The organism is Rhizobium sp. TH2 (genome assembly GCF_024707525.1).
GTDB lineage: Bacteria > Pseudomonadota > Alphaproteobacteria > Rhizobiales > Rhizobiaceae > Rhizobium_E.
The window spans coordinates 5108615-5302500 of record NZ_CP062231.1 but is presented as its reverse complement, the minus strand read 5'-3'; the positions used below and the strand labels follow the sequence as shown (position 1 = coordinate 5302500).

Here is a 193886-nt window from a genome sequence, read left to right as displayed (position 1 = left end):
TCGATCCTTGCCTTCCTGCCCGGCCAGCGCGAAATCATCCGTACCGCCGAGCGGCTGGAGGGGCGGTTTGGTCCCGACACGATCATCGCGCCGCTTTACGGCAATCTCGGCCAGGCCGAACAGGACCAGGCGATCAAGCCGGCGCCGCAGGGCAGGCGCAAAATCGTGCTGGCGACTTCGATCGCCGAGACTTCGATCACCATCGATGGCGTGCGGATTGTCATCGATAGCGGTTTGCAGCGGCTGCCGGTGTTCGAACCCGCGACAGGAATCACGCGGCTGGAAACGCGCCGAGTCTCGCGCGCCTCCGCCGACCAGCGCGCCGGACGCGCCGGGCGAACCGAGCCCGGCATCGCCATCCGGCTCTGGCATCAGGGGCAGAATGCAGCACTCGAAGCCTTTACGCCGCCGGAGATTCTCGCGAGCGATCTTTCGGGCCTGATGCTCGATCTCGCCCATTGGGGTGTCTCGGGGCCGGACCAGCTTTCATTTCTCGACCAGCCGCCCGCTGCAGCGATTGCCGAGGCTAGGGCGCTGCTGATGTCGCTCGGCGCCATGGATGAAAAGGGCCAGATCACAACAGAGGGAAAATTGATCCGCGACCTGGCGCTGCCGCCCCGGCTGGCGGCGATGGCGGTGGCCGCTTCGCATGAAAGGCAAGGTCTCGCGGCCTGCGAGCTCGCGGTGCTGATCACCGAACAGGGGCTAGGCGGCAATTCGATCGATCTCGAGGAACGGCTCGGCAGGTTCCGCAGCGAACGCGGCGAGCGGGCCGAATCATCACGCAAGCTGGCGCGGCGGCTGGCCGATTCGCTGCCGGGCGCCAAGGGAAAGGGAGCGCCGGCCCATGCCGGGCGTCTTCTCCTGCACGCCTTTCCCGACCGGATCGCGCTTCAGCGCGGCGGCCGTGGCCGATTCGTCATGGCCAATGGCCGGGGTGGCGAGATCATGCAAACCGAGCGGCTGGCCGGGGCGAAGATGCTTGTTATCGCCGACTTGACCGGCCGCGCCGGCGCACAGCGCATCCTCGCCGCGGCGGAAATTTCGCGCACCGAGATAGAAGAAGAGCTTCCGAATGCCATTGTCCGCGAAGACCAGTCCTTCTTTGACCCAGCGAGCCGGCAGGTCCGCGCTCGGCGGGTGACGCGGCTGGGCGCCATTATCTTCGAGGAATCTCCGCTGCCCCGCCCGACCGGACCTGCCGCGCAAGCAGCACTTGCCGAGGGCGTCCGGCTGCTCGGAATCGAGGCATTGCCCTTTTCCAAGGCTGCCGCTCAGTTGCGCGAAAGGATCGGCTTCCTGCACCGGACGCTCGGCGAGCCGTGGCCTGATGTCAGCGATGCGGCGCTCATCGATTCACTGGAGGATTGGTTCCTGCCTTACCAAACCGACATCAAGGGCTTGGATTCGATCGATCCAGGTTCTCTGCATGATGGATTGATGTACCTCGTGCCGCACGAATTGCGCCGCGATCTCGAAAAGCTCGCGCCGACGCATTTCGAATCACCGGCTGGCAACCGCCATCCCGTGGATTATAGTGGCGCAGAACCGCTCGTTTCGGTGCGGGTGCAGGAGCTATTCGGCCTGAAAACCCATCCCGCGATCGGCGGCGGCCGGATACCGCTGACGCTGGAACTCACCTCGCCGGCGCACCGGCCGATCCAGACCACGCGCGACCTGCCGGGCTTCTGGGCCGGATCGTGGCGGGATGTGCGTGCCGACATGCGCGGGCGCTATCCCAAGCATCCCTGGCCGGAAAATCCGGCCGAAGCCCCGCCGACCGCACGCGCCAAACCGCGCGGCACATGAAGTAAGGAGCCGAAATGGTCGTGGAACTTGTCCGTGAAGGACCGGAAAGCCGCAAGCTCAGGCTCGAAACACTGGTGCGCTTGCGCTGGCTGGCGGTCGGCGGCCAGACCGTTACGGTCCTCATCGTCGGCGTTTTCCTGCAATTCTCGATGCCGATCGAGATTTGCGCCCTGCTGATCGCAGCACTCGCGGTGGTCAATGCCTGGCTGCAATTCTCCTATCCCGCGACGTGGCGGCTCGAACCGTCATCGGCGCTGGCGCTGCTGGCCTTCGACCTGTTGCAGTTGACCGCACTTCTTTATGTGACGGGCGGCATCTCCAATCCCTTTGCGCCACTGATCTCCGTGCCGGTGATCATCTCGAGCGCATCGCAGCCGATCCGCTACTCGCTGGCACTGGTTGTCATGGCGATGCTGGCAATCACCGCGCTGGTCTTTTCTCCCTTTCCGCTGCCGTGGTATCCCGGCAGTGTGGTGCCCTTCGAGCCGCTGTTGCTGGCCGGCATGTGGTTTGCGATCGTGTCCACCACATCCTTCGCCGCCTTCTATGCCTATCGCGTGTCGCATGAGGCAAACCAGCTCTCGGAGGCACTGACGGCAACCGAACTTGTGCTGCAACGAGAAATGCATCTTTCCGAGCTCGACGGGCTCGCCGCCGCCGCCGCGCACGAACTCGGCACGCCGCTTGCCACGATCTCGCTCGTCGCCAAGGAGATGAGCCGCGAGATCGAACCAGGACACCGTCTCTATGACGACGTTCATCTGCTGATTTCGCAGGCCGAACGCTGCCGCGACATCATGAAGCGGCTGACGACGCTCTCGGCCGACAACGAGGAGCACATGAAGCTCCTGCCGCTCTCCTCACTGATTGAAGAGGTCACCGCGCCGCATCGCGAGTTCGGCATCGCGATCGAGGTGATCGAGCTTTCGCCCCGTGCCGACGAGCCGATGGGGCGGCGCAATGCCGGCATCATGTACGGCCTCGGCAATCTCATTGAAAACGCTGTCGATTACGCGAAATCCAGGGTCACTGTCACTGTTGTCCATGACAGGGGAAAGGTGACGATCATGATCGAAGACGATGGCGAGGGCTTTGCGCCCGACATCCTGCAACGCATCGGCGACCCCTATGTGACGCGCCGCAATCCGCAGGCCAAGGCCGGCGGGCTGGGCCTCGGCCTGTTCATCGCCAAGACGCTATTGGAACGGTCAGGCGCCGAACTTTCCTTCGAAAACTCGCCCGGCGCGCGAATCAAGGTCGAATGGAAGCGCGAATTCATGGACGTTTCCGGCTGATTGTCGTATTTCGAGTTGTCGCGACCTATATATTGTCACGTTTGACATAGAGACGATGGTTGCATTGAGAGCTGAATGATGAACGACCAAAAAGCCGGACACGTGGATGCCATAGGTGCCGACCCTTCCCTCCTCATCGTCGAGGATGATGCCCCCTTCCTGAAACGCCTGGCGCGGGCCATGGAAACGCGCGGCTTCACCGTCGAGACCGCCGAAACGGTCGCGGAGGGCGTTGCCAAGGCCAAGGGCCGGCCGCCGAAATATGCGGTGGTCGATCTCAGGCTCGGCGACGGATCCGGTCTCGACGTGATCGAGGCGATCCGCTCGAAGCGAGACGACAGCCACATGATCGTGCTCACCGGCTACGGCAATATCGCCACGGCGGTGACCGCTGTTAAGCTCGGCGCGGTCGACTATCTCGCCAAGCCCGCCGATGCTGATGAGGTGTTCGCGGCGCTGACCCGCAAGGGCGGCGAAAAAGTCGAACCGCCGGAAAACCCGATGTCGGCCGATCGCGTCCGCTGGGAACATATCCAGCGCGTGTATGAGATGTGCGACCGCAACGTCTCGGAAACCGCGCGCCGGCTCAACATGCATCGTCGTACGCTGCAGCGCATTCTCGCCAAGCGCGCGCCGAAGTAATCGGTCTCCACCATTAGAAATCCGGCGATTCGCTTTCGCCCGGCTGGTTGGGGTTTGGTATCCCCAGCCGGTCCGCGGCCCATTCGGCATGCATCAGGCGTGCCGCGGCGATGCGTGAGAAGTTCAGCGTCATGGATTTGCGCGTCGCGGGCGCCAGCCGGTGCTCCGGCGCGTCGCGGATAAGTTCGGCGCCGTACTGGTCGGCGATGAACAATCCGGCGTCCTCGGGAAAGATCGCCTCTGGCACATCAGGCAGGGTCGCGAAATAGAGCCGATCACAGAAATTGCGGTATTCCGGCCATTTGCGATCGACACGAAAATCCTCGATCGACGACTTGATCTCGATGATCCAGATCTCGCCCTTTTCGGACAGCGTGACGATATCCGCGCGGCGGCCGCTGCGCAGGCTGAGCTCCGGCAATGTGACATGGCGCATATCGATGAGCAGCCTTTGCATGCCGCGTCTTATGGCCAGCGCACGCGCCGATTGACGCCCGTCTTTCAGCGGGTTGTCGCCATGGATCGATAATATCGCCATTTCAGTCTCTTTCAGCCGCCATCAGCCTATGTTGCAAAAAAGTCATGGCTTTTCCATTTGCGTGCATCGCAGGGGCGGCGGGCCGCGCAACCCCTTGCAAATCAGCGAGTGAAAGCCATACACCTTGCTCCACCAGCCGGCTCGCGGGGAGCCCGGCTGCTCACCTTTTACAAGAGAATAAGATGCGCGTACGCACACTTGTTACGGCATTCGGCATCATGCTCAGCCTGGGCGCTGCCTCCTGCTCAACTACTGCCGAAACTGGCAAAATCGAAACCTCCCAGATCTTCTCTGATTCTTACGGAAAAGTCACCGATTCGGGTTACGCGCTCCCAGCGATCCCGATCAAGAAGCTGGACACGAAGTTCCATCGCCAGATCATCGCCTATCAATCCACCGAGAAGCGCGGCACTGTTATCGTCGATACGAAGAACCGATTCCTCTATTACGTGCTGGGCGGGGGCAAGGCTGTTCGCTACGGCATCGGCATCGGCAAGCAGGGTTTTGCCTGGAAGGGTGAGGCCTATATCGCCTGGAAGCAGGAATGGCCGACCTGGCATCCGCCGGCGGAAATGGCCGAGCGCAAGCCGGAATACGCGAAATATGTCGAAAAGGGCCAGGAGCCGAGCATCAGCAACCCGCTTGGCGCGCGCGCGATGTATCTCTTCGACGACAAGGGGAAGGATACACTGTTCCGCATCCATGGCACGCCGCAATGGAAATCGATCGGCACCGCCGCTTCGTCGGGCTGCATCCGCATGATCAATCAGGATGTCATAGACCTCTATTCACGCGTGCGCCCGGGCAAGGGCGCCCGCGTGGTGGTGCTGTAATTTAGTTTCCGGTCGGGGGACTGGGCAGAGCCGCTGGGGCAACCTGGCGGCTTTTCTTTATTGGTCGTGCAGTCGCCGCGCGAGTACATTGGCCGACATGGCGCGTCCTCTGTAGAAGATACCCAGAATAACGACGGTCTCGTCGATAGCCGCGAAAGCGATGCTGCAACGGCGCTTGTAGCCGATTATCCGAAGTCCAGCAGCGATCTCTCTTCTTTCCGTTCCGCGCTTGGGAAACGACCGCAGCGCATCGCAGAATTCCCGAATGCCGAGAATATAGGCCCAAGCGCGCTCCGGCCCGCTTTCATCCGCAATATATTTGTAGAGAGATCCGAGTTCGCGCCGTGCTTCCTTATGGAAGATGACCGCATAGCTCATTTGCGCATCTGCGCCAGTTGCGCCTGATGTATCACTTCGAGCTCACCAAAAACCTCATCGACAGGAATCCCCTTGGAGGGATCGGCCTTGATCTCTGCCATGCGGGAAGGAATTTCGTCCTGAAGCCAGCGCTCATGGGCTTCATCGAAATCCTCGAGCATTTCAAGACCAGCCTGTACGACTTCGCTGGCGCTTTCGAATCGCCCGGTGTCGAGCTGACGCTTGATGAATTCTTCGTACCGGCGCTCCAAGGCGATGGCGGCCATTTGCAAATCCCTGATCGATCCTAGCCAATATAGCGTCCATATCAACAGTTCACAAGAAAGGAACGGGTTCGGGCAAACCGCCAGCCCACCATCAATCCGGATATGGCGTCGCCAGCATGCTTGGCCGGGATTTCATGCGCTGCCACCAGGCGCTGAGTGCGGGAAATATCCCCATCAGTTTGCGGCCTTCTTCCGTCATCAGGAAGAAATCCATCATCGCCGCGAGGTGAAGGTCGGCGAGCGTTATGTTCTCGCCCGCCAGCCAGGTCTTGCCGCTCATCAGCTTGGTGATGGCCGTCAGGCTGATCCGCGCCTTCGCCAGGCCGTTGGCGATTCGCTCTTCGTCAGGCCGTTCATTGCGTTTTTTCGTTTCGATGCGCTCGACAAAGACGTCCCAGACCAGCGGTTGATAGACGTAGGAATCGCACACAGAGATCAATTGATCGACGCGCGCCCTGACCCTTGGCTCGGTGGGCAGCAGCGGCGGGCCATCGAACGCGGCGTCGATATAGCGAGTGATCGCCGAGGCTTCGTAGAGTGCAAAGCCATCATGCTCGAATGCCGGGATCTTGGCGAAGGGATGCCTCGCGAGATATTCCGGCGTCCGCTCTTCCTCGGCAAAAATATCGACCGGAACCAGCCGGTATTCGACGCCCTTTTCCTCCAGCGCCAGCCGGACGATCCTCACATAGCAACTATAGTCGGCACCGTAGAGTGTGACGGTCATGAATCAGACCACCCCCGCCTTGGCTTTCTGCTCCAGCCGGCGCCTGTGCAGCACCGGTTCGGTGTAGCCGTTCGGCTGGGCGCGACCCTTCATCACCAGTTCGAGTGCGGCCTGGAAGGCGACGGACGAGCCGAAATGCGGCGCCATCGGCTCATAGAGCGGATCGCCTTCATTCTGGCCATCGACCACGGCAGCCATGCGCTTCATGGTTTCCATGACCTGGGCTTCCGAAATCACATGATGATGCAGCCAATTGGCCATATGCTGGGCCGAGATCCTGAGTGTCGCGCGGTCTTCCATCAGGCCGACATTGTGGATATCGGGCACCTTGGAGCAGCCGACGCCCTGGCTCACCCAGCGCACGACATAGCCGAGGATGCCTTGCGCGTTGTTGTCGATCTCCTCTTGGATTTCTTCCGCCGTCCAGTTCGGACGCGGCACGACAGGCACGCTCAATATGTCGGAGAGTTTTGCCCGGGCGCGCGATTTCAGTCCTGCCTGCACTGCGGCGACATTGACCCGGTGGTAATGCGTGGCATGCAACGTCGCTGCCGTCGGCGAGGGCACCCAGGCGGTGTTGGCGCCTGATTTGGGGTGTGCGATCTTCTGTACCAGCATATCGGCCATCAGGTCGGGCATCGCCCACATGCCCTTGCCGATCTGGGCACGGCCCGAAAGGCCGCAGGCCAGCCCGATATCGACATTCCAGTTCTCGTAGGCCGAGATCCAGGCGGCCTGCTTCATGTCGCCCTTTCGGATCATCGGACCGGCTTCCATCGAGGTATGGATCTCATCGCCGGTACGGTCGAGGAAGCCGGTATTGATAAAGACCACGCGGCCTTTGGCGGCACGGATGCATTCCTTGAGGTTGACCGTTGTGCGGCGCTCCTCGTCCATGATCCCCATCTTGATCGTGTCGAGCGGCATTGCGAGGGCCTGTTCGACGCGGGTGAAGATCTCGGTGGCGAAGGCCACTTCCTCCGGCCCGTGCATCTTGGGCTTGACCACATACATCGAACCGGTCGCGGAGTTCTTGCGTCGGCCGTTGACGCCGATGTCGTGCAGCGCGATCAGCGCCGTGATCATCGCATCCAGGATGCCTTCGGGCACGTCGTTGCCGTGTTTGTCGCGGATGGCAGGATTGGTCATCAGGTGGCCGACATTGCGCACCAGCATCAGCGAGCGGCACTTGACCAGCAGTTTGCCGCCATCAGGTGTATTGTATTCGGCATCCGGGTTGAGCTTGCGGGTGAAGGTCTTGCCGCCCTTCGAGACCTCTTCCTCGAGGTCGCCCTTCATCAGCCCCAGCCAGTTGCGATAGACGACGACCTTGTCCGCGGCGTCGACGGCGGCGACCGAATCCTCGCAATCCATGATCGACGTGATCGCCGATTCGAGCCAGACATCAGAGATATTGGCGAGGTCGAACTTGCCGATCTCGCTGGTCGGATCGACGAGGATCTCGATCAGCAGATTGTTTTGCCGGAGAAGGACCTGCAGGTCGCAGAGATCATTCTCAAGATAGCCGGCGAATTGTGACGGATCCTTGAGACCAGTCTCACCGGCCTCGTTGACGACGATCAGCGCACCGTCGCGGATGGCAAGCTTGGCTACGGTCTTCCAGCTGCCGCCGGCAAGCGGCACCGAGGCATCGAGGAAATCGCGCGCCCATGCGATGACCTTTTCGCCGCGAGCGGGATTGTAGCCCTTGCCCTTCGTCGCACCATCGGTCTCGGGAATGGCATCGGTGCCATAGAGCGCATCATAGAGCGAACCCCAGCGCGCATTGGCGGCATTCAGCGCATAGCGGGCATTCATGACGGGCACGACGAGCTGAGGCCCGGCGATAACAGCGATTTCAGGATCGACCTTCTCGGTGGAGACCGAAAAATCCGGGCCTTCCGGCACGACATAGCCAATCTCGCGCAGGAACGCCTCATAGGCGGCCATGTCGGACGGCGCACCGTGGGCCTTGTGCCAGTCGTCGATCCGCATCTGCATGGCATCACGCTTCTGCAGCAGCGATCTGTTCTTGGGTTCCAATTCGTGGACGATCTCGGAAAGGGCCTTGAAGAACTTGTCGGGCTTAATGCCCGTGCCCGGCAAAGCCTCGCCCACGAGAAAACCATGCAGTTCCTCATCGATATGAAGGCCGTGTTCGTCAATCATCGCCATGCCGCGCGTCTCCCGAAATCCAATTCCGGGCGAGACACTGCGTCAGCTTGTCATGTCAGTCAATTGCACTGAAGTGGCAAAGCGTCTCGCTCAGGCTTTTCAGGTGATCCGGGGACGGCCGGAGGCGGTGGCGGCAAAGCGGGCTTCCACCAGCTTTCGCTGTCCCTCGATCTCCGGCGCCTCGATCTCCTCGTGGAAGCGGACCACAGGATCTTCGGCGCCGCTGTCGATCGCCATGCGAACGGCCATCTCACGAGCCCGGGAACGAGCCAGGTCGAAGGTTTTCTTCTCGCCGGTCATGCGCTCCGTCGGCCCGCCGCCCGAAATGATGAATACGCCTTCGTCGGGCGAGGTGACGGTGACGAGCGCGGTCTGGCTGATCTCGCCGGCCACTGCGCCGATGGCATTGGCGACGCCGGCATCGGCGGGAATCACCGATTCGGCGCCCAGCATCGCTGCAATCGCGGGATAGTAAACGTGCGCCGAAGCACCGAGGCCGATCAGCGGCCGGTCGAGCGCCAGCGAAAACCGCACGACGCCCGGCGTGCGGTTGAGCGAACGGTCGATCGATACAGATTTTGCTGGGTCGATATTTTCCACGCCGTCCTCGCCGAGCGAAGCAGCGAGGATCACCTCGGCCGACTGCCGCGTCATGCGCGCTTCGATCTTATGCGCCAGTTCGACGGCGGAACTGGCGATCGGCTTGCCCGATCCATCGCGGATGCGGCAGGCGAGTTCGAGGCCGAGCCTTGCAGCGTCCTTGTCCCACTGGCCCTGCCGGCCGAGCAGATGCATCGCATCCGATGGCGTGACCGCTGCGACGTGCACCAGGCCGCGGCTGACCAGCCGGTCGAGCGAGGCCTTCTGGATCGAGGACAACAGCAGGTCGTTGAGCGCGATCGGCACATCCCGGACACGGGCATAGAGCCCCTCGTCCGCAGGCGACAGCCCACTGGCGAAGCGATCCGGCAGGCCGGAGCGGATCGCGAAGCGGCCATCATAACGTCCGGCATGGGTTGCCTTCAGCTGCTTGTCGAGCGTATCGCGGACCATGGCACCATGCAGCTTGGCGATCAGGCTGAGCGGCAGCACCCGCCGTGGACCGAGCGTAAGCGCGCTTACCAGGCCACGCGAATTCACGTGCACTTCCGAATCGCCGCCGAGTCCATAGGTGCGCATCGCCACCGCCTGGACCATGGTGCGGTAACCGCCGACCACGGCGCCGTTTTCGTCGAGCCTTGGGCGGCCCTCGTCGAGGATCGCCACGTCGGTCGTCGTGCCGCCGATATCGGAGACCACGGCATCGTCGAGCCCGGTCAGGAAGCGCGCGCCGACAAGGCTTGCCGCCGGGCCGGAGAGAATCGTTTCGATCGGGCGCAGCCGGGCTTCGGCGGCCGAAATCAGCGCGCCATCGCCGCGCACCACCATCAGCGGCGCGGTGATGCCGCGCGCTTTCAGGAAATCCTCGGACGAGCCGATCAGCCGGTCGATCATCGATACCAGCCGGGCATTGAGCAATGTCGTCAGCGCCCGGCGCGGGCCGCCGAGCTTGGAGGACAGTTCGTGGCTGCAGGTGACGGGCAGATGGGTTGTTTCGCGAATGAGATCGCGGATGCGGAGCTCATGGGCCGGATTGCGGACGGCGAAATAGCCTGCGATTGCGAAGGCGGTGACCGAATTGGCAAGCGCATCCAACTGTTCGGTCAGCGCGGTCGTATCGAGCGGTGCCTCGTGGCCGTGGACATTGTGGCCGCCGGGCAGGAAGATGACCGGATCGGTGCCGAGCGCGGCCTTCAAGCCATCTCGCTCAAGGTCTTCCGGGCCAAAGCCGATCATGACAAGACAGACGCGGCCGCCCTGGCCCTCGACCAGAGCGTTGGTGGCAAGCGTGGTCGAAAGCGAGGCGAGCCGGATCGAGGATGGCTCGGTGCCCGTCTCGGAAAGCACGTTCTCGACCGCGCCGCGAATGCCTTCCGACAGGTCGTGACGGGTGGTCAGCGCCTTGGCCCGGGCCTTGACGCCCTCTTCGGGGTTGAAAAGCACGGCATCCGTATAGGTGCCGCCAGTGTCGATGCCGAGAAGAAATCGCGATGCCACGCCGTCTACCATTCATATTGACCGGAATACGGACACACACCTTGAATCCAATACGGCTTCGAGGCACGTTCCGCGACCACGGGATATGGCATTGCCGGCACTTTATCCAGTGCGGTATGCGACAGGCGCACGCGAAAAATATCGGGTCAATGACCTAGGGAAGGCCTTATGAGCGGAATCAGTCGAATCTCGCGCGGCATCGCAGCCGCAATGCTGGCGGCAATGGCTGCCATGCCGGCCTTCGCCCAGGAGAGCGACGAAGACGAGTACCAGCCGGAACTCCCTGATATGTCGATGTACAAGGCGATGCTGGATGCCAACCGCCAGCCGGGCTGGGTGCAGTTCCGGGAATTTTCGGGCAAGCAACTGATCTATTTCACGGCATTGCAGACCATGCGTTGCCGGCTTTCGGAGGTCCGCTACTCGGTCAACTCGGAAGCACTCGACCAGCGCTTTCCGCTCGGCCCCTGTGATCCGCAGCAGCCGTTCAACATCCCGGATTCCGACGATCCCGGCAAGTTCATGTATATCGAACTGCCGCCGAACGGAGCCAGGACATTGACCATCCAGGTCGTCTGGGCGGATGGCTCCGGCAGCGAGATCGTCACTTACCGCCCTTGCGACAATGTCGGCGAAGGAACCTGCGCGCGGATCAAGAAGATCGACAAGCCGGAGCATAAGCTCAGCGCGCCGACACCCGCAGGACAATCCCGTTGAGCGGCTGGGTGGTCAGCCGCTGCACCGGCCAGGCGGTCGTATTTTCTGTCACGTCGAAGCGGTAGCGCTTCATCAGCACCGCAAGCGCGATCACCGCTTCCTGCAGCGCGAAAGTCGCGCCGATGCAGACGCGCGGACCCGCACCGAACGGCAGGTATTGGAAGCGGCCGATCTTGTCGCGGTTCTCAGGCAGGAAGCGTTCGGGGATGAAATGCCTGGGCCGATCCCAGTAGAGTTCGTGGCGGTGCAACGTCCAGGGCATGACCAGCACTGATTCGCCGGCCGGCAGATGCAGGACCGTGCCGTTCTCGGCGGTCCAGGTGTCATCCTTGACAGGCGCGCGGTTGATCGAGGGCGCCGGCGGGTAAAGGCGCAAGGCCTCCTCGAAGGCCGCGCGGACATGCGGCATCAGATCGAGCCAGTCGACGGGATCGGCGCCATCGGCCAGCACCCGGTCGATCTCCTCTTCCATCAGCACGCGGAAATGCGGGCTCTCGGCGACGCAGTAGAGCGTCCAGGCCAGCGCGCGCGCTGTCGTCTCGTGGCCCGCACCGATGAAGGTGAGGATATTGTCCTCGATCTCGTCGCGGGTCAGCCCATCGGGGCCTTCGATCTTCAAGAGCAGCGTCAGGAAATCATCCGGCACGTGGCCACCCGACGCCATCTGCGCTCGGCGCGCGTCCATGGTCTCGGAAACGATCTGCCGGAAGGCCTTCAGCGCCTTGCGGCCCGAAAAGCGCGTGACACGCGGGATCCAGGCAGGCGCCAGCAGCAGGTCCATCGGATCGATGCGGCCCATATTGCCGAGCAGTGAATCGACGCGATCAGCGAAACCATCCGTGCCGGTGGCGATATTGCCGGAGAACAGCGTCTCGGCGAGGATCTCGTAAGTGAGTTCCGTCATGCCGGTTGCGATGTTGATCTCGGCACCATTCCTGGCCGGCTCAACATAGCGCTCCGCGAACTCCTCGGACTTGCGCAGCATCTGGCCCGCAAAACCTCGCGCATGGCGCGGCGTGAAGACCGGCGCCATCGCCTTGCGCGAGCGCTTCCAGACGTCGCCCTCCGCGGTCAGCAACCCGTCGCGCAGGATCGGGCGCAGCACCAGCTGGCGGATCGGCTGCATGGCGTAGTTGGCGGCATTGTCGACCAGGATGTGCTTGATGAGGCCGGGATCATGACAGATCGTCGTCAGCTGGCCGAAGAACTTCACCTGCAGCCAGGGCAGCGTGTAGCTCGGCTTCCCCCAGAGTTCGAGGGGATTGCGGAACATGACCTTGATGATTTCCAGCCGCGACGGCGGGATGGTGCGTGGGATCGGCGCCGGCGGTTCGAAGGGCTCCGGCCTGGCGTCCATTAGAGCAGGCTTTCCAATTCGGCCAGTTTATCGTTGATCAGCCAGCCGTAATAATTCTCTTCGGGAAGCGCGCCCGCACCCCTCGCCTTCAGCTCATAGGCGCGTTCGCGCGGATTGCCTGTATTGTAGAGCGTCGCGGTGATGCCGGGATTCCCGGAAATATCGACACCGGCGATCTTGCGATACTCGTCGATCGACATCTTGATAGAGGCCGCCATGTAGGCCAGCGACTTGTCGGGATCCATGATCGAGGCATAGACCTCGCCCGCATCGTTCTCGTCGAGCTTGGGATAGCCCGAGACGCGGCTGACGAGATCGGAGAGTTCCAGCGCCGTCAGCGGGTTGATCTGTCCGAGGCCGAAGGTCTGGCCGGCGTAGAAGGGCTGGAAGAAGACCGCCGAGAAGCGATTGTTGGGATAGCTCATACCGCCGACATTCTTTCCCCGGAAAGACTTGTTCCACACCCGCTCGCGGCAGGTCCAGAGTTCGTAGGAGCCGGAACTGGATGCGCAATCGGCGAATTGCGGCAGCGCGATCAGTTGCTGGATCGACTGGCCCTCATAGGCGAAGCGGAACTTGTCGCCGGAATAGGCGGCCGCCTTCACGTAGTAGGACTGCAGCCGGTCATAGGCATCGACATTGTAGGTATGTTCGCCGACCAGGGCGCCGACCATATGGATCGGCGCGATGCCATATTGTCCCGCGATCGACTTGATCTTCGAAATCAGCTTCTTGTCGCGGGCGAGCAACCTGACGACCTTGGCATATTTCCGGTCGAACGTGGTCTTGCCCGCCTTGGTGCGGCGCTTGGAGGCACCGGGCACCGCCGGCTGCTCCACATTGCGGTTACCCGCAGGTACCACGGTCGCGGCTTGCGCCGGCACGATCGTGCTGATGGTGAATGCAGCGAGGGCGATGAGCGTGACGAGAAAACGGCGCAAGGGCGTGAAATTCCGGTTGGCTTTGGAATGTTATACCGGATGGAGCGCATGGCCGGCAATGATGGCGAAATAAAGAGTGGTGATGCGCGCGTCTAGTAACGACCCCCGTCCGAAACCCCGCCCACAAGAGGAGGGGCCAACTTGCGGCAGGTTAAGCCCCTCCCTTGTGGGGAAGGGTTTGGGGCGGGTATGGAAATCACCCGCCCAACCGACGAGATCAGCGGCAGATGCGCACGCGCTTGATGTAGACATTGCCCCAGTCATCATAGCGGCGAACCTTCTTGACGAAGCAGTAATCGTCGCGGAAGTGGCTGCGGAAGACGATGCGCGGGCCATGATTGTGATGGCGGCGCCAGTTGTGATCGCGGTGGCCGTGGCGCCAGTTGTCGTCGCGCCGTTCGGCATGACGATCACCGTGACGGCGCCATTCGTCGTCGCCGCGGCGGGAATCGGCGGAAGCGACGGACGCCATGCCGACGGTTGCGACAACGGCGGCAAGAACAGTAAGTGCAAGCTTTTTCATGGGAATTTCCTCCAGGTGAGCACCGTGCTCGAATGGTGCCAAACTAATGCACGATTATTGAACCCGCCCTGAAGCCGCCGTTCATGATTCCGACAGGAATGAGGGCCGGCCCCGCCCAAGGATCAGAGACGCCTAGCATGGCCTCCGAAACGGGAACCAGAGGTCGCTCCGATATCTATCCAACCGTCATGGCGTGGTGTAGATTCGCGCCATGATTGCGCATGGCGGAGCTGGATATTCATGGGCCTACTGTTCTTTTTGTTGAGGCTGGGCGCCCTCGCGGCGGTGATAGGACTTGTCTACTATCTGGCCAACAGGGAGAGGCCGAGCTACCTCCAGACCGATGTCCACGACCCGAAGGACGAATGGCACCCCGAGCAGTATGAACCGGAACCGGTCGAAACCATCGAGGTGGGTGAGTATCGGGCGCCACCGGAAGGCCTGGCCGACCATCCGGTGAAATTCAAGGGCAAGCCTGCCGATACCTAGAGAATAAACCGCGACAGGTCGGTATTGGCCGCCAGTTCGCCGACATGGCGCTCGACATAGGCCGCGTCGATCTGATGTTCCTGGCCGTCCTGGTCAGGCGCGTCGAAGGAAAGCTCGTCCAGCACCCGCTCCATCACCGTCTGCAGCCGCCGGGCGCCTATATTCTCGACCGTCGAATTGAGCTTGACCGCGACATCGGCCAGCGCGTCGATCGCATCCTCGGTGAAATTCAGCTTGACGCCTTCGGTCGCCATCAGCGCTACATACTGGCGGATCAGGCTGGCCTCGGTCTCGGTGAGGATGCGGCGTAAATCCTCCTTGGTCAGCGCCTTGAGTTCGACCCGAATCGGCAGGCGGCCCTGAAGCTCCGGCAGCAGGTCGGATGGCTTCGAAACATGGAAGGCGCCGGATGCGATGAACAGGATGTGATCGGTTTTGACAGGACCGTACTTGGTCGAGACCGTCGTGCCTTCGACCAGCGGCAGCAGGTCGCGTTGCACGCCTTCGCGTGACACGCCCGCGCCGATGCCACCATCGCGGGCCGCGATCTTGTCGATCTCGTCGAGGAAGACGATGCCGTCATTCTCGGCCGACTGCACGGCCTCGCGGTTGATCTGATCGGAATCGATCAGCTTGTCGGATTCGTCGGCGACCAGCAGGCCGTAGCTGTCCTTGACCGTGGTCTTGACCTTCTTCGAACGCCCGCCCATCGCCTTGCCGAGCAGGTCGTTGAGGTTGAACACGCCGACCGAAGCGCCCTGCATGCCGGGCAGCTCGAAGCCGGGACCGCCAGACGTATCCGATATTTCGATGTCGATCTCCTTGTCGTCGAGCTCGTTGGCGCGCAGCTTCTTGCGGAAACTGTCGCGCGTTGCCGGCGAGGCGGTGGCGCCAACCAGCGCATCGAGCACCCGCTCCTCGGCATTGATATGCGCCTTGGCCTTGACCTCGGCGCGCTTCTTCTCGCGCACAAGCGTGATGCCCACTTCGACCAGATCGCGGATGATCTGCTCGACATCGCGGCCGACATAGCCGACTTCGGTGAACTTGGTGGCCTCGACCTTGATGAAGGGCGCACCGGCAAGCTTGGCCAGGCGCCGCGAAATCTCGGTCTTGCCGACGCCGGTGGGTCCGATCATCAGGATGTTCTTCGGCATCACCTCGTCCTTGAGGTCGCCGGTCAGCTGCTGGCGGCGCCAGCGGTTGCGGAGCGCGATCGCCACGGCGCGCTTGGCGTCCTGCTGGCCGATAATGTAGCGGTCGAGTTCGGAGACGATCTCGCGCGGGGTAAAGGTGGTCATGATATCTCGTTCGCTTTCGGATGATGTTGCATGATCAGCACGTCGTCGCCGGTGCGGCCTTCGAGTTCGGGCACGGGCGTGAAGCCCGCTTTCCCGTAGGCTCGCACAGCGCGGACATTCGCCGGATCGGGATCGATGATGATGGTCTGGTGGCCCAGTTCGCGCAGCATGGCGACGAAGGCTGTGAGCGCCGTCGAGCCGATGCCCTGCGAGAGCTTCGCCGGATCGCCAATGGAGAGGTCCACGCCGACGGTCTCCGAGGGCAGCTCCAGCAGCCACGGATGGTCCTTCGTCCACTGCTCGTTCTGGTGATGGCCGAGGAACCAGTACTGGATATAGCCGATGGGCTCGCCGTCGAGCACGATCAGGAAGGGACGCGTCGTGTCGCGGCCCTCCACCATGTCGCGGATATAGCCCAGTTCTTCCTCGGGATCGCCCCACCATTCCCGCATATGCGGCGCGGCGAGCCATTCGCCAAGCAGCGGATAATGCTCCGGCGCGACAGGGACAAAGCCGATCCTGGTGGAATCAGGCGGCATCCAGCGTCTCCACCACGACGTTGTGGTTGGTATAGACACAAATATCGGCGGCAATGCCCATTGCCTTGCGGGCGATTTCCTCGGCCGATTTGTCGCTGTCCATCAGCGCGCGGGCGGCGGCAAAGGCATAATTGCCGCCCGAACCGATCGCCATCGTGCCATGCTCAGGTTCCAGCACATCGCCATTGCCGGTGACGGCCAGCGTGATCGACTTGTCGGCGACCAGCATCATGGCCTCGAGCCGGCGCAGATATTTGTCTGTCCGCCAGTCCTTGGCGAGCTCGACGCAGGCGCGCTGCAACTGGCCGGGATATTGTTCCAGCTTGGATTCCAGCCGTTCCAGCAGGGTGAAGGCATCGGCGGTGGCACCCGCAAAGCCCGCGATCACCTCGCCCTTGGCAAGCCGGCGCACCTTGCGCGCATTGCCCTTCATCACGGTCTGGCCCAGCGAAACCTGGCCATCGCCCGCCATCACCACGTGGCCGCCCTTGCGGACGGTGATGATGGTCGTGGCATGCATCGTTCCATAAGGATTGTGTTCTTCGCTCATGTTCTACTCGTTGTTACCTCGGCCACGCATTTTTCCGCGCCGAATTCCGTTCCTATGTAGGCGCGGGGCCGGGAAATGCAATCCGGACGGCATTCCCCGGCATTTTTGCGGATCCCGAAGCTGGATATTTAGCAATGCGGCTGATAATGAGCCCCGGAATATCCTCGTCAACAGGATGGAGCCTGAATGGCAGACCAAAGCGCCAAGCGCCAAGCGACGATCTCCCGCAAGACCAACGAGACCTCGATCTCGGTGAGTGTCAATATCGACGGCACCGGTACATCGAAGATCAAAACGGGGGTTGGCTTCTTCGACCATATGCTCGACCAGCTCTCGCGGCATTCGCTGATCGACATGGAGATCGAGGCGAATGGCGATCTTCACGTCGATGATCATCATACGGTCGAGGATACCGGCATCGCGATCGGCCTGGCAATCGCCAAGGCGCTCGGCGACCGGCGTGGCATCACCCGCTATGCCTCACTCGACCTTGCCATGGACGAGACGATGACGCGTGCGGCGGTAGATGTCTCCGGCCGGCCGTTCCTGGTCTGGAACGTTGCGTTTTCCGCCCCGAAGATCGGTACGTTCGATACCGAACTGGTGCGAGAATTCTTCCAGGCGCTTGCCATGAATGCCGGCATCACGCTGCATATCCAGAATATCTACGGCGCCAACAACCATCACATATCCGAGACCTGCTTCAAGGCAGTGGCCCGGGTGCTGAGGACGGCGACCGAGATCGATCCGCGCCAGGCCGGCCGCATCCCCTCGACCAAGGGAACGCTCTGATGACCAGGAGCTATTATGTGCTGACTGCGCCGGCTTCTACAGAAACCGATCGCGACACGAAATTCATCCGCGACGGCTTCTCGTGGCTCGCCTTCCTGCTGCCGCTGCCCTGGCTGCTGGTGAAGCGGCTGTGGGTCATCGCGCTGGCCGCCGTGCTCGTCTATCTCGTAACGATATACATTGCCGAGCAATACCGGCTGGATGCCCTGCCCATCGCCTTCACTTTCGTGCTCAGCCTGTGGACCGCGCTTGAAGGCGGTCATGCGCAAGCCCGCTCGCTCGAGCGCAAGGGCTGGCAGCTCGAGCGCGTCATCGCCGCCGACCGGCTGAGCGATGCGGAAGCGATCTATTTCGCCGACGAAGCTTCCAGCAAGCGCCGCGAGCCTGAGCGGCCGCTGCCGGCCCTGCCGGTGCGCAAGGCGCTGCCCGCTTCGACCAACATAGCGGCACTCGGCCTGTTCGATCCGAACGGGAGCCGTTGAACGATGCGCGTCGCCATCATCGATTATGGTTCCGGCAACCTGCGTTCGGCGGTCAAGGCCTTCGAGCGCGCCGCGCGTGAAAGCGGCGTCGAGGCCGAAATCGAATTGACCGACAAGGCCGACCGCGTCGCCTCCGCCGACCGGATCGTATTGCCCGGCGTCGGCGCCTATGCCGATTGCCGCCGCGGCCTCGATGCCGTGCCCGGCATGGTCGAGGCCCTGTGCGACGTGGTGGAGACCAAAGCACGGCCATTCCTCGGCATCTGCGTCGGCATGCAGCTGATGAGTTCGCGCGGGCTGGAAAAGACCATCACCGAGGGCCTCGGCTGGATCGAGGGCGATGTCGTGCTTATGACGCCCGACGAGCCGAGCCTGAAGATCCCGCAGATCGGCTGGAATACGCTGGAACTGCAGCAACAGCATCCGCTGTTCGATGGCATCCCCACCGGCGAGGATGGTCTGCACGCCTATTTTGTCCATTCCTACCATCTCGCGGCGAAGAACCCGGAGGACGTGGTTGCGACGGCCGGCTACGGCGGCCCCGTCACTGCTTTCGTCGCGCGGCAAAACATGGCCGGCGCCCAGTTCCATCCAGAAAAGAGCCAGACGCTTGGGCTGAGGCTGATCGCGAATTTCCTGAAATGGGCGCCCTGAAGAAATGATAAAGTCATGATCCTCTTCCCCGCGATCGACCTCAAGGACGGCCAGTGCGTGCGCCTCAAGCTCGGCGACATGGAGCAGGCGACCGTCTATAATCCCGATCCGGCGGCGCAGGCGAAGGCTTTCGAGGACCAGGGCTTCGAATGGCTGCATGTGGTGGACCTCAACGGCGCCTTCGCAGGCGAGAGTGTCAATGGCGCGGCGGTCGAGGCGATCCTCAAGGCGACCAAGAATCCCGTCCAGCTCGGCGGCGGCATCCGCACGATCGCCCATATCGAAGCCTGGCTGGCCAAGGGCCTCTCCCGCGTTATCCTCGGCACTGTTGCCGTGCGCGACCCCGCGCTGGTGATCGAGGCCTGCAAGCTTTTCCCCGCCAAGGTCGCCGTCGGCATCGACGCCAAGCGCGGCAAGGTTGCGGTCGAGGGCTGGGCGGAAGCCTCCGAACTCGGCATTGTTGAGCTGGCTAAGCGTTTCGAGGGCGCCGGTGTCGCGGCGATCATCTACACCGATATCGACCGCGACGGCATCCTCGCCGGCATCAACTGGAGTTCGACGCTGGAACTGGCGCGGGAGACGTCGATCCCGGTGATTGCCTCGGGCGGGCTAGCGTCGCTGGATGATATCAGGCGGTTGGCGGAGCCGGATGCCGCGATCCTCGAAGGCGCGATCTCGGGGCGGGCGCTCTATGATGGGCGGATTGATGCGGGTGAGGCGTTGAGGATATTGAAGAGTCGGTAAGCCTACAAGCTTGCTTCCGCTTCTCCCCTTGGGGAGAAGGTGGCCCGAAGGGCCGGATGAGGGGTTGCGCGAAGCGCCGAATGTGAATTGGGGAACCCCTCATCGCCTCGCTTTGCTCGGCACTTCTCCCCAAGGGGAGAAGGGGGAACCTGTGGCGACCATCTGCGCCGATCTACCCCTCAAATCCCCTGATCACCATCAAAAACTCATCCCCATATCGCTCCAGCTTCGATTGCCCCACACCCGAAATCCCGAGCATCTCCTCTTCATCCGCCGGCCGCTCCTTGGCAAACGCAACCAGCGTCGTATCCGGAAAAACGACATAGGGCGGTACCGCAAGCGCCTTGGCGATTTCCGTGCGCTTCATCCGCAATGCCTCGAACAGCTCCACATCCGAGCCCTGCAAGGCCGACTTGGCACTCGCCGAGCTCGAAGACGCGCTTCTCGCCGCCTTGCCCTTGGTCGGCCGGTCGTGGCGGAAGCGGACCTCGCGCTCGCGCTTGAAGACGGCGCGGGCCTCGGGCCCCAGCTTCAGTGCGCCGAAAGCGTTGTGATCGACGCTGATCAGGCCGCTAGCGAGGAGCTGACGGTAAACGGACTGCCAGGTTTTCGAGGCTATGTCCTTGCCAGCGCCGAAAACCGGCATGCCGGTATGGCCGAAGCGGGTGGTCTTCTCGTTCTCGTGACCGAGCAGCACGTCGATGAGATGGCCGGTGCCGAAGCGCTCGCCGGTGCGGTAGATCGCGGCGAGCGCCTTGATCGCGGCCTCGGTGCCGTCCCAGGTCTCGACGGGCGTCAGGCAGGTGTCGCAATTGCCGCACTGGCCCTGATGCCCTTCGCCGAAATGGGCGAGGATCGCCTGCCGCCGGCAGCCCGGCGTTTCGCAGATACCGAGGAGTGCGTTGAGCTTGGCGCGTTCGACGCGCTTGATATCGTCGCCCGAATTGCCCTCGTCGATCATCCGGCCGCGCTGGATGACATCGGCCATGCCATAGGCCATCCAGACATCGGAGGGCAGGCCGTCGCGCCCGGCGCGGCCGGTCTCCTGGTAATAGGCCTCGACCGAGCCCGGCAGGTCGAGATGGGCGACATAGCGGACATTCGGCTTGTCGATGCCCATGCCGAAGGCGACCGTGGCGACGAGGCAGAGATCCTCCTCCTTCAGGAAGGCATCCTGGTTGGCGTCGCGCAGGCTGCGGTCCATGCCGGCGTGATAGGCCAGCGCGCGGATGCCCTGCACATTCAGCCACTCGGCGGTGTCCTCGACCTTGGCCCGCGACAGGCAATAGACGATGCCGCTCGAGCCCTTGTGGCGCGTCAGGAACCGCAACAATTGCTGGCGCGGCTGGTCGCGCTCGACGATTTCGTAGGCGATGTTCGGCCGGTCAAACGAGGTGGTAAAGACTTCCGCATCGTGCAGGGCGAGCTTGTCGATGATGTCTTCACGAGTATGCGGATCGGCGGTGGCGGTCAGCGCGATGCGCGGCACGCCGGGATAGAGATCAGCGAGATGACCGAGTTCGCGATATTCCGGCCGGAAATCATGGCCCCATTGCGATACGCAATGGGCTTCGTCGATGGCGAAGAGCGCGATCCTGGCACTGCCGATCATCTCCTTGAAACCGGATGTGACGATGCGCTCGGGAGTCACATAGAGGAGATCGAGTTCGCCCCTGTCGATCGCCCGGCGGACGTGGATGAACTCCTCTCGCGTCAGGGAGGAGTTGAGGGCTGCGGCGCGCACGCCGAGTTGTTTGAGCGCCTCTACCTGATCGCGCATCAGCGCGATCAGCGGCGAAACGACGATGCCGATGCCATCACGGCAAAGGGCGGGGATCTGGAAGCAGAGGGATTTTCCCGCGCCGGTGGGGAAGAGGACGACAGCGTCACCACCGGACACGACCTGGGCGACCACATCGGCTTGTTTGCCGCGAAAGGCGGAATAGCCGTAGACCTGCTTGAGGATGGCGAGCGGGTTCCTCGCGCCATCGAGGTCGAACAGGTGGCCGGTCTGGGTTGTGGTCATGGAATCACTTTCGGCAGGTGATTGCTTTATGGCATGGCTTAGGCATGGCCCGCGAGGGCGAATGGGCTTCAATCCACGGGTTCGGTTCGCGATCAGGTCCGCAAATGGCCAATGGGCTCAGCCGCACAAAAATATGCTCGCAATTCCGCGCTTTGACCGCTATGTAGCCGCTTATCGCAAGCCATTGAGCGCATGAGGACAAAATTTGACTCTCAAGGCCCGGGTAATCCCCTGTCTCGATGTCAAGGACGGCCGTGTCGTCAAGGGCGTCTCCTTCGTCGATCTGGTCGATGCCGGCGATCCGGTCGAGACGGCGATAGCCTATGACGCGGCGGGCGCCGACGAGCTCTGCTTCCTCGACATCACCGCTTCCTCCGACAATCGCGAGACGATCTTCGACGTCGTGGCGCGCACCGCCGAACAGTGCTTCATGCCGGTGACGGTGGGCGGCGGCGTCCGGGCGCTGGCCGATATCCGCAAGCTGCTGCTCTGCGGCGCTGACAAGGTGTCAATCAATTCGGCGGCGGTGAAGGACCCGGATTTCGTCGCGGCCGCGGCCGACAAGTTCGGCAACCAATGCATCGTCGTCTCGCTCGACTGCAAGAAGGTTTCGGCCGACGGCCAGAATCCCCGCTGGGAAATCTTTACCCATGGCGGACGCAATCCGACCGGGCTCGACGCGGTGGAATTCGCGCGGGCCATGGTCAATCGCGGCGCGGGCGAATTGCTGGTGACCTCGATGGACCAGGACGGACAGAAGAGCGGCTACGATATCGCGCTGACGCGGGCCATCGCGGACGCCGTGCCGGTGCCGGTGATTGCCTCGGGTGGCGTCGGCACGCTGGACCACATGGTCGAAGGGATCCGGGACGGGCATGCGACGGCGGTGCTGGCGGCCTCCATTTTCCATTTCGGCACCTATACGGTGGGCCAGGCAAAGCGTTATATGGCAGAGCATGGCGTCGCCATGCGGCTCGATTGAGTTGAAGGAATAGCGGATGAGCGACTTTACGCTTGCCGATCTCGAGAGGATCGTGGCTTCACGCGCGGAAGCCTCGCCCGAGGAATCCTGGACCGCGAAGCTGATCGCAGGTGGCCAGAAGAAGGCCGCCAAGAAGCTCGGCGAGGAGGCGGTCGAGACGGTGATCGCGGCGATCGCCGATGATCGCGAAAATCTCACATATGAAGCGGCCGACCTGATGTTCCATCTGCTCGTGGTGCTGAAGATCGCCGGCATTCCGCTTGCCAATGTCATGACCGAACTCGAACGGCGCACGACAAAATCAGGCATTGCCGAGAAGGCCGCGAGGACAGACGCATGAACCGTGAATTGCGCATCAGCCCGGACGGCGTGGCGCTCGATCATCTCAGGGATGCCGACTACTCGCCGTATAAATTCTTTACCGCCGAGGAATGGGCGAAGTTCCGGGCCGATACGCCGCTGACGCTGACGGCCGACGAGGTCAAGCGGCTCCGCTCGCTCAACGACCCGATCGATCTCGACGAGGTGCGGCGCATTTATCTCTCGCTGTCACGTCTGCTCTCGGCACATGTCGAATCGTCGCAGATCCTGTTTGCCCAGCGCAAGCGTTTCCTCAATCTCGCCAATGACCAGAAGACGCCGTTCATCATCGGCATCGCCGGATCGGTCGCAGTGGGGAAGTCGACCACCGCGCGTATCTTGAAAGAGCTCCTGTCGCGCTGGCCGTCGAGCCCTAAGGTCGATCTGGTGACCACGGACGGCTTCCTGCATCCCAACAGCTATCTCGAAGAAAACGTGCTGATGGAGCGCAAGGGCTTTCCCGAGAGCTACAACATGCCGTCGCTCTTGAAATTCCTCTCGGCGATCAAGGCGGGCCAAGCGAAGGTTCCGGCACCGCTCTATTCGCACATGACCTATGACGTGCTCCCCGACAAGTTCCAGGTCGTCGATCATCCAGATATCCTGATCTTTGAGGGCATCAACGTGCTGCAATCGCGGGATTTGCCGGCGGATGGCAAGATCGTGCCGATGGTGTCGGATTTCTTCGACTTCTCGATCTATATCGATGCCGAGGAGAAGATGATCCACCGCTGGTATGTCGATCGCTTCATGCGGCTCAGGAAGACCGCCTTCGTCAATCCGCAATCCTACTTCCACCGCTATTCGGAGATCACCGACGAGGCGGCGCTGGAGCGGGCGGAATATCTCTGGAAGAACATCAACCTGAAGAACCTGCACCGCAACATATTGCCGACCCGGCCGCGCGCCGACCTCATCCTCAAGAAGGGTGAGAACCATCTGGTCGAGCAGGTGTCGCTCAGGAAGCTTTAGTCACCCTTCGCATTGTCAGGTTGATCCGGCCCTCTCGCTTCAGAAGCATCGACGTGCCGGCATAGATCCGGTCGACACCATGGAAGGCGAGTCGGTTTTCGCCGCCGATCACCACGACATCGCCGCTCCGCAGCCGGAGAGATGTGGTCGGGTCATTGCGCTTCAGCCCGCCGACGCGGAACAGGCAATCGTCGCCGAGCGAGATCGAGAGGACGGGTGCGGCAAATTCCTGTTCGTCGCGATCCTGGTGCAGGCCCATTTTCGCATTGGAATCATAATAGTTGACCAGGCAGGCCTCGGGCTCAATGTCGGTGCCCGCCGTGTCGCGCCAGATCTCGAGCAGCATATCGGGAATATCAGGCCACGGCTTGTTCGTCACCGGATGCGTCGGCTGGTAGCGGTAGCCGCGTTCCTTGTCGGTGACCCAGCCGAGCGCACCGCAATTGGTCATGCGCACGGACATTTCCTTGCCCGTCTTCGGCATGGCGGGCGTATAGAGCGGCGCCTCGGCGACGATGACGCGGACGGCTTCGAGCAGCCGTTCCTGCGCCGGACGATCGAGATAGAGAGGGAGATGGCGGATGCCGGGTGGAAGCGTTTGGGTCATCGGATCGTGCCTGAAATTCTTGGCGAAGCTGGATTTTGTGGCACGCACAGGCTGTCCGCAACCCGGTTTTCTTTGCAATCGTACCCGCTGTGATCTTCACCGTCATTCACCAGACATACCCCTTCCTTCACGCGAGCCTTTCGCCCCGTGGCTTGACCATGCACGTCTCCCGATCTTCCCGCTTGCGCATGAGAGATCGGCCGGGGCACGTCTCCGTGCCGGGTTATATGACCGCTTTCGCGGCCGTTAAGACACGTTGCCGTGCCCCGTCAAACGGTGTCTCCATCCCCGAACTCGCCAGCACTGCCCCCGTTGTCCCGCAGCCTTTGAGGAGCCTTGGGGAACGATCATGTGTGCGCTACAGCGCACGTCCGGGGCGAAACTCAGCCTTTCGGCCGCCGTCCCCAGAGGACTGGCCCTTCTCGCGGACGCCCTGCATGGAGACCTACGTCGCTTCTCCACACCGGTCACCGGTTCCGCCTCGCCCTGACGCCTCAAGGTGTAGCCGATACGGAACGGCAGGGAGTATGGCATGGAGTTGGGGATTTGGGAAGATGGAAGAGGAATTTTTTCCTATCTTGGGTGATAAGATGTTGATTTGGTTGACAAGAAAATGACCCAAGGAATCACCCCTCACCAACTTCGGCCAAGGGTTCACTGCGTTCACCCGGCCTGCATATCCTCTCCCACAAGGGGAGAGGCAGGGTGCCACACGCCGGCGAAACATGTTGCACCCGCTATTCGACGGCGTATCGTATTGCCACAAGCGTGCCCGGCGCTCCCGGGCCGCTGAGGAGCGCCCTGAAGCGGGGGATGGCCATGGCATCGACGCAGTTTCACCTCGTCACGGAATGGGTGCTCGATGCGTCCGACGAAGAGGTCTGGCGGGTGCTGGTCGCGCCGGCGAACTGGCCGGACTGGTGGCCGACAGTGAAGCGCGTCGAGCTTCTCGATCCCGGCGACGCAGACGGGATCGGCGCTGTGCGGCGCATGACCTGGTCGACCGCGCTGCCCTATGACATCGTGTTCGAGACGACGACCACCCGTGTCGAGCCCTTGACGCTGATCGAGGCGCGCGCGAAGGGCGAGCTCGACGGCATCGGCCGCTGGACGATCGCCGCGCAGGGCGGCCGCACGACCGTCCGCTACGACTGGATCGTGGAGGTGACGAAACCATGGATGGTCAAGCTGGCCTTTCTTCTGCGGCCGGTCTTCGCGTGGAACCACAATCAGGTCATGGAGCGCGGAAGGCAGGGGCTTGTGGCGCATCTGGCGCGGCGGCGCGTGTTGAATGTGGAGGCCCAAGCGCCCACAGCGGACGTCCGCCGTCCGCAAGAATGAAGCGTCCGGTGGTTATTCGGCAGCCGCCGCAGGCTTGCCATCCGCCAGTGCCGTGGCCACGAAGTCGGGGTCCTTGGCGATGACCTTGAGGTAGGCGCGGGCTGCCTGGTCGGGCTCGGCGCGGTGCTGCTCCCAATCGCGGAGCGTGCCGAGGGGGATGTGGTAGCGAGCGGAGAATTCTTCCTGGGTGAGGTGCAGAGCACGACGAATGACCTGTGCGCGCGCCATGCGGCCTTGCGGCACCGCCCCATGGGGCGATGGAGGATTGTCAATATCCGAACGGGCATTTGCCTCCACCTCTTCGTCAGACATTGCCTTGACGCGCTGCCAGTCGGTTCGGTCGATCATGTCAGATCGAATCTTCATAAATTCGCCTTTCGCTCTTCGATGCCCGTCTGGCCGAGACAATCCGGATGATATCACCACGCAGTGTGTAGACAACGGACAGTAGCTCGCCAGCAGAGTGGCCGATTACTTTTCGCCGCATCTCCCCGTAATCCATCGAGCGCTCTTCGTCATCGACGCCGAACAAATCGTCAAAGACTTGTTTTGCAGCGATAAAATCGATGCCGTGTTTGCGGATGTTCGCATTCCGCTTCTCTTCATCCCAGTCAAACATACCACGCCCCCATACGGGTTACCAGTACTTCACTCGTCATCCACCTTCCCCCTCGCCTTCTTGATCTCGCCGCGACCAGCTTTCGCCTTGAGGCGGCGTTCGATGGAGCCCTTGGTCGGGCGGGTCTTGCGGCGGGGTGGAGGGGGTGGCTCGTTTGCTTGAAGGATGAGTTCCTTGAGGCGTTCGCGCGCGTCTTCGCGGTTGCGGTCCTGCGAGCGGAAGCGATCGGAGAAGACGATGGCGACGCCGTCCTTCGAGAGCTTGCGGCCGAAGACGCGGCGGGCATTCTGCTTGACCCGTTCCGGCAGGGACGGAGAGTTCATGATGTCGATGCGGAGTTCGACCGCCGTCGCGACCTTGTTGACATTCTGGCCGCCGGGACCGGACGCAAGCACGAAGCTTTCGGTCATCTCCCAGCCCGCAATCGTGATGGCGTCGTCGATATAGAGTGTGTCTGCCGGCATGGTTGTCTCTCCAGGGGCGCGTCAGCGCTCCCGAGCCTGCATGCCATGGGCGCGGCGATTTCGCCAGCCGTTTGAACTGAAAAGGGCGGCTGGTGGGCCGCCCCTTCTCTCTCAAATGTCTCTGTGGTGCATCACGGTTTCACGTGAATCCATCCGCTTACTCCGCAGCCATGCGGATGCCGGGGGCGGCGTCGCGGACCGAGCCTTCGACATGGCGTTCGAACTTGGCGAAGTTGGCGACGAACATATCGACCAGCTTCTGGGCCTGGCCATCATAGGCGCCGCCATTGATCCAGGTCGAGCGCGGATCGAGGATCTTGGTCGACACGCCCTCGACGGCGACCGGAACCTCGAAGCCGAAATAAGCATCGCGGCGGAAAACGGCGTTGTGGAGCTTGCCGGATAGTGCGGCGGTCAGCAGAGCGCGCGTCTCCTTGATCGGCATGCGGCGGCCGGTGCCATAGGCGCCGCCGGTCCAGCCGGTATTGACCAGCCAGCAGGAAACGCCGTGACGGGCGATCAGGTCCTTGAGCAGGTTGCCGTATTCGGAGGGGTGACGCGGCATGAACGGTGCGCCGAAGCAGGTCGAGAAGGTTGCTTCCGGCTCGGTGACGCCTTTTTCAGTGCCGGCGACCTTGGCCGTGTAGCCCGAGAGGAAGTGATACATCGCCTGGTCGGGTGTCAGCCGCGCGATCGGCGGCATGACGCCGAAGGCATCCGCCGTCAGCATGATGATGGTGCGGGGATGGTTGCCGAGGCCGGTCTCCGACGCATTTGGGATGAAATGCAGGGGATAGGCGGCGCGGGTGTTCTCCGTCAGCGAGTTGTCGTTGAAATCGGGAACGCGGTTGTCGTCGAGCACCACGTTTTCGAGCACGGTGCCGAAACGCTGGGTGGTGGCGAAGATCTCGGGTTCGGACTCGGCCGAGAGCTTGATGGTCTTGGCATAGCAGCCGCCTTCGAAATTGAAGACGCCGTCCTCTCCCCAGCCATGCTCGTCATCGCCGATCAGGGTGCGGTTCGGGTCGGCCGACAGCGTGGTCTTGCCGGTACCCGACAGGCCGAAGAAGATGGCGGTATCGCCATCCGGGCCCGTGTTGGCCGAGCAATGCATCGGCATGACGCCCTTGGCCGGCAGCAGGTAATTGAGCGCGGTGAAGACCGATTTCTTCATTTCGCCGGCATAGGAGGTGCCGCCGATCAGCACCACGCCATTGGTGAAATCGCAGGCGATCACGGTTTCGCTGCGTGTGCCGTGGCGGGCGGGATCGGCCTTGAAATCCGGCAGGTCGATGATCGTGAGTTGGGGCACGAAGGTTTCGAGGTCTTCGCGTTTCGGCCGGATCAGCAGGTTGCGGATGAACAGCGAATGCCAGGCGAGTTCGGTGACCACGCGGGTGGGCAGCGCATTGGCGCGGTCGGCGCCGCCGACGAGATCCTGCACATAGAGCGACTTGCCCTTGGCATGAGCCAGCATATCGGCCTTGAGCACGGCGAAGTGCGCGGGCGACATTTCGCGGGTGTTTTCCCACCAGATATGCGGCTCGGTATTGGCGTCACGGACGACGTGCTTGTCCTTTGGTGAACGGCCGGTATGCTGGCCGGTAAGTGCCCGGAGTGCGCCCTGGGCGGTAACCACGGCCTCGCCGTTGCGGATGGCGTCCTCATAGAGATACGGCTCGGAATAGTTATAACGAACGGAAACGAGGCCTTCGAAACCAAACGCTTCCAACCGATTTTCCGGGTTCGTCATTCCGAGTTCTTCCATGGCTCTATCCTTTCGAGATGAGGTCAGCCTGTGTTCGACATCAGAAGCTAAGGCATAGACATTTTAAAAAAACAAGTGGGGAAGATGCGAATATATCAATGCTATCAATGTATTAATCGATTTAAACAAAAGTCCTATTTTTTAAATCGTTTGAAATCCGCTGGCGGAATGCCGATTCCGGACGCGGCGTCCCGTCACGGCACAGGGGTTAAAAAACAACCTAAGGGCTCTTTGCCACAATTTGTTCCACCTTTATACTCATGAACTGCGTCGCACCGTGCCAGGCACGGATAACAGACAAGGCTTTCCGGAGAACCTCATGCTGACAATCGCCCTCGTGGACGACGACCGTAATATTCTCACTTCAGTATCCATCGCGCTCGAAGCGGAGGGTTACAAGGTGGAGACCTATACGGACGGTGCATCTGCGCTCGACGGTCTGCTGCAGCGGCCGCCGCAGCTCGCGATCTTCGACATCAAGATGCCGCGCATGGACGGCATGGAGCTGTTGCGGCGCCTGCGCCAGAAATCAGACCTGCCGGTGATCTTCCTGACCTCCAAGGACGAGGAGATCGACCAGTTGTTCGGGCTCAAGATGGGCGCCGACGATTTCATCACCAAGCCATTCTCCCAGCGCCTGCTGGTGGAGCGGGTGAAGGCAGTGCTGCGCCGGGGTGCCGCGAACCGCGAGGCGGGCGCGACGCCCGGTGCCGTGGCGGCCAAGCCGGGTACGGTGCAATCCAAATCGCTCGAACGCGGCCAGCTGGTCATGGACCAGGAACGGCATACCTGCACCTGGAAGGGACTGCCGGTGACGCTGACGGTGACCGAGTTTCTTATTCTTCATGCGCTGGCGCTGCGCCCCGGCGTGGTCAAGAGCCGCGACGCGCTGATGGATGCGGCCTATGACGAGCAGGTTTATGTTGACGACCGGACGATCGACAGCCACATCAAGCGCCTTCGCAAGAAGTTCAAAATGGCGGATAATGATTTCGACATGATCGAAACACTCTATGGCGTCGGCTACCGGTTCCGCGAAGGCCCCGGCGCCTGACACGGGAGCGCCCGGCGGGATATTAATGGCTGTTGCAGATGCAGAGCTGGTGAAAGAAGTAAGGACGACGCCGAGGGTACGAACGCGGCGGCGGAGCCGTTGGTCGCGGCCGTTCCTGTTCATCCGGCGCATTCTCGGCCATGCGGTCTTTTCCAGCCTGACGCGGCAAATCCTGTTCTTTAATCTCGTCGCGCTCGTCGTGCTGGTCGGCGGCATCATGTATCTCAACCAGTTCCGCGAGGGGCTGATCGATGCCAAGGTCGAGAGCCTGCTGACCCAGGGCGAGATCATCGCGTCCGCCGTCTCCGCCTCGGCTTCCATCGATACCAATTCGATCACCATCGACCCCGAGAAGCTGCTGGAACTGCAGGCCGGCCAGTCGATCACGCCGGTGCCGAACGACGAGGACCTCGAATTCCCGATCGATCCGGAAAAGGTGGCCCCGGTGCTCAGGCGGCTGATCTCGCCGACCCATACGCGGGCGCGCATCTTCGATCCAGACGCCAACCTGATCCTCGATTCACGCTTCCTCTATGCCCGCGGCCAGGTGCTGCGCTTCGACCTGCCGCCGGTCGATAACGAATCGATTTCGTGGTCGGAGAGGATTTCCGGCATCTTCAACCGGCTGCTGCAGCCATCCAACCTGCCGGTCTACAAGGAGAGCCCCGGCGGCGACGGGTTGATCTATCCCGAGGTGAAGAACGCGCTGACCGGTGTGCGCGGCGCGGTGGTGCGGGTGACGGAGAAGGGCGAGTTGATCGTTTCGGTCGCCGTACCCGTACAGCGGTTCCGCGCCGTAGTCGGCGTGCTGTTGCTTTCGACCCAGGCCGGCGACATCGACCAGATCGTGCATGCCGAGCGGCTGGCGATCATGCGGGTGTTCGGCGTGGCGACCATGGTGACGGTGATCCTGTCGCTGCTGCTGTCGTCCACCATCGCCAACCCGCTGCGGCGGCTCTCGGCGGCCGCGATCCGGGTCCGGCGCGGCGTGAAGAACCGCGAGGAAATCCCGGATTTCTCCTTCCGCCAGGACGAGATCGGCAACCTGTCCTCGGCGATCCGCGAGATGACCAATGCGCTCTACGACCGGATCGCCGCGATCGAGAGCTTTGCGGCGGATGTCAGCCACGAGCTGAAGAACCCGCTGACCTCTTTGAGAAGTGCGGTGGAGACGCTGCCGCTCGCCAAAACGGAGGAATCCAAGAAGCGGCTGATGGACGTGATCCAGCACGACGTGCGACGGCTCGACCGGCTGATCTCCGACATTTCCGATGCCTCGCGGCTCGACGCGGAACTGGCGCGCGCCGATTCGCGGCCGGTCGATCTCGAAAAGCTGCTGGCCGGGCTCTGCGAGATTTCGAGCGAGATACGCGCGCGCGGCAAGACCGTGACCGTCACCTTCGAAGCGGATCGCAAGGCGGTGGGCAAGGGTGGCTTCAAGGTGGTGGGCCACGAATCGCGCATCGGCCAGATCATCAGCAACCTGATCGAGAATGCCCGCTCCTTCGTCTCGGCGGATGGCGGCAAGATCGCGGTGAAGCTCCATAAGAGCGGCGGCAATTGCGTGGTCGAGATCGAGGACAACGGTCCGGGCATCGAGGCCGAGAATATCGACCGGATTTTCGAGCGCTTCTATACCGACCGGCCGGGAATCGAGGATTTCGGCCAGAATTCCGGCCTCGGCCTGTCGATCAGCCGGCAGATCGCGGAAGCGCATGGCGGTTCGCTCGATGCGGTGAACGTGCTTGGGCCGGATGGCGAGCGCAAGGGTGCGCGGTTTACACTGGTGTTGCCGGAAAAGGGGCAATCGTGACGAGGGTGTTGGCAGGACAACCACAGTTAGGTGTGTGGTGGGCGAAGAGCTTGCTCCCGCTTCTCCCCTTGGGGAGAAGCTGGCGCAAAGCGCCGGATGAGGGGTTCTCATCCAGTCGCCGGCGCTTCGCGCAACCCCTCATCTGCCCTTCGGGCATCTTCTCCCCAAGGGGAGAAGCGGGAGCCAGTTGCGCCGCCGCCATTCCACACTCAGCCACCCAGGCTACTTCGCTATGACCCGCGTTCTGGCACACGGCACGGCTATCGTCGTGGGCGAGACCGGCGTGATCTTTACCGGCCCGGTCGGTTCGGGAAAATCGTCACTGGCGCTGCAGACCATGTTCAGCGCCCGAATCGCGGGACATTTTGCCGCGCTTCTGAGCGACGATCAGGTTTTCCTTGAGGCGGTTAACGGAGATGTGACCGGCTTCTGCCCACCGTCGATAGCGGGGATGATCGAGTTGAGGGGCAGCGGCATCGGGAGGGTCGAATTCGTGGCGGAAGCGCGGCTCCACTATGCGATCCGGCTGATCGAGGTGCATGCCGACAACAGGATTCCCGCAGAGAATCAACGCTGGAAAGCCGACCAGGGGATCGATCTGCCGCTGATCATGCTGGACCGGCGGGTGCGCGATCCCTTTCCCTGGCTTGCGGCGCTGCTGCCGGGCTTTCCGGGCAACATACCGGGCTGAGGTGGTGAACGAATCGTTACAAAGGGCGCATTTTTGACTTGAACTTCCGGGTTTCATCGCCATGATGGCCGCCCACACAGTGGACGAGACAGTTCAAACTCGCTATCAGCACCGCCCACAACGATAAAAAACCGAAACCGGAGCTCTATAAAGCATGATCGGACTGGTGCTTGTCACACATGGACATCTGGCGGATGAGTTCCGTTCCGCTCTTGAACATGTGGTGGGTCCGCAGAAGGCGATCGGCACGATCTCCATCGGCCCCGATGACGACATGGACAACCGCCGCCAGGACATCGTGGACGCCGTCGCCGCCGCCGATGACGGCAATGGCGTGATCATTCTCACCGACATGTTCGGCGGCACGCCGTCCAATCTCTCGATCTCGGTCATGTCGCGCGGCAATACCGAAGTGATCGCCGGCATGAACCTGCCGATGCTGATCAAGCTCGCCGGCGTGCGCGGCGAGAACAACATGCAGAAGGCGCTTGTCGAAGCCTCCGAAGCCGGCCGCAAATATATCTATGTCGCAAGCCGGGTGCTCTCCGGAAAATAAGGACCTTCATGGCGGATAGCGGGCTCGAGCGGGAAATCCTGATCATCAACAAAAGGGGCCTGCATGCCCGCGCCTCCGCGAAGTTCGTCCAGACGGTCGAACTGTTCGACGCGGAAATCCACGTCTCCAAGGACGGAATGACGGTGGGCGGCACCTCGATCATGGGCTTGATGATGCTGGCGGCGGCGCCCGGTTCGACCATCATGGTGACGGCATCGGGCGCACAGGCAGCCGAGGCGCTGAACACGATCGAGGCGCTGATTGCCGATAAGTTCGGCGAAGAAGCGTAGGCACACATCAACCCTGATCAGAGTGTCACTGACCGCCGGTCACGACGGAAGCAATGATTCGTCCGGCGCTTCCTGTGTCGCCATCAATACCTCGCGAAGCCGCTCGAAGCCGCTGCCGGTACCGCTTTGACGTATGTCGCCATCGCGGGCGTCGCCGAAAACGGCTTGCTCGGTGTAGGTCATGCGCGTTTTCGCCCCATCTCCAATCAGTTCCACGGTCACCAGTGACGAGGAGATGCACTTGCCGTCCGTGTGCATCGCATAGGCGTAGACGATCCGTTCGGGGGCAGCGATTTCGAGATAATGCGCCAGCATGCTTTGCTCGGTGCCATCGGGCATGCGCCAAATCATCCGTTCGCTGCCGTCTTCCCTGAAATCCATGCGGTCGTCGATCACCTCCCAGTCGGGATGGCAGGAGGTCCAGCGGCGCTTGAGCGCGTGGACCGACCAGAAGCGAAAGGCATGGGTTGGACGGCCCGGCAGTTCACGCTCGATGACAAAGGTTCGATGGTTGACGTTCACACCCATTATTCTTCCTCTTCAGGCAATTCGGCCATCAACGAGACGAGACGATCGAAGGCGAGGTTCATCGCCGCCTGCCTCTGGTCGATCCACGCGTTGATCGCGGCGAAGGCATCCTTCTGCATACGATAGGTCCGGACCCGTCCTGCCTTCTCCGATATGACAAGGCCGCCATCCTCCAGAATTCGCAGGTGCTTGAGAACCGCGGGCAAGCCGACATCGGCGGACGCAGCCAGTTCCTTTACGGATGCCGGCTTGCGCGCGAGATGTTCGACAAATCCTCGCCGGTTCGGGTCCGCCAAGGCCTGGAACATTCGGTCGAATGAAATGGATGGCGATGTGCCGTTCATGAGATTCCCAGATAGTGTTCAGGCATCGCGTCCCGATAGGGGAACATCGAGAAATATGGCCGCGCTTCCGCGATGACCCGCTGCACCGATGGCCGATCGAGCAGCCGTTGCAGATAGGCCTTGAGATGCTCCCGATCACCGGGGAACGGATGCACGATAGACGCAAAGAAGAGGGCTGGCAAAGCGGCGCAATCCGCCATGGTGAAATCCTCGCCCGTTGCCCACCGCCTGGACCGGAGATGGGCGTCGATCATGCCATAAGCCCGATCGAGCGTCGACCTTGCCTCAGCGACACCGTGCGGATCGTTGGCATGCGCGGGTCTGATCCTGTCCGTCACGATCTTCTGCACCGGCACGCTGACATAGAGGTCATAGAACCGGTCCCACAGCCGGACGTCTAGTCGCGCTTTTGGATCGGCCGGCAACAACCTGATTGCGCCCGGGTAGTTCGACTGCAGGTATTCGATGATGATGCTCGTCTCGGGTACGGTTTGTCCGGCCTTGCTATCGTGCAGGACCGGAATCTTGCCGACCGGCCACTTGTCGAGAAGGGCGGCCGTGGAACCCAGATCGGCGAAATCGACGATCTCGGTGTCGAACTCCGTTTCATTTTCATAAAGCGCAATCAGTACCTTATGGCAAAACGAAGCGAGCGGATGGATGTAAAGCGTCAGCGACATGGCGTCCTCATAGTTTCCATTCTTGGAAACCATTAGCGCAACCCGATTGTCGTGGCAAGATACTTTCCTGATACGGAAAGTGTCTTAGTGCTTCCCCGCCGCCTTCATCGACTGGTTCTGCCGGTAGTGTGAAAGATCGACATGCTCACTGCCATCAGCACTCTTGACAAGTTTCACAATTAGGTAGATCGGTCTATCTAACACTTTGGAGAGAACCGTGATCGATCGAGTGCCTGCGAAGGAACGCCTGCTGAAGGCAGCGGCTGAACTGTTTTATACGGATGGTGTCGCCGCTACGGGTATCGACACGATCACTGCGCGCGCCGGCGTCGCTCGGATGAGCCTGTACAATAACTTTTCCTCCAAAGCGGACCTAGTGAAGTTCTATCTGGAAAACCGCGTGGCGGAATGGCAGGCGGTGCTGGCAGCGCGGCTAGAGCGGGCAAAGACACCGGCAGAGCGGGTTCTCGCCGTCTTCGACTCCTATGTCGATCATGCCCATCTTGCCTATGGATGGGGGTTTCGCGGCTGCGGCTTGCTGAACGCGGCGGCCGAACTGCCGGTCGGCGACCCGGGCCGGGCAACGGTCGCTTTCCAGAAGGACGAAGTCGAGCGGCTGTTTCGGGAGTATCTGGGTGACATCGCGCCCGATTCCACGACCGCCGACGACGTCGCGGAACATCTGTCCTTCCTGCTCGAAGGTGCGATGGCGCGCGCTGGTCTCGACGGACATGACGGGCGGCTGAAGAGCGCGCGCAAGATGGCAGTGTCGCTGTTGGAGCAATTTGCGGCGTCGAATTCGCCTGCGCAGCGGGACGAGCATTGATCCCCTGAAGCCTCATCCGGCATCATAATATCCAGGACGCTCCATCCATGAGTGACATTGCCGACGTCCCGTCTCCTGCAAGGAATGGCCTGCTCGCGCTCGCCCTTGTGATCATTGTCGAAGCGGCTCTTGTGATAACCTGGAGTGCCGGCTTCGTCGGGGTACGCTTCGCCACAGATCACGCGCCGATCTTCCTCATCCTGCTCTGGCGCAGCCTGGTTTCAGGACTGCTGTTATCGCCCTTTGCCCTGACGATGGGGCCGAAACTGCGCTGGAAGAATGTGCTGCCGCAGATCCTGTTCGGTGCATTGGCGATGGCCGGTTACCTGGCGGGATTCGCGATGGCTATTGGTCGCGGCGTACCGACGGGACTGGTGGCGCTTATTACCGACATGCTGCCGCTGGCCGTCGCGCTGCTTTCATGGCCTGTTCTCGGCCAGGCGCTGACCGGCCGCCAGTGGCTCGGTTCCTTCGTCGGTTTTGCCGGCGTCCTGATCGCGTCCGGTTCGGCCTTGAGCATAGGCGACGTGCCGCTCTGGGCCTATGGCCTGCCGGTGCTCGGAACCTTGTCGCTTGCGATGGCGACGCTGCTGCAAAAGCGCAGCCCGGCCGGCGCCATGCCCGTGCACCAGAGCCTCTGCATTCAGTGCCTCTCGGCCTCGGCGATCTTCGCGGTCTTGGCCTGGCACGAGGGCGGAGTGCTGCCAGCGCTCGATACGGGCTTCATCGGCGGTATCCTGTGGCTTGTCTTCGTCGCGACCTTCGGCGCGTGGAGCCTCTATTATCTCGCGTTGCGCAAGTCCTCCGCCGCGCGCGTAACCGCGATCCTCTATCTCAGCCCGCCGGTGACGATGATCTGGGCCTGGATCATGTTCGACGAGCCGCTGTCCTGGGTCATGGCCGCCGGACTGGTCGTATCGCTGGCGGGGATAATCATCGTGGCGAGGTCGCAGGCGAGCCCCTCGGTGGCATCGAGCAATTGATCCCGCGCAATGCCCGCGCAGGCGAACGGCGTTAGGGTTGGACATTTCAACCTTTCGCGTGGCCATCATGGCAAACCACCAAAACACCAGATCCGGCAATCTCCTGCGCCTCTTCGCTCATCTTGCGGCGCATAGGCGAAGCGGCGCCACGGATGCGGCACTCGGGACGCTGCTCGCCTTCGTTGCCGGCGCGGTGAATGCCGGCGGCTTTATCGCGATCGGCAAATACACATCACACATGACCGGCATTCTCTCGGCCATGGCGGACGACGCGGCTCTTGGCGGATTCGGGTTTGCCGCGATCGGGCTTCTCGCGCTCGCCTGCTTCACGGCCGGCGCCGGGGCGTCCGCGATCCTCATCAACTGGGGGCGGCGAAACGTGCGGAGCAGGCAATATGTCTACCCGCTCTTCCTGGAAGCGGTACTGCTCATCTGCTTTGCAGCGGCCGGGCTGCTGCAACCGGCGGCTTTCATTGCGGTTGCGGCGCCCCTGCTCTGCTTCGTCATGGGCCTGCAAAATGCAACGATCACCAAGATATCGGGTGCACGCGTGAGGACGACGCATGTGACCGGCATGGTGACCGATATCGGCATCGAACTCGGGAAATGCGCCTATTGGAATCAGGGCGGCGATCCCCGCAAGCTCCGGGTACGGCCGAATCTCACCAAGCTCGTGATCCTGTCGCAAATGGTGGGCATGTTCTTTGCCGGCGGCGTGATCGGCGCCATCGGCTACGGGTTCTTCGGCTATGCGTTTTCGGTGCCGATTGCGGCGCTGTTGCTCGCCATGGTACTGCCGGTGATTATCCGTAGTCACCACGCCATCATATAAAGACTTCTTTATATCCTTATTGCTTTTTGCGCTGTGGGCTGGTAAATGGCTCGCCATGCTGAAATCCGGCGTGCGTATCCGCGCGCCTGTTCGACGGCCGGCGAGAGACCGGCACCATCAATCTGGAGACCATCAATGACCGCTGCCAAGGATTATCTTGTCGCCGATATCGGCCTGGCCGACTACGGCCGCAAGGAACTGACAATCGCCGAAACCGAAATGCCGGGCCTGATGGCCGCGCGTAGCGAATATGGCGAGAAGAAGCCACTCAAGGGCGCGCGCATCACCGGTTCGCTGCATATGACGATCCAGACCGGCGTACTGATCGAGACGCTCGTCGCTCTCGGCGCCGAAGTGCGCTGGGCCTCGTGCAACATCTTCTCGACCCAGGACCATGCCGCCGCCGCGATCGCCGCAGCCGGCATTCCGGTCTATGCCGTCAAGGGTGAGACGCTCGAGGAATACTGGACCTATACCGACAAGATCTTCCAGTGGACCGATGGCGGTCTCTCCAACATGATCCTCGACGATGGCGGCGACGCCACCATGTACATCCTGCTCGGCGCCCGTGCGGAAGCCGGCGAGGACGTGCTGTCCAAGCCTGAGTCTGAAGAAGAAGAAGTCCTGGTCGCCCAAATCAAGAAGCGTATGGCCGCTTCGCCGGGCTGGTTCACCAAGCAGCGCGATGCGATCAAGGGCGTGACCGAAGAGACCACGACCGGCGTGCACCGCCTCTACCAGCTGCAGGAAAAGGGCCTGCTGCCCTTCCCGGCGATCAACGTCAATGACTCGGTCACCAAGTCGAAGTTCGACAACAAGTATGGCTGCAAGGAATCGCTGGTCGACGGCATCCGCCGCGGCACCGACGTGATGATGGCCGGCAAGGTCGCCGTCGTCTGCGGCTATGGCGATGTGGGCAAGGGCTCGGCCGCTTCATTGGCTGGCGCCGGCGCGCGCGTAAAAGTCACCGAAATCGACCCGATCTGCGCCCTCCAGGCCGCCATGGACGGCTTCGAGGTCGTGCAGCTTGAAGACGTCGTCAAGACCGCCGACATCTTCATCACCGCGACAGGCAACAAGGACGTCATCCGTCTCGACCATATGCGCGAGATGAAGGACATGGCGATCGTCGGCAATATCGGTCACTTCGACAACGAGATCCAGGTCACGGCGCTCCGGAACCTCAAGTGGAACAATATCAAGCCGCAGGTCGACATGATTGAGTTCCCCAAGGGCAACCGCATGATCCTGCTCTCCGAGGGACGTCTGCTCAATCTCGGCAACGCGACCGGCCATCCGTCCTTCGTGATGAGCGCCTCCTTCACCAACCAGGTGCTGGGCCAGATCGAGCTCTACAACAATGACGGCAAGTACAAGAACGAAGTCTATGTTCTGCCCAAGCACCTCGACGAGAAGGTGGCGCGGCTGCATCTCGAAAAGCTCGGCGTGCGCCTGACCGAGCTTTCGGACCAGCAGGCCGATTATATCTCGGTCGAAAAATCCGGTCCGTTCAAGGCCGAACACTACCGGTATTAAGACTTTATTAACCATTATACCAAATCTTGTAGCCACGGCCGTAAATTGCGGCCGTGGCTTCTTTTTTGGGCAAATCGCTTTGCTGGTCAGGCCCACGATAGTATTGTTTTCTAAGTTGATTCGACTGTGAACCCAGCTCGACCCCGCGGCGGCGGACGAGGCAGGCAACGGTCAGCGAGCCCGATTGTCAGGCGTTCGCGATCAACTTGGCTCCGCATGATCTGGAGCCTTCTGCCGGGACAGTCTCGTTTCGGCACGACGGTCGGACCCTCGGGTCGTAACGCTGCCTGACCGGCTGCATTAGAAGACTATTTGGCGGAATAGCGGGGACTGCCTGATGAAATCGGGATTCGAGGACATTGCAACGCAATCGCGGGGTGGGACAAATCCGCCCCGGAGCGCGAAGCGTGAGGGCGTAAGCTCCAACCTGCTGGGCAACGCGCTGTTTTCAGCCACCGCGCTCATTCCCGGCGCCGCCTTTGCTGCCGTGCCGACGGCCGAGCGCATGCTCTCCTCTTCCAACACGATCGGCTTTGCCGCGGCCGCCGGCCTGATCTCCGTCTCGCTGATCGGCGCCTTCATCCTGATGCGCAAGCGCACTGACATGGAGAACGAAAACCGCCAGATCCGCACCGCGCTGTCCGACGCGCAGAGCCGCATTTCCCGCTTCGAGGCGCTGATCGCCGACAAGAACCGCCGGATCGTGATCTGGGACGGCATGGACGGGAATCCGGAATTTCTCGGCCAATTGCCGCCCGAGACCGGTGCGCCGGTCAACGATCGCGACTTCCTGGCCTTCGGCCGCTGGCTGCGGCCCCGCTCCGCAAGCGAGTTGGAACGGGCGATCGACAGGCTGCGCGCCGATGCGGCGAGCTTCGACATCGTGGTGGAAACCAGCCGCGACGAGGTGCTGGAAGCGCAGGGCCGAGTATCCGGCGGCCGAGCCTTCGTGCGCTTCGTCTCGCTCAACAATCTCCGCGCCCAACTGGCGGAGTTGCAGATCGAGCGCGACCGGCTGCAGGGTTCGATCCGCACCTTCCAGACGCTGATGGACGCCGTCGACATGCCGAGCTGGCAGCGCAGCCCGGATGGCAAGCTCGCCTGGGTGAACGACGCCTATGGCGAGGCCGTCAAGGCGCCGACGCCGGATATCGTGCTGCAGGAAGGCCGCGAACTCTTGGAAACCGTGAGCCGTGAAAAAATCAAGGCCGTGGCGACGCTGGATAACCCGTTCCGCGACAAGGTGGCGACCGTGGTGAACGGCAACCGCACCTATTACGAGGTCGTGGACGTGAAGACGTCCTCCGGTTCGGCCGGTATCGCGCTGGACGTATCGCGCCAGGAAGCGATCCGTGACGAGTTGAACCGGACGATCAAGAGCCACGCCGAGACGCTCGACATGCTGGCGACCCCGGTGGCGATTTTCGACGACCGGCAGAAGCTGCAATATTACAACCAGGCCTTCCGCCAGCTCTGGGATCTCGACATCGCCTTCCTGGAATCGCAGCCCGCGCATGGCGAGTTGCTCGACCGGCTGAGGGCCGTATCGCGGCTGCCCGAACAGCTGAACTGGAAGACCTGGAAGGAAAGCATTCTTTCCGTCTATCGCTCGCTCGATACCCATACCGATGTCTGGCACTTGTCGAATGGCCAGACGCTGCGCGTTTTCGCCACTGCCCGTCCGCAAGGCGGTGCGACCTGGGTGTTCGAGAACCTGACCGAGAAGGTCGATCTCGAAACCCGCTACAATACGTTGCTCAAGGTGCAGGGCGAGACGATCGATCATCTCGCCGAAGGCGTTGCGGTGTTTGAGCCGGATGGGCGGATCACGCTGTCGAACCCGGCTTTCCGGGCACTCTGGGGTATTTCAGCAGCCGAGGCCGAGCCGGGCACCCATATCAAGGCGATCGAGGCGGCCTGCCTGCCGAGCTATGAAGGGGCCGACGGCTGGAAGACTTATTCGCGCATCATCACCAGTTTCGAGGACATGCGCGAGCAGATCTCCGGCAAGCTGGAACTCAAGACCGGGCTGGTGCTCGATTATGCAGTGATACCGCTGCCGAACGCCCAGACCATGCTGACCTTCGTCAACGTGACCGACAGCGAACTGGCCGAACGGGCGCTGAAGGACAAGAACGAAGCCCTGCGCAAGGCCGACGAACTCAAGAATGCCTTCGTGCAGCATGTGTCCTACGAACTGCGCTCGCCGCTGACCAATATCATCGGCTTCACCGACCTGCTGCGCACACCGGGCATGGACCCGCTGACCGGACGGCAGGCGGAATATCTCGACCATATCTCGAATTCCTCCTCCGTGCTGCTGACGCTGGTCAACGACATCCTCGATCTCGCCACCGTCGATGCGGGGATCATGGAACTCACGCTCGAACCAGTCGATATCAACGACCTGCTCGACGAAGTGTCGCTGCAGATCGCCCACCGGCTGCAGGAAAACGACGTGACGCTGAAGATCACCGCCGACCATGATCTCGGCACCGTGATGGCCGATCACCAGCGGCTGAAGCAGATATTCATCAAGCTGCTGGCCAACGCCGCCAATTTCGCGCCCGACGGTACTTCGATCGGGCTGAAATGCTGGCGCGAGGCCAATGACTTCGTCTTCACCGTATCCGATGCCGGCCCGGGCATGACGCCTGAAATGCTGGCAAAAATCTTCAACCGCTTCGAAAGCGACGGGCGCGGCGGGCGCAAATCCGGTGCAGGACTTGGCCTTGCGATTGTCGAGAGCTTCGTGAACCTGCATCATGGCTCGATTTCGGTCGATTCGGCGCCGGGAACCGGAACCCGCGTCACCTGCCGCATTCCCGCCGGTGAAAAAAACGAGCGCCTGAGCGCCGCCGAATAACTTTAACGGAACTCTATGCCCACTTTCTCCTACTTTCTCGCCGATGACCAAGCCACCCGCGCGCTGGGCGAAGACCTTGCCTTGACCGTGAAGCCGGGGGACTGCCTGGCACTTTCGGGCGATCTCGGCGCCGGCAAATCATCGCTGGCGCGCGCGCTGATCCGCGCCATTGCGGGCAATGACGAACTCGAAGTGCCGAGCCCCACCTTCACGCTGGTGCAGAGCTACGACCTCAAATACCAGATCGCGCATTTCGATCTCTACAGGCTTGCCGACGAGAGCGAACTGGCCGAACTCGGTCTGGATGAGGCGCTTGAGCGCGGCGTGGTGCTGATCGAATGGCCCGACAAGGTCGGAGCGGCGCTGCCCAAGGACGCGATCCGCATCGAGATTTCGCATGAGGGCGCCGGGCGGCGGCTGAACCTTGATGTCGGCGAGGGCCGGTTCGCGGACCGGCTGGTAAGGGTCAATGCCATACGTGCCTTCATGGACGACAATGGCTACAGGGGCGCACGGCGGACATTCCTGATCGGCGATTCGTCCTTCCGCGCCTATGAGCGGGTGAAAACCGTCGATGGCAAGCCGTTCATCCTGATGGATTCGGCGGCGCGGCCCAATGGTCCGCCGATCCGCGACGGCAAGCCCTATTCGCAGCTGGTGCATCTGGCCGAGAATGTCCGGCCGTTCATCGCGATCGGCAAATACCTGAAAAGCATCAAGCTTTCAGCGCCCGAGATCTATGAGACCGATATCGAGCACGGCATCCTGATGATCGAGGATCTCGGCTCGGATGGCGTGCTCGACGCATCGGGCACGCCGATCGCCGAGCGCTATGAGGAGGCGGTACGCGGGCTTGCCGATTTCCACAAGCAGCAGCCGCCGGCGCGGCTGCCTGTCGGCAATGGCGAATATCACGACCTGCCGCATTTCGACCGCGAGACGCTGAAATTCGAGGCCGAGGTACTGCTCGACTGGCACATTCCCTGGCGGCGCGGCGGCCAGAAGGCGAGCGCCGCCGAAGCACGCGAGTATTTCGAGATCTGGGATCACCTGATCGATGAACTCAAGGGGCTCGAGACCAATCTCGTGCTGCGCGACTACCATTCGCCGAACATCATGTGGATGGCGGGTCGCCGTGGGTTCGATCGGGTCGGCATCATCGATTTCCAGGATGCGATCGTCGGGCCGTCCTCCTATGACGTCGTGTCGCTGACACAGGATGCGCGGGTGACCGTCGAACGGCCGCTGATGGAACGGCTGATGGAGATCTATATGAGTGCGCGCGAGGCGCAGGGGGCGTTCGATCGCAAAGCGTTCCTCAAGTCGTTCGCCATCATGTCGGCCGAGCGCGCCTGCCGGCTGAATGGGCTGTGGGTACGACTCTGGCAGCGCGACGGTATGGAAAGCTACATGCGCCACATGCCGCGCACGCTGTGGCATCTCTCGATGGCCTTCGAGCATGAGGTCAACGCGCCGCTCAAGGACTGGTGCCAGCGGGCGGGCGTGATCACCATGGATTCGCCGGAAGCCGCCGTCGCATGAGCAAGAGGATTCGCCACGCGATGGTGCTCGCGGCCGGGCTCGGCATGCGGATGCGGCCGATCACCGATACGATTCCCAAGCCGCTGGTGAAGATCGCGGGAAAGCCGCTGATCGATTATGCGCTGGATACGCTGAAGGATGCCGGGTGCGAAACGGCGGTGGTCAATGTCCATTATCTCGCCGAGCAGATGGAAGCGCATCTGGCCGAATACAAGGGGATGGAGATCCTGATCTCCGATGAGCGAGACGTGTTGCTGAATTCCGGCGGAGGGCTGGCCAAGGGGCTGAAATTGCTGCCTGATGTCGAGGTCTTCGTGATGAATTCCGATCTGTTCTGGATCGGCGAGACGCCGGGGCAACCGACCAATCTCGAAATGTTAGCCGGATTCTTCGATGCCGACCGGATGGACATGGCCATGCTCTGCGTGCGGCTGGAGGATACGACCGGGCATGACGGCAAGGTGGATTTTGCCATGGACGACGACGGGCGCCTCGTGCGCTACCGGCCGGTGGATGGCGTGATGCCCGCAGGCGAGGGCGTGGTCTATGCCGGGGCGATCGCCATGCGGTCATCGCTGCTCGCCGATGCGCCGGATGGCGCCTTCAATCTCAACATCTATTTCGACCGCGCGATTGCGGCGAATCGCTTGTATGGCCTAATACTTCAAGGGCACTGGGTCACGGCGGGTACGCCTGAGGCCATCGGTGCGGCGGAGGAGGCGGTGCGGCGGTATAGTTAGCAGCGTCGCGTGAAAACCCCTCATCCGGCCCTTCGGGCCACCTTCTCCCCAAGGGGAGAAGAGGGAGCAAGCCGCAGCGGCGCAAAACTCCTCTCCCCTTGGGGAGAGGTCCGCCGAACGAAGTGGAGGCGGGGTGAGGGGTTCCCACGATCACACCCGGGATCGGAAGGACAAATGGATGGCCAAAAGCAATGTCTTCACGATCCCGCCCGGCGCGTCCTTCCTGAAGGTGCTGGCGATATCGCTGTGCGATGGACGGCTGGTTCCGGGCTTCCGCTTCGATGCCACCGATCCGCTGAGCCTCGCATCCGCCACCATCTATCTGCCCACGCGCCGCGCCGCGCGCGTGCTGCGCTCGGAATTCGTCGATCTGCTCGGCGGGCGCTCGGCGATCCTGCCTGTCATCCGGCCGCTTGGCGAGACGGATGACGACGCTGGATATTTCGATGAGGGACCAGACAGCCTGCTCGAACTGCTGCCACCTGTCGGCAATCTCGCGCGGCTGATCGAGCTTGCGCGGTTGATCCTGATCTGGCGCAATCGCCTGCCGGAGAAACTGAGGGCGATCCATGACGATTCTCCACTGGTGGCGCCTGCCAGCCCGGCTGACGCGATCTGGCTGGCGCGCAGCCTGATCGAGTTGATCGACGCGGTCGAAACCGAGGAGACGGGCTGGGAGGGGTTGAAGGCATTCGACGTGGCCGATCGCGCCATCTGGTGGGAGCTGACCGGGGAATTCATCAAGGTCGCCAGCGCATTCTGGCCGGCGCGGCTCACGGAAATCAACCGTTCTTCGCCGGCTTTGCATCGTAATCTCGCCATCCGTGCCGAGGCTGCGCGCGTCGCTCGCGACGGCAGCCATGGGCCGGTGATTGTCGCCGGTTCGACCGGTTCGATACCGGCAACGGCGGACTTGATTGCCGCCATCCACCGGCTCGACAACGGGGCGGTGGTGCTGCCAGGCCTCGACCAAATCATGCCGCGCGCGGACTGGCCGCTGGCCGGCGCGATCCGTGCCGATGGATCCAGGAACAGCGATCCGGCAAGCCGCAGCCATCCGCAATATGGACTGTTCCATCTGCTCAGGAAACTCGGCGTCGAACGCGAGGAGGTGACGCCACTCGATACGGATGCGCCTGACATGGCGAAGCGGATCGAGGCCGCGTCCGTGGCCTTCATGCCGGCCGAGGCCGAAGTCAACCATCAGACATTCCGCGACCGGGATGAGGGTTTGCTGGCCGAGGCCTTCGCCGATATTTCGCTCATCGAGGCCAACAACGAGCGGGAAGAGGCGCTGGCGATCGCCATTGCTCTGAAGCTGGCGCTCGACGGCGAGAGTCCGGCGGTGCAGGCGGCCCTGGTGACGCCAGATCGGACGCTGGCGCGGCGTGTCTCGGCCGAACTTCAACGCTTCGGCATCGAGGCCGACGATTCCGCCGGTACGCCGCTGGCTGCCTCCCATCACGGTAGCCTGATCAGGTTGGTGCTCGAAAGCGTGCTCCGCCCCGGCGATCCGGTGGCGCTGGCGAGCCTGATCAAGCATCCGCTGGTGCGGCTCGGCCGCGAGCGAGAGGCGCTCGACATAGCCTCGCATGCGCTGGAAATGCTGGCCTTGCGTGGCGGGACGGCGCTGGTCGATGCGGCGGCGCTCACACCCGTGGTGCTGCAGGCGATCGAGGAACTCGGCAAGAACAGGTTCTCCAGGCGTTGGCAGATGCGGCTCAGATCAGCCGAATGCCAGAGCCAGGTCGTCGAACTTGCACGCGATATCGAAGTGGCCGTCGAGCCGCTGGCGCGCATGCTGGTGGCGGACAACGGCAACGGATTGCGGGCGCAGCATCCGCTCGGCGCCTGGGCGGAGGCGACCGGAACGGTTCTGGAAGCGCTGTGCCGGGATGAGCGCGGCAGCCTCGGCACACTGTGGTCGGGTGAAGCAGGGGATGCGCTGGCTGGACTGCTGAAAGATCTGATCGAAACGGCCGAGACGATGGATGCGGCGGGGCCGCAATGGGCGGATGTGACAAACGCTTTGTTAGCCGGAGTCGGGATCAAGCCGCAGGCGATCGGCCATCCGCGCGTGTTCATCTGGGGCACGCTTGAGGCGCGACTGCAGAGTGTCGATACGCTGGTTCTCGGCGGGTTGAACGAGGGCACCTGGCCGGGCGCCACCGCCAACAATCCCTTCCTGTCGCGAGCGATGAAGACCGAGATCGGGCTCGAACCGCCCGAGCGGCGCATCGGCCAGTCGGCGCATGATTTCGTGATGGGCATGGGAACGCGGAAGCTGATCCTGACCCGGGCGCTGAGGCAGGGCGGCGCGCCATCCGTGGCGTCGCGCTTCGTGCAACGGCTGTTGTCGGTGACGGGTGAGAGGATTGGCGAAGCGATGATCGCCCGTGGCGAGCGATACCGACGCTATGCCGGCCGGATCGACCAGAGCAGCGAGGCTGAAGAGCAATCATTCGCGGCGCGGCCGGCGCCTACACCAGATGCGGGGCGGCAGCCGGTGTCCTACTCCTTCAGCGAAGCCGGACGGCTGCGGCGCGATCCCTATGCGATCTATGCGCGGCGGGTGCTCAGACTCGATCCGCTCGATGGCTTCAACGAGGATCCGGGTGCAGCCGACCGGGGCAACATCTATCACGAGATCGTCCAGCTTTTCGTCGAGAGCGGGGTCGATCCGCGCGTCCCGGTCGCCTTCGAGAGGATCAGGGACATCACGCATCAGGTTTTTAACCGGGCGGCGCTGCCGGCACACATCGATGCCGTCTGGCGGCCCCGGGCGATCGATATGGCGCGTGCCTTTCTCGATGAGGAAAGCGAGCGCCGGCCGACCATCCGCAAGACCTATGTCGAGCGCTCCGCCAAGCTGCAGGTCACCGAACATCTGGCGGTGACCGGACGCGCCGATCGCATCGATATCCGCCGCGACGGCCTTGCCGATATCGTTGACTACAAGACCGGCTCATCGCCATCTGCCAAGGTGGCTCGCACGCTGCTCGATCCGCAACTGGCGCTGGAAGCGGCCGTGCTGAAGGGTGATAGCTTCTTCGGGGTTGGCGCGCATGAGACGCAGGACCTGATCTATATGCGGCTGCGACCGGGCTCGAAATTCGCGGTCGAGACGGTCAACAACGAAAATTCCACCTATGGCAAGCCCGAAAGCCGGAAATCGGCAAGCGAACTGGCGGGCGAATCGATCAGCCAGCTTACGAAACTGACCGAGGCATTGAGAGAAAAGAAAGCCGGATTCAAGAGCCGCGTAGCGCCATTCAAGGACGCGGATTATGGCGGCGAATATGATCACCTGGCGCGCGTGGCGGAGTGGTCGGCGGCCGAGCTGGAAGAGGAGAATGGCGATGAATGATGCCATTTCCCAGCCTCGCGACACCGATGCACTCGACGAAACCCGGCGCAAGCAGAACTTGGCCTCGGACCCCGCGCATTCGGCCTGGGTGTCGGCCAATGCCGGTTCGGGCAAGACGCATGTTCTGACCCAGCGGGTGATCCGGCTGATGCTCGACGGCGCGCGGCCGTCCTCAATCCTCTGCCTGACCTATACCAAGGCTGCGGCCAGTGAAATGTCCAACCGCGTGTTCGAGCGGCTGTCGCGCTGGACGTCGCTCGACGATGCGGCGCTATCGACCGAGATCGAGGGTATGGAAGGCAGCGCGCCCCATGCGGTCAAGCTGGCCGATGCGCGGCGGTTGTTCGCGCGAGCGCTGGAGACGCCGGGCGGCTTGAAGATCCAGACCATCCACGCCTTCTGCGAGGCGCTGCTGCACCAGTTTCCGCTCGAAGCCAATGTGGCAGGCCACTTCAACGTGCTCGATGACAAGGCGGCGGCGAGCCTGCTTTCGGAGGCGCGGCGCGGGCTGCTGACGGCGACGCAGGCGGATCGTGACAGCGCGCTGGCAGCTGCTTTCCATGATGTGCTGACGCTTGCCGACGAGTTCGGTCTAGACCGGCTGCTGCAGGAAATTGTTAGCCGGCGTGGCGCGCTGCAACGCTTCTTCGATTCGGCGCGCCATGAAGGCGTCGAGGTGGCGCTGCGCAACGGGCTCGGCATCGGTCTTGGGACAAGCGTCGCATCGATCGCGGCGCGGGCCTGGCCGTTGCCGGGGCTGAGCGAGTCGCGGATGCAGGACTACATTGCGCTGGCCAATGGCACCGGCGGCAAGAATGCGCAGGAGCGGGCCTATGCGATGGGCGCGGCCCGGCGCGAGGACGACCCAGTAAAGCGGTTGCAGTTGCTTCGCGCAACGTTCCTCAAGAAATCCGACGAGCTGCCCTATGCCGATTCGGGCTTCTACACGACCGCGATGCGCAAGGCCGATCCCGTACTCTGCGCCGATATGGTGGCAGTGGCGGCTTTCGTTTCGGATATCTGGCAGGAATTCAAGATTCTCCGCATGTTCGAGGCGACGCGCGCGGCGCTGGTGCTGGCCGAGCGACTGATCTCGGGCTACGAGGCGCTGAAGAAGGAGCGCGGTTTCCTTGATTTCGACGACTTCATCACCCGCACCGAGGCTCTTCTGAAGAAGAGCGAAATCGGGCCGTGGGTGCATTACAAGCTCGACCAGGGCATCGACCACCTGCTGCTCGACGAGGCGCAGGACACCAGCCCCTCGCAGTGGGAAATCATCATATCGCTGACCGACGAGTTCTTCTCGGGCGCCAGCGCGCGGATGATCAACCGCACGATCTTCACCGTCGGCGATGAGAAGCAATCGATCTATTCGTTCCAGGGCGCACGGCCGGAGCGCTTTGCGATGGAGCGCCGGCGCGCGATGGAACGGGCCGATTCGGGATCGAAACGGTTCGAGCCGTTGCAGCTTCAGGTGTCGTTCCGCTCGACGGAAGATGTGCTCACGGCGGTGGATCAGGTGTTTTCCGACGAGGGAAATGCGCGCGGGCTGAGCGCCGATCGGGAGCCGGTCATCCATGTCTCCAACCGAATGAACCATGCGGGCACGGTGGATATTTGGGACATCATTGCCGAGGAGGGTAGCGAAGACGAGGACGAGGACTGGCTGGCGCCGTTCGACCGGCCGGCGGAGAAGTCCTCGATTGTGCAGCTGGCTCAGCGCATGGCCGCAGTGATCCAGGACATGGTGGCCAAGGAGACGCTCGACGCCAAGGATGGGCCGCGCCGGATTACAGCAGGCGATGTCCTCGTTCTGGTGCGCAAGCGCGATGCCTTTGCCGGAGCGCTGGCGCGGGAGCTGAAACGCAGTGGGTCCGTGCCCGTTGCCGGCACTGACAGGCTGGTGCTTTCCAGCCACATCGCCATTCAGGACCTGATGGCACTGGCCCGCTTCGCGCTGCTGCATGAGGACGACCTGTCGCTTGCCGCGCTGGTCAAGAGCCCGTTCTTCGATATGGCCGAGGATGATCTCGACATGTTGTGCGGGCTGCGCGGCGACGAACAGACGGTATGGAGCCGGCTAAGGGAATTGGCCGGCTCCGATGCCCGTTGGGCGGATATGCGCGACAAGCTGGTCCGCTGGGTGAAAATGGCCTGCTCGATGCGGGTGCATGATTTCTATGCCACGCTGCTGGGCCGCGAGGGCGGGCGGAAGAAATTCCTGGCGCGCTTCGGCCATGAAGTCAGCGACGTGCTGGACGAATTCCTCAACTTCGCACTGTCTCATGAAGAGGCCGGGATGCCGGGACTGACAAGCTTCGTCACCACGCTCGAACAGGATTCGCCCGAGATCAAGCGCGAGCAGGACAAGGGCCGCGACGAGGTACGGATCATGACCGTACATGCCTCGAAAGGCCTGGAGGCCCCGGTGGTGTTTCTGGTCGATGGCGGTTCGAAGGCCTTCGACAAATCGATGCTGCCGAAGCTGCGATTGATGTCGCGCGGCGAAGACCATGCGCCGATTCCCTTTTGGGTGCCGGGCAAGGACTACCAGAACCGAATTTCGACCGCCGACGATATCAGGCTCGGCGAGCTGGCGGAGGAGGAATATCGGCGGCTGCTTTATGTCGGCATGACGCGGGCATCGGACCGGCTGATCCTCTGCGGCTATCGCAAGAAACGGCTGGTTCCGGGCACCTGGGCGGAGCTGGCAACCTCGGCGCTATCGCGCAATGAGGACAAATGCCTGCCCACCACGTTCGGGGCCGGGACGTTCGAATGGACGGGCTACAAGTGGCGCCATCATGATCGGGTGCCGCAAGCGCCGGATCGGGTGGAGCGCACGGAAGCCGGCGAAGAGATTGGTTTGCCGGATTCGCTGTTCAAGCCGCTGGCACTGATGCCGAGCCTGCCGCGACCCCTGGCGCCATCGGGCGTGCATGCGATCATCGACGACGAGGAGGGCGACAATATCGTGCCCTCGGCGCTGTTCGTCGAAAAGCCATCCGGCACGGGCGCACAGGTGAAGGGCAAGATCGTGCACCGCCTGTTGCAGGCGCTGCCGGATTTCGAACCGACAGAGCGGCAAGCGGCGGCACTGCGCTATCTCGATCGCGCTCTGCCGCAATGGAGCGAGACGGCGCGGCAGGCTTTGGCCGATGACGTGCTCGGTATGATCGCCGATCCGCGCTTTGCGAGCCTGTTTGCCGCGGGGTCTCGGGCGGAAGTCTCGATCATGGGCACGATTCATATCAAGGGGCGCGATTATGCCGTCTCGGGGCGAATCGATCGCATGGGGACGGCTGGCGACAAGGTGTTCATCCTCGACTACAAGACCAACCGCGTGCCACCCGCCTCACGCGAGGATATCCCCTTTGCCCACAGGGCGCAGCTGGCGCTTTATGCGCAGGTTTTATCGCCTCTTTTTGCCGGCAAAGCGGTGGAATGCTTGCTGATCTATACCGAAGGGCCGCATCTTTATGCTCTCGAACCGGCTGAACTTGAAAAAGCCCTGCTTGCTATTTCCCCTCAATGATTTACCCCATTGAAAGACGGGCGACGCATGCTCACATACAGGATCAAGTTAATTTCGTCCGCGAAAGGAGAGACGCATGGCCACCGTGAAGGTCGACAATAACAATTTCCAGAACGAGGTCCTGAATTCGGCCGAACCGGTCGTGGTGGACTTCTGGGCCGAATGGTGCGGACCCTGTAAGATGATCGCGCCTGCGCTCGAGGAAATTTCCAATGAGATGACCGGCAAGGTGAAGGTCGTGAAGCTCAACATCGACGACAATCCGGAATTGGCCGCCCAGTTCGGCGTGCGCTCGATCCCGACGCTCGCCATCTTCAAAGGCGGCAAGGTCGCCGACATCAAGGTCGGCGCCGCCCCCAAGACCGCCCTGTCCGCCTGGATCGCCGGCGCTGCGTGATTCACGTGAAACCATGCGGTGACATTGGGTCATCGCAGCGATAGAAATTTGGAACGCCGTGTATCGTGAGATGCGCGGCGTTTTTGTTTTTCGTAAGGTCAATGTCGCTTAGCCTGCCTCGGCGATGCGGCCGCTTAGGTCCTCTTCTCCCCTTGGGGAGAAGTGCCGAGCGAATGCGAGGCGATGAGGGGTTCCCCCGATAGCATTGGGCGCTTCGCGCAACCCCCGGTCCTTCGGACCACCTTCTCCCCAAGGGGAGAAGGGGAGCAAGGCGGCAAACGCGTCCTCAATCGCAAAGCCCGCGTCCCTGGCGGCGGGACGCGGGCTTCGTGTTCGGCATTCCCCGGCGAAAAATCAGCCGGAGAAGCCTTCGTGGTTGTCGGTGTTGGCCGGGGGACGGTTGTTGCGATCGCGCATGAAGCGGTCGAACTCTTCCTGGTCCTTGGCGCGGCGCAGTTCGCGGAGGTAATTGTCGAACTCTGCGCGCATTTCGTCGAGCTTGCGGCGTTCTTCCTCGATGCGTTCGAGTTCGGCCTTGCGCCAATCGTCGAAGGCAACATTGCCTGTGTCGGGGCGATGGTGACGGCTGCGGCCGTGCCAGCCGCCGGCTTGCCTGCAGTTGCGATAGAATCCATCCATCTTTTCATTCGCCTCTCGTTTGAAGGCATGCAGCCGGTCACCGAAGAGGATATAGGCGAGCATTGCCAGGCCAAGCGGCCAGAAGACGATGAAACCCAGGACCATCAGCGCGATGGTGGCCGGCGTCCAATCGGGCCGTATGAGTGGTGCAGTGCGGTACATCTTTCCAGTTCCTTGCGGTAGACGGCTCACAAAAGCGTGAACCGGTACAATCGATGTGGGAAGGATTTTGCCGCCTTCAAGAACATCGCGAACCGGAATCGGACAGGTGCTTGATAATCAAGCAATATTTCAGCACAAAAAGCAGCGGGCCGGAGCAATTTCCTGCTCCGGCCCGCTTTACAATACTTAACAATATCAGGGCGTTACTTACTTTCCGGAAGCGGCCATGCGGCGCCTGCCGCCCTCGATGACCCGCATGGCGGGCTTCGCCGCCGCCTTGCCATGGTCGTTCATGAATTTCAGGATGCGCGGCGCGATTTCCTTGCGGAAGCGCGAGCCGTTGAACACGCCGTAATGGCCGACGTCCGGCTGCATGTAGTGCATACGCATGTCATCGGTGAGGCTCGAGCAGAGCGTCTGCGCCGCCCTGGTCTGGCCAAGGCCTGAAATGTCGTCGTTTTCGCCTTCCACCGTCAGCAGGGCGGTCGTCCTGATCTTCGAGGGATCGACCAGCTTGCCACGATGGGTCATTTCGCCCTTGGGGAGCGAATGTTCGATGAACACGGTCTTGACCGTCTGCAGATAGAATTCGGCGGTCAGGTCCATGACAGCGAGATATTCGTCATAGAAGTCGCGGTGCTTCTCGGCCGGCTCGCCGTCATTCTTCACCAGATGGCCGAAGAACTCCTTATGGGCGATCATGTGGCGGTCGAGATTCATCGACATGAAGCCCGAGAGCTGCAGGAAGCCGGGATAGACCGGACGCATGAAGCCCGGCTGTGGCCACGGCACCTGCATAATGACGTTCTCCTCGAACCAGGAAAGAGGGCGGGCCTGGGCGAGCTGGTTGACGGCCGTCGGATTGATGCGGGTATCGATCGGGCCGCCCATCAGCGTCATGGATGACGGCGAAAGCGGATCGCCTTCTTCCTCCATGCGCGCAACGGCGGCGAGGACCGGAACCGAGGGCTGGCAGACGGCGATCACATGGGTGTCTTCGCCGAGGTGATGGATCATTTCGATGACGTAATCGATGTAATCGTCGAGATCGAAGCGGCCTTCGGACAGCGGCACCATGCGCGCGTCCTTCCAGTCGGTGATGTAGATCTCGGCGTCGGGCAACAGGGTTTCCACCGTGCCGCGCAGCAGCGTGGCGTAGTGGCCGGACATCGGCGCCACGATGAGGATCTTCGGATCCTTCTTATGGCCCGAAGGCAGACAGCGCTCGAAATGGAGGAGATCGCAGAAGGGTTTCGACCAGACCACGTTCTCGTGGACCGACACCTGCTTGCCGCCGATATCGGTGGTATCGAGGCCGAAAGCCGGCTTGCCGTAGCGCCGCGTGGCGCGCTCGAAGACTTCGAAGCCCGCGGCGAATGCGCGGCCGAGCTTGGTATAGGCCATGGGATTGAAGGGGTTGCGATAGGCAACTCGCATTGATTCTGCTGCAGCGCGCCATGGCGCCATCGCGGCATGGTTTAGTTCATAAAGCTGATAAAACATTCACACGCCTTACTTTTTCGCACCGCGGCTTCCCGTCTGCCGTCTTGTGCTTATTGCAACCGCGAAGAACCTAACAGGTTTCCCCTAATCAACAACAAAGCCGATTGTTCCGATTCGGATCAACCTATCAATTCGTATGACTAAATGTAGTAACCATTGTTGCCTGTGCCAGGCTTATCCACTTCAAATCGAAATCCCGGCCTTGATCAGACCTTCCTTCTGGTGCGCCCAGCGCGGCAGATCGGTGATCGATCCGGCAAGGCTGGTCTGGTGCGTGATAAGCTTGGACATGTCCACGGCACCTGATGCGATCGAGGCCGCGACGTGCAGGAAATCGGCCTTCAGCGCATTGCGGCTGCCGATAACGGACATTTCGCGCTTATGGAATTCGGGTTCGGCTTTGATTTTTGTCTTTTATCGACAATAGACAGATGGCCGCCAATGGGTAATATTGTCATGGAGATGTAACATTGGGACTCCCGGCATGGCACGGCAGAATACCGTCTTCAAGGAAGCTTATAACCGCTGTCTGGCGGAGCTGAGTACCAATGACAACCTGCCCTCGGAACCGGAGCTCGGCGAGCGGCTGGGCATCAGCCGCACCACCGTGCGCGCAATCCTGTCGCGGATGCACGAGGCGCGGCTGATCAACTGGGACAAGCGCGTCAAGACTGTGCTGCGCGGACCGGAAGTCCAGGATTTCTTTCCCGACGAGGAAACCAATTCGCTGAACGACGTGATCGAGAAGAGCTTCATGAAGCGGATTCTGACCGGCGACGCCGAACCCGGCACCCAGATCAACGAGGCGGAACTGGCCCGCGAGATCGGCACCGGCACGACCAGCGTCAGGGAATTCCTGATCCGCTTCTCGCGCTTCGGGCTGATCGAGAAGCGACCGAACAGCCACTGGATCCTCAAGGGTTTCACCATTGATTTCGCGCTCGAACTGACCGAAGTGCGCGAGATGTTCGAACTGAGGTCGGCGGCGTCCTTCGCGCATCTCTCCGACGATCATCCCGCCTGGGCCGATCTCGACGAGATCGAGGCCGAGCACCATGTGCTGCTCGCCGACATCGATGCGCGCTACAAGGATTTCTCGGCGCTCGACGAGAAATTCCATCTGCTGGTGCACCGGGCATCCGGCAACCGATTCGTGGTGGATTTCTACGACGTGATCGCCTTCATCTTCCACTATCACTACCAGTGGAACAAGGCGTTTGCCCGTGCCCGCAACGAGCGCGCGATGATCGAGCATCTCGATTATATCGCGGCGCTGAGGTCGCGCGATCCTGATCGAATCGAGGCGGCGTGTCGACTGCATCTGAATTCCGCGCGTCAAACGCTCCTGCAATCCGTTCCCGGCTGAGGTGCAAATGGATACACCGGTCCTGCAATTCGGAACCAGCCGCTTTCTCCAGGCGCATGCCGATCTGTTCATCAGCGAGGCGATGAAACGCGGGGAAGCTCTGGGACCGGTGACCATCGTGCAGACGACCGGGGCGGGCGAACGAAGCCGGCGGCTCGCCGCACTGGCGGCGAAGGACGGGTTTCTCATCCATATCCGCGGCAAGCAGGACGGAAGGATCGTGGACAAGGTGAGTTGCGTGATGTCGGTCAAGCGCACGCTTTCGGCGCTGACGCAATGGGACGAGCTTTCACGAATCTTCGCCGGCGAAACAAAGGTCGTCATCTGCAACACGGCCGACACGGGCTATGATATTTCCGCCGAGAGCGCCGGATGGCCGGAGGCGATCCCGGCATCCTTTCCCGGCAAGCTGACGAAGCTGCTGTTCGCGCGCTTCCAGCAATCCGGTGAGGGGTTGACGATCCTGCCCGCCGAACTCATTCCGCGCAACGGCGACAATCTCAAAGCCATCGTGCTGAAGCTCGCGCGCGATTGGCATATCGGCGAGCCATTCATCGCCTGGATCGAGGAAAAAGTGATCTTTTCCAATACCCTGGTCGACCGGATCGTTTCCGAACCGCTGGAGCCGGCGGGCGCGATTGCCGAGCCCTATGCGCTCTGGGCGATCGAGAGCCAGCCGGGTCAGGTCCTGCCCTGCACGCATCCGGCAATGGTGGTGGCGAGCGACATCGCCCGGTATGAGCGGCTCAAGCTGTTCATCCTCAATCTTGGCCATACCTATCTCGCCGACGGCTGGCTGAAATCCGATCTGCCGCGCGACATGACCGTGAAACAGCTGATGGACCGGCCCGATGCGAAGGCACGGCTCGAGGACCTCTACGAGGACGAGGTGCTGCCGGGCTTTGCCGCGCAGGGCATGCGTGGCGCGGCGCGTGCTTACGTCGCCCAGACCATCGAACGGTTCGAAAATCCGTTCCTGAAGCATCGGCTCTCCGACATTGCGCAGAACCACCAGGAAAAAATCCGGCGCCGGATGGGTGGGTTTCTCGAATGGAGCGGCTCCGATGCGCTCATGCTGCGCGCCATGGCCGCCGACGCATCACGAAATGCGTGAGTAAGTGAACGCAATGTCGCATCGCACGCGATTGCGAAACCCTCCCCGGCTTGCCATATTCCTAGCAAAACAAGGAGCAAGCCCATGGCCTTTTCGACCGCGAATGTTCAGACCGAAAGCGGCAGCAAATATCTCCAGCAACTCTGCAAGCACTGGTCCCACAAGATGGTGACGGAGTTCGACCCCAAGCAGGGTCGCGTCGATTTCCCCTCGGGTGCCCATTTGTTTCTGGAAGCAGATGACAGCGTATTGCGCCTGAAGCTGGAGGCGCCGGACGACAATCTCGCACGGATGGAAGGCGTGGTCGCCGACCATTTGAAGCGCTTCGCATTCCGCGAGGAACTGACCTTCGATTGGGCAAAGGCCGCCTAACCTTATACCGGGGACAACAATCATCATGACGGACGAACGCAAGCCGGGTCACCCGGTGAACCCCATATTCCTGGAACGCTGGTCGGCGCGGTCCTTCACCGGTGAGGCCATGCCGGAGGGCGATCTGCTGACGATGTTCGAAGCCGCGCGCTGGGCGCATTCGGCGTCCAACCGCCAGCCCTGGCGTTTCAGCTATGCACTGCGTGGCGACCCCAACTTCCAGCGATATGTGCATTTCCTCGATGACGGAAACCAGCAATGGGGACACAAGGCGGCGGCGATCGTCATCGTCATCTCGGCCAAGTTCACCACGCCGACGGATGGTTCCGAGCCTCGGCCGATCGGCACCCATTCCCTGGATACGGGTGCGGCACTGCAGAGCTTCACGCTGCAGGCGGCGATGATGGGTTATGTAGCGCATCCGATGGCGGGCATCGAGAAGGACAGGATCGTGGCCGAACTCGGGATCGATCAGGAGCGCTACAAGATCGAGGCGGGGATTGCTATCGGCAGGCTGGCCGACAAGGAACTGCTGCCGGAGAAATTCCAGGAGCGTGAGAAGAAGAGCGGGCGCCGGCCGCTGGATGAGACGGCGTTCAAGGGGATGTTTCGACGGTAATATCTCGCTCTCTACCTTTCCCCTCGAATCTGCTAACTCTCAACCATGCTTTCACGCCTCTCCTTCCTCCAGAAGCCCGAACGGCCATCCGATCCGAAGACGCGGACGATCGATGTCGCGGGCCGTAGCGTGCCGCTGACCATCCGTCCAGATGCGCGGGCGCGGCGGATCACGCTGCGGATCGATCCCGGCGGGCAATCGCTGAAATTGACCGTGCCGCGTGGCCTGAAAGAACGGGAAATCCAGGATTTCCTCAACCGGCACCAGGGCTGGCTGATGACCAAGCTGGCGCGGTTTCCGACCACCAATGCGGTGATCGAGGGACGCTATATCCAGATCCGAGGCGTGCCGCATCGCATCGAGCGCACCGGCAAACTGCGCGGCCTCACCGAAACCACCGAGAGGGATGGCGAGCAGGTGCTGCTGGTCGGCGGCGCTGAGGATCATCTCGCCCGCCGTATCCGCGACTTCCTCAAGGTGGAGGCTCGCAAGGATCTCGACCTGCTGGCACGCCGGCACGCCGCAGCGATCGGCCGCAAGGTTGCTTCGATCACGCTGAAGGACACCAAGAGCCGCTGGGGCAGTTGCTCTCATGACGGCAATCTCTCGTTTTCGTGGCGCATCGTCATGGCGCCTGACCACGTGATCGACTATCTCGCCGCCCATGAAGTCGCCCATCTCGCGGAAATGAACCATTCGGACCGGTTCTGGGCGATCTGCGAGGATCTCTGCCCGCATAGCGACGAGGCCAAGCGCTGGCTGAAACGCAACGGCGCCATGCTGCATGTCATGGATTTCGGCTAACCTACGCACGTTTCGCGCGGTCAATCGTGTGTTAGAGTGTGCTCATGGTCGAGATGACATTCTACATCTGGCTCCTGGGAGCGGCCCTGATATTCGTTGCCGTGGCGATGAGCGGGCAGGCGACCGACCGTTCCCAAGCGATCTGGCTGCTGTTGCTGGCGGCATCGTGGCCGTTTGTGCTGGTCTTCATGGCGGTTGGCGCAGTGCTCATGGCGATCTCCGCTGCCGCATCCACCAAGCCCTGAGGCGGGCGCATTTGGTCCGGTGACCATCGGCAAACGCCTGCGAATGCCGCAAATTTGCCTCGACTTGGCCGAGAATTCATGTCACTGGCATGCTCATGACGCTCGACATCAAAATTTGCGGCTTGAAGACCGAGGAAGCGGTCGATCGCGCGGTGGCGCTTGGTGCTACCCATATCGGCTTCATCTTCTTCGCCAAAAGCCCCAGGCATATCGAGCCCGCGGATGCCGGGCGGCTCGCCGATCGCGTGCGTGGCAAGGTCAAGATCGTGTCTGTCTCGGTCGATCCCGACAATGACGACCTCGACGAGATTGTCGCCCTGATGCGACCCGATATCCTGCAGCTGCACGGCAAGGAGACGCCCGACCGGGTGCTGACGATCAAGGCCGTGACCGGCCTGCCGGTGTGGAAGGCGCTGTCGATCGCCGATGCCGATGACCTGAGGCGGATAGAGGCCTATGACGGTATCGCCAACCGCTTCCTGCTCGATGCCAAGCCGCCGAAAAATTCCGAACTGCCGGGTGGCAATGGCGTGAGCTTCGACTGGCGGCTGCTCGCCGGCCTTGACGCAAGCGTGGATTACATGCTGTCCGGCGGGCTCAACAAGGATAATGTCGGCGAGGCGCTGCGTATTGCGCGGCCAACCGGCATAGACACATCATCCGGCGTCGAATCGAGCCCCGGCGTTAAGGATCTCAAGATGATGGATGAATTTTTCGAAGCCGTGCGCCTGGCCGAAGCGTCAAGCAACATCGCGGCTTGAGGGGAGAAGACCAGTGAACGAGGCCCTAAGACCCAATACTTTACGCTCCGGTCCCGACGAGGACGGCCGCTTCGGCATTTTCGGCGGTCGATTCGTCGCCGAAACATTGATGCCGCTGATCCTGGAGCTGCAGGACGAGTGGGAGAAGGCCAAGACCGATCCGGAATTCCAGGCTGAGCTCAAGAGCCTCGGCACGCATTATATCGGCCGGCCGAGCCCGCTCTATTATGCGGAGCGCCTGACCCAGCATCTCGGCGGCGCCAAGATCTATTTCAAGCGCGAGGAGCTCAACCATACCGGTTCGCACAAGATCAACAACTGCATCGGCCAGATCCTGCTCGCCAAGCGTATGGGCAAGACCCGTATCATCGCCGAAACCGGCGCCGGGCAGCATGGCGTGGCCTCCGCCACCGTCGCGGCACGCTTCGGTTATCCGTGCGTGGTCTATATGGGCGCGACCGATGTCGAGCGGCAGGCACCGAATGTGTTCCGCATGAAGCTGCTCGGCGCCGAAGTGGTGCCGGTGACAGCTGGCAGCGGCACGCTCAAGGATGCGATGAACGAAGCGCTGCGCGACTGGGTGACCAATGTCGACGATACCTATTACCTGATCGGCACGGCGGCCGGCCCGCATCCCTATCCTGAGATGGTGCGCGATTTCCAGTCGGTGATCGGCAGCGAAGCCAAGCAGCAGTTGATGGAAGCCGAAGGCAGGCTGCCCGACATGGTGATCGCGGCTGTGGGCGGTGGTTCGAACGCAATCGGCATCTTCCATCCCTTCCTTGATGACGCCAGCGTCAAGATCGTCGGCGTTGAAGCCGGCGGACGTGGGCTGGAAGGTGTCGAGCATTGTGCCTCGATCACCGCCGGCTCGCCCGGCGTGCTGCATGGCAACCGGACCTATCTGCTGCAGGACCGCGACGGCCAGATCCTCGAAGGTCATTCGATCTCGGCCGGCCTCGACTATCCCGGCATCGGTCCCGAACACTCTTGGCTGAACGATATCGGCCGGGCCGAATATGTGCCGATCATGGATACCGAAGCGCTGGAGGCATTCCAGCTGCTCACCAAGCTCGAGGGCATCATTCCGGCGCTTGAGCCGAGCCATGCCATCGCCGAGGTGATCAAGCGGGCGCCCAAGATGGGCAAGGACCAGATCATCCTGATGAACCTCTCCGGCCGAGGCGACAAGGACATCTTCACTGTCGGCAAGATTCTCGGTATGGGGCTCTGATCATGACTGCGCGTATGGACAAGAAATTCGCCGATGTGAAAGCCGAGGGCCGCCCGGCCTTCGTGACTTATATCATGGCCGGCGACCCGGACTACCAGACCTCGCTCGACATCATGAAGGCGCTGCCCGGTGCTGGTGCCGATATCATCGAACTCGGCGCGCCGTTTTCCGATCCGATGGCCGATGGCCCGGTGATCCAGTTGGCAGGCCAGCGGGCGCTGAAGTCGGGCCAGGACATGGTCAAGACGCTCGCTATCGCCAAGGCCTTCCGCGCCGGCGACCAGACAACGCCGATCGTCCTGATGGGCTATTACAATCCGATCTATATCTATGGCGTCGACAGATTCCTCGACGACGCGCTCGACGCCGGGATCGATGGCCTGATCATCGTCGATCTTCCTGCCGAGATGGATGACGAACTCTGCATCCCGGCACTCGCCAAGGGCATCAATTTCATCCGGCTCGCGACGCCGACGACGGACGACAAGCGCCTGCCCAAGGTGCTGACCAACACGTCGGGCTTCGTCTATTACGTATCGATGACCGGCATTACCGGCTCGGCGCTGCCTGATCCCACGAAGATCGCGGGCGCTGTCAATCGTATCAAGAGCCACACCGCATTGCCGGTCTGCGTCGGCTTCGGCGTCAAGACCGCCGAACATGCGCGGCTGATCGGCGCTTCCGCCGATGGCGTCGTGGTGGGCACTGCGATCGTCAATGTCGTGGCCGCTTCGCTCGATGCCGACGGCAAGGCCACGGCTGAAACCGTATCATCCGTCGCAAGCTTCGTGCGCGACCTGTCGGAAGGCGTGCATGCCGCGCGCCTTGCGGCCGCCGAATAAATCGCCATATCTAGGGTCAGAACCTGTTCGATTCTGACCCGGGGTAAAAGGAGTTCATCATGAACTGGATTACCAATTTCGTCCGCCCCAAGATCAACTCCATGCTCGGCCGCCCGACGGTCGATACGCCCGAAAATCTCTGGATCAAGTGCCCGGAGACCGGCGAGATGGTGTTCCACAAGGAGCTGGAAGCCAACAAGTGGGTGATCCCGAATTCCGGTTATCACATGAAAATGCCGGCGCGCGAGCGACTGAACGACCTCTTCGACGACGCTGCCTACGAACTTCTGCCGCAGCCGAAGGTGGCGCAGGATCCGCTGCGTTTCCGCGACAACAAGAAATATGCCGACCGGCTGCGCGATGGCCGCATCAAGACCGGGCTCGAGGACACGATCCTCGCCGGCGTCGGCTATGTGCGTGGCGTCCGGATGGTCGGCGTGGTCCATGAGTTCAATTTCATGGGTGGCTCACTGGGCCTTGCAGCCGGCGAAGCGATTATCAAGGCTTTCGAGCGCGCGATCCAGGAAAAATGTCCGCTCGTGATGTTCCCGGCTTCCGGCGGCGCGCGCATGCAGGAAGGCATCCTGTCTCTGATGCAGTTGCCGCGCACCACCGTAGCCGTCGACATGCTGAAGGAATCGGGCCAGCCCTATATCGTCGTGCTGACCAACCCGACGACCGGCGGCGTCACCGCTTCCTATGCCATGCTGGGCGACGTGCATTTGGCCGAACCCGGCGCGGAAATCTGCTTCGCGGGCAAGCGCGTGATCGAACAGACGATCCGTGAAAAGCTGCCCGAGGGCTTCCAGACCTCGGAATACCTGATGGAACACGGCATGGTCGACATGGTCATCGACCGTCGTGAAATCCCCGAGATGCTTGCCCGCATGTGCCGGATGATGATGCGCATGCCGGCCGAAGAGATGAAGCAGCTCGCACTCGCAGCCGAATAAGGGTCCAGATGAGCAACCTGGCCCCCAGCCGGGCAGAGCAGGAAATCGACCGGCTGCTCGGCATCTTTCCGCGCGGCTTCGACCTGTCTCTCGACCGCATCGCGCGGCTGCTCGACGATCTCGGCCGGCCGCAGGATGCCCTGCCGCCGATCATCCATGTCGCCGGTACCAACGGCAAGGGTTCGGCCACGGCCTTCTGCCGGGCCTTGCTCGAAGCGCAGGGGCTCGCCGTTCACGTCCACACCTCGCCGCATCTCGTGCGCTGGCATGAACGCTATCGCATCGGCGTGCGGGGCGGTGCGGGAAAGCTGGTGAGCGACGAAGCGCTGCTCGATGCCGTGCTACGCAGCGAGCGCGTCAATGCCGGACAGCCTATCACGGTCTATGAACTCTTGACTGCGGTGACCTTCCTGCTGTTCGCGGAGAATCCGGCGGACGCGGTGGTGATCGAAGTCGGGCTTGGCGGCATGTACGATGCCACCAATGTCATCGAGGACCCGGCCGTGTCGCTGATCATGCCGATCGCGCTCGATCACCAGACCTGGCTCGGCCAGACGATCGAAGAGATCGCGCTCGCCAAGGCGGGTATCATCAAGCGCGGTGCGGCGGCCGTGTTCGGCCGGCAGGAAGAGGGTGCGGCGCTCGACGTGCTGGTCGACCGCGCCGAGCGGCTGGGCGCGCCTTACGTGATCTACGGCCAGGATTACCTGGCGCATGAGGAAAACGGCCGGCTGATCTACCAGGACGACAACGGCCTGATGGACCTGCCGCTGCCGGCACTACCGGGCCGGCACCAATATTCCAACGCCGGTGCGGCGATCCGCGCCGTGAAGGCAGCAGGCTTCCTCGTCAACGAGGAGATCGCCGCCAAGGCGATGAAGAATGTCGACTGGCCGGCACGCCTGCAACGTTTGCGGACTGGCAATCTCGTGGCGCAGGCGCCCGAGGGTTCCGAGATCTGGCTCGATGGCGGGCATAATCCGCATGGTGGGCGTGCGGTGGCCGAGGCGATCGCCGGCTTCGAGGAACGCGACCCACGCCCGCTCTATCTCGTCACCGGCATGATCAACACCAAGGATCCCAAGGGCTATTTTGAGGCCTTTGAAGGGTTGACCCGCAAGGTCTTCACCGTCGGCATTCGCAATTCCGATGCGACGATCGATCCGGTGGCGCTGGCGCATGACGCGGCGGAAGCGGGCCTCATCGCCGAACCCGTCGATTCGGCTGCTGACGCATTGGCACTGATTTCAGCACTAGCCAAGGGTGACGACCGCGCGCCGCGCATCCTGATCGGCGGCTCGCTCTACTTCGCCGGCAACATTCTCGAAGAGAACGGCACGCCGCCGGAGTGAGAATTCGTTTCACGTGAATCACGGATGGGATGGGCTTCGGAGGCCGAAGCGCTACCACGCCCACGACGTCATGCTCGGCCGTGCCGAGGATGACGTCGAGACAGTGGTTTGGATCAAATATCCAGATTCGCCACACCCAGCGCATTTTCCTGGATGAATTCGCGGCGGGGTTCGACCTCGTCGCCCATCAGGCGCGAGAACAGGCCGTCGGCATCGGTCGCATCGTGGACACGGACCTGCAGCAGCGAGCGGGCATTCGGATCGAGCGTGGTTTCCCAGAGCTGGTCGGCATTCATTTCGCCGAGGCCCTTGTAGCGCTGCATGGACAGACCCTTGCGGCCGATGCCGAAGATCTGTTCGAGCAGCGCCTTCGGCCCTGAAATCTCGACGCTGCCATCCTTCTTGTTGAGCTTCGGCGGCACGGAATAGATTTCGTGCAGCCGTTCGCTCATCTGGTCGATATGACGCGCGTCGGACGAGCCGATCAGGCCCATGTCGATCAGCACCGATTCCTTGACGCCGCGCACCATACGCTCGAAGCGCAGACCGCCATCCTCGCCGAGCAGCCCGGTCCAGCCGCGCTCGGTTTCCTCAGAGATCAGGTCGAGCCGACGGGCGATCTCGCTGACCACGGTATCGGCCCGGCCGAGATCGCTCATCAGCTCGGCATTAAGGCCCCTGGCAATCGCCGCCTGCTCGATCAGCGAGCGGCTGTAGCGTGAATGCAGGCCCTCGACCAGACCGCGCAGGCGAAGCGCATCGGCGATGATTTCCCGGAGGTCGGGGCCGCCGCGCATTTCGCCGCTGCCGAGCGTTAGCGTTGCGTCCTCAAGGCCGGCATCGATGAGAAATTCCTCGAACGCCTTCTCGTCCTTGAGATAGGTCGAGGACTTGCCGCGGCTCGCCTTATAGAGCGGCGGCTGGGCGATGTAGAGATGGCCGCGCTCGATCAGCTCCGGCATCTGCCGGAAGAAGAAGGTGAGCAGCAGGGTGCGGATATGGGCGCCATCGACGTCGGCGTCCGTCATGATGATGATCTTGTGATAGCGGAGCTTGTCGGCGTTGAACTCATCCTTGCCGATGCCGGTGCCGAGCGCGGTGATCAGCGTGCCGATTTCGGCGCTGCCGAGCATGCGGTCGAAGCGCGCGCGCTCGACATTGAGGATCTTGCCCCGGAGCGGCAGGATCGCCTGGTTCTCGCGCGAGCGGCCCTGCTTGGCCGAGCCACCTGCCGAATCACCCTCGACGAGGAAGACTTCGGATTTTGCCGGATCGCGCTCGGAGCAATCGGCGAGTTTGCCGGGCAGCGAAGCGATATCGAGCGCGCCCTTGCGGCGGGTGAGTTCGCGGGCCTTGCGGGCGGCTTCGCGGGCGGCGGCTGCTTCCACCACCTTGCCGATCAGAATCTTGGATTCGGACGGATGTTCCTCGAACCACTGGTTGAGCGCCTCGTTGACAAGGTTTTCAACGACCGGCCGGACTTCCGACGAGACGAGCTTGTCCTTGGTCTGGGAAGAGAATTTCGGGTCAGGCACCTTGACCGAGAGCACGGCGGTGAGGCCTTCGCGGCAATCGTCGCCGGTGAGCGAGACCTTTTCCTTCTTCAGGATGCCAGAACTGTCGGCATAGCCGGTGATCTGGCGCGTCAACGCACCACGGAAGCCGGCAAGATGCGTGCCGCCGTCGCGCTGCGGGATGTTGTTGGTGAAGCAGAGCACATTCTCGTGGTAGCTGTCGTTCCACCACATCGCTACTTCGACCGTAATGCCATCCTTTTCGCTGCGGATGGCGATCGGCTTGTCGATCAGCGGTTTCTTGGCGCGGTCGAGATAGAGCACGAAGGCTTCCAGGCCGCCGTCATAGAGCAGTTCTTCCTGCTTGATGTCGGAATGACGCTTGTCGGTGAGAACGATGCGGACGCCGGAATTGAGGAAGGCGAGCTCGCGCAGGCGGTGCTCGAGCGTCGCATAATCGTATTCGGTCTTGGTGAAGGTCAGTTCGCTGGCGGTGAACGTCACTTCCGTTCCGGTCTCGTCGCCGGCCTCGCCCGTGATCGCAAGCGGCGCATCTGCCACGCCGTGAGTGAAGCTCATCTCGTAGATGTTGCCCTTCTGGCGGATCTTGAGCTTGAGCTTGACTGACAGCGCATTGACGACCGACACGCCGACACCGTGCAGACCGCCGGACACCTTGTAGGAATTCTGGTCGAATTTGCCGCCGGCATGGAGCTGGGTCATGATGACCTCGGCCGCCGAGACGCCCTCTTCATGCATGCCGGTTGGGATGCCACGACCGTTGTCGGTGACAGTCACCGAGCCATCGGCATTCAGCGTGACGGTGACCAGGTCGGCATGGCCACCCAGTGCTTCGTCGATGGCGTTGTCGACGACTTCATAGACCATGTGGTGCAGGCCGGAGCCGTCATCGGTATCGCCGATATACATGCCGGGACGTTTGCGGACAGCATCCAGCCCCTTCAGAACCTTGATCGAATCGGCGCCGTATTCGGCGCTCTCCGGAATTTCTTCTTCGGATGAACCGGCCATGGACTACTTTCTTTTCCAAAGATCTCAGGGCGCGAGAACCACACCCGAATCACCTAGTGCTATATGCCGTCGAATATAGGGATTTTGACCCCAAGAACCAAATCTAGAGGCTAGAAATACGGCAGAAAACAGGGGATCAGGGGCGCTTTTCGCGCGGTTTCGCAGCATTAGCCAATACTGCCGACAATTCGCGGATGGTTTGCGGGTGAAGCGTGCGGATTTCGCCCGCCAGGCGGTTGGCAAAGGCGGTGTAATCCGGCGGCAAGCCCGACGTATCGACCACCACGCGAGGGTGGGAAATGGCCGCCACGCGGAAGAGATCGTCGGCCTCGTCCCAGATGATGTTGAGGTAGCCCGCGACGCGCTGGAGGAAATCGAAGCCCGGCTTGCCGCGCTTGCCGCTCTCCAGCGCCGAGAGATAGGCGGGCGAGACGTTGAGTGCCTTGGCCATCTCCTTCTGGGTAATGCCGCGTTCGCGGCGGATGCGGCGGACCGCCTCGCCGAAGGGTGTCATTCGGCCTCTCCCCGCCGGCGCGACAGCCGGACATAGAGCGCACCATCGCCGCCATGGTTCTGCGCCGAAGTTTCCCAGGACGAGATGAGGTGGCGGAATTCGGGTTTGCCAAACCACATCGGCACGGCGCGCTTCAGCGCGCCATCGCTGCCCATCGACGAACCCTTGCCTGTTATGACCAGGACATGGCGCAGGCCGCGCTCATGGGCGCGCAGGATGAAGGAATGGAGCAGCGCATGCGCCTCTTCCTGGAACAGGCCGTGCAGATCGATCCGAGCATCCAGTTCCAGCCGGCCCTTGGCGAGTTTGCGCTTGACCGGACGTTCGAGCGGCTGGTGCGTTCCGCCCGGATGCCTCGGCTGCGGCGGCGCCTGATAGGATATGTCCTCGAATGTCGTGATGACGGCCTTCTTCAGAGCCGGTGCCGCCTGCTTGATGATGGGCTTCGGCTCCTCTTCGACCTCGACGATCGACTTTTCGAAAGCCTCGATCTCGCTCATGCGGCCGGGAAGCGCGTTGGTGCTGCGCGCGACCTTGCCCCAAAGGATACGGTCGTCCGTCGTCAGCACCTTCTTGCCCCGCCCGCGCATCAGAAAAATCTCCCGGCGGCGGATTTGGGGACGAGGATGATGAAATCGGCGTCGTTCTTCACGTTACCGGCGAGGTCACCGGCCTGTTTGCCGGATCCGGTGAAAATATCGCCGCGCGCCGGGCCGACGATCGCCGAGCCAGTATCGAGCGCCATCGTCAGCCGGGCGAAGGGCCTTCCCCCGGTCAGATGGGTGAGCGTCTGGCTACGGATGAAAAAGGGCGACGAGAAGGTATGGATCAACCGGTCGACGGCGATCGAGCGCATGGCCTCGAGCGGCACTTTTGCGGCCGCGACCGGGCCGAGTTCGAGACCCTCGACCGGCGCCTCGCGGAAGAAGATGTAGGAGGGGTTCTGCCAGAGCACCTCGCCCTGCCGGTCGGGATGGGCGGCGAGCCAATCGCGGATCGAACCCATCGAAATCTTCTCGGGCGGGATTTCGCCGATATCGATCAGGTAGCGGCCGATGCCCGTGAAGGGATGGCCGGCCTTGGCGGCGAATGTGATGCGCCGGATGCTGCCATCGGGATAAACCAGCCGCGCGGCGCCCTGGATATGGGCGAAGAAGACATCAACGCGCGATCTCGCCCAGGCGATTTCCAGCCCCTTGCCTTCGAGATAGCCCCCGTCGATGGCCTGGCGGCGTGGATAGTAGCCGATGCCCTCCTTGGTCTCGCGGGCAAAGGCGTAGGATGGATCGAAACCTTGCGGCCGGTTGGCGTCGTCGATATCGATGAGATCCGGTGGGCGGCGATAGAACGGGTGACACCAGACCTCCGACCGGGTTTCCGAGACCTCGACTTCCGGTTCGTAAAAGGCGGTGACCAGACCCGGCCTGCCGGAATCGGGAATGATGAAAAACGGCTGGAAATTCTGTTCGAAGAAGCGCCGTGCTTCCCCGGCGCTGGCTGGTTTGGCCATACCTGCCGCCTCGAAGACTATAGCCAGTTCATCCGCCGTGATGCCGAGCGAGCCGGTTTTGTATGGCTTGGTGCCCCTGATATGCTCGAGACAGCGCGCCATGACGGGAAAAAGGCTGGAAGGATCATCGTCCTTCCAGCCCTCTATTTCTTCGAACGAAAGCGGCCTGAGCGCGAAATCCATGGCTCCGGTTCAGCCTTCGGATTGGGTTTGCACGAGCTTCCAGTTGGGGTCGCGCGAGCGCGTATCGCGGGCAAAGCTCCAGCTGTCGACCACTTCCGCAACCGTATCGGCATTGCCTTCGATGACTTCGCCGGCCGAATTATAAGTGGCCGAGATGAGCTGGCTGACGATGCGCATGGTGATCGTCACCTCGCTGCCATCCATCGCGGCGTTGGAGATTTCCGCCTTCTCGATGCCGACGAAGGTGGACTTTACCGTCTCGCCGGCCTTCTCGCGGGCGGTGATCGCCTGGTCGAAACCCTGGTAGACATCGTTCGACAGCAGCGTCTTGAGCGACTTGCGGTCGCCCTCGGCAAAGGCCTGGACGATCATCTCATAGGCCGCCTTGGCGCCGTCGACGAACTGCTTGGGGTCGAAGGCAGGATCGTTGTCGTAGACCTGGCGCAGCTGGTCGTTCAGCGGTGTACCCGGCGTGGCGAAATCATCGATGATCTCATAGCGGCTTGGCATATCGGCCTGCGGCTGCGATTGCTGGTCGCGGCGCGGCAGCGTGATGACCTTGCCGTCATCCGCCGGCTGGCTCTGTCGCTCGACATCCTGCTGGTCGCGCCGGTAGGGATCAAAAGGTGGCTTCTCGGTGCCGGTACGTTTTCCCAGCACGCTGCGCAGATTGAGGAATATCAGCGCGGCGACAATCAGGAAAAAAAGCGTAATGATATTGTCGGTACCCATTTCTCACCTTGGTTGGAACTCTATCGCCACCATATAGTCGTGATTTATCGATCAATCAAATGGCCGTAACAAGGGAAAAGACATGCCGCTGATAATCATTCCGATCCTGCTCATCCTGATGCCGGTGATCGAGATCGCGGTCTTCATCTATGTCGGCCAGGCGATCGGGGTCTGGAAAGTCATTGCGCTGGTCATCCTGTCGGCGATTCTCGGCGCGGTCCTGCTGCGCTACCAGAGCCTCAGCGTGCTCAAGAAGATCAATCGCGATATCCGCCAGGGACAGACGCCGGAGGTCGGACTGGTCGATGGCGTGCTCATCGTCATCGGCGCCATCCTGCTCATCATACCCGGTTTCGTGACCGATGTGATCGGCCTTCTCCTGATGATCCCATTCATCCGCGGAGGGATCAGGCACTTCGTCCGGTCGCGCGTCAAATTCACCACCTTCCGAACAGGCGGTCCGCGCGGCGGAGGGCCTCGCCGGGGAAGCCGCGAGGACGGCGTGGTCGATCTGTCGCCCGAGGATTTCGAACGCCGCGAGCCGCGCGATCCACCAGTCGGGCATATCGAACGCAAGGATTGAAACGTCGGCTCGCTGCAGCGGTTGTGACGCTGTCGAGAGGGTTGTCACCCAAAAGGTGAAGTGATAGAGCGGCAAGCCGAAAGATAACGTTGGTGAAGCCGGATCTTCCGCACACTTCACTCCGGCCCCAAGAGGAAATACCATGGCAGACGCAACAACGAACGGCACGGAAGCAGCCCCCCAACCGTCCATCAACATCCTGGCGCAGTATACCAAGGATTTCTCGTTCGAGAATCCCGGCGCGCCGCGCTCGCTGCAGTCGCGCGAGAAGGCCCCGAACATCAACATCTCGGTCAACGTCAACGCCAACCCGATGTCGGAAACCGATTTCGACGTGGTTCTGACGCTCGACGCTTCCGCCAAGGAAGGCGACAAGACGGTGTTCCATGCAGAGCTTTCCTATGGCGGCCTGTTCCGCATCCAGGGCTTTGCCCAGGAACACATGCTGCCGGTGCTGTTCATCGAATGCCCCCGCCTGCTCTTCCCGTTCGCGCGCCAGATCGTTGCCGACGCGACCCGTAACGGTGGCTTCCCTCCGCTGATGATCGACCCGATCGATTTCGCGCAGATGTTCCAGCAGCGCATGGCCGAGGAACAGGCCAAGGCCAAGGTCGCGGCGACCAACTGATTTCGGTCGAGAGATTTGGACGATGAGACCCGGGAGGAGACTTCCGGGTTTTTTGTTGGATGAAGGTTGCGCTTCGGGTTGCCCCTCATCTGCCTGCCGGCATCTTCTCCCCGCAAGCGGGGAGAAGGGACTTGTGGGGCCATTCTTGCTCCCATCGAGGCGGTGCGAAGCTAGCGAGGAGAGCAAGCCCAGCGTCCCCTCGCCCCGTTCTTACGGGGAGAGGGCTAGGGTGAGGGGCAAGGAACTAGGAGAAGTCTATCGGCCGGCAATCAGTGCTTGGTCGCCGTTGCCGCAATTCCGTATCTCGCCCACACCGCCTTTTCACCAAGCTTCACGACCATTTCAGTATGCGCCGTGATTTCCTCGATCGTCAGGCGCGGTGACAGCGGGCGGGGACGGGCCATGATCTCGATGCTTTGCTCGACGATGACGCGGCCGCCGCGGCTATCGCTGGTACCACCGAAACCGAGGGCTGCCTGCTTGCCGCCGATCAGTTCGATATAGACCTCTGCGAGAAGCTCGGAGTCGAGAAGCGCGCCATGCTTTAGCCGGTGGGAATTGTCGATGCCATAGCGCCGGCAGAGCGCGTCGAGCGAATTCGGGCCCATCGGATGCTTGCGGCGGGCTAGCGCGAGGGTATCGGTGACCTTGGCCGGCACGATCGGCGGCATGTCGATGCGGGCGAGTTCGGCATTAATGAAGCCCATATCGAAGGTCGCGTTATGGGCGATCCACTGGCCATCGCCGAAGAATTCGAGGATCTGCTCGGCGACCTCACGGAATTTCGGCTTGTCGGCGAGAGATTCATCCGTGATGCCATGGACGGCCAGTGCATCCGGATGGACCTTCTTGCCATCGGCATTGATGTAGAGATGGATGGTGCGGCCGGTCGGAAAATGATCGACGAGCTCGATGCCGCCGATTTCGATGATCCGGTCCTCACGTGCATCAAGGCCCGTGGTTTCCGTATCGAAGATGATTTCCCGCAAGGCCATCGATTATCCCTTTGCCCGTAGTGCCGCCACGGTCTTCCGAACCTCGGCGCGAGCATGGTCAAAACCCCTGCCCGTGTCGATCAGGAAATCGGCGCGCTTGCGCTTTTCCACATCCAGCATCTGGCGCGACAGGATCATCTGGAACTTCTCCTCGGTCATGCCGGGCCGGGCCAGTACCCGGGCGCGTTGGATGTCCGGATCGCAGGTCACGACCACTGTCTTGTCGACGCGTGATTCGGTGCCGCTTTCGAACAATAGCGGGATATCGAGCACGATGATGTCAGCGCCTGACTCTCTCGCCTCGGAGATTGTCTCCACTTCCTTGCGCCGGACCAGCGGATGGACGATCGCCTCGAGCAGCTTGAAATCTTCGGGATGGTCGGCGAGCCAGGCCGACAGCTTCTTGCGGTCGACCTGGCCGTCATCCGTCGTGCCGGGGAAGGCGCGTTCGATCAGCGGCACCGCCTCGCCGCGATAGAGTTCATGGACCACCGCGTCGGAATCGATCACCGTCAGGCCTTCGTCGCGGAACATCTGGGCTGTGGTCGACTTGCCCATGCCGATCGAGCCGGTGAGACCGAGCCGGATCATCAATGCTTCTCCATGTCGGATATTATCAGCGCGCGAATCTCGGGCGTCACTTCAGGCCGCTGGCCGAACCATTTCTCAAACCCGGGCACCGCCTGATGCAGCAGCATGCCGAGCCCATCGGCGATCTTCATGCCTTGCGCTTTTGCTTGCATTAGGATCGGCGTGATCAGCGGGACGTAGACGATGTCGGTCACCAGCGCGCCCGAACGCATGGCGGTGAAATCGATGTCGATGGCATCCGAATCGTCCATGCCGAGCGAGGTCGTGTTGACGAAGAGATCGGCACCGGAAAGCCGTTCGGCCAATGCCGCCATCGGTCCGGCATGCACGCGTGGCCCGAAGCGGTCGGCGAGTTCCTGGCCACGTGCCTCGGTGCGATTGAGGACATGAACGGCGCCGAAACCGCGATCGCGCAGCGCCTGGATGATGGCACGGCTGGCGCCGCCTGCACCGAGAATGACGGCGGAATTCTTGTTAGCGTCCCAGCCCGGAGCTCGGTCATCAAGATTGTTGAGGAAGCCATAACCGTCCGTATTGGTGGCCTTGAGCCGGCCGTCGCGCAGGTAAAGCGTGTTGGCGGCCCCGAGTTCGGAGGCCAATTCATCAGGCTCGTCCGCGAGCGCGAAGGCCATTTCCTTGTGCGGAATGGTGACATTGCCACCGGCAAAACCCGACGAGCCATCCTTGAGAGCTGCGATGAATGTGGCGAAATCGGCCGGCGCCACCTCGACCGCCTCATAGCTTCCTGCGATGCCGAACTGCTTCAGCCAGTGACCGTGGATCAGCGGCGAGCGCGAATGCTTCACGGGAAAGCCGGTGACGAAGGCTTTCGTTAACGATGTTTCACGTGAATCACGCATCGATCAGTTCCAGCTGGCGCAGGCCGGCGAGCAATTTCAGCATCGGCAGGCCGAGAATGGTGAAGTAATCGCCCTCGATTTTCTCGAAGAGCTGGATGCCCGGACCTTCGAACAGATAGGCGCCGACACTCTGCAGGATGCCATCGCCGGAGAGATCAAGATAGGTCTGCAGGAAAGCAGGCGAAATGGCACGCATCGTCATCCCGGCGATCGAGACATCCGACCAGATGATCACGCCCCGGAAAGCGATCGCCACGCCGCAATTGAGGTGATGGGTCTGCCCCGACATGGCGCGGATATGGTCAGCCGCCTCACCCATGGATAGCGGTTTGTGGAACAGCCGGTCGCCCAGCGAGAGGACCTGGTCGGAACCTATGACATAGGCTTCGGGATTTCGCTCCGAGACCCAGAGTGCCTTGGCCCTGGCCAGTTCGACGGCAATCTCCGGCGGCTTGGCGTAGTTGGCGGCGAGCCGGGCTTCGACGCCGCGTTCGTCGATATCCGCACCCGCCGATTCGAATTGCAGTCCGGCGCCCTGCATCAACGATTTGCGCGAGGCGCTGTTCGAGGCGAGTATGAGTTTAGCCGACATGGACCCTTCCATTTTTGCCCGCGCATCCACTATCGTTGTTTGACGCGCAGGGCAACGATGGCCGCCGCCGTCTCCTCGATCGACTTTCGCGTGACGTCGATCACCGGCCAGTTGTGGCGCGCGCAAAGTTGCTTGGCATATTTGATCTCCTCGGCGATCGTCGCGCGATCCGTATAGGTATCCTGATAGCCGCTCGTCGAGCCGAGCACCCGGTTGTGGCGGACCTGGGAAATATGGTCGATCGTGGCGATCAGGCAAACGATGAGCGGCTTGCTCGCCGAATAGAGTTTCTCGGGCAAGGCCATGCCGGTGACGATCGGCACATTGGCCGTCTTGATGCCGCGATTGGCGAGGTAGATCGCCGTCGGGGTCTTCGACGTCCTGGAGATGCCGAGCAGGACGACATCGGCCTCATCCACATTATGCGGCAGCAGGCCGTCGTCGTGATCCATGGTGAAGTTGAGCGCCTCGATGCGGGCGAAATAGCCGGCATTCAGCTCGTGCTGGGCACCCACCCGCCGCCTGGATGGCGCACCGAGATAGGACTGGAAGATCTGCAGCACCGGCTCGATGACGGATACGCAGGGCACGCCCATGGCATTGCAGGCCTCATCGATGACGGCAGCGATTTCCTGGTCGATGACCGTGTGCAGCACGATGCCCGGCGCATGATCGATCTCGGCCAGGACATCGGCGACCTGCTTGCGGTTCCGCACAAGGGGATAGACATGCTCGACAGCGTGCGAATCAGCAAATTGCGACGCGGCGGCGCGGCCGGCGGCAATGAGAGTCTCTCCGGTGGAGTCAGAAATGAGGTGGAGATGAAAGAAGTTTTTACGGTTTTCCAAGCTTTTCGAGCGGCCCTGTTGATGACTGTGGAAATCCCCGCATGCTTAGGGAAGGGTTACCGACCGCCGGGGAAAAGGGCCGATTTGTCCACAGCCTTAGCACAAAAGGATAACCTGAAAACAGCGATGTGGAGAACCTTAAGGAAGTGTTACCTTTCCATGTCCGCCCACAATCTATCCACAGTCGATGACGATTGCCGATACCGTCCAGCGCATTGATTCCAATCGCTGAATCCCGCCCCTCCCCATTATTCGCTTGGCGGCGCCCAATCATTGTCCCCACTGACAAAACCGGTGCACGGACTCTGGATAACCCGACGCGACACTTTAATCCTTGAAACTCACCGACTCTTAAGAAATAGAAACTCTCTTATAAGGACTTAATATTTTTATAGGACGCCTGTGGGAACCGTAAAACGCAAGATCATCGAGGTGCTTGAAGGGCACACCGTTGCACCTCCACCGATCTGGCTGATGCGCCAGGCTGGACGCTATCTGCCGGAGTACAAGCATGTGCGGGCGACGGCGAAGGGTTTCCTCGATCTCTGTTACACCCCGGATCTCGCGGTCGAAGTGACGATGCAGCCGATCCGGCGCTTCGGCTTCGATGCAGCGATTCTGTTTTCCGACATCCTCGTGATCCCGGATGCTTTCGATCGCAACGTCCGCTTTGTAGAAGGCGAAGGACCGCTGCTCGATCCGATCGACGAGCATGGCATCAACCGGCTGCATATGCCTGATATCGAAGCGCGGCTCGCACCCGTGTTTGAAACCGTCCGGAGGCTGCGCAGCGAATTGCCCGAGGAGACGACGCTGCTCGGCTTCTGCGGCGCGCCCTGGACAATCGCCACCTACATGATCGCTGGACGCGGCACGCCGGACCAGGCCCCTGCCCGGCTCTTTGCCTATCGCCATCCGGTGGTGTTCGAGAAGCTGCTCGGCGATATCGCTGAAGCCTCGGCCGCCTATCTCGTCGCTCAGCTCGATGCCGGCGCCGATGCGGTGCAGATATTCGATAGCTGGGCGGGTATTCTTCCGGACCACGAGTTCTCGGAATATGCGGTAAGGCCCGTGCGGCGGATTGTCGATATGGTGCGGACAGCGCGGCCGGGTGCCAAGATCATCGCCTTCGCCAAGGGTGCGGGCTATAATCTGAGGCATTATCGAGCAGGCACGGATGCCGATGCAATCGGTCTCGACTGGACGGTGCCCTTGGATTTCGCCGCCGAGCTGCAGAAGGAAGGCGCAGTGCAGGGCAATCTCGATCCGCTCAAGATGATCAGCGGCGGGGTGGATCTCGATGCGGCGATCGACCGGATTCTCGACAAGCTCGGCAATGGACCGCTGATCTTCAACCTGGGCCATGGCATCACGCCTGAAGCCGATCCCGCCAATGTTGAACGGCTGATTTCACGGGTTCGCAGCTATGGGGCGGCGGCGTGAGCGGCAGTTCACCAGATGGCGCGAGGAGTGGGCTGAGGGCCGGCATCGCGCTCGGCGTGTTCATCCTCGCCGCCGTGCTGATCTACACCCTATCCGACGACAGTTACCTCTGGTTCAAGGCCTTCCACATCATGGCCGTGATCGCCTGGATGGCCGGGCTTTTCTACCTGCCGCGGCTATTCATCTACCATTCGGATGTGGCCGCCGGTTCCGAGAGTTCCGAACTGTTCAAGACGATGGAAAGCCGGCTCTACCGGATCATCATGAACCCCGCGATGATGATGGCCTGGATATTCGGGCTGTTCATCGCCTGGCAGGGCATGTGGTTCTCGGCCGGCTGGCTGCATGTCAAGCTGCTGGGCGTGATCGCGATGACCGGCATGCATGTCTATTACGGCCGCGCGGTGAAGGCATTCGGCCGCGACCAGCGGCCGAGAAATGCGCGTCATTGGCGGATCATGAACGAGGTGCCCGCGCTGCTGATGATCCTCATCGTGCTGATGGCCGTGCTGAAGCCATTCTGATATATCTTGCCAAAGCCAGCCGTTTCTGGCACAGCGCTCTTGCAGTGCGGAATTCGAAGCGCTATTTTGAGCCTGCTTCCCAAGCATTGTAGCGTGCCGCCCTTCTCCAGAGCATGCTTTCCCTGCCGACTTCCCCCGTCCGCTTTCCCGATCCCTTCCCTTCCAGTGGTTTAACTTCATGGCTGAAATGAAGCTTCAAGAACTTAAGAACAAGACTCCCACCGATCTACTCGCCTTTGCCGAATCAGTCGGCGTCGAGAATGCCAGCGTCATGCGCAAGCAGGAACTGATGTTCGCGATCCTCAAGAACCTCGCGGCTCAGGAAGTCGAGATCATCGGTGAAGGTGTTGTCGAGCTTCTGCAGGATGGTTTCGGTTTCCTGCGTTCAGCCAATGCGAATTATCTGCCCGGTCCCGACGATATCTACATCTCGCCCTCCCAAATTCGCCGCTTCTCCTTGAAGACCGGCGACACGGTCGAGGGCCCGATCCGCGGACCGAAGGAAGGCGAGCGCTATTTCGCCCTGCTCAAGGTCAACACGATCAATTTCGAGGATCCTGAAAAGATCCGCCACAAGGTGCATTTCGACAACCTGACGCCGCTCTATCCGAATGAGCGTTTCAAGATGGAACTCGAAGTACCAACCTCGAAGGACATGTCGCCGCGCGTCATCGACCTCGTTGCCCCGATCGGCAAGGGCCAACGTGGCCTAATCGTCGCCCCGCCGCGCACCGGTAAGACGGTCCTGCTGCAGAATATCGCCCATTCGATCACCGCCAATCATCCGGAATGCTATCTCATCGTGCTGCTCATCGACGAGCGGCCGGAAGAAGTCACCGACATGCAACGCTCGGTGCGCGGCGAAGTCGTCTCCTCGACCTTCGACGAGCCTGCCGTGCGCCACGTCCAGGTCGCCGAAATGGTGATCGAGAAGGCCAAGCGGCTCGTCGAACACGGGCGCGACGTTGTCATCCTGCTCGATTCTATCACCCGTCTTGGCCGTGCTTACAACACTGTCGTGCCGTCGTCAGGCAAGGTCCTCACCGGTGGTGTCGACGCCAACGCCTTGCAGCGCCCGAAGCGCTTCTTCGGTGCGGCGCGCAATATCGAGGAAGGCGGCTCGCTGACCATTATCGCCACCGCACTGATCGATACCGGTAGTCGCATGGACGAAGTGATCTTCGAAGAATTCAAGGGTACCGGCAATTCGGAAATCGTGCTCGACCGTAAGGTCGCCGACAAGCGCATCTTTCCGTCGATGGATATTCTCAAATCCGGTACCCGCAAGGAAGAACTGCTCGTACCGCGTCAGGATCTGCAGAAGGTATTCGTGCTGCGCCGCATCCTCGGCCCGATGGGCACGACCGATGCGATCGAGTTCCTCATCGACAAGCTCAAGCAGACCAAGACCAATGGCGACTTTTTCGATTCGATGAACACCTGATATTTCGCCGGATTCTTAGCCGGATTCAATTCGAGGGCGCTGCGTATCTAACGCGGCGCCCTCTTCGCGTCTGGCGCTTTGGCTTGTGAACCCTCGGAAATTGGGCTATGGGCCAGCAGAATTGCTGCCTTCCGGCAGAACTCATCCATTCATAGCTGAAGACATCATGCCGCTATCGCGTGACACCATCTATGCCCTGTCGTCCGGTGCGCTGCCTTCCGGCGTCGCGGTGGTACGCGTCAGCGGCTCGCGGTGCGCTGACGTCCTCGGCATGCTTTGTGGCCCCGCGATAGAACCACGCCATGCGACACTCAGATGGATTCGGCGGCGGAACGGTGAGCCGATCGACAAAGGGTTGGTGCTGTATTTCCCGGCCCCAAATTCCTTCACCGGCGAGGATTGCATTGAATTCCAGTTGCACGGTGGCCGCGCCGTCGTTGATGCCCTACTCGATGAACTCTCAGGCTTCGAAGGACTTCGTCACGCGGAACCCGGCGAGTTTTCTCGGCGGGCGTTCGACAACGGCAAGCTGGATCTCGTCGAGATCGAGGGCCTCGCGGATCTGATTTCCGCCGAGACCGAAATGCAGCGGCGCCTGGCGCTCGAGCAATCAAGCGGCGCGCTTTCCAAACTCTATACAGGCTGGGCCGACAGGCTGACGCGGATTCGTGCGCTGATCGAGGCCGAACTGGATTTCCCCGACGAGGATGACGTTCCGGGAGCGATGAGCGATCGGCTGTGGCCGGAACTCGACGCCATCGCCCGTGACATGCGTGCCCATCTCTCGAGCAAGCGGGCCGCGGAGATCATTCGCGATGGTTTCAGGATCGTCATTGCCGGGAGGCCGAACGCCGGTAAGTCGAGCCTCCTGAATGCGCTGGCGAAGCGTGACGTTGCGATCGTCACCAGCATCGCCGGCACCACGCGCGACATAATCGGGGTTGATCTAAATATTGACGGCTTTCTGGTCCATGTCATGGACACGGCGGGACTTCGTGAGACCGATGATGAAGTCGAGCGCGAGGGCGTGCGCCGGGCGCTGAAGTCGATGGAGGAGGCGGACCTCGTATTGGTGTTGAAGGACTGCATGGATCCAGCGGACTTCCCAGGGGTGTCAGAGGGTTCGGCGGTTCTGTATGTACTCACGAAGTCCGATCTGTTAGAAGATCGCTCGGTCGATGATTCCAGATTGCGGTTGTCGACGAAGACTGGCGAAGGCTTCGATTCACTTACGAAACGAATCTCCAACGAAATATCGACCCGAACGACGAACGGTCTTTCACTGGCTCCAGTTCGAGCACGGCAGATTTCTAATCTTCATGAAACTATTGAAAAGATTGAAGAAACTGTCTTTTCAAAGGATCTGCCACTGGAGCTTCGAGCGGAATTGCTACGCCGTGCATCGCGTAGCTTGGGTAAGATCACCGGAACCGTCGATGTCGAAGATTTGCTGGGCGTGATTTTCTCGGAATTCTGTATTGGAAAATAATGCGCGCAGAGCGAGTCTCTGTTTCACGTGAAACAACAAGTGGCAATGATTCGCTTGCGCAATAGTTGGTGTAGCTATGGTTAGAGATTTTGATGTGATCGTCATCGGTGGAGGGCATGCCGGCTGTGAGGCCGCATCCGCATCGGCTCGCTTCGGCGCGAAAACCGTGCTGATCACTCACAAGCAGGCGACCATCGGAGTTATGTCCTGCAATCCGGCGATTGGTGGCCTGGGAAAAGGTCATCTTGTTCGCGAGATTGATGCGCTCGATGGTCTGATGGGCCGTGTCGCGGACGCTGCTGGAATACAATTTCGCATGCTGAACCGGCGCAAAGGTCCAGCTGTTCGTGGACCGCGGACGCAGGCCGACAGGAAGCTTTACCGCGAAGCGATGCAACTCGAAATCGTGAACCACGAGAATCTGACCGTCGTCGAAGGCGATGTTTTGGATCTTCGAGTCGTATCCGGAACGATCTCGGGCGTTATAATGGCGGACGGTCGTGAACTGTCCGGCGCAGCCGTTGTGCTTACCACAGGTACCTTCCTTAAGGGTTTGATTCATATTGGAAACAAGAAAATCCCGGCAGGACGTGTAGGCGAGGCCCCGTCCGTGGGGCTTTCCGGAACGCTGATGCGCGCGGGACTATCATTGGGCCGACTCAAGACCGGCACACCGGCCAGGTTGGATTCCCGAACCATTGATTGGAAGGCCGTCGGCCGTCAGGGCGCGGACGAGCACCCGATTCCGTTCTCCTTTATGACTGAAACAATCGCAAATCCTCAAATCGAGTGCGGCGTGACCCGTACGACGCCGGCCACCCACAAGATCATATCCGACAATATCGGACAGTCCGCGATGTATTCGGGCCAGATCGAGGGCGTAGGCCCGCGATACTGTCCTTCGATCGAGGACAAGATCGTCAAGTTCGGGGAACGCGATGGCCACCAGATCTTTCTGGAGCCAGAAGGCCTGAACGATAACACGGTTTACCCCAACGGCATTTCCACATCGCTCCCGGAAGATGTCCAGGAGGCATTTATCAAGACCATCCCTGGACTGGAGAATGTGACAATACTTCAGCCTGGTTACGCAATCGAGTATGACCACGTCGATCCCCGCGAACTGCACCTCTCCCTCGAAGCCAGGAAACTTCCGGGACTGTATCTAGCCGGGCAAATCAACGGCACGACGGGCTATGAAGAGGCCGGCGCTCAAGGCCTTGTGGCTGGACTGAATGCCGCACGCGCCGCTGGCGGCTCCGAATCTGCGACCTTCAGCCGAACGAACTCCTACATCGGCGTGATGATTGACGATCTGACATCACGCGGCGTCGTCGAGCCCTATCGTATGTTCACCTCCAGGGCCGAGTACCGGCTGTCCTTGCGTGCAGACAATGCCGACCAGCGTCTCACACCAATGGGCATGGAGTTGGGTATCGTCGGCCGCGAGCGCGCGAGCAAGTTCACGGCATGGACGGCGGAGATGAACCGGTACCGGAATGAACTCGGCGAAAAGACCCTGACACCCAATGAGGCGCGGGAATTCGGTCTCAACATAAATCTCGACGGCAAGCGCCGGTCAGCTTACGAGCTCATGTCGCACCCCGCCCATGATTTTGATACGATGGCTCGGATCTGGCCCGAACTCGGCGACGCCAGCCGTCGTACCGCTGAAGCGCTTGATATCGAAGCATCCTACGCCGTCTACATGGACCGCCAGGAGGCTGATATCGCCGAGGTTCGCCGCGAGGAGACCAAACTTATCCCCACGTCCCTGGACTATACGTTGCTGCCCGGCCTCTCGATCGAATTGAAGCAGAAGCTCACACGCGCCAAGCCAGCCAGCATCGCACAGGCCTCGCGTCTCGAGGGCATGACCCCGGCCGCAGTCTCGCTATTGCTACTTGCGGTGCGGCGCCATGTGGAAGAACAGAGCCTCGCCGGATGAGTGCAACGGGAACGAGTCTTGGCCGCAGGCTGAACGGCAAGGCTGTTTCACGTGAAACAGCAGAGCGGCTTGATCACTTTGCAGCGCTCTTTTCCAAGTGGGCAAAAGCCATCAATCTGGTGGCGCCTTCGACTTTGAGCGATCTATGGGAACGTCATATTGCCGATTCAGCGCAGATATTTCAATTGCAGCCAGTGCCGGGTATCTGGCTGGATCTCGGTAGCGGTGGCGGCTTTCCAGGCATAATCACCGCTATCCTGCTGGCGCAACAGGGCGCCGGCTGGGTACATCTGGTTGAAAGCAATAACAAAAAGGCCGCATTCCTGCGCACGGCACTTGCCGAGACCGGTGCACGGGGCAGTGTCCATGCGCTACGCATAGAAGCCGCCGTGGATGCCGTACTAGCTGCGGACTATGTTTCCGCGCGTGCGCTTGCCGACTTGGATGGACTGCTCGGCCTGATCAATCCTTGGGCGGAGAGGAACGACAAACTGAAGGCCTATCTGCATAAAGGCCGGGATTACCAGAGCGAGATCGATAATTCGCGTAGGCGATGGCATTACGATCTGGTAATACACGACAGTGTTATCGAGAAAGACTCCGTCATCCTCGAAATTGACGGCATCCGACCCCTTAAAGGCTAGCTCGGGCAAATCAATGAACAAGCCGAAATACCGCATTATCACGATCGCCAATCAAAAGGGCGGCGTTGGCAAGACGACTACCGCAATTAACCTGGCTACCGCGCTGGCGGCCATCGGCGAGCGCGTACTGATCATCGATCTCGATCCGCAGGGCAATGCCTCGACGGGCCTCGGCATCGACCGCAAGGATCGCAAACTTTCCACCTATGACCTTCTCGTCGGCAACAACACCGTTGCGGAAGTCGCAATGCCGACGGTGGTGCCAAATCTCTCGATTGCAGCATCCACCATGGACCTGCTCGGCGTCGAGATGGAGATTGGTCACGAGAATGACCGCGTTTTCAAGATGAAGAAAGCGCTGCAGCATTCCGATGCCAACGTCTATGACTATATCCTGATTGACTGCCCGCCATCCTTCAATCTCCTGACCATGAATGCGCTGGCGGCTGCACAATCCGTTCTGGTGCCGTTACAATGTGAGTTCTTCGCGTTGGAAGGCCTGAGCCAACTTCTGGAAACGGTCGATCAGGTGCGCCGTACGGTTAACCCGATGCTGGATATCCAAGGTATCGTACTGACTATGTTTGATTCGCGAAACAACCTTGCCCAACAGGTGGTGTCTGATGTGCGCCAGCATCTGGGAAGCAAGGTTTATCAAACACTTATACCCCGGAACGTGCGGGTGTCAGAAGCGCCGTCCTATGGCAAGCCGGCCATTCTCTACGATTTGAAATGCGCTGGCAGCCAGGCATATCTGCAGCTAGCATCCGAGGTGATCCAGCGCGAGCGGCAGAGCCGCGCAGCATAATCGATTCTCAGGCGAAACGAGTTTGGAATAGGCAGATGAACGACGATCCCTCGAAGCGCAGACTAGGGCGCGGCCTTGCCGCATTGATCGGCGAGATGGACCAGCCGATGTCGGAGATGGCGAGCCGTCCCAGCGTCAATGCCGATCGCAAGGTAGCTATAGACCTGGTCGTCCGCAATCCGAGAAATCCGCGCAAGCATTTCGCCGAGGAGGATCTGCAGGATCTGGCCTCCTCGATCCGTCAGCATGGGATCGTGCAACCGGTTGTCGTGCGTTCCGTCGCGGATGGCCGGTTCGAGATCATCGCCGGCGAGCGTCGTTGGCGTGCGGCGCAGCTCGCTGGGCTCAACGAAATTCCCGTCATTATACGGGAAGTTGACGACCGCACCGCGCTTGAACTTGCAATTGTTGAGAATGTCCAGCGCGCCGATCTCAATCCTGTCGAAGAAGCGCTTGGCTACGAGCAATTGATCGCAGAGCACGGCTACACGCAGAACGACCTCGGAGAGGTCATCGGCAAGAGCCGCTCGCACGTCGCCAACAGCCTGCGCCTGCTCAAACTGCCCGACTTGGTGCGCGATATGCTATTCGCCGGTACGCTTTCGGCTGGCCATGCGCGGGCATTGATCCCAACAAGCGATCCACTTGGCCTGGCGCGGACGATCGTTGCCAAGGGGATGTCGGTCCGCGATGCAGAGCGCCTGGCGCAGAACAACATCAAGGCGCAGAGCAATCCGGTGCTCGAGACGAAATCCGCCGAGAAAGATCCCGATACGCTAGCCCTGGAGCGCACGCTCTCAGACAGCCTCGGCCTTAGCGTCACCGTGAACCACAAAGGTACTGGCGGCGGCAAGCTGATGATTTCCTATAAGTCGTTGGAACAGCTGGAAGAAATCTGCCGGCTGCTTGAGCGCCGGTAATCGATTCACCTACGGAACGATCAGCCTCTTGAACGACCACGCGCTGCAATGAGTGTCGTCGCGAGCAATGTCTGCATCGCGATCGTGTCCTCAAGACTGGAGCGTTGACGGCTCTGCAGGATCGCGGCCTGGAGACGGTTCATTTCGGTTGAAATGGCCGCGGCGTTCCAGTTGCGCAACGCGCCCTCGATCACCGGCTTGCGGCGGAAATGAAGATGGCGGCCGTGGATGTTCAATGCATCTTGAGCGCTGACGCGTCTTTCATCCATCTCGGCCCGCATGAGATCCAGCATCTGGAACTGGCGCAGGCAGCCCTGCAGCACGAGAAACACTGGGGTCTTGGAGGCCACGACCTTCTGCACCGCATGCAGGAAATCGGGCAGATCGCCCTTGAGGATCGCATCCACAGCGTCATCGGCGGATATCGCACTGGCATCACCGACTATATCAAGAATGTGCTGTTCTTCGATCGTGCCGTCGCCCTGAGCATAGAGTGCCAGTTTGCGAATTTCGTTGCGAGACGCGATTCGATCGCCGCCGAGACTGTCGAGCAGCAGCGAACGGGCATCGGCAGTGATCCGCAAGCCGGATGCGGCCAGTTCCTCATCGATCAATGAATTCAATGCCTTGGCATCATCCGCATAGCAAGGAATGGCGACTGCGGCTGAGGCACCCTCTGCTGCCTTCCGGAGATTGGCGCCCTTTTTCAGGTCGCCGGCCTCTATGATGATCCAGGCATTATCCGGTGGATTCTGGGCTATGCCAGACAGCGCGTCCGACAGGTTCTTGTCCGCGCCGGCACCCTTGATCCATATGAGCTTTTCGCCGCCGAACAAGCCGGTCGAGTTGGCTTCGTCGTAGAGCCGGCCCGGGTCGGCGTTTATATCGGAGGCTTCGAGCCGCATGAAGGAGAAGGCGTCCGCCGTATCGACGCCGGTCATTTTAGCCAGCTCGCCCGCGCGCTCGGAAACCAGACCGCGATCAGGGCCATAGATCAGGAATATACGATATTCCTTCGCCCGCCGTTTGACGAACTGGTCGAATTCGTGCGCCTTGATCTCCGCCATTGCCCGCCCCTTACCGGCCGAGCCAGCTCGCGATATCGGCGCGCATCAGTTCGGCGAGTTCGCGTGCGGCGCGATTTTCCGCGTCACGTGTCGCGCGGATCTTGGCGAATTCCTGGTTCGGGTAATCGACTAGCGCCACGGCTCGACGCTTGCCTGTCTTGAGGATTTCGCCCGTTCCATGGCGAGTCAGCGTGAAATCGGCGCGCACTTCGACGCGGCCGGCGCGCGGCAGGTCGGTATCGAGATCGAGCAGCACGCCGATATAGCGGGTGGCGACGTTGAAATCGACGTCATATTCGGGATTGACCGGCTCGCCTGCACCCCTGCCCGCCATGAAGACGAGATTGTTGCGGACTTCGAGTTCGACGCGGTCGTCAGCCTCTGAGAAATCGATCGAGGCGAGGGCTGCGGCCGTGTCCGAATTGGTGGCGTAGAGCGGCTTGACCTGGCAGCCGGCAGCAAGAAGCAATGCCGACAGCCCGGCTGCGGTCATGATCCAGCGGCCGAGCCCGAAATTTCTCACGTCAGACAACGACATTCACGATCCTTTGCGGAACCACGATGATTTTCTTCGGCACTTTTCCGTCCAGGGCAGCGCGTACGCTTTCAAGCTCCAGCACCGCGCGCTCGACCAGACTTTGATCCGCATCGCGGGCAATTGTCAAATCCGCTCGCTTCTTGCCATTGATCTGGACCGGCAAAGTGATCTCGTTCTCGGCGACCAGCGCCCCGTCATAGACCGGCCACGCGGCCTCGGCGACAATGCCCTCGCACCCGAGCAGCTTCCAGCACTCTTCGGCCAGATGCGGCGTCATCGGCGCGATCAGGCGGATCAGGATTTCGACCGCCTCGCGGCATGCCGAAACTGTAGCCGAATCGACTTTACCGGCGGCAACTTGGCCGAGGGGCACGGCAAGGGCATTCACCAGTTCATAGATCCGTGCCACGGCCTTGTTGAAGCCAAGACGGTCGTAATCCGACTGCACGGCTTTCAGCGTCTTGTGAGCGATCTGCGATACGACCAACGCATCGCCATCCTTAGCCGGCTTAGCTTCTGCGGCCTTCAGAACGTCGGCAGCCTCCGAAACCAGTCGCCAGACGCGCTGTACGAAGCGGTGCGCGCCCTCGACGCCAGCTTCCGTCCAGATCACGTCGCGGTCGGGCGGCGAATCGGAAAGCACGAAAAAGCGTGCCGTATCAGCACCATAGGAGGCGATGATATCATCGGGATCGACAACGTTCTTCTTCGACTTCGACATCTTTTCGATCGATCCGATGACCAGTTCCTCGCCGGAGGACAGCATATAGGCGCGGCGCTTGCCGTCGACTTCCTCGATCTTGATCTCGGCGGGTTCGATCCAGGCGCCGTTCTGGCCTTCGCCCAGGCGGTAGGTCTCATGCACGACCATGCCCTGGGTGAACAGGCCCTTGAAGGGCTCGTCCAGCCCCACGTGACCCGTCGCCCGCATCGCACGGGTGAAGAAGCGGGAATAGAGCAGGTGCAGGATCGCGTGCTCGATGCCGCCGATATATTGATCGACCGGCAGCCAGGCGTCGGCGGCGGCGGGGTCGGTTGGCGCGTTCTCCCACGGCGCGGTGAAGCGCGTGTAATACCAGGAGGAATCGACGAACGTATCCATCGTGTCTGTTTCGCGCCGTGCATCCCTGCCGCATTGCGGGCAGCCGACGTGGCGCCATGTCGGATGGCGATCGAGCGGGTTGCCGGGCAGGTCGAAGGTTACGTCATCCGGCAGCTTGACCGGCAGGTCCTTCTTCGGCACCGGAACGACACCGCAGACTTCGCAATGGATGACCGGGATCGGGCAACCCCAGTAGCGCTGGCGGGAGATGCCCCAGTCGCGCAGGCGGAAATTGACCTTGCGTTCGCCCTGAGGCGTGCCGTCGAGCACGGCTGCAGCCAGGCGCTCGGCAACGGCGTCGAAGGCCGTATCGGTGGCCATGCCATCGAGGAAGCGCGAATTGATCATCGTGCCGTCGCCGATATAGGCTTCATCGGTGACCTTGAACGCATCCTTGTCGGCGCCGGGCGGCATCACAACTGGAACGACCGGCAGATTGTATTTGTTGGCGAAATCCAGGTCGCGCTGGTCGCCCGACGGGCAGCCGAAGATCGCGCCGGTGCCATATTCCATCAGAACGAAATTTGCGACATAGACTGGAATTTCCCATGAGGGATCGAAGGGATGAGCGACACGGACGCCGGTGTCGATGCCCTTCTTCTCGGCTGTTTCCAGTGCCGCCAGCGAGGTGCCATGCCTGCGGCATTCATCGCAGAATTCGGCGATCGCAGAATCCCTTGCGGCTGCGGCTCTCGCCATCGGATGGTCGGCGGAGATCGCCATGAACGAGGCGCCGAAGATCGTATCCGGCCGGGTCGTATAGACGGTGAGGTCGTGTTCGTTCGCCGGCGAAGTTCCGGGGACGACTTTCCAGCGAACGATCAGGCCCTCGGAGCGGCCGATCCAGTTCTTCTGCATCAGCCGGACCTTTTCCGGCCATTGGTCAAGGTGATCGAGCTGGTCCAGCAGGTCCTGGGCGAAATCGGTGATCTTGAAGAACCACTGGGTCAGCTCGCGCTGTTCGACCAGCGCGCCGGAGCGCCAGCCGCGGCCATCGATGACCTGCTCGTTGGCGAGCACGGTCATGTCTTCCGGATCCCAGTTGACCTTGGAATTCTTGCGATAAACCAGGCCCTTTTCCATCATGTCGAGGAACAGGTGCTGCTGGCGCTGGTAATATTCCACGTCGCAGGTCGCGAATTCGCGCGACCAGTCGAGCGACAGGCCCATGCTCTTCAGCTGGCTACGCATGGAGGCGATGTTTTCGTAGGTCCAGGTCTTGGGGTGGATCTTGTTCTTCATCGCGGCGTTTTCGGCCGGCATGCCGAACGCGTCCCAGCCCATGGGATGCAGCACGTTGAAGCCGCGGGCACGCTTGTAGCGGGCCACGACATCGCCCATCGCATAGTTGCGCACATGGCCCATATGGATGCGGCCCGAGGGGTAGGGGAACATCTCGAGCACGTAGTATTTGTCGCGCGGATCGTTGTTGTCGGTCTCGAAAACCTTGTTTTCGGTCCAATGTTTCTGCCAGCGCGGCTCGACTTCGCGCGGGTTGTAACGTTCTGTAGCCATTGTACTCTGCGACCTGAATTCTCGGAAATTTTGGGCCTGACCTTCATCATGAAAGGGCGCTCGCGTCAAGCTTTCCGGGCCTTGCAATCGGCGCGCGATGCGCTAGTCAGAGGCGGAACAGAGGATTTGAAAATGACGGTTCTGGAGCGGTTCGAAGAGATCAAGGCGCGGATGGCGAAGGCTGCCAACGAGGCGGGTCGCACCGATGGCGGCGCTGAACTCGTGGCCGTCACCAAGACCTTCGGTGCCGATGACGTAAGGCCGGTGCTCGAAGCCGGGCACCGGATCTATGGCGAAAACCGGGTGCAGGAAGCCGAGAGCAAATGGCCGGCGCTCAAGGCGGAGTTTCCCGGCGTCGAACTGCATCTCATCGGGCCGCTGCAATCCAACAAGGCGGCGGATGCGGTGTCGCTATTCGATGTAATCGAGACGATCGACCGGGAGAAGATTGCGCGAGCGGTGAAGGCAGAGATGGAAAAACAGGGCCGCCAGCTCAAGCTCTATGTGCAGGTGAATACCGGCCTCGAGCCGCAAAAGGCCGGTATCGCGCCCGATGACACGGCCGCATTCGTGGCCTCCTGCCGTGGGGAACTCGACCTCGCGGTCGAGGGCCTGATGTGCATACCGCCGGCGGATGAAAATCCGGGGCCGCATTTCGCGCTGCTGTGCAAACTCGCCCGGGAGAGCAGCGTCGAGCGGCTCTCCATGGGCATGTCTGGCGATTTCGAAACGGCGATCGCCTTCGGCGCGACCAGCGTCAGGGTCGGTTCGGGGATTTTTGGCGCGCGTTGAGGTCACTCGATGGATGAGCAGCAATCGGTGACCTTTACCATGACCGCTGACGATCACGTCGCCGGGGCGAAACTGAGCGTATTGCGGGTGTTGAAGAGGCCATTCAGGCCGCTAACCATCGTCGGGATGGTCTGTATAGTCCTGCTCATCGCCGTGGCGGTGGTCCAGACCGTCCGGAGTGGCCAGCTGTCACTCGCTTCACTCGTAGGCTTCGCTCCCTTGGCGGCATTCGGTTTGCTGCTTTATTTCGTCACGGCGCCCAGCGCCGCACGCCGCAACTTCAAGTACAACAAACAGAATCACCACCCGATGATCCTGTCCTGGGATGCTGGCGCGTTCGATTTTCGAAGCAACGAGAACCGCTCCCATATTGAGTGGGCGGATCTCTATCGGAGCATGGAAAACAGCAAGGTTATGCTGTTCTTCGTCTCACCGCAGATAATGTGCATTGTGCCGAAGCGGATATTGACGGCTGCCCAGATCGAACAACTGCGCCACTATCCCCACTTGAAATAGCAATCCGCTCCGGCGTTTACACAGAGGCAAGAGCTCCGTCACTCTCGTTCAAACAGCCCGCGTGGCCGACGAAGCGCGCGCGGCCTGCACCAGGAACAGCACGATGGCGATGATGGCGAGAATCGAGCCGATCTTCGCCAGCATGTCGCCCTTGCCCTGGATCGCCATGATGATACCCGGGAACATGAACCAGATCGCCAGATGCGTTGCAGCGACCTGGATCTTGGCGAGCATGGTCTGGGCGGCGCCTGGAAACAGCGTGTAGAAGCCTCCGAAAATCGCCATCAGCACGCCGCCGATGAGATTGAGATGGGCATGCGCGGGCGCCAAAGTATGGTCCTGCGTCGCCGACATCCAGATGCCGAATACCATGCCGACAAGCAGGTAGACGGGTGAAGAGATCCAACAGATTCTGGCAAGCGTGTTCATGAAAATTCCCCCATGCAAGAACAATGGATCGATTCTATATTTCGGCGTAGACTTTGGCAAATGCCTTATTTGCCTAACCTATTGTCAATTGGACCTTGGCTGGGCGCATTTACTCGTTGCCAGCGCTAATCGCCTTGGCTGGCCGAGCTTCGCACGCTTGCGATGAACCAATCGACAAAAGCGCCGACTTCACTGCGCGTGCGGGATTGCGTCACGACGAAATAGCTCTCGTCTTCCATCGTGGCGATATCCGAGAGGACGACGACGTCACCTGCGGCGATCTCGCGAGCGAAGACCTCGACGGGGCAGAGTGCGACGCCGTGGCCGGCGATGACGGATGTCGCGAGCAGATTGAAATCCTGAAAGATCGGGCCTTTCATGGCGGGCATGGGCAGAACGCCCGCTTTAGCGAACCAAAGCGTCCAGTTCGCCGTATCCTCGTCGTGCAGAAGGGTGGCGCCGGCGATATCCGTCGGCTCGCGGCCGGTCATCCTGGCGAGATAATGTGGGCTCGCCACCGGCCGGTTGACGCGCGAGAACAGTTTGCGGTTCGTGGTTCCGGCCTCGCCGCCGGCTGTCAGTGTGATCAACACGTCGGCGTCGAAATCGGCCAGCCGGTCGCTCGCCTTGGCATAGATGACGCGAAGGTCGAGGTTGGCATGGCCTGCCTGGAAGTCGGCGAGCAGGGGGATGAGCCAGCGGCTGGCGATGGATGGGATGCAGGCGATCGTAAGGCCTGCCGGGTGGCTCACCCGCCGGATAGAGCGGCACTCGGCCTCGATCTGTCGAAAGCTGTCAGTCAGGGTAGTGGACAGCGCGGCGCCATGATCGGTGAGCACGACATTGCGGCCCTCCTTGCGAAACAGTTTGGTGCCGAACCATTCCTCTAGATGCCGGATGTGGTGGGAAATCGCGGCATGCGTGACATTCAACTCGTCGCCGGCGCGGGAAACGCTCAGCAGGCGGGCAGCGGCCTCGAAGGCGCGCAGGGCATTGGCGGGCGGCAGGTTCATATGTAAGAAAATCTAACTGGTTTGCAAACTATCATCAGTTTTCATCGAGCAGTCCGGCGAAGTAAATAGTGCTCACGATAAATCTGTTATTTTTCTGGAGAAGAGAAATGTTCAAGCGAAGCCTTGGTGATGTCGAGCAGTCGGATTTCTTCGTCGAATGGGGCAACGGCACCAGCCATCGCATGCTGACCGAGATGGACGGCATGGGTTTTACCGTTTGCCATACGGTGGTGCGGGCGGGCAGCGAATCCGTGCTCGAATACCGCAATCATCTCGAGGCCTGCTATTGCATCGCGGGCGAAGGCGAGGTCGAGGACATGCAGGGCAACTTCCTGCCCATCCGCCCCGGCGATATCTATGTGCTGGACAAGCACGACAAGCATTATCTGCGCGGCGGCAAGGCCAGCGACCTGATCCTGGTCAGCGTCTTCAACCCACCGCTCAAAGGCACCGAGCGGCACAGGCTCGATGGCGGCGAGGGCTCGGCATACTAAGCATTAGAAGAAACATGCGGCCAGAAACTGAAAAGCCCGGGAAGCGGAATGCTTCCCGGGCTCTTTTCATGAAATTCATAGAACTCAGAAGCGCTCTTCTTCTTCCTCGTCGCGGTTGCCGGTGAGCGACTTGAGCTTTGCGAACACGGCGTCGGCGTCGATTTCCTTCTCGGTCTCTTCCGCGGGCGCGCGTTCGGTCTCGCGGGCGGATTCGAGCGTTGCGCCCGACTCTTCGGCGGTTTGGAACGGCCGGCCCTTGGAGGCCTTCTCGATTTCCATGTCGAGGTCGATCTGCGAGCAGAGGCCCAGCGTCACGGGATCCATCGGGGTCAGGTTGGCTGAATTCCAGTGCTGGCGGTCGCGGATCTGCTGGATCGTCGACTTGGTGGTGCCGACGAGGCGCGAAATCTGCGCATCCTTGAGTTCCGGATGGTTGCGAACGAGCCAGAGAATGGCGTTCGGGCGATCCTGGCGCTTGGAAACCGGCGTGTAGCGCGGGCCCTTGCGCTTGGACTCCGGCACGCGGACCTTCGGTTCGGAGAGCTTCAGCTTGCGCATCGGGTCGGCTTCGGCGCGGGCGATCTCGTCGCGCGACAACTGGCCGGTCGAAATCGGGTCGAGACCCTTGATGCCCTGGGCCGCTTCGCCATCGGCGATCGCCTTGATCTCGAGCGGGTGCAGCTTGCAGAACTGGGCGATCTGGTCGAACGACAAAGCCGTGTTGTCCACCAGCCAGACGGCGGTCGCCTTGGGCATGAGGAGCTGCTGCTGTGCCATGAGAATATCCTTCTTGAACGTCCGCGCCGGTGCCGCAGGCCGTGGTTGTGTTCCACTATGTCCGGGAAATTTGCGCGGCTTATAACCGATGTGTCGCGCAAATGCAATTCTCTGATCTTCTACTTTATTCTATTGACCAAAGTTGGATTGCCGACACCGATGTTGCTGCTATTCATATAGCACGAATTGGCGTAAGAGGCGCGAAAATATCGCGTTTCAATGGGAGGAATGCATGGAGGTCAAGGTCCATCCGGTGCTGGAGTCGGCGAAATCGCGGGCGCTCATCGACAATGAAACCTATCTGGAATGGTACAAGGAAAGCATCGAAAATCCCGACGTTTTCTGGGCCGAGCACGGCAAGCGGATCGATTGGTCCAAGCCCTTCACCAAGGTCAAGAACACGTCCTTCGAGGGCGATGTCCGGATCAAATGGTTCGAGGATGGCGAGACCAATGTTTCCTATAACTGCATCGACCGGCATTTGAAGGATCATGCCGACCAGGTGGCGATCATCTGGGAAGGCGACGATCCGTCGCTCAGCAAGAAGATCACTTATCGTGAAGTGCATGAGCAGGTCTGCCGGCTCGCCAATGTGATGAAGGCACGCGGCGTCAAGAAGGGCGATCGCGTCACCATCTACATGCCGATGATCCCCGAGGCGGCCTATGCGATGCTGGCCTGCGCCCGCATCGGCGCCGTGCATTCGGTGGTGTTCGGCGGCTTTTCGCCGGATGCGCTCGGCGGCCGCATCGTCGATTGCGAATCGACCTTTGTGATCACGGCCGATGAAGGCCTGCGCGGCGGCAAGCCTATTCCGCTCAAGAACAATGTCGACAAGGCGATCGATATCGCCGCGCGCGGCCATGTCATGGTCAGAGATGTGATCGTCGTGCGCCGCACCGGCAACCCGACAGGCTGGGCACCGGGCCGCGACCACTGGTATCATGAGGAATGCGCCAAGGTGAGCGCCGACTGCCCGCCAGAACCGATGAACGCCGAGGATCCGCTTTTCATCCTCTACACGTCGGGTTCGACAGGCAAGCCGAAGGGCGTGCTGCACACGACCGGCGGCTATCTCGTCTATGCCTCGATGACGCATCAATATGTCTTCGACTATCACGACGGGGACATCTACTGGTGCACGGCCGATGTGGGCTGGGTGACCGGCCACAGCTATATCGTCTACGGCCCGCTCGCCAATCGCGCCACGACGCTGATGTTCGAAGGCGTGCCGAACTATCCCGATCAGGGCCGGTTCTGGGAGGTGATTGACAAGCACAAGGTCAACATCTTCTACACAGCGCCGACCGCGATTCGGGCGCTGATGGGCGCGGGTGACGATTTCGTCAAGCGCTCGAGCCGGTCTTCGCTCAGGCTGCTCGGTTCTGTCGGTGAGCCGATCAATCCCGAGGCCTGGGAATGGTATTATCACGTGGTCGGTGATGACCGCTGCCCGATCGTCGACACATGGTGGCAAACCGAGACCGGCGGCATCATGATCACGCCGCTGCCCGGCGCCACCGATCTCAAGGCCGGCTCCGCCACGCGGCCGTTCTTCGGCGTCAAGCCTCAGCTCGTCGATGGTGAGGGCAAGGTGCTGGATGGCGCCACGGACGGCAATCTCTGCATCACCGATTCATGGCCGGGCCAGATGCGCACGGTCTATGGCGACCACGAACGCTTCATCCAGACCTATTTCGCCACTTACAACGGCAAGTATTTCACCGGCGACGGCTGCCGCCGCGATGCCGACGGCTATTACTGGATCACCGGGCGCGTCGATGATGTGCTCAACGTCTCCGGCCATCGGCTCGGCACGGCGGAAGTCGAATCGGCGCTCGTGTCGCATGCCGACGTCTCGGAAGCGGCCGTCGTCGGCTATCCGCACGACATCAAGGGCCAGGGCATCTACTGTTACGTGACACTGATGTCAGGCGTGCAGGGCTCCGACGACCTGCGCAAGGCCCTGGTCGGCCATGTCCGCACCGAGATCGGCCCGATCGCCTCGCCCGACAAGATCCAGTTCGCGCCGGGCCTGCCCAAGACCCGCTCCGGAAAGATCATGCGCCGCATCCTACGCAAGATCGCCGAGGACGATTTTGGCGCGCTGGGGGATACATCGACGCTGGCTGATCCGGCCGTGGTGGATGACTTGATTGCCAACAGGCAGAACAAGAAGGGGTAGAATTGTCTTGCGACTCGCTGCCACCAGCGCCAGATTGCGGAGTCAAGATATTTATTCTACATTGTACGTGATTTGTTCGAATGATCAGAGCTCATGCAATGCTGGAAGATCTGGGAAGGAAAGTAGACTATAGGATCGAACTTTCAGGCGGGCAAAACCGTCTGAAGGAGTCGATCCTGTATGTTTGCCAAAAAGCTTCCGAAATGGAATTCTTCGGTGCGATAAAGCTCAACAAGATATTATGGCGGGCCGACTTCAAGTCCTTTGCCGAGAGGCAGGTTCCTGTGACTGGCAGGCAATATCAAAGACTTGCAATGGGTCCCGCTCCCGTCGAAATGCCTCCAGTTGTCAACGACCTTCTGCGTGACGGAGCAATCGTGATCGAACGCAGAAAAGTAGGTCGTCACGAGGAAAAACGACACATCGCTAAAGTCGGACCGGTGCTGCGGATGTTCAGCCCAGAGGATTTAGACTATCTAGACGAAGCCATTGAGCACTATAGGTTCCTGACAGGCACCGAGGCGAGTGACGAGTCACATGGCATCGCATGGAAGACACGGGATGACGGCGATCCAATGCCGTATCAGTCAGCCTATTTTGAAGATAAGCCCTTATCGGACAACGCCCTAGAGAAGCTTACCGGCATTGCCAAAGCGAAAAAGTGGCAATCCAGTTAATGCGCGAAATCATCGCTTCGGAAGACTTTGATCGCTGCGTTGATGAACTTGGAGGCTATAGAGCAATTGATGCAGCGATGGAGCCCTTAATCGAAGGTCTCATGCGAAACCCCTATGGCTTCGAACGCTTTGAGCACGACTTCACTTCTTTTCGTTATGCCAGAACAAAAAGAATCGGAAATGTGCCACCGCTCTACTTCGTTTTCCGCGTTGACGAAGACAAGAACGTCGTCCTCGAATTCGTCGCAGAAGACCTCTAGCTGATCTCAATCAGCAACTCTCCCGCACCTTCCGCCCACCGTCATAGATGTGGGCGAGGCCGCTGCCGATCATGGCGGCACCGATGTCGGTGTCACCTTCCGCCGTCACATCGGCGACGATACGGCCGAAATATTTGTCGCCGGAGATATTGGTTAGTCGGATTCTGCCGGTCGCCAGATGTGACAAGGCTTGTTTTGCCCGCTCAGCGGCGCGGCGTGCGCCCTTGCATTTCGATTTCATCTCCGGCGCATCGATGCCGCGGATACGGACCAGGACCGCGATCGAATGCTGTGGCCAGGGTCTGGCATTGACGAGAAGCGTATCGCCGTCGATGACCGAGATGAGTTCGGCCTCGACCGGACCCTTGACCACGTTTCGCACGGAATTTTCGCGCGCAAGCGTCGGTGCTGCGACAAGCAGCAATATGGGCAAAGCTGTGAGGACGCGGTGCAAAATCATAAAAGGAATATATTCCGGAATATTGCGTTTCGCAACCGGAAAATATTCATACAACTAGAAATCGATAGCGCGGCCGTTTACTTCCCAATCACCGAAGCGTGCGGGATCGGCACCACCGCGTCCGCCGACTTCCGGCGGCATGTCGGATTGCGCCTGCGCCTTGCGGCGCTCCTCCGCCTCGTCAAGCGCACGCCGGGCCGCGGGGCTCAATTTTTTTGGCTGCGGGGTCGAATCATTTGCCGCTTCGGGTATCTTGCCAGTCATCGCCTAAACCGTGAATATTGAACTCAAAGCGCCCCAATCCCATTCTATAGGACAAGTGTCACGGCCCGCAATGGCGTATCTGCCCCGGGATATCGGAGAAAAGGATGAATTTCGTTCGCACGGCAATGCTTCTCGCCTTCCTCACCGCACTCTTCATGGGCGTCGGCTACCTGATCGGTGGACAGGGCGGCATGCTGATCGCACTGCTCATTGCGGCGGCCATGAACGTGTTTTCGTGGTGGAGTTCCGGCGACATGGTGCTGCGCGCCTATGATGCGCAGCAGATCGATGCGCACAACGCACCGGAATTCTTCGAGATGATCCGCGATCTGAGCGGCAAGGCCGGGCTGCCGATGCCGAAGGTCTATCTGATCAATTCCGACCAGCCGAACGCGTTTGCCACCGGCCGCAATCCGGAAAATGCCGCCGTCGCCGCCTCGACCGGCCTACTGCAACGGCTGACGCCTGAGGAAATCTCGGGCGTGATGGCGCATGAACTCGCCCATATCGAAAACCGCGACACGCTGACCATGACGATCACGGCGACGATTGCCGGTGCGATCTCGATGCTCGGTAATTTCGCCTTCTTCATGGGCGGCTCGCGCGATAACGACAGGCCGTTCGGTTTTATCGGCGTCATCGTCGCGATGATCGTCGCGCCCTTCGCCGCCATGCTGGTGCAGATGGCGATCAGCCGTAGCCGTGAATATGCCGCTGACCGGCGTGGGGCCGAAATTTGTGGCAATCCGCTGTGGCTCGCCGCGGCGCTCAAGAAGATCGAAGCCGCCGCGCACCGCATTCCCAATGCCGATGCCGAGCGCAATCCGGCCACCGCGCATATGTTCATCATCAACCCGCTGTCCGGCGAGCGAATGGACAATCTCTTCTCGACGCATCCGGCTACGGACAACCGCGTGGCGGAGCTGGAGAAATTCGCTCACGCCATGCGGCAGACGCCACGTGAGCCGCCGCAGGCGCACGACGCACAGCAGCCGGATGGCGAAACGCGCCAGGGCCCGTGGGGGCCCTCGACCGAGCCGGTCGAGCCTGTTAAAGCGGAGCCAAAGCCGCGTTCGAGCTCGGTTCCCAACATCACCTGGGGCCGGGGCGACCGCAAACCGCCCGAAGGACCCTATTCTTGAATTATGACCCGAGGCGTAGCGCGCCGCGCAAGCCATCCGCTCATGTAAAACCCAAGCGTGAGCACAGCCCGCTTTCGGACAAGCCGGGCTTTCAGCCGCGCGCGGCTGCCGTCAAGATTCTCTCGGCCGTCATCGACCAGAAGACTTCGCTCGACGGAATGCTGGATGACGACCATGGCAATCCGGCCTATCGGGCGCTGTCGCCGGCCGACCGGGCGCTGGTCAAGGCGATCATGAATTCCTGCCTGAGGCATCTGACCTGGATCGACGCGATCTTCGACGGCTTCCTCGATAAGCCCCTGCCCGATGGAGCGCGCAACCTGCGTCACATACTGTCGGTCGCCGCCGCGCAGATCCTGTTCCTCGATGTTCCCGATCACTCCGCCGTTGATATCGCGGTCGAGCAGGCGCGGCTTGATCCACGCTCGTCGCGATTCGCCAATCTGGTGAATGCCTTGTTGCGGAGGCTTGGCCGCGAGAAGGACGACAACCTGCTATTCTTTGTCAGCAGGGATGTGCCGGTGTTTCCGGCTTGGTTCCATGCGCGCCTCTCCGAGGTCTACGGCAACGAGACGGCCGATGCGATCGGCAAAGCCTGCCGCTCGCCGGCCCCTGTCGATGTCACAGTTAAAAACGATCCTGCCGGTTGGGCCGTGAAGCTCGGCGGCAGCGTTCTGCCGACCGGCACGGTGAGGCTCGATGCGTTTGATGGCTCGGTCACGGCGCTCCCCGGTTTCGACGAGGGCGCTTGGTGGGTACAGGACGCTGCCGCATCGATTCCGGCCCGTCTGATGGGTGACCTCAGAGGCAAGCGTGTCGCCGATCTCTGCGCGGCACCCGGCGGCAAGACGGCCCAGCTTATTTTGAAGGGTGGCAATGTCACGGCGGTCGAGCAATCGGCCAACCGGATGAAACGCCTCAAGGGCAACCTCGCGCGGCTGGGTTACGAGGCCGAATTCCAGCAGGCCAAGCTCGAGGATTTGAAACCCGCCGAACTGTTCGACGCTGTGCTGCTCGATGCTCCATGCTCATCGACCGGCACGATCCGCCGCCATCCCGATGTCTACTGGACCAAGGACATGGCCGATGTGGAAAAGCTCGCTTCGGTCCAGGCGCGCCTGCTGCGCAGCGCATTCGGCCTCGTCAAGCCGGGCGGAACCCTGGTCTTTTCCAACTGCTCGCTCGATCCGCTTGAAGGCGAGGAACTGGTTGCGGCCTTCCTTGCAGAGGTTCCGGACGCCGAGCGTGTGCCGATCCGGCGAGAAGACTGGCCGGGACTGGAAGAAGCCATCGATGACGCCGGGGACTTCCGCACCACGCCGGTGATGCTGGGTGGCATGGATGGATTTTTTGCGTCCGTATTGCGCCGCAAGTCGCACTGAATCGCGCATTTCCCTAGAAGACCTGCATCAATATGGGGCACCTGTCGGTTGACCGGGCCGTAATTTTAATTTTACGTAAAGCTGAAACACATAAGTAATCGCGTCATGAGCGTATCCGGGCGTCGCAGATATCTGTCGCACTATATGGGGGAAACGCGGCGGCGGTTCTCTCGCGGCTTCGCTGCATTCCGCGTCACCATGATGCCCGCACTACGGCGTACGCCGAAGAGCCTCGTCGTCGCGCCGACCGACCTGCGAGCGGCCGATCCGTTTATCGCGGAAGAGATTGCGGAGGGACGCTTTCCCCTTGCCGGCCGCGCGCTTGATACGCACGGATATTCGCCGTTCTCGATCGAGTTGCCCTCAAAGGAATTTGCCAGCCGGCTTCATAGCTTCTCGTGGCTCAGGCATATCAGGGCGACAAAATCCGATACTCATTACGCCACCGCACGCCAGTTGACCGACGAATGGATCGCGCTGCACGGCAAGCGGATCACCGGTCTTGCTTGGGATGCTGATGTTACGGCGCAGAGAATCGTGGCCTGGCTCTCGCATTCGACCGTGGTGCTGAAGAACGCCGACGTGAATTTCTATCGCCGGTTCCTCAGGAGCCTGGCAATGCAGATCCGCTACCTCGAACTGACGGCGCGCAATACGCCGGATGGCGAGATCAGGCTCAGGATCCGCATCGCGCTGGCGGTTGCCACCGTCTCGCTCCCTGCCTCGGCAGGAAGGCTCAAGCGGGCATCCAGGGATCTCGATCGCGAGCTGGAACGGCAGATTCTCGGCGATGGTGGCCATATATCGCGCAATCCGCGCACCGGGCTTGAACTGTTGTTTGACCTGCTGCCGCTGCGCCAGACCTATGTCAATCTCGGCCACGACCTGCCGGCGCGGCTGATGCCGGCGATCGACCGCATGTATCCCGCGCTCAGGTTTTTCCGCCATCAGGGCGGCGAACTGGCACTGTTCAACGGCGCCACCACGACGCTTGCCCATGAACTGATGTCGGTGCTGCGCTATGACGAGACGGCGGGCAAGCCGTTCCGGGCGCTGCCGCATATGCATTACCAGCGGCTTGCGGCGGGCGACACGGTCATCATCGTCGATACCGGCGTGCCGATCTCGACCTCCATGTCGCGTACCGCCCATGCCGGCTGCCTGTCGTTCGAAATGTCGTCCGGCAAGCACCGGTTCGTCATCAATTCCGGCGCGCCGCGCTTTGCCGGCGAGACCTACCGCCAGCTGGCCCGCGCGACAGCGGCGCATTCGACGGTGACGGTCAACGACACAAGCTCCTCCCGCATCTCTAAATCCGGCATGGCGGGCCCCGTATTTTCCGATGGCGTCACCAGGATCAAGCTGGAACGACAGGAGATCGGCGACGACGGCGGCGACGGGCTGATCGTCAGCCATGACGGCTATGCGGAGCCTTTCGGCCTGATCCACGAGCGCACGTTGCAGATCAATGCAGCGGGCAGCCAGATCCGCGGCAACGACCGGCTGGCGCTGGAAGATGGTTCGGATCCGCCGGTCAGCACCGAGACGCGGGCGGTGGCGCGCTTTCATATTCACCCGCAGATCGAAATCCGCGAGGTCGATGAGCACGAAGTGCGCCTCGTCGCGCCCGATGGCGAGACCTGGGCGCTCTCGACGCTCGATGCGGCGATACGGGTCGAGGAAGACGTGTTCTTCGCTGATCCGAGCGGCATAAGGGCGTCGCAGCAGCTGGAGCTGAATTTCGAGCCGGGCGAGTCGCTGGAGATCCAATGGGTGCTGAGCCGCATCGCCAGCGCCGGCAGCAACTGAAAAATCCTTTGAGCAGGCCGAATCCGGTTTTCTCGGCTGCCGGGCTATGATAGGCGACCGGCAACCCCTTCTCCCGCCGACGGAGCGCCCCATGGCCGTGCAATCCAAGAACATTCCCGCCCCCGTCAAGGTCAAGATCAGGACAGCGTTGATTTCGGTCAGCGACAAATCGGGTATTGCCGATCTGGCGCGTGAACTGGCGGGCCTTGGGGTCAGGATTCTCTCCACCGGCGGTACGTTCAAGGCGCTGAGCGCCGAGGGTATAGCGGTCGTCGATGTCGCTGATATCACGGGCTTTCCCGAGATCATGGATGGCCGTGTGAAGACGTTGCATCCCAATGTCCATGGCGGTTTGCTCGCCATTCGCGACGATGCCGAACATGTCGAGGCGATGAGGGCACATGGCATCGAGGGTATCGATCTCGCCGTGATCAATCTCTATCCGTTCGAGGAAGTCCGCGCGCGTGATGAGAACTACGCCCAGAGCGTCGAGAATATTGATATCGGCGGGCCGGCGATGATCCGCGCCTCGGCGAAAAACCATGCATATGTGACCATCCTCACCGATCCGGCCGACTATCCCGAACTGTTGGACCAGCTCAAGGCGGACGGCACGGTTGCTTATGGCTTCCGCCAGAAGATGGCGCAGAAGGCGTTTGCCCGCACGGCGGCCTATGATGCGGCGATCTCGAACTGGCTGGCCGAGGACCTCAAGATCGATACGCCGCGGCACCGTACGATTGGCGGCGTGTTGCGCGAGGAAATGCGCTATGGCGAGAACCCGCACCAGAAGGCGGCGTTCTATGTGACCGGCGACAGGCGCCCGGGCGTTGCCAATGCGACGCTGCTGCAGGGCAAGCAGCTTTCCTACAACAATATCAACGACACGGACGCCGCCTTTGAATTGGTGGCGGAATTTTCGCCGGCTAACGGTCCCGCCTGCGCAATCATCAAGCATGCCAATCCTTGCGGCGTGGCGACGGCAGCCAACTTGAAGGATGCCTATCTCAAGGCGCTCGCCTGCGACTCCACCTCCGCTTTCGGCGGCATTATCGCCTTGAATTCATTGCTTGATGCGGCAACCGCGAGCGAGATCGTCAAGCTTTTCACCGAGGTGATCATCGCGCCCAAGGTCAGCGACGAGGCCAAGGCGATCATCGCGGCCAAGCCGAACCTCCGGCTGCTGGTGGCCGGTGGCCTTCCCGATCCGCGCACGCCGGGCCTCACGGCCAAGACGGTCTCCGGTGGCTTCTTGGTCCAGACCCGCGACAATGCCATGGTCGAGGACCTCGATCTCAAAGTTGTGACATCGCGCGCGCCGTCCGCCCAGGAACTCGAGGACATGAAGTTCGCCTTCAAGGTTGCCAAGCACGTGAAATCGAATGCCGTTGTCTATGCCAGGGACGGCCAGACCGCCGGCATCGGCGCCGGCCAGATGAGCCGCGTCGATTCGGCCCGGATCGCCGGCATCAAGGCTGAAGAGGCCGCGAAGGCCAATGGTTGGGCCGAACCGATGACCAAGGGCTCGGCTGCCGCCTCCGAAGCCTTCCTGCCATTCGCCGACGGTCTGCTGTCGATGATCTCCGCCGGTGCAACGGCCGTCATCCAGCCCGGTGGTTCGATGCGTGATCAGGAAGTGATCGATGCGGCCAATGCGCACAATGTGGCGATGGTCTTCACCGGCTTCCGCCATTTCCGGCACTGAGTCCGACAGAGCGCCGAAGGCCCTCTGGAAAGCGTCATTGAGGCAGCACGCCCTGATTGCGGTCACCTCGACAAGCAAACCAAACTCGGGCATGTTCCCAGCATAAGGTTGTTGCGGGGGACGACATGAAATTAATTGCCTTTCTCATGTTCCTTATTCCATTCTGTGTCATGGCGGGGGAAAGGGAGGCTGAGGCATACGCCATAGCGAGAAAGTATTGTATGGCAACGGCGGTCCAGCCTGGGCCGATGAAAACGCTGCTGGGTGTAAACGGTGCTCAAAAACTTTCAAAAGATGAGGCGCTGGCGAAATTCGGCATACGCATGGAGCTTTGGGTCGTTGCGACAAAAACGTCGGACTATGCCGTGTATTCGATGGGTTACGGACATTGTGGTGTCCTTAGCAAGAATCTTGCCTTCAGGGAGGTGACGAAAATTGCGCGCAAACGGTTCGGTGTGAAGGCGAAGATTCAAGAGGATAAATCGATATACGTTTCGACGCTGCACGGTTCATGGTACAAGCGACAAAAGAAGAAGCAGACGATAATAACCGATATTGTTATCGAGATTGCCACGGCCAAAGTCGGCGACAGAAAGAACACGACGTCACTCGACGTGATGCTGAAGCCGGTCTACCAGTATCTGATCAAGCAGAAACAACCTGCGGCCCTCTGTTCCGCTGATAGCAGGAGCAGGGTCAAATGCGGCTGAAACGCAACTTTCCAATCACCGTTTTGCGTCAGCCTGTTGCTTGTTCGCCGGATAAGGTGTGAAAATCAGTATCAGCAGCCCGATCGCGAAGAAGGCGATCAGCGACGCCATGCCGACGCGGGCCGATGCCGTCAGCAAGATCAGCAGGCTGTTGATCACGTTCGCGAGGAAGGATGTCGCCCGGCCGGAGAGCGCGTAGATGCCAAAATAGCGGCCGGCTTCCTCGACGCTGACGCTCCTGGCGAGATAGGATCGCGAGGAGGCCTGAACCGGTCCGAAAGCAATGCCAATCAGCAGGCCGTAGAGGATGTAGACCTTTTCCGCCATCGTGCCGAACAGTCCGCCGCTGTCGTCGCTCGACAGTTGTGCAAGGCCGAACAGGGTGAATCCCGGACCGGTCGAAATGATGCCTGTCGTGGCGATGATCAGCAGGATCAGGCAGATCATGATGATTGCCTTGGATCCCAGGCGGGCATCGAGATAACCGGCGATAAGGCAGCTGAAGATGGCGACGAAGGCCAGCATGATGCCGAACAGGCCGATTTCCGTTGTCTGCCAGCCGAACATGCCGGCGGCAAATGCGCCGCCGAGGAACAGCAGGCCGTTGATGCCATCCTGGAAGATCATTCGGGCGATCAGGAACTTCAGGAGCCCGGTACGCCGTAGAAGGTCCTTGAGGGTTACGCCGAGTTCAGTCAGGCCCCGGCCGACAGCGCCGCCAAGGGAAACGTGCTTCGAACTGTCCGGCGTGAAGAAGAACATCGGCAGGATGAAGATGAAGTACCAGATCGCCGCGAGCGGCCCGGTGATACGCGCGTCCTCGCCCTGGGCTGGATCAAGCCCGAAGAGCGGCGTAATACCTATGATCGTTTTTCCAGTCGTTGGGCTCCCAGCCAGGAGCAACAGAACGGAGAAGAGCGCGATCAATCCGCCTGCATAGCCGAGGCCCCAGGCAATGTTGGAGATCTTGCCGACACTCTTGCTATCGACCAGCCGTGTCATCATGGAATCGTTGAAGACGATCGAGAACTCCGCAGCGATGGAGGCGAGCACGATGAGAAGGCCGATGGCGAGCAGTGAACTGCCGGGTACAGCATACCAGAGCAACAGCAGCGATACGATCTTGATCGCGGCGAAGAAGCCGATCCAGTGCTTGCGGTTTCCAGTCTCGTCGGCGATCGAGCCGAGAATGGGAGACAACACCGCGATGGCAATGCCGGAAACAATTCCAACATTGCTCCAGGCGAGCTGGCCGGCCGTAGGATCAGCCGCCATGCGGGCAGCGAAATAGGGGCCGAAGACGAAGGTGATGACGACGGTGAAGAACGGCTGGGCGGCCCAGTCGAACATCATCCATCCGAAAATCGCGCGTTTCGGTACGGCGCGTTCCGGTTGAGAGGTTCCGTCAGCCACTTGAATTTCCCCGCATTTCGGCTCCAGGTGTCAGAGTTGCACTTTGCGGCGACGTTATCAAGACAAGCGGCTTCCGGCATCCGACCACGAATTTGATTGACAATCTGTTGCACTGCGGCAATTGAAACTGATATCAGGGAGTGGATCGAAATGGATAGCGGCAGCCCGGCGGAAATCGTGGCGATATCCAGCCATGTCGTGCGCGGCGCGGTGGGCAACCGGGCCGTCGTGTTCGCGCTTGAAACCATGGGCTTTCCCGTCTGGTCGCTCCCCACGGTCATCCTGCCCTGGCACCCCGGACATGGTCCTTCCACGCGCATCGCGACGCCGGACGGGCAGTTCGCTGCCGCGATCGAGGACATGACGGATTCCCGCTGGTCGGGGCATATCCGCGCAGTGATCACCGGCTATTTCGGCAGTGCCGTACAGGTCGCGCCGGTGGCGCGGATGATCCGCCGGCTCAAGGAGAAGAATCCGGGTCTCATCTATGCCTGCGATCCGGTGATCGGCGATTCAGGTGGCCTCTATGTGCCTGTCGCGATCGCTGAAGCCATTCGCGACGAACTGCTTCCGCTTGCCGATATCGCGACGCCTAATCGCTACGAGCTCGGCTGGCTCTCTGGGGCAAGCCTCGACAGCAATGCGCAGATCATCGAGGCGGCACTGGCGCTGGGGCCGGGCAAGGTTCTCGTCACATCGGCGGTGCCGATGATGGCTGGCGGCATCGGCAATCTGCTCCTGACCGATCGGGTGGCGCTGCTCGCCGAGCACCGCATGGTCGGCGACGCGCCGAACGGGCTGGGCGACCTGACATCCGCGCTGTTTCTCGCTCGCCTCCTGAAGGGCGAGAGCGAGGAGCGGGCGCTGCAGATGACAACGGCGGCGGTGTTCGAGATTCTTGCCCGTTCGGTCAAGCGCGGCGCCGACGAATTGATGCTTTCCGAAGACTACTCAAGTTTTCTTAACCCCATGGCCATGGTGCAGCTTCGCCAGTTGCTGCATCCGTCACGGGCGAAGAAAAAATAGGCATTGCAAGGAGCGAATATGGATCAGTTTCCCGAACATCTGCTCGATGGCTACCGGAGTTTCATGGAAGGCCGCTATTCGGCCGAGTCGGGACGATATCGCCAGCTCGCCGAAACCGGCCAGACTCCGAAGACGATGGTCATTGCCTGTTGCGATTCACGCTCGGCGCCCGAGACCATTTTCGACTGTGGCCCGGGCGAACTCTTCGTGGTGCGCAACGTCGCCAATCTTGTTCCGCCCTATGCGCCCGACGGCCAGAATCACGGCACCTCGGCAGCGCTCGAATTCGCGGTGCAGTCGCTCAAGATCCGTGAAATCGTCGTCATGGGCCATGGCCGCTGCGGCGGCATCCATGCAGCCCTCAACCAGGGCGGCGAACCGCTGTCGCCGGGCGATTTCATCGGCAAGTGGATGAGCATGCTGCGGCCGGCCGCCGAAGAGGTCACGCAGTACAAATCGATGACGGCATCCGAGCGCCAACGTTCATTGGAACGCATCTCGATCCGCATCTCGATCGAGAACCTTCTGACCTTCCCCTGTGTCCGCATCCTGCAGGAAAAGCAGCGGATCACGCTGTCCGGCGCCTGGTTCGATATCTCGACCGGCGAGCTTTGGGTCATGGATCCGAAGACCGGCGATTTCAAGCGGCCCTAGAGCGCTTCATTGTTAAATGGAATCAGTTCTGTGGCTCAAACGGAGTCGGATGGTCGACCGGCCGGCGCGTGTCGTAGCCAAAGCTCTACGGTCAAGCCGGCCTGTCGATCAGCCGGCCCGTTTCAGCCAACCCGAAGGGCCGGGCATCTTTCCGCCATGACCTGCGGCGCCGGCCTCGGCCGTACCTATGGGTACGACGCTCGCCCGCCGCCTTGGTCCTGACGAAAACCTGCTCCGGCAGAACTGCTTCCATTTAACAATGAAACGCTCTAGTTGCACAATCAATAAAAAAGGCGGCCGCAGCCGCCTTTGGACGATGATGCGGGGCGAGGCTTACTGCGTCTCGCCGTCGATCTGCGCACCCATCAGGGCAATCGCCTGCTGGTAAACGCTGGCTGCGTTCCAGCCCTGGATCGCGCCGTAGTTCGCCTGGCCCGGCTGGTAGCCGCCGCCGGCGCTCCAGCCATGGCCGCGCAGGAAGTTCGCCGTCGAGGCGAGCGCGTCGGTCTTGGAGCCGACCATGTCGATCCGGCCATTGCCGTCGCCATCGACGCCGAATTTCAGCACGTTCTTCGGCAGGAACTGCGTCTGGCCGATTTCGCCATGCGCCGCGCCGCGCGCGTTGACCTGCAGGTTGCCCGCGTCGACGAGCTTCAGGGCAGCCATGAACTGATCGGTGAAATAATCCGTCCGGCGGCAATCGAAGGAGAGTGTCGCCACGGCCGAGAGCGTGTGCTCCCTGCCCATGAAGCCGCCGAAGCCGGTTTCCATGCCCCAGATGGCGATCAGCGGGCCGGCCGGTACGCCGTAGCGCTGTTCGAGTGCTGCAAACAGCTTGGCGTTCGTCGCTTTCATCTTCTTGCCGCGCGAGACGATGGTTGTCGCACCGCGCTTGCGGAGGAATTCATTGAGCGACAGCTTGAAGCTCTTCTGGCCTCGATCGGCGCGGATGGTCGCCTTGCTGTAGGAGACGCTGGCGAGAACCTTATCGACGGTCCGTTCGCTAACGCCGGCGGAAATCGCTTCGCCTCGGATCTCGCCCTTCCATTCGTCGAAGCCGGCCGCCGTCTTCGAACAGGACGCCGCCCAGGCTTGAGAGCCTCCGGCGCAAATGGCCGTGGCCAATGCGAGTGACACGCATACATTCTTTGCGATGAACATGAAAATCCCTCTTCAGCTTGTCCGCGTTCTGTCTGGATGCTGATTCGCTGGCCGTCTCATAGCAGCGCATCCGGATTCTTCAAGACAAAACCCCGCGAGACAACGTTTCTCGCGGGGGATTTATTCCATCAAGGTTGGCAGAATCTTGTTTCTGTATCACTTTGCCTTCAATAGGCCGCGATTGACCATCAATTCCGCGATCTGGATGGCGTTGAGCGCGGCACCCTTGCGCAGGTTGTCGGAGACGACCCAGATGTTCAGGCCGTTCTCGACCGTGGCATCCTCGCGGATGCGCGAAATGAAGGTCGCATCTTCGCCGGCACTTTCGTAAGGCGTGATGTAGCCGCCGTTCTCATGCTTGTCGATGACCTGGCAACCCGGCGCGTCGCGCAGGATGTTGCGGGCTTCCTCGGCGGTGATCTCGCGCTCGAACTCGATATTGACCGATTCCGCGTGACCGATGAACACCGGCACGCGCACGGCGGTGCATGTGACCTTGATCGCGGGATCGAGGATCTTCTTGGTCTCGGCAAGCACCTTCCACTCTTCCTTCGTATAGCCGTCTTCCATGAAGCTATCGATATGCGGAATGACGTTGAAGGCGATGCGCTTGGTAAACTTCTTGGATTCGACCGGATCGGCCACGAAGACCGCGCGGGTCTGGTGGAACAACTCGTCCATGCCTTCCTTGCCAGCGCCCGACACAGACTGGTATGTCGAGACGACGACGCGCTTGATCTTGGCGAAATCATGCAGCGGCTTCAGCGCCACGACCAGTTGGGCCGTCGAGCAGTTGGGGTTGGCGATGATGTTGCGCTTGGAAAAGCCCATGATCGCATCGGGATTGACCTCGGGCACGATCAGCGGCACGTCCTGCTCGTAGCGGAAGGCCGACGAGTTATCGATGACCACGCAGCCCTGCTTGCCGATCTGGGGCGAATACTTGAGCGACACGGCGCCACCGGCCGACATGAGGCAGATATCGGTGCCGGCGAAATCGTAGTTCTCGAGGTTCTTGACCTTCAACGTCTTGTCGCCGAAGGAAACCTCGGTGTTGAGCGAGCGGCTGGATGCCAGCGCCACCACTTCATCGACCGGAAAATCGCGCTCGGACAGGATGTTGAGCATTTCGCGGCCTACATTGCCGGTCGCTCCTGCCACTGCTACCTTGAAACCCATTTTACTTCGTCTCTTTCTTCTCTCTCCGCAGGTTGCTTGGAGTTTCGAACCTTGCGCGGCATCAGCCCGCGCCGGGTTCCGCTCCCGACCATGAGCCGGGGAGAGAGCGGCGGGCCAGGAACGTCAGACGGTTTTCGTCGTCGTTTTGGTGGCCCGGGTTTTGAATGCCGGAGAAAAAAGCGAACGCTCGCCGGATTGGGCATCCAGCGCTGATATGATTTGGCATGCGTTATCGCGGCCGACCATGACAGGTTCCTTTTTCGAAGGGCTTGATGATGGTTTTCCGGTCCAAAGTCAAGTTCCCCTGGGAACGCGGGCGCGATTCTTTTGTCGCGCGACGTTGCGCGGCCAGATGCCGAAAGCGCTGCGCCGCACCTAATACCTTAGTCATAATCCCAAAGCAGCGCTGCCGTTTGTGGCCGAATTCTGGCAGATTCAGCAGCATGCCGTGGAGGAAACCTTGAGGAGGGGGACTGGCGGCGCTCAAACTGGAGGATTTTCCAAATGGCTGATATCGCCGTCACTGCCGGTGAATCACGGGGCATGACCCGGGAAGAGAAGAAAGTTATCTTCGCTTCCTCGCTCGGTACCGTGTTCGAATGGTACGATTTCTATCTCTATGGTTCGCTGGGCCTTTACATCGGCTTTGCCTTCTTCAATTCCTATCCAGAAGGCACCCGCACGATCTTCGTGCTGCTCGCCTTTGCGGCGGGCTTCCTTGTGCGCCCGTTCGGTGCGCTGGTCTTCGGTCGCCTGGGCGACCTCGTGGGCCGCAAATATACCTTTCTCGTCACCATCCTGATCATGGGCGCCTCGACGTTTCTTGTCGGTCTATTGCCCGGATCGGCGACCCTCGGCATCGCGGCGCCGATCATCCTGATCGTGCTGCGCCTGCTGCAGGGCCTGGCGCTCGGCGGCGAATATGGCGGTGCGGCCACCTATGTCGCGGAGCACGCGCCCAACGACAAGCGCGGCTACTACACGTCCTGGATTCAGACGACGGCGACCGGAGGCCTGTTCCTCTCGTTGGTTGTCATCCTGATCGTCCAGGCGACCATGAGCAGGGACGATTTCGCCGAATGGGGCTGGCGCATCCCGTTCCTTCTGTCGGCCGTTCTGCTCGGCGTATCCGTCTGGATCCGCATGCAGCTTTCCGAGTCGCCCGCCTTCCTAAAGATGAAGGAAGAGGGCAAGGGTTCGAAGGCACCGCTCACCGAAGCGTTCGGCCAGTGGAAGAATGCCAAGATCGCCCTGCTCGCGCTTGTCGGTGCGGTCATGGGCCAGGCTGTCGTCTGGTATTCCGGTCAATTCTATGCCCTGTTCTTCCTGCAGAGCGTGCTGAAGATCGATCTCCGCGATGCCAGCATCATGGTCGCGACCTCGCTCGCCATCGGCACGATCTTCTTCGTGGTGTTCGGCTGGCTCTCCGACAAGATCGGCCGCAAGCCGATCATCATGGCGGGTCTGCTGCTGGCGGCACTCACCTACTTCCCGCTGTTCAAGGCTCTGACCTATGCGGGTAACCCGGCGCTCTACAATGCGCAGGAGTCGATCAAGGCGACTGTGACGGCCGATCCTGCGGATTGCTCGTTCCAGTTCAACATGACCGGCACCAGCAAGTTCATCACCTCGTGCGACGTGGCGACGGACTTCCTCGCGAAGAACTCGGTCGAGTACGAGATCGTGCCGGCGCCAGCGGGCACGGTCACAAACATCAAGATCGGCGAGGCCGTGATCCCGAGCTTCGTCAACTCGGGTGACCAGGCCAAGGCAAACACGGCGAAGTTCCAGAAGGCGACCTACACCGCCCTCAAGGCCGCCGGCTATCCGCTGACCCGCGGTGCAGCCATGGTTGCCGAACCGAAGCTCGCCGCTTTCGTTGCCGCTAATCCTGAACTGAACCTCACCGAGGAACAGATCAAGGCGACGCCGCCGGAGACGCTACCGGCGGCCAAGATGATCCGTGACAAGATCGCCACCGCTGCCGAACTCAACGGTGCGGCCGAACTGCCGGTGTACAAGGTGCCGGGTGGTGGCGAGTTCAAGATCTTCGCTGATCCGGCGCAGATCAACTGGTTCCAGGTGATCGCGATCCTGACCGTGCTCGTAATCTACGTGACCATGGTCTACGGCCCGATCGCGGCGCTGCTGGTCGAGATGTTCCCGACCCGCATCCGCTATACCGGCATGTCGCTACCATACCATATCGGCAACGGCTGGTTCGGCGGTCTTCTGCCAGCGGTGGTCTTCGCCATCAGCGCGGCCCAGGGCAACATCTATGCGGGCCTCTGGTATCCGATCGTGATTGCCGTGATCACGCTGATTATCGGCGTCCTCTTCCTCCCCGAGACCAAGGGCAAGGACCTAAACGCCAACTGATCCCTGCGAGCCGGGCAACCTGCTCTCCCTCCCGGCGCAAGCGATTGCGCCGGGTTTTTCTTTGTGGATTTGCCGGTGGAATCAGATCAGCTTGGCGAGCTTGCCGTCCTTGTGGGAAAACACGAGGCCATGCCTGGCGAAGAGTACCGCCATGAGGAAGGCGAACCACATGCCCCAGCCGAAGCCGACAAGCACATCAGACGGATAATGCGCGCTGACGAAAATGCGGGTCAGCGCCAGATAGAAGCCAACGATCAGGAACGGCCAGCGGAGCGGCGGATAGAGCAGCGCCAGTGCCGTCCAGAAGGCGCCGTCTGTCGTGGCGTGGCCCGAGGGGAAGCTCTCGAACGCCGAGTCGTGCGCGAAGGGATTGAGCGTAAACAGCCCGTGATCGCCGAACATTTCCGGCCGCGGCCGGCCGATGGCGCGCTTGACGAGGTTGGAAATCAGGCCGGAGATCGCAACAGAGGCAAGCACATAGGTGGCCATCGCGATCACCTGTGCCCCCAGTCGCCGACGGCCTTCGTTGCTGGAAAACTGTCGCAGCAGAATGCCAGCGATGATGACGACCACCGATCCGGTGATGATCCACCACGATTTGCCGAGATCGGTGAAAAAACGCGCCGGCTTCCGCACCCAGTCCGGCCAGGCGTCGTACATCGATGCGGCATGGGGATCGAGCAGGAGATAGGCGGCGACGGCGAGCGCCGTGACGACCAGGAGCGGCAGCACGACCGGTACCGGACGGTGGTCCGGCCGAGTGTCGCGATAGTGCTGTCGCAGGGCGGCGAAGGGGCCGGGTTTCTTTTCCACGCCGTGGTCAGTCAAAGCGGTCCCTTCCCTTCATTCAGGCTGCGAGTTTTTCGAATTCCGCGAGGATCGCATCGCCCATTTCCGATGTGCCGACCTGGCGTGCGCCTTCGGCCATGATGTCGCCGGTTCGGATGCCCTGGTCGAGCACATTGGCGATCGCCTTTTCGAGACGATCGGCCTCGGCGATCATGTTGAACGAATAGCGCAGGCACATGGCGAAGGAGGCGATCATGGCGATCGGATTGGCGATGCCCTGGCCGGCGATATCGGGTGCCGAGCCGTGCACTGGCTCGTACATCGCCTTGCGCTTGCCGGTCTTCGGGTCCGGCGCGCCGAGCGAGGCGGAAGGCAGCATGCCGAGCGAGCCGGTCAGCATCGAGGCGATATCCGACAGCATGTCGCCGAACAGGTTGTCGGTGACGATGACGTCGAACTGCTTGGGCCAGCGCACCAGCTGCATGCCGCCGGCATCGGCCAGCATGTGCTCGAGCTTGACGTCGGAGAACTTCTCCTTATGGGTGGCGGTCACCACCTCGTTCCACAGAACGCCCGACTTCATGACGTTGCGCTTCTCCATCGAGCAGACCTTGTTGTTGCGGTTCCGGGCGAGTTCGAAGGCGACGGCCGAGATGCGCTCGATCTCGAACGTATCATAGACCTGGGTGTCGATGCCGCGCTTCTGGCCGTTGCCGAGATCGATGATTTCCTTGGGCGAGCCGAAATAAACGCCGCCGGTGAGTTCGCGGACGATGAGGATGTCGAGGCCTTCGACGATCTCAGGCTTGAGCGAGGACGCGGTCGCCAGCGCCGGATAGCAGATCGCCGGACGGAGATTGGCAAACAGCGCCAGGTCCTTGCGCAGGCGCAGCAGGCCGGCTTCCGGACGGACGTCATAGGGCACGCCATCCCATTTCGGGCCGCCGACGGCGCCGAACAGCACCGCGTCCGCATCCATCGCCTTGGCCATGTCCTCTTCCGAAATCGCCACGCCATGCGCATCGTAAGCCGAACCGCCGACCAGGCCTTCATCGGTCGCGAAACCGGCGCCGTATTTCTCGTTCATCAGCGTGATGAACTTGCGGACTTCGGCCATGGTTTCCTTGCCGATGCCGTCACCGGGGAGAAGTAAGAGCTTGCGTGTCGTCATGTTCCTGGCTTTCGTGATGTCGCGGATGATGAAGCTGGCTTCGTTTATCCGTGCATCCGGCTGATTTCAAGCGCATTGGCCGAAAAGCGGTACGGTCGATGTAGGGCTATCGTGACCACTTTCAACCCTCTTGTCATGTGGGGCGGGATGAAATATAGTTGTACGGCGCAACTATATTGAGGCTGATGATGAGTGCAGCGCTGAGACATGCCGACATCCTTTCCGTCCGCGACGCGTCGCGAAAAATGGTGCGCGAACTCGGCTTCATGCAGCCGACCTTGGCCGAGACCGACCTCTCGCCCTCGGCCGTGCATGCGCTCATCGAGATCGGTGATCGAACCGAGATGACCGCCAACCAACTGGGCCAGATGCTGCTGCTGGAGAAGTCGACGATCAGTCGTCTGCTTGGCCGGCTCGTGGAGCGCGGTCTGGTGATAGAGGCGCCGAGCCGGGCCGATGGCCGCGCCAAGATTCTGTCGCTGACGGATGCGGGTCGCGCGCTGCTCGACGATATCGACCGCTTCGCCAACCAGAAGGTCGGCCGCGCGCTGCATACCATGAATGCACAGGCCCGCAGCCAGACCGTTGGCGGCCTCTCGGCCTATGCCTCGGCCCTGCAGATGATCCGGGCGAAGCCTGACGACAAGGCGCTGCCGGTCGATATCCACGAAGGATTCCTGCCTGGTGCGATCGGTCGTATCGCCGAAATGCATGGCCGCTATTATGCCCGCGACTGGAATATGAGCTCGTACTTCGAGGCCCGCGTTGCATCAGGCGTGGCGGAATTCAGCCAGCGGCTCGACCGGCCGATGAACAGGCTGTGGCTCGCGGTGCAGGCGGGCGAGATCGTCGGTTCGATCGCCGTCGATGGCGAAGATCTCGGCGAGGGCAAGGCGCATGTGAGGTGGGTGATCGTGGACGACGGGCTGCGGGGGGCGGGGACGGGGCGGCGGCTGGTGGAAGCGGCGATTAAGTTTTGCGATATCAAGGGCTTTGCGGAAGCGCATCTTTGGACGTTCAAGGGGCTGGACGCCGCGCGAAAGTTGTATGAAGGTGCCAGCTTCGCGCTGACCGAGGAATGGTTCGGCGATCAGTGGGGGCAGGTGCTGACGGAGCAGAGGTTTGTGAGGACGTCCACCACGCGCAAGAGCCTTTCTCAAGATCTTGATTCATTCGACACCTCACCTTAGCGATGGGCGGGAGTGAGCTAAGCGTGGTTGATTAGGTAATCCATGGTGCAGGAACTGGTTGGAATCGCTGCTGAAGAGGAAAGGTACGTCTGGCCTTTCCATATGCGTGTCATGCACGGCAACTTCTTGTTCTTGGACGCTGCCTCTGAGCGAGACACCTTCATGTCGTCGCTTCTGAAAGTGGCGAGGGAAATCTCGGATGCACAAATTGAGCGACTTCTAAATTCGGGTGATTGGCGCGACCGCCTCTGCGCCCCTTGGTTCATAGGTCTTACATTCAGGGAACAATTTGTTCCTCGGATAGATAGACTGCTTAGCCAAGGTGGCCATGGACAGGGATATTGCGTGGCGCTGGCACTCATCGGTACTGATGAGTGTGCGGCTGCTTTGCGTCGCTATCTCGACACTCACCTTCCCATCAACGATCAAGAATTTGATCAGGACTGGGCGCTCGGCGCGCTGGCTCTCTTAGAGGGAGAAATTCCCGCGGAATACTTGAAGCCCGATTTGTGGAAAATCTGGCGATCGGAAAAGGATCCGATGCCAGGGATCAAAAGGTTTGCGAAGATAATCGCTTATCTTCGCACCTATATTTCGCCGCAAGTCAGTTCGCCAGACGCCTGACGACAGCTGGCTGAAAAAGACGCTAAGCCTGAACAGTGCGAAAGTACCGATATATTGCGGGAGGGCCCTCTGAGCCGCTCCATCATATCTCCTTGCCAAGCGTCTGACGACGGTCTAAACCTCGCATCGCTCTAACGGGGTGCCTTCGGTCGAATTCGGCCCGGGGCTGAGAGGTGGTCTCCACCAACCCGCGGAACCTGATCCGGCTCATACCGGCGGAGGGATTAGACGCCTGCGAACCAGCGCCCTATTCCCATGTCAATTGGAAACCAAGGAGGCGCTGATGCGCGGAATTTCGCTTATGCTTGCTGCGGCCATGGCCGTATTGTCACCCGTTCTGGCATCCGCCCAGACGCTGACCATTTACACTTATGAGAGTTTCACCTCCGAATGGGGTCCGGGACCGAAGGTCAAGGCTGCCTTCGAGAAGACCTGCGCGTGCACGGTCGAATATGTGAGCCTCGCCGATGGCGTGGCGCTGCTGACGCGGCTGAAAATGGAAGGCGGCGCGACCAAGGCCGATATCGTGCTCGGGCTCGATACCAACCTGATCGAGGAAGCCAAGGCGACGGGTCTGCTCGCCGATCACGGCATCGACACGTCAGGCGTCATAGTGCCGGGCGATTTCAGCGATCCTGTCTTCGTGCCCTATGACTACGGCCATTTCGCCGTGATCTATGATACCCAGACGGTCAAGAACCCGCCGAAGAGCCTGAAGGAACTGGTCGAAGGCAATCCCGACGAGAAGATCGTCCTCGAGGATCCGCGCACATCCACGCCGGGTCTCGGCTTCATCTACTGGATGCGGGCCGTCTATGGTGACCAAACGCCGGAGGCGTGGAAGAAGCTCTCCAAGCGCATCCTGACGGTGACGCCAGGCTGGTCGGAGGCCTATGGCCTGTTCACCAAGGGCGAGGCGCCGATGGTGCTCAGCTACACCACTTCGCCGGCTTACCATATGATCGCCGAGAAGAATGACCGCTATCAGGCGGCGGAGTTCTCCGAGGGTCACCCGATCCAGATCGAGGTCGCGGCGATAACCAAGACGGAGAACGAGGAGCTTGCGCGTAGCTTCGTGAAGTTCATGATCAGCCCGGAATTCCAGGACATCATCCCCGAGAACAACTGGATGATGCCGGTCGCCAAGACCTCGACGCCCCTCAACCCGGTATTCGACAAGCTCGTGCATCCCAAGATCACGCTGTCGATGACGCCGGACGAATCCGCCAAGGTCCGCAAGGCCTATATCGACGAGTGGCTTGCGGCGACGAGCGGCCAATGATCGAAGCCGCTGGCGAAAGACGGTTCTGGGTCAGTGCAGGCGGCGTGGGGCTGACGCTCCTCGCCGCCTTCTGCCTCGCCGCTTTCGCCATGTTGCTGGCAAGCGCGGCCGCGTCAAGCTGGCCGCCCTTCGACTACCTTGCCCGGATATTCATCTTCACCATCGAACAGGCGGTGTTTTCGACACTGCTGTCGGTGATGTTTGCGCTTCCCCTCACGTTGGCGATGGCGCGGCGGCCGGCTTTTCCCGGGCGGAAATTCGTGCTGGCGCTGATGATCCTGCCGCTCGGCCTGCCGGTTCTGCCTGCCGTCTTCGGGCTCCTGGAAATCTGGGGTCGCACGGGGCTGGTCAACGATATCGGTGCTACGCTAGGATTCTCCAGCCGGCTTTCGATCTATGGCCTGTCGGGCATCCTGCTCGCGCATGTCTTTTTCAATCTGCCGCTCGCGGCGCGGCTGATGCTCAAGGCGCTGGAACGCGTACCGCGCGACGAGTGGCGGCTGGCCGCAAGCCTGGGGTTGCCGCGCTCGTCGCTCTTCCGCTTCGTGGAATGGCCGGCTTTGATCCGCGTCATACCCGGCATTGCGGGGCTGATCTTCATGCTCTGCGTCACGAGCTTCACCATCATCCTGACGCTCGGCGGCGGGCCACAGAATTCGACGCTGGAAGTCGCCATCTATCAGGCGCTGAAATTCGAATTCGATCCGGCGCGGGCGATGATACTGAGTTTCGCGCAATTTGCCCTGACGGCGGTGATCTTCTGGCTGCTCCGGCTGTTTCCCGATCCCGAAGAAGACCGACGCGGCGCATCGGGGCGACCATTTCGTCCGGATGCAGGGGCGATGGGCGCGCGGCTGATAGATGGTGCCACACTCGGCGTCTTCCTCGCCTTTGTCGGTGCGCCGATCCTGGCAATCGTCCTTGCAGGGCTTCGCTCGAACCTCGCCGGATTGCTCGCGGACCCAAAATTCTGGCAGGCGCTGCGTACCAGCCTGACGATTGCGCTCTCAGCTGGATTGCTCGCGACCATATTGACCTATGCGATGGCGCGCGCCGAGGCGAGCCTGTCGGCGCGGTCCGGTGCCTTTAAGCTTCTGTTCCGCTTTCCGGAATTCATGCTGCTCATTCCACCGCTGGCGCTCGGCTCCGGCTGGTTCCTGATCCTGCTCAGTTTCGGCATGGCCGATGGTGCGGGCCCCATTCTCGTCGTGCTGATCAATATGGGCATGGCACTGCCCTTCGCGGCGCGGATCATCGCGCCGGAACTCACGACCCATCTCAAGCGCACCGCGAGGCTTTCCGCGAGCCTTGGCATTTCCGGGTTTCCACGGTTCCGGATCGTGGACTGGCCGGTCATGCGGGCGCCGCTGCTGACGGCGTTCTCATTCGCGGCGGCACTGTCGTTCGGCGATCTCGGCGCGGTGGCACTTTTCGGATCGGACAATTTCATCACCCTGCCCTCGCTGCTTTATGCCAGCCTCGGCAGCTACCGGTCGATGGATGCGGCGGGACTGTCGCTGATCCTTGGCGTGATCTGTTTTCTGCTGACACTGCCCTCGGTCAGGCTGGAAAGTTCAAGGCTTGGAGATGATGCATGACGCCCGAGATCAGGCTCGACAATGTCATGATCGGCTATGAGGGACGGCGCTTCGTCTATGACCTCGCCCTCTCGGGTGGTGGCATCGTCGCGGTGACGGGGCCATCGGGGGCGGGCAAATCGACCATGTTTCATCTGATCGCCGGCTTCGTCGCGCCTGACGCGGGCAAGATCTTGCTTGATGACGCAGACATGATTGGCCGCAGCCCAGGCGAGCGCCCGCTCACCTATATTTTCCAGGATCACAATCTCTTCGCGCATCTCGATGTCGCGACCAATATCGCACTCGGCATATCGCCCAGGCTGAAGCTCACGTCCGAACAATCCTCGGATATATCAGAGGCGCTCGCCAAGGTCGGGCTTGCCGGCTTCGAAAAGCGCATGCCGCAGGCGCTTTCGGGTGGCGAGAGGCAGCGCGTCGCCTTTGCCCGCGCGCTGGTGCGGCATCGGCCGTTCCTGCTGCTCGACGAGCCCTTTGCCAGCCTCGACGAGGATCTGCGACAAGCCATGGGCGATCTCGTCGTCGAGCTGCAGCGCGAGACCAGGATGATGGTGCTGATGATCAGCCACGATATCAGGGAAATCGCGCGAATCGCCGGCCGCGTGATCGAGATTCGCGACGGCCGGATCGGCTTTTCCGGAAGCCAGGACGAGTGGTTGGCGGCGCGCGGACAGACTCGCTGAATTTCGCCTCAAGCCTCAAAAAGGGCGGAATCAAATCCCAGTTTCGCCCCGATCTCCGATAATTTGTGCTATGCAAAAAGAGTTGAAATCGGATAATGGTGCCTCGTTGGTGAAGGACCCACCACGATTGAAAAGGACAGGGCTCTGCGCTTTACGCCTTCCATGACCGAAATCAATTCTGCAACGGCCGGTTTGCCCCTTCGCAAAAGGGCGCACACGGCGTTCGCAAGCCGTGTCCTATCGGTGGTTGCGGCGTCCATCCTTCTATCGGGCTGCGAGAGCCTTCTCGACACTTATGAGCCGAGTGTCGCCCCGTCCAACAAGCCGCAGATCGTCGATGAGGTCCAGAAGAACGATCCGCGCGCCGAGATGGGCGCGCGCGAGCATCCGCGCATTGTCGCCTCCTATGGCGGCGAATACCGCGATGTGAAGACCGAGCAGCTGGTGGCGCGAATCACCGGCGCACTGACGCAGGTTTCGGAAAACCCGAACCAGTCCTACCGCATCACGATCCTCAATTCCCCGGCGATCAACGCCTTCGCGCTGCCGGGCGGCTATGTCTATGTCACGCGCGGCTTGCTGGCGCTCGCGACCGACGCGTCGGAAGTGGCCGCCGTGCTCAGCCACGAAATGGCGCACGTCACCGCCAATCACGGCATCGAGCGCCAGAGGCAGGAAGAGGCGGCGGTGATCGAAAGCCGCGTCGTGGCCGAGGTGCTCTCGTCGCCGATCGCCGGCAAGCAGGCGATCGCCCGGCAGAAGCTGCGGCTTGCGGCCTTTTCCCGCAACCAGGAACTGCAGGCCGATGTGATCGGCGTCCGGATGCTGGGGGAGGCGGGATACGACCCCTATGCGGCGGCGCGCTTCCTCGATGCAATGGGTGCCTATAGCAGGTTCAATGCGTCGCTCGCCGATTCCGACCCGAGCATGGACTTCCTGTCGAGCCATCCCTCGACGCCGCAGCGCGTCGAACTGGCGCGCCGTCACGCGCGTGCCTTCGGCATGGATGGCAAGGTGGGCGACAAGGGCACCGATTACTTCCTCGATGGCATCGAAGGTCTGCTCTATGGCGACAGCCCCCAGGAGGGCTATGTGCGCGGCCAGACCTTCCTGCATGCCAACCTGGCGATCCGCTTCGAGGTGCCGGCCGGTTTCCGCATCGATAACAAGGCCGAAGCCGTCATGGCCACCGGTCCCGGCGATATCGCCGTGCGCTTCGACCTGGTCGATGACAAGGCCGGCGGCAGCCTGACGGACTATATCGGCAGCGGCTGGGTGACCGGGCTGCAGCCCGAGACCATCCGCGCCGGCTATGTCAACGGCATGCCAGCCGCCACCGCACGCGCCTCCGCCGACCGCTGGGATTTCGACGTGACCGTGGTGCGCAACGGCCAGAAGATCTACCGGTTCCTGACCGCGGTGCCGACCGGCAGGACCGACGAGCTCAATGCGACCGCCTCCAAGCTTCGCACCACCTTCCGGCGCATGAGCCCCGGCGAGGCTGCCAAGCTCAAGCCGCTGCGCATACGGGTGGTCACTGTCCAGACGGGCGAGACGGTGCAGACCATGTCCAATCGTATGCTCGGCACGGACCGCAAGGTCGAACTGTTCCGCCTTCTCAACGGCCTGCCGATCGGCGCCAACCTGACGGTTGGTCAGCGGGTGAAGATCGTCGCGGAATAGGCGTCCGGCCCGTATTACGTTCTCACGGCTCGCCTCTACTTGTCATCATCCAGCTCCCTAAAGCCCAGGCCATTGGATTCCAGTTCGAAGCGCTTTCCTTCCGGCGCGTGGAGATATCCCAGAATTCCCGGGTCATAGTTGAATATCGTTTCGACGCGATAAACACCGTGCTTGGCGGTGTCGTTCATGTATTCTTCATCCTCATCACCAGCCAGGAACCGCCATCCGGTGTCCAGTTCGTCGATGGGTTCCTCGCGGTACATGTAGCCGACACGAGCCCCGTCGACAGTGATACGATCAGTGGCGATGCAGCCGCCACCCCACTCAGGCAACTCGACGAACTCAGATATAGGTTTGTATTTCTTGCCGGCCATGCACCCCTCCGATTACCGCGAATATTCAACCAGGCCTGACAGAACCAGCCAACAAAAAACCCGGCTTTGCGAGCCGGGTCCTTGCATGCGGGTTTCGTGAAAAGTCTCAAGCGGCCTCTTCGTGTTCCTCTTCCTCCACCTTGCCGGCGCGGCGCGGGCTCTTGGCGAGGTTGGTTTCGACGAGGCGGACGGCTTCGGTTTCGGACATCTTGTTGACGGCGGCGATTTCGCGGGCCATGCGGTCGAGAGCCTGTTCATAGAGCTGACGCTCGGAATAGGACTGTTCCGGCTGGTTCTCGGCGCGGAAGAGGTCGCGGACGACTTCGGCAATGGAAATCAGGTCGCCGGAATTGATCTTCGCATCATATTCCTGCGCACGGCGCGACCACATGGTGCGCTTGATACGGGCCTTACCCTGAACGACCTTGAGCGCGCGCTCGACGAAGTCGGTCTCGGACAGCTTGCGCATGCCAATGCTCACGGCCTTCGCGACCGGAACCTTGAGGCGCATCTTGTCCTTTTCGAAATCGATCACGAAAAGCTCAAGCTTCATGCCTGCAACTTCCTGTTCCTCGATCGCGGTGATCATGCCGACACCATGTGCCGGATAAACGATCGATTCACCGGTCTTGAAGCCCTGGCGCGTTGCAGTCTTTTTGATCTGGGTTGTCATGCTTTTCACAAACTCCCTTAACACTCCCGGAATACCGGGTGGCCTCGTCGGGCCGGGATGGGGCGGATGCCCGCGATAGTATCTGACTGAAACCGCTAATTTCGTGCAAACAAAACTTGACTACGGCGCAAATGAAACCGGCTACCTGACGGGTGCATTTTCAAAAGAACCGCATTTGGGGATCATTGCTTTCGTGATTCAGGACGCTCAGCGCCCCGCTCGGGATCAGTGACGTTGTATCTAGCACAAAAAACCGTGGAAATCAATAATTTGCTTTACGGGCCGCAAAGCTGCGCCTTGCGACCGTCACAAATGGTAAAGCCTGTTACCTCCACGGTGAAGCAAATCGGCGCCTGTCGTTAGAGATTTCTTTACGAAACCTGCGATGGGCAAACGCCACGCTCGCGGAACTGTTCCGGGCGAAAGCGAAATTTCTAGTCCCGGTCTTGTCAGTCGCCGGAGCCGGGCTTGTCGGAGAAGTATTTATCGAACTTGTCCTCGACGCCGTCGAACTCCTTCGCGTCAGACGGAGACTCCTTCTTCTGCGTGATGTTGGGCCAGATAGAAGCGAAATCAGCGTTTACTTTCAGCCACTTGTCCAGGCCGGACTCGGTATCTGGCTTGATTGCCTCGGCGGGACATTCGGGCTCGCACACACCGCAATCTATGCATTCGTCGGGATGGATGACGAGGAAGTTCTCGCCCTCATAGAAGCAATCGACGGGGCATACTTCGACGCAGTCGGTGTACTTGCACTTGATGCAGTTGTCGGTCACGACATATGTCATGTGACGCTCCAGAGAATTGTCTTTTGTTCCAACGGCGTCGGGGCCGCCGGTTTGACCCGTCCACTATCGGCTTTGCGTGATGTTGGCAAGCTGAGGAAAGGCCAAAGCGGCATTGCAAAATATGCAATACTGCAATGCGAAGCGCTCATTTTATGTGCGACATTCAGTCGCCACCGAACGAATCCCGTCCTCGCAGCCGGTCGAGTTCGCGCCGATCCTTCTTTTCGGGCCGTCCGGCACCGGGCACGCGCTGCGCCTGCTCGAATGGCGTCAGCTTCTCCGGCGAAGGCGACTGGTCTTCGTAGAGGAGTTTCGCTTCCTCGTAGGGACCCCGGCGGTCACCGGGCGCCTTCACCACCAGAACGTAGGTGCGCCGCTCGACGATCACCTCAAGCCGGTCGTCGATCTTGACCTCGGCGCTCGGCCGGCGGACCTTCCCGCCATTGACCGAGACATGGCCTGCCTCGATCAAGCCCTGAGCCAGCGTGCGGGATTTGGCGATCCTGGCAAAGAACAGCCATTTATCGATGCGCTGCCGGGCCGACGGCTGGTCCATCCTACTTCTTCATCTGTTCCTTCAGGATCGCGAGCTTGGCGAAGGGCGAATCCGGATCGACCGGCTTATCCTTGCGCGGCGGACGCGCCTCGAAGTTCTGGTTCTGCGGCTTGCCGTGACGCTCGGGGCGCGGTCCGCGATCCTGACGGTCGCCGTTGCGGTCATTGCGGTCGTTGTTGTTGCGCGGACGGTTGTCGTTGCGGTTCTGGCGCGGCTGTTCGGGTTGGCCGCCCGGCTGTCCGGCGCGGGCCTCGCGCGGACGGTTGTTGTCCTTGCGCTCCTCATTGCCGTTGCCGCGATTGCGGTTAGGCTGGCGGTTTTCGCCGGTGCGTTCCGGGCGGCGTGCGCCGTCGGCGGGTGCTCCACCTTCGCGGCGCTGACCACCCTCGCGACGATGGCCGCGATTTTGCTGTTCCGGCTTGCCGCCACCCGGACGCCAGAGAAGCACACGCTTTTCTTCGGGCGTCTCGATTGCAGCAGCGGCATCCGTTGATGCTTCCGCAGCAGGTTCAGTTCCGGTCTCTGTCTCTGCGGCGACAACTTCGTCCTTTGGCTCCTCAGCAGATGTTTCCGAGGCTGCAGCGCCTTCGACAGCTGCCTCGGCGGCAACATCCGCGTCTCCCGTGATGATCTCGGCTTCGGCTGGTGCATCCGCCGGTTCGGCAGCGGCACCTTCAACCTCTGCTTCGTCGGTCGCAGTCTCCTCGACCTTGGTTTCCTCGGCTGCAGCGCCTTCGACAGCAGCCTCAGCAGCAGAATCAGCGACTTCGGAAGCAGACTCGATCGCAACGGTCACGTCTGCTGTCTCTGCAGCAGCGGGAGCAGCCGGCGCTGGTGCCGATGCAGCGAGATGCGCGGAGGCCTCGTCGGCCGTCACGCTATCGGCGCGATAACCGAGGCCCTTGAGGATTTCTTCCATATCGTCGGCCGTGGCGCCGAGGATCGAAAGCATCGCCGGCGTCGCGATGAAACGGCGGCCATCATAGGCGCCGTCGGGACGGTTTGCAGCGCCCGGCTTCCATTGCAGAAGCGGGCGGATGAGATCGGCGAGGCGCTCGAGGATATCAATGCGCACGGCGCGCTTGCCCAGGAACCGGAAGCCAGCGAGGCGATAGAAGTTGCGCTCATAGGTATGGTCGGTGACGATCGAGGTCCGGCCGGCGGCGAGCGCCGGGATCAGGTCGCCGTAGCCGGGCTTGTCGAGTGCATCGTTCTTGAGCGCCCAGAGCAGCGTGATCAGTTCGGCGGGCGCCGGCTTCAGCAGGGCCGGCATGAAGACATGGTAGGCGCCGAACCGGATGCCGTATTTGCGCATCGAGGCGCGGCCTTCCTGGTCGAGCGCCTTCACCTCTTCGGTGATGTCGCGGCGGAACAGCACGCCGAGATTTTCAGCGATCTGGTAGGCCAGGCCCTTGGCGATGCCTTGGAGATCCTCCGCACGCGTCAGGTCGTCGAGTGGCTTGAGCACGGTCGCGATATGGTGGTTGATGAAGCGCTCGATGCGGGCCTGCACATGCTCGCGGGCGTGGCCCGAAAGCAGTTCGTCGGCGAGCAGCACCACGCGCGGACGCATGATGTGGTCGGATGGCGTCAGCCTTCCCACAGGCTCGCCGAGCCAGCGCAGCAGCCCGTCGCTCGACAGCGCGAGATCGTTGTTGCCGGCCGCATGCAGGCGCGCTGCGCGGGCCTCGAACTCGAGTGCGAGCGCCTTGCTCGCCGCGTTCTCGACCGCCTTCAGGTCCTGTCCGTCGGTACTGCCGACCAGCGTGAACCGGAAACCGGATAGCTGCCCCACATGATGTCCTTCAACAAAGACATCGCCATTCACACTGATTTCCGCTTCAAGCATCGTATTCTCTCTCAGGCGCTTCATGAGCACAGATGTCCTGCGATCAACGAAGCGATTGGTCAACCTCTCATGCAACGCGTCGGACAAACGGTCCTCTATATCGCGCGTTTTTTCCTGCCAGTGTGCCGGATCTGCAAGCCAGCCCGGCCGGTTGGACACATAGGTCCAAGTCCTGATTTGCGCAATACGCGCTGACAACGTATCGATTTCACCATCGGTCCTGTCGGCCCGGCGAACCTGCTCGGACATGAAGCTTTCATCGACGGCGCCGCGGCGAACAATGTCCTTGTATATCGCCGCCACCAGATCCGAATGCTGGAGCGAGGTGATACGTCGGTAATCCGGAAGCGCGCAAATCTCCCAGAGCTTTTCCACCCTTTCGCGCGACGTGGCAAGCGCGAAAATATCAGGGTAGCGCGACAGATGTTCCAACGCCTGGAAATCGTCCGAGGGCAATGCCTTGGTCAGACCAAAAATGCGCGGCGCCGCTTCGAGGCTCGCCTTGAGCGTGGCAAGGGTCGAATAGTCGAGCACCTTGGACCGCCACTGCATGACTTTCACATTGTCGAATTCATGGCTTTCGATGCGCTTGACCAGCTCGTCGTCGAAAGGCCGCGTCTGGCCCGTGACGCCGAACGTGCCATCCCGGAGATGCCGGCCGGCGCGGCCGGCGATCTGGCCGAGTTCACCGGCATTCAGGTTGCGGTACTGGAAGCCATCGTATTTTCGGTCCTGGGCAAAAGCGACATGATCGACATCGAGGTTTAGCCCCATGCCGATGGCGTCGGTCGCGACGATGTATTCGACGTCGCCCGCCTGGTAGAGTTCCACCTGCTTGTTGCGTGTGCGTGGCGACAGCGCGCCGATGACGACCGCGGCACCGCCGCGCTGGCGCTTGACCAGTTCGGCGATCGCATAGACCTCGTCGGCCGAGAAGGCGACGATGGCCGAGCGATGTGGCAGGCGGGTGATCTTCTTCGATCCGGCATAGAAGAGCTGCGACAGTCGCGGCCGCTCGACCACGTTGATGCCCGGCAGGACCTGAGTGAGGATCGGCTTCATCGTGGCGGCACCCAGCAGCAGCGTCTCCTCGCGGCCCCTCAGGTGCAATATGCGATCGGTGAAGACATGGCCGCGTTCGAAATCGCCGGCGAGCTGGACCTCATCGATGGCGACGAAGGCCGCCTTGGTCGCGTCGGGCATGGCCTCGACTGTGCAGACGGAGAAGCGGGCGTTGGGCGGGGCGATCTTTTCCTCGCCGGTGATCAGCGCGACATTGGCGGCGCCGACCTTGTCCACCAGGCGGCCATAGACCTCACGCGCCAGAAGCCTGAGAGGCAGGCCGATCACACCCGAGGAATGCGCCACCATCCGCTCGATCGCGTAGTGGGTCTTACCGGTATTGGTCGGGCCAAGCACCGCGGTGACGCCGCGGCCGCTCAAGTTCTGGGGATCGGATTTCAAGGGGTCCAGTCCATTTCATGGGAGTCCGGCCAGGCGCCGGACCTTGGAAAGCGGCAATCCATGCATCCGCTTCATTGCAATTGCAAGACAAAGTCTGCCTGGCCCGCGTACGACGGTGTCATTTGCCGCGCGTTCAGAATTGATTAATGATAAAAATCAGCACTCTGGCAAGTTTTGGAACACTCTCGGAACGAATCGGCGACGAATCGCTGACTCACTGTCGTTCTTTTTTTGTTCTATACCATATATAGTGTTTTTGATCTTTTGCGGTGCAATAGGCTGAATCCGTTGACTTTTCCCGCCCAACTGTCGATCCGCCCGCGATGTGGGAAAAATATGGCGTCAAACGCCACGTCGATTTATGGTTAATATTTTGTAACCATACAATAAATGTAATCCGGTCTGCGGATTCGGAAGGCGCTTCGGCACTCCCTGAACCAAAATGGAACGAATCATCGACGAATCACGCTGCACTGCGGTTTCCTGATACGTTCCATACAACATCTAGTGGTGTAGCAATTGGCTAACCATCGCTGCCGCGTCTCAACCCGCTGGCGCTCAGGCCTTTCCGCGTGCATCATTGGAACCAACTTGTCCTCTACGCGTTGTCGGTTCGTGCAAATTCAAACATTGAACGGAGCCACGCCATGCTCGGGACCATTCTGATTATCGTCCTCATTCTTCTCGTGATAGGAGCAATCCCGAGCTGGGGTCACAGCCGCAATTGGGGCTATGGACCATCGGGCGGTCTTGGTCTAATTTTGATCATCGTCCTCATCCTTGTGCTGATGGGACGGCTATAGTGCGCTTCGAAAGGATTAGTTCCATGAAGAATCTGCTTGTCGCATCCCTCCTCATCGTACCCTTGGCAATGACCTCGTGCACACGCACGGAAAAGAACGTCACCGTCGGCGCGGCAACCGGCGCAGTCGTGGGTGGCCTGATTGGTGGCAATGTTCGCAGCGCCGCGGTCGGAGCCATCATTGGCGGCGTCACCATGGCCTTCGTCAGCAAGGCGACGCGTCCAGGCTATTGCATTTATGAGGACAAGCGCGGCCGGCGTCACGAAGCGCGCTGCCGTTAAGCCCGGCAGTTTCAACTCCCAGGTAACTTCATAGCGGCGTCGCAAGGCGCCGCCTTTTTCAACAGTATGGCCAGAACCGGAACGAATCGCCGGCGAATCGGAAATGGTATGGGTTTCCCGGTTTGTTCAACGCTATATCTGGTGCGATAACAATATGTTAACCATATTGCGCTGACGTCGTCCAAGGGCTTGTCCTAGAGCGCTTCAGGGTTAAATGGAAACATTCTGCCGGAGCAGATTTTCGTCAGGATCAAGGCGATGGGCGAGCGTCGTACCCATAGGTACGGCCGAGACCATCGCCGCAGGAACTGGCGGAAAGATGACCGGCCCTTCGGGTTGGCTGAAGCGGGCCGCCTCTTTGACCGGCCGGCTTGGCCGTATGCTTTGGCTACGACGCGCGCCGGCCGGTCAAACATGCGACTCCGCTTGAGCCAACAGAATGATTCCATTTAACCCTGAAACGCTCTAGCTGCGACATGCTTTGGGATGACGGCGAGGCTGTAGCGGTCGTACGACTACATGTTCTCGATCTTGGTCTGAAGCGCGCGAAGCTGCTCCTTGAGCTCGTCGATATCCTTGGCCTCGGCAGGCTTCTTGGGCTCGGCCTTCGCGCCTGCCCCGTTTGCCGCGCCGAAGGGCGTGAAGACTTCCATCGCCTGGCGGAAAATCTCGGTGTTGCGCTTGATCTGCTCTTCCATCAGCTGCATCGGCACGGACAGGTTCTTGGCAAGCGGCGTGTCGCCGAGTGTCTTCGCCATATGCTCGCGAATCTGGCTCTGCTGCTCGCCGAAGGCATGCATGGATTGCTCGAGATAGGACGGCACGAAGGTCTGCATCTGGTCGCCGTAATAGGAGATCAGCTGGCGGAGGAACGAGATCGGCAGCAGCGTGTTGCCGTTCTTGGACTCCTGCTCGAAAATGATCTGGGTCAGCACGGAATGGGTGATGTCGTCACCGCTCTTGGCATCCTGCACGGTGAAATCCTCGCCGCGCTTCACCATCTGGGCAAGGTCGTCAAGGGTCACATAGGTGCTGGTCCCGGTGTTGTAGAGGCGCCGGTTCGCATATTTCTTGATGACGGTCTGCCCATCGTGTTTTGCCATCTGTTTCCTCCTGACAGCGCGCAGTTCGTTGACTGCAGTGCGCTCCACTCCCAGCGCATGGTCAGTCTAAGCGAAAATCATACGGAAATACAAACGATTTGTGCAATGCGGCGATTTTGTGCGATTTTTTTTGCGCAGCAATTTGCACCGCATCATGGACGCTCAACCGCTTGAAATATGCGGGATTGAGGCTGCCGCCGGACGGCAACTTGATACGGGTGTGCCGCGCCCCGATATCAGCGGCACAACCCCTTTCCATTTGACAGTCCTACGGCCCTTTGCCACTGTCCCAGAAAATCCAAGGAGGAAATGCCATGTCCAGCCCCTCGATCGTCATCGCAAGCGCTGCGCGCACCGCCGTCGGCTCGTTCAACGGTTCGTTTGCCAATATACCGGCGCATGAACTCGGCATCGCGGTGATCAACGGCGTGCTGAGCCGCGCGGGCGTAGATGCCTCGGAAGTCAACGAAGTCATTCTCGGCCAGGTGCTGCAGGCCGGCGAGGGCCAGAACCCGGCGCGTCAGGCCGCGGTCAAGGCGGGCATCCCCATCGAAGCCACCGCCATGAGCATCAACCAGCTTTGCGGCTCGGGCCTGCGCGCCGTGGCGCTCGGCATGCAGCAGATCGCCAATGGCGACGCCGACATCATCATCGCCGGCGGCATGGAATCCATGTCGATGGCGCCGCATTGCGCGCATCTGCGCGGCGGCGTGAAGATGGGCGACTTCAAGATGATCGACACGATGATCAAGGACGGCCTGACCGACGCTTTCCACGGCTACCACATGGGCAATACCGCCGAGAACATTGCGCGCCAGTGGCAACTGACCCGCGAGGAACAGGATACGTTCGCCGTGGCGTCGCAGAACAAGGCCGAAGCCGCACAGGTCGCCGGCCGTTTCAAGGATGAGATCATTCCCTTCACGGTCAAGGGCCGCAAGGGCGACGTGATTGTCGATGCCGACGAATATATCCGCCATGGCGCGACGCTCGAGGCGATGGCCAAGCTGCGCCCCGCCTTCGACAAGGAAGGCACCGTGACCGCCGCCAATGCCTCCGGCCTCAATGACGGGGCCGCCGCCGCGCTGCTGATGACGGAGGCGGAAGCCTCCAAGCGCGGCATTTCGCCTTTGGCCCGCATCGTGTCCTGGGCGACCGCCGGCGTCGACCCGAAGATCATGGGCACCGGCCCGATCCCCGCGTCGCGCAAGGCGCTTGCCAAGGCCGGCTGGTCGATCAACGACCTCGACCTTGTCGAAGCCAACGAAGCCTTCGCCGCACAGGCGTGCGCCGTCAACAAGGATCTCGGCTGGAACCCCGAGATAGTCAACGTCAATGGCGGCGCTATCGCGATCGGCCATCCGATCGGCGCATCCGGCGCCCGCGTGCTCAACACGCTTCTGTTCGAAATGAAGCGCCGCGGCGCCAAGAAGGGCCTTGCCACGCTTTGCATCGGTGGCGGCATGGGCGTCGCCATGTGCGTCGAAGCCATGTGAACTGCCCGGCACGGGGAATGCGGGGACGAATACGCCTGACATAACAAGAGGAGGAACGATCCATGGGCAGAGTGGCACTTGTGACGGGTGGAACCCGCGGCATTGGAGCGGCGATTGCTGTCGCGCTGAAGGCCGCCGGATACACCGTAGCCGTCAACTATGCGGGCAACGAGGAGGCTGCGGCGGCCTTCACCAGGGAGCACGGCATTCCTGCCTATAAATGGGATGTCTCGAGCTACGAGGCCTGCGAGGCTGGCACCGCCAAGGTGGTCGCCGATCTCGGCCCGATCGAAATCCTGGTCAACAATGCCGGCATCACCCGCGACGGCATGTTCCACAAGATGACGCCCGCCGACTGGAACGCGGTGATCAACACCAACCTCACCGGCCTCTTCAACATGACGCACCCGGTGTGGGGCGGCATGCGCGACCGTTCCTTCGGCCGCATCATCAGCATATCCTCGATCAATGGCCAGAAGGGCCAGATGGGCCAGGTCAACTATTCCGCCGCCAAGGCCGGCGACCTCGGCTTCACCAAGGCACTTGCGCAAGAGGGTGCCGCCAAGGGTATCACCGTCAACGCGATCTGCCCCGGCTATATCGCCACCGACATGGTCAAGAAGGTACCCGAGAAGGTGATCAACGAGCGGATCATCCCGCACATCCCGGTCGGCCGACTCGGCGAACCCGAGGAGATCGCCCGCTGCGTGGTCTTCCTGGCATCGGACGAGGCGGGGTTCATCACCGGCTCGACGCTGACGGCCAATGGCGGCCAGTACATGATTTGACGGCCGGGCGCCTTCTATCCGGGCCGCCTGGGACAAGGTCGGGGATGAGGTCGCGGGTGGCGTTGCCGTCCGCCCTCAAAGCCCGATCGCTACGTCCCGGCTGGCGGATTTGATCGACACGGTGAATCCCGCGATCACATCGACCAGGCTGATCAGCATCAGGATGAAGAAGATCTGCGTCGCCGCACCCTGCACCAGCAGGAATTCCACCAGGAAGACTACGAACAGCGCCATCGAGAAAAGGTGATCGAGCAGCGCCACCGACGAGCGGCGCGTGGCCTTGAAGATTTCCAGGAACAGGATGATGAGGGCGATGACGATGAAGAGGTCGCCGAGCGACATGGTCCAGGTCGCGCCGGACATCATGTTGACGCTGGTCACGATGGTTTCCAGCGCGGCGGTGCCGCCGCCGCCAAAGGCGCCGACCATCGCCAGATTGTAGAGGATGAACGGGATCAGCATCAGCGGTATGGCGGCCATCGGTCGGGTTCCTCATGAGTTCAATTTGACGGAAGTCTTAGTATAAATTCCTATAACGACAAAGACGGTATTTGATCATGATTCATTCGGACAACAAAAAGGCCGGCATTTCTGCCAGCCCTCATTTTACTCAAGAGCCAGAGGCTCGTAAGATCAGCTGCTTTCCTTCGGCGTCAGAACCTGACGGCCGCGATACATGCCGGTCTTCAGATCGACATGGTGCGGACGGCGCAGTTCGCCGGAATTCTTGTCTTCGACATATGTCGGAGCCTTGAGGCCATCAGCGGAACGGCGCATACCGCGACGCGACGGGCTTGTTTTTCTTTTCGGTACTGCCATTTCGAAACTCCAATCTGAAGCCCGGCAAACCTCTCTGTCGGCCGGAGTGGCCTCGAGAAAGCTGATCTTTCCGGGAAATTTGCCGGGCTTATACAGAAGGACTCCCGGCTTGACCAGTACCTTCAGCAAAAAATCTTGCGTTTGCGCGATTCGGATGTTGCAGGTGCCTGATGTCTAAATCTCGTCTTCCGGAACGATCCAGGTCTCCTTGGCGGCATCGGTCGCCCAGGCGATCCAGGCCGGATACGACTTGACCGCCTTGATATAGGCCAAGGTGACCGGATGCTCGGACAGGATATAGGAATCGAAGCGCGCGACGACTGGCGCGAAGAAGGCATCGGCCGCGCAGAATTCGCCGAACAGGAACGGCCCGCCGCTCCTGGCGATGCTCTTGTGCCAGATCTCCTCGATGCGCTTGATATTGGCCTTCACGTCATCGCCGACTTCAAGCTTCTTTCGGGGATAGCGCAAGTTCATCGGCGCGGCATTGCGCAAGGCACGGAAGCTGGTCGCCATTTCCGAGCAGTAGGCGCGGGCGAGCGCCCTGTCCTCGCGGTCGGCTGGCCAGAGACGCTTGTCGGGCTGGAGTTCAGCGACATATTCGATGATCGCCAACGTTTCCCAGATCTTCAGCCCGTCATGCTCGAGCACCGGAACCGTGCCGCTCTCGGAGATCGCCTTGATCGCCGGATTGCCCGCCGGAAAATCGAAGGGGATGACTTCATCGGTGAAGTCCACGCCCGCCGCCTTCAGGGCGACCCAGGGCCGCATCGACCATGACGAATAATTCTTGTTTCCGACATAAAGCTTTAGGGCGGTCATCGATCATCTCCGTTGAACTCAGGGAGTTCTGCCGAACTCCCTGGAGGTTCTACGTTTCAGCCGTTCATTTCGACAAATGAATAGATTTGGCGTCAATCATAAAGACATTTGATGTAATCGCCGGAACCTCGTGCCCGGCGCTGGATAAGGTTGGCAAGCCGGCTCATACCGCGCGAAGGCTTTGACGCCACGCGCGTGATCGGGTTGGGCAGCGACACCGCAAGAAGTGCCGCCTGCTTGCGATTGAGATTCTTCGCCGACGTCTTGAAATGATGCCGCGCCGCCGCCTCGACGCCATAGATGCCGGGACCCCATTCGGCGATGTTGAGGTAGATCTCCATCAGCCGCTTCTTCGACCAGACCGCATCGGCGCCGAGCGCCAAGGGCAGTTCGAGCCCCTTGCGGACAAAGGACCGGCCGTTCCACAGAAACAGATTTTTGGCTGTCTGCATGGGAATGGTCGATGCGCCGCGGGTGGATTCCCCTTCGAGCGCATCCTCGACCACCCCCCTCAGCTGCACGACATCAACGCCGTAATGCGAGCAATATTGCCCGTCCTCCGACATCATCACGGACTGGACGAGGACCGGCGCGATATCCTCGAATTCCACCCATTGGCGGTCATAGCCCTGGAGCGTGACGAGATCCCACAGCATCAGCGTCGAAACCGGGCGCACGAAATCCACCGCATAGAGCAGGATCAGGGCGAATGGCAGGAGAGCGATGACCACCAGCCATTTCAGCGCGCGTTTGAGCAGCCGTCGCATCGGCGACTCACCGGCATCGGCAGCCGCGTTCCCGGCAAAATCCGGGATGGCGGATGGCGAAGCCAGAACACTCGTGTCGGGTGCGATCTCCAATCAATGCCTCGGCGGTTCCCAGCTAGTCCTGATGGCTGTCATAGACCGCTAGATGCGGCAAGACCAGTATTTTGCGGCGTAATTGTTAATTCCCGCCCGGGTTCCACGGTTGCAAGCGGATTTCGGCCATGCCAAAGAGCGTCGCATGCGCGAAGAGGTCTTTCTGGAACGGTTAGGGCAGCACGGAGCGGCGGTACAGGCGCTGCTGGGCGAATTGCTGTCCGGTGACGCCCGTCATAGTGAAACCATCCGGCCCGAGCGGCTGCTGGGCGCCATGCGTCACGGCGTGCTGAATGGCGGCAAGCGGATGCGGCCCGCGCTGGTTATCGAAAGCGCGGCCCTTTTCGGTGGTGACGCCGCTGCGGCGTTGCGGGTGGCGGCGGCGCTTGAATGCGTGCACTGCTACTCGCTGATCCATGACGACCTGCCGGCGATGGACGATGACGACCTGCGCCGTGGCCAGCCGACGGTGCACAGGAAATTCGACGAGGCGACCGCCATTCTCGCGGGCGATAGCCTGCTGACCTATGCTTTCGATATTGTTGCCGCGCCTGAGACCGCCTTGCCGGATGCCACAAAGATCGCACTGGTTCTGGCGCTCTCGCGCGCTTCGGGCATTGGCGGCATGGCCGGCGGCCAGGCACTCGACCTTGAAGCGGAGACCCGCGAACTCGCTGAGGACGAGATCACGCGGTTGCAGGCGATGAAGACAGGCGCGCTGATTCGTTTCGCCTGCGAGGCTGGCGCGCTGGCGGCAGGCGCATCGGACGCGGACCGCCGCCGCATGCTGCGTTTCGGCGAGATCGTCGGCCTCGCATTTCAATTGCAGGACGATCTGTTGGACTTGACTGCCGACAGCGCCACGCTCGGCAAGGCAGCCGGCAAGGATGCCGCACGGGGCAAGAAGACCCTGCCATCCATCCACGGCGTGCAGTGGACCCAGCACAGGCTTGCGGGCCTGATCGAAGAAGCCACCGCCCTGCTTTCGCCCTATGGTGAGAGAGCCAATATGCTGATCGCGCTCGCATCCTATGTCGCGACGAGGAAAAATTGATGAGCAAATACTGGTCGCCTGTCGTCTCGACGCTGAAGCCCTATGTCGCCGGCGAACAGCCGAAGATCGACAACCTGGTCAAGCTGAATACGAACGAGAACCCTTATGGCCCGTCGCCCAAGGCGCTCGCGGCAATTGCGGCCGAAGCTGGCGACAGGCTGCGGCTCTATCCCGATCCGGCTTCGACCAGATTGCGTATCGCAATTGCCAAGCATCATGGCGTCGGTATCGAGGAAGTGTTCGTCGGCAATGGTTCCGATGAGGTTCTCGCGCATGCCTTCCAGGCGCTGCTGAAGCATGACAAGCCGCTGCTCTATCCCGACATCACCTACAGCTTCTATCCGGTCTACAGCCTGCTCTATGGCATCGACGCCGTGGCCGTGCCGCTGGATGAGAATTTCCGTGTCCGGCTTGCCGATTACGTCAGGCCCTGTGGCGCCATCATTCTGCCTAATCCCAATGCGCCCACCGGCATTGGCCTGCCGCTCGCCGATATCGAGGCACTGGTAGCGGCGCATCCGGATCAGGTGATTGTGATCGACGAGGCCTATATCGATTTCGGCGGCGAGACCGCGATACCGCTGGTCAAAAGTTATCCGAACCTGCTGGTCATCCACACGCTTTCGAAGTCGCGTTCGCTCGCTGGCCTGCGAGTCGGTTTCGCGATCGGCCAGCGGCCGTTGATCGAAGCACTGGAGCGGGTTAAGGACAGCTTCAATTCCTACCCGCTCGATCGTCTCGCCGAAGCTGGCGCCACTGCCGCGATCGAGGATGAGGAATGGTTTGATACGACGCGCAACAAGGTGGTCGCATCGCGTGACCGGATTACCGGTGGGCTGCGCCAGCGAGGCTTCGAAGTGCTTCCGTCACAGGCGAACTTCGTCTTCGCCCGCCATCCGGATCGCGATGGCGCGGGCCTAGCCCAGGCATTGCGTGAGCGATCGATCCTTGTGCGCCACTTCGCAAAGCCGCGCATTTCGGATTTCCTGCGTATTTCGATCGGCACGGAAGCGGAGTGCGATCGCCTGATGGAGGCGATCGACGAGATCGTCAATAAAAGGCTCTAAGGCCTGATGACGCAGACGCCGGCCTGCATCTCGCAGGCGTGGTTCGGCCTGAGTGTTTTGACGTCGATGATCGTGGCGGACGGAACGCTCCCGGTCACCACGACGTCCGACGAGCCTTCGCCATAGGAATAGGTGCCGACGCCAGGCACCGAATAGACATCGACATCGCCCGAATAGGTGTTGCGTTGGGCCACGCGATTGACGGGCAGGCGATACGAGCGGTCGCCATTGACATTGATGATGACCACATTGCCCGTGTTGACGCGATACCTCGTGTAGTAACGATTTCGGTGATGGCGATGAAAGCCGTTCCTGCGGTCGCGATCGACCCTGAACGACAGCGTGCCGCGCGAGATGCGCCGATTGCCATAGTATCGGTTGCTTGCGTTGACGCTCCTCATCCGAACGGTCCGGCGCGTCTTGTAATGCACGTTCTTCTGATGATTGTGGATGCGGCGCTCGTGGCGATTGCCCGCCTGTGCATCGGCCACGGCAAAAAACGACAGCATGGCAAGTGCGGCAAGGATATATGCGGTAAGCCTGAACATGGCCGTTCTCCATCAAGGAGTCTAAGCGCCGAAGCGGGCGCGAATTAACAGAGAGTTAATGAAAATGTCCGCAAAGTCAATGTGTTACGAAATGGCACAGTCTGCTCTGTGAGCCGGGAAGCATGAACCTTGAACGTTTGTTCAGGACTTTTTGCTAAGCCCCCGGAATAAAAATCGATTTAAACCGATGTAGCTATTTTTGAGGGCTTGCCGCGCCGCAATCAGGCGATTAAACACCGTTATGACGCAATGCACATAAGCCCCTCGCAATGCATTGCACGCGCCGCTCAGGCGCTACCCTGATTGCCCCTCCGGGAGGTCCATAAATGGCGAATACGGTCAAGAACCGGCCCTTGTCTCCTCACTTGCAGATTTATCGTCCCATTCCGACAATGATGAGTTCGATCATCCACCGTATCACCGGCATGGGACTCTATTTCGGCACCGTCCTCGTGGCCTGGTGGCTGATCGCGGCGGCATCGGGTCCGGAATATTTCGCCTGGGTCAATTGGATCTTCGGCTCCTGGATCGGCATGATCATCCTATTCGGCTTCACCTGGGCGCTGGTCCAGCACATGCTGGGTGGCTTGCGTCATTTCGTCTGGGATCTGGGCTATGGTTTCGACAAGCACCTGACCACCCGCGTCGCCAAGATCACCTTCGTCGCTTCGCCCGTCATCGCGGTCCTGCTGTGGATCGTCGGCTTCATGGTCCGCTGAGGAGACTGTTCATGGATATGCGTACGCCCCTCGGCAAGGTTCGCGGCCTCGGTTCCGCCAAGGAGGGCACCGATCATTTCTGGCGCCAGCGGCTCACCGCCGTCGCCAATGTGCCGCTGATGCTGTTCTTCATCGGCTTCATCATCAAATATCATGGCGCGCCTTATGAAGAGGTCGTGGCTGCCCTCGGCAATCCGGTCGTCGCCGTCATCATGGGTCTCGTGGTCATCTCCGGCCTGATCCATGCACGTCTCGGCATGCAGGTGGTCATCGAGGATTACATCCACAATGAATTCCGGAAGGTCGTGCTTCTGATGCTCAATACGTTTTTCACCGTCATCGTCGGCGCGCTCTGTCTTTTCGCCGTGCTGAAGACCGGTTTTGCAGGATAATTGACCATGGCATCTCCCTCTTCACCGGCGACAGGCGGCAAGACCTACGAATATGTCGACCATTCCTATGACGTGGTCGTGGTTGGCGCCGGCGGTGCTGGCCTGCGCGCCACGCTCGGCATGGCCGAACAGGGCTTCAAGACCGCCTGTATCACCAAGGTCTTCCCGACCCGCTCGCATACGGTCGCCGCACAGGGCGGTATCGCCGCTTCGCTCCAAAACATGACGCCTGATAGCTGGCAGTGGCACATGTACGATACCGTCAAGGGCTCGGACTGGCTCGGCGATGTCGACGCGATGCAGTATCTCGCCATGGAAGCGCCCAAGGCGGTCTATGAACTCGAGCACTACGGCGTACCCTTCTCGCGCACCGAGGACGGCCGCATCTACCAGCGCCCGTTCGGCGGCCACATGCAGAATTACGGCGAAGGTCCGCCCGTACAACGCACTTGTGCGGCTGCCGACCGCACCGGTCATGCCATCCTGCACACGCTTTACGGCCAGTCGCTCAAGCACAATGCCGAATTCTTCGTCGAATATTTCGCGCTCGACCTGATCATGGCGGATGACGGCCGTTGCACCGGCGTGGTGGCCTGGAACCTCGATGACGGCACGATCCATCGTTTCTCCGCCAAGATGGTGGTGCTGGCGACCGGCGGCTATGGCCGCGCCTATTTCTCGGCGACTTCGGCGCATACCTGCACCGGCGACGGCAATGGCATGATCGCGCGTGCCGGCCTGCCGCTGCAGGACATGGAATTCGTGCAGTTCCACCCGACCGGCATCTATGGCGCGGGCTGTCTGATCACCGAAGGCGCGCGCGGCGAAGGCGGCTACCTCGTCAATTCCGAGGGCGAGCGCTTCATGGAGCGTTATGCGCCCAACGCCAAGGACCTCGCCTCGCGCGATGTCGTCTCGCGCTGCATGACGCTGGAAATCCGTGAAGGCCGCGGCGTCGGCAAGGCCAAGGACCATATTTACCTGCATCTCGATCATCTCGATCCGGCCGTGCTTGCCGAGCGCCTGCCGGGTATTTCCGAGAGCGCCAAGATCTTCGCCGGCGTCGATGTGACCCACGAGCCGATCCCGGTCCTGCCGACGGTGCATTACAACATGGGCGGCATCCCGACCAATTACTGGGGCGAGGTGCTCAATGCCGATGGCGCCAATCCCGAGCGTATCGCGCCCGGCCTGATGGCGGTCGGCGAGGCCGGCTGTGCCTCGGTGCACGGCGCCAACCGCCTCGGCTCCAATTCGCTGATCGACCTCGTCGTCTTCGGTCGCGCCGCCGCCATCCGCGCCGGAGAGGTGATCGACCGCGTCGCACCGATCCCGGCGCTGAACCATGCCGCTTGCGACCGGATCATGGATCGCTTCGACAAGTCGCGGCACGCAAACGGTTCCACCCCCACGGCCGTGCTGCGCGAAAAGATGCAGCGTGCCATGCAGGACGATGCAGCCGTCTTCCGCACGCAGGAATCGCTCGAAAGCGGCTGCAAGCGCATCTCGGAGATCTGGACGGAACTGAAGGATATCAAGGTCACCGACCGCTCGATGATCTGGAATTCCGACCTCGTCGAAACTCTGGAACTCGAAAACCTGATGGCCTGCGCCATCACCACCGTCCATGGCGCCGAAGCCCGCAAGGAAAGCCGTGGGTCGCATGCCCGCGAGGACTATGTCGATGGCCCCTTCTCCGGCCGCGATGATGTCAACTGGCGCAAGCACACGCTGAGCTGGGTTTCGCCGGAGGGCGAAGTGAAGCTCGATTACCGCCCGGTCCATACCGAATTGCTGCAGCCCGGCATCGATCCGCACAAGATCGAGCCAAAAGCTCGTGTGTATTGAGGAGATGACAAATGGTTGAACTCACTCTCCCCAAGAACTCAACGATGAGCGAAGGCAAGGTCTGGCCGAAGCCGGCGGATGCCAAGAATGTCCGCGAGTACCGGATCTATCGCTGGTCACCGGACGACGACAAGAACCCGACGATCGATACCTATTATGTCGATATCGACGATTGCGGGCCGATGGTCCTCGACGGCCTGATCTACATCAAGAACAGGATCGATCCGACGCTGACCTTCCGTCGGTCCTGTCGCGAGGGCATCTGCGGTTCCTGCGCGATGAATATCGACGGCACCAACACGCTTGCCTGCACCAAGGGCATGGACGAGGTGAAGGGCACGGTGAAGATCTATCCGCTGCCGCATATGCCCGTAGTCAAGGACCTGGTGCCAGATCTCAGCAATTTCTACGCCCAGCACCGCTCGATCGAGCCCTGGCTGAAGACCGTCTCGCCCACGCCGGCCAAGGAATGGAAGCAGAGCCACGAGGATCGCCAGAAGCTCGACGGCCTCTATGAATGCATCCTCTGCGCCTGCTGCTCGGCCTCCTGTCCGAGCTATTGGTGGAACGGCGACCGCTATCTTGGTCCTGCCGTCCTGCTGCAGGCCTATCGCTGGCTGATCGACTCCAGAGACGAAGCGAAGGGCGAGCGCCTCGACGATCTCGAGGATCCGTTCAGGCTCTACCGCTGCCACACGATCATGAACTGCGCCCAGGCCTGCCCTAAGGGCCTGAACCCCGCCAAGGCGATCGCCGAGATCAAGAAGATGATGGTCGAGCGCCGGGTCTGATGCCCTTCCCTGATTTGATATCTGGGGGATTTTCGCCGGATGCCGTCAGCGAAATCCGCAAACGCTTGGACACGGTCCGCGCATCCGGCATCCGCATCCTGTTCGCGATCGAGAGCGGCAGCAGGGCATGGGGATTTCCCTCGCCCGACAGCGATTACGATTGCCGATTCGTCTATCTCAGGCCAGTCGAGGATCATCTGAAGCTCAATGCCGATCGGGATGTGATCGAATTTCCCATCGAGGGCGAGGTCGATACTGGCGGCTGGGACCTGCGCAAGGCGCTGCTGCTGACAGTAAAAGGCAATGCGACAATCGTCGAATGGGTCAAGTCGCCGCATGTCTACGAGCAAATGGCCGGCTTCCGCGAGCGGCTTTCCGGTCTGCTGGAGCGCATCGTCGATCCGCATCTCGTGGCAAAACACTATTTCGGCCTGCTCAAGCGGCACGATCATGTTTTCACCGATGATGGGGTGAAGCTGAAGAAGGTTTTCTACGCGCTTCGGCCGGTATTATCGCTGAAATACATGGAAGCGCGCGATTTCGGCGAACTTCCGCCGATGAACCTCCAGCTTCTCATGCAAAATGTTCGGATCCCGACGGACCTTTCGGACCTGATCGACGTTATGATCGCAGAGAAAAGCGTCACGCGGGAAATGGGGACCGGCAAGGTGCCGGATGCTGTCAGCCGCTTTCTCATTGAGGCGCGGGACCATTATGGAAAGATACTTGAAGCATTCAGCCTGCCCGAACGCGCGCTGGCTGCTGAACGCCACGCTGCCGCCGAGCGGTTCTATATCGACGAAATCAAGGCGCATTACCTCCAGCCAGGTGCCTGAAGGCTCGTGTTACGACTTGATTAACCATATGGCCTTACGGTAAATCCGCCATAATTTTCCGGTTCAGGGAATGATTGCCGCAAGGCGGAATGAAGGAGACAGGGATGCAGGCTTCCAGATTGATCGCGGTTTTCGCTGCGGGTTTGATGCTTGCCGGCTGCGGCACCGACCGGATGGATAGGGTCGATACCACGATGAAGCCCGAGCCGCTCGATGCCCAGCCCGTGGCGCCCGTCGAAACCGGGCAGTTGCCAGACCCGACGACCGATACGGCGCAGTTCCCGCAGAAACCGGCCAATGATCCGAACGCCGCACTGCAGGGCGACCAGATGGCGGCGACCGCGCTCGACGTCAAGAAAGAGAACATGGTCGGCAGCTGGAAGGTCAGCGCCGCCGGTGCCAATTGCCAGATGTTCCTGACGCTGACCAATCTCGGCGCCGGTTCGCGCGGCGGCACGCGTGGCTGCGGCAATGAGCTGGCGCTGATGAATTCCTGGGAAGTCACCGGCAAGCAGATCGTGATCAAGGATCGCGCCGGCAACCAGGTCGCCACCTTCTATAAGACCGGCGAGAACAAGTTCGACGGACGCAGCAATACCGGAACGCCGATCGTCCTTTCCCGCTAAGACAGGCCTTCCCTGATGCAGGCGCCGCCCGACTATTCATGCAGTGTCGTCGAGCGGCTGGAAGCCCTGGCGGCAGACGGCACCCTTGAACGCGATCCCCAGCAGATCATGGTCGCCAAACGGCTTGACGGCGTGCTGTCGGCGCTCAAGGCGCGCGCGCCGGCCAGCAAGTCCTCAGCACTGGGTTGGCTGTTCGCCGCCAAGCGCAAGACCGATAATCCCGTTCGCGGGCTTTATATCCATGGCAGCGTCGGGCGCGGCAAGACCATGCTGATGGACATGATGTATGAACTGGCGCCGATCGCGAAGAAGCGCCGCGCCCATTTCCACGAATTCATGGCCGATGTGCATGGGCGTATCCACGCCCACCGGCAGAAGCTGAAGAACGGCGAGACCCGCCAGGCCGATCCGGTGCCGCCGGTCGCCGCTGCCCTCCACGACGAGGCGGTTCTGCTCTGCTTCGATGAATTCACCGTCACCGATATCGCCGATGCGATGATCCTGTCGCGGTTGTTCACGGAACTCTTCCAGCGCGGCTCGGTGCTGGTCGCGACCTCCAATGTCGAGCCCGACAATCTCTACATCGATGGCCTCAACCGCCAGCTTTTTCTGCCATTCGTGACACTGCTCAAGCAATATACCGATGTCGTCTCGCTCGATTCCCGCACCGACTACCGGCTGGAAAAGACCAGGAGCCTGCCGGTCTGGCTGGCTCCGCTGGGACCGGAGACCGATGCGAAGATCGAGGCGGCCTGGCACAAGCTGACCGATGGCGTCACGCCTCGCCCGGAGACTATCGAGATGAAGGGCCGTGAGGTACCCGTTCCCGCTGCCGCGCTCGGTGCTGCGCGCTTCACCTTCCGCGACCTTTGCGAAAAGCCGCTCGGCGCCTCGGATTATCTTGCCATCGCGGCGCGATACAGAACGGTCTTCATCGAGCACATTCCCGTGCTGGCGCCGGAAAAGCGCAACGAAACCAAACGCTTCATCAATCTCATCGACACGCTCTACGATGGGCATGTGCGGCTGATCGCATCCGGCGAAGCGATGCCGGAGGATTTGCTGCCGGTGCGGAAGGGTACGACCGGCTTCGAGTTCGACCGGACGGTTTCCAGGCTGTTCGAAATGCGAAGCACCGACTATCTGGAATCCTGTCCGTGATAAGCGATTAATATTAAGAAGCAGTGACGATTATTGACGTTTACGTAAGATAATTATTATCTAACCGATTGAAATTGCTGAGCGTAAAATAATGCGTTGACTTTTTTGCTTTTGGGTTTAAGCCGATTGCCCAAAGGCGACAGGTTATTGTCAGCCGCCGCCTCGAAAGGTCTAACAGGAACGAAGGACGTATTCCATGGCGCGTAAGAAAATCGCTCTCATCGGCTCCGGCATGATTGGCGGCACGCTTGCTCATCTCGCCGGCATGAAAGAGCTGGGCGATATCGTACTTTTCGACATTGCTGACGGCATTCCGCAGGGCAAGGGCCTCGATATCGCGGAATCCGCGCCGGTCGATGGCTTCAATGCCAATTATTCCGGCGCGAGCGACTACTCGGCCATTGAAGGTGCGGATGTCTGCATCGTCACCGCCGGCGTACCGCGCAAGCCGGGCATGAGCCGCGACGATCTTCTCGGCATCAACCTCAAGGTCATGGAACAGGTTGGCGCCGGCATCAAGAAATATGCCCCGGGCGCTTTCGTCATCTGCATCACCAATCCGCTCGACGCCATGGTCTGGGCGCTGCAGAAGTTTTCGGGCCTGCCGAAGAACATGGTGGTCGGCATGGCCGGCGTGCTCGACTCGGCCCGCTTCCGCTATTTCCTGGCCCAGGAATTCAACGTTTCGGTCGAGGATGTCACCGGTTTCGTGCTCGGCGGCCATGGCGATACGATGGTGCCGCTCGCCCGCTACTCGACCGTCGGCGGCATTCCGCTGCCCGACCTCGTGAAGATGGGCTGGTGCTCGAAGGAGCGGCTCGAAGAGATCATCCAGCGCACACGTGATGGCGGCGCCGAGATCGTCGGTCTGCTCAAGACCGGCTCGGCCTATTATGCCCCTGCCGCGTCGGCGATCATGATGGCGGAGTCCTTCCTCAAGGACAAGAAGCGTGTCGTCCCCTGCGCGGCCTACCTCAGCGGCCAGTATGGCGTGAAGGACATGTATGTCGGCGTGCCGACCGTCATCGGCCAGGGCGGCATCGAGCGCATCATCGAGATCGATCTCAACGGACCCGAAAAGGCTGCCTTCGACAAATCGGTCGCAGCTGTCGCCGGTCTTTGCGAAGCCTGCATCAACATCGCTCCCGCCCTGAAGTAAGCTGTTCTCAAGGACATCTCCCATGAACATTCATGAATACCAGGGCAAGGCATTGCTCAAGAGCTACGGCGCGCCGGTTGCCGAAGGCGTGGCGATCTTCTCCGCCGACGAAGCGGCGGCTGCTGTCAAGAAGCTTCCCGGCCCGCTTTATGTGGTCAAGAGCCAGATCCATGCCGGCGGCCGTGGCAAGGGCAAGTTCAAGGAACTCGGGCCCGACGCCAAGGGCGGTGTTCGTCTCGCCAAGTCGGTCGATGAAGTCGTGGCGAATGCCAAGGAAATGCTTGGCCACACGCTGGTCACCAAGCAGACTGGTCCATCAGGCAAGCAGGTCAACCGTCTTTATATCGAGGATGGCGCCGATATCGATCGCGAACTCTACCTCTCGATCCTCGTCGACCGCGCCGTCGGCCGCGTCGCCTTTGTGGTTTCCACCGAAGGCGGCATGGATATCGAAGCGGTCGCGCATGACACGCCGGAAAAGATCATCAATGTCGACATCGATCCAGTGAAGGGCGTCACGACTGAAAATCTCGGCGAACTGACTTCGGCGCTGAAGCTCGAAGGCGAAGCCAAGGCCGATGCCGAAAAGCTGTTCCCGATCCTCTACAAGGCCTTCACCGAGAAAGACATGAGCCTGCTCGAGGTCAATCCGCTGATCGTGATGAAGAACGGCCGCATGCGGGTGCTGGATGCCAAGGTGTCGTTCGACAACAATGCCTCGTTCCGCCATCCGGAACTTGCCGAGTATCGCGACCTCACCGAAGAGGACGCCAAGGAAATCGAGGCGTCTAAGTATGACCTCGCCTATGTCGCGCTCGACGGCAATATCGGCTGCATGGTCAATGGCGCCGGCCTTGCCATGGCGACCATGGACATCATCAAGCTCTACGGCGCCGAGCCGGCGAACTTCCTCGATGTCGGCGGCGGCGCTTCCAAGGAGAAGGTGACTGCCGCCTTCAAGATCATCACCGCCGATCCGGCCGTGAAGGGCATCCTGGTCAACATCTTCGGCGGCATCATGAAGTGCGATGTCATCGCCGAGGGCGTGATCGCGGCGGTCAAGGAAGTTGGCCTCCAGGTTCCGCTCGTCGTGCGCCTCGAAGGCACCAATGTCGAACTGGGCAAGAAGATCATCAACGAGAGTGGCCTCAACGTCATTTCGGCCGACGACCTCGACGATGCCGCCCAGAAGATCGTCAAGGCGGTTAAGGGCTGAGCACAATGCTGCGGATCACGCTGGCAATCTTGATTTCGATCGTGGCGACGGCGGTGAATGGCGCGCCCGATCCGGGTTCGCGCCAGTGGATCAACGAACGTGTTTCGCTGTGGTCAAAGGTTTGCCTTGGATCGCTCCCCGATTTCAACCAGGCAGGATCGAAGGCGCGTAGTCTTGGATTCAAGCCCGGCGGCAATGGCAACCTGATCTACAAAAACACGGAAGTTGTCCTGTCGTTCCCCGGCAAAACGCGCAAGTGCAGCTGCTACATGACCTTTGGGACGACGAAGCCAAAGGCCGCAACCGACCTGATGCTGACGAAACTTCTGGCGCTCGGCGGCAAGTTCGAAGCCACGCCCTCCCCCAGGACCATCGGGCAAATCAGAACCGCTGACGGGCCGATGACCGTTGTAGTCCTTACATCCAAGATCAAGGGAAGGGATTGGGTGGCCACAACTATCCAGGGCCGACACCCTTGCCCCAACAATTAGAGCCTTGCCTTCCAGACAAGTTCGGAAAGAAAGCACTGTAGATGTCCATTCTGATCAACAAAGACACCAAAATTCTGGTTCAGGGCCTGACCGGCAATACCGGCACGTTCCATACCGAACAGGCGCTCGCCTATCACGGCACCAAGATGGTCGGCGGCACGCATCCCAAGAAGGGCGGCGAGACCTGGGAAGGCAAGAACGGGGAGAAATTGCCGATCTTCGCTTCCGTGGCCGAGGGCAAGGCAAAGACCGGCGCCAACGCGTCGGTGATCTACGTTCCGCCGGCGGGCGCCGCGGGCGCCATCATCGAGGCGATCGAAGCCGAGATCCCGCTGATCGTCTGCATCACCGAAGGCATTCCTGTCGCCGATATGATCAAGGTCAAGGCCCGACTCGCCAAGTCGAAGTCGCGCCTTATCGGACCGAACTGCCCCGGCGTCATGACGCCCGACGAATGCAAGATCGGTATCATGCCGGGCAATATCTTCAAGAAGGGCTCGGTGGGGGTTCTCTCACGCTCGGGAACGCTGACATATGAAGCGGTGTTCCAGACCACCAACGAAGGCCTTGGCCAGACAACGGCCGTCGGCATCGGCGGCGACCCGGTCAAGGGTACCGAATTCATCGATATCCTCGAAATGTTCCTCGCCGACGAAGCCACCAAGTCGATCATCATGATCGGCGAGATCGGCGGTTCGGCCGAGGAAGACGCCGCGCAGTTCATCAAGGACGAAGCCAGGAAGGGCCGGGCCAAGCCGATGGTCGGTTTCATCGCCGGCCGCACCGCACCTCCGGGCCGCACGATGGGCCATGCCGGTGCCGTGATTTCCGGCGGCAAGGGTGGCGCGGAAGACAAGATCGCGGCCATGGAATCGGCCGGAATCCGGGTCTCGCCCTCGCCGGCGCGCCTCGGAAAAACCTTGGTCGAAGTGCTCAAGGGTTGACGAGGGGCGGCATCGTGCCGCCCTCGCTATCAGCGGGCAAGCAGCCCGCATGTGACAAAGCAGGAGGCGGAGCAGGCGCTCCGCGATTGAAAAATGGCAGTTGAGAACGCCAACCAGCAGTTCGCCGCGACATCGTTCCTCGATGGCGCAAATGCCCCGTATATCGAGCAGCTTCACGCCCGCTATCAGGAGAACCCCGCCTCGGTGACCGAGGAGTGGCAGCAGTTCTTCGCGGCACTCGCCGATGCGCCCGCCGATATCAGCAAGGCGGCCAAGGGTGCCTCCTGGGCGAAGAAGAACTGGCCGGTGCCGCTCAACGGCGAACTGGTCAGCGCGCTGGATGGCGACTGGCCGACTGTCGAAAAGGCCGTGACCAAGAAGCTCGAGGCCAGGGCCGTGGCGGAAGCGCCCGCCAAGGCTCTCGACCCGCAGGAGATCGAGCGTGCCGCGCGTGACTCCGTGCGCGCCATCATGATGATCCGCGCCTACCGTATGCGCGGCCACCTGCACGCCAATCTCGATCCGCTCGGCATCGCGGCTCCGGTCGACGACTTCAACGAACTGTCACCGGAGAATTACGGCTTCACCGCCGCCGATTACGACCGCAAGATCTTCATCGACAACGTGCTCGGGTTGGAATACGCGACCGTGCGCGAGATGATCGACATCCTCAAGCGCACCTATTGCTCGACCATCGGTGTCGAGTTCATGCATATCTCCGATCCCGAGATCAAGGGCTGGATCCAGGCGCGCATCGAAGGTCCTGACAAGGGCGTCGAATTCAGCCCCGAGGGCAAGAAGGCGATCCTGCAGAAGCTGATCGAAGCGGAGGGCTTCGAGTCCTTCATCGACGTCAAGTACAAGGGTACCAAGCGCTTCGGCCTCGATGGCGGCGAGTCGCTGGTTCCGGCGCTCGAGCAGATCATCAAGCGCGGTGGTTCCGAAGGCCTCGTGGAGGTCGTGCTCGGCATGGCCCATCGCGGCCGTCTCAACGTGTTGACCAATGTGATGCAGAAGCCGCATCGCGCCGTGTTCCACGAGTTCAAGGGCGGCTCCGCCGCGCCCGACGACGTGGAAGGTTCGGGCGACGTCAAATACCACCTCGGCGCCTCGTCGGACCGCGAGTTCGATGGCAACAAGGTGCATCTGTCGCTGACCGCCAACCCTTCGCATCTCGAAATCGTCGATCCTGTCGTCATGGGCAAGGCACGCGCCAAGCAGGACCAGATCGCCAAGGAATGGGACGACGACATCATTCCGCTGCGCGAACGCGTCAAGGTCCTGCCGCTGCTGCTGCACGGTGATGCGGCCTTCGCCGGTCAGGGCGTGATCGCCGAAATCCTCGGCCTCTCCGGCCTGCGCGGCCATCGCGTCGCCGGCACGATGCATTTCATCATCAACAACCAGATCGGTTTCACCACCAATCCTGCCTTCTCGCGCTCGTCGCCCTACCCGTCCGACGTCGCCAAGATGATCGAGGCGCCGATCTTCCACGTCAACGGCGACGATCCGGAAGCCGTGGTCTATGCGGCCAAGATCGCCACCGAATTCCGGATGAAGTTCTACAAGCCCGTCGTCATCGACATGTTCTGCTATCGCCGCTACGGCCATAACGAAGGCGACGAGCCGAGCTTCACGCAGCCGAAAATGTACAAGGTCATCCGCGCCCACAAGACGGTCTCGACGCTCTATGCCGAGCGGCTGATCGCCGAGGGCCTGATGAGCCAGGGCGATTTCGAGCAGATGAAGGCCGATTGGCGCGCCCATCTCGAGGCTGAATTCGAGGCGGGCCAGAACTACAAGCCCAACAAGGCCGATTGGCTCGATGGCGTGTGGTCCGGCATGAAGATCGCCGACAATGCCGACGAGCAGCGTCGCGGCAAGACCGCGATGCCGATGAAGATGCTCAAGGAGATCGGCAAGAAACTTTCCGAAATCCCCGCAGGCTTCAACGCCCACAAGACCATCCAGCGCTTCATGGAAAACCGGGCGCAAATGATCGAGACCGGCCAGGGCATCGACTGGGCCATGGGCGAAGCGCTGGCTTTCGGCGCGCTCTGCGTCGATGGCCACAAGATCCGCCTTTCCGGGCAGGATTGCGAACGCGGCACCTTCTCGCAGCGCCATTCGGTGCTCTACGACCAGGAGACCGAGCAGCGCTATATCCCGCTCGCCAACCTGTCGCCCACCCAGGCCCGGTTCGAGGTCATCAATTCGATGCTCTCGGAAGAGGCCGTGCTCGGCTTCGAGTATGGCTATTCGCTGGCCCGGCCGAATGCGCTGACGCTGTGGGAAGCCCAGTTCGGCGATTTCGCCAACGGCGCCCAGGTGGTGTTCGACCAGTTCATCTCGTCTGGCGAACGCAAGTGGCTGCGCATGTCCGGCCTCGTCTGCCTGCTGCCGCATGGCTATGAAGGCCAGGGTCCGGAACATTCGTCGGCCCGTCTCGAGCGCTTCCTGCAGCTTTGCGCCGAAGACAATATGCAGGTCGCCTATTGCACGACGCCGGCCAACTATTTCCACATCCTGCGCCGGCAGATGAAGCGCGACTTCCGCAAGCCGTTGATCCTGATGACGCCGAAGTCGCTGCTGCGCCACAAGCGGGCGGTGTCGTCGCTGTCCGAGATGGCTGGCGAATCCTCGTTCCACCGCCTGCTGTGGGACGATGCGGAAGTGATCAAGGACGGCCCGATCAAGCTGCAGAAGGATGCCAAGATCCGCCGCGTCGTGATGTGCTCCGGCAAGGTCTATTTCGATCTTCTCGAAGAACGTGAAAAGCGCGGCATCGACGACATCTACCTGTTGCGCGTCGAACAGCTCTATCCGTTCCCGGCCAAGGCGCTGATCAACGAGCTCAGCCGCTTCCGTGGGGCGGAAATGGTTTGGTGCCAGGAAGAGCCCAAGAACATGGGCGGCTGGGCCTTCATCGATCCATATCTCGAATGGGTGCTGGCGCATATCGATGCCAAGTATCAGCGCGTGCGCTATACGGGCCGGCCAGCCGCCGCCTCGCCGGCGACGGGCCTGATGTCCAAGCACTTGCAGCAGCTCGCCGCCTTCCTCGAAGACGCGCTCGGCAGCTGACCGGAGGCAAAAATGGGCTATTTCCTTCTCAAACTGGTGAGCCCGAGGCCGACCTTCCCCTTCGACATCACCGAGGCGGAAGGGGTGGCGATGACGGCGCATGCGGAATACTGGCAGCGACGGGCGGCTGAAAAGCTGGGGGTCGCCGTCGGACCGGTCTTCGATCCCAAGGGCCCCTGGGGCATGGCGATCGTCGAGACCGAGAACGAAACAGAGGCTGAAGCGCTCGGTGCCGCCGATCCGGTGATCAGGGCGTCGCTCGGCTTCCAGTATGAAGTGATGCCCATGCCCTCGCTGATACTACGCGAACCAACCGACTGAAACTTGAGACCAACCGAACGACCAAACGCAATTCAAATTCAGGACTTCAGACAATGGCTACCGAAATCCGCGTCCCGACACTCGGCGAATCCGTCAGCGAAGCCACGGTTGGCACCTGGTTCAAGAAGGTGGGGGATGCCGTCAAGGTCGATGAAATCCTCTGTGAGCTCGAAACCGACAAGGTGACGGTGGAGGTGCCGGCACCAGCCGGCGGCACGCTCAGTGAGATCGTCGCCAATGCCGGCGATACTGTCGCTCCGGGCGGCCTGCTCGGCCAGATCGCCGAAGGCGCGGTTGCCGATGCGGCGCCCGCCGCCAAGCCAGCAGAAGCTGCCCCAGCCCAGGCGCCGGCGAAGGCCGAGCCGGCACCGGCCGCAACGCCCGCCCCGGCTGCCGCGCCAGTCGCCCAGAGCTCGATGCCACCTGCGCCATCCGCAGCCAAGATGATGGCTGATAGCGGCGTGGCGCAATCCGACGTCGAAGGCTCCGGCAAGCGTGGCCAGATCCTCAAGGAAGATGTGCTTGCAGCGATCGCAAAAGGTCCGACCGCACCTGCCGCCGTTGTTGCAGCTCCAGCCGCCGCTCGCGCTGCTTCGCCGGCTAACGATCAGGCCCGCGAAGAGCGCGTGAAGATGACGCGCTTGCGCCAGACCATCGCGCGGCGCCTCAAGGACGCGCAGAACTCGGCCGCCATGCTGACGACCTATAACGAGGTCGACATGTCCGCCGTGATGGAGATGCGCAACAAGTACAAGGAGCTGTTCGAGAAGAAGCACGGCGTCAAGCTCGGCTTCATGGGCTTCTTCACCAAGGCCGTGACGCACGCGCTGAAGGAAATTCCGAACGTCAATGCGGAAATTGACGGCACCGACATTATCTATAAGAACTACGCCCATATCGGCGTCGCCGTCGGCACCGACAAGGGCCTCGTCGTGCCCGTCGTGCGCGATGCCGACCATATGTCGATTGCCGAAATAGAGAAGGACATCGGCCGCCTCGGCAAGCTCGCCCGCGATGGCGCGCTGTCGATGGCCGACATGCAGGGCGGCACCTTCACCATCTCCAATGGCGGCGTCTACGGTTCGTTGATGTCGTCGCCGATCCTCAATGCGCCGCAATCCGGCATTCTCGGCATGCACAAGATTCAGGAGCGCCCGGTCGTGGTCGCCGGCCAGATCGTGATCCGGCCGATGATGTATCTGGCGCTCAGCTACGATCACCGCATCGTCGATGGCAAGGAAGCGGTGACCTTCCTCGTCCGCGTCAAGGAAAGCCTAGAAGATCCCGAACGGCTGGTTCTGGATCTCTGAGGCCCGATCGAGGGACATGCGATGGCGGCAGGCTTCCTGACATTCCCGGTGCTTGCCGCACTCAGCGTCGTGCTGCTGATGTTCCATGTCATCTTGCAGTCGAGTCTCGCCTATCGTGACGTTGGGCGCGAGTGGAATGCGGGTCCGAGGGATGCCACGCCTGCACCACTTGGCGAACTGGCCGGACGGGCAGCACGCGCTTCGGCAAATTTTCGCGAGACCTATCCGGGTTTCGTGGTTCTGGTCCTGGCGCTCGCGGTTGGTGGAGACAGCAGCGGCATCGGATTTGCCGGCACGCTGGTGTGGTTCGTCGCGCGGATCGTCTATATCCCGCTCTATCTCGGCGGGGTGCCCTATATCCGTTCGTACGTCTGGTTGGTCGGCGCCAGCGGTCTGGCCATGATGCTCTTTGGCGTGCTTTATTCGGCCTATTCAACCTGACGGAGCCAAGATGTCGAACATCAAACTAGCGCTGGCTCTGGCACTGCTCCCCTCGTTCGCTTTCGCGGTCGAATGCAAGCAGGAACACGCCATCTATGCCGATCGCGACGGTGCCTATGAGCTGAGTTTCGAAGCCGTCGATTCCGAAGCCGCGTCGTCGTCCTATCGTTTCTCGATGGCCGTGAAGAACACAGACGTGAAGCTGGAAGGCTTTGTCATGGGCTCGGAGCCCGTCGACCGGCCCAACGGCATCCTGTTCCACAATTGCCCGGAAGGTGATGTCACAGGTGAAGATCTCGCCAAATGCACGGTCTGGCAAGGTGTGATCTATGCCAGCGCCGAGGGCAAGATCGCGCTTTTACCGCCCACAGGCTCGGTCGCCGCGACGGAAATCCTGCTGCCGGGCTTCGGGCCGGCGCTCCGCGATTCCACCGCCTGGGGGACGAAAATGGCGACTGTGGTGCCGTGGGACGTATTGACCTTCAAGGGATGCAAGCCATGAGCGGCAAGGTTCTCCTGGTCACCGGTGGCAGCCGGGGCATTGGCGCCAGCATCTGCCAGAAGGCCGCCGCCGCCGGCTGGCGGGTGATGATCAACTACGTCACCAACGCCAATGCCGCGCGCACGCTTGCCGACGAAATCCGCACGAATGGCGGCGCTGCAGAGATCGTCCATGGCGATGCCGGGACGGAAGAGGGCATCGCCGCGATCTTTTCAGCCGTCGATGAGAAATTCGGCCGCCTCGATGGTTTCGTCAACAATGCGGGCGTCGTGGACCATTACTCCGAGGTCGCGGATTATTCCTGGGCAAGGCTCGAGCGGATGTTCGCGATCAACAGCATCGGCGCGATCTTTGCCGCCGGCGCCGCCGTCAAGCGCATGTCCACGGCACGCGGCGGCCAGGGCGGTGTCATCATCAACATCTCGTCCATGGCCGCCGTCATCGGCTCGCCGGGGCAATATGTCGATTATGCCGCCTCCAAAGGCGCGATCGACGCGTTCACCGTCGGGCTTTCGAAGGAAGTCGCCATGCAGGGCATCCGCGTCAATGGGATCCGGCCCGGCATCATCGACACCGACATCCATGCCTCCGGCGGCATTCCGGATCGTGCAAGCCAGCTAGCCCACCTGATACCCGTCCAGCGCCCCGGTCATCCCGATGAGATTGCCGATGCTGTGCTGTTTCTGCTTTCCGAACAGGCCACCTATATTACCGGGGCCATCTTGAATGTGAGCGGCGGCCGCTGACCGCCAGTTGAGGGATCTGAAAATGTCTTACGATGTTGTTGTTATCGGAACCGGCCCCGGTGGCTATGTGGCGGCGATCAAGGCGGCACAGCTTGGGTTGAAGGTCGCTGTCATCGACAAGCGGGCGACGCCGGGCGGCACATGCCTCAATATCGGCTGCATTCCCTCCAAGGCGCTGCTGCACGCATCCGAGGTCTATGCCCATGCCAGCCATGGCATGGAGAGCCTCGGCGTTGAGCTTTCCGGCGTGAAGCTCAACCTTGAAAAAATGCTGGCGCACAAGGATGCGACAGTGAAATCCAATGTCGAGGGCGTCGCCTTCCTGTTCAAGAAGAACAAGATCGACTGGTTCCACGGCACCGGCAAGATCGTCTCGGCGGGCAAGGTGTCGGTCACCTCGGAGAACGGCGAGGCCAAGGAACTCGAGACCAAGAATATCGTCATCGCCACCGGCTCGGATGTCGCGGGCATTCCAGGGGTCCCGGTCGAGATCGACGAGAAGGTCATCATCTCGTCCACCGGCGCGCTGGCGCTGGAAAAGGTGCCGGAAACCATGGTCGTGGTCGGCGGCGGTGTCATCGGGTTGGAATTGGGCTCGGTCTGGAAGCGGCTCGGCGCCAAGGTCACGGTCGTCGAATATCTCGACCAGATCCTCGGCGGCATGGATGGCGAGGTCTCCAAGCAGTTCGCCCGCATGCTGACCAAGCAGGGCATCGAGCTCAAGCTCGGCGCCAAGGTGACCAATGTCGAAAAGACCGGCAAGGGCGCCAAGGTGACATTCGAGCCGGTCAAGGGCGGCGAGGCGCAATCGATCGAGGCCGATGTCGTGCTGATCGCCACCGGCCGCAAGCCCTACACCGATGGCCTCGGCCTCGATGCCGTGGGCGTGGCGCTCGACAATCGCGGCCGCGTCGAGATCGACGGCAGCTACCGTACCAATGTCGCCGGCATCTATGCGATCGGCGATGTGGTCAAGGGGCCGATGCTGGCCCACAAGGCCGAGGACGAGGGCGTTGCCGTGGCCGAAATCATCGCCGGCCAGCACGGGCACGTGAATTACGATGCCATCCCCAGCGTCGTCTATACCCAGCCCGAAGTGGCGAGTGTCGGCAAGACCGAGGAAGAATTGAAGAAGGCCGGTATCGCCTACAAAGTGGGAAAATTCCCCTTCACCGCCAATGGCCGCGCGCGCGCCATGGAGGCGACCGAGGGCTTCGTGAAGATCCTGGCCGACGCCAAGACCGACCGGATGCTCGGCGCCCATATCGTCGGCTTCGGCGCCGGCGAGATGATCCACGAGGCAACCGTGCTGATGGAATTCGGCGGCTCGTCGGAGGATCTCGGCCGCACCACGCATGCGCATCCGACGATGTCGGAAGCCGTGAAGGAAGCCGCCTTGGCGACGTTCTTCAAGCCGATCCATTTGTAGCAATTGATAGAAGGGCCGGCGCCAGCCGGCTAATACTTCTCCCTTGGGGAGAAGACGTCTCGTGGCTCTGTGCGCGCAATTGAAAAAATCTGCGAATTGATCTGGGCCAAGGGAACGAATCGTGTTCAACTTCGTTCAGTGAAAAGCGGCCGTCATGACGATCGCGTCTCCCAGCAAGCGGCCGCGGGAGAGTACCATGCGGGCGAATGAAAACGACGTTTTTGACCTCTTTTCAAAAACTTATACCAGTGGTGCACAGGAAAAGCTGAGTTTACAGGAATACCTCCTCGCGTGCCGAGATGACAAAAGCATGTATGCGACGGCGCAGGAGCGGATGGTCGAAGCCATCGGCGACCCTGAACTGATCGATACCAGTGCCGATGAACGTCTTGGGCGGATTTTCTCCAACCGTACCATCAAGGTCTACCCCACCTTCGCCGATTTCTTCGGAATGGAAGACACGATCGAGCGGGTTGTCGGCTATTTCAGATATGCCGCACAGGGGCTCGAGGAACGCAAGCAGATCCTCTACCTGCTCGGGCCCGTCGGCGGCGGCAAGTCGTCGCTCGCCGAACGACTCAAGAAGTTGATGGAGCAGCTGCCGATCTACACGCTGGCCATCGACGATCACGTGAGTCCCGTGTTTGAATCGCCGCTGGGCCTTTTCCATCCCGACCGGATGGCCGACCTGCTCGAAGACAAATACGGCATTGCACGGCGAAGGCTCACCGGATTGATCTCGCCCTGGGCTGCGAAGCGGCTCGACGAGATCGGCGGCGACATTTCGAAATTCAGCGTTGTGAAGCTCATGCCCTCGCGGCTCCGCCAGATCGCCATCGCCAAGACCGAGCCAGGCGACGAGAACAACCAGGACGTCTCGGCGCTGGTCGGCAAGGTCGACATAAGGCAGCTCGAAAACTTCAGCCAGGCCGATCCCGATGCCTATTCCTATAGCGGCGGTCTCAACCGGACCACGCAGGGACTTCTCGAATTCGTGGAAATGTTCAAGGCCCCGATCAAGGTCCTGCATCCGCTGCTGACCGCGACCCAGGAGGGCAGCTATAACGGCACGGAAAACTTCGGTGGGTTCCCATACCAGGGCATCGTGCTGGCCCATTCCAACGAGTCGGAATGGCTGCAGTTCAAGCACAATAAGAACAACGAGGCCTTCCTCGACCGTATCCTGGTGGTCAAGGTTCCCTATTGCCTGCGTGTGACGGAGGAGCGGCTCATCTATGAGAAGCTGCTTCGCGAGAGCGAGTTGTCCAGGAGCCCCTGCGCGCCGGAAGTGCTGGAAAATCTCAGTCGGTTCACTGTCGCGACGCGGCTTGCGCCACATGAGAATTCGCCGACCTACACCAAGATGCGGGTCTACGACGGCGAAAACCTCAAGGACACCGACCCGAAGGCGAAATCGCTGCAGGAATACCGTGATGCCGCTGGCGTCGATGAGGGCATGACAGGCGTCAGCACGCGGTTTGCCTTCAAAGTCCTGTCGGAAACCTTCAACTACGACACCAAGGAAGTCGCCGCCGATTCGGTGCATCTCATGTACATTCTCGAGCAGGCGATCCGGCGTGAGCAGTTTCCCAAGGAGATCGAGGCTGCCTATCTCGACTTCATCAAGTCCGAGCTCGCGGCCCGCTATGCCGAGTTCATCGGCCATGAGATCCAGAAGGCCTATCTCGAATCCTATAGCGAGTACGGCCAGAACCTCTTCGATCGCTACATTTCCTATGCGGATGCCTGGCTCGAAGACCAGGACTTCAAGGATCCCGACACCGGCCAGATTCTCAATCGCGAGATACTCGACAGCGAACTCTCGCAGATCGAGAAACCCGCCGGCATCGCCAACCCGAAGGATTTCCGCAACGAGGTGGTGAAGTTCACCTTGCGCGCCCGCGCCAAGAACAGTGGACGGAACCCGAGCTGGACCAGCTACGAAAAACTCAGGGAAGTGATCGAAAAACGCATGTTCGGCCAGGTTGAGGACCTTCTGCCGGTCATCAGCTTCGGCTCCAAGAAGGACAGTGCCACCGAGAAGCAGCACGCCCAGTTCGTCCAGCGCATGACGGAGCGTGGATATACGGTGCGACAGGTCCGGCGGCTCGTGGATTGGTACATGCGCGTCAACAAGGCCGGCTAACGCTGTCCAAGCGGAGGCAGGCAGATGCCGAATTTCATCGACCGTCGGCTCAACCCGAAGGACAAGAGTCTCAACAACAGGCAGCGGTTCCTCAAGCGTGTCCACGACGAGATCAAGCGCGCGATCCGCGACCAGGTAAAGTCGGACAACATTGCCGACGTGGACGCCGCCCACGGCGTACCGATGCCGAAACGGGGTGCCGACGAGCCGAGCTTCCGGCCGTCCGCGAACGCCGGCGACCGGCAATATGTGTTACCCGGCAATCAGGACTACTCGCCGGGCGATAGAATCCCCAAACCCGAGGGCGGCGCCGGTGGAAGCGGCCACGGCAGGCCCGGCATGGGAGATGGCAGCGATGACGACTTCATCTTCATCCTGTCGCGCGATGAGGTGCTCGATCTTTTCTTCGAGGATCTTGAACTCCCCGATATGGTCAAGCTGAACCTGAAGGAGACCGTGACGTTCAAGCCGCGCCGCGTCGGCTTCACGACAGCGGGCACGCCGACCAACATCAATGTCGGGCGAACGATGCGCAACAGCTTCGGCCGGCGCGTTGCGTTGCGCCGTCCAAACGACAAGGAATTCCAGGCGATCGCCGAGCAGATCGCCGAACTGGAGAAGGAAGAGAAGCCTTCCGAGTCCCAACGCCGCAGGTTGCAGAGCCTGCGCGAGGAACTGGAGATGCTGGAACGACGCCGCCGGCGGATCGCCTATGTCGATCCCGTCGACGTCCGGTTCAATCGCTTCGAAAAGCAGCCTCTACCGAATGCGAACGCCGTGATGTTCTGCCTGATGGATGTGTCGGCCTCGATGGGCGAGCGCGAGAAGGATTTGGCCAAGCGGTTCTTCGTCCTGCTGCACCTTTTCCTCAAGCGCCGATACGAGCGGATCGACATCGTCTTCATCCGCCACACCGACGAGGCGCGGGAAGTGGACGAGCAGACCTTCTTCTATGACAGGCAAAGCGGCGGCACGGTCGTCTCTTCGGCGCTCGAGGAGATGCAACGCATTATCGCGGACCGCTACCCCTCGAATGTCTGGAACATCTACGCGGCGCAAGCCTCGGATGGCGACAATGCCAACGGCGACTCGGAGCTCTGCGCCTATCTGCTTCGCGAACATCTCATGCGCCTCTGCCAGTATTATGCCTATGTCGAGATCATCGACGAGCGTGAAAGCGATATATTCGGGGCGACCGACAACGGAACGTCGCTGTGGCGTGCGTACCGGACGGTTCATGGTAAGATGCCGAATTTCCAGATGACGCGGATATCCAAGCCTGCCGACATCTATCCCGTGTTCCGGAAACTCTTTGCCCGGCATCAACCCGTTGAAATGCGCAAGTGAGGGGGAAAGCGAATGGCGATACATGCGGCATCGAGCCTGCTGTTTGACGGTTCCGAGTGGAATTTCGAAACGCTTTCGCGCGCCTATGACGCCATCGAGACGATCGCGATCGATGAGATAGGGCTCGATGTCTATCCCAACCAGATCGAGATCATTTCCTCCGAGCAGATGCTGGATGCCTATTCCTCCGTCGGCATGCCGCTCATGTACCAGCACTGGTCGTTCGGCAAGCGCTTCGTGTTCGAGAGCCAGCTCTATCGCAAGGGCCGCCGGGGCCTCGCCTATGAACTCGTGATCAATTCCAGCCCCTGCATCACCTATTTGATGGAAGAAAACACCATGCCGATGCAGACATTGGTCATCGCGCATGCCGCCTTCGGCCATAACCATTTCTTCAAGAACAACTATTTGTTCCGTCAATGGACGGATGCAGGCGCGATCCTCGGCTACATGGACTTCGCCAAGAAATATATCGCCAAATGCGAGGAGCGTCATGGCGTCAATGCGGTGGAAGAAATCCTTGATTCGGCCCATGCGTTGATGGACCATGGTGTCTTCCACTACCGCCGTCCGCCCCGTCTCTCCTCGGAAAAGGTGCGGGAGCGGACGCGGGAACGTCTGGAATACGAGGAACAGAATTACAGCGATTTGTGGCGAACGCTGCCCTCGGGAGCCGGATCCGCCGACATCGAGGAGGCGGAGCGCGAAGCCTCGGAGCGAAAGGGCAAGCTCAATCTCCCCGAGGAAAACCTGCTCTACTTCCTCGAAAAGAACAGCCTTATCCTCGAGCCCTGGCAGCGGGAAATACTCAGGATCGTGCGGGTCATCGCGCAATATTTCTATCCGCAGGCCCAGACCAAGGTGATGAACGAGGGCTGCGCGACTTTCGTCCATTACACGATCATCAACAGGTTATTCGACCAGGGTAAGATCAGCGAGGGTGCGGTGCTGGAGCTTCTGGCGAGCCACGCCAATGTGGTCTTCCAACCGGGTTTCGACGACCCGCGCTATTCGGGGATCAACCCCTACGCGCTGGGTTTCGCGATGATGCAGGACATCGAACGCATCTGCACGACGCCGACGGCGGAGGACCGCGATTGGTTCCCCGACATAGCGGGCAACGGCGATTGGCGCGGCACGCTGATCGACGCCTGGACCAATCATCGCGATGAATCCTTCATCCTGCAATATCTCAGCCCCGCCGTGATGCGCAAATTCCGCATGTTCCAGCTTTCCGACCGCGCCAATGACAGGTTCTGTGAGATCAGGTCCATTCACAACGAGCGTGGCTATTCCGCCGTGCGCTCGGCGCTTGCCATGAACTACGACCTGGCAACGAACAAGCCCGACATACAGGTGGTTGACGTCGATCTCTTGGGGGATCGCCAGCTCCGATTGCGGCATACGGTGAAGGACGGCATGTTGCTTGAGGACAAGACCCGAGACGCCACCCTGGCGCATGTTCGCCGGCTTTGGGGATACGATGTCAGCCTGACCGGCGTCGAAGCATCGGGCGACGTTCTTTATGAGCGCTCCACGGTCCTTGCCGGCTGATCGTGCAACGCCGGCCGCATTGCTGTGGTCCGGTGCCTATTTATAACTCAGGCGCTATCCGAACCGGAACCGCCCGGCAAGAATCGCGAATGCGCGGTGCGGCCGGTCCGTCGTGCCGTCCAATCCATGTAAAAAAGCAGGAACCATGTGCAATTCGTCGCGTTTGACCTTCATCGTAGGCATAAACGAGAGGAATTTACGATGAGGAAAGTAATTGCACTGGCTTGCGCAGCCACCTTCGGTACGGCGACGTTCGCCCTTGCCGACAGCGTCACGATCCGCACCGACAACGAGCCGACCGGCAGCATTGTCGTCAAGGAGCGCCATGATCCCGATATCATCATCAAGAAGAAGCGTAACAAGGTCATCGTCAGGGAACGTGACGATCCGGATCTGGTGATCAAGGGCCGCGTCAACATCGATTGATCCGACGTAGCGGCAATCCAGAGTCAGCTGGGACAATCCCAGCTGGCTTTTTCGTTGCGCAACCCCGAGCGCATGAACTGCGTCCCGCCTTTTCCCGACCGCGCCCTTCCATTCGGCAGTCCCTGCTCCCCATTCAGCGCCGACCAATGATCTTTATGGAACCGCATTCGAATCCGGCAGTTGAGACGAACCAGGAACCGAGCATCGCTCTGAATGCTGGCGCCATCGTCGATGGCGGCAGCGTCGTCTCGCGAGGAGTGTCAAGTTGGCAAATCTGCCGGGTAGAGCCGAAAGCTGTTGGGTCGCGAACGCGCCCGCCACGCATTATCCAGCGCTGGACGGCCGTCAAAAGACCGATACCGTGATCGTTGGCGCGGGCATCGTCGGACTGACCGCCGCGCTCAAACTGTGCGAACTGGGGCGCCCGGTTGTCGTGCTCGAGGGGCTTCGCGTCGGCGGGCAGGTAACCGGGCGCTCCACCGCCAAGATTACCACCCAGCATGCGCTGATCTATCGGCATCTGATCGAGAAGAGGGGATTGAGGGCCGCGCAGGATTATGCCGACGCCAACCGCGCCGGCGCCTGGTTGATCGGAACGTGGGCTTCTCATTACGGGATCGCATGCGACCTCGAATCCAAGGATGCCTATGCATATGCCGACCGGGCGGAGCGGCGCCATGACGTGGAAGCCGAGGCGCAAGCGGCTCGCATGGTCGGGCTGGATGCCGAGGTATTGAACCACGCACCGCTGCCATTCCACACCGGTCCGACGCTTCGCTTCAGGGCGCAGGCTCAATTTAATCCCGCACGCTATCTGGTCGGGTTGGCGGCGGCTGTGACCGTTTGCGGTGGTCGAATCTTCGAGGCAAGCCGGGCGGGAGAATTCGAGGAAGCGGAACGATGGCGTGTGCTCACGGACGGCGGCAGCGTCGATGCCGAAAATGTCGTCGTTGCAACCAACATGACCGTGAAATCGCCTGTGGGGATGGCCAGGCGCACCCAGCCCCGGTGTCACACCGTGATGGCTTTCCGTATCAATGACCCGGCCTTGATTGACGGCATGTTCATCGGCATCGACGACCCGACGCATTCCCTCAGGCTCGGACGCGACCGTGATGGGCCGCTGCTGATCGTGCTGGGGCCGAAGTTCAACACGGGTCAGGATGGCGATGTGGCGCGCCGTTTCGTTGATCTGGAGCGCTGGACGAAAGCGCGATTTCCCGTAGGCGAGGCAGCCTGGCACTGGTGCAACGAAGACTACGACACGCCCGATAAAGTGCCCTATGCCGGCGCCGCCGATCCCGAAAAAGCGCCCGGCTTCTACATCGCCACGGGTTTCAACGGCTGGGGTATCAGCAACGGTACCGCCGTTGGCATGATGATCGCCGACCGGATCGCGGACCGGCCGAGCCATTGGACGGATCTCTACGATCCGGCGCGGCCGTATCCCGAGGACTTCCATATGGACGGCGACAGCCAATCCGTGGTCGAGAGCGTCGAGAAGATTCCGCCTGGTGGCGGAGGTGTGATCATAAGGGGCGAAGAGAAAATCGCGGCCTGGAGAAGCGAGGCTGGCCGGCTTCACACCGTATCCGCAAGCTGTACCCACAAGGGCTGCACCGTCACCTGGAACAATGCCGACAGGACCTGGGACTGTCCCTGCCACGGCTCGGTCTTTGCTGCGGACGGTTCGGTCATTCACGGGCCGGCACGCAAGGCTTTGCCACCAGTGCGGTTGGAGCTAGAGGGCTGAAATTCGCGGCGCTGGATGGCGACCAGTTCGGGTCGCGGTTGCGGCCGGCGGCGCCGGATAGCGAAAGCGCTGCCGCCAACGCCGGGCAGTCCTTGCGCCAATAGCCGGCTGCTTCATCTCAATGCGGCATGCCGTGGCCGCCGGCTGGCTTCTTGATGAAGAAGGCCGTAGCGACTGCCGCAATGGAGATGATCGCTCCGCAGAGGAACGCCGCCCGAATCCCGACCGTTGTCGCTGCAAGGGCACCGCTGCCGGCCAGTTCGGCGCTCGAGCCCGACATCGTCATGATCGCGACGAAGAGTGCGGTACCAGCCGCACCCGCGACCTGTTGCGTGGTGCCGATCATGGCGCTGCCATGCGAATAGAGATGGGGCGGCAGGGCTCCGAGGCTGGCGGTGAACAGCGGTGTGAACATCAGCGCAAGACCGATGCTGAGGATGATATGAGCGACCAGCAGCAGCCAGAACGAGGTGTCCTGCTGAATGAAGGTCAAGCCCCACATCAGCGCGCTGAACAGGATGGCGCCTGGAACGACAAGCGGCATCGGGCCATACCGGTCGAACAGGCTGCCGACGCTCGGGGCGCAGAGGCCCATGATCAGACCGCCTGGTAGGAGCAGCAACCCGGTCTGAAGCGTTGTCAGTCCCAGTACGTTCTGCAGGTAGATCGGCAGCAGGATGAAGACACCGAACATCGACATCATCAGGATCGCCATCATCAGCGCCGGGATGGTGAAGGCCGGGATTGTCAGGGTGCGCATATCCAGCAAAGCCCGGTCATGCTTCTGAAGATGCAGTTGTCGCAGAATGAAGACCGCGATGACCGCCCCGCCCAATCCCAGCGGAAGCCAGGGCGAAACGACCGGCGGGTGAAGCGCTGCCTCTCCCAGGCCGCTCAGGCCATAGACGAAGCTGCCGAAGCCGATGGCGGACAGCGGGATCGACAAAAGATCGATCGGTGCCTTCGTAGGCTCGGTGACGTTCTTGATTTTCCAGGCGCCGAGCGCAAGCGCTGCAAGAGCGATCGGCAGGACAAGCAGGAACAGCCAGCGCCAATCGAGCGCGCTGAGAATGAGGCCCGAAATCGTCGGACCGATGGCAGGCGCCACGGAGATGACGATCGAGATATTGCCCATCGTCTTGCCGCGCGACTGCGGCGGCACCAGATGCATGATCGTGGTCATCAGCAGGGGCATCATGATCGCCGTGCCGGACGCCTGCACGATGCGTCCGACCACCAGCATGGCGAAGCCCGGCGACAGCGCGGAAATCAGCGTGCCGGCACTGAAGAGCGTCATCGCCAGGATAAAGACGGGCCGCGTATCGAGCCGCTGCAGCAGATAGCCTGTCACGGGGATGACGACCGCCATCGTCAGCATGAACGCCGTCGTGAGCCATTGCGCCATGCTTGCGGAGATCCTGAGGTCGGCCATGAGATGCGGCAGTGCGACGCCCATGATGGTTTCATTGAGAATGACGACAAAGGCCGAAACCAGCAGAAGACCGATGACGAGCTTGTTGCGCGCGCTCTGGTCTTCCGTGCCGGAGATAACTTCAACATCGGAAATAGCTTGAATATCGTGAGTCATTGGGATGCCTTGGATGGATGCGGACAGGACGGTGCTCGAATGGACAAGAGAGCATTGTCACGACGTATCGCGGAGTGATGATCCGACATCAACGTTGCATTTTTTTATGCGCGACACTGTCAGTATGCAACGTGCTGGCGATCAGCGTTGTACAGACTGGATCAGGAGAAAGTTGGGCTGACGCATCCGGAGCACCCAGGCCGGCGAATTCGTGCATGAGGAGATAGAGAAGATCCGCCGAGGCAAGCATGGCGCGCGAAGCCCCAGGAGGCCATGGTGCATATTTTCCCCGACTTGGAGGGATACACTATGGAACAAGTCCTACACGGCAGCGCCTCACCTCACGGCCGTGACGGTATAGCCCTTCTGGCGGAACAGTTCGACCAGGCCTTCGTCACCGATCAGGTGCAGGGCGCCGACCGCCATGAAGACATTGCCCTCGGCGAGGATCGGCATGGCGCGGTCGGCCATGTTGTGGTTGCGCCTGGTGATCAGCACGTCCTCGAACTTCGCCATGTCCTGGAAATCACTGACATTCGTCTCCGGCGCGAAATAGGCGCCAGCCGGGAAGACCATGCCGATCCGGTCGCTCAGATAAAGCTGTACCGTGGTCTCCATCATGTCGGCGGTGTATTCGGGATATTTGAGACTGGAGACGAGAGACCTCACATGGAAATCGAGCGGCAGGCTGGCCATCGCCTCGATCTGCTCCTGCATGGTCTCCACGCCCTTGATCTTCTTGCCGGCGGCAGCGCCGTCCTTGGCAAGTTTCATGTCGAGGAACGGCGCGCCGTTCGCCTTGCGTGACAGTTCGCAGGTGGACAGCGAAACCATCGATGTGACCAGATAGGGCTTCATCTTGACGATCGACAGGAATGGAATGCCGCGCTTGATGAGATTGGCTTCCAGAACCGCCTTCTGGTCCGGCTTGAGATAGTTGTCGAGCGTATCCGTGCCCGAGAAATACATCAGGTCCGGCTTTGCCATCAGCGAGGCAGCGGCTTTCTGTTGGTCCAGCACTTCGTCGGATTCGAGCACGACGGTGGCCGCGCCGTCATAGGCGGATTTCGATTCATGTGGCAGGTCCGTGACGCGCGGGTCCGAGAGGTGGATCGTGCCGAGCAGCCAGTTGGGCTTGTGGCCGGTCATTTCCAGCTTCCAGAAGCGGGCGCCGGCATTCTTGACCTTGTCGCCTTCCGCCTTGAGCTTGGCATATTCCGCCGGATTTTTCGTCTCGAGCTCGGCAACAAGATTTCGCGCTCCGCACGCTGCATCCTCGGCGGCGCCCGCAGGCGTGGCGAACAGCAGGGTCACGGCAAGCAGCAGGGCCGCAAAAATATGGACCGCGACTATCAACGACAAGACACTATCGGCCGCGAGGTCGAGGATGCGGCCGGATCGGTTCCTGATTTCGGGCACGGCTGTAGACATGGTCACTTCCAGATTTTCGGTTTGCGGCAGGTTAGAGCCTGCGGCCTCACATTCCCTTAACCGATATGGTTAACCGGCACGTGGATGGGCCTTCTCGTAGATGTCGAGCAGCCGTGCCGAATCGACACCGGTATAGATCTGCGTCGTCGACAGGCTGGCATGGCCCAACAATTCCTGGATCGCCCTGAGATCACCGCCTGCTGACAACAGATGCGTGGCAAAAGAATGACGCAACGCATGCGGCGTGGCGGTTTCCGGCAGGCCGAGCGCCGAACGCATCTTCTGCATCTCGCGCTGGATGATCGCCGGCTGCAGCGGCCCACCACGGGCGCCGAGGAAGACCGGTTGTTCCGGACCGATGACGAAGGGGCAGAGTTTGATATAGGCCGCGACCGCATCTGCCGTCGCGCCGATCAGCGGCACGATGCGCGTCTTGCCGCCCTTGCCGGTGACGCGCAGCATTTTGGCGTCGGCGGGGAAATCGAGCCTGGTCAGCGAGAGTGCTTCGGAAATGCGCAAGCCCGAGCCATAGAGCAGGCTCAGCAGTGCCGCGTTGCGCGCGGCGATCCACGGCTCTTCGGCAAGCTGGCCCTCGTCGGTGGTCACGCGGATGGCCTGCGATGCACTCAGCGGTTTGGGCAGGCTTTTCGGCTGCTTCGGCGAGCGCACGGCGCGCGAACCGGCCGCATTGACCATGCCCTTCTTCTCGAGATGCCGGAGGAAGGAGCGAAGTCCGGCGAGGCCGCGCCCGAGCGTTCGGGCACCGGCACCATCCCGACGGCGATTGGCAAGGAAGGCGCGGAGATCGGCCGGCCTGAGCGCCTTGAGATCGGACATCCGCGCCGGGCCGCCGGCATGGCTGGTCAGGAACATCAGGAACTGGCGCGTGTCGCGCTCATAGGCATCGACCGTCAGCGCGGAAAGCCGCCGCTCCTCGGCGAGCGAATCGAGCCAGGTCCTGCGCTCGGCCAGCAGCGTCTCGTCGGCCATGATGAGGATTTCGTTCATGGCGAGAGAATGCGCCGAAATGGTTAAGTCAGCGTGACTTCCGGTGGTCCGAACCAGCCGAGCACTGCCCCCATGGCGAGAATCACCAGCAGCCAGTGAAATCCGTCGATAAGGGTTAGATCCCAGCCGTAGCCTCCATAGCGATGATTGATTGTCATCGTCATGGCGGCAAAGCCGAGCCAGAGTACGAAACCCCACATCAGACCCATTGTGATGGAATAGTCGTCCGGATTGCCCAAAGTGATAGCGCCCAGGACGAGGGCAAGGGCCAAGGCCATGACGAGTTCTCCGATGAAGGAGATCACAAAAGGCGAGTAGCTCATCTTGATAGTTGTCGGATCGCGCCGGGTCGCCTTGAGCCACGGCTTGCTCATCAGCGGATAATAGACGGAACCGACGATGAAAGCCGCGATGGCGGCGATCATGACGCCGAGAAGGTTGACGGTCGTGAAATCCATAGGCGGCTCTCCGTTTTGGTGTGCACCCCCTCTGCCCTGCCGGGCATCTCCCCCTCAAGGGGGGAGATTGGATGTGGTGCTCTCCCTGCCTCAAATTGACACTCCGTTGCTCAGCACTTGAGGTCCCTTTGGGTCGAGAGCGCGCTCCATCGGATCTCCCCCCTTGAGGGGGAGATGCCCGGCAGGGCAGAGGGGGGTGGCTTGCCACATTGATCAACGTTTGAGCGGATCAACAAACGAAGGTCAAGCGGACTTTCCGACAAACCGCCAAACCGTCGTCTTCTTCACCTCGGCGTCTTCCAGCGCCCGCGTAACCGGCACTTCATAGGTCGTGAGTGGTTCCATCAGGTGCCTTGGGCAGTAGCTGCGGCCCGGATCACCGACGATGAGGGTCTTGCCGGCCTGGGCCAGCATCGTGAACCATGGGACAAGCGCATTCGCGAAGCCGACATCGTAGAACACGTCGCCGGCCAGCAGCACGTCCGCTTCCAGTGTCGTGCCGATCAGATTGTCGTTGGTAAACGTAAGTTCGACATTATTTAGCCGGCTATTCAGTCTAACGGCTGCTTCGGTCCACGGATCGATATCCGCCGCAATAACCGACGCGGCACCGGCCTGCACAGCTGCTATGGCGACCAGCCCAGACCCCGACGCCAAATCCACCACGTGCTTGCCCGCCACCGTCTCCGGATGGTCGAGCACATACCGCGCCAGCCCCTGCCCGCCGGCCCAGGCGAAGGCCCAGAAGGGTGGCGGCAGGCCGATTTCCTCTAGTTCGTCCTCGGTCTTCAGCCACAGGTCATGCGCCTCGTCGGCGAGATGCAGTCGAATCTCCGGCACATGCGGCGGGCTCATCACCGACGTGTTTTCGAGGATGAAGGTTTCCGGGTCGGTCTTCACGGCGATTTGGGAGGATTGTCCAGTCCACACTTCTTGCAGATGTAGAAATATTCCTCGTCCGTCACCGGCTGCACCGAGAGACGCGAATTCTTGACCAGGATCATCTCGGCAAGCTTGGGATCGGCCTTGATGTCGTCGAGGTTCATCGGCTTGGGGATATCGACCACGGCGCGGATATCGACGCATTCCCAGGTCGGGTTGTCGGCGGTCGAATCCGGGTGGGCGAGCGCACAGACCTCGGCGATGCCGACGACCTCCTTGCCCTCGTTGGAATGGTAGAAGAAGCCCTTGTCGCCGATCTTCATCAGCCGCATGTTGTTGCGGGCGGCATAGTTGCGCACGCCGTCCCATTCCTGACCATCCTTGCCCTTGGATTTCAGCTTCTCCCAGGAGAAGGCGTCGGGTTCGGACTTGAAGAGCCAGTAGGCCATCTCACGCCTCCGGCTTGTTATAGGTCCAGTTCCACGGCCGGATATCGACCGAGGCGAACAGGCCGGCCTTGGCATAGGGATCGGCGGCGGAGAGCGCCTTGGCCTCCTCGATCGTCTCGGCCTTGACCACGACCAGGCTGCCGTTCGGCTTGCCGTCGGCATCGAGGAACGGACCGGCGAAGGCGAGCGTACCCGCGCTGTTCAGCCCGTCGAGGAATTCGATATGGGCAGGGCGCGTATCCAGACGCACTTGCAGGGCGCCCGGCTTGTCCTGGCAGAGGAAGGCGAAAAGCATGGTCGTTCCTTTCGGGTTCATTCGGTCGTGATCGGCCGGGTCATCAGGCCGTTGATCGCTGTTTTGACATCGATCGCGCCGTCGATGATAGAGGCGACGGCCAGCGTCACCGGCATATCCACATGATGCTCCGCCGCCAGCCGGGCGGCAATGGCCGCCGCATGGGCGCCCTCGACCAGTTCGCCGGAGGGGAGAGCCGCGCGGCCGGTGCGGCCGGTCTCGATGCCGAAGCGCAGGTTGCGTGACTGGTGGCTGGTGGCGGTGAGCACGAGATCGCCGAGGCCGGACAGGCCGCGCACAGTGTCCGGGTCGCCGCCATAGGCCTCGATCAGCCGCGACATCTCGGCGAGACCACGCGCGATCAGCGCGGCACGGGCGGAGTCTCCCAGACCCGCGCCTTCGACGATTCCGCAGGCGATGGCCAGCACGTTCTTCAGCGCCCCACCGAGCTGGACGCCGATGCGGTCGGTCGAGGGATAGAGCCGGAAGGTCGGACCTGAAATCGCCTGGGCGATGCGCTCGGCCTCCGCCATATCAGGCGAGGCCACCGCCATCGCGGTCGGCAGGCCCTTGGCGATATCGGCGGCGAAGCCGGGACCGGAAAGAACGGATATCGAGTGATCCGGCAGTTCCTCTTCGAGCACGTCGGTCAACAGCCGCGAGGTTGCCTTGTCGATGCCCTTGGCGCAGGTGACGATCGATTGATGCTGGCGGAGATGCGACTTGAGCTCCTGCGCCGCTTCGGCCTGCGCCTGGCTCGGCATGGCGAACAGCACGATCGATGCCTGTTCGAGCAGGGCGTTGTCGGTGGCGTAGTGGAGATCGGGCGGCAGCGTGATGCCGGGCAGGTTGCGGCTGTTGATCCGCGTGGCTTCGAGCTCGGCGCGCTGGTCCTCGCGGCGGCAGAGCAACGTCACATCGGCCTTTCCGGCCAGCGCCGCGACAGCTGCGAGCGCGGTGCCGAAGGCGCCCGAACCGACGACGACGATCTTTTCAGCGCCACTCATGCCTTGGCGCCCCGCTTGCCGCTGCCGATAATCGCGGCAGCGTCGGCATCGAGCGGCCAGCGTGAGCGTGGTGCGACGGTGAGGTCATCCGGCGCGAACCCCTCGGCCATGCGTTCCAATCCGGCCCAGGCGATCATCACCGCATTGTCGGTGCAGAGGTTCATTGGCGGCGCCACGAAGCGGAAGCCGTTGGCGTCGGAGATGGTTTGCAGCGTCGTGCGGACCTCTTCGTTTGCCGCCACGCCGCCGGCGACGACGAGCGCGGGATTGGCAACCGTGTTGCCGAAGCGCTCGCGGAAGCGCACCAGGCCGCGCCCAATCCGGTCCTTCAGCGTCCGTGACACCGCGTGCTGGAACGAGGCGCAGATATCGGCGATGTCCTGGTCGCTGACCGGCGCGATCGATTCCGACGCTTGCCGGACAGCGGTCTTGAGGCCAGAAAAGGAAAAGTCGAGCCTTGCCTCGCCGACCAGCGGGCGCGGGAAGGCGAAGCGATTCGGATTGCCCGTCTTCGCCGCGCGCTCGACGGCCGGTCCGCCGGGATAGGGCAGGCCGAGCAGCTTCGCGGTCTTGTCGAAGGCCTCGCCCAGCGCATCGTCGATCGTCGTGCCCCAGCGCTCGTAATCGCCGACGCCCTTGACCAGGATCAGCTGGGTATGGCCGCCCGAGACGAGCAGCAGCAGGTACGGAAAGGTCAACCCATCGGTCAGCCGCGCCGTCAGCGCGTGCCCTTCGAGGTGATTGACGGCATAAAGTGGCTTGCCGGATGCCATGGCGATCGCCTTGCCGGTGAGCAAGCCGACGATCAGCCCGCCGATCAGGCCCGGGCCGGAGGTGGCGGCGATGGCATCAATTTCACTGAGTTTCGTGTTCGAGCGAACCAGCGCTTCCGAAATCAGCGCATCCAGCGCCTCGGCATGAGCGCGGGCGGCGATCTCGGGCACCACGCCGCCATAGGCCGAGTGCTCCTCAAGCTGGGAAAGCACGACGTCGGCGAGAATACGGCCGGTGCCGTCGTCCAGCCGTTCGACGACAGCAGCGGCAGTCTCGTCACAGCTGGTTTCGATGCCGAGGATACGCGTGAGTGCCAACTTGAACCTTTTGTCCGATTGCGGATATCGCTAGGAATGATTAGTTGAGAGCCGATTACACGAGAGAGCCCTTTGGATGCAAACAAAAGCTTACCGGATCGGCACGCGCGGCAGTCCGCTGGCGCTCGCGCAGGCCGCTGAGACGCGGGCGCGGCTGATGCTGGCGCATGGCCTGCCGGAGGATGCCTTCGAGATCGTGGTGCTGTCGACCAAGGGTGACCGCATCACCGACCGGTCGCTATCGGAGATCGGCGGCAAGGGCCTGTTCACCGCCGAAATCGAGGCGCAGCTTCTATCCGGCGAACTGGATTTCGCCGTCCACTCGTCGAAGGACATGGCGACTGTTCTGCCTGAAGGTCTTGAAATCACCGCCTATCTGCCACGCGAGGATATCAGGGACGCGTTCGTGAGCCATATCGCGCCGCGACTGGCCGAAATGCCGATTGGTGCGATGGTCGGCACGGCATCGCTCCGCCGGCAGGCGCTGGTCAGGAAGCTTCGGCCGGATCTTCAGGTGAAGATCTTTCGCGGGCAGGTCGAGACGCGGCTGCGCAAGCTCTCGGAGGGCGATGCCGATGCGACGCTGCTCGCCTATGCGGGCCTGAAGCGACTCGGCAAGCCGGAGGTCGCCACCGAAATCCTCGATCCCGAAATCTTTCCACCCGCCCCGGCACAGGGCGCGATCTGCGTCGAGGCGCGCAAGGGCGATGCTGCGATCGCGGCACTTCTCGCGCCCGTCAATCATGCCGAAACATATTCGGCTGTCACCTGTGAGCGCGCCTTTCTCGAAGTGCTCGACGGCTCCTGCCGCACGCCGATCGCCGGCTATGCTCTGGTCGAGGGCGATCGCATCCGCTTCTCCGGCATGATTCTGACACCGGATGGGCAGACATCACATTCCATAGCAAGCGATGGATTGGTCCGCGATGCCTACGGGATAGGCCGCAAGGCCGGGCATGCGATCCGCGATCGCGCGGGTGCGCCCTTCTTCGAAAACTGGGGGTGAACGGCGATGCGGGTTCTGATCACAAGGCCCGAATCTCGGGCGGAAGGCACGGCGGCGAAGCTCACGGAACTCGGCCACGAGCCGGTCAGTTTCCCGCTTTTTGCGCCGGTGCGTGATCCCGATGCCGCCTCGCGGGCGCTGGCGACGCCGCACTCGGCAATCGCGGTCACCTCGCCCGAGGCGGTTCGCTCGCTGATGGAACTCGGGGACCTGCTGACACCCCATCTCGGCACCAGGGTCTTCGCCGTTGGCAGGGCGACGGCGCGGGCCGCCCGCGAGGCCGGCTTTACGGATATCGATTCTGGCGCTGGCGGCGGGCACGAGCTCGGCCACATCGTTGCCGCCTTCTATCACGCGCATGGCAACCCGGATCTGCCGGTTCTCTATCTCGCCGGCGAGAAACGGATGGGCCGGTTCGAACGGGTTCTTGCCGACAATGGAATAGCCTGCTTCGTTGCCGAGACCTACCAGATGGAGCCGATCGTCTATACGATCGAGGAGCAGCAGGCGATGCTCGTCGCCAAGATGGCGGATGCCGTCTTCTTCTATTCCCGGGAAACGGCCAACGCATTCTTCGCGCTGGAGATATTCAACGTCAGCCACGATGCGATCAGGAAAACGCTGTTTTTCTGCCTCAGCCGCAATATTGCCGAAGCGGTGCCCGAAGAGCTGCGGAACAGCGCGGTGGTCAGCGACAATCCCGACGAGGACGAGCTGATCGACCTGCTGTAAGAGAAAATGCCTTGCGGTGCAGCAGTGGGCGGTTAAGCTCCGAGCTGGACACTTAGGCCAATGAAAGAAAGGTGCCCCCGTATGGAACCGGAAGACCAGAGCCGCCATTCCAAGACCAAGCCCGAGCCGGTGACGATAGACCTCGGCGCCGAAGAGGTAACGGATATGGCCGCAGGCGATCCCGAGGGGACCGAGGACAATGTGACGGCGGATGCGGATACGGCACCGGCGACGGAAGCCGAAACATCCGCCAAGAGCTATTCCGGCATTCCGAATGCCAACAGCTCGGCTGCTGCCCAGCCGCAGCCAACCACTGCAAAAGGTTCCGGTAGCCTGTCCTTGATTGCAGCAAGCCTGATCGGCGGCGTGATCGCGCTCGGTGGAGCGGCTGGCCTGCAATATTGGGGCGTGCTGCCCTCGCTCGGCTCGAACGAGGAAACCAAAGTCGCGCTCAACCTGATGTCGTCGGAGGTCGAGAAGCTGAAGACCGAGGTTGCCGCCCAGCCGGAAGTCGATCTTTCGCCGGTCAACGCCAAGATCACCGCGCTCGAGGAGAAGATGACGACCGTGCCGGAGGCCAACGGCCTGTCGGCGGATGCCGATGCCCGCATCAATGCGCTGGCCGAACAGGTCAAGGCCGCTGAAGCGGCGGTCGGCACGCAGAAGACCGAATCCGAGACTGCGCGCGCGGCGCTCGAAATGCGCATCGAGGCCATCGAAAAGACGCTCAGCCAGCCGCGTGACGATGTCGAAGTGGCGGTCGCCATCGCATCGGCCGGCCTCAAGGCCGCGATCGATCGCGGCGGGCCGTTCATCTCGGAACTCGATACGCTCGAAGGTGTCGATCCCGAGGATCCGGCGGTCAAGGAGCTCAAGCAGTTCGCGGCGATCGGCGTGCCCTCACGCACCAGCCTTGTCACCGATTTTCCGGCTGTTGCCGATACGATCCTGTCGGCGGTCGTCATCGATGATCCCAACCAGAGCCTCACCGACCGCCTGATGTCGAGCGCGTTTTCCGCGATCAAGGTCCGGCCGGTCGGCGATGTCGAGGGCGAGGGACCGGATGCGGTCGTGGCGCGTATGGAGGAAAAGCTGAAGAACGGCGATTTCACCGGTGCCGCGAGCGAATGGGCGAAGCTTCCCGAACCCGCCAAGGCGGCGTCCGCCGCCTATAAAAAGCAGCTCGATGCCCGCATCCGTGTCGAGGAACTGGTCGGCAATGCCCTCACCAAGGCGGTCTCGACCACCAAGACGAACGGCTGAAGGAAAGTAACAGTATGATCAGGATCGTTTTCTTCCTTGCCGTCATTCTCGCGCTCGGCTTCGGCTTTTCCTGGCTGGCCGATCGTCCGGGCGAACTCTTCATCATCTGGCAGGGCAAGCGCGTCGAGATGACGCTGATGGTCGCCGCCGTGCTGGTGACCGTGCTCGTCGTTGCCGTGATGATCATCTGGTGGCTGGTCCGCACGATCTGGACATCGCCACAGTCGATGACCCGCTATTTTCGCGCCCGCAAGCGCGACCGTGGCTACCAGGCGCTGTCGACCGGGTTGATCGCAGTCGGTTCGGGCGATGCGCCGCTGGCGCGCAAGATGCTCGACCGGACCAAGGGCCTGATCTCGAGTGATTCCGAACCGCTGATCCATCTGCTCGAAGCGCAGGCCAGCCTGATCGAGGGCAAGACCGAGGACGCGCGCAAGAAATTCGAGCAGATGGCCGAGGATCCCGAGACCCGCGAACTGGGCCTGCGTGGCCTCTATCTCGAAGCACTTCGCCTGGGCGCCCATGAAGCCGCCCGACACTATGCCGAGCGCGCCGTCGAAAAAGGCCCGCATCTGCCCTGGGCCGCCGAGGCAACGCTGGAATACCGCACCCAGGCCGGACGCTTCGATGATGCGATCCGCCTGCTTGAAGGCCAGCGCGTTCTGTCGGGCATGGACAAGACGGTGCATGACCGCAAGAAAGCGGTACTCTTGACCGGCCGGGCGCTGTCGAAGCTCGACGCCGATCCGAAGGCCGCGCGCGACGACGCTTATATGGCGCTGAAGCTGGCGCCGGATCTCGTGCCCGCCGCGACCATCGCGGCCAAGGCCTATCTCCGGGAAAACAACGTCAAGAAGGCGCTCTCCACCATCGAGCAGGCCTGGAAAATCACACCGCAGATGGAACTCGCAACCGCCTATCTGGCGGCCGGCGGTGTCACGGCGCAGGAAAAGCTCAAGCGCGCCGACCGTCTCGAGCAGCTTCAGCCCAATACCTATGAGGCACTTTACGCTTCGGCCTGGGCGGCACTCGATGCCCGCGATTTCGACCGGGCGCGTGCCAAGGCGGAGGCCGCGGCGAAAGTGTCCGAGCGCGAAAGCGTCTATCTCCTGATGGCCGATATCGAGGAAGCCGACAGCGAGGACCAGGGCCGGGTGCGCCATTGGCTGGCCCAGGCACTGCGGGCGCCGCGCGATCCGGAATGGGTCGCCGACGGGCAGGTGTCCCAGCATTGGCTGCCGGTCTCGCCGGTCACCGGCAAGCTCGATGCCTTCGAGTGGAAACAGGCCTATGGCCCCGCACCGGGCCTTGTCAGCGATGGCACGGCCAATGGCGCCGACCACGCGTTCCGCTCGCTGCCGGCGCCCGCCCGTGCCAGCGAACCGATCGCCGTGCCGGAACCGCGCGAGGTCGTGCGGCCAGTCGATAACCCGATCACGCAGGTCGACGTACCTGTTGAGCCTGAACCGAAACCGGAGCCGATCGTTCTGGATGAGGCGGCGCCCAGGAAGCGCGAAAGCGCAAACGAGGATCAACCGTTCTTCGGCCGTCCGCCGGACGATCCCGGCGTGAAACCGATCAAGGAAGCGGTGGCGAAACCGGCGACATTCCGGTTGTTCTGAAGACGGGCCGATTGTTTTAAAACAAGCAGGTTGTTCTGAAAACGGGTGGCAATGGAGGCGGAAAGCGGCGATGTTCGAGCGACTTAAGACATTCCTGAATTCGCTCGGCTCGGAAACCGCGAGGGTCGAGCCGGACGAAACGGCCGTGGCCATCGTGGCGCTTGCGCTGCATGTCATCCATGCCGATGGAGTGGTGGAAGAAAAGGAAAACCAGGTCCTCGAATCGGAAATCCGTAATTATTTCAATCTGTCCAAGGGCGAGTATGACGAGATGCTCGCCGCCGCGAAGCAGCAGGAAGAGCGCGCGATCGATCTTTTCCGCTTTACATCGCGGATCAATCGCGCTCTTGATGAGCGTCAAAAGACGGAATTCATCGGCCTGCTCTGGCAAATCGTGCATGCCGATGAACAAAGAAACGAGATCGAGGATCACCTGGTATGGCGAATTGCCGAATTGATCGGCGTTTCCGGCCGTGTTCGTATTGCCCAGCGGCAGGAAGCGGAGCAGGCCAACAAAGGTGAGTAGTTAAGGACGATGCTGCAATCGCTCAGGAAAACGCTGCCGGCGGATGACCGGCCGGTTCTGATCGTACTCCATCAGGAACATTCCACGCCAGGACGCGTCGGGCATATGCTCGAAGCCAAGGGTTACAGGCTCGATGTCAGACGCCCGGCGATGGGGCAGAGACTGCCCGAGACCATGGCCGATCACGCCGGCGCCGTCATCTTCGGCGGGCCGATGAGCGCCAACGACCAGGACGACTTCATCAAGTACGAGATCGACTGGATCAACGTCCCGCTTTCGGAGAACAGCCCCTATCTCGGCATCTGCCTCGGTGCGCAGATGCTGGTCAAGACACTCGGTGGCCGGGTGGCCGGCCATCACGAGGGGCTGACCGAGATCGGCTGGTATCCGCTCCAGGCCACCGAGGAAGGCGAAAAGCTCTTGGAATGGCCGAAGATGGTCTATCAATTCCATCGCGAGGGCTTCGACCTGCCTGATGGCGCGACGCTGCTTGCACGAGGGGACGCCTATGAGAACCAGGCGTTCCGTGTCGGCGAAAATGCCTGGGGCATCCAGTTCCATGGCGAACTGACCCGGGTGATGATGCATCGCTGGGTGGTGCGCGGCGCGCACCGCTTCGAACTGCCGGGCGCGCAAACCGGCGACAAGCATCTCGAAGGGCGCTTCCTGCATGATGCGCCGCTCAAGAACTGGATGTCCGGCATGCTCGACATGGTTTTCAAGCCGCGCGAGATTTGAGGCTCGCTCCCTCTTCTCCCCTTGGGGAGAAGGTGGCGCGAATGCGCCGGATGAGGGGTTGTGCGAAGCACGAGCGAGAACCCCTCATCGCCTCGCATTCGCTCGGCACTTCTCCCCAAGGGGAGAAGGGGGGAGCAAGCGGCGACCCCCACACTTCAAGTCAAACGCCTGCGCCTTTGGTGAGACAATTTTCAGTTGGGAGGAACCGACATGAACGCAAACCAGCGCCAGCCCGCGCTTGAACCCAACGACCTCGAACGCCTGCTCGTCGAGCGCCAGCATGCGGGCGATATCGACGGCATGACCGCGCTGTTCGAACCGGATGCGGTGATCGATTGCAGCGACGGACGGTTCATTCGCGGCCACGACGCCATCCGTGCCTTCTATGTCGAATTCGCCGCGACCGGCAGGAAGTTCGCCAGGGGCGAGCAACGGCCGGCCCTCATTTCAGGCGATCTCGCATTGACCTCAACGAAGCTGCCCGATGGCGATGTGACGAGCGAAGTTGCCCGCCGGCAGAGCGACGGCACATGGCTCTGGGTGATTGACCGCTATTCCGTCACTTGACTGCTTCTGGTACCGCCGCCCGCTCCGGCGCATCCAGAGTGTCGATCTTGCGCAGTTGCGGGAAGATTCCGGCCCAGATCAGCGACACGGCGAGCGTACCGATGCCGCCGATGACAACGGCCGGCACAGCGCCGACGAAATGCGCCATGGTGCCGGCGCGGAACTCGCCGAGTTCGTTGGACGCGCCGATGAAAACGGAATTGACGGCGTTGACGCGGCCGCGCACCTCGTCGGGCGTCCAAAGTGCGATCAGGGTTTCGCGGACATAGACCGAGATCATGTCGCCGGCGCCCATGATGGCGAGTGCCACGATCGATAGCCACGCCGTTTCCGACAGGCCAAAGATCAACGTGCCCAGGCCGAAGATCGCCACGCCGACGAACATCTTGAGGCCGGAGCCGTGCTTGATCGGGAAGGCCGCCAGATAAAGCGCCATGGCAATGGCACCCGCACCCGGTGCTGCCCTGAGCATGCCGAGACCGAGCGGCCCCAGCACCAGGATATCGTTGGCGAAGATCGGCATCAGCGCCACGGCGCCGCCGAGCAGCACCGCGAAGAGATCGAGCGAAATCGCGCCCAGAACCACTTTCTCGAAGCGGATGAACTTGAAGCCCGCGAGGATATAGTTCCAGCTCGTCGGCTCGCCCGCCTTGCGCTGCGCGGGCTTCGGGATGGTGTAGACCAGCGCGGCACCCGACACCATGAAGGCGAGTGCCACGGAATAGGCGACGACCGGCCCCAATCCATAGAGCAGGCCGCCGGCGACCGGGCCGATGATCGATGCGGTCTGCCAGGAGGAGGCATTCCAGGCAAAGGAATTGGCGAGATCCTTCTCCGGCACCAGGTTGGGCGCCAGGGACTGCACGGCCGGCCCCATGAAGGCGCGCTCGATGCCGAAGACGACGAGTACGATGAAGACCGGCAGCGGCGCGAATGTGCCCGATATGGTGAGCAGCAACAGTGCCGCCGCGCAGAGCGCACTGATCGTCAGGCAGATCGAGACGATGGCGCGCCTGTTGTAGCGGTCCGTCACCGAGCCGGTGACAAGGATGAGGATGAGCGCCGGCAGGAACTGGACAAGGCCGATCATGCCGAGCAGGAAGGCGCTCTTCGTCACCTCATACATCTGCCAGCCGACGGCGACCGAGATGATCTGCGTGGCGAAAGCGGCGAGAAAGCGGGCGCAGAAGAAGAGTGTATAGGAACGATGGCGAAAGGCGGCAAAGCGGTCTTCCGCCGGATTGACTTGCATGTGACGCTCGTATGCGGGAAAAGCTGGAACGGCGCGTGGGCCGTTAATCATAGCGGGTAAGCGAAGCAGGCTCGCTCTTGCCCGATAAAGAGCCAATGATTACATGTCTGTCAACGTGAAATCGCGCAGGCCCCGGACGGAACGGATGGGGGCGCGGCCAAGAGGAACCCTATGCTACTCGTCATCCTGTCGACCCTGAACTTCATCATCAACATCTTGTGGTTCATCATCATCGTCTCGGCGATCTTCTCTTGGCTCTATGCGTTCAACGTCATCAACACGAGAAACCAGTTCGTCAACCAGGTCGGCAGCGCGCTCTATCGCCTGACCGAGCCGCTCTACCGGCCGATCCGCCGCTTCATGCCGAACCTCGGCGGCGTCGATCTTTCGCCGCTCGTGGTGTTGGTCATCCTGTTCTTCCTGCAGCAGGTCATCGCCTATATCGCCCGCACCTACGGCTGATAGCGATCTGCGATAACACAACAAAAAGCCTCCGGACCGATCCCGGTCCGGAGGCTTTTTCAAAATCATTCCGAAGACGTGGTTTACTTGGTCGCCTTGTAGCGATCGATCGCCTCGACGATCAGGCGGCGTGCATCGGCCGCGCCGCGCCAACCATCGAGCTTCACCCATTTGCCGGGCTCGAGATCCTTGTAGTGTTCGAAGAAATGCTCGATCTGCTTGATCGTGATGTCGGGCATATCGGTATATTCGTGCACCTTCTCGTATCGCAGCGTCAGCTTCGGCGAGGGAACGGCGATGATCTTCTCGTCCTTGCCGGAATTGTCTTCCATCATCAGCACGCCGATCGGGCGGACATTGATCACGCAGCCGGGCACCAGCGGGCGGGTCGAGGCGATCAGCACGTCGATCGGATCGCCGTCTTCCGACAGGGTATGCGGCACGAAGCCATAATTGCCTGGGTAGTGCATCGGCGTATAGAGGAAACGATCGACTACCAGTGCGCCGGCTTCCTTGTCCATCTCGTATTTGATCGGATCGCCGCCGACGGGCACTTCCACGATCACGTTCACGTCTTCCGGCGGGTTGTTGCCGATCTTGATAGCGTCGATGCGCATCTGATGCCTCCTGCTTGAATAGGTGCCCGGCAATAGAAGGATTCAACCGCGCTGACAATATTGCTGCGGTAGCGAAAAGCCGGATTCGCCAAGAAATTCGAGTGCGGCGGTAAATGGAATGCGTTAATGACCAGTCTTGCGATGGAGGTGGCGATGCGCTGGGCGACAACGATCTCGATCTTGGCCGTGATGATGGTGGCGCAGTCCGATGCGGCGCTCGCAGCCGGCAGCGCCTATACCGAACTCGAGTTGGAGAAGTGCGAGACCCTGGTGGCGCCTGATCCGGACGAGCCGGGTGGCGACTTCACCTCCGTGCTTTGCCCCGGCCTCGGCGAGTACAAGGTGCTCTTCAAGGAGGGCGACCTGCGCCAGAGCATTCATTATGGCTTTCTCAAGAAATCGATCATCGATCACGCTTTCGAGTCCTTCGGCCCGTTCAACCACATGAACCCGAAGATCGAATGGCGCATCGGCGCCGGCGGCAAGCCGATCGCGGCCATCCAGCGCTTCCTTGTTGGCGATGAGAGTTCCCAAGGCCAGATTCTGGTCATCTCGAAGGTTGGCCAGCCGGACGAAGAGGAAGGATGCCCGGTGGGCTATGTCGATGCCCTGGCCAGCAAGGATGCCAACAACCTGGCGCGCGCCGTCGCCGATGGGCTCGCCCTGCATTTCCGCTGCGGCATCGACAAGCCCGATTATCACGGCGCGAAAGGCGACAAGGCCGCCGATCCGATGATCTACCACGGCGATGACGGCTAGCGGTTGAATGAATCCGCGCGGTTGCGCGTATCCCTATGCGAAAGGATTCCGCCATGACCATTCGCGCCGTGATCATTGCCCTGCCCGCCCTTACCCTGCTTGGCCTCAACGCTCCGGCTCATGCCGCGGAGAGCGCCTATACGAGCGCCGCGACCGACAAGGGCTGCGTGACATCGGGCACGCCGACGCCTGAAGACGAGGACATGGGCAACGTCTCCCTCAAATGCGCGGGCTATAAGGATTATCCCTTTTATTTCAACGCCTATGACAATAGGGAAAGCACCTATTTCGGCCACCTGAGCAAAGCGATCCTTGATGGCGCCGGCGAGACATTCGAGACATTCAACTATGTCGGCGACAAGATCGAGTGGCGTCTCGACGATGATGGCGTGCCGCGCGCGACCATCCTGCGCTACATGATCCAGAACCTCAATCCGGACACCTCGGAGCCCGACAAGGCGCATGAAGGCCAGGTCCTGGTGATCTCCCGCGTCGGCCAGCCCGACGACATGACGGGCTGCATCACGGCTTACGTCGATGCACTGGAAAACAAGGATGCGAATGAACTGGCCCGCAAACTCGCGGATGAACAGGCGCCGGGCTTTCCCTGCGGCAAGCAGCAGCCGAAATTCCACGGCAAAACAGGCAAGCTTTCGGGCTATCCGGTCTACAATTATCCGGATTTGAGTGCTGCGAGGTAAACTACATTTCAGACAAAGACCCCGCCCCGAAACCCCTCCCCACAAGGGGGTATTGATGAAGGGGATGTCTCCAACGACGAATATATCTAGCAGTCACCCTTCCAAACCCACCGCCCAAGCCAGGTCAGCATTTCGTAGATTATTGTATATTGATCACTCGATTTGGTGATGTGCCAGACGACTGCTCCGAAGGCGTAATAGAACACGAGGAGACCGAAAAGCGCCCGGGTCAAACTGTTGAAATACAACATAAAGGCGACAAAGACGATGAATGCTATGGCGATGAACCAAGCTATGAATTTGTCTATAAGATCCGATGAGAATAGCATCCGACCGTTACAACATGCTTGCGATCGGAAAGCGAGACGAAACCGCCACGACGGATTTGCAGTCGGCTACCTAACCGATCGGTCTCGGCCTCATCGGTTGATCCGCTAGTATAACGGAGCCTTTACCCCGCCCTCACCAAGGGAGGGGTTTGGGGCGGGTCTTTTCTAAAACGAGGGCGCAATACTCAACTGCGCCAGACAAACCCGAGCTTCTTGATCGACTTCTCGCCGAAGCGTTCCATCCCCTCGGCGACATCCATGCCGCCCATGGCGCGGTAGAAGGTCACGGCATTGTCGTTCTCTTCCAGGCACCAGACGACGAGGCCCTGCATGCCCAGCCCGCTCAGGACCGCGCGGCATTCGCGGAACAGATAGCTGCCGAGCCCGATGCCCTGGTATTCCGGCAGGAGATAGAGTTCGTAGATCTCGCCTTCCTGCTTCAGTTCGCGGACGCGGTTCAGGCCGATCGTGGCGTAGCCCGCGATCTTATCCGCAACCTCGACAACCAGAAGGGTCGATGGACCCCGCGCCGCGCGGCGCCACCAGTCCTCGCGCCGCCGCTCGATCATCTGCACGAGCGCGCGATGCGGAATCATGCCGGCATAAGCGCTGATCCAGGCCGTCCGATGGACGTCCGCTATGGCACGGGCATCGCGCGGATCGGCGCGCCTCACGTCAATTGACAACGTCGTCATAACGTCCATCCACCATACACGTCGTGGCTGACGCCACGAATACTCAAAAGGGACTGCCGACCAAGTTAACCGATTGTTAACCATCCCGGCAAGACGCAAGTTCCGAATCAGACGTTAAAAGATCGGGGAGTCGGGGTGGAGCGACTTCTGGGGTGGGGCCAAGTTATCAACAAGGTTCTGGCCGGCGACGCCGGCCGCGCAACAAAAATCCCGGCGTTGCCGCCGGGATCTGAAACTTTGGAGATGATTGCAGCGATCAGGCGGCGCCGGCAGCGCGCGACTTCTCGAAGCGCTTGCGGTCGTTGGCGTCGAGATACATCTTGCGGAGCCGGATCGACTTCGGCGTGACTTCCATCAGTTCGTCGTCCTGGATCCAGGAAAGCGCGCGGTCGAGCGTCATGCGGATCGGCGGCGTCAGCTTGACGGCCTCGTCCTTGTTGACCGAGCGGATGTTGGTCAGCTGCTTGCCCTTGAGCACGTTGACTTCGAGGTCGTTGTCGCGCGTGTGGATGCCGATGATCATGCCGGCATAGACCTTTTCGCCCGGCTCGATAATCATCGGGCCGCGATCTTCCAGGTTGAACATCGCGTAAGCTACGGCTTCGCCGGAGGCATTGGAGAGCAGGACGCCGTTGACGCGGCCGCCGATATTGCCCTTGAAGGGCTGGTAGGCGTGGAACAGGCGGTTCATGATCGCCGTGCCGCGCGTGTCGGTCAGCAGTTCCGACTGGTAGCCGATCAGGCCGCGGGTCGGGGCATAGAAGCGAAGCCGCAGGCGATTGCCGCCCGACGGACGCAGCTCGACCATCTCGGCCTTGCGCTCGCTCATCTTCTGCACGACGATGCCGGAATGTTCTTCATCGACGTCGATGACGACTTCCTCGATCGGCTCCATCACGGTGCCGGCTTCGTCCTTGTGCATGACGACGCGGGGACGCGACACGGCAAGCTCGAAGCCTTCGCGGCGCATGGTCTCGATCAGCACGGCGAGCTGGAGTTCGCCACGGCCGGAGACGAAGAACGAATCCTTGCCCTCGGCTTCCTCGATCTTCAGTGCGACATTGCCTTCGGCTTCCTTGAGCAGGCGGTCGCGGATGACGCGTGATGTCACCTTGTCGCCTTCGGTGCCGGCGAGCGGGCTGTCGTTGACGATGAAGGACATGGTCACGGTCGGCGGGTCGATCGGCTGGGCATGCAGCGCCTCGGTGACGCTGGGATCGCAGAACGTGTCGGCGACGGTGCCCTTGGAGAGGCCGGCGATGGCGACGATATCGCCCGCATGGGCTTCGTCAAGCGCCGTGCGCTCGATGCCGCGGAAGGCGAGGATCTTGGAGATACGGCCGTTTTCGATCAGCTTGCCGTCCTGGCCGAGAACCTTGACGCTCTGGTTCGGCTTGATCGAGCCGGAATGGATGCGGCCGGTGATGATGCGGCCGAGGAAGGGGTTGGCTTCGAGAATGGTGCCGATCATGCGGAAGGCGCCGTCTTCGTCACCGACGCTGGGCTCCGGAACGTGTTCGAGCACGAGGTCGAGCAGCGGCGCGAGGCCCTGGTCCTTCGGACCTTCCGGGTTGACGTTCATCCAGCCATCGCGACCCGAACCGTAGAGGATCGGGAAGTCGAGCTGCTCGTCGGTGGCGTCGAGATTGGCGAACAGGTCGAAGACCTCGTTGATCACTTCCTCGTGGCGGCCATCCGGACGGTCGATCTTGTTGATCGCGACGATGGGCTTCAGGCCAACCTTGAGCGCCTTGGAAACCACGAACTTGGTCTGCGGCATCGGGCCTTCGGAGGAGTCGACCAGCACGATCGCGCCATCGACCATCGAGAGGATGCGCTCGACTTCGCCGCCGAAGTCGGCGTGGCCAGGCGTGTCGACGATATTGATGCGGTGGCCCTTCCACTCGATCGAGGTCGCCTTGGCAAGAATGGTGATGCCGCGCTCTTTTTCGAGATCGTTGGAGTCCATCATGCGTTCGGTCGTGCGCTGGTTGTCGCGGAACGAGCCCGACTGCTTCAAGAGTTCATCGACGAGCGTCGTCTTGCCATGGTCAACGTGTGCGATAATCGCGATATTCCGCATTTTCATCTGATCGGTCTCTGAAAGTTTGTGGCGGGCACAGGGCGCGCAATTCAATTTGGCGGGCTCATACCCCTTTTTTTGCATTTGCGAAAGGGGTGAAGCGACAAACTAATGAATGCGCTTAACAGGGATGCGACAAATGCAGGGCTTGGGTGGCGGGATTTGATAGGCTAAGGCGACGGGTGCTGGCCCCGCTTCTCCCCTTGGGGAGAAGTGCCGAGCGCAGCGAGGCGATGAGGGGTTCCAATTTGCCGGGCGCTCCGCGCAACCCCTCATCCGGCCCTTCGGGCCACCTTCTCCCCAAGGGGAGAAGCGGGAGACTCACGCCGCAGCGGTCGCCGCCACCGGCTCCAGCGCCAGCTTCCGCGCCTCGACGAAGTCGATCTTGCCAGTGCCGAGCACCGGCACCTTGCCGACGCGCACCTCGGCCGGGACCATCATGTCCATGGCGTTCTTCGACTTGGCGTAGGCGAGGAATTCGGCGCGGGTGGCGTTCGGCGCGTCGGTGAGCAGGATCAGGCGCTCGCCCTTTTTGGCATCCGGCACGGCTGAGACCGCGGACAGCGCACCCGGCCACAGGCTGCCGGCCAGTGCTTCCACCGCTGCCAGCGACACCATCTCGCCGCCGATCTTGGCGAAGCGCTTGGCGCGCCCGCGGATCTTGACGAAGCCGTCGGCATCGATGGTGACGATGTCGCCGGTGTCGTGCCAGCCATCGGGCAGCGGTTCCAGCACGCCGGGATTTTCGGCGCGGAGATAGCCGGCCATGACGTTCGGACCCTTGAGATAGAGCCGGCCGCCCTCCTCGATTCCAGGTACCGGTTCGAGCTTCCATTCCATGCCGGGCATGATCTTACCGACGGTGCCAGACTTGTTGTACATCGGCGTGTTGATCGACACGACCGGCGCGGTTTCGGTGACGCCGTAGCCTTCGAGAATCCTCAGCCCGAACTTCTCCATATAGGTCTCGCGGGTCGAGGCCTTCACCGGCTCGGCGCCCGAGAAGATGTAGCGGATCGAGCGGAAGTCGTAGGGATGCGCGGTCCTGGCATAGCCCGACAGGAAGGTGTCGGTGCCGAAGATGATCGTCGCATTCGACGAATAGATCAGTTCCGGCACGATGCGGTAATGCAGCGGCGAGGGGTAGAAATAGACCGGCACGCCGGAGATCAGCGGGAGCACAGTGCCCGCCGTCAGGCCGAAGGAGTGGAACACCGGCAGGATGTTGAACACCTTGTCGCCCGAGTGGAAATCGATGCGGGCTGCGGCCTGCGCGGCATTCGACAGGATGTTGCGGTGGGTCAGCACCACGCCCTTCGGCGTGCCCTCGGAACCCGAGGTGAACAGGATCACCGCCGCGTCATCGGGCTTGCGCCTGACCAGCGGACGCGCCTTGCCGAGATAGCCCATCAGCTTGTCCTTGTAGCCGATCTCGGTGCGCAGGTCGTCGAGCCAGACGATCTTGACCTGCTTTTCCATTTCCTCGATCACTGGTCCAAGCTTGGCCTGGGTCACGAAGGCGCGGGAGGTCAGCACGTGCTTCACCTTGGCGGCGGTGCAGGCGGATAGAATGTTCGTCGCGCCGGCGGTGAAGTTCAGCATCGCCGGTACCTTGCCGGCGCTCATCACGCCGAACAGTGTGGCTGCTGCGCCATTGGCGTTGGGCAGCATCACGCCGAGCGTCTCGTCATCCGGGAAGCGCGCCTTGAACTGGGCGGCCAGCACGGCGGCGCCGGTCAGCAGCTTGCCATAGGTCAGCTTGCCGGTGACCGGATCCTCGACCGCCAGCTTGCTCATGCCGCGCTCTTTCGCGGATTCGATCACCCGCTCGATCACAGTCGAATCGGTGTTCGATGTCTTGAACATCAGGTCCGACATGATCTGGTAGAGGGCGGCACCGGCGGCGATGCGACGGGCGCGGCCCTTGAGTTCGGCCGGGACTTCGAGCTTCTGCGGTTCGAGGATCGTCACCTTGACCTTGGGGAACCAGCGGCGGCGCACCTTGTCGTCGTTGAGATAGGTGAAATAGCTCTTCTCCAAGCCGTCGATGCGAACAGGCACGACCATCGCGCCGGTCTTGTCGGCCACCATGGCGGCGCCATCATAGACCTTCATCAGCGTGCCGGTGACAGTCAGGCGGCCCTCGGGGAAGATGCCGATCGGATTGCCGTCCTGCACGACCTTGATCAGGGTGCGGGTCGCCATCGGCTTGGTCGGGTCGAGCGGCAGGAATTTTGCGAATTTCAGGAACGGCTTCACCCACCAGGCCTGGGCGATCTTGTAGTCGACGGCGAAGGTCGGCTCTTCCTCGGTGATGGCGAGCGCCAGCGCGCCGTCGAGCAGGCTGACATGGTTGAGCGCGATGATCGGTGCGACGCCGGCCTTCTTGATGTTCTCCAGCCCTTCGACTTCCAGCCGCATGAAGGCGCGGAAGATGATCGAGATGAAATCGCGGAACGGATTGGTCGGCAGGGTCTTCAGCATCAGCCAGGCAATGCCGAGATTGATGACGGACAGTCCCAGGATGATCATCGGCACCGAGGTACCGATCGCCTGCAGGATGGCGACCAGCGCCAGGCCCGAGGTGATGAACAGTGCCGAGAGAACGTTTGCCGCACCGATGACACGGGCGCGGCGATCCTCATGCGCCCAGGTCTGCATGGCCGCGAAGGTCGGCACCGCGAGGAATGCGCCGCCGATCGCCATGCCGGCAAGGTCTACCGCGACGCGGATCGTGCTCTGGCCGGCGAAGAAGCCTGATATCGTCGTGGCGTGGGTGACCGAGGTAAGACCCCAGAGATTCCATGCGAGGTCGAGGCCGAACAACGCGATGATGGCGGTGCCGATCGGCGCCGGCAGCAGCACGACGCGCCCGGCCGACATCCAGCCGGCAATGGCGGAACCGATGGCGATCGAGATCGCGAAGATGGCGAGATAGGCCGGCACCACGATTTCCGAACCGCCGAGGATATCTTTCACCATAATCGGCAGCATGGTCATCACGAAGGCGCCGACGAACCAGAACCAGCAGTTCATCAGGGCCGAGCGCCAGATGCGCTGATCCGCGCGGATTTCGCCCACCAGCGTCACGCTCGAACGGAAGATGTTCCAGTCGATCACTAGGTCGGGCGCCTTGGAGCCGGTCGGCGGGATCATGCGGGCAGCGAACCAGCAGAGTATCGAGAGGCCCATCATCATCGGTCCGAAAACCCAGATATTGTCGCCGCCGCTAAAGGCCACGGCCGCGACGATCGTGCCGGTCAGGATGGCGATGAAGGTGCCACCCTCGATCCAGGCATTGGCCTTGGGCAGATCCCGGCGGTCGAGATGATCGGGCAGAATGCCGTATTTGATCGGCCCGAACAGCGCGGAAATCACGCCGAAGCCGAACAGGGCCAGCATCAGGATCCAGATCGACGACAGTCCAATACCCAGCACGGCCACCGCCGCGACGCCGATCTCGGCGCGCTTCAGCAGTTCCGCCATCTTGGCCTTGTCGTATTTGTCGGCCAGTTCACCACCGATCGCCGAGAGCGCCAGGAAAGGCAGGATGAAAATGCCGCCCGCCACCGTCACCAGCGAGGCGCCTTCGGCTGCCATCTGGAACATGATCAGGAACACCAGCGTGTTCTTGAGGAAATTGTCATTGAACGCCGAGAGGAACTGCGTCCAGAACAGCGGCGCGAACTGGCGCGATGTCATCAGGTTGCGTTGCATCGAGATCTTCCTTTTGCGGGCAGTGTCACCAAGCCACAGAGTCGTTAGCCAATAGTTGCTCGACCGGACAACTCTGTGGTGTGGTTAACTTCAGCTAACTCGCGTCGTTACGATTGATGTTGAACAGCAGTTTCTCGGTCTTGGCATCCTCGACCTTGCGGATCAGCTTGTCGGCTTCGGCGTTGTCGCGGATGGTCTTGGTGACGTTCACGGTGGTCTGCACGAGCATCAATATGCCCATGACGAGGTAGCCCTTACCCCAGAGATCGAGCGGCATCATGTAGAGGCCAAGCGCCAGCATGGTGCCTGCCGCGCCGAAGCTCAAATAAGAGAAGCTCACCCAGGCTGAGGAATGCTTCTGGAAACTCTCGTTCATATCAGTATCCCTTGTCCAGTGTTGATACGGTCAGGCGGCGTTGTTCATTCTCGCCCGAAGGCGAGCGAGGATGTTTTCGGGGTCGGGCTGGAGCGGCGCGCCGCACCCGGCCTTGGCGAGCTTCTCGATGATGGCGGCGGGATCGGTGCCGGCATCCATCTCGCGCAGCGCCGATGCGGTTGTATCGATCTCCTGCTGGCGGGTGCGAAGGCGCAGCAAAGTCTCCTCCGCTTCGGAGAGCGTGGCGAGGCCGTGGTGGCCCGCCGAGCGATCGAGTTTCTGGGTATGCTCGGTGGCGCGGGCCAGGCGCTCGCCGCGCTGCAGTTCCCTCAGCCGGGCCTCGGAGGCCCGGACCACGGATTTCATCCGGTTGATCGAGGCGCTGAACTGCGCCTGCGCCTTCTCCGAGGCGGCGCATTCCGCCTCCAGCCAGCCGATCGCTTCGGCGGCCTCGCGGGCCAGCTTCTCGTTGCCCTGCTGGAGGGCCGCGATGGCGCGGGTTTCGAGGTCGGTGATGCGAGCGAGAGCGGCCTTGTGCTGGCCGACCTCCTGTTCGTTCTGGGCGATGGCAATGGCCACCGCGCGACGCGCCGACTGGATTGCCAAGGTGGCGTCGCGGATCTGCTGGCCCAGTAGGGGAATTGCGTTCTGATCGAGAAAGTCCTGCTCGGCCTCGAAAGCGCGGCCACGCAGCAATGTGAGAATTTGTTTGAACATCTCGGTTTCTCCATGTATGAACAACGTTCACGATTATGTTCTGACACAAAGACGAACAATGTTCAAGAATTATTTTGAACGACGTTCATAATTTCGAAGGCGAATGGTTAATGGCCGGCAAACGGGAATTGAAACGCGAGGACTTGAAAGCGCGGCTGATCGAGGCGGCGCGCAACCGGATCATCGCGGATGGACTCGGCAATCTCCGGGCGCGTGACGTGACGCAGGATGCCGGCTGCGCGCTGGGCGGGCTCTACACGGCCTTCCGCGATCTTGATGAGCTGGTGTGGCATGTGAACTCCTCGACGCTCCTGATGCTGGAGCATCAGCTGACCGAAATGCTGGCCGAGGAGAACGACCCCGCTGCCCAGTTGAGAATCCTGGCGCGCGGCTATCTCAAATTCGCGCTCGAGAACCGGAATCTCTGGGCAGCCCTCTTCGATCACAAGCTGCCGGATGATGTGATGCCGCCGGACTGGCATCTGGAACGGCATATGTTCCTGATCCAGTTCATCGCCCGGCCGCTCACCCGGCTCAACCCCGATATGCCTGATGAGGATCGGCAGATCCGGGCGCTGACGCTGTTCAGCGCCGTGCACGGCATCATCTCGATCAGCCTCGAAGGCCGCTTCGTCGGCATTCCCGCGACGCGGCTGGAAAGCGAACTCGATGATTTCGTGGCGTTGTTGGCGGCCGGGGCGAGAGCGGACGTGCGGCGGTAGTGGCTTTCTCCCTCTTCTCCCCTTGGGGAGAAGGTGGCGCGAATGCGCCGGATGAGGGGTTGCGCGAAGCGCTTTGCTCGTAGATGAGAACCCCTCATCTGCCCTCCGGGCATCTTCTCCCCAAGGGGAGAAGCGGAGGCTCCATCTTACAACGGCGCGACAGTAACCGGCGCGCGATTGCGCCGCATTTCTGCAAAGATGTGCCCGAACAGCGCGGCGAGCACGATCGCGCCGCCGATCTGGGTCGCCTGCGACGGCACTTCGTTCATGAAGATCCACACCCAGAGCGGCGTCAGCGGCACTTCGAGCGCGGTCAGCAGGCTGGCATCGACGGCGGGAATGCGCTTGGCACCGAATGTATAAAGCGCCAGCCCCATGCCGTTCTGCACGATGCCGAAGGCGGCGACCAGGCCCAGGTCCGTCGTGCTGGCCGCAAGCGGGCTGGCAAAGGGCGCGGTCGTGAGCGATACAAGCCAGGCCGAGGCCGCCATCGCCGGCAGCATCGAGACTTCCCGGTGCTTGCGCATGACGACCGCCAGGCCAGCGACCGTGAACGACATGATGACAGCCAATCCCTTGCCGAGCAGCGAGCCGCCGCCCTGGCTGTCGGTCACCATGTAGAGCACGCCGCAAAAGGCGATCGTGCTGGCGATGACGGTCGCCCGGCTCGGTTTCTCGCCGATAAAGAAATAGGCGATGAAGGCGGTGATGAAGGGTGCAGTCGCATAGATCACCATGCTGTCGGCGATCGATGTGTAATAGAGCGAGCCCAGCCCGGCCATCATGCTGGCGGCGGAGAGCACCGCCGCCCAGAAGGTCGGCCAGCGCATCGCCTTGAGGGTCGCCCATACTTTGTCGCGCTCGACCGCGAGGAACAGCAGGAAAACCGTGGTGCCGGAAACGAGCCCGCGCAAAAACAGGATCGTCATCAGATCCGCCTCGATCGCCCGCATGAACAGTCCTGAAAGCGACCACAGAAACGCCGACACGGCCACATAGGCCACGCCGAGGCGATAAGTGTTCTGTTCGGTGATCGTCATGGAAGCCTGCAGGCATCGGAGGGAGCCGAGATATCGCCGATTCATGAGGTGGGTGCAAGGTGGGTGGTTGGGAAGAAAGACCCCGCCCCAACCCCTCCCCACAAAGGGGGAGGGGCTTAACTTGCGGCACCGTCTCGAAATTCTCAGCGTCGAGTAATGGGCATCGTCTTCGGCGCACGCAGGCCGTGCTTTGATGGAAAGTGAGCGCCACGGATTGGCCCCTCCCCCTTGTGGGGAGGGGTTTCGGGGCGGGGCCTTCTCGAACCCGAAACTGGTACGCACACGATTTTCTTTCCAACCAAATCAATTGCTTATCATTCGATATTGGAAAATAATCCCAGTATTATACTTCGCACACTCGGCTGAGTTTCATGATATGTTCCCTCATGCGGGTTGAGTCGGGAGGAACTACGGTTCGGATTCATCGCGGCATCAACGACAGAGTGGGAAACAGCTATGAACATCAACGAACCAAGGTTTGAACATGAACACTATCTCATTGATTACCGTACGGGGCCATTCAGTCCGTGAGGATGAATTCGGTCTTTGGAATCTCAACGACATTTGGTCGCTTGCAAAGGCGCCCATCACGAAACTGCCCAAGCATTGGCGCTCATCCGCCTTCGCCAAGAAGCTGATTCCAGAGCTTCAGAAAAAGGTAACCAATTCTTACCTAAAGGCGAATAAGCAAAATATTCCAGTAATTTACGCAAAATCCGGTCGCGGGAACGATGGCACGTATGCCCATCCCATTCTTGCCGCTGCGTATGCTGGATATCTCAGCCCTAAGCTAGAGATTGAAACTCGCGAAGTCTGGCTCCGTTACAGGGCTGGCGATGCAACGCTTGCCGACGAGGTTTTACAGCGAGCCTCACCTGAAGCGAACGAGTGGGCAGCCAAGCGTGCCATGGGTCGCGCGGTTCGCGGGCTCTACACCAACGAGTTAGACAAGCGCGGAGTGGTAAAGCCGGTCCATTATGCAATTTGTACCAACACTACATATCAGGGGTTAACTGGCAAGACTGCCGCGGAACTTCGGGCCGAACGTAATGTGATGGGTCCATTGCGCGATGCGATGACAATATCCGAGATTGCGTTCATCGCAGCTTCGGAAGCTCTGTCAGTAGAACGTATGGAATATGAGGACTCGGCTGGGTTCGACCAGTGCCGAACGGCAACCGCAAAAGCCGCATCTGCAATAAGAAACGCGATAGAAGCGGACCGGCGCGACCGAGTTAAGGTTCCTTCTTAATCCGATCTATGTGCCTTTCACCCGATGGCTTCCCTCTCCCCTTGCGGGAGAGGATAGCAAGCCCGCGAGCGCGTCATCGAACGCATGGACGCGCTTGGTGAGGGGTGAACACCCAGCCAGAAAGGTACCCTACACCCATCAAGCCGGCCCCAGAAACAGATGCGTCTCGGATTTCGCCACGCCATCCATGCTGCGCACGGCGGTCACTACGGTGTTGAATTCCGCGAGACTCGGCACTTCGATTTCGGCGATCAGGTCCCAGATGCCGTTGGTCGTATGCACGGCGGCAAAGCCCGGGTTGCGGCGGAGGGAGGCGATGGCCGGCTTGATGTTGCGGCCGGCAAGCTCGACCATCATCACGCCGCGCACCATGGCATCCGGCCGGTTCTCGCGCAGCTTCACCGTGAAGCCGGCGATCGCGCCGGAAGCGACCAGCTTGTTGAGCCGGGCCTGCACCGTGCCGCGCGCCACACCCAGCAGGGTCGCAAGCGTCGGGATCGAGGCGCGTGCATTGACCCGGAGTTCGGCAATCAGGCGCTGGTCGAGGTCGTCCATGGTGCAAGCCTTCTGTGTCATCCGGCAATCTGGCTGGCGATTTCGCCAGAAGTTTGCGCATTTCGCCGGTTTGCCTCGTTCCGGTCAACCCCTGGCTCGCCTATGGTCCCGATATCAAGGGAGAAGCAGATGACCGATCGCACCACCGACACTGAAGCAAGCTGGCAGCCATTCAACCGGGTGAAGGAGATTTCCTATCACCTCGTCTCCTGGCCGAGCGAGAGCGGCACATCGGGCGAGGCGGAATTCGCCGACAGGCTTGCCGGTCTGCTGCGGGAGATTCCCTATTTCCGCGACCATCCCGAAGACATCGCCATCATCGACAGCCATGGCTCGCCGATGGCTGGGAATGTCGTGGCCGTGGTGCGCGGGTCGGGCAAGCGGACGCTGGCTTTCGGCGGCCATTTCGACACGGTCGAGACGAACAACTATCTCGAACTCAAGCATCTCGCCTGCAAGCCGGATGACTTGAAGGCGGCGCTGATCGCCGATCTCGAAAGCCGGCCGCTCACGGCGACCGAGGCGCGGGCGCTGGAGGATTTGAGGAGCGGCGATTTCGTGCCCGGTCGCGGCATGCTCGATATGAAGAGCGGCGTGGCGGCAGGCATCGCGGCGCTGGAGCACTTTTCCGAAATGCCGGATCGCCAGGGCAATCTCGTGCTGTTCGCCACGCCTGACGAGGAGCGCAATTCGCGCGGCATGCGGTCGCTCCGCGATGCGCTGCCGGGTCTCATGAAACGCTGGGATCTCGATATCGTCGCCGGCGTCAATCTCGATGCGACCAGCGACCAGGGCGACGGGTCCGAGGGCCGCGCCATCTATCACGGCACGATCGGCAAGCTTCTGCCCTTCGCCTTCGTCGTCGGCCAGGCCTCGCATGCAAGCTATCCGTTCGAGGGCATCAGCGCGCATCGCATCGCATCCGAAATCATGCTCGCCTTCGAGGCCAATCCGGCGCTCTGCGACACCGGCGAGGCGCAAGTCTCGCCGCCGCCGATCTGCCTCGAGGCGAAGGACCTGCGCGGTGGTTACGAGGTGACGACGCCCGACAAGGTCTGGCTCGCCTTCAACTGGCTATTTCATTCGCGCACGCCGTCGGAACTCCATGGCGATTTCAATGCGATCGTCGGACGCGCTGTGGAAGAGGCGCTTGACGACTTCAAGGCCAAGGCTGCGGACTATGCTCATATGAACGGCGTCGAGCCGAGCAAGCTCGATTTCACCGGTCGCGTGATCAGCTTTGCCGAGCTGAGGCAAGAAGCTTTGAAGGCGGGAGGCGTGGATGCGCAGCAGCGTTTCGACGTTTTGGCATCGTCGCTCGCCGGCAACGACAATCCGCTGAACGTCACGCGCTCGCTGGTCGAGTTCATGGTCGCCGAGGCGCGCATCACCGGCCCGGCCGTCGTCACCGGCTTCTCCAGCCTGCACTATCCGCACACGCATCTGGACCTGTCGCGCGATCTCGACCGGGATTTTGCCGCAGCACTTGACCGGGCACGCGGCACGATCGAGAGCCGGCATGCCACCAGCTTCAAGCGTCGCGAATATTTCACCGGCATATCGGATATGAGCTTCTTCGGCGCCGCGATCGATGAGAGCGATACGACCGTCGTTGCCGACAATACGCCTGCGGCGCTCTGGGTCGATCGCCCGCCGGCCGATGCGCTTACCTATCCCGTCGTCAATATCGGCCCCTGGGGACGGGAATTCCATCAGCGGCTGGAACGGCTCTACATGCCTTACGCCTTCGACGTGTTCCCGAAGTTCCTGGTCGAGATCGTCCGGGAGGTGCTGCTCAGGCGGTAGGCTGCCTGGCGTTCCACCAATGCAGGAACGGCGGTAGCGAAACGGTGATGAGAGCAAAGGCGGCGGCGATGATGAGCAATAGCCAGTCGCCGCCGTTGCCCGCATCGAAGGTGGCTTGCATCATGCCGATACCGATCACGTCGGCGATGAGGAAGAACAAGGCTAGGCATAGGCTGGCGGCTGGCGCGCGCTTCGAGCGCGCATAGCGGAGGATGATGCCGACGGCGATCACCGACGAGCCGATGAATACGACCGAGCCGATGATATAGGGCTGTATCAATTCCTTGTCGGACTCGATGAAATGGAAGCCTTGGGCGGCAAAGGCGTATACGAGGAAGCCCAGGACGAGCAGGCCCATCAAGCCGGGGATCATGCAGAGCACCGCCAGCACGATGCGGAGCACCACCGGCCCATTGATCTGGTTCTGGCTCGCGACCGGCTCGCTCATTCCCAACCCTTCGGTGTTTCGGTGATGGTCGGCTGTGGCTTGGTCATCACCCAATGCAGGAAGGGAGGAAGCGCCACCACCAGCAATGCGACGATGCAGCAGCCCTGGAGAAACACCACTTCGATGCTGTTGTCCGTCGTGTTGGTGTCGGAGAAAACGAAGTAGGTGCCGATAATGAAGCCGACCGACAGGACGGCGAGGAAAAGGCTCGCAAGCGGCGCGCGATCCCAATGCGCAAGCCTGAGCATCACGCCGACGATGATCAGTCCGGCGGCGATCGCCGCCGTGGCGCAAAGGCCGAAGAGCCAGCCGATGGCGCCTTCGATGCCAGCGAAACCCCTGCTGCTATCGGCCCATTCGCCGACAACCGTCAGATATACCAAGCCGCCCGGCACGAGCAGGCCGAGGCTGACAACGCCGAGGACCGCAAGCAGAATCCATCGCGCCGAGGTTCCGACTGCATCGCCCGATCCGCCAGTGTCCGCCAAGTTCGTCACCATCCGCCGAACCCGATGGGCCGGCGCTTCCGATATGAAAATCTACGTGGGAACGGCGGGATGCAAGCATTTATTCTCGGCAGGGCGCATAGGAAGCTGCGCCCTGCCGCCGATGGATCGGACGTCAGGTCGTCCGGACCGGATCGAGCGTAACCTTGTAGAGCTCCTTGTCGTCGCGCTTGATGATCCGGACGGTCAACTGCTCGGTCGCGCCGTCGATATCGACGAGGCCGAAGAACTGCAGGCCGGCCGAGGGCGGCAGGTTCTGGCCCTGCTCCTTGGTCGGCGCAGCGACGAACTTCACTTCCGGACCAAATGTCATGTCCATGTCGTTGGGGCCGAAGCTGCCGGCATGGATCGGGCCGGAAACGAACTCCCAGAAAGGATCGAAATCCTGGAACTGGGCCTTGTCGGGATTGTAGTAATGGGCGGCGGAGTAATGCACGTCGGCGGTCAGCCAGACCGTGTTCTTGATCCCCGAGGTCTTGATGTAGCGCAGCAGGTCGGCGATTTCGAGTTCGCGGCCGCTGGCCGGGCCATGATCGCCGTTGGCGATGGCTTCGGCGCCCTTCTTCTCCTTGCCATTGTCCCAGACGATAATGCCGAGCGGCATGTCGCTGGCAAGGATTTTCCAGGTGGCGCGGGAATTGGCGAGTTCGCGCTTCAGCCAGCGCATCTGCTCGGCCCCGACAATGCGCGAATTGTCGTCGAGCACCGTCTCCTTCGATTCCCCATTCGGGCCGCGATAGGAGCGCAGGTCGATGAAGAACACATCCATCATAGGGCCATAGGAGATCTTGCGATAGACGCGGCCCGGCTCGGCCGGGGTATAGCGGATCGGCGTCATTTCGTGGAAGGCGCGGCCGGCACGGGCGGACAGCAGCGCGATCGACTTTTCGGTGTAGCGGTCGTCGGCCATCAGGTTCTTCGACGAGGACCAATTGTTGGTCACTTCATGATCGTCCCACTGGAAGAACGTCGGACAGATGGCGGCGAGCGCGCGGACATGCTCGTCCATCATGTTGTACTTCCACTGGCCGCGATATTCGGCCAGCGTCTCGGCGACCTTCATCTTTTCGGGAATGACGACCTTGTTGACCCATTTGGTGCCATCAGGCAGATCGACGCTCTCCTTGAGCGGACCGTCGGCGTAAATCGTGTCGCCGGAATGCAGGAAGAAATCCGGCTGGTGCCCGGCGATCGTGGCATAGGAATACATGCCCTTGTCGTCGATGCCCCAGCCCTGGCCAACCGTATCGCCCGACCATGCGAAGCGGATGTTGCGGCGCGAAGACGGGCCGGTGCGGAAGCGGCCGGTGACCGGCTCGGACATGACATTGATGTCGGAGAGATCGGCTGCGGTGAAGCGATAGAAGATCTCCTGGTCCGAGGGCAGGTTCTCGACGAGGCGCTTGACGGCGAAATCGCTTTCGGGAAGCGCGTTCATCGGCGCGAGACGGATCGGGTCCTTGAAGCTCTCGACGGTGGAAATCTCCATCTGGATCCGCGACGGACGGTCGACGCGCGTCCAGATCATGCCGGAGGACGAATCGACATCGCCCGACTGGACGCCATGGGTGAAGCTCGGCGCATTGGCGGCGCG

Annotated in this window: 191 protein-coding genes, 1 pseudogene and 1 riboswitch (2 of these 193 running past the window's edge); of the genes and pseudogenes, 112 read left to right on the top strand and 80 right to left on the bottom strand. The window is 61.2% G+C overall.

Annotated features, from left to right (window positions below; all coding sequences use genetic code 11):
- From hrpB to IHQ71_RS25980, 3 genes are all read left to right on the top strand, one after another.
- Window positions 1-1809, top strand: partial view of an ATP-dependent helicase HrpB gene (hrpB, locus tag IHQ71_RS25990; RefSeq protein ID WP_258159291.1) — the 3' portion only. It extends 654 nt beyond the left edge of the window; only the last 1809 of its 2463 coding nucleotides appear in the window; its start codon lies beyond the left edge, outside the window; the stop codon is at window positions 1807-1809.
- A 14-nt stretch (window positions 1810-1823) separates the two neighbouring features.
- The gene (locus IHQ71_RS25985) at window positions 1824-3104 is read left to right on the top strand and encodes an ActS/PrrB/RegB family redox-sensitive histidine kinase (protein WP_258159290.1); all 1281 of its coding nucleotides are present in this window, start codon (window positions 1824-1826) and stop codon (window positions 3102-3104) included.
- 75 nt (window positions 3105-3179) lie between these two features.
- Entirely contained in the window at window positions 3180-3746 is a 567-nt protein-coding gene (locus tag IHQ71_RS25980) for an ActR/PrrA/RegA family redox response regulator transcription factor (RefSeq protein WP_374989921.1), read from the top strand.
- A 13-nt stretch (window positions 3747-3759) separates the two neighbouring features.
- Here the strand turns inward: IHQ71_RS25980 and IHQ71_RS25975 are convergent, their stop codons facing one another.
- Window positions 3760-4284, bottom strand: a complete 525-nt coding sequence (locus IHQ71_RS25975) for an MmcB family DNA repair protein (RefSeq protein WP_258159289.1) — start codon at window positions 4282-4284, stop codon at window positions 3760-3762.
- Window positions 4285-4466: 182 nt separating this feature from the next.
- On the opposite strand from IHQ71_RS25975, the gene IHQ71_RS25970 reads away from it, so the two are divergent.
- Window positions 4467-5117 (top strand): L,D-transpeptidase, encoded by a 651-nt coding sequence (locus IHQ71_RS25970; protein ID WP_374989920.1) that lies wholly within the window; start codon window positions 4467-4469, stop codon window positions 5115-5117.
- A gap of 57 nt (window positions 5118-5174) precedes the next feature.
- On the opposite strand, the gene IHQ71_RS25965 is transcribed toward IHQ71_RS25970, so the two are convergent.
- The 5 genes from IHQ71_RS25965 to IHQ71_RS25945 all read right to left on the bottom strand — a co-directional run bounded on the left by IHQ71_RS25965 (window position 5175) and on the right by IHQ71_RS25945 (window position 10760).
- Complete coding sequence (locus IHQ71_RS25965) at window positions 5175-5495, bottom strand: type II toxin-antitoxin system RelE/ParE family toxin (RefSeq protein WP_258159288.1); 321 nt, start codon at window positions 5493-5495, stop codon at window positions 5175-5177.
- Window positions 5492-5761 (bottom strand): type II toxin-antitoxin system ParD family antitoxin, encoded by a 270-nt coding sequence (locus IHQ71_RS25960; protein ID WP_258159287.1) that lies wholly within the window; start codon window positions 5759-5761, stop codon window positions 5492-5494. The genes IHQ71_RS25965 and IHQ71_RS25960 overlap by 4 nt, the downstream gene beginning before the upstream one ends.
- A gap of 91 nt (window positions 5762-5852) precedes the next feature.
- Window positions 5853-6488, bottom strand: coding sequence for a glutathione S-transferase family protein (locus tag IHQ71_RS25955; protein WP_258159286.1), 636 nt, complete (start codon window positions 6486-6488; stop codon window positions 5853-5855).
- Window positions 6489-6491: 3 nt separating this feature from the next.
- Window positions 6492-8663, bottom strand: a complete 2172-nt coding sequence (locus IHQ71_RS25950) for a malate synthase G (protein WP_258159285.1) — start codon at window positions 8661-8663, stop codon at window positions 6492-6494.
- A gap of 99 nt (window positions 8664-8762) precedes the next feature.
- The gene (locus tag IHQ71_RS25945; RefSeq protein WP_258159284.1) at window positions 8763-10760 is read right to left on the bottom strand and encodes a hydantoinase/oxoprolinase family protein; all 1998 of its coding nucleotides are present in this window, start codon (window positions 10758-10760) and stop codon (window positions 8763-8765) included.
- A gap of 168 nt (window positions 10761-10928) precedes the next feature.
- On the opposite strand from IHQ71_RS25945, the gene IHQ71_RS25940 reads away from it, so the two are divergent.
- Window positions 10929-11477 (top strand): hypothetical protein, encoded by a 549-nt coding sequence (locus IHQ71_RS25940; RefSeq protein ID WP_258159283.1) that lies wholly within the window; start codon window positions 10929-10931, stop codon window positions 11475-11477.
- On the opposite strand, the gene IHQ71_RS25935 is transcribed toward IHQ71_RS25940, so the two are convergent.
- From IHQ71_RS25935 to IHQ71_RS25925, 3 genes are all read right to left on the bottom strand, one after another.
- Window positions 11443-12834 (bottom strand): cytochrome P450, encoded by a 1392-nt coding sequence (locus tag IHQ71_RS25935; RefSeq protein ID WP_258159282.1) that lies wholly within the window; start codon window positions 12832-12834, stop codon window positions 11443-11445. The two genes, IHQ71_RS25940 and IHQ71_RS25935, sit on opposite strands and share 35 nt — an antisense overlap.
- Window positions 12834-13775 (bottom strand): DUF1402 family protein, encoded by a 942-nt coding sequence (locus tag IHQ71_RS25930; RefSeq protein ID WP_374989919.1) that lies wholly within the window; start codon window positions 13773-13775, stop codon window positions 12834-12836. Before IHQ71_RS25930 ends, IHQ71_RS25935 begins: the two co-directional genes overlap by 1 nt.
- 217 nt (window positions 13776-13992) lie before the next feature.
- Window positions 13993-14298 (bottom strand): hypothetical protein, encoded by a 306-nt coding sequence (locus IHQ71_RS25925; RefSeq protein ID WP_258159281.1) that lies wholly within the window; start codon window positions 14296-14298, stop codon window positions 13993-13995.
- A 240-nt stretch (window positions 14299-14538) separates the two neighbouring features.
- On the opposite strand from IHQ71_RS25925, the gene IHQ71_RS25920 reads away from it, so the two are divergent.
- The gene (locus IHQ71_RS25920; RefSeq protein ID WP_258159280.1) at window positions 14539-14787 is read left to right on the top strand and encodes a hypothetical protein; all 249 of its coding nucleotides are present in this window, start codon (window positions 14539-14541) and stop codon (window positions 14785-14787) included.
- Here IHQ71_RS25920 and hslU read toward each other — a convergent pair.
- From hslU to hslV, 3 genes are read right to left on the bottom strand one after another with little or no spacing between them, the layout of a single operon-like run.
- Window positions 14784-16088 (bottom strand): ATP-dependent protease ATPase subunit HslU, encoded by a 1305-nt coding sequence (hslU, locus tag IHQ71_RS25915; protein ID WP_258159279.1) that lies wholly within the window; start codon window positions 16086-16088, stop codon window positions 14784-14786. The two genes, IHQ71_RS25920 and hslU, sit on opposite strands and share 4 nt — an antisense overlap.
- Entirely contained in the window at window positions 16085-16627 is a 543-nt protein-coding gene (locus tag IHQ71_RS25910; RefSeq protein ID WP_258159278.1) for a GNAT family N-acetyltransferase, read from the bottom strand. Before IHQ71_RS25910 ends, hslU begins: the two co-directional genes overlap by 4 nt.
- Entirely contained in the window at window positions 16617-17177 is a 561-nt protein-coding gene (gene hslV / locus IHQ71_RS25905; protein WP_308737881.1) for an ATP-dependent protease subunit HslV, read from the bottom strand. Before hslV ends, IHQ71_RS25910 begins: the two co-directional genes overlap by 11 nt.
- A gap of 186 nt (window positions 17178-17363) precedes the next feature.
- On the opposite strand from hslV, the gene hisB reads away from it, so the two are divergent.
- The 4 genes from hisB to hisA are packed head-to-tail and all read left to right on the top strand — an operon-like array spanning window position 17364 to window position 19849.
- Window positions 17364-17969 (top strand): imidazoleglycerol-phosphate dehydratase HisB, encoded by a 606-nt coding sequence (hisB, locus tag IHQ71_RS25900; protein ID WP_258159277.1) that lies wholly within the window; start codon window positions 17364-17366, stop codon window positions 17967-17969.
- A complete protein-coding gene (locus tag IHQ71_RS25895) occupies window positions 17969-18451 on the top strand; it encodes a DUF2628 domain-containing protein (protein ID WP_258159276.1) in 483 nt (160 codons plus the stop codon). Before hisB ends, IHQ71_RS25895 begins: the two co-directional genes overlap by 1 nt.
- A gap of 3 nt (window positions 18452-18454) precedes the next feature.
- Window positions 18455-19105 carry an imidazole glycerol phosphate synthase subunit HisH gene (gene hisH, locus IHQ71_RS25890; protein WP_258159275.1) on the top strand — a complete coding sequence of 217 codons (651 nt, stop codon included), beginning with the start codon at window positions 18455-18457 and terminating at the stop codon, window positions 19103-19105.
- A 15-nt stretch (window positions 19106-19120) separates the two neighbouring features.
- Window positions 19121-19849, top strand: coding sequence for a 1-(5-phosphoribosyl)-5-[(5-phosphoribosylamino)methylideneamino]imidazole-4-carboxamide isomerase (gene hisA / locus IHQ71_RS25885; RefSeq protein WP_258159274.1), 729 nt, complete (start codon window positions 19121-19123; stop codon window positions 19847-19849).
- Window positions 19850-20021: 172 nt separating this feature from the next.
- Here hisA and recQ read toward each other — a convergent pair whose 3' ends face one another.
- Window positions 20022-21875 carry a DNA helicase RecQ gene (gene recQ / locus IHQ71_RS25880; RefSeq protein WP_258159273.1) on the bottom strand — a complete coding sequence of 618 codons (1854 nt, stop codon included), beginning with the start codon at window positions 21873-21875 and terminating at the stop codon, window positions 20022-20024.
- Between the two features lie 205 nt (window positions 21876-22080).
- Between recQ and hisF the strand changes: the two genes are divergently transcribed.
- Genes hisF through coaA form a run of 3 tightly spaced genes read left to right on the top strand, consistent with a single transcriptional unit; the run spans window position 22081 to window position 24189 of the window.
- Complete coding sequence (gene hisF / locus IHQ71_RS25875; protein ID WP_258159272.1) at window positions 22081-22857, top strand: imidazole glycerol phosphate synthase subunit HisF; 777 nt, start codon at window positions 22081-22083, stop codon at window positions 22855-22857.
- A 16-nt stretch (window positions 22858-22873) separates the two neighbouring features.
- A complete protein-coding gene (locus IHQ71_RS25870; protein ID WP_258159271.1) occupies window positions 22874-23197 on the top strand; it encodes a phosphoribosyl-ATP diphosphatase in 324 nt (107 codons plus the stop codon).
- Window positions 23194-24189, top strand: a complete 996-nt coding sequence (gene coaA, locus IHQ71_RS25865; protein ID WP_258159270.1) for a type I pantothenate kinase — start codon at window positions 23194-23196, stop codon at window positions 24187-24189. Before IHQ71_RS25870 ends, coaA begins: the two co-directional genes overlap by 4 nt.
- On the opposite strand, the gene IHQ71_RS25860 is transcribed toward coaA, so the two are convergent.
- Complete coding sequence (locus tag IHQ71_RS25860) at window positions 24176-24796, bottom strand: alpha-ketoglutarate-dependent dioxygenase AlkB (protein ID WP_258162954.1); 621 nt, start codon at window positions 24794-24796, stop codon at window positions 24176-24178. The two genes, coaA and IHQ71_RS25860, sit on opposite strands and share 14 nt — an antisense overlap.
- A gap of 819 nt (window positions 24797-25615) precedes the next feature.
- Here IHQ71_RS25860 and IHQ71_RS25855 point away from each other — a divergent pair.
- Entirely contained in the window at window positions 25616-26137 is a 522-nt protein-coding gene (locus tag IHQ71_RS25855; protein WP_258159269.1) for an SRPBCC family protein, read from the top strand.
- Between the two features lie 12 nt (window positions 26138-26149).
- On the opposite strand, the gene IHQ71_RS25850 is transcribed toward IHQ71_RS25855, so the two are convergent.
- The 4 genes from IHQ71_RS25850 to IHQ71_RS25835 all read right to left on the bottom strand — a co-directional run bounded on the left by IHQ71_RS25850 (window position 26150) and on the right by IHQ71_RS25835 (window position 28988).
- On the bottom strand, window positions 26150-26503 hold the full coding sequence (locus IHQ71_RS25850; RefSeq protein ID WP_258159268.1) for a DNA-binding transcriptional regulator: 354 nt from the start codon (window positions 26501-26503) through the stop codon (window positions 26150-26152).
- Complete coding sequence (locus tag IHQ71_RS25845) at window positions 26487-26756, bottom strand: BrnT family toxin (RefSeq protein ID WP_258159267.1); 270 nt, start codon at window positions 26754-26756, stop codon at window positions 26487-26489. The genes IHQ71_RS25850 and IHQ71_RS25845 overlap by 17 nt, the downstream gene beginning before the upstream one ends.
- A 29-nt stretch (window positions 26757-26785) precedes the next feature.
- Window positions 26786-27220 carry an alternative ribosome rescue aminoacyl-tRNA hydrolase ArfB gene (gene arfB, locus IHQ71_RS25840; RefSeq protein WP_258159266.1) on the bottom strand — a complete coding sequence of 145 codons (435 nt, stop codon included), beginning with the start codon at window positions 27218-27220 and terminating at the stop codon, window positions 26786-26788.
- A 157-nt stretch (window positions 27221-27377) separates the two neighbouring features.
- The gene (locus tag IHQ71_RS25835; protein ID WP_258159265.1) at window positions 27378-28988 is read right to left on the bottom strand and encodes a phosphoenolpyruvate carboxykinase; all 1611 of its coding nucleotides are present in this window, start codon (window positions 28986-28988) and stop codon (window positions 27378-27380) included.
- Between the two features lie 319 nt (window positions 28989-29307).
- Here IHQ71_RS25835 and IHQ71_RS25830 point away from each other — a divergent pair, with 319 nt between their 5' ends.
- The 5 genes from IHQ71_RS25830 (at window position 29308) to IHQ71_RS25810 (ending at window position 33392) form a co-directional block, all read left to right on the top strand.
- Window positions 29308-30042 carry a response regulator transcription factor gene (locus tag IHQ71_RS25830; protein WP_258159264.1) on the top strand — a complete coding sequence of 245 codons (735 nt, stop codon included), beginning with the start codon at window positions 29308-29310 and terminating at the stop codon, window positions 30040-30042.
- A 49-nt stretch (window positions 30043-30091) separates the two neighbouring features.
- Complete coding sequence (locus IHQ71_RS25825) at window positions 30092-31855, top strand: stimulus-sensing domain-containing protein (protein ID WP_374989918.1); 1764 nt, start codon at window positions 30092-30094, stop codon at window positions 31853-31855.
- 232 nt (window positions 31856-32087) lie between these two features.
- Window positions 32088-32546: an HPr kinase/phosphorylase gene (locus IHQ71_RS25820; RefSeq protein ID WP_258159262.1), complete on the top strand. Its 459-nt coding sequence runs from the start codon at window positions 32088-32090 to the stop codon at window positions 32544-32546.
- 154 nt (window positions 32547-32700) lie between these two features.
- Window positions 32701-33102 (top strand): PTS sugar transporter subunit IIA, encoded by a 402-nt coding sequence (locus IHQ71_RS25815; RefSeq protein WP_258159261.1) that lies wholly within the window; start codon window positions 32701-32703, stop codon window positions 33100-33102.
- A gap of 8 nt (window positions 33103-33110) precedes the next feature.
- The gene (locus IHQ71_RS25810) at window positions 33111-33392 is read left to right on the top strand and encodes an HPr family phosphocarrier protein (protein WP_258159260.1); all 282 of its coding nucleotides are present in this window, start codon (window positions 33111-33113) and stop codon (window positions 33390-33392) included.
- Between the two features lie 39 nt (window positions 33393-33431).
- Here the strand turns inward: IHQ71_RS25810 and IHQ71_RS25805 are convergent, their stop codons facing one another.
- Genes IHQ71_RS25805 through IHQ71_RS25795 form a run of 3 tightly spaced genes read right to left on the bottom strand, consistent with a single transcriptional unit; the run spans window position 33432 to window position 34944 of the window.
- A complete protein-coding gene (locus tag IHQ71_RS25805) occupies window positions 33432-33920 on the bottom strand; it encodes an SRPBCC domain-containing protein (RefSeq protein WP_258159259.1) in 489 nt (162 codons plus the stop codon).
- A complete protein-coding gene (locus IHQ71_RS25800) occupies window positions 33920-34264 on the bottom strand; it encodes a helix-turn-helix transcriptional regulator (RefSeq protein ID WP_258159258.1) in 345 nt (114 codons plus the stop codon). The genes IHQ71_RS25805 and IHQ71_RS25800 overlap by 1 nt, the downstream gene beginning before the upstream one ends.
- A complete protein-coding gene (locus IHQ71_RS25795; protein ID WP_258162953.1) occupies window positions 34261-34944 on the bottom strand; it encodes a glutathione S-transferase family protein in 684 nt (227 codons plus the stop codon). The genes IHQ71_RS25800 and IHQ71_RS25795 overlap by 4 nt, the downstream gene beginning before the upstream one ends.
- 217 nt (window positions 34945-35161) lie before the next feature.
- Between IHQ71_RS25795 and IHQ71_RS25790 the strand changes: the two genes are divergently transcribed.
- The 10 genes from IHQ71_RS25790 (at window position 35162) to trxA (ending at window position 51568) form a co-directional block, all read left to right on the top strand.
- Complete coding sequence (locus IHQ71_RS25790) at window positions 35162-35770, top strand: TetR/AcrR family transcriptional regulator (RefSeq protein WP_258159257.1); 609 nt, start codon at window positions 35162-35164, stop codon at window positions 35768-35770.
- A 47-nt stretch (window positions 35771-35817) separates the two neighbouring features.
- Window positions 35818-36753 carry a DMT family transporter gene (locus tag IHQ71_RS25785; protein WP_258159256.1) on the top strand — a complete coding sequence of 312 codons (936 nt, stop codon included), beginning with the start codon at window positions 35818-35820 and terminating at the stop codon, window positions 36751-36753.
- A gap of 67 nt (window positions 36754-36820) precedes the next feature.
- Entirely contained in the window at window positions 36821-37585 is a 765-nt protein-coding gene (locus IHQ71_RS25780; RefSeq protein WP_258159255.1) for a YoaK family protein, read from the top strand.
- A gap of 135 nt (window positions 37586-37720) precedes the next feature.
- The gene (ahcY, locus tag IHQ71_RS25775; RefSeq protein ID WP_258159254.1) at window positions 37721-39121 is read left to right on the top strand and encodes an adenosylhomocysteinase; all 1401 of its coding nucleotides are present in this window, start codon (window positions 37721-37723) and stop codon (window positions 39119-39121) included.
- A gap of 337 nt (window positions 39122-39458) precedes the next feature.
- Window positions 39459-41987, top strand: a complete 2529-nt coding sequence (locus tag IHQ71_RS25770) for an ATP-binding protein (protein ID WP_374989917.1) — start codon at window positions 39459-39461, stop codon at window positions 41985-41987.
- 15 nt (window positions 41988-42002) lie between these two features.
- The gene (gene tsaE / locus IHQ71_RS25765; RefSeq protein ID WP_258159253.1) at window positions 42003-43529 is read left to right on the top strand and encodes a tRNA (adenosine(37)-N6)-threonylcarbamoyltransferase complex ATPase subunit type 1 TsaE; all 1527 of its coding nucleotides are present in this window, start codon (window positions 42003-42005) and stop codon (window positions 43527-43529) included.
- Entirely contained in the window at window positions 43526-44269 is a 744-nt protein-coding gene (locus tag IHQ71_RS25760) for a nucleotidyltransferase family protein (protein ID WP_258159252.1), read from the top strand. Before tsaE ends, IHQ71_RS25760 begins: the two co-directional genes overlap by 4 nt.
- A gap of 178 nt (window positions 44270-44447) precedes the next feature.
- Entirely contained in the window at window positions 44448-47636 is a 3189-nt protein-coding gene (gene addB, locus IHQ71_RS25755; RefSeq protein ID WP_258159251.1) for a double-strand break repair protein AddB, read from the top strand.
- Window positions 47629-51171, top strand: coding sequence for a double-strand break repair helicase AddA (gene addA, locus IHQ71_RS25750; protein WP_258159250.1), 3543 nt, complete (start codon window positions 47629-47631; stop codon window positions 51169-51171). The genes addB and addA overlap by 8 nt, the downstream gene beginning before the upstream one ends.
- Before the next feature lie 76 nt (window positions 51172-51247).
- On the top strand, window positions 51248-51568 hold the full coding sequence (gene trxA / locus IHQ71_RS25745) for a thioredoxin (RefSeq protein WP_258159249.1): 321 nt from the start codon (window positions 51248-51250) through the stop codon (window positions 51566-51568).
- A 354-nt stretch (window positions 51569-51922) separates the two neighbouring features.
- On the opposite strand, the gene IHQ71_RS25740 is transcribed toward trxA, so the two are convergent.
- The 3 genes and pseudogenes from IHQ71_RS25740 to IHQ71_RS25730 all read right to left on the bottom strand — a co-directional run.
- Window positions 51923-52369, bottom strand: a complete 447-nt coding sequence (locus IHQ71_RS25740) for a DUF2852 domain-containing protein (RefSeq protein WP_258159248.1) — start codon at window positions 52367-52369, stop codon at window positions 51923-51925.
- Window positions 52370-52576: 207 nt separating this feature from the next.
- Window positions 52577-53872: a polyhydroxyalkanoate depolymerase gene (locus IHQ71_RS25735; protein WP_258159247.1), complete on the bottom strand. Its 1296-nt coding sequence runs from the start codon at window positions 53870-53872 to the stop codon at window positions 52577-52579.
- A 183-nt stretch (window positions 53873-54055) separates the two neighbouring features.
- A pseudogene (locus tag IHQ71_RS25730) lies at window positions 54056-54271 on the bottom strand (dehydrogenase); the annotation flags it as partial.
- 85 nt (window positions 54272-54356) lie between these two features.
- Here IHQ71_RS25730 and IHQ71_RS25725 point away from each other — a divergent pair.
- The 11 genes from IHQ71_RS25725 to IHQ71_RS25675 all read left to right on the top strand — a co-directional run bounded on the left by IHQ71_RS25725 (window position 54357) and on the right by IHQ71_RS25675 (window position 63534).
- The gene (locus tag IHQ71_RS25725) at window positions 54357-55238 is read left to right on the top strand and encodes a GntR family transcriptional regulator (protein WP_258159246.1); all 882 of its coding nucleotides are present in this window, start codon (window positions 54357-54359) and stop codon (window positions 55236-55238) included.
- 7 nt (window positions 55239-55245) lie between these two features.
- Window positions 55246-56352 carry a mannitol dehydrogenase family protein gene (locus IHQ71_RS25720; protein ID WP_258159245.1) on the top strand — a complete coding sequence of 369 codons (1107 nt, stop codon included), beginning with the start codon at window positions 55246-55248 and terminating at the stop codon, window positions 56350-56352.
- An 84-nt stretch (window positions 56353-56436) separates the two neighbouring features.
- Window positions 56437-56724, top strand: a complete 288-nt coding sequence (locus tag IHQ71_RS25715; RefSeq protein ID WP_258159244.1) for a DUF2218 domain-containing protein — start codon at window positions 56437-56439, stop codon at window positions 56722-56724.
- Between the two features lie 25 nt (window positions 56725-56749).
- Window positions 56750-57343, top strand: a complete 594-nt coding sequence (locus IHQ71_RS25710) for a nitroreductase family protein (RefSeq protein WP_258159243.1) — start codon at window positions 56750-56752, stop codon at window positions 57341-57343.
- Window positions 57344-57388: 45 nt separating this feature from the next.
- On the top strand, window positions 57389-58147 hold the full coding sequence (locus IHQ71_RS25705; RefSeq protein ID WP_258159242.1) for a M48 family metallopeptidase: 759 nt from the start codon (window positions 57389-57391) through the stop codon (window positions 58145-58147).
- 44 nt (window positions 58148-58191) lie between these two features.
- Window positions 58192-58392 (top strand): hypothetical protein, encoded by a 201-nt coding sequence (locus tag IHQ71_RS25700; RefSeq protein WP_258159241.1) that lies wholly within the window; start codon window positions 58192-58194, stop codon window positions 58390-58392.
- Window positions 58393-58487: 95 nt separating this feature from the next.
- The gene (locus tag IHQ71_RS25695; protein ID WP_258159240.1) at window positions 58488-59153 is read left to right on the top strand and encodes a phosphoribosylanthranilate isomerase; all 666 of its coding nucleotides are present in this window, start codon (window positions 58488-58490) and stop codon (window positions 59151-59153) included.
- Between the two features lie 13 nt (window positions 59154-59166).
- Window positions 59167-60387 carry a tryptophan synthase subunit beta gene (gene trpB / locus IHQ71_RS25690; RefSeq protein ID WP_258159239.1) on the top strand — a complete coding sequence of 407 codons (1221 nt, stop codon included), beginning with the start codon at window positions 59167-59169 and terminating at the stop codon, window positions 60385-60387.
- Between the two features lie 2 nt (window positions 60388-60389).
- Window positions 60390-61229, top strand: coding sequence for a tryptophan synthase subunit alpha (gene trpA, locus IHQ71_RS25685; protein WP_258159238.1), 840 nt, complete (start codon window positions 60390-60392; stop codon window positions 61227-61229).
- Window positions 61230-61288: 59 nt separating this feature from the next.
- Window positions 61289-62182 (top strand): acetyl-CoA carboxylase, carboxyltransferase subunit beta, encoded by an 894-nt coding sequence (accD, locus tag IHQ71_RS25680; RefSeq protein ID WP_258159237.1) that lies wholly within the window; start codon window positions 61289-61291, stop codon window positions 62180-62182.
- Window positions 62183-62190: 8 nt separating this feature from the next.
- Window positions 62191-63534, top strand: coding sequence for a folylpolyglutamate synthase/dihydrofolate synthase family protein (locus IHQ71_RS25675; protein WP_258159236.1), 1344 nt, complete (start codon window positions 62191-62193; stop codon window positions 63532-63534).
- Window positions 63535-63647: 113 nt separating this feature from the next.
- On the opposite strand, the gene gyrB is transcribed toward IHQ71_RS25675, so the two are convergent.
- The 5 genes from gyrB to IHQ71_RS25650 form a co-directional block, all read right to left on the bottom strand.
- Window positions 63648-66080, bottom strand: a complete 2433-nt coding sequence (gene gyrB / locus IHQ71_RS25670; RefSeq protein WP_258159235.1) for a DNA topoisomerase (ATP-hydrolyzing) subunit B — start codon at window positions 66078-66080, stop codon at window positions 63648-63650.
- 136 nt (window positions 66081-66216) lie between these two features.
- A complete protein-coding gene (locus tag IHQ71_RS25665) occupies window positions 66217-66594 on the bottom strand; it encodes a helix-turn-helix domain-containing protein (protein ID WP_258159234.1) in 378 nt (125 codons plus the stop codon).
- Entirely contained in the window at window positions 66591-67184 is a 594-nt protein-coding gene (locus IHQ71_RS25660; RefSeq protein WP_258159233.1) for a Smr/MutS family protein, read from the bottom strand. The genes IHQ71_RS25665 and IHQ71_RS25660 overlap by 4 nt, the downstream gene beginning before the upstream one ends.
- Window positions 67184-68287 carry a murein transglycosylase A gene (locus IHQ71_RS25655; RefSeq protein ID WP_258159232.1) on the bottom strand — a complete coding sequence of 368 codons (1104 nt, stop codon included), beginning with the start codon at window positions 68285-68287 and terminating at the stop codon, window positions 67184-67186. The genes IHQ71_RS25660 and IHQ71_RS25655 overlap by 1 nt, the downstream gene beginning before the upstream one ends.
- A gap of 9 nt (window positions 68288-68296) precedes the next feature.
- Entirely contained in the window at window positions 68297-69019 is a 723-nt protein-coding gene (locus IHQ71_RS25650; RefSeq protein WP_258159231.1) for a Tim44/TimA family putative adaptor protein, read from the bottom strand.
- Between the two features lie 82 nt (window positions 69020-69101).
- On the opposite strand from IHQ71_RS25650, the gene IHQ71_RS25645 reads away from it, so the two are divergent.
- Window positions 69102-69602: an FxsA family protein gene (locus tag IHQ71_RS25645; RefSeq protein WP_258159230.1), complete on the top strand. Its 501-nt coding sequence runs from the start codon at window positions 69102-69104 to the stop codon at window positions 69600-69602.
- 142 nt (window positions 69603-69744) lie between these two features.
- Window positions 69745-70230, top strand: a complete 486-nt coding sequence (gene secB, locus IHQ71_RS25640; protein ID WP_258159229.1) for a protein-export chaperone SecB — start codon at window positions 69745-69747, stop codon at window positions 70228-70230.
- 269 nt (window positions 70231-70499) lie between these two features.
- Here the strand turns inward: secB and dnaQ are convergent, their stop codons facing one another.
- From dnaQ to IHQ71_RS25615, 5 genes are read right to left on the bottom strand one after another with little or no spacing between them, the layout of a single operon-like run.
- Window positions 70500-71219, bottom strand: coding sequence for a DNA polymerase III subunit epsilon (gene dnaQ / locus IHQ71_RS25635; protein ID WP_258162951.1), 720 nt, complete (start codon window positions 71217-71219; stop codon window positions 70500-70502).
- A gap of 9 nt (window positions 71220-71228) precedes the next feature.
- The gene (coaE, locus tag IHQ71_RS25630) at window positions 71229-71816 is read right to left on the bottom strand and encodes a dephospho-CoA kinase (protein WP_258159228.1); all 588 of its coding nucleotides are present in this window, start codon (window positions 71814-71816) and stop codon (window positions 71229-71231) included.
- A complete protein-coding gene (locus IHQ71_RS25625) occupies window positions 71816-72676 on the bottom strand; it encodes a shikimate dehydrogenase (RefSeq protein WP_258159227.1) in 861 nt (286 codons plus the stop codon). Before IHQ71_RS25625 ends, coaE begins: the two co-directional genes overlap by 1 nt.
- Window positions 72669-73268 carry a Maf family protein gene (locus IHQ71_RS25620; RefSeq protein WP_258159226.1) on the bottom strand — a complete coding sequence of 200 codons (600 nt, stop codon included), beginning with the start codon at window positions 73266-73268 and terminating at the stop codon, window positions 72669-72671. Before IHQ71_RS25620 ends, IHQ71_RS25625 begins: the two co-directional genes overlap by 8 nt.
- Before the next feature lie 29 nt (window positions 73269-73297).
- Window positions 73298-74116, bottom strand: a complete 819-nt coding sequence (locus tag IHQ71_RS25615; RefSeq protein ID WP_258159225.1) for a pyruvate, water dikinase regulatory protein — start codon at window positions 74114-74116, stop codon at window positions 73298-73300.
- Window positions 74117-74518: 402 nt separating this feature from the next.
- On the opposite strand from IHQ71_RS25615, the gene hemE reads away from it, so the two are divergent.
- The 8 genes from hemE to IHQ71_RS25575 all read left to right on the top strand — a co-directional run bounded on the left by hemE (window position 74519) and on the right by IHQ71_RS25575 (window position 83336).
- Entirely contained in the window at window positions 74519-75559 is a 1041-nt protein-coding gene (gene hemE, locus IHQ71_RS25610) for a uroporphyrinogen decarboxylase (protein WP_258159224.1), read from the top strand.
- Entirely contained in the window at window positions 75556-76083 is a 528-nt protein-coding gene (hemJ, locus tag IHQ71_RS25605) for a protoporphyrinogen oxidase HemJ (RefSeq protein ID WP_258159223.1), read from the top strand. Before hemE ends, hemJ begins: the two co-directional genes overlap by 4 nt.
- 178 nt (window positions 76084-76261) lie before the next feature.
- Entirely contained in the window at window positions 76262-77527 is a 1266-nt protein-coding gene (gene rho, locus IHQ71_RS25600) for a transcription termination factor Rho (protein WP_258159222.1), read from the top strand.
- Between the two features lie 166 nt (window positions 77528-77693).
- On the top strand, window positions 77694-79016 hold the full coding sequence (gene mnmE, locus IHQ71_RS25595; protein WP_258159221.1) for a tRNA uridine-5-carboxymethylaminomethyl(34) synthesis GTPase MnmE: 1323 nt from the start codon (window positions 77694-77696) through the stop codon (window positions 79014-79016).
- A 76-nt stretch (window positions 79017-79092) separates the two neighbouring features.
- Window positions 79093-80964 (top strand): tRNA uridine-5-carboxymethylaminomethyl(34) synthesis enzyme MnmG, encoded by a 1872-nt coding sequence (gene mnmG / locus IHQ71_RS25590; RefSeq protein ID WP_258159220.1) that lies wholly within the window; start codon window positions 79093-79095, stop codon window positions 80962-80964.
- Window positions 80961-81608: a 16S rRNA (guanine(527)-N(7))-methyltransferase RsmG gene (locus IHQ71_RS25585; protein ID WP_258159219.1), complete on the top strand. Its 648-nt coding sequence runs from the start codon at window positions 80961-80963 to the stop codon at window positions 81606-81608. Before mnmG ends, IHQ71_RS25585 begins: the two co-directional genes overlap by 4 nt.
- 13 nt (window positions 81609-81621) lie before the next feature.
- Entirely contained in the window at window positions 81622-82416 is a 795-nt protein-coding gene (locus IHQ71_RS25580; RefSeq protein ID WP_258159218.1) for a ParA family protein, read from the top strand.
- A 35-nt stretch (window positions 82417-82451) separates the two neighbouring features.
- A complete protein-coding gene (locus IHQ71_RS25575; protein ID WP_258159217.1) occupies window positions 82452-83336 on the top strand; it encodes a ParB/RepB/Spo0J family partition protein in 885 nt (294 codons plus the stop codon).
- A gap of 20 nt (window positions 83337-83356) precedes the next feature.
- Here IHQ71_RS25575 and holA read toward each other — a convergent pair whose 3' ends face one another.
- From holA to leuS, 3 genes are read right to left on the bottom strand one after another with little or no spacing between them, the layout of a single operon-like run.
- Complete coding sequence (gene holA / locus IHQ71_RS25570) at window positions 83357-84403, bottom strand: DNA polymerase III subunit delta (protein ID WP_258159216.1); 1047 nt, start codon at window positions 84401-84403, stop codon at window positions 83357-83359.
- A 10-nt stretch (window positions 84404-84413) separates the two neighbouring features.
- On the bottom strand, window positions 84414-84941 hold the full coding sequence (gene lptE / locus IHQ71_RS25565) for an LPS assembly lipoprotein LptE (protein WP_258159215.1): 528 nt from the start codon (window positions 84939-84941) through the stop codon (window positions 84414-84416).
- Window positions 84928-87558, bottom strand: coding sequence for a leucine--tRNA ligase (gene leuS / locus IHQ71_RS25560; RefSeq protein WP_258159214.1), 2631 nt, complete (start codon window positions 87556-87558; stop codon window positions 84928-84930). The genes lptE and leuS overlap by 14 nt, the downstream gene beginning before the upstream one ends.
- Before the next feature lie 132 nt (window positions 87559-87690).
- Here leuS and IHQ71_RS25555 point away from each other — a divergent pair, with 132 nt between their 5' ends.
- On the top strand, window positions 87691-88350 hold the full coding sequence (locus IHQ71_RS25555) for a YggS family pyridoxal phosphate-dependent enzyme (RefSeq protein ID WP_258159213.1): 660 nt from the start codon (window positions 87691-87693) through the stop codon (window positions 88348-88350).
- Window positions 88351-88359: 9 nt separating this feature from the next.
- Complete coding sequence (locus IHQ71_RS25550; protein ID WP_258159212.1) at window positions 88360-88866, top strand: YcxB family protein; 507 nt, start codon at window positions 88360-88362, stop codon at window positions 88864-88866.
- A gap of 48 nt (window positions 88867-88914) precedes the next feature.
- Here the strand turns inward: IHQ71_RS25550 and IHQ71_RS25545 are convergent, their stop codons facing one another.
- Window positions 88915-89295, bottom strand: a complete 381-nt coding sequence (locus IHQ71_RS25545; protein WP_258159211.1) for a hypothetical protein — start codon at window positions 89293-89295, stop codon at window positions 88915-88917.
- A 125-nt stretch (window positions 89296-89420) separates the two neighbouring features.
- On the bottom strand, window positions 89421-90308 hold the full coding sequence (locus IHQ71_RS25540; protein WP_258159210.1) for a LysR substrate-binding domain-containing protein: 888 nt from the start codon (window positions 90306-90308) through the stop codon (window positions 89421-89423).
- A gap of 107 nt (window positions 90309-90415) precedes the next feature.
- Between IHQ71_RS25540 and IHQ71_RS25535 the strand changes: the two genes are divergently transcribed.
- A complete protein-coding gene (locus IHQ71_RS25535; protein WP_258159209.1) occupies window positions 90416-90802 on the top strand; it encodes an ectoine synthase in 387 nt (128 codons plus the stop codon).
- An 84-nt stretch (window positions 90803-90886) separates the two neighbouring features.
- Here IHQ71_RS25535 and IHQ71_RS25530 read toward each other — a convergent pair whose 3' ends face one another.
- On the bottom strand, window positions 90887-91579 hold the full coding sequence (locus IHQ71_RS25530; RefSeq protein ID WP_258159208.1) for a DUF1013 domain-containing protein: 693 nt from the start codon (window positions 91577-91579) through the stop codon (window positions 90887-90889).
- Between the two features lie 232 nt (window positions 91580-91811).
- On the opposite strand from IHQ71_RS25530, the gene acs reads away from it, so the two are divergent.
- From acs to IHQ71_RS25515, 3 genes are all read left to right on the top strand, one after another.
- Window positions 91812-93764, top strand: coding sequence for an acetate--CoA ligase (acs, locus tag IHQ71_RS25525; RefSeq protein ID WP_258159207.1), 1953 nt, complete (start codon window positions 91812-91814; stop codon window positions 93762-93764).
- Window positions 93765-93862: 98 nt separating this feature from the next.
- Window positions 93863-94441 (top strand): Panacea domain-containing protein, encoded by a 579-nt coding sequence (locus IHQ71_RS25520; protein WP_258159206.1) that lies wholly within the window; start codon window positions 93863-93865, stop codon window positions 94439-94441.
- Complete coding sequence (locus tag IHQ71_RS25515; RefSeq protein WP_258159205.1) at window positions 94441-94701, top strand: hypothetical protein; 261 nt, start codon at window positions 94441-94443, stop codon at window positions 94699-94701. Before IHQ71_RS25520 ends, IHQ71_RS25515 begins: the two co-directional genes overlap by 1 nt.
- A gap of 10 nt (window positions 94702-94711) precedes the next feature.
- Here IHQ71_RS25515 and IHQ71_RS25510 read toward each other — a convergent pair whose 3' ends face one another.
- The gene (locus tag IHQ71_RS25510; RefSeq protein ID WP_258159204.1) at window positions 94712-95083 is read right to left on the bottom strand and encodes a thermonuclease family protein; all 372 of its coding nucleotides are present in this window, start codon (window positions 95081-95083) and stop codon (window positions 94712-94714) included.
- Between the two features lie 132 nt (window positions 95084-95215).
- The gene (locus IHQ71_RS25505) at window positions 95216-95425 is read right to left on the bottom strand and encodes a DUF1674 domain-containing protein (RefSeq protein ID WP_258159203.1); all 210 of its coding nucleotides are present in this window, start codon (window positions 95423-95425) and stop codon (window positions 95216-95218) included.
- Window positions 95426-95529: 104 nt separating this feature from the next.
- On the opposite strand from IHQ71_RS25505, the gene htpX reads away from it, so the two are divergent.
- From htpX to IHQ71_RS25480, 5 genes are all read left to right on the top strand, one after another.
- Window positions 95530-96567: a zinc metalloprotease HtpX gene (gene htpX, locus IHQ71_RS25500; protein WP_258159202.1), complete on the top strand. Its 1038-nt coding sequence runs from the start codon at window positions 95530-95532 to the stop codon at window positions 96565-96567.
- Window positions 96564-97949, top strand: coding sequence for an RsmB/NOP family class I SAM-dependent RNA methyltransferase (locus tag IHQ71_RS25495; RefSeq protein ID WP_258159201.1), 1386 nt, complete (start codon window positions 96564-96566; stop codon window positions 97947-97949). The genes htpX and IHQ71_RS25495 overlap by 4 nt, the downstream gene beginning before the upstream one ends.
- A gap of 105 nt (window positions 97950-98054) precedes the next feature.
- Window positions 98055-99758, top strand: a complete 1704-nt coding sequence (locus tag IHQ71_RS25490) for a heparinase II/III family protein (RefSeq protein ID WP_258159200.1) — start codon at window positions 98055-98057, stop codon at window positions 99756-99758.
- Between the two features lie 91 nt (window positions 99759-99849).
- A complete protein-coding gene (purH, locus tag IHQ71_RS25485) occupies window positions 99850-101463 on the top strand; it encodes a bifunctional phosphoribosylaminoimidazolecarboxamide formyltransferase/IMP cyclohydrolase (RefSeq protein WP_258159199.1) in 1614 nt (537 codons plus the stop codon).
- Window positions 101464-101588: 125 nt separating this feature from the next.
- Window positions 101589-102173, top strand: a complete 585-nt coding sequence (locus IHQ71_RS25480) for a hypothetical protein (RefSeq protein ID WP_258159198.1) — start codon at window positions 101589-101591, stop codon at window positions 102171-102173.
- A gap of 15 nt (window positions 102174-102188) precedes the next feature.
- Here the strand turns inward: IHQ71_RS25480 and IHQ71_RS25475 are convergent, their stop codons facing one another.
- Window positions 102189-103592, bottom strand: coding sequence for an MFS transporter (locus tag IHQ71_RS25475; protein ID WP_374990056.1), 1404 nt, complete (start codon window positions 103590-103592; stop codon window positions 102189-102191).
- A gap of 144 nt (window positions 103593-103736) precedes the next feature.
- Between IHQ71_RS25475 and pdxY the strand changes: the two genes are divergently transcribed.
- Both pdxY and IHQ71_RS25465 read left to right on the top strand, forming a co-directional pair.
- The gene (gene pdxY, locus IHQ71_RS25470; RefSeq protein ID WP_258159197.1) at window positions 103737-104612 is read left to right on the top strand and encodes a pyridoxal kinase PdxY; all 876 of its coding nucleotides are present in this window, start codon (window positions 103737-103739) and stop codon (window positions 104610-104612) included.
- An 18-nt stretch (window positions 104613-104630) separates the two neighbouring features.
- Window positions 104631-105266 carry a carbonic anhydrase gene (locus IHQ71_RS25465; RefSeq protein ID WP_258159196.1) on the top strand — a complete coding sequence of 212 codons (636 nt, stop codon included), beginning with the start codon at window positions 104631-104633 and terminating at the stop codon, window positions 105264-105266.
- A 333-nt stretch (window positions 105267-105599) separates the two neighbouring features.
- Here IHQ71_RS25465 and IHQ71_RS25460 read toward each other — a convergent pair whose 3' ends face one another.
- Window positions 105600-106427, bottom strand: coding sequence for a lytic transglycosylase domain-containing protein (locus IHQ71_RS25460; protein ID WP_258159195.1), 828 nt, complete (start codon window positions 106425-106427; stop codon window positions 105600-105602).
- Window positions 106428-106583: 156 nt separating this feature from the next.
- Entirely contained in the window at window positions 106584-107606 is a 1023-nt protein-coding gene (locus tag IHQ71_RS25455) for an aspartate-semialdehyde dehydrogenase (protein WP_258159194.1), read from the bottom strand.
- Between the two features lie 504 nt (window positions 107607-108110).
- On the opposite strand from IHQ71_RS25455, the gene IHQ71_RS25450 reads away from it, so the two are divergent.
- Window positions 108111-109985, top strand: a complete 1875-nt coding sequence (locus IHQ71_RS25450) for an MFS transporter (protein WP_258159193.1) — start codon at window positions 108111-108113, stop codon at window positions 109983-109985.
- Between the two features lie 81 nt (window positions 109986-110066).
- Here the strand turns inward: IHQ71_RS25450 and IHQ71_RS25445 are convergent, their stop codons facing one another.
- Entirely contained in the window at window positions 110067-110813 is a 747-nt protein-coding gene (locus IHQ71_RS25445; RefSeq protein ID WP_258159192.1) for a phosphatase PAP2 family protein, read from the bottom strand.
- A gap of 19 nt (window positions 110814-110832) precedes the next feature.
- Window positions 110833-111945, bottom strand: a complete 1113-nt coding sequence (leuB, locus tag IHQ71_RS25440; protein ID WP_258159191.1) for a 3-isopropylmalate dehydrogenase — start codon at window positions 111943-111945, stop codon at window positions 110833-110835.
- A gap of 188 nt (window positions 111946-112133) precedes the next feature.
- Here leuB and IHQ71_RS25435 point away from each other — a divergent pair, with 188 nt between their 5' ends.
- The 6 genes from IHQ71_RS25435 (at window position 112134) to IHQ71_RS25410 (ending at window position 119005) form a co-directional block, all read left to right on the top strand.
- Entirely contained in the window at window positions 112134-113135 is a 1002-nt protein-coding gene (locus IHQ71_RS25435; protein WP_258159190.1) for a bifunctional helix-turn-helix transcriptional regulator/GNAT family N-acetyltransferase, read from the top strand.
- Between the two features lie 42 nt (window positions 113136-113177).
- Window positions 113178-113759, top strand: coding sequence for a DUF6000 family protein (locus IHQ71_RS25430; protein ID WP_258159189.1), 582 nt, complete (start codon window positions 113178-113180; stop codon window positions 113757-113759).
- A gap of 125 nt (window positions 113760-113884) precedes the next feature.
- Window positions 113885-114000, top strand: a riboswitch (TPP riboswitch).
- 60 nt (window positions 114001-114060) lie between these two features.
- Window positions 114061-115041, top strand: a complete 981-nt coding sequence (thiB, locus tag IHQ71_RS25425; protein WP_258162949.1) for a thiamine ABC transporter substrate binding subunit — start codon at window positions 114061-114063, stop codon at window positions 115039-115041.
- Entirely contained in the window at window positions 115038-116639 is a 1602-nt protein-coding gene (gene thiP / locus IHQ71_RS25420; protein ID WP_258159188.1) for a thiamine/thiamine pyrophosphate ABC transporter permease, read from the top strand. Before thiB ends, thiP begins: the two co-directional genes overlap by 4 nt.
- Window positions 116636-117322, top strand: a complete 687-nt coding sequence (locus IHQ71_RS25415; protein WP_258159187.1) for an ATP-binding cassette domain-containing protein — start codon at window positions 116636-116638, stop codon at window positions 117320-117322. Before thiP ends, IHQ71_RS25415 begins: the two co-directional genes overlap by 4 nt.
- Window positions 117323-117484: 162 nt before the next feature.
- Window positions 117485-119005, top strand: coding sequence for a M48 family metalloprotease (locus IHQ71_RS25410; protein WP_258159186.1), 1521 nt, complete (start codon window positions 117485-117487; stop codon window positions 119003-119005).
- 35 nt (window positions 119006-119040) lie between these two features.
- On the opposite strand, the gene IHQ71_RS25405 is transcribed toward IHQ71_RS25410, so the two are convergent.
- The 5 genes from IHQ71_RS25405 to IHQ71_RS25385 form a co-directional block, all read right to left on the bottom strand.
- Window positions 119041-119379 carry a DUF2185 domain-containing protein gene (locus IHQ71_RS25405; RefSeq protein WP_258159185.1) on the bottom strand — a complete coding sequence of 113 codons (339 nt, stop codon included), beginning with the start codon at window positions 119377-119379 and terminating at the stop codon, window positions 119041-119043.
- Window positions 119380-119485: 106 nt separating this feature from the next.
- Window positions 119486-120052: a CarD family transcriptional regulator gene (locus IHQ71_RS25400; RefSeq protein ID WP_258159184.1), complete on the bottom strand. Its 567-nt coding sequence runs from the start codon at window positions 120050-120052 to the stop codon at window positions 119486-119488.
- 449 nt (window positions 120053-120501) lie between these two features.
- On the bottom strand, window positions 120502-120840 hold the full coding sequence (gene fdxA / locus IHQ71_RS25395; RefSeq protein ID WP_258159183.1) for a ferredoxin FdxA: 339 nt from the start codon (window positions 120838-120840) through the stop codon (window positions 120502-120504).
- Between the two features lie 163 nt (window positions 120841-121003).
- Window positions 121004-121396, bottom strand: coding sequence for an RNA-binding S4 domain-containing protein (locus IHQ71_RS25390; protein ID WP_258159182.1), 393 nt, complete (start codon window positions 121394-121396; stop codon window positions 121004-121006).
- 1 nt (window position 121397) lies between these two features.
- Window positions 121398-124709, bottom strand: a complete 3312-nt coding sequence (locus IHQ71_RS25385; RefSeq protein ID WP_258159181.1) for a helicase-related protein — start codon at window positions 124707-124709, stop codon at window positions 121398-121400.
- A gap of 647 nt (window positions 124710-125356) precedes the next feature.
- On the opposite strand from IHQ71_RS25385, the gene IHQ71_RS25380 reads away from it, so the two are divergent.
- Both IHQ71_RS25380 and IHQ71_RS25375 read left to right on the top strand, forming a co-directional pair.
- Entirely contained in the window at window positions 125357-125512 is a 156-nt protein-coding gene (locus tag IHQ71_RS25380; protein ID WP_258159180.1) for a DUF3309 domain-containing protein, read from the top strand.
- A gap of 23 nt (window positions 125513-125535) precedes the next feature.
- A complete protein-coding gene (locus IHQ71_RS25375; RefSeq protein WP_258159179.1) occupies window positions 125536-125793 on the top strand; it encodes a glycine zipper family protein in 258 nt (85 codons plus the stop codon).
- A gap of 515 nt (window positions 125794-126308) precedes the next feature.
- Here the strand turns inward: IHQ71_RS25375 and phaR are convergent.
- Together phaR and IHQ71_RS25365 are read right to left on the bottom strand one after the other, a co-directional pair.
- On the bottom strand, window positions 126309-126896 hold the full coding sequence (gene phaR, locus IHQ71_RS25370; protein WP_258159178.1) for a polyhydroxyalkanoate synthesis repressor PhaR: 588 nt from the start codon (window positions 126894-126896) through the stop codon (window positions 126309-126311).
- Window positions 126897-126957: 61 nt separating this feature from the next.
- Window positions 126958-127155, bottom strand: coding sequence for a hypothetical protein (locus tag IHQ71_RS25365; protein WP_258159177.1), 198 nt, complete (start codon window positions 127153-127155; stop codon window positions 126958-126960).
- 55 nt (window positions 127156-127210) lie between these two features.
- Between IHQ71_RS25365 and IHQ71_RS25360 the strand changes: the two genes are divergently transcribed.
- Entirely contained in the window at window positions 127211-128392 is a 1182-nt protein-coding gene (locus IHQ71_RS25360) for an acetyl-CoA C-acetyltransferase (RefSeq protein ID WP_258159176.1), read from the top strand.
- A 62-nt stretch (window positions 128393-128454) separates the two neighbouring features.
- Window positions 128455-129180 (top strand): acetoacetyl-CoA reductase, encoded by a 726-nt coding sequence (gene phbB, locus IHQ71_RS25355; protein WP_258159175.1) that lies wholly within the window; start codon window positions 128455-128457, stop codon window positions 129178-129180.
- A gap of 75 nt (window positions 129181-129255) precedes the next feature.
- Here phbB and IHQ71_RS25350 read toward each other — a convergent pair whose 3' ends face one another.
- The 4 genes from IHQ71_RS25350 to mtgA form a co-directional block, all read right to left on the bottom strand.
- Window positions 129256-129660 (bottom strand): hypothetical protein, encoded by a 405-nt coding sequence (locus tag IHQ71_RS25350; protein WP_258159174.1) that lies wholly within the window; start codon window positions 129658-129660, stop codon window positions 129256-129258.
- A 153-nt stretch (window positions 129661-129813) separates the two neighbouring features.
- Window positions 129814-129999, bottom strand: a complete 186-nt coding sequence (rpmF, locus tag IHQ71_RS25345; RefSeq protein WP_258159173.1) for a 50S ribosomal protein L32 — start codon at window positions 129997-129999, stop codon at window positions 129814-129816.
- A 174-nt stretch (window positions 130000-130173) separates the two neighbouring features.
- Entirely contained in the window at window positions 130174-130821 is a 648-nt protein-coding gene (locus tag IHQ71_RS25340; protein WP_258159172.1) for a glutathione S-transferase family protein, read from the bottom strand.
- Between the two features lie 92 nt (window positions 130822-130913).
- A complete protein-coding gene (gene mtgA / locus IHQ71_RS25335; RefSeq protein ID WP_374990055.1) occupies window positions 130914-131588 on the bottom strand; it encodes a monofunctional biosynthetic peptidoglycan transglycosylase in 675 nt (224 codons plus the stop codon).
- A gap of 238 nt (window positions 131589-131826) precedes the next feature.
- On the opposite strand from mtgA, the gene IHQ71_RS25330 reads away from it, so the two are divergent.
- Together IHQ71_RS25330 and hisC are read left to right on the top strand one after the other, a co-directional pair.
- Entirely contained in the window at window positions 131827-132735 is a 909-nt protein-coding gene (locus IHQ71_RS25330; RefSeq protein WP_258159171.1) for a polyprenyl synthetase family protein, read from the top strand.
- Window positions 132735-133802, top strand: a complete 1068-nt coding sequence (hisC, locus tag IHQ71_RS25325; protein ID WP_258159170.1) for a histidinol-phosphate transaminase — start codon at window positions 132735-132737, stop codon at window positions 133800-133802. Before IHQ71_RS25330 ends, hisC begins: the two co-directional genes overlap by 1 nt.
- Here the strand turns inward: hisC and IHQ71_RS25320 are convergent.
- Window positions 133799-134350, bottom strand: coding sequence for a hypothetical protein (locus tag IHQ71_RS25320; protein ID WP_258159169.1), 552 nt, complete (start codon window positions 134348-134350; stop codon window positions 133799-133801). The genes hisC and IHQ71_RS25320 overlap by 4 nt on opposite strands.
- A gap of 326 nt (window positions 134351-134676) precedes the next feature.
- On the opposite strand from IHQ71_RS25320, the gene sdhC reads away from it, so the two are divergent.
- From sdhC to IHQ71_RS25205, 23 genes are all read left to right on the top strand, one after another.
- Window positions 134677-135069 carry a succinate dehydrogenase, cytochrome b556 subunit gene (sdhC, locus tag IHQ71_RS25315; protein WP_258159168.1) on the top strand — a complete coding sequence of 131 codons (393 nt, stop codon included), beginning with the start codon at window positions 134677-134679 and terminating at the stop codon, window positions 135067-135069.
- Window positions 135070-135080: 11 nt separating this feature from the next.
- Window positions 135081-135461: a succinate dehydrogenase, hydrophobic membrane anchor protein gene (gene sdhD / locus IHQ71_RS25310; RefSeq protein WP_258159167.1), complete on the top strand. Its 381-nt coding sequence runs from the start codon at window positions 135081-135083 to the stop codon at window positions 135459-135461.
- A 6-nt stretch (window positions 135462-135467) separates the two neighbouring features.
- Window positions 135468-137309, top strand: a complete 1842-nt coding sequence (sdhA, locus tag IHQ71_RS25305; protein ID WP_258159166.1) for a succinate dehydrogenase flavoprotein subunit — start codon at window positions 135468-135470, stop codon at window positions 137307-137309.
- Window positions 137310-137320: 11 nt separating this feature from the next.
- Complete coding sequence (locus tag IHQ71_RS25300) at window positions 137321-138100, top strand: succinate dehydrogenase iron-sulfur subunit (RefSeq protein WP_258159165.1); 780 nt, start codon at window positions 137321-137323, stop codon at window positions 138098-138100.
- Window positions 138100-138936, top strand: coding sequence for a DNA polymerase beta superfamily protein (locus IHQ71_RS25295; protein ID WP_258159164.1), 837 nt, complete (start codon window positions 138100-138102; stop codon window positions 138934-138936). Before IHQ71_RS25300 ends, IHQ71_RS25295 begins: the two co-directional genes overlap by 1 nt.
- A gap of 104 nt (window positions 138937-139040) precedes the next feature.
- A complete protein-coding gene (locus IHQ71_RS25290; protein WP_374989916.1) occupies window positions 139041-139562 on the top strand; it encodes a protease inhibitor Inh/omp19 family protein in 522 nt (173 codons plus the stop codon).
- A 15-nt stretch (window positions 139563-139577) separates the two neighbouring features.
- Window positions 139578-140723 carry a cell division protein ZapE gene (zapE, locus tag IHQ71_RS25285; RefSeq protein ID WP_258159163.1) on the top strand — a complete coding sequence of 382 codons (1146 nt, stop codon included), beginning with the start codon at window positions 139578-139580 and terminating at the stop codon, window positions 140721-140723.
- Window positions 140724-140919: 196 nt separating this feature from the next.
- Window positions 140920-141882: a malate dehydrogenase gene (mdh, locus tag IHQ71_RS25280; protein ID WP_258159162.1), complete on the top strand. Its 963-nt coding sequence runs from the start codon at window positions 140920-140922 to the stop codon at window positions 141880-141882.
- A 22-nt stretch (window positions 141883-141904) separates the two neighbouring features.
- Window positions 141905-143098 (top strand): ADP-forming succinate--CoA ligase subunit beta, encoded by a 1194-nt coding sequence (sucC, locus tag IHQ71_RS25275; protein ID WP_258159161.1) that lies wholly within the window; start codon window positions 141905-141907, stop codon window positions 143096-143098.
- A 5-nt stretch (window positions 143099-143103) separates the two neighbouring features.
- On the top strand, window positions 143104-143589 hold the full coding sequence (locus IHQ71_RS25270) for a hypothetical protein (protein WP_258159160.1): 486 nt from the start codon (window positions 143104-143106) through the stop codon (window positions 143587-143589).
- A 41-nt stretch (window positions 143590-143630) separates the two neighbouring features.
- Complete coding sequence (gene sucD / locus IHQ71_RS25265) at window positions 143631-144533, top strand: succinate--CoA ligase subunit alpha (protein WP_258159159.1); 903 nt, start codon at window positions 143631-143633, stop codon at window positions 144531-144533.
- Window positions 144534-144626: 93 nt separating this feature from the next.
- On the top strand, window positions 144627-147617 hold the full coding sequence (locus tag IHQ71_RS25260; RefSeq protein WP_258159158.1) for a 2-oxoglutarate dehydrogenase E1 component: 2991 nt from the start codon (window positions 144627-144629) through the stop codon (window positions 147615-147617).
- 12 nt (window positions 147618-147629) lie between these two features.
- Complete coding sequence (locus IHQ71_RS25255) at window positions 147630-147938, top strand: YciI family protein (RefSeq protein WP_258159157.1); 309 nt, start codon at window positions 147630-147632, stop codon at window positions 147936-147938.
- Window positions 147939-147991: 53 nt separating this feature from the next.
- Window positions 147992-149248, top strand: coding sequence for a 2-oxoglutarate dehydrogenase complex dihydrolipoyllysine-residue succinyltransferase (odhB, locus tag IHQ71_RS25250; protein ID WP_258159156.1), 1257 nt, complete (start codon window positions 147992-147994; stop codon window positions 149246-149248).
- 21 nt (window positions 149249-149269) lie between these two features.
- Entirely contained in the window at window positions 149270-149689 is a 420-nt protein-coding gene (locus IHQ71_RS25245; RefSeq protein WP_258159155.1) for an MAPEG family protein, read from the top strand.
- Window positions 149690-149699: 10 nt separating this feature from the next.
- Window positions 149700-150191, top strand: a complete 492-nt coding sequence (locus IHQ71_RS25240; protein WP_258159154.1) for a hypothetical protein — start codon at window positions 149700-149702, stop codon at window positions 150189-150191.
- A complete protein-coding gene (locus IHQ71_RS25235) occupies window positions 150179-150937 on the top strand; it encodes an SDR family oxidoreductase (protein WP_374989915.1) in 759 nt (252 codons plus the stop codon). Before IHQ71_RS25240 ends, IHQ71_RS25235 begins: the two co-directional genes overlap by 13 nt.
- A gap of 22 nt (window positions 150938-150959) precedes the next feature.
- Entirely contained in the window at window positions 150960-152366 is a 1407-nt protein-coding gene (gene lpdA / locus IHQ71_RS25230; RefSeq protein ID WP_258159152.1) for a dihydrolipoyl dehydrogenase, read from the top strand.
- Between the two features lie 196 nt (window positions 152367-152562).
- The gene (locus tag IHQ71_RS25225) at window positions 152563-154512 is read left to right on the top strand and encodes a PrkA family serine protein kinase (RefSeq protein ID WP_258159151.1); all 1950 of its coding nucleotides are present in this window, start codon (window positions 152563-152565) and stop codon (window positions 154510-154512) included.
- Between the two features lie 24 nt (window positions 154513-154536).
- Window positions 154537-155859, top strand: coding sequence for a YeaH/YhbH family protein (locus IHQ71_RS25220; protein WP_258159150.1), 1323 nt, complete (start codon window positions 154537-154539; stop codon window positions 155857-155859).
- Window positions 155860-155871: 12 nt separating this feature from the next.
- Window positions 155872-157413 (top strand): SpoVR family protein, encoded by a 1542-nt coding sequence (locus tag IHQ71_RS25215; protein ID WP_258159149.1) that lies wholly within the window; start codon window positions 155872-155874, stop codon window positions 157411-157413.
- A gap of 201 nt (window positions 157414-157614) precedes the next feature.
- Window positions 157615-157839 (top strand): hypothetical protein, encoded by a 225-nt coding sequence (locus tag IHQ71_RS25210; protein ID WP_258159148.1) that lies wholly within the window; start codon window positions 157615-157617, stop codon window positions 157837-157839.
- A 265-nt stretch (window positions 157840-158104) separates the two neighbouring features.
- Window positions 158105-159592, top strand: coding sequence for an FAD-dependent oxidoreductase (locus IHQ71_RS25205; RefSeq protein ID WP_258159147.1), 1488 nt, complete (start codon window positions 158105-158107; stop codon window positions 159590-159592).
- Window positions 159593-159710: 118 nt separating this feature from the next.
- Here IHQ71_RS25205 and IHQ71_RS25200 read toward each other — a convergent pair whose 3' ends face one another.
- From IHQ71_RS25200 to tsaD, 9 genes are all read right to left on the bottom strand, one after another.
- Window positions 159711-161180: a DHA2 family efflux MFS transporter permease subunit gene (locus tag IHQ71_RS25200; protein WP_258159146.1), complete on the bottom strand. Its 1470-nt coding sequence runs from the start codon at window positions 161178-161180 to the stop codon at window positions 159711-159713.
- Window positions 161181-161516: 336 nt separating this feature from the next.
- Complete coding sequence (locus tag IHQ71_RS25195; protein WP_258159145.1) at window positions 161517-162611, bottom strand: TraB/GumN family protein; 1095 nt, start codon at window positions 162609-162611, stop codon at window positions 161517-161519.
- 69 nt (window positions 162612-162680) lie between these two features.
- On the bottom strand, window positions 162681-163619 hold the full coding sequence (locus IHQ71_RS25190) for a tyrosine recombinase XerC (protein WP_258159144.1): 939 nt from the start codon (window positions 163617-163619) through the stop codon (window positions 162681-162683).
- A 23-nt stretch (window positions 163620-163642) separates the two neighbouring features.
- Window positions 163643-164077 carry a DUF1761 domain-containing protein gene (locus IHQ71_RS25185; protein ID WP_258159143.1) on the bottom strand — a complete coding sequence of 145 codons (435 nt, stop codon included), beginning with the start codon at window positions 164075-164077 and terminating at the stop codon, window positions 163643-163645.
- Window positions 164078-164320: 243 nt separating this feature from the next.
- Entirely contained in the window at window positions 164321-164977 is a 657-nt protein-coding gene (locus IHQ71_RS25180) for a methyltransferase (protein WP_258159142.1), read from the bottom strand.
- On the bottom strand, window positions 164974-165408 hold the full coding sequence (locus IHQ71_RS25175) for an EVE domain-containing protein (protein ID WP_258159141.1): 435 nt from the start codon (window positions 165406-165408) through the stop codon (window positions 164974-164976). The genes IHQ71_RS25180 and IHQ71_RS25175 overlap by 4 nt, the downstream gene beginning before the upstream one ends.
- Window position 165409: 1 nt before the next feature.
- Window positions 165410-165703 (bottom strand): YciI-like protein, encoded by a 294-nt coding sequence (locus tag IHQ71_RS25170; RefSeq protein WP_258159140.1) that lies wholly within the window; start codon window positions 165701-165703, stop codon window positions 165410-165412.
- A gap of 17 nt (window positions 165704-165720) precedes the next feature.
- Window positions 165721-166710: an NAD(P)H-dependent glycerol-3-phosphate dehydrogenase gene (locus IHQ71_RS25165; RefSeq protein ID WP_258159139.1), complete on the bottom strand. Its 990-nt coding sequence runs from the start codon at window positions 166708-166710 to the stop codon at window positions 165721-165723.
- A complete protein-coding gene (gene tsaD / locus IHQ71_RS25160) occupies window positions 166707-167801 on the bottom strand; it encodes a tRNA (adenosine(37)-N6)-threonylcarbamoyltransferase complex transferase subunit TsaD (RefSeq protein WP_258159138.1) in 1095 nt (364 codons plus the stop codon). Before tsaD ends, IHQ71_RS25165 begins: the two co-directional genes overlap by 4 nt.
- A 76-nt stretch (window positions 167802-167877) precedes the next feature.
- Here tsaD and hemC point away from each other — a divergent pair, with 76 nt between their 5' ends.
- From hemC to IHQ71_RS25125, 7 genes are all read left to right on the top strand, one after another.
- On the top strand, window positions 167878-168807 hold the full coding sequence (hemC, locus tag IHQ71_RS25155) for a hydroxymethylbilane synthase (protein ID WP_258159137.1): 930 nt from the start codon (window positions 167878-167880) through the stop codon (window positions 168805-168807).
- Between the two features lie 6 nt (window positions 168808-168813).
- Entirely contained in the window at window positions 168814-169539 is a 726-nt protein-coding gene (locus IHQ71_RS25150; protein ID WP_258159136.1) for a uroporphyrinogen-III synthase, read from the top strand.
- Window positions 169540-169620: 81 nt separating this feature from the next.
- On the top strand, window positions 169621-170802 hold the full coding sequence (locus tag IHQ71_RS25145; RefSeq protein WP_258159135.1) for a COG4223 family protein: 1182 nt from the start codon (window positions 169621-169623) through the stop codon (window positions 170800-170802).
- Window positions 170803-170816: 14 nt separating this feature from the next.
- On the top strand, window positions 170817-172424 hold the full coding sequence (locus tag IHQ71_RS25140; RefSeq protein ID WP_258159134.1) for a heme biosynthesis protein HemY: 1608 nt from the start codon (window positions 170817-170819) through the stop codon (window positions 172422-172424).
- A 145-nt stretch (window positions 172425-172569) separates the two neighbouring features.
- Window positions 172570-172950 carry a TerB family tellurite resistance protein gene (locus IHQ71_RS25135; RefSeq protein ID WP_258159133.1) on the top strand — a complete coding sequence of 127 codons (381 nt, stop codon included), beginning with the start codon at window positions 172570-172572 and terminating at the stop codon, window positions 172948-172950.
- Between the two features lie 9 nt (window positions 172951-172959).
- A complete protein-coding gene (locus tag IHQ71_RS25130) occupies window positions 172960-173688 on the top strand; it encodes a glutamine amidotransferase (protein WP_258159132.1) in 729 nt (242 codons plus the stop codon).
- A 210-nt stretch (window positions 173689-173898) separates the two neighbouring features.
- Window positions 173899-174255, top strand: a complete 357-nt coding sequence (locus tag IHQ71_RS25125; protein ID WP_258159131.1) for a nuclear transport factor 2 family protein — start codon at window positions 173899-173901, stop codon at window positions 174253-174255.
- On the opposite strand, the gene IHQ71_RS25120 is transcribed toward IHQ71_RS25125, so the two are convergent.
- Window positions 174248-175507 (bottom strand): MFS transporter, encoded by a 1260-nt coding sequence (locus IHQ71_RS25120; protein ID WP_258159130.1) that lies wholly within the window; start codon window positions 175505-175507, stop codon window positions 174248-174250. The two genes, IHQ71_RS25125 and IHQ71_RS25120, sit on opposite strands and share 8 nt — an antisense overlap.
- A 171-nt stretch (window positions 175508-175678) precedes the next feature.
- Between IHQ71_RS25120 and IHQ71_RS25115 the strand changes: the two genes are divergently transcribed.
- A complete protein-coding gene (locus IHQ71_RS25115; RefSeq protein ID WP_258159129.1) occupies window positions 175679-175969 on the top strand; it encodes a YggT family protein in 291 nt (96 codons plus the stop codon).
- 83 nt (window positions 175970-176052) lie between these two features.
- Here IHQ71_RS25115 and ppa read toward each other — a convergent pair whose 3' ends face one another.
- Window positions 176053-176586, bottom strand: a complete 534-nt coding sequence (gene ppa / locus IHQ71_RS25110; protein ID WP_258159128.1) for an inorganic diphosphatase — start codon at window positions 176584-176586, stop codon at window positions 176053-176055.
- Between the two features lie 126 nt (window positions 176587-176712).
- Between ppa and IHQ71_RS25105 the strand changes: the two genes are divergently transcribed.
- Both IHQ71_RS25105 and IHQ71_RS25100 read left to right on the top strand, forming a co-directional pair.
- Window positions 176713-177345, top strand: coding sequence for a hypothetical protein (locus IHQ71_RS25105; RefSeq protein ID WP_258159127.1), 633 nt, complete (start codon window positions 176713-176715; stop codon window positions 177343-177345).
- A 53-nt stretch (window positions 177346-177398) separates the two neighbouring features.
- On the top strand, window positions 177399-178046 hold the full coding sequence (locus tag IHQ71_RS25100) for a hypothetical protein (RefSeq protein ID WP_258159126.1): 648 nt from the start codon (window positions 177399-177401) through the stop codon (window positions 178044-178046).
- A gap of 514 nt (window positions 178047-178560) precedes the next feature.
- On the opposite strand, the gene IHQ71_RS25095 is transcribed toward IHQ71_RS25100, so the two are convergent.
- The 5 genes from IHQ71_RS25095 to IHQ71_RS25075 form a co-directional block, all read right to left on the bottom strand.
- Window positions 178561-179070: a GNAT family N-acetyltransferase gene (locus IHQ71_RS25095; RefSeq protein WP_258159125.1), complete on the bottom strand. Its 510-nt coding sequence runs from the start codon at window positions 179068-179070 to the stop codon at window positions 178561-178563.
- Window positions 179071-179326: 256 nt separating this feature from the next.
- A complete protein-coding gene (gene typA / locus IHQ71_RS25090; RefSeq protein WP_258159124.1) occupies window positions 179327-181159 on the bottom strand; it encodes a translational GTPase TypA in 1833 nt (610 codons plus the stop codon).
- Between the two features lie 315 nt (window positions 181160-181474).
- Window positions 181475-184870: an acyl-[ACP]--phospholipid O-acyltransferase gene (locus tag IHQ71_RS25085; protein ID WP_258159123.1), complete on the bottom strand. Its 3396-nt coding sequence runs from the start codon at window positions 184868-184870 to the stop codon at window positions 181475-181477.
- A gap of 94 nt (window positions 184871-184964) precedes the next feature.
- Window positions 184965-185246 (bottom strand): YiaA/YiaB family inner membrane protein, encoded by a 282-nt coding sequence (locus IHQ71_RS25080; RefSeq protein ID WP_258159122.1) that lies wholly within the window; start codon window positions 185244-185246, stop codon window positions 184965-184967.
- A 30-nt stretch (window positions 185247-185276) separates the two neighbouring features.
- Window positions 185277-185963, bottom strand: a complete 687-nt coding sequence (locus IHQ71_RS25075) for a PspA/IM30 family protein (RefSeq protein WP_258159121.1) — start codon at window positions 185961-185963, stop codon at window positions 185277-185279.
- Between the two features lie 110 nt (window positions 185964-186073).
- On the opposite strand from IHQ71_RS25075, the gene IHQ71_RS25070 reads away from it, so the two are divergent.
- Window positions 186074-186685, top strand: a complete 612-nt coding sequence (locus IHQ71_RS25070) for a TetR/AcrR family transcriptional regulator (RefSeq protein ID WP_258159120.1) — start codon at window positions 186074-186076, stop codon at window positions 186683-186685.
- Window positions 186686-186831: 146 nt separating this feature from the next.
- Here IHQ71_RS25070 and IHQ71_RS25065 read toward each other — a convergent pair whose 3' ends face one another.
- A complete protein-coding gene (locus IHQ71_RS25065; protein WP_258159119.1) occupies window positions 186832-187725 on the bottom strand; it encodes a DMT family transporter in 894 nt (297 codons plus the stop codon).
- Window positions 187726-188209: 484 nt separating this feature from the next.
- Here IHQ71_RS25065 and IHQ71_RS25060 point away from each other — a divergent pair, with 484 nt between their 5' ends.
- Entirely contained in the window at window positions 188210-188977 is a 768-nt protein-coding gene (locus IHQ71_RS25060) for a KilA-N domain-containing protein (protein ID WP_258159118.1), read from the top strand.
- Between the two features lie 138 nt (window positions 188978-189115).
- On the opposite strand, the gene IHQ71_RS25055 is transcribed toward IHQ71_RS25060, so the two are convergent.
- Window positions 189116-189532 (bottom strand): Lrp/AsnC family transcriptional regulator, encoded by a 417-nt coding sequence (locus IHQ71_RS25055; protein ID WP_258162947.1) that lies wholly within the window; start codon window positions 189530-189532, stop codon window positions 189116-189118.
- Window positions 189533-189661: 129 nt separating this feature from the next.
- On the opposite strand from IHQ71_RS25055, the gene IHQ71_RS25050 reads away from it, so the two are divergent.
- Window positions 189662-191338 (top strand): M20/M25/M40 family metallo-hydrolase, encoded by a 1677-nt coding sequence (locus IHQ71_RS25050; RefSeq protein ID WP_258159117.1) that lies wholly within the window; start codon window positions 189662-189664, stop codon window positions 191336-191338.
- On the opposite strand, the gene IHQ71_RS25045 is transcribed toward IHQ71_RS25050, so the two are convergent.
- The 3 genes from IHQ71_RS25045 to IHQ71_RS25035 all read right to left on the bottom strand — a co-directional run.
- Window positions 191328-191786, bottom strand: a complete 459-nt coding sequence (locus tag IHQ71_RS25045; RefSeq protein WP_258159116.1) for a hypothetical protein — start codon at window positions 191784-191786, stop codon at window positions 191328-191330. The genes IHQ71_RS25050 and IHQ71_RS25045 overlap by 11 nt on opposite strands.
- Entirely contained in the window at window positions 191783-192286 is a 504-nt protein-coding gene (locus tag IHQ71_RS25040; RefSeq protein WP_258159115.1) for a hypothetical protein, read from the bottom strand. Before IHQ71_RS25040 ends, IHQ71_RS25045 begins: the two co-directional genes overlap by 4 nt.
- A 121-nt stretch (window positions 192287-192407) precedes the next feature.
- Window positions 192408-193886, bottom strand: partial view of an alkaline phosphatase gene (locus tag IHQ71_RS25035; protein ID WP_258159114.1) — the 3' portion only. Its footprint extends 105 nt past the window's final position; only the last 1479 of its 1584 coding nucleotides appear in the window; its start codon lies beyond the right edge, outside the window; its stop codon occupies window positions 192408-192410.

Coding starts and splice junctions, on each gene's coding strand:
- IHQ71_RS25985 (WP_258159290.1), top strand. CDS start 1,824: ATGGTCGTGGAACTTGTCCGTGAAGGACCGGAAAGCCGCAAGCTCAGG.
- IHQ71_RS25980 (WP_374989921.1), top strand. CDS start 3,180: ATGATGAACGACCAAAAAGCCGGACACGTGGATGCCATAGGTGCCGAC.
- IHQ71_RS25975 (WP_258159289.1), bottom strand. CDS start 4,284: ATGGCGATATTATCGATCCATGGCGACAACCCGCTGAAAGACGGGCGT.
- IHQ71_RS25970 (WP_374989920.1), top strand. CDS start 4,467: ATGCGCGTACGCACACTTGTTACGGCATTCGGCATCATGCTCAGCCTG.
- IHQ71_RS25965 (WP_258159288.1), bottom strand. CDS start 5,495: ATGAGCTATGCGGTCATCTTCCATAAGGAAGCACGGCGCGAACTCGGA.
- IHQ71_RS25960 (WP_258159287.1), bottom strand. CDS start 5,761: ATGGCCGCCATCGCCTTGGAGCGCCGGTACGAAGAATTCATCAAGCGT.
- IHQ71_RS25955 (WP_258159286.1), bottom strand. CDS start 6,488: ATGACCGTCACACTCTACGGTGCCGACTATAGTTGCTATGTGAGGATC.
- IHQ71_RS25950 (WP_258159285.1), bottom strand. CDS start 8,663: ATGGCGATGATTGACGAACACGGCCTTCATATCGATGAGGAACTGCAT.
- IHQ71_RS25940 (WP_258159283.1), top strand. CDS start 10,929: ATGAGCGGAATCAGTCGAATCTCGCGCGGCATCGCAGCCGCAATGCTG.
- IHQ71_RS25935 (WP_258159282.1), bottom strand. CDS start 12,834: ATGGACGCCAGGCCGGAGCCCTTCGAACCGCCGGCGCCGATCCCACGC.
- IHQ71_RS25925 (WP_258159281.1), bottom strand. CDS start 14,298: ATGAAAAAGCTTGCACTTACTGTTCTTGCCGCCGTTGTCGCAACCGTC.
- IHQ71_RS25920 (WP_258159280.1), top strand. CDS start 14,539: ATGGGCCTACTGTTCTTTTTGTTGAGGCTGGGCGCCCTCGCGGCGGTG.
- hslU (WP_258159279.1), bottom strand. CDS start 16,088: ATGACCACCTTTACCCCGCGCGAGATCGTCTCCGAACTCGACCGCTAC.
- IHQ71_RS25910 (WP_258159278.1), bottom strand. CDS start 16,627: ATGCCGCCTGATTCCACCAGGATCGGCTTTGTCCCTGTCGCGCCGGAG.
- hslV (WP_308737881.1), bottom strand. CDS start 17,177: ATGAGCGAAGAACACAATCCTTATGGAACGATGCATGCCACGACCATC.
- hisB (WP_258159277.1), top strand. CDS start 17,364: ATGGCAGACCAAAGCGCCAAGCGCCAAGCGACGATCTCCCGCAAGACC.
- IHQ71_RS25895 (WP_258159276.1), top strand. CDS start 17,969: ATGACCAGGAGCTATTATGTGCTGACTGCGCCGGCTTCTACAGAAACC.
- hisH (WP_258159275.1), top strand. CDS start 18,455: ATGCGCGTCGCCATCATCGATTATGGTTCCGGCAACCTGCGTTCGGCG.
- hisA (WP_258159274.1), top strand. CDS start 19,121: ATGATCCTCTTCCCCGCGATCGACCTCAAGGACGGCCAGTGCGTGCGC.
- recQ (WP_258159273.1), bottom strand. CDS start 21,875: ATGACCACAACCCAGACCGGCCACCTGTTCGACCTCGATGGCGCGAGG.
- IHQ71_RS25870 (WP_258159271.1), top strand. CDS start 22,874: ATGAGCGACTTTACGCTTGCCGATCTCGAGAGGATCGTGGCTTCACGC.
- coaA (WP_258159270.1), top strand. CDS start 23,194: ATGAACCGTGAATTGCGCATCAGCCCGGACGGCGTGGCGCTCGATCAT.
- IHQ71_RS25860 (WP_258162954.1), bottom strand. CDS start 24,796: ATGACCCAAACGCTTCCACCCGGCATCCGCCATCTCCCTCTCTATCTC.
- IHQ71_RS25855 (WP_258159269.1), top strand. CDS start 25,616: ATGGCATCGACGCAGTTTCACCTCGTCACGGAATGGGTGCTCGATGCG.
- IHQ71_RS25850 (WP_258159268.1), bottom strand. CDS start 26,503: ATGAAGATTCGATCTGACATGATCGACCGAACCGACTGGCAGCGCGTC.
- IHQ71_RS25845 (WP_258159267.1), bottom strand. CDS start 26,756: ATGTTTGACTGGGATGAAGAGAAGCGGAATGCGAACATCCGCAAACAC.
- arfB (WP_258159266.1), bottom strand. CDS start 27,220: ATGCCGGCAGACACACTCTATATCGACGACGCCATCACGATTGCGGGC.
- IHQ71_RS25835 (WP_258159265.1), bottom strand. CDS start 28,988: ATGGAAGAACTCGGAATGACGAACCCGGAAAATCGGTTGGAAGCGTTT.
- IHQ71_RS25830 (WP_258159264.1), top strand. CDS start 29,308: ATGCTGACAATCGCCCTCGTGGACGACGACCGTAATATTCTCACTTCA.
- IHQ71_RS25820 (WP_258159262.1), top strand. CDS start 32,088: ATGACCCGCGTTCTGGCACACGGCACGGCTATCGTCGTGGGCGAGACC.
- IHQ71_RS25815 (WP_258159261.1), top strand. CDS start 32,701: ATGATCGGACTGGTGCTTGTCACACATGGACATCTGGCGGATGAGTTC.
- IHQ71_RS25810 (WP_258159260.1), top strand. CDS start 33,111: ATGGCGGATAGCGGGCTCGAGCGGGAAATCCTGATCATCAACAAAAGG.
- IHQ71_RS25805 (WP_258159259.1), bottom strand. CDS start 33,920: ATGGGTGTGAACGTCAACCATCGAACCTTTGTCATCGAGCGTGAACTG.
- IHQ71_RS25800 (WP_258159258.1), bottom strand. CDS start 34,264: ATGAACGGCACATCGCCATCCATTTCATTCGACCGAATGTTCCAGGCC.
- IHQ71_RS25795 (WP_258162953.1), bottom strand. CDS start 34,944: ATGTCGCTGACGCTTTACATCCATCCGCTCGCTTCGTTTTGCCATAAG.
- IHQ71_RS25785 (WP_258159256.1), top strand. CDS start 35,818: ATGAGTGACATTGCCGACGTCCCGTCTCCTGCAAGGAATGGCCTGCTC.
- IHQ71_RS25780 (WP_258159255.1), top strand. CDS start 36,821: ATGGCAAACCACCAAAACACCAGATCCGGCAATCTCCTGCGCCTCTTC.
- ahcY (WP_258159254.1), top strand. CDS start 37,721: ATGACCGCTGCCAAGGATTATCTTGTCGCCGATATCGGCCTGGCCGAC.
- IHQ71_RS25770 (WP_374989917.1), top strand. CDS start 39,459: ATGAAATCGGGATTCGAGGACATTGCAACGCAATCGCGGGGTGGGACA.
- tsaE (WP_258159253.1), top strand. CDS start 42,003: ATGCCCACTTTCTCCTACTTTCTCGCCGATGACCAAGCCACCCGCGCG.
- IHQ71_RS25760 (WP_258159252.1), top strand. CDS start 43,526: ATGAGCAAGAGGATTCGCCACGCGATGGTGCTCGCGGCCGGGCTCGGC.
- addB (WP_258159251.1), top strand. CDS start 44,448: ATGGCCAAAAGCAATGTCTTCACGATCCCGCCCGGCGCGTCCTTCCTG.
- addA (WP_258159250.1), top strand. CDS start 47,629: ATGAATGATGCCATTTCCCAGCCTCGCGACACCGATGCACTCGACGAA.
- trxA (WP_258159249.1), top strand. CDS start 51,248: ATGGCCACCGTGAAGGTCGACAATAACAATTTCCAGAACGAGGTCCTG.
- IHQ71_RS25740 (WP_258159248.1), bottom strand. CDS start 52,369: ATGTACCGCACTGCACCACTCATACGGCCCGATTGGACGCCGGCCACC.
- IHQ71_RS25735 (WP_258159247.1), bottom strand. CDS start 53,872: ATGTTTTATCAGCTTTATGAACTAAACCATGCCGCGATGGCGCCATGG.
- IHQ71_RS25725 (WP_258159246.1), top strand. CDS start 54,357: ATGGCACGGCAGAATACCGTCTTCAAGGAAGCTTATAACCGCTGTCTG.
- IHQ71_RS25720 (WP_258159245.1), top strand. CDS start 55,246: ATGGATACACCGGTCCTGCAATTCGGAACCAGCCGCTTTCTCCAGGCG.
- IHQ71_RS25715 (WP_258159244.1), top strand. CDS start 56,437: ATGGCCTTTTCGACCGCGAATGTTCAGACCGAAAGCGGCAGCAAATAT.
- IHQ71_RS25710 (WP_258159243.1), top strand. CDS start 56,750: ATGACGGACGAACGCAAGCCGGGTCACCCGGTGAACCCCATATTCCTG.
- IHQ71_RS25705 (WP_258159242.1), top strand. CDS start 57,389: ATGCTTTCACGCCTCTCCTTCCTCCAGAAGCCCGAACGGCCATCCGAT.
- IHQ71_RS25700 (WP_258159241.1), top strand. CDS start 58,192: ATGGTCGAGATGACATTCTACATCTGGCTCCTGGGAGCGGCCCTGATA.
- IHQ71_RS25695 (WP_258159240.1), top strand. CDS start 58,488: ATGACGCTCGACATCAAAATTTGCGGCTTGAAGACCGAGGAAGCGGTC.
- trpA (WP_258159238.1), top strand. CDS start 60,390: ATGACTGCGCGTATGGACAAGAAATTCGCCGATGTGAAAGCCGAGGGC.
- accD (WP_258159237.1), top strand. CDS start 61,289: ATGAACTGGATTACCAATTTCGTCCGCCCCAAGATCAACTCCATGCTC.
- IHQ71_RS25675 (WP_258159236.1), top strand. CDS start 62,191: ATGAGCAACCTGGCCCCCAGCCGGGCAGAGCAGGAAATCGACCGGCTG.
- gyrB (WP_258159235.1), bottom strand. CDS start 66,080: ATGGCCGGTTCATCCGAAGAAGAAATTCCGGAGAGCGCCGAATACGGC.
- IHQ71_RS25665 (WP_258159234.1), bottom strand. CDS start 66,594: ATGACACCCTTCGGCGAGGCGGTCCGCCGCATCCGCCGCGAACGCGGC.
- IHQ71_RS25660 (WP_258159233.1), bottom strand. CDS start 67,184: ATGCGCGGGCGGGGCAAGAAGGTGCTGACGACGGACGACCGTATCCTT.
- IHQ71_RS25655 (WP_258159232.1), bottom strand. CDS start 68,287: ATGGATTTCGCGCTCAGGCCGCTTTCGTTCGAAGAAATAGAGGGCTGG.
- IHQ71_RS25650 (WP_258159231.1), bottom strand. CDS start 69,019: ATGGGTACCGACAATATCATTACGCTTTTTTTCCTGATTGTCGCCGCG.
- IHQ71_RS25645 (WP_258159230.1), top strand. CDS start 69,102: ATGCCGCTGATAATCATTCCGATCCTGCTCATCCTGATGCCGGTGATC.
- secB (WP_258159229.1), top strand. CDS start 69,745: ATGGCAGACGCAACAACGAACGGCACGGAAGCAGCCCCCCAACCGTCC.
- coaE (WP_258159228.1), bottom strand. CDS start 71,816: ATGATCCGGCTCGGTCTCACCGGCTCGATCGGCATGGGCAAGTCGACC.
- IHQ71_RS25625 (WP_258159227.1), bottom strand. CDS start 72,676: ATGCGTGATTCACGTGAAACATCGTTAACGAAAGCCTTCGTCACCGGC.
- IHQ71_RS25620 (WP_258159226.1), bottom strand. CDS start 73,268: ATGTCGGCTAAACTCATACTCGCCTCGAACAGCGCCTCGCGCAAATCG.
- rho (WP_258159222.1), top strand. CDS start 76,262: ATGGCTGAAATGAAGCTTCAAGAACTTAAGAACAAGACTCCCACCGAT.
- mnmE (WP_258159221.1), top strand. CDS start 77,694: ATGCCGCTATCGCGTGACACCATCTATGCCCTGTCGTCCGGTGCGCTG.
- mnmG (WP_258159220.1), top strand. CDS start 79,093: ATGGTTAGAGATTTTGATGTGATCGTCATCGGTGGAGGGCATGCCGGC.
- IHQ71_RS25585 (WP_258159219.1), top strand. CDS start 80,961: ATGAGTGCAACGGGAACGAGTCTTGGCCGCAGGCTGAACGGCAAGGCT.
- IHQ71_RS25580 (WP_258159218.1), top strand. CDS start 81,622: ATGAACAAGCCGAAATACCGCATTATCACGATCGCCAATCAAAAGGGC.
- IHQ71_RS25575 (WP_258159217.1), top strand. CDS start 82,452: ATGAACGACGATCCCTCGAAGCGCAGACTAGGGCGCGGCCTTGCCGCA.
- holA (WP_258159216.1), bottom strand. CDS start 84,403: ATGGCGGAGATCAAGGCGCACGAATTCGACCAGTTCGTCAAACGGCGG.
- lptE (WP_258159215.1), bottom strand. CDS start 84,941: ATGTCGTTGTCTGACGTGAGAAATTTCGGGCTCGGCCGCTGGATCATG.
- leuS (WP_258159214.1), bottom strand. CDS start 87,558: ATGGCTACAGAACGTTACAACCCGCGCGAAGTCGAGCCGCGCTGGCAG.
- IHQ71_RS25555 (WP_258159213.1), top strand. CDS start 87,691: ATGACGGTTCTGGAGCGGTTCGAAGAGATCAAGGCGCGGATGGCGAAG.
- IHQ71_RS25550 (WP_258159212.1), top strand. CDS start 88,360: ATGGATGAGCAGCAATCGGTGACCTTTACCATGACCGCTGACGATCAC.
- IHQ71_RS25545 (WP_258159211.1), bottom strand. CDS start 89,295: ATGAACACGCTTGCCAGAATCTGTTGGATCTCTTCACCCGTCTACCTG.
- IHQ71_RS25540 (WP_258159210.1), bottom strand. CDS start 90,308: ATGAACCTGCCGCCCGCCAATGCCCTGCGCGCCTTCGAGGCCGCTGCC.
- IHQ71_RS25535 (WP_258159209.1), top strand. CDS start 90,416: ATGTTCAAGCGAAGCCTTGGTGATGTCGAGCAGTCGGATTTCTTCGTC.
- IHQ71_RS25530 (WP_258159208.1), bottom strand. CDS start 91,579: ATGGCACAGCAGCAGCTCCTCATGCCCAAGGCGACCGCCGTCTGGCTG.
- acs (WP_258159207.1), top strand. CDS start 91,812: ATGGAGGTCAAGGTCCATCCGGTGCTGGAGTCGGCGAAATCGCGGGCG.
- IHQ71_RS25520 (WP_258159206.1), top strand. CDS start 93,863: ATGCTGGAAGATCTGGGAAGGAAAGTAGACTATAGGATCGAACTTTCA.
- IHQ71_RS25515 (WP_258159205.1), top strand. CDS start 94,441: ATGCGCGAAATCATCGCTTCGGAAGACTTTGATCGCTGCGTTGATGAA.
- IHQ71_RS25505 (WP_258159203.1), bottom strand. CDS start 95,425: ATGACTGGCAAGATACCCGAAGCGGCAAATGATTCGACCCCGCAGCCA.
- htpX (WP_258159202.1), top strand. CDS start 95,530: ATGAATTTCGTTCGCACGGCAATGCTTCTCGCCTTCCTCACCGCACTC.
- IHQ71_RS25490 (WP_258159200.1), top strand. CDS start 98,055: ATGAGCGTATCCGGGCGTCGCAGATATCTGTCGCACTATATGGGGGAA.
- purH (WP_258159199.1), top strand. CDS start 99,850: ATGGCCGTGCAATCCAAGAACATTCCCGCCCCCGTCAAGGTCAAGATC.
- IHQ71_RS25480 (WP_258159198.1), top strand. CDS start 101,589: ATGAAATTAATTGCCTTTCTCATGTTCCTTATTCCATTCTGTGTCATG.
- pdxY (WP_258159197.1), top strand. CDS start 103,737: ATGGATAGCGGCAGCCCGGCGGAAATCGTGGCGATATCCAGCCATGTC.
- IHQ71_RS25465 (WP_258159196.1), top strand. CDS start 104,631: ATGGATCAGTTTCCCGAACATCTGCTCGATGGCTACCGGAGTTTCATG.
- IHQ71_RS25460 (WP_258159195.1), bottom strand. CDS start 106,427: ATGTTCATCGCAAAGAATGTATGCGTGTCACTCGCATTGGCCACGGCC.
- IHQ71_RS25455 (WP_258159194.1), bottom strand. CDS start 107,606: ATGGGTTTCAAGGTAGCAGTGGCAGGAGCGACCGGCAATGTAGGCCGC.
- IHQ71_RS25450 (WP_258159193.1), top strand. CDS start 108,111: ATGGCTGATATCGCCGTCACTGCCGGTGAATCACGGGGCATGACCCGG.
- leuB (WP_258159191.1), bottom strand. CDS start 111,945: ATGACGACACGCAAGCTCTTACTTCTCCCCGGTGACGGCATCGGCAAG.
- IHQ71_RS25435 (WP_258159190.1), top strand. CDS start 112,134: ATGAGTGCAGCGCTGAGACATGCCGACATCCTTTCCGTCCGCGACGCG.
- IHQ71_RS25430 (WP_258159189.1), top strand. CDS start 113,178: ATGGTGCAGGAACTGGTTGGAATCGCTGCTGAAGAGGAAAGGTACGTC.
- thiB (WP_258162949.1), top strand. CDS start 114,061: ATGCTTGCTGCGGCCATGGCCGTATTGTCACCCGTTCTGGCATCCGCC.
- thiP (WP_258159188.1), top strand. CDS start 115,038: ATGATCGAAGCCGCTGGCGAAAGACGGTTCTGGGTCAGTGCAGGCGGC.
- IHQ71_RS25415 (WP_258159187.1), top strand. CDS start 116,636: ATGACGCCCGAGATCAGGCTCGACAATGTCATGATCGGCTATGAGGGA.
- IHQ71_RS25410 (WP_258159186.1), top strand. CDS start 117,485: ATGACCGAAATCAATTCTGCAACGGCCGGTTTGCCCCTTCGCAAAAGG.
- IHQ71_RS25405 (WP_258159185.1), bottom strand. CDS start 119,379: ATGGCCGGCAAGAAATACAAACCTATATCTGAGTTCGTCGAGTTGCCT.
- IHQ71_RS25400 (WP_258159184.1), bottom strand. CDS start 120,052: ATGACAACCCAGATCAAAAAGACTGCAACGCGCCAGGGCTTCAAGACC.
- fdxA (WP_258159183.1), bottom strand. CDS start 120,840: ATGACATATGTCGTGACCGACAACTGCATCAAGTGCAAGTACACCGAC.
- IHQ71_RS25390 (WP_258159182.1), bottom strand. CDS start 121,396: ATGGACCAGCCGTCGGCCCGGCAGCGCATCGATAAATGGCTGTTCTTT.
- IHQ71_RS25380 (WP_258159180.1), top strand. CDS start 125,357: ATGCTCGGGACCATTCTGATTATCGTCCTCATTCTTCTCGTGATAGGA.
- IHQ71_RS25375 (WP_258159179.1), top strand. CDS start 125,536: ATGAAGAATCTGCTTGTCGCATCCCTCCTCATCGTACCCTTGGCAATG.
- phaR (WP_258159178.1), bottom strand. CDS start 126,896: ATGGCAAAACACGATGGGCAGACCGTCATCAAGAAATATGCGAACCGG.
- IHQ71_RS25365 (WP_258159177.1), bottom strand. CDS start 127,155: ATGGAAAGGGGTTGTGCCGCTGATATCGGGGCGCGGCACACCCGTATC.
- IHQ71_RS25360 (WP_258159176.1), top strand. CDS start 127,211: ATGTCCAGCCCCTCGATCGTCATCGCAAGCGCTGCGCGCACCGCCGTC.
- phbB (WP_258159175.1), top strand. CDS start 128,455: ATGGGCAGAGTGGCACTTGTGACGGGTGGAACCCGCGGCATTGGAGCG.
- IHQ71_RS25350 (WP_258159174.1), bottom strand. CDS start 129,660: ATGGCCGCCATACCGCTGATGCTGATCCCGTTCATCCTCTACAATCTG.
- rpmF (WP_258159173.1), bottom strand. CDS start 129,999: ATGGCAGTACCGAAAAGAAAAACAAGCCCGTCGCGTCGCGGTATGCGC.
- IHQ71_RS25340 (WP_258159172.1), bottom strand. CDS start 130,821: ATGACCGCCCTAAAGCTTTATGTCGGAAACAAGAATTATTCGTCATGG.
- mtgA (WP_374990055.1), bottom strand. CDS start 131,588: ATGCGACGGCTGCTCAAACGCGCGCTGAAATGGCTGGTGGTCATCGCT.
- IHQ71_RS25330 (WP_258159171.1), top strand. CDS start 131,827: ATGCGCGAAGAGGTCTTTCTGGAACGGTTAGGGCAGCACGGAGCGGCG.
- hisC (WP_258159170.1), top strand. CDS start 132,735: ATGAGCAAATACTGGTCGCCTGTCGTCTCGACGCTGAAGCCCTATGTC.
- IHQ71_RS25320 (WP_258159169.1), bottom strand. CDS start 134,350: ATGTTCAGGCTTACCGCATATATCCTTGCCGCACTTGCCATGCTGTCG.
- sdhC (WP_258159168.1), top strand. CDS start 134,677: ATGGCGAATACGGTCAAGAACCGGCCCTTGTCTCCTCACTTGCAGATT.
- sdhD (WP_258159167.1), top strand. CDS start 135,081: ATGGATATGCGTACGCCCCTCGGCAAGGTTCGCGGCCTCGGTTCCGCC.
- sdhA (WP_258159166.1), top strand. CDS start 135,468: ATGGCATCTCCCTCTTCACCGGCGACAGGCGGCAAGACCTACGAATAT.
- IHQ71_RS25300 (WP_258159165.1), top strand. CDS start 137,321: ATGGTTGAACTCACTCTCCCCAAGAACTCAACGATGAGCGAAGGCAAG.
- IHQ71_RS25295 (WP_258159164.1), top strand. CDS start 138,100: ATGCCCTTCCCTGATTTGATATCTGGGGGATTTTCGCCGGATGCCGTC.
- IHQ71_RS25290 (WP_374989916.1), top strand. CDS start 139,041: ATGCAGGCTTCCAGATTGATCGCGGTTTTCGCTGCGGGTTTGATGCTT.
- zapE (WP_258159163.1), top strand. CDS start 139,578: ATGCAGGCGCCGCCCGACTATTCATGCAGTGTCGTCGAGCGGCTGGAA.
- mdh (WP_258159162.1), top strand. CDS start 140,920: ATGGCGCGTAAGAAAATCGCTCTCATCGGCTCCGGCATGATTGGCGGC.
- sucC (WP_258159161.1), top strand. CDS start 141,905: ATGAACATTCATGAATACCAGGGCAAGGCATTGCTCAAGAGCTACGGC.
- IHQ71_RS25270 (WP_258159160.1), top strand. CDS start 143,104: ATGCTGCGGATCACGCTGGCAATCTTGATTTCGATCGTGGCGACGGCG.
- sucD (WP_258159159.1), top strand. CDS start 143,631: ATGTCCATTCTGATCAACAAAGACACCAAAATTCTGGTTCAGGGCCTG.
- IHQ71_RS25260 (WP_258159158.1), top strand. CDS start 144,627: ATGGCAGTTGAGAACGCCAACCAGCAGTTCGCCGCGACATCGTTCCTC.
- IHQ71_RS25255 (WP_258159157.1), top strand. CDS start 147,630: ATGGGCTATTTCCTTCTCAAACTGGTGAGCCCGAGGCCGACCTTCCCC.
- odhB (WP_258159156.1), top strand. CDS start 147,992: ATGGCTACCGAAATCCGCGTCCCGACACTCGGCGAATCCGTCAGCGAA.
- IHQ71_RS25245 (WP_258159155.1), top strand. CDS start 149,270: ATGGCGGCAGGCTTCCTGACATTCCCGGTGCTTGCCGCACTCAGCGTC.
- IHQ71_RS25240 (WP_258159154.1), top strand. CDS start 149,700: ATGTCGAACATCAAACTAGCGCTGGCTCTGGCACTGCTCCCCTCGTTC.
- IHQ71_RS25235 (WP_374989915.1), top strand. CDS start 150,179: ATGCAAGCCATGAGCGGCAAGGTTCTCCTGGTCACCGGTGGCAGCCGG.
- lpdA (WP_258159152.1), top strand. CDS start 150,960: ATGTCTTACGATGTTGTTGTTATCGGAACCGGCCCCGGTGGCTATGTG.
- IHQ71_RS25225 (WP_258159151.1), top strand. CDS start 152,563: ATGCGGGCGAATGAAAACGACGTTTTTGACCTCTTTTCAAAAACTTAT.
- IHQ71_RS25220 (WP_258159150.1), top strand. CDS start 154,537: ATGCCGAATTTCATCGACCGTCGGCTCAACCCGAAGGACAAGAGTCTC.
- IHQ71_RS25215 (WP_258159149.1), top strand. CDS start 155,872: ATGGCGATACATGCGGCATCGAGCCTGCTGTTTGACGGTTCCGAGTGG.
- IHQ71_RS25210 (WP_258159148.1), top strand. CDS start 157,615: ATGAGGAAAGTAATTGCACTGGCTTGCGCAGCCACCTTCGGTACGGCG.
- IHQ71_RS25200 (WP_258159146.1), bottom strand. CDS start 161,180: ATGACTCACGATATTCAAGCTATTTCCGATGTTGAAGTTATCTCCGGC.
- IHQ71_RS25195 (WP_258159145.1), bottom strand. CDS start 162,611: ATGTCTACAGCCGTGCCCGAAATCAGGAACCGATCCGGCCGCATCCTC.
- IHQ71_RS25190 (WP_258159144.1), bottom strand. CDS start 163,619: ATGAACGAAATCCTCATCATGGCCGACGAGACGCTGCTGGCCGAGCGC.
- IHQ71_RS25185 (WP_258159143.1), bottom strand. CDS start 164,077: ATGGATTTCACGACCGTCAACCTTCTCGGCGTCATGATCGCCGCCATC.
- IHQ71_RS25175 (WP_258159141.1), bottom strand. CDS start 165,408: ATGGCCTACTGGCTCTTCAAGTCCGAACCCGACGCCTTCTCCTGGGAG.
- IHQ71_RS25170 (WP_258159140.1), bottom strand. CDS start 165,703: ATGCTTTTCGCCTTCCTCTGCCAGGACAAGCCGGGCGCCCTGCAAGTG.
- IHQ71_RS25165 (WP_258159139.1), bottom strand. CDS start 166,710: ATGAGTGGCGCTGAAAAGATCGTCGTCGTCGGTTCGGGCGCCTTCGGC.
- hemC (WP_258159137.1), top strand. CDS start 167,878: ATGCAAACAAAAGCTTACCGGATCGGCACGCGCGGCAGTCCGCTGGCG.
- IHQ71_RS25150 (WP_258159136.1), top strand. CDS start 168,814: ATGCGGGTTCTGATCACAAGGCCCGAATCTCGGGCGGAAGGCACGGCG.
- IHQ71_RS25145 (WP_258159135.1), top strand. CDS start 169,621: ATGGAACCGGAAGACCAGAGCCGCCATTCCAAGACCAAGCCCGAGCCG.
- IHQ71_RS25140 (WP_258159134.1), top strand. CDS start 170,817: ATGATCAGGATCGTTTTCTTCCTTGCCGTCATTCTCGCGCTCGGCTTC.
- IHQ71_RS25130 (WP_258159132.1), top strand. CDS start 172,960: ATGCTGCAATCGCTCAGGAAAACGCTGCCGGCGGATGACCGGCCGGTT.
- IHQ71_RS25125 (WP_258159131.1), top strand. CDS start 173,899: ATGAACGCAAACCAGCGCCAGCCCGCGCTTGAACCCAACGACCTCGAA.
- IHQ71_RS25120 (WP_258159130.1), bottom strand. CDS start 175,507: ATGCAAGTCAATCCGGCGGAAGACCGCTTTGCCGCCTTTCGCCATCGT.
- IHQ71_RS25115 (WP_258159129.1), top strand. CDS start 175,679: ATGCTACTCGTCATCCTGTCGACCCTGAACTTCATCATCAACATCTTG.
- ppa (WP_258159128.1), bottom strand. CDS start 176,586: ATGCGCATCGACGCTATCAAGATCGGCAACAACCCGCCGGAAGACGTG.
- IHQ71_RS25105 (WP_258159127.1), top strand. CDS start 176,713: ATGACCAGTCTTGCGATGGAGGTGGCGATGCGCTGGGCGACAACGATC.
- IHQ71_RS25100 (WP_258159126.1), top strand. CDS start 177,399: ATGACCATTCGCGCCGTGATCATTGCCCTGCCCGCCCTTACCCTGCTT.
- IHQ71_RS25095 (WP_258159125.1), bottom strand. CDS start 179,070: ATGACGACGTTGTCAATTGACGTGAGGCGCGCCGATCCGCGCGATGCC.
- typA (WP_258159124.1), bottom strand. CDS start 181,159: ATGAAAATGCGGAATATCGCGATTATCGCACACGTTGACCATGGCAAG.
- IHQ71_RS25085 (WP_258159123.1), bottom strand. CDS start 184,870: ATGCAACGCAACCTGATGACATCGCGCCAGTTCGCGCCGCTGTTCTGG.
- IHQ71_RS25080 (WP_258159122.1), bottom strand. CDS start 185,246: ATGAACGAGAGTTTCCAGAAGCATTCCTCAGCCTGGGTGAGCTTCTCT.
- IHQ71_RS25075 (WP_258159121.1), bottom strand. CDS start 185,963: ATGTTCAAACAAATTCTCACATTGCTGCGTGGCCGCGCTTTCGAGGCC.
- IHQ71_RS25070 (WP_258159120.1), top strand. CDS start 186,074: ATGGCCGGCAAACGGGAATTGAAACGCGAGGACTTGAAAGCGCGGCTG.
- IHQ71_RS25065 (WP_258159119.1), bottom strand. CDS start 187,725: ATGACGATCACCGAACAGAACACTTATCGCCTCGGCGTGGCCTATGTG.
- IHQ71_RS25060 (WP_258159118.1), top strand. CDS start 188,210: ATGAACACTATCTCATTGATTACCGTACGGGGCCATTCAGTCCGTGAG.
- IHQ71_RS25055 (WP_258162947.1), bottom strand. CDS start 189,532: ATGGACGACCTCGACCAGCGCCTGATTGCCGAACTCCGGGTCAATGCA.
- IHQ71_RS25050 (WP_258159117.1), top strand. CDS start 189,662: ATGACCGATCGCACCACCGACACTGAAGCAAGCTGGCAGCCATTCAAC.
- IHQ71_RS25045 (WP_258159116.1), bottom strand. CDS start 191,786: ATGAGCGAGCCGGTCGCGAGCCAGAACCAGATCAATGGGCCGGTGGTG.
- IHQ71_RS25040 (WP_258159115.1), bottom strand. CDS start 192,286: ATGGTGACGAACTTGGCGGACACTGGCGGATCGGGCGATGCAGTCGGA.